At 36.8% G+C, this 216,140-nt stretch carries 224 protein-coding genes, 8 tRNA genes, 1 pseudogene, 2 riboswitches and 2 other annotated features (1 of these 237 only partly in view); of the genes and pseudogenes, 60 read left to right on the top strand and 173 right to left on the bottom strand.

Annotated elements, in window-relative coordinates; translation table 11 throughout:
* Positions 1-157: 157 nt before the first annotated feature.
* The 20 genes from VK91_RS16380 to acpS all read right to left on the bottom strand — a co-directional run bounded on the left by VK91_RS16380 (position 158) and on the right by acpS (position 11,008).
* Positions 158-231: transfer RNA gene (locus tag VK91_RS16380), tRNA-Gly, on the bottom strand.
* A 17-nt stretch (positions 232-248) separates the two neighbouring features.
* Positions 249-325 (bottom strand) — tRNA-Arg (locus VK91_RS16375).
* A 22-nt stretch (positions 326-347) separates the two neighbouring features.
* Positions 348-433 (bottom strand) — tRNA-Leu (locus tag VK91_RS16370).
* 66 nt (positions 434-499) lie between these two features.
* A tRNA-Lys gene (locus tag VK91_RS16365) sits at positions 500-572 on the bottom strand.
* A gap of 15 nt (positions 573-587) precedes the next feature.
* Positions 588-662, bottom strand: a tRNA-Gln gene (locus VK91_RS16360).
* A gap of 5 nt (positions 663-667) precedes the next feature.
* Positions 668-743: transfer RNA gene (locus tag VK91_RS16355), tRNA-Asp, on the bottom strand.
* Positions 744-773: 30 nt separating this feature from the next.
* Positions 774-845 (bottom strand) — tRNA-Glu (locus VK91_RS16350).
* 1 nt (position 846) lies between these two features.
* Positions 847-923: transfer RNA gene (locus tag VK91_RS16345), tRNA-Asn, on the bottom strand.
* Positions 924-1,014: 91 nt separating this feature from the next.
* A complete protein-coding gene (locus VK91_RS16340; RefSeq protein ID WP_048394293.1) occupies positions 1,015-1,476 on the bottom strand; it encodes a SprT family protein in 462 nt (153 codons plus the stop codon).
* A gap of 67 nt (positions 1,477-1,543) precedes the next feature.
* Complete coding sequence (locus tag VK91_RS16335; RefSeq protein WP_048394292.1) at positions 1,544-3,715, bottom strand: Tex family protein; 2,172 nt, start codon at positions 3,713-3,715, stop codon at positions 1,544-1,546.
* Positions 3,716-3,850: 135 nt separating this feature from the next.
* Entirely contained in the window at positions 3,851-4,636 is a 786-nt protein-coding gene (sigB, locus tag VK91_RS16330; protein ID WP_048394290.1) for an RNA polymerase sigma factor SigB, read from the bottom strand.
* The gene (gene rsbW, locus VK91_RS16325) at positions 4,614-5,084 is read right to left on the bottom strand and encodes an anti-sigma B factor RsbW (RefSeq protein ID WP_016993413.1); all 471 of its coding nucleotides are present in this window, start codon (positions 5,082-5,084) and stop codon (positions 4,614-4,616) included. The genes sigB and rsbW overlap by 23 nt, the downstream gene beginning before the upstream one ends.
* A complete protein-coding gene (locus VK91_RS16320; protein WP_016993414.1) occupies positions 5,084-5,416 on the bottom strand; it encodes an STAS domain-containing protein in 333 nt (110 codons plus the stop codon). The genes rsbW and VK91_RS16320 overlap by 1 nt, the downstream gene beginning before the upstream one ends.
* Positions 5,417-5,479: 63 nt before the next feature.
* Positions 5,480-6,430, bottom strand: a complete 951-nt coding sequence (locus VK91_RS16315) for a PP2C family protein-serine/threonine phosphatase (protein WP_048394289.1) — start codon at positions 6,428-6,430, stop codon at positions 5,480-5,482.
* 58 nt (positions 6,431-6,488) lie between these two features.
* On the bottom strand, positions 6,489-6,890 hold the full coding sequence (locus tag VK91_RS16310; RefSeq protein ID WP_048394287.1) for an anti-sigma regulatory factor: 402 nt from the start codon (positions 6,888-6,890) through the stop codon (positions 6,489-6,491).
* Between the two features lie 361 nt (positions 6,891-7,251).
* The gene (locus VK91_RS16305; protein WP_004232054.1) at positions 7,252-7,602 is read right to left on the bottom strand and encodes a type II toxin-antitoxin system PemK/MazF family toxin; all 351 of its coding nucleotides are present in this window, start codon (positions 7,600-7,602) and stop codon (positions 7,252-7,254) included.
* A gap of 4 nt (positions 7,603-7,606) precedes the next feature.
* Complete coding sequence (locus VK91_RS16300) at positions 7,607-7,870, bottom strand: hypothetical protein (RefSeq protein WP_004232053.1); 264 nt, start codon at positions 7,868-7,870, stop codon at positions 7,607-7,609.
* A 301-nt stretch (positions 7,871-8,171) separates the two neighbouring features.
* Positions 8,172-9,293: an alanine racemase gene (gene alr / locus VK91_RS16295; RefSeq protein ID WP_048394285.1), complete on the bottom strand. Its 1,122-nt coding sequence runs from the start codon at positions 9,291-9,293 to the stop codon at positions 8,172-8,174.
* 178 nt (positions 9,294-9,471) lie between these two features.
* Entirely contained in the window at positions 9,472-10,530 is a 1,059-nt protein-coding gene (locus tag VK91_RS16290; RefSeq protein ID WP_048394283.1) for an outer membrane lipoprotein carrier protein LolA, read from the bottom strand.
* A 124-nt stretch (positions 10,531-10,654) separates the two neighbouring features.
* A complete protein-coding gene (gene acpS, locus VK91_RS16285) occupies positions 10,655-11,008 on the bottom strand; it encodes a holo-ACP synthase (RefSeq protein ID WP_048394281.1) in 354 nt (117 codons plus the stop codon).
* A 65-nt stretch (positions 11,009-11,073) separates the two neighbouring features.
* Between acpS and VK91_RS16280 the strand changes: the two genes are divergently transcribed.
* Positions 11,074-11,697, top strand: a complete 624-nt coding sequence (locus VK91_RS16280) for a rhomboid family intramembrane serine protease (RefSeq protein WP_048394279.1) — start codon at positions 11,074-11,076, stop codon at positions 11,695-11,697.
* Positions 11,698-11,757: 60 nt separating this feature from the next.
* On the opposite strand, the gene VK91_RS16275 is transcribed toward VK91_RS16280, so the two are convergent.
* The 8 genes from VK91_RS16275 to VK91_RS16240 form a co-directional block, all read right to left on the bottom strand.
* Positions 11,758-12,333 carry a GNAT family N-acetyltransferase gene (locus tag VK91_RS16275; RefSeq protein WP_048394277.1) on the bottom strand — a complete coding sequence of 192 codons (576 nt, stop codon included), beginning with the start codon at positions 12,331-12,333 and terminating at the stop codon, positions 11,758-11,760.
* A gap of 111 nt (positions 12,334-12,444) precedes the next feature.
* Positions 12,445-13,911 carry a PH domain-containing protein gene (locus VK91_RS16270; protein ID WP_048394275.1) on the bottom strand — a complete coding sequence of 489 codons (1,467 nt, stop codon included), beginning with the start codon at positions 13,909-13,911 and terminating at the stop codon, positions 12,445-12,447.
* Positions 13,904-14,383, bottom strand: coding sequence for a PH domain-containing protein (locus VK91_RS16265; RefSeq protein WP_004232029.1), 480 nt, complete (start codon positions 14,381-14,383; stop codon positions 13,904-13,906). The genes VK91_RS16270 and VK91_RS16265 overlap by 8 nt, the downstream gene beginning before the upstream one ends.
* A gap of 135 nt (positions 14,384-14,518) precedes the next feature.
* Positions 14,519-16,042, bottom strand: a complete 1,524-nt coding sequence (locus VK91_RS16260; protein WP_048394273.1) for a DEAD/DEAH box helicase — start codon at positions 16,040-16,042, stop codon at positions 14,519-14,521.
* A gap of 352 nt (positions 16,043-16,394) precedes the next feature.
* Positions 16,395-17,087, bottom strand: a complete 693-nt coding sequence (locus tag VK91_RS16255) for a carboxylesterase (protein WP_048394271.1) — start codon at positions 17,085-17,087, stop codon at positions 16,395-16,397.
* Between the two features lie 75 nt (positions 17,088-17,162).
* On the bottom strand, positions 17,163-18,530 hold the full coding sequence (gene murF / locus VK91_RS16250; protein ID WP_048394269.1) for a UDP-N-acetylmuramoyl-tripeptide--D-alanyl-D-alanine ligase: 1,368 nt from the start codon (positions 18,528-18,530) through the stop codon (positions 17,163-17,165).
* 11 nt (positions 18,531-18,541) lie between these two features.
* Positions 18,542-19,621 (bottom strand): D-alanine--D-alanine ligase, encoded by a 1,080-nt coding sequence (locus tag VK91_RS16245; RefSeq protein ID WP_048394267.1) that lies wholly within the window; start codon positions 19,619-19,621, stop codon positions 18,542-18,544.
* Between the two features lie 223 nt (positions 19,622-19,844).
* Positions 19,845-20,597, bottom strand: a complete 753-nt coding sequence (locus tag VK91_RS16240; RefSeq protein ID WP_048394266.1) for a hypothetical protein — start codon at positions 20,595-20,597, stop codon at positions 19,845-19,847.
* Positions 20,598-20,950: 353 nt separating this feature from the next.
* Here VK91_RS16240 and VK91_RS16235 point away from each other — a divergent pair, with 353 nt between their 5' ends.
* Positions 20,951-22,138 (top strand): FtsW/RodA/SpoVE family cell cycle protein, encoded by a 1,188-nt coding sequence (locus tag VK91_RS16235; protein ID WP_036079404.1) that lies wholly within the window; start codon positions 20,951-20,953, stop codon positions 22,136-22,138.
* A gap of 57 nt (positions 22,139-22,195) precedes the next feature.
* On the opposite strand, the gene VK91_RS22945 is transcribed toward VK91_RS16235, so the two are convergent.
* Entirely contained in the window at positions 22,196-22,333 is a 138-nt protein-coding gene (locus tag VK91_RS22945) for an Lmo0850 family protein (RefSeq protein ID WP_004232019.1), read from the bottom strand.
* A 368-nt stretch (positions 22,334-22,701) separates the two neighbouring features.
* Here VK91_RS22945 and VK91_RS16230 point away from each other — a divergent pair, with 368 nt between their 5' ends.
* The gene (locus tag VK91_RS16230; RefSeq protein ID WP_048394263.1) at positions 22,702-23,862 is read left to right on the top strand and encodes an MFS transporter; all 1,161 of its coding nucleotides are present in this window, start codon (positions 22,702-22,704) and stop codon (positions 23,860-23,862) included.
* Positions 23,863-24,028: 166 nt separating this feature from the next.
* Entirely contained in the window at positions 24,029-25,486 is a 1,458-nt protein-coding gene (cls, locus tag VK91_RS16225; protein ID WP_048394260.1) for a cardiolipin synthase, read from the top strand.
* 49 nt (positions 25,487-25,535) lie between these two features.
* On the opposite strand, the gene VK91_RS16220 is transcribed toward cls, so the two are convergent.
* The 4 genes from VK91_RS16220 to VK91_RS16205 form a co-directional block, all read right to left on the bottom strand.
* Complete coding sequence (locus VK91_RS16220) at positions 25,536-26,315, bottom strand: D-alanyl-D-alanine carboxypeptidase family protein (RefSeq protein WP_048394259.1); 780 nt, start codon at positions 26,313-26,315, stop codon at positions 25,536-25,538.
* 149 nt (positions 26,316-26,464) lie between these two features.
* Positions 26,465-26,713, bottom strand: a complete 249-nt coding sequence (locus tag VK91_RS16215; RefSeq protein ID WP_048394257.1) for a hypothetical protein — start codon at positions 26,711-26,713, stop codon at positions 26,465-26,467.
* Between the two features lie 55 nt (positions 26,714-26,768).
* Entirely contained in the window at positions 26,769-27,530 is a 762-nt protein-coding gene (gene yidC, locus VK91_RS16210) for a membrane protein insertase YidC (protein WP_004232011.1), read from the bottom strand.
* A gap of 176 nt (positions 27,531-27,706) precedes the next feature.
* Complete coding sequence (locus VK91_RS16205) at positions 27,707-28,501, bottom strand: helix-turn-helix transcriptional regulator (RefSeq protein ID WP_048394255.1); 795 nt, start codon at positions 28,499-28,501, stop codon at positions 27,707-27,709.
* Between the two features lie 505 nt (positions 28,502-29,006).
* On the opposite strand from VK91_RS16205, the gene VK91_RS16200 reads away from it, so the two are divergent.
* The 3 genes from VK91_RS16200 (at position 29,007) to VK91_RS16190 (ending at position 32,829) form a co-directional block, all read left to right on the top strand.
* Entirely contained in the window at positions 29,007-29,657 is a 651-nt protein-coding gene (locus VK91_RS16200) for a LytTR family DNA-binding domain-containing protein (RefSeq protein WP_004232004.1), read from the top strand.
* Positions 29,658-30,009: 352 nt separating this feature from the next.
* Positions 30,010-31,530: a succinate CoA transferase gene (locus VK91_RS16195; RefSeq protein WP_004232003.1), complete on the top strand. Its 1,521-nt coding sequence runs from the start codon at positions 30,010-30,012 to the stop codon at positions 31,528-31,530.
* Between the two features lie 156 nt (positions 31,531-31,686).
* Entirely contained in the window at positions 31,687-32,829 is a 1,143-nt protein-coding gene (locus tag VK91_RS16190; protein WP_048394254.1) for an MFS transporter, read from the top strand.
* A gap of 17 nt (positions 32,830-32,846) precedes the next feature.
* Here the strand turns inward: VK91_RS16190 and VK91_RS16185 are convergent, their stop codons facing one another.
* The 12 genes from VK91_RS16185 to VK91_RS16130 form a co-directional block, all read right to left on the bottom strand.
* The gene (locus tag VK91_RS16185) at positions 32,847-33,155 is read right to left on the bottom strand and encodes a hypothetical protein (RefSeq protein ID WP_004232000.1); all 309 of its coding nucleotides are present in this window, start codon (positions 33,153-33,155) and stop codon (positions 32,847-32,849) included.
* Between the two features lie 499 nt (positions 33,156-33,654).
* A complete protein-coding gene (locus VK91_RS16180; RefSeq protein ID WP_009370656.1) occupies positions 33,655-33,936 on the bottom strand; it encodes a GNAT family N-acetyltransferase in 282 nt (93 codons plus the stop codon).
* Between the two features lie 228 nt (positions 33,937-34,164).
* The gene (locus VK91_RS16175; protein WP_048394252.1) at positions 34,165-35,079 is read right to left on the bottom strand and encodes a DUF1002 domain-containing protein; all 915 of its coding nucleotides are present in this window, start codon (positions 35,077-35,079) and stop codon (positions 34,165-34,167) included.
* 158 nt (positions 35,080-35,237) lie between these two features.
* Positions 35,238-36,095 (bottom strand): S1 RNA-binding domain-containing protein, encoded by an 858-nt coding sequence (locus tag VK91_RS16170; RefSeq protein ID WP_048394250.1) that lies wholly within the window; start codon positions 36,093-36,095, stop codon positions 35,238-35,240.
* Between the two features lie 29 nt (positions 36,096-36,124).
* Entirely contained in the window at positions 36,125-36,544 is a 420-nt protein-coding gene (gene mntR / locus VK91_RS16165; RefSeq protein ID WP_004231993.1) for a transcriptional regulator MntR, read from the bottom strand.
* 122 nt (positions 36,545-36,666) lie between these two features.
* Positions 36,667-36,963 (bottom strand): late competence development ComFB family protein, encoded by a 297-nt coding sequence (locus tag VK91_RS16160; RefSeq protein WP_369700627.1) that lies wholly within the window; start codon positions 36,961-36,963, stop codon positions 36,667-36,669.
* 170 nt (positions 36,964-37,133) lie between these two features.
* Complete coding sequence (locus VK91_RS16155; RefSeq protein WP_048394245.1) at positions 37,134-39,257, bottom strand: heavy metal translocating P-type ATPase; 2,124 nt, start codon at positions 39,255-39,257, stop codon at positions 37,134-37,136.
* The gene (locus VK91_RS16150) at positions 39,238-39,609 is read right to left on the bottom strand and encodes a metalloregulator ArsR/SmtB family transcription factor (protein WP_048394243.1); all 372 of its coding nucleotides are present in this window, start codon (positions 39,607-39,609) and stop codon (positions 39,238-39,240) included. The genes VK91_RS16155 and VK91_RS16150 overlap by 20 nt, the downstream gene beginning before the upstream one ends.
* Positions 39,610-39,750: 141 nt before the next feature.
* On the bottom strand, positions 39,751-42,120 hold the full coding sequence (locus tag VK91_RS16145) for a penicillin acylase family protein (protein WP_082148160.1): 2,370 nt from the start codon (positions 42,118-42,120) through the stop codon (positions 39,751-39,753).
* 457 nt (positions 42,121-42,577) lie between these two features.
* Positions 42,578-43,333, bottom strand: a complete 756-nt coding sequence (locus VK91_RS16140; RefSeq protein WP_048394240.1) for an exodeoxyribonuclease III — start codon at positions 43,331-43,333, stop codon at positions 42,578-42,580.
* A gap of 52 nt (positions 43,334-43,385) precedes the next feature.
* Positions 43,386-44,300, bottom strand: coding sequence for a UDP-N-acetylmuramate dehydrogenase (murB, locus tag VK91_RS16135; RefSeq protein WP_048394238.1), 915 nt, complete (start codon positions 44,298-44,300; stop codon positions 43,386-43,388).
* A gap of 219 nt (positions 44,301-44,519) precedes the next feature.
* The gene (locus VK91_RS16130) at positions 44,520-44,825 is read right to left on the bottom strand and encodes a helix-turn-helix domain-containing protein (RefSeq protein ID WP_004231981.1); all 306 of its coding nucleotides are present in this window, start codon (positions 44,823-44,825) and stop codon (positions 44,520-44,522) included.
* A gap of 359 nt (positions 44,826-45,184) precedes the next feature.
* On the opposite strand from VK91_RS16130, the gene VK91_RS16125 reads away from it, so the two are divergent.
* Together VK91_RS16125 and VK91_RS16120 are read left to right on the top strand one after the other, a co-directional pair.
* Positions 45,185-45,712 carry a YceI family protein gene (locus tag VK91_RS16125; RefSeq protein WP_048394236.1) on the top strand — a complete coding sequence of 176 codons (528 nt, stop codon included), beginning with the start codon at positions 45,185-45,187 and terminating at the stop codon, positions 45,710-45,712.
* 34 nt (positions 45,713-45,746) lie between these two features.
* Positions 45,747-46,112, top strand: a complete 366-nt coding sequence (locus VK91_RS16120) for a DUF2500 domain-containing protein (RefSeq protein ID WP_048394234.1) — start codon at positions 45,747-45,749, stop codon at positions 46,110-46,112.
* Between the two features lie 31 nt (positions 46,113-46,143).
* Here the strand turns inward: VK91_RS16120 and VK91_RS16115 are convergent, their stop codons facing one another.
* The 3 genes from VK91_RS16115 to VK91_RS16105 form a co-directional block, all read right to left on the bottom strand.
* Positions 46,144-48,504, bottom strand: coding sequence for a bifunctional 2',3'-cyclic-nucleotide 2'-phosphodiesterase/3'-nucleotidase (locus VK91_RS16115; RefSeq protein ID WP_048394232.1), 2,361 nt, complete (start codon positions 48,502-48,504; stop codon positions 46,144-46,146).
* A 303-nt stretch (positions 48,505-48,807) separates the two neighbouring features.
* Positions 48,808-49,434 carry an FMN-dependent NADH-azoreductase gene (locus tag VK91_RS16110; protein WP_048394231.1) on the bottom strand — a complete coding sequence of 209 codons (627 nt, stop codon included), beginning with the start codon at positions 49,432-49,434 and terminating at the stop codon, positions 48,808-48,810.
* A 178-nt stretch (positions 49,435-49,612) separates the two neighbouring features.
* Positions 49,613-50,320: a DsbA family protein gene (locus tag VK91_RS16105; RefSeq protein WP_048394230.1), complete on the bottom strand. Its 708-nt coding sequence runs from the start codon at positions 50,318-50,320 to the stop codon at positions 49,613-49,615.
* A gap of 125 nt (positions 50,321-50,445) precedes the next feature.
* On the opposite strand from VK91_RS16105, the gene VK91_RS16100 reads away from it, so the two are divergent.
* Positions 50,446-51,825, top strand: coding sequence for an FAD-dependent oxidoreductase (locus VK91_RS16100; protein ID WP_048394228.1), 1,380 nt, complete (start codon positions 50,446-50,448; stop codon positions 51,823-51,825).
* Positions 51,826-51,865: 40 nt separating this feature from the next.
* On the opposite strand, the gene VK91_RS16095 is transcribed toward VK91_RS16100, so the two are convergent.
* On the bottom strand, positions 51,866-52,792 hold the full coding sequence (locus VK91_RS16095) for a manganese-dependent inorganic pyrophosphatase (protein ID WP_048394225.1): 927 nt from the start codon (positions 52,790-52,792) through the stop codon (positions 51,866-51,868).
* A 425-nt stretch (positions 52,793-53,217) separates the two neighbouring features.
* Here VK91_RS16095 and VK91_RS16090 point away from each other — a divergent pair, with 425 nt between their 5' ends.
* A complete protein-coding gene (locus VK91_RS16090; RefSeq protein WP_231595689.1) occupies positions 53,218-54,048 on the top strand; it encodes a GNAT family N-acetyltransferase in 831 nt (276 codons plus the stop codon).
* A 109-nt stretch (positions 54,049-54,157) separates the two neighbouring features.
* Here VK91_RS16090 and VK91_RS16085 read toward each other — a convergent pair whose 3' ends face one another.
* Positions 54,158-55,024, bottom strand: a complete 867-nt coding sequence (locus tag VK91_RS16085; RefSeq protein ID WP_048394223.1) for a MurR/RpiR family transcriptional regulator — start codon at positions 55,022-55,024, stop codon at positions 54,158-54,160.
* Positions 55,025-55,339: 315 nt separating this feature from the next.
* On the bottom strand, positions 55,340-56,569 hold the full coding sequence (locus tag VK91_RS16080; protein WP_048394221.1) for an MFS transporter: 1,230 nt from the start codon (positions 56,567-56,569) through the stop codon (positions 55,340-55,342).
* Positions 56,570-56,773: 204 nt separating this feature from the next.
* Here VK91_RS16080 and thrC point away from each other — a divergent pair, with 204 nt between their 5' ends.
* The 3 genes from thrC (at position 56,774) to VK91_RS16065 (ending at position 59,523) form a co-directional block, all read left to right on the top strand.
* A complete protein-coding gene (thrC, locus tag VK91_RS16075; RefSeq protein WP_004231969.1) occupies positions 56,774-57,826 on the top strand; it encodes a threonine synthase in 1,053 nt (350 codons plus the stop codon).
* Positions 57,823-58,737 carry a homoserine kinase gene (thrB, locus tag VK91_RS16070; RefSeq protein WP_048394220.1) on the top strand — a complete coding sequence of 305 codons (915 nt, stop codon included), beginning with the start codon at positions 57,823-57,825 and terminating at the stop codon, positions 58,735-58,737. Before thrC ends, thrB begins: the two co-directional genes overlap by 4 nt.
* A 99-nt stretch (positions 58,738-58,836) precedes the next feature.
* The gene (locus VK91_RS16065) at positions 58,837-59,523 is read left to right on the top strand and encodes an MtnX-like HAD-IB family phosphatase (protein ID WP_048394218.1); all 687 of its coding nucleotides are present in this window, start codon (positions 58,837-58,839) and stop codon (positions 59,521-59,523) included.
* Between the two features lie 55 nt (positions 59,524-59,578).
* Here VK91_RS16065 and zupT read toward each other — a convergent pair whose 3' ends face one another.
* The 8 genes from zupT to VK91_RS16030 form a co-directional block, all read right to left on the bottom strand.
* Complete coding sequence (zupT, locus tag VK91_RS16060) at positions 59,579-60,388, bottom strand: zinc transporter ZupT (protein WP_016992734.1); 810 nt, start codon at positions 60,386-60,388, stop codon at positions 59,579-59,581.
* Between the two features lie 157 nt (positions 60,389-60,545).
* Complete coding sequence (locus VK91_RS16055; protein ID WP_048394216.1) at positions 60,546-61,154, bottom strand: phosphatase PAP2 family protein; 609 nt, start codon at positions 61,152-61,154, stop codon at positions 60,546-60,548.
* Positions 61,155-61,239: 85 nt separating this feature from the next.
* Positions 61,240-61,371 carry a hypothetical protein gene (locus VK91_RS23245; protein WP_255349868.1) on the bottom strand — a complete coding sequence of 44 codons (132 nt, stop codon included), beginning with the start codon at positions 61,369-61,371 and terminating at the stop codon, positions 61,240-61,242.
* A 39-nt stretch (positions 61,372-61,410) separates the two neighbouring features.
* Positions 61,411-62,310, bottom strand: a complete 900-nt coding sequence (locus VK91_RS16050) for a hypothetical protein (RefSeq protein WP_048394215.1) — start codon at positions 62,308-62,310, stop codon at positions 61,411-61,413.
* A gap of 422 nt (positions 62,311-62,732) precedes the next feature.
* Positions 62,733-63,344 (bottom strand): response regulator transcription factor, encoded by a 612-nt coding sequence (locus VK91_RS16045; protein WP_225341057.1) that lies wholly within the window; start codon positions 63,342-63,344, stop codon positions 62,733-62,735.
* Positions 63,328-65,616, bottom strand: coding sequence for an ATP-binding protein (locus VK91_RS16040; RefSeq protein ID WP_231595687.1), 2,289 nt, complete (start codon positions 65,614-65,616; stop codon positions 63,328-63,330). The genes VK91_RS16045 and VK91_RS16040 overlap by 17 nt, the downstream gene beginning before the upstream one ends.
* A gap of 5 nt (positions 65,617-65,621) precedes the next feature.
* Positions 65,622-65,780, bottom strand: a complete 159-nt coding sequence (gene comX, locus VK91_RS16035) for a competence pheromone ComX (protein WP_048394211.1) — start codon at positions 65,778-65,780, stop codon at positions 65,622-65,624.
* Positions 65,781-65,792: 12 nt separating this feature from the next.
* Entirely contained in the window at positions 65,793-66,695 is a 903-nt protein-coding gene (locus VK91_RS16030; protein ID WP_048394209.1) for a polyprenyl synthetase family protein, read from the bottom strand.
* A 340-nt stretch (positions 66,696-67,035) separates the two neighbouring features.
* Between VK91_RS16030 and VK91_RS16025 the strand changes: the two genes are divergently transcribed.
* Positions 67,036-67,581: a hypothetical protein gene (locus tag VK91_RS16025; RefSeq protein WP_048394207.1), complete on the top strand. Its 546-nt coding sequence runs from the start codon at positions 67,036-67,038 to the stop codon at positions 67,579-67,581.
* A gap of 652 nt (positions 67,582-68,233) precedes the next feature.
* Here the strand turns inward: VK91_RS16025 and VK91_RS16020 are convergent.
* The 12 genes from VK91_RS16020 to putP all read right to left on the bottom strand — a co-directional run bounded on the left by VK91_RS16020 (position 68,234) and on the right by putP (position 81,778).
* The gene (locus VK91_RS16020; protein ID WP_048394205.1) at positions 68,234-68,548 is read right to left on the bottom strand and encodes an antibiotic biosynthesis monooxygenase; all 315 of its coding nucleotides are present in this window, start codon (positions 68,546-68,548) and stop codon (positions 68,234-68,236) included.
* Position 68,549: 1 nt separating this feature from the next.
* Complete coding sequence (locus VK91_RS16015; RefSeq protein WP_048394203.1) at positions 68,550-69,575, bottom strand: siderophore ABC transporter substrate-binding protein; 1,026 nt, start codon at positions 69,573-69,575, stop codon at positions 68,550-68,552.
* A gap of 62 nt (positions 69,576-69,637) precedes the next feature.
* Entirely contained in the window at positions 69,638-70,399 is a 762-nt protein-coding gene (locus tag VK91_RS16010) for an ABC transporter ATP-binding protein (protein WP_048394201.1), read from the bottom strand.
* Positions 70,396-71,349, bottom strand: coding sequence for an iron chelate uptake ABC transporter family permease subunit (locus VK91_RS16005; protein ID WP_004231949.1), 954 nt, complete (start codon positions 71,347-71,349; stop codon positions 70,396-70,398). Before VK91_RS16005 ends, VK91_RS16010 begins: the two co-directional genes overlap by 4 nt.
* Complete coding sequence (locus VK91_RS16000) at positions 71,342-72,292, bottom strand: ABC transporter permease (RefSeq protein ID WP_048394199.1); 951 nt, start codon at positions 72,290-72,292, stop codon at positions 71,342-71,344. Before VK91_RS16000 ends, VK91_RS16005 begins: the two co-directional genes overlap by 8 nt.
* 284 nt (positions 72,293-72,576) lie before the next feature.
* Positions 72,577-73,629 (bottom strand): membrane protein, encoded by a 1,053-nt coding sequence (locus VK91_RS15995; RefSeq protein ID WP_048394197.1) that lies wholly within the window; start codon positions 73,627-73,629, stop codon positions 72,577-72,579.
* 51 nt (positions 73,630-73,680) lie between these two features.
* Complete coding sequence (menC, locus tag VK91_RS15990) at positions 73,681-74,787, bottom strand: o-succinylbenzoate synthase (protein ID WP_048394195.1); 1,107 nt, start codon at positions 74,785-74,787, stop codon at positions 73,681-73,683.
* Between the two features lie 21 nt (positions 74,788-74,808).
* Positions 74,809-75,633 carry a GNAT family N-acetyltransferase gene (locus tag VK91_RS15985; RefSeq protein ID WP_048394192.1) on the bottom strand — a complete coding sequence of 275 codons (825 nt, stop codon included), beginning with the start codon at positions 75,631-75,633 and terminating at the stop codon, positions 74,809-74,811.
* Entirely contained in the window at positions 75,633-76,778 is a 1,146-nt protein-coding gene (locus VK91_RS15980) for a M20 peptidase aminoacylase family protein (protein ID WP_048394190.1), read from the bottom strand. Before VK91_RS15980 ends, VK91_RS15985 begins: the two co-directional genes overlap by 1 nt.
* 204 nt (positions 76,779-76,982) lie before the next feature.
* Positions 76,983-78,470, bottom strand: a complete 1,488-nt coding sequence (locus tag VK91_RS15975; protein ID WP_048394189.1) for a peptide MFS transporter — start codon at positions 78,468-78,470, stop codon at positions 76,983-76,985.
* Between the two features lie 400 nt (positions 78,471-78,870).
* Positions 78,871-80,157, bottom strand: a complete 1,287-nt coding sequence (gene hflX / locus VK91_RS15970; RefSeq protein ID WP_048394188.1) for a GTPase HflX — start codon at positions 80,155-80,157, stop codon at positions 78,871-78,873.
* A gap of 133 nt (positions 80,158-80,290) precedes the next feature.
* On the bottom strand, positions 80,291-81,778 hold the full coding sequence (gene putP, locus VK91_RS15965) for a sodium/proline symporter PutP (protein ID WP_048394185.1): 1,488 nt from the start codon (positions 81,776-81,778) through the stop codon (positions 80,291-80,293).
* A gap of 198 nt (positions 81,779-81,976) precedes the next feature.
* Between putP and VK91_RS15960 the strand changes: the two genes are divergently transcribed.
* Positions 81,977-83,137, top strand: coding sequence for an SAM-dependent methyltransferase (locus VK91_RS15960; RefSeq protein WP_048394183.1), 1,161 nt, complete (start codon positions 81,977-81,979; stop codon positions 83,135-83,137).
* 62 nt (positions 83,138-83,199) lie between these two features.
* On the opposite strand, the gene VK91_RS15955 is transcribed toward VK91_RS15960, so the two are convergent.
* Together VK91_RS15955 and VK91_RS15950 are read right to left on the bottom strand one after the other, a co-directional pair.
* Positions 83,200-84,519, bottom strand: coding sequence for an ABC transporter permease (locus VK91_RS15955; protein ID WP_048394182.1), 1,320 nt, complete (start codon positions 84,517-84,519; stop codon positions 83,200-83,202).
* Position 84,520: 1 nt separating this feature from the next.
* Complete coding sequence (locus VK91_RS15950) at positions 84,521-85,207, bottom strand: ABC transporter ATP-binding protein (RefSeq protein ID WP_048394180.1); 687 nt, start codon at positions 85,205-85,207, stop codon at positions 84,521-84,523.
* A 425-nt stretch (positions 85,208-85,632) separates the two neighbouring features.
* Here VK91_RS15950 and VK91_RS15945 point away from each other — a divergent pair, with 425 nt between their 5' ends.
* The 3 genes from VK91_RS15945 (at position 85,633) to VK91_RS15935 (ending at position 89,508) form a co-directional block, all read left to right on the top strand.
* Complete coding sequence (locus VK91_RS15945) at positions 85,633-86,253, top strand: DUF47 domain-containing protein (RefSeq protein ID WP_004231927.1); 621 nt, start codon at positions 85,633-85,635, stop codon at positions 86,251-86,253.
* Positions 86,254-86,274: 21 nt separating this feature from the next.
* Positions 86,275-87,291, top strand: coding sequence for an inorganic phosphate transporter (locus VK91_RS15940; RefSeq protein ID WP_004231925.1), 1,017 nt, complete (start codon positions 86,275-86,277; stop codon positions 87,289-87,291).
* Between the two features lie 105 nt (positions 87,292-87,396).
* Positions 87,397-89,508, top strand: a complete 2,112-nt coding sequence (locus tag VK91_RS15935) for an MMPL family transporter (protein ID WP_048394179.1) — start codon at positions 87,397-87,399, stop codon at positions 89,506-89,508.
* A 46-nt stretch (positions 89,509-89,554) separates the two neighbouring features.
* Here VK91_RS15935 and VK91_RS15930 read toward each other — a convergent pair whose 3' ends face one another.
* The 20 genes from VK91_RS15930 to VK91_RS15835 all read right to left on the bottom strand — a co-directional run bounded on the left by VK91_RS15930 (position 89,555) and on the right by VK91_RS15835 (position 109,054).
* Positions 89,555-90,163, bottom strand: coding sequence for an alpha/beta hydrolase (locus VK91_RS15930; RefSeq protein WP_048394178.1), 609 nt, complete (start codon positions 90,161-90,163; stop codon positions 89,555-89,557).
* Between the two features lie 17 nt (positions 90,164-90,180).
* A complete protein-coding gene (locus tag VK91_RS15925) occupies positions 90,181-90,372 on the bottom strand; it encodes a hypothetical protein (protein ID WP_004231917.1) in 192 nt (63 codons plus the stop codon).
* Between the two features lie 22 nt (positions 90,373-90,394).
* Complete coding sequence (locus tag VK91_RS15920; protein ID WP_004231915.1) at positions 90,395-90,859, bottom strand: hypothetical protein; 465 nt, start codon at positions 90,857-90,859, stop codon at positions 90,395-90,397.
* Between the two features lie 134 nt (positions 90,860-90,993).
* Complete coding sequence (locus tag VK91_RS15915) at positions 90,994-91,617, bottom strand: NUDIX domain-containing protein (protein ID WP_036079462.1); 624 nt, start codon at positions 91,615-91,617, stop codon at positions 90,994-90,996.
* An 11-nt stretch (positions 91,618-91,628) separates the two neighbouring features.
* A complete protein-coding gene (locus VK91_RS15910) occupies positions 91,629-92,720 on the bottom strand; it encodes an AI-2E family transporter (protein ID WP_048394176.1) in 1,092 nt (363 codons plus the stop codon).
* A gap of 165 nt (positions 92,721-92,885) precedes the next feature.
* Entirely contained in the window at positions 92,886-94,583 is a 1,698-nt protein-coding gene (locus VK91_RS15905; RefSeq protein ID WP_048394174.1) for a M3 family oligoendopeptidase, read from the bottom strand.
* 140 nt (positions 94,584-94,723) lie between these two features.
* Positions 94,724-95,284 (bottom strand): YdcF family protein, encoded by a 561-nt coding sequence (locus tag VK91_RS15900; RefSeq protein WP_082148165.1) that lies wholly within the window; start codon positions 95,282-95,284, stop codon positions 94,724-94,726.
* Between the two features lie 92 nt (positions 95,285-95,376).
* Complete coding sequence (locus VK91_RS15895) at positions 95,377-97,119, bottom strand: methyl-accepting chemotaxis protein (RefSeq protein ID WP_048394170.1); 1,743 nt, start codon at positions 97,117-97,119, stop codon at positions 95,377-95,379.
* Between the two features lie 215 nt (positions 97,120-97,334).
* On the bottom strand, positions 97,335-99,083 hold the full coding sequence (locus VK91_RS15890) for a methyl-accepting chemotaxis protein (RefSeq protein WP_048394168.1): 1,749 nt from the start codon (positions 99,081-99,083) through the stop codon (positions 97,335-97,337).
* 82 nt (positions 99,084-99,165) lie between these two features.
* A complete protein-coding gene (locus VK91_RS15885) occupies positions 99,166-100,461 on the bottom strand; it encodes an arsenic transporter (protein WP_048394166.1) in 1,296 nt (431 codons plus the stop codon).
* A 64-nt stretch (positions 100,462-100,525) separates the two neighbouring features.
* On the bottom strand, positions 100,526-101,245 hold the full coding sequence (locus VK91_RS15880) for a YebC/PmpR family DNA-binding transcriptional regulator (RefSeq protein WP_004231899.1): 720 nt from the start codon (positions 101,243-101,245) through the stop codon (positions 100,526-100,528).
* Positions 101,246-101,446: 201 nt separating this feature from the next.
* Complete coding sequence (locus VK91_RS15875) at positions 101,447-101,908, bottom strand: low molecular weight protein-tyrosine-phosphatase (RefSeq protein WP_048394164.1); 462 nt, start codon at positions 101,906-101,908, stop codon at positions 101,447-101,449.
* A 60-nt stretch (positions 101,909-101,968) separates the two neighbouring features.
* Positions 101,969-102,571, bottom strand: a complete 603-nt coding sequence (locus VK91_RS15870) for a 1-acyl-sn-glycerol-3-phosphate acyltransferase (RefSeq protein WP_048394163.1) — start codon at positions 102,569-102,571, stop codon at positions 101,969-101,971.
* Between the two features lie 79 nt (positions 102,572-102,650).
* The gene (locus VK91_RS15865) at positions 102,651-103,484 is read right to left on the bottom strand and encodes a putative RNA methyltransferase (RefSeq protein WP_048394161.1); all 834 of its coding nucleotides are present in this window, start codon (positions 103,482-103,484) and stop codon (positions 102,651-102,653) included.
* Between the two features lie 2 nt (positions 103,485-103,486).
* Positions 103,487-104,854: an MATE family efflux transporter gene (locus tag VK91_RS15860; protein ID WP_048394160.1), complete on the bottom strand. Its 1,368-nt coding sequence runs from the start codon at positions 104,852-104,854 to the stop codon at positions 103,487-103,489.
* Between the two features lie 134 nt (positions 104,855-104,988).
* Positions 104,989-105,756 (bottom strand): tyrosine-protein phosphatase, encoded by a 768-nt coding sequence (locus VK91_RS15855; protein ID WP_048394158.1) that lies wholly within the window; start codon positions 105,754-105,756, stop codon positions 104,989-104,991.
* A 145-nt stretch (positions 105,757-105,901) separates the two neighbouring features.
* Entirely contained in the window at positions 105,902-106,852 is a 951-nt protein-coding gene (locus tag VK91_RS15850; RefSeq protein ID WP_048394156.1) for an ABC transporter substrate-binding protein, read from the bottom strand.
* Positions 106,836-107,393 carry a hypothetical protein gene (locus VK91_RS15845; RefSeq protein WP_048394154.1) on the bottom strand — a complete coding sequence of 186 codons (558 nt, stop codon included), beginning with the start codon at positions 107,391-107,393 and terminating at the stop codon, positions 106,836-106,838. Before VK91_RS15845 ends, VK91_RS15850 begins: the two co-directional genes overlap by 17 nt.
* 157 nt (positions 107,394-107,550) lie before the next feature.
* Positions 107,551-107,749, bottom strand: a riboswitch (cobalamin riboswitch).
* Between the two features lie 124 nt (positions 107,750-107,873).
* Positions 107,874-108,419 carry a glutathione peroxidase gene (locus VK91_RS15840; protein ID WP_048394152.1) on the bottom strand — a complete coding sequence of 182 codons (546 nt, stop codon included), beginning with the start codon at positions 108,417-108,419 and terminating at the stop codon, positions 107,874-107,876.
* A gap of 80 nt (positions 108,420-108,499) precedes the next feature.
* A complete protein-coding gene (locus VK91_RS15835) occupies positions 108,500-109,054 on the bottom strand; it encodes a hypothetical protein (RefSeq protein WP_004231881.1) in 555 nt (184 codons plus the stop codon).
* Between the two features lie 90 nt (positions 109,055-109,144).
* Between VK91_RS15835 and ytvI the strand changes: the two genes are divergently transcribed.
* Positions 109,145-110,203 (top strand): sporulation integral membrane protein YtvI, encoded by a 1,059-nt coding sequence (gene ytvI / locus VK91_RS15830; protein ID WP_048394150.1) that lies wholly within the window; start codon positions 109,145-109,147, stop codon positions 110,201-110,203.
* A gap of 162 nt (positions 110,204-110,365) precedes the next feature.
* Here the strand turns inward: ytvI and VK91_RS15825 are convergent, their stop codons facing one another.
* Positions 110,366-111,520, bottom strand: coding sequence for a C40 family peptidase (locus VK91_RS15825; protein WP_004231877.1), 1,155 nt, complete (start codon positions 111,518-111,520; stop codon positions 110,366-110,368).
* Between the two features lie 321 nt (positions 111,521-111,841).
* Entirely contained in the window at positions 111,842-113,830 is a 1,989-nt protein-coding gene (locus tag VK91_RS15820) for an AarF/ABC1/UbiB kinase family protein (protein ID WP_048394147.1), read from the bottom strand.
* 249 nt (positions 113,831-114,079) lie between these two features.
* On the opposite strand from VK91_RS15820, the gene VK91_RS15815 reads away from it, so the two are divergent.
* A complete protein-coding gene (locus VK91_RS15815) occupies positions 114,080-115,774 on the top strand; it encodes an FAD-dependent oxidoreductase (protein WP_048394146.1) in 1,695 nt (564 codons plus the stop codon).
* 38 nt (positions 115,775-115,812) lie between these two features.
* Here the strand turns inward: VK91_RS15815 and VK91_RS15810 are convergent, their stop codons facing one another.
* The 11 genes from VK91_RS15810 to hmpA all read right to left on the bottom strand — a co-directional run bounded on the left by VK91_RS15810 (position 115,813) and on the right by hmpA (position 123,518).
* Complete coding sequence (locus tag VK91_RS15810) at positions 115,813-116,763, bottom strand: c-type cytochrome (protein WP_004231872.1); 951 nt, start codon at positions 116,761-116,763, stop codon at positions 115,813-115,815.
* A gap of 234 nt (positions 116,764-116,997) precedes the next feature.
* Complete coding sequence (locus tag VK91_RS15805; RefSeq protein ID WP_048394144.1) at positions 116,998-117,702, bottom strand: DsbA family protein; 705 nt, start codon at positions 117,700-117,702, stop codon at positions 116,998-117,000.
* Positions 117,703-117,714: 12 nt separating this feature from the next.
* Positions 117,715-118,491: a sulfite exporter TauE/SafE family protein gene (locus tag VK91_RS15800; protein WP_048394142.1), complete on the bottom strand. Its 777-nt coding sequence runs from the start codon at positions 118,489-118,491 to the stop codon at positions 117,715-117,717.
* Positions 118,492-118,571: 80 nt separating this feature from the next.
* Entirely contained in the window at positions 118,572-118,802 is a 231-nt protein-coding gene (locus tag VK91_RS15795; RefSeq protein WP_112118009.1) for a sulfurtransferase TusA family protein, read from the bottom strand.
* A gap of 141 nt (positions 118,803-118,943) precedes the next feature.
* Complete coding sequence (locus tag VK91_RS15790; RefSeq protein ID WP_048394139.1) at positions 118,944-120,071, bottom strand: MBL fold metallo-hydrolase; 1,128 nt, start codon at positions 120,069-120,071, stop codon at positions 118,944-118,946.
* Between the two features lie 79 nt (positions 120,072-120,150).
* On the bottom strand, positions 120,151-120,546 hold the full coding sequence (locus VK91_RS15785) for a DsrE/DsrF/DrsH-like family protein (protein WP_048394137.1): 396 nt from the start codon (positions 120,544-120,546) through the stop codon (positions 120,151-120,153).
* Between the two features lie 17 nt (positions 120,547-120,563).
* Positions 120,564-121,112: a sulfurtransferase TusA family protein gene (locus VK91_RS15780; protein ID WP_048394135.1), complete on the bottom strand. Its 549-nt coding sequence runs from the start codon at positions 121,110-121,112 to the stop codon at positions 120,564-120,566.
* Positions 121,113-121,178: 66 nt separating this feature from the next.
* A complete protein-coding gene (locus VK91_RS15775) occupies positions 121,179-121,475 on the bottom strand; it encodes a rhodanese-like domain-containing protein (protein WP_048394133.1) in 297 nt (98 codons plus the stop codon).
* A 12-nt stretch (positions 121,476-121,487) separates the two neighbouring features.
* The gene (locus VK91_RS15770; RefSeq protein ID WP_048394132.1) at positions 121,488-121,829 is read right to left on the bottom strand and encodes a rhodanese-like domain-containing protein; all 342 of its coding nucleotides are present in this window, start codon (positions 121,827-121,829) and stop codon (positions 121,488-121,490) included.
* 41 nt (positions 121,830-121,870) lie between these two features.
* Entirely contained in the window at positions 121,871-122,131 is a 261-nt protein-coding gene (locus VK91_RS15765) for a metal-sensitive transcriptional regulator (protein ID WP_048394130.1), read from the bottom strand.
* A 220-nt stretch (positions 122,132-122,351) separates the two neighbouring features.
* Complete coding sequence (gene hmpA, locus VK91_RS15760; RefSeq protein WP_048394129.1) at positions 122,352-123,518, bottom strand: NO-inducible flavohemoprotein; 1,167 nt, start codon at positions 123,516-123,518, stop codon at positions 122,352-122,354.
* 190 nt (positions 123,519-123,708) lie between these two features.
* On the opposite strand from hmpA, the gene VK91_RS15755 reads away from it, so the two are divergent.
* Entirely contained in the window at positions 123,709-124,146 is a 438-nt protein-coding gene (locus VK91_RS15755) for an Rrf2 family transcriptional regulator (protein ID WP_048394127.1), read from the top strand.
* Positions 124,147-124,195: 49 nt separating this feature from the next.
* On the opposite strand, the gene VK91_RS15750 is transcribed toward VK91_RS15755, so the two are convergent.
* The 4 genes from VK91_RS15750 to VK91_RS15735 all read right to left on the bottom strand — a co-directional run bounded on the left by VK91_RS15750 (position 124,196) and on the right by VK91_RS15735 (position 127,754).
* The gene (locus VK91_RS15750; protein ID WP_048394125.1) at positions 124,196-125,176 is read right to left on the bottom strand and encodes a GNAT family N-acetyltransferase; all 981 of its coding nucleotides are present in this window, start codon (positions 125,174-125,176) and stop codon (positions 124,196-124,198) included.
* Between the two features lie 177 nt (positions 125,177-125,353).
* On the bottom strand, positions 125,354-126,472 hold the full coding sequence (locus VK91_RS15745) for a DUF4179 domain-containing protein (protein WP_048394123.1): 1,119 nt from the start codon (positions 126,470-126,472) through the stop codon (positions 125,354-125,356).
* Positions 126,444-127,034 (bottom strand): RNA polymerase sigma factor, encoded by a 591-nt coding sequence (locus VK91_RS15740; RefSeq protein ID WP_048394121.1) that lies wholly within the window; start codon positions 127,032-127,034, stop codon positions 126,444-126,446. The genes VK91_RS15745 and VK91_RS15740 overlap by 29 nt, the downstream gene beginning before the upstream one ends.
* A 225-nt stretch (positions 127,035-127,259) precedes the next feature.
* Complete coding sequence (locus tag VK91_RS15735; protein WP_048394119.1) at positions 127,260-127,754, bottom strand: DUF1648 domain-containing protein; 495 nt, start codon at positions 127,752-127,754, stop codon at positions 127,260-127,262.
* 311 nt (positions 127,755-128,065) lie between these two features.
* On the opposite strand from VK91_RS15735, the gene VK91_RS15730 reads away from it, so the two are divergent.
* Together VK91_RS15730 and VK91_RS15725 are read left to right on the top strand one after the other, a co-directional pair.
* Positions 128,066-129,760: a methyl-accepting chemotaxis protein gene (locus VK91_RS15730; RefSeq protein ID WP_048394117.1), complete on the top strand. Its 1,695-nt coding sequence runs from the start codon at positions 128,066-128,068 to the stop codon at positions 129,758-129,760.
* Positions 129,761-130,022: 262 nt separating this feature from the next.
* Positions 130,023-130,261, top strand: a binding site (T-box leader).
* Positions 130,262-130,352: 91 nt separating this feature from the next.
* Positions 130,353-131,924 carry a 2-isopropylmalate synthase gene (locus tag VK91_RS15725; protein WP_036079516.1) on the top strand — a complete coding sequence of 524 codons (1,572 nt, stop codon included), beginning with the start codon at positions 130,353-130,355 and terminating at the stop codon, positions 131,922-131,924.
* Positions 131,925-131,974: 50 nt separating this feature from the next.
* Here the strand turns inward: VK91_RS15725 and metG are convergent, their stop codons facing one another.
* The 4 genes from metG to rsgA form a co-directional block, all read right to left on the bottom strand.
* Complete coding sequence (gene metG / locus VK91_RS15720; protein WP_048394115.1) at positions 131,975-133,609, bottom strand: methionine--tRNA ligase; 1,635 nt, start codon at positions 133,607-133,609, stop codon at positions 131,975-131,977.
* A gap of 57 nt (positions 133,610-133,666) precedes the next feature.
* Positions 133,667-133,927: a binding site (T-box leader), on the bottom strand.
* Positions 133,928-134,013: 86 nt separating this feature from the next.
* The gene (locus VK91_RS15715; RefSeq protein WP_048394113.1) at positions 134,014-134,661 is read right to left on the bottom strand and encodes an HAD hydrolase-like protein; all 648 of its coding nucleotides are present in this window, start codon (positions 134,659-134,661) and stop codon (positions 134,014-134,016) included.
* Between the two features lie 15 nt (positions 134,662-134,676).
* The gene (gene fosM, locus VK91_RS15710; protein ID WP_048394111.1) at positions 134,677-135,102 is read right to left on the bottom strand and encodes a FosM family fosfomycin resistance protein; all 426 of its coding nucleotides are present in this window, start codon (positions 135,100-135,102) and stop codon (positions 134,677-134,679) included.
* A gap of 17 nt (positions 135,103-135,119) precedes the next feature.
* Positions 135,120-136,190, bottom strand: coding sequence for a ribosome small subunit-dependent GTPase A (gene rsgA, locus VK91_RS15705; RefSeq protein ID WP_048394110.1), 1,071 nt, complete (start codon positions 136,188-136,190; stop codon positions 135,120-135,122).
* A 392-nt stretch (positions 136,191-136,582) separates the two neighbouring features.
* Between rsgA and VK91_RS15700 the strand changes: the two genes are divergently transcribed.
* Positions 136,583-137,665, top strand: coding sequence for a type III polyketide synthase (locus VK91_RS15700; protein WP_048394109.1), 1,083 nt, complete (start codon positions 136,583-136,585; stop codon positions 137,663-137,665).
* A gap of 1 nt (position 137,666) precedes the next feature.
* The gene (locus tag VK91_RS15695; protein WP_036079526.1) at positions 137,667-138,209 is read left to right on the top strand and encodes an isoprenylcysteine carboxyl methyltransferase family protein; all 543 of its coding nucleotides are present in this window, start codon (positions 137,667-137,669) and stop codon (positions 138,207-138,209) included.
* Positions 138,210-138,229: 20 nt separating this feature from the next.
* Here VK91_RS15695 and VK91_RS15690 read toward each other — a convergent pair whose 3' ends face one another.
* Complete coding sequence (locus VK91_RS15690; protein ID WP_036079527.1) at positions 138,230-139,423, bottom strand: GTP-binding protein; 1,194 nt, start codon at positions 139,421-139,423, stop codon at positions 138,230-138,232.
* A 169-nt stretch (positions 139,424-139,592) separates the two neighbouring features.
* Here VK91_RS15690 and rpmG point away from each other — a divergent pair, with 169 nt between their 5' ends.
* Positions 139,593-139,742: a 50S ribosomal protein L33 gene (gene rpmG / locus VK91_RS15685; RefSeq protein ID WP_004231780.1), complete on the top strand. Its 150-nt coding sequence runs from the start codon at positions 139,593-139,595 to the stop codon at positions 139,740-139,742.
* 210 nt (positions 139,743-139,952) lie between these two features.
* On the opposite strand, the gene VK91_RS15680 is transcribed toward rpmG, so the two are convergent.
* The 4 genes from VK91_RS15680 to VK91_RS15665 form a co-directional block, all read right to left on the bottom strand.
* Entirely contained in the window at positions 139,953-140,687 is a 735-nt protein-coding gene (locus VK91_RS15680) for a hypothetical protein (protein ID WP_048394108.1), read from the bottom strand.
* A 12-nt stretch (positions 140,688-140,699) separates the two neighbouring features.
* Complete coding sequence (locus VK91_RS15675) at positions 140,700-140,981, bottom strand: hypothetical protein (RefSeq protein WP_048394106.1); 282 nt, start codon at positions 140,979-140,981, stop codon at positions 140,700-140,702.
* Positions 140,974-141,546, bottom strand: a complete 573-nt coding sequence (locus tag VK91_RS15670; protein ID WP_048394104.1) for a hypothetical protein — start codon at positions 141,544-141,546, stop codon at positions 140,974-140,976. The genes VK91_RS15675 and VK91_RS15670 overlap by 8 nt, the downstream gene beginning before the upstream one ends.
* An 84-nt stretch (positions 141,547-141,630) precedes the next feature.
* Complete coding sequence (locus VK91_RS15665) at positions 141,631-142,281, bottom strand: hypothetical protein (RefSeq protein WP_004231775.1); 651 nt, start codon at positions 142,279-142,281, stop codon at positions 141,631-141,633.
* 235 nt (positions 142,282-142,516) lie between these two features.
* Between VK91_RS15665 and VK91_RS15660 the strand changes: the two genes are divergently transcribed.
* Positions 142,517-143,704: a hypothetical protein gene (locus VK91_RS15660; RefSeq protein WP_048394102.1), complete on the top strand. Its 1,188-nt coding sequence runs from the start codon at positions 142,517-142,519 to the stop codon at positions 143,702-143,704.
* A gap of 163 nt (positions 143,705-143,867) precedes the next feature.
* Positions 143,868-144,485 carry an exosporium glycoprotein BclB-related protein gene (locus VK91_RS15655; protein ID WP_048394100.1) on the top strand — a complete coding sequence of 206 codons (618 nt, stop codon included), beginning with the start codon at positions 143,868-143,870 and terminating at the stop codon, positions 144,483-144,485.
* A gap of 79 nt (positions 144,486-144,564) precedes the next feature.
* On the opposite strand, the gene VK91_RS15650 is transcribed toward VK91_RS15655, so the two are convergent.
* From VK91_RS15650 to VK91_RS15590, 13 genes are all read right to left on the bottom strand, one after another.
* Positions 144,565-145,077 (bottom strand): YfiT family bacillithiol transferase, encoded by a 513-nt coding sequence (locus VK91_RS15650; RefSeq protein ID WP_048394098.1) that lies wholly within the window; start codon positions 145,075-145,077, stop codon positions 144,565-144,567.
* Positions 145,078-145,349: 272 nt separating this feature from the next.
* Positions 145,350-145,829, bottom strand: coding sequence for a hypothetical protein (locus VK91_RS15645; RefSeq protein ID WP_048394097.1), 480 nt, complete (start codon positions 145,827-145,829; stop codon positions 145,350-145,352).
* Positions 145,830-145,901: 72 nt separating this feature from the next.
* Positions 145,902-146,546: a hypothetical protein gene (locus VK91_RS15640; RefSeq protein WP_048394095.1), complete on the bottom strand. Its 645-nt coding sequence runs from the start codon at positions 146,544-146,546 to the stop codon at positions 145,902-145,904.
* The gene (locus VK91_RS15635) at positions 146,543-147,031 is read right to left on the bottom strand and encodes a GNAT family N-acetyltransferase (RefSeq protein WP_048394093.1); all 489 of its coding nucleotides are present in this window, start codon (positions 147,029-147,031) and stop codon (positions 146,543-146,545) included. Before VK91_RS15635 ends, VK91_RS15640 begins: the two co-directional genes overlap by 4 nt.
* 82 nt (positions 147,032-147,113) lie before the next feature.
* A complete protein-coding gene (locus tag VK91_RS15630) occupies positions 147,114-148,685 on the bottom strand; it encodes a BCCT family transporter (RefSeq protein ID WP_048394092.1) in 1,572 nt (523 codons plus the stop codon).
* 119 nt (positions 148,686-148,804) lie between these two features.
* Positions 148,805-149,575, bottom strand: a complete 771-nt coding sequence (locus VK91_RS15625) for an alpha/beta hydrolase (protein WP_048394090.1) — start codon at positions 149,573-149,575, stop codon at positions 148,805-148,807.
* A complete protein-coding gene (locus VK91_RS15620) occupies positions 149,575-150,354 on the bottom strand; it encodes an ABC transporter ATP-binding protein (protein ID WP_048394302.1) in 780 nt (259 codons plus the stop codon). Before VK91_RS15620 ends, VK91_RS15625 begins: the two co-directional genes overlap by 1 nt.
* Before the next feature lie 29 nt (positions 150,355-150,383).
* Positions 150,384-151,379, bottom strand: coding sequence for an iron ABC transporter permease (locus tag VK91_RS15615; protein WP_048394301.1), 996 nt, complete (start codon positions 151,377-151,379; stop codon positions 150,384-150,386).
* A 28-nt stretch (positions 151,380-151,407) separates the two neighbouring features.
* A complete protein-coding gene (locus tag VK91_RS15610; RefSeq protein WP_048394088.1) occupies positions 151,408-152,415 on the bottom strand; it encodes an iron ABC transporter permease in 1,008 nt (335 codons plus the stop codon).
* Positions 152,416-152,570: 155 nt separating this feature from the next.
* A complete protein-coding gene (locus tag VK91_RS15605) occupies positions 152,571-153,554 on the bottom strand; it encodes an ABC transporter substrate-binding protein (protein WP_048394087.1) in 984 nt (327 codons plus the stop codon).
* A gap of 204 nt (positions 153,555-153,758) precedes the next feature.
* Positions 153,759-154,589, bottom strand: a complete 831-nt coding sequence (locus VK91_RS15600; RefSeq protein WP_048394085.1) for an AraC family transcriptional regulator — start codon at positions 154,587-154,589, stop codon at positions 153,759-153,761.
* Between the two features lie 10 nt (positions 154,590-154,599).
* Complete coding sequence (locus tag VK91_RS15595) at positions 154,600-155,064, bottom strand: DinB family protein (protein ID WP_048394083.1); 465 nt, start codon at positions 155,062-155,064, stop codon at positions 154,600-154,602.
* 21 nt (positions 155,065-155,085) lie between these two features.
* On the bottom strand, positions 155,086-155,655 hold the full coding sequence (locus VK91_RS15590; RefSeq protein WP_048394081.1) for a nucleotidyltransferase family protein: 570 nt from the start codon (positions 155,653-155,655) through the stop codon (positions 155,086-155,088).
* 112 nt (positions 155,656-155,767) lie between these two features.
* Between VK91_RS15590 and VK91_RS15585 the strand changes: the two genes are divergently transcribed.
* The gene (locus VK91_RS15585) at positions 155,768-156,562 is read left to right on the top strand and encodes a sulfite exporter TauE/SafE family protein (RefSeq protein WP_048394079.1); all 795 of its coding nucleotides are present in this window, start codon (positions 155,768-155,770) and stop codon (positions 156,560-156,562) included.
* On the opposite strand, the gene VK91_RS15580 is transcribed toward VK91_RS15585, so the two are convergent.
* From VK91_RS15580 to VK91_RS15570, 3 genes are read right to left on the bottom strand one after another with little or no spacing between them, the layout of a single operon-like run.
* Positions 156,559-156,924: a DUF4440 domain-containing protein gene (locus VK91_RS15580; protein ID WP_048394078.1), complete on the bottom strand. Its 366-nt coding sequence runs from the start codon at positions 156,922-156,924 to the stop codon at positions 156,559-156,561. The genes VK91_RS15585 and VK91_RS15580 overlap by 4 nt on opposite strands.
* A gap of 54 nt (positions 156,925-156,978) precedes the next feature.
* Positions 156,979-157,872 (bottom strand): DMT family transporter, encoded by an 894-nt coding sequence (locus tag VK91_RS15575; RefSeq protein ID WP_048394077.1) that lies wholly within the window; start codon positions 157,870-157,872, stop codon positions 156,979-156,981.
* 4 nt (positions 157,873-157,876) lie between these two features.
* On the bottom strand, positions 157,877-158,827 hold the full coding sequence (locus VK91_RS15570; protein ID WP_048394075.1) for a proline dehydrogenase family protein: 951 nt from the start codon (positions 158,825-158,827) through the stop codon (positions 157,877-157,879).
* Positions 158,828-158,940: 113 nt separating this feature from the next.
* Here VK91_RS15570 and VK91_RS15565 point away from each other — a divergent pair, with 113 nt between their 5' ends.
* Entirely contained in the window at positions 158,941-160,332 is a 1,392-nt protein-coding gene (locus VK91_RS15565) for a PLP-dependent aminotransferase family protein (RefSeq protein WP_048394073.1), read from the top strand.
* A gap of 4 nt (positions 160,333-160,336) precedes the next feature.
* A complete protein-coding gene (locus VK91_RS15560; RefSeq protein ID WP_231595683.1) occupies positions 160,337-160,828 on the top strand; it encodes an SRPBCC family protein in 492 nt (163 codons plus the stop codon).
* Between the two features lie 44 nt (positions 160,829-160,872).
* Here the strand turns inward: VK91_RS15560 and VK91_RS15555 are convergent, their stop codons facing one another.
* The 3 genes from VK91_RS15555 to VK91_RS22545 form a co-directional block, all read right to left on the bottom strand.
* Positions 160,873-161,637 carry a hypothetical protein gene (locus tag VK91_RS15555; RefSeq protein ID WP_231595682.1) on the bottom strand — a complete coding sequence of 255 codons (765 nt, stop codon included), beginning with the start codon at positions 161,635-161,637 and terminating at the stop codon, positions 160,873-160,875.
* A gap of 70 nt (positions 161,638-161,707) precedes the next feature.
* Entirely contained in the window at positions 161,708-163,339 is a 1,632-nt protein-coding gene (gene abc-f / locus VK91_RS15550; RefSeq protein ID WP_048394070.1) for a ribosomal protection-like ABC-F family protein, read from the bottom strand.
* A 329-nt stretch (positions 163,340-163,668) separates the two neighbouring features.
* Positions 163,669-164,034: a hypothetical protein gene (locus VK91_RS22545; protein WP_082148158.1), complete on the bottom strand. Its 366-nt coding sequence runs from the start codon at positions 164,032-164,034 to the stop codon at positions 163,669-163,671.
* 132 nt (positions 164,035-164,166) lie between these two features.
* On the opposite strand from VK91_RS22545, the gene VK91_RS15540 reads away from it, so the two are divergent.
* The 3 genes from VK91_RS15540 (at position 164,167) to VK91_RS15530 (ending at position 166,425) form a co-directional block, all read left to right on the top strand.
* Positions 164,167-165,057, top strand: coding sequence for an endo alpha-1,4 polygalactosaminidase (locus tag VK91_RS15540; RefSeq protein ID WP_048394066.1), 891 nt, complete (start codon positions 164,167-164,169; stop codon positions 165,055-165,057).
* 80 nt (positions 165,058-165,137) lie between these two features.
* Complete coding sequence (locus tag VK91_RS15535) at positions 165,138-165,611, top strand: DUF2243 domain-containing protein (protein ID WP_181574671.1); 474 nt, start codon at positions 165,138-165,140, stop codon at positions 165,609-165,611.
* Between the two features lie 13 nt (positions 165,612-165,624).
* Positions 165,625-166,425 (top strand): cytochrome c oxidase assembly protein, encoded by an 801-nt coding sequence (locus tag VK91_RS15530; RefSeq protein WP_048394062.1) that lies wholly within the window; start codon positions 165,625-165,627, stop codon positions 166,423-166,425.
* Positions 166,426-166,439: 14 nt separating this feature from the next.
* On the opposite strand, the gene VK91_RS15525 is transcribed toward VK91_RS15530, so the two are convergent.
* Together VK91_RS15525 and VK91_RS15520 are read right to left on the bottom strand one after the other, a co-directional pair.
* Positions 166,440-166,949: a DNA-deoxyinosine glycosylase gene (locus tag VK91_RS15525; RefSeq protein ID WP_048394061.1), complete on the bottom strand. Its 510-nt coding sequence runs from the start codon at positions 166,947-166,949 to the stop codon at positions 166,440-166,442.
* An 18-nt stretch (positions 166,950-166,967) separates the two neighbouring features.
* The gene (locus VK91_RS15520; protein WP_048394058.1) at positions 166,968-167,762 is read right to left on the bottom strand and encodes a DUF2268 domain-containing protein; all 795 of its coding nucleotides are present in this window, start codon (positions 167,760-167,762) and stop codon (positions 166,968-166,970) included.
* 105 nt (positions 167,763-167,867) lie between these two features.
* Here VK91_RS15520 and VK91_RS15515 point away from each other — a divergent pair, with 105 nt between their 5' ends.
* Entirely contained in the window at positions 167,868-168,128 is a 261-nt protein-coding gene (locus tag VK91_RS15515; RefSeq protein WP_004231722.1) for a hypothetical protein, read from the top strand.
* 65 nt (positions 168,129-168,193) lie between these two features.
* On the opposite strand, the gene VK91_RS15510 is transcribed toward VK91_RS15515, so the two are convergent.
* Positions 168,194-168,928 (bottom strand): polysaccharide deacetylase family protein, encoded by a 735-nt coding sequence (locus VK91_RS15510; protein WP_053075725.1) that lies wholly within the window; start codon positions 168,926-168,928, stop codon positions 168,194-168,196.
* A gap of 271 nt (positions 168,929-169,199) precedes the next feature.
* On the opposite strand from VK91_RS15510, the gene VK91_RS23240 reads away from it, so the two are divergent.
* From VK91_RS23240 to VK91_RS15495, 4 genes are all read left to right on the top strand, one after another.
* Entirely contained in the window at positions 169,200-169,322 is a 123-nt protein-coding gene (locus tag VK91_RS23240; protein WP_004231718.1) for a hypothetical protein, read from the top strand.
* 183 nt (positions 169,323-169,505) lie between these two features.
* Complete coding sequence (locus VK91_RS15505) at positions 169,506-169,808, top strand: YunC family protein (RefSeq protein WP_004231716.1); 303 nt, start codon at positions 169,506-169,508, stop codon at positions 169,806-169,808.
* A 105-nt stretch (positions 169,809-169,913) separates the two neighbouring features.
* Positions 169,914-170,540 (top strand): DUF2238 domain-containing protein, encoded by a 627-nt coding sequence (locus tag VK91_RS15500; RefSeq protein ID WP_048394057.1) that lies wholly within the window; start codon positions 169,914-169,916, stop codon positions 170,538-170,540.
* Between the two features lie 47 nt (positions 170,541-170,587).
* Positions 170,588-171,232 carry an SIMPL domain-containing protein gene (locus tag VK91_RS15495; protein ID WP_048394056.1) on the top strand — a complete coding sequence of 215 codons (645 nt, stop codon included), beginning with the start codon at positions 170,588-170,590 and terminating at the stop codon, positions 171,230-171,232.
* A gap of 42 nt (positions 171,233-171,274) precedes the next feature.
* On the opposite strand, the gene VK91_RS15490 is transcribed toward VK91_RS15495, so the two are convergent.
* The 3 genes from VK91_RS15490 to VK91_RS15480 all read right to left on the bottom strand — a co-directional run bounded on the left by VK91_RS15490 (position 171,275) and on the right by VK91_RS15480 (position 173,543).
* Positions 171,275-171,922: a uridine kinase gene (locus VK91_RS15490; protein ID WP_048394054.1), complete on the bottom strand. Its 648-nt coding sequence runs from the start codon at positions 171,920-171,922 to the stop codon at positions 171,275-171,277.
* Positions 171,923-171,982: 60 nt separating this feature from the next.
* Positions 171,983-172,540: a histidine phosphatase family protein gene (locus VK91_RS15485; RefSeq protein WP_048394052.1), complete on the bottom strand. Its 558-nt coding sequence runs from the start codon at positions 172,538-172,540 to the stop codon at positions 171,983-171,985.
* A gap of 85 nt (positions 172,541-172,625) precedes the next feature.
* Positions 172,626-173,543 (bottom strand): DMT family transporter, encoded by a 918-nt coding sequence (locus tag VK91_RS15480; RefSeq protein WP_048394051.1) that lies wholly within the window; start codon positions 173,541-173,543, stop codon positions 172,626-172,628.
* 118 nt (positions 173,544-173,661) lie between these two features.
* Between VK91_RS15480 and VK91_RS15475 the strand changes: the two genes are divergently transcribed.
* Positions 173,662-174,999 carry a PLP-dependent aminotransferase family protein gene (locus VK91_RS15475; RefSeq protein WP_048394049.1) on the top strand — a complete coding sequence of 446 codons (1,338 nt, stop codon included), beginning with the start codon at positions 173,662-173,664 and terminating at the stop codon, positions 174,997-174,999.
* Between the two features lie 74 nt (positions 175,000-175,073).
* The gene (locus VK91_RS15470) at positions 175,074-175,316 is read left to right on the top strand and encodes a hypothetical protein (RefSeq protein ID WP_004231701.1); all 243 of its coding nucleotides are present in this window, start codon (positions 175,074-175,076) and stop codon (positions 175,314-175,316) included.
* Between the two features lie 48 nt (positions 175,317-175,364).
* Here VK91_RS15470 and VK91_RS22540 read toward each other — a convergent pair whose 3' ends face one another.
* The 8 genes from VK91_RS22540 to VK91_RS15435 all read right to left on the bottom strand — a co-directional run bounded on the left by VK91_RS22540 (position 175,365) and on the right by VK91_RS15435 (position 182,356).
* Entirely contained in the window at positions 175,365-175,523 is a 159-nt protein-coding gene (locus VK91_RS22540) for a DUF1540 domain-containing protein (protein WP_004231699.1), read from the bottom strand.
* A 96-nt stretch (positions 175,524-175,619) separates the two neighbouring features.
* Positions 175,620-176,504 (bottom strand): helix-turn-helix transcriptional regulator, encoded by an 885-nt coding sequence (locus VK91_RS15465; protein WP_048394047.1) that lies wholly within the window; start codon positions 176,502-176,504, stop codon positions 175,620-175,622.
* Between the two features lie 69 nt (positions 176,505-176,573).
* Positions 176,574-177,830 carry an erythromycin esterase family protein gene (locus tag VK91_RS15460; RefSeq protein ID WP_048394045.1) on the bottom strand — a complete coding sequence of 419 codons (1,257 nt, stop codon included), beginning with the start codon at positions 177,828-177,830 and terminating at the stop codon, positions 176,574-176,576.
* An 18-nt stretch (positions 177,831-177,848) separates the two neighbouring features.
* Positions 177,849-178,586: an ABC transporter permease gene (locus VK91_RS15455; RefSeq protein ID WP_048394044.1), complete on the bottom strand. Its 738-nt coding sequence runs from the start codon at positions 178,584-178,586 to the stop codon at positions 177,849-177,851.
* Positions 178,586-179,296, bottom strand: a complete 711-nt coding sequence (locus tag VK91_RS15450) for an ABC transporter permease (RefSeq protein WP_048394043.1) — start codon at positions 179,294-179,296, stop codon at positions 178,586-178,588. The genes VK91_RS15455 and VK91_RS15450 overlap by 1 nt, the downstream gene beginning before the upstream one ends.
* Positions 179,293-180,204, bottom strand: a complete 912-nt coding sequence (locus tag VK91_RS15445) for an ABC transporter ATP-binding protein (RefSeq protein ID WP_048394042.1) — start codon at positions 180,202-180,204, stop codon at positions 179,293-179,295. Before VK91_RS15445 ends, VK91_RS15450 begins: the two co-directional genes overlap by 4 nt.
* A 119-nt stretch (positions 180,205-180,323) precedes the next feature.
* Positions 180,324-181,691, bottom strand: coding sequence for a sensor histidine kinase KdpD (locus VK91_RS15440; protein ID WP_048394041.1), 1,368 nt, complete (start codon positions 181,689-181,691; stop codon positions 180,324-180,326).
* Positions 181,688-182,356, bottom strand: coding sequence for a response regulator transcription factor (locus tag VK91_RS15435; protein WP_048394040.1), 669 nt, complete (start codon positions 182,354-182,356; stop codon positions 181,688-181,690). The genes VK91_RS15440 and VK91_RS15435 overlap by 4 nt, the downstream gene beginning before the upstream one ends.
* 425 nt (positions 182,357-182,781) lie before the next feature.
* On the opposite strand from VK91_RS15435, the gene VK91_RS15430 reads away from it, so the two are divergent.
* On the top strand, positions 182,782-183,660 hold the full coding sequence (locus tag VK91_RS15430; RefSeq protein WP_048394039.1) for a LysR family transcriptional regulator: 879 nt from the start codon (positions 182,782-182,784) through the stop codon (positions 183,658-183,660).
* Between the two features lie 56 nt (positions 183,661-183,716).
* Here VK91_RS15430 and VK91_RS15425 read toward each other — a convergent pair whose 3' ends face one another.
* A complete protein-coding gene (locus tag VK91_RS15425; protein WP_048394038.1) occupies positions 183,717-184,157 on the bottom strand; it encodes a VOC family protein in 441 nt (146 codons plus the stop codon).
* 318 nt (positions 184,158-184,475) lie between these two features.
* Between VK91_RS15425 and VK91_RS15420 the strand changes: the two genes are divergently transcribed.
* Positions 184,476-185,321: an aldo/keto reductase gene (locus VK91_RS15420; RefSeq protein ID WP_016992626.1), complete on the top strand. Its 846-nt coding sequence runs from the start codon at positions 184,476-184,478 to the stop codon at positions 185,319-185,321.
* A gap of 55 nt (positions 185,322-185,376) precedes the next feature.
* Here the strand turns inward: VK91_RS15420 and VK91_RS15415 are convergent, their stop codons facing one another.
* Positions 185,377-185,760 carry a helix-turn-helix domain-containing protein gene (locus tag VK91_RS15415; protein ID WP_016992625.1) on the bottom strand — a complete coding sequence of 128 codons (384 nt, stop codon included), beginning with the start codon at positions 185,758-185,760 and terminating at the stop codon, positions 185,377-185,379.
* Positions 185,761-185,870: 110 nt separating this feature from the next.
* Here VK91_RS15415 and VK91_RS15410 point away from each other — a divergent pair, with 110 nt between their 5' ends.
* From VK91_RS15410 to VK91_RS15390, 5 genes are all read left to right on the top strand, one after another.
* On the top strand, positions 185,871-187,055 hold the full coding sequence (locus tag VK91_RS15410) for an MFS transporter (RefSeq protein WP_048394031.1): 1,185 nt from the start codon (positions 185,871-185,873) through the stop codon (positions 187,053-187,055).
* 158 nt (positions 187,056-187,213) lie between these two features.
* Positions 187,214-188,164, top strand: a complete 951-nt coding sequence (locus VK91_RS15405; protein ID WP_048394029.1) for an ABC transporter substrate-binding protein — start codon at positions 187,214-187,216, stop codon at positions 188,162-188,164.
* Between the two features lie 74 nt (positions 188,165-188,238).
* A complete protein-coding gene (locus VK91_RS15400; protein WP_048394028.1) occupies positions 188,239-189,810 on the top strand; it encodes a helix-turn-helix domain-containing protein in 1,572 nt (523 codons plus the stop codon).
* 120 nt (positions 189,811-189,930) lie between these two features.
* A complete protein-coding gene (locus tag VK91_RS15395) occupies positions 189,931-190,329 on the top strand; it encodes a hypothetical protein (RefSeq protein ID WP_016993417.1) in 399 nt (132 codons plus the stop codon).
* Between the two features lie 81 nt (positions 190,330-190,410).
* Positions 190,411-190,516, top strand: a riboswitch (SAM riboswitch).
* Between the two features lie 89 nt (positions 190,517-190,605).
* Positions 190,606-191,343, top strand: a complete 738-nt coding sequence (locus VK91_RS15390; RefSeq protein WP_048394025.1) for a cyclase family protein — start codon at positions 190,606-190,608, stop codon at positions 191,341-191,343.
* 30 nt (positions 191,344-191,373) lie between these two features.
* On the opposite strand, the gene VK91_RS15385 is transcribed toward VK91_RS15390, so the two are convergent.
* Complete coding sequence (locus VK91_RS15385; protein ID WP_036079620.1) at positions 191,374-191,970, bottom strand: DedA family protein; 597 nt, start codon at positions 191,968-191,970, stop codon at positions 191,374-191,376.
* Positions 191,971-192,031: 61 nt separating this feature from the next.
* Positions 192,032-192,805, bottom strand: coding sequence for a Cof-type HAD-IIB family hydrolase (locus VK91_RS15380; RefSeq protein ID WP_048394023.1), 774 nt, complete (start codon positions 192,803-192,805; stop codon positions 192,032-192,034).
* Between the two features lie 321 nt (positions 192,806-193,126).
* Here VK91_RS15380 and VK91_RS15375 point away from each other — a divergent pair, with 321 nt between their 5' ends.
* The 3 genes from VK91_RS15375 (at position 193,127) to VK91_RS15365 (ending at position 195,738) form a co-directional block, all read left to right on the top strand.
* Complete coding sequence (locus VK91_RS15375; RefSeq protein WP_016993422.1) at positions 193,127-193,810, top strand: DUF2225 domain-containing protein; 684 nt, start codon at positions 193,127-193,129, stop codon at positions 193,808-193,810.
* Positions 193,811-193,832: 22 nt separating this feature from the next.
* Positions 193,833-194,186 carry a hypothetical protein gene (locus tag VK91_RS15370; RefSeq protein ID WP_016993423.1) on the top strand — a complete coding sequence of 118 codons (354 nt, stop codon included), beginning with the start codon at positions 193,833-193,835 and terminating at the stop codon, positions 194,184-194,186.
* A gap of 139 nt (positions 194,187-194,325) precedes the next feature.
* A complete protein-coding gene (locus tag VK91_RS15365) occupies positions 194,326-195,738 on the top strand; it encodes an erythromycin esterase family protein (RefSeq protein WP_048394022.1) in 1,413 nt (470 codons plus the stop codon).
* Positions 195,739-195,787: 49 nt separating this feature from the next.
* On the opposite strand, the gene VK91_RS15360 is transcribed toward VK91_RS15365, so the two are convergent.
* From VK91_RS15360 to VK91_RS15350, 3 genes are all read right to left on the bottom strand, one after another.
* Positions 195,788-196,963: a DUF4272 domain-containing protein gene (locus VK91_RS15360; RefSeq protein ID WP_048394020.1), complete on the bottom strand. Its 1,176-nt coding sequence runs from the start codon at positions 196,961-196,963 to the stop codon at positions 195,788-195,790.
* 1 nt (position 196,964) lies between these two features.
* Positions 196,965-198,266: an SMI1/KNR4 family protein gene (locus tag VK91_RS15355; RefSeq protein WP_048394019.1), complete on the bottom strand. Its 1,302-nt coding sequence runs from the start codon at positions 198,264-198,266 to the stop codon at positions 196,965-196,967.
* A 184-nt stretch (positions 198,267-198,450) separates the two neighbouring features.
* Positions 198,451-199,281, bottom strand: coding sequence for a MerR family transcriptional regulator (locus VK91_RS15350; RefSeq protein WP_009370580.1), 831 nt, complete (start codon positions 199,279-199,281; stop codon positions 198,451-198,453).
* An 86-nt stretch (positions 199,282-199,367) separates the two neighbouring features.
* Here VK91_RS15350 and VK91_RS15345 point away from each other — a divergent pair, with 86 nt between their 5' ends.
* Positions 199,368-199,835 carry a GNAT family N-acetyltransferase gene (locus VK91_RS15345; protein WP_048394017.1) on the top strand — a complete coding sequence of 156 codons (468 nt, stop codon included), beginning with the start codon at positions 199,368-199,370 and terminating at the stop codon, positions 199,833-199,835.
* Positions 199,822-201,165: an MATE family efflux transporter gene (locus VK91_RS15340; RefSeq protein WP_048394015.1), complete on the top strand. Its 1,344-nt coding sequence runs from the start codon at positions 199,822-199,824 to the stop codon at positions 201,163-201,165. The genes VK91_RS15345 and VK91_RS15340 overlap by 14 nt, the downstream gene beginning before the upstream one ends.
* A gap of 42 nt (positions 201,166-201,207) precedes the next feature.
* Here VK91_RS15340 and VK91_RS15335 read toward each other — a convergent pair whose 3' ends face one another.
* From VK91_RS15335 to VK91_RS15325, 3 genes are all read right to left on the bottom strand, one after another.
* Positions 201,208-202,239, bottom strand: a complete 1,032-nt coding sequence (locus VK91_RS15335; protein WP_048394013.1) for a S66 peptidase family protein — start codon at positions 202,237-202,239, stop codon at positions 201,208-201,210.
* 225 nt (positions 202,240-202,464) lie between these two features.
* Positions 202,465-202,998 carry a GNAT family N-acetyltransferase gene (locus VK91_RS15330; RefSeq protein ID WP_048394011.1) on the bottom strand — a complete coding sequence of 178 codons (534 nt, stop codon included), beginning with the start codon at positions 202,996-202,998 and terminating at the stop codon, positions 202,465-202,467.
* A 65-nt stretch (positions 202,999-203,063) separates the two neighbouring features.
* On the bottom strand, positions 203,064-204,116 hold the full coding sequence (locus VK91_RS15325) for an AI-2E family transporter (RefSeq protein ID WP_048394009.1): 1,053 nt from the start codon (positions 204,114-204,116) through the stop codon (positions 203,064-203,066).
* 422 nt (positions 204,117-204,538) lie between these two features.
* Between VK91_RS15325 and VK91_RS15320 the strand changes: the two genes are divergently transcribed.
* Positions 204,539-204,928 carry a RidA family protein gene (locus VK91_RS15320; protein WP_048394006.1) on the top strand — a complete coding sequence of 130 codons (390 nt, stop codon included), beginning with the start codon at positions 204,539-204,541 and terminating at the stop codon, positions 204,926-204,928.
* 89 nt (positions 204,929-205,017) lie between these two features.
* Here VK91_RS15320 and VK91_RS15315 read toward each other — a convergent pair whose 3' ends face one another.
* On the bottom strand, positions 205,018-205,599 hold the full coding sequence (locus tag VK91_RS15315) for a TetR/AcrR family transcriptional regulator (RefSeq protein WP_048394004.1): 582 nt from the start codon (positions 205,597-205,599) through the stop codon (positions 205,018-205,020).
* A 248-nt stretch (positions 205,600-205,847) separates the two neighbouring features.
* Here VK91_RS15315 and VK91_RS15310 point away from each other — a divergent pair, with 248 nt between their 5' ends.
* The 3 genes from VK91_RS15310 to VK91_RS15300 are packed head-to-tail and all read left to right on the top strand — an operon-like array spanning position 205,848 to position 209,120.
* Positions 205,848-207,053, top strand: coding sequence for an MFS transporter (locus tag VK91_RS15310; protein ID WP_048394003.1), 1,206 nt, complete (start codon positions 205,848-205,850; stop codon positions 207,051-207,053).
* A gap of 23 nt (positions 207,054-207,076) precedes the next feature.
* On the top strand, positions 207,077-208,150 hold the full coding sequence (locus tag VK91_RS15305; RefSeq protein ID WP_048394002.1) for an LLM class flavin-dependent oxidoreductase: 1,074 nt from the start codon (positions 207,077-207,079) through the stop codon (positions 208,148-208,150).
* A gap of 28 nt (positions 208,151-208,178) precedes the next feature.
* Positions 208,179-209,120, top strand: a complete 942-nt coding sequence (locus tag VK91_RS15300) for an alpha/beta hydrolase (RefSeq protein WP_048394000.1) — start codon at positions 208,179-208,181, stop codon at positions 209,118-209,120.
* A 137-nt stretch (positions 209,121-209,257) separates the two neighbouring features.
* Here the strand turns inward: VK91_RS15300 and VK91_RS15295 are convergent, their stop codons facing one another.
* The 4 genes from VK91_RS15295 to VK91_RS15280 form a co-directional block, all read right to left on the bottom strand.
* Entirely contained in the window at positions 209,258-210,196 is a 939-nt protein-coding gene (locus VK91_RS15295; RefSeq protein ID WP_048394296.1) for a ring-cleaving dioxygenase, read from the bottom strand.
* A gap of 75 nt (positions 210,197-210,271) precedes the next feature.
* The gene (locus VK91_RS15290; protein ID WP_004231581.1) at positions 210,272-210,865 is read right to left on the bottom strand and encodes an NADPH-dependent FMN reductase; all 594 of its coding nucleotides are present in this window, start codon (positions 210,863-210,865) and stop codon (positions 210,272-210,274) included.
* A gap of 137 nt (positions 210,866-211,002) precedes the next feature.
* Positions 211,003-211,347, bottom strand: a complete 345-nt coding sequence (locus tag VK91_RS15285) for a hypothetical protein (protein ID WP_048393998.1) — start codon at positions 211,345-211,347, stop codon at positions 211,003-211,005.
* Between the two features lie 215 nt (positions 211,348-211,562).
* Positions 211,563-211,982, bottom strand: a complete 420-nt coding sequence (locus tag VK91_RS15280; protein ID WP_048393997.1) for an Lrp/AsnC family transcriptional regulator — start codon at positions 211,980-211,982, stop codon at positions 211,563-211,565.
* Between the two features lie 110 nt (positions 211,983-212,092).
* Between VK91_RS15280 and VK91_RS15275 the strand changes: the two genes are divergently transcribed.
* Positions 212,093-212,497, top strand: coding sequence for a carboxymuconolactone decarboxylase family protein (locus VK91_RS15275; protein WP_048393996.1), 405 nt, complete (start codon positions 212,093-212,095; stop codon positions 212,495-212,497).
* Between the two features lie 28 nt (positions 212,498-212,525).
* Here VK91_RS15275 and VK91_RS15270 read toward each other — a convergent pair whose 3' ends face one another.
* Positions 212,526-212,957: an Rrf2 family transcriptional regulator gene (locus VK91_RS15270; protein WP_048393995.1), complete on the bottom strand. Its 432-nt coding sequence runs from the start codon at positions 212,955-212,957 to the stop codon at positions 212,526-212,528.
* 103 nt (positions 212,958-213,060) lie between these two features.
* Positions 213,061-213,588, bottom strand: a complete 528-nt coding sequence (locus VK91_RS15265) for a cupin domain-containing protein (protein WP_048393994.1) — start codon at positions 213,586-213,588, stop codon at positions 213,061-213,063.
* Between the two features lie 207 nt (positions 213,589-213,795).
* Here VK91_RS15265 and VK91_RS15260 point away from each other — a divergent pair, with 207 nt between their 5' ends.
* Positions 213,796-214,038 (top strand): SMI1/KNR4 family protein, encoded by a 243-nt coding sequence (locus VK91_RS15260; RefSeq protein WP_231595680.1) that lies wholly within the window; start codon positions 213,796-213,798, stop codon positions 214,036-214,038.
* Positions 214,039-214,064: 26 nt separating this feature from the next.
* Here VK91_RS15260 and VK91_RS15255 read toward each other — a convergent pair whose 3' ends face one another.
* The 4 genes and pseudogenes from VK91_RS15255 to VK91_RS15245 form a co-directional block, all read right to left on the bottom strand.
* A complete protein-coding gene (locus VK91_RS15255) occupies positions 214,065-215,186 on the bottom strand; it encodes a serine hydrolase (RefSeq protein WP_048393992.1) in 1,122 nt (373 codons plus the stop codon).
* A 13-nt stretch (positions 215,187-215,199) separates the two neighbouring features.
* A pseudogene (locus VK91_RS23085) lies at positions 215,200-215,337 on the bottom strand (hypothetical protein); the annotation flags it as partial.
* A gap of 75 nt (positions 215,338-215,412) precedes the next feature.
* Positions 215,413-215,856 carry an SRPBCC family protein gene (locus VK91_RS15250; protein WP_048393990.1) on the bottom strand — a complete coding sequence of 148 codons (444 nt, stop codon included), beginning with the start codon at positions 215,854-215,856 and terminating at the stop codon, positions 215,413-215,415.
* A gap of 123 nt (positions 215,857-215,979) precedes the next feature.
* On the bottom strand, positions 215,980-216,140 hold the 3' portion of the coding sequence (locus VK91_RS15245; protein ID WP_048393989.1) for an Msr family ABC-F type ribosomal protection protein. Its footprint extends 1,288 nt past the window's final position; 161 of the gene's 1,449 nt are visible here — the last part of the coding sequence; the start codon falls outside the window, past its right edge — the gene reads right to left on this strand; the stop codon is at positions 215,980-215,982.

Here is a 216,140-nt window from a genome sequence, read left to right as displayed (position 1 = left end):
TTTGATGTCCAAAATTGTGTTTTGTTCACTAGCAAAACTAGCTACTTAAAACTTTATTGATTACGTTTTGCTTGTTCAGTTTTCAAGGTTCATGTCATCGCCCTTTTGGACAACTATTTAAATTTACCATACAACCAAGAGGTTGTCAACACTTTTTTGGAGCGGGTGATGAGAATCGAACTCACGACATCAGCTTGGAAGGCTGAGGTTTTACCATTAAACTACACCCGCATATATTTTCTTGAAAATGGCGCGCCCGGCAGGAGTCGAACCCACAACCTTCTGATCCGTAGTCAGACGCTCTATCCAATTGAGCTACGGGCGCATATGAAATTAATTAATTGACTTGGTGCGGCCGAGAGGACTTGAACCTCCACGGGGTTGCCCCCACTAGGCCCTCAACCTAGCGCGTCTGCCGTTCCGCCACGACCGCATTCAATTAGTAACTTTTTTATTATACTATGATAATTCAAAAAGTCAACTCTTTTTCTTAAAGAGATGAGCCATGAAGGACTCGAACCTTCGACCCTCTGATTAAAAGTCAGATGCTCTACCAACTGAGCTAATGGCTCGAATTAAGAAATGAATGGCTGGGGTACTAGGATTCGAACCTAGGCATGACGGAATCAAAATCCGTTGCCTTACCGCTTGGCTATACCCCAATAAGTGGCGGTCCCGACCGGGATCGAACCGGCGATCTCCTGCGTGACAGGCAGGCATGTTAACCGCTACACCACGGGACCAAAATATTATTTACATTAAATTATGAAAAATGACCCCTACGGGATTCGAACCCGTGTTACCGCCGTGAAAGGGCGGTGTCTTAACCACTTGACCAAGGGGCCATGGCTCCGAAGGCAGGACTCGAACCTGCGACAACCTGATTAACAGTCAGGTGCTACTACCAACTGAGCTACTTCGGAATAATTCATGTTATGTTGTCGTCGTTATCTTGTCGACTTTTACTATTATAGGGACAACTCAACAAAACGTCAACTATTTTTTAAACTTTTTTTACTCTACTAATTTTAATTTCCCCAAACACTTACTGCAACAATACCTTTCAACATTCATTTTTATTTTCCGTATATATAATTGGTGGCAATTGACACAAGTATATGTATAGCGTCGTCGTTGTTTTTTAACTGTAGCTTTCGGGACATGTAAAACTGCGCAAAATCGAGGGGCATCTACTTTCCTTAATAATTCTCTAAAATCTTTATCTCGATGCTGATACCCTTTACCTTCAATATGTAGGTGATAATGGCATAATTCGTGTAAAACAATACCTTGAATCTCTTTCAAACCGTATAACTCATAGGCTTTAGGATTAATCTCAATATTATGGGATTGTAAAAGATATCGTCCTCCCGTTGACCGTAATCTCGGATTAAAGTAGGCTTGATGCAGAAAAGGCCTCTGAAAGTTTTCTAAAGATAAGCGACGAACAAGCTCTTGTAATTCTTGATTGTCCACAGTAATCACCTCTAACAACAAGAATACCACACTGCGTAGTATAGACAGTGTGGCAAAAATTTAGTACTCAAACTAATGCTTGATTTTTAGGAGGAAGCATCGTTAAAGAGATACGTCCTTTCGTTACATCTATTTGTTCAACCCAGACAGTTACAATATCCCCAAGTGCCACAACTTCTAATGGATGCTTTATACGTTTATTTTGGAGTTTAGAAATATGCACAAGTCCATCTTGCTTCACGCCAATGTCAACAAATGCGCCGAAATCTACTACATTTCTTACCGTCCCCTGCAATTCCATACCTACTTTTAAATCTTCCATTTTTAATACATCAGTCTTAAGCAATGGTTGTGGGAATGCATCACGTGGGTCACGACTAGGTTTCATTAAGGTATCCACGATATCTTGAATTGTCACAACTCCTACTCCAAGCACATCACTTAATTTTTGGATTTTTAGTGCTGCAATAGCATCCTCTGCCTTCTGTGTCCCTAACTCTTTTTTATCTATTTGAGCCTCTGCTAATATTTGCTCAGCAAGGGCATAGCTCTCAGGATGAATACCTGTAGCATCAAACGGATTTTTTGCTTCTGGGACACGTAGGAAACCAATAGCTTGTTCATACGTTTTGGCGCCTAACCTTGGAATCTTCTTTAATTGCGCACGTGTAGTAAATTGACCATTTTCCTCTCGCGTCTTTACGATATTCTCTGCAACAGTTTTTGATAGACCAGAAACATATTGTAAGAGTGATGATGAAGCCGTATTTACATCTACACCAACTTGGTTAACAGCTGTTTCTACTATAAAAGATAGCGATTCATTTAATTTTTTTTGAGAAACATCATGCTGATACTGACCTACACCCACAGCTTTTGGTTCAATTTTCACTAACTCTGATAAAGGATCCTGTAAGCGACGTGCAATGGAGACAGCACTACGTTGTTCAACCTGTAAATCAGGAAATTCTGTACGTGCAATTTCAGACGCTGAATAAACAGATGCCCCCGCTTCATTGACAATCACATAGGCTATGTCAGTAGTAAGTTCATTTAATACATCCGCGATAAATTGTTCTGTCTCCCGAGATGCTGTACCATTACCAATGGCAATTATACTTATTGGATACTTTGCCAAAATTCCTTTTACAATAGCTTTGGATTTTGCCACATCTGGTTTCGGTGGATGTGGGTAAATAGCTGTAACCTCAAGCATTTTCCCAGTTTCATCTACAACCGCCAGCTTGCAACCTGTACGGTAAGCTGGATCAACCCCTAAAACATATTTACCTTTCATAGGTGGTTGTAGCAATAGGTTACGTAAATTTTCAGAAAAAATATGAATAGCCTGTGCCTCAGCTTTTTCTGTAAGCTCGTTTCGTAATTCCCTTTCAATTGAAGGCTGAATTAAACGCTTGTACGAATCCTCGATTGCTAGTTTAACTTCTGCAATAGCAGGAGACGAACCAGTTGCAGGTATCCATTCTTTCCACATAATCATTAATACTCGGTCCACCGGCACATGAATAGAAACCTTTAAGATTTCTTCTTTCTCTCCTCGGTTTATTGCTAAAATACGGTGTGGTACAATGCGACTAACAGGCTCTTCATATTCGTAATACATTTCAAAAACATTTTTCTCGTCGATTTCTGTATTTTTCACAGACGTCACAAGAATTCCATCTTTCCATGAATAAGCTCGGATTTTTTCACGAATAGAGGCATCGTCCGCAAAACGTTCTGCTAATATATCTCGAGCTCCTATCAGGGCTTCTTCCGTATTAGCAACTTGTTCGTTGTCCACAAAGTCAGTTGCTAATTGCTCTAATGCATCATCACTAAATGCTAACAGGAGATCTGCAAGAGGCTCTAAACCTTTCTCTTTTGCAATCGTCGCCTTTGTACGTCGTTTTTGCTTATAAGGTCTATATAAATCCTCAACACGTTGTAAGATTGTTGCAGAAAGAATAGCCTGCTCTAATTCTGGTGTAAGCTTTTCTTGCTCTTGGATTAATCGTATAACTTCTTCTTTTCGTTGTTCAAGTTGCTGTATGTAGTGATAACGATCTTCTACAGCTTTAATTTGCACCTCATCAAGTGATCCTGTAACCTCTTTTCGATAGCGCGCAATAAATGGTACCGTATTTCCCTCTTCTAATAAGTTAATAACAGCTTCTACTTGCCCTGGTTTGACTGCTACATCCTTTGCAATGAGCTGTAACATTTGCTTTTGCTCCACATCATCACTACCTTTTTCTTTTCATTTTACCATTACACTTTACTAAAAATGCAAAAAAATAGTCTACTCAGACGAATATGAGTAGACTATTTCCATTCATTTTAAAGGTATTTTTCATTAAACACCCATGAAAGATTAGAGCGAAACACTGCCACTTGCTAGAATAGCCTCTTGTAATTTCTTTATTGCTTTCCTTTGTATCCTCGATACATGCATTTGAGAAATCCCTAATCGTTCTCCAGCTTCTTTTTGACTAAGTTGCTCTAGATATGTAAGCTGAATAATTTGTTTTTCCCTCTCATTCAACACAACCAGCGCCTCTGAAACAATCATTCGTTTATTGGTCATTTCATAGCCATCGTCTTCCCTGCCCAAAATATCGAATAACGTGACTGTACTACCGTCTGAGTCTGACTCTATCGAATGGTCCATAGAAAGAGCTTGATAACTACGGCTCATTTCCATAGCTTCTAGTACCTCTTCCTCTGCTACTTCTAATCGTTCAGCAATATCTTTAATGGATGGAGAACGCTGTAATTCAATTGTCAGCGCCTCCACAGTTGATTTAATCCTCGGCCCAAGTTCCTTTATACGTCTAGGCACATGCACATCCCATGTTTTATCACGTAAAAAACGTTTGATTTCCCCAACAATTGTTGGCACGGCAAAAGCTTCAAAACTACGACCAACATTCGGATCAAAACGTCTTATTGCACCTAACAATCCCAGCATCCCTACTTGAACAATATCATCATAATATGATTTACCATTCGAATATTTACGAGCTATAGATTCAACTAGATATCGATAATGAATCACTAAATTGGTTTGTGCTTCATCATCCTCCGTTGACTGGTACAATTCAATCCACTTAAGTACATCTTCTTTAGATGAAGATTTATGTAGTGATTCTTTCGACATTTTTCTCCACCTGCTCCCTAGTGACATACTTTGTCATGAAGACAGTTACGCCACCATCGTTATTGATCATCACCTCATCCATCAAAGTTTCCATTAAATAAAGTCCCAAACCACCTTCTCTTAGCCCTGCAATACTTTCTTCAGGATGATACGGCCCAATCTTAGACTTAATCTCTTCAAAATTAAAACTATTGCCGTAATCCGCAATCATCATTTCCATTTTATTGTCATACAGCGCACACCCGATGACAATTTCACCCTCTTCTTCGTCTTTATAAGCATGGTGAACAACATTTGTCACAGCCTCACTTGCTGCAATTTTTAAATCTTCAATATCATCATAATTAAAGCCAATCCTACTCGCTAAGCCCGAGACAGTTAATCGAATGACACTGACAAATTGCGGTTTAGCAGGAACTCTAATTTCAATATAGTCAAATTCCTTCATTATCTTAATTCCACCTTTTTATCAGTTTCGATATCCATCAAATCACTAAGACCAGTAATTTCAAATAATCTTTGTAACCTATTCGATAAACCAACGAGCTTTACTTTACCATTTTCACGTAATGCTCTTTTATAAAAGGCAACAAAAATCCCAAGTCCTGTACTATCCATGTAATTTACCTTTGATAGATCAAGCTCAATTTCTAAACCCTCTGTAATCTTTACAGCTTCTAATTCGTCTCGTAATCCTGAAGCAGTAAACGTATCAATCTCACCCTCAACAAAGCCAAATAATTTATGATCAATTTCTTTAAAATGTATCGTTACGTCCATATAGCACACCTCCACCATATTTGTTAGACTATTTTCTCTACCCTGTTCAATTTAAACTTAAACCTATTTTTTTAAAATAACTACAGTAAAATCATCAAATAGTTTAAAATTTTGCACTCTCTCTATTTCCTTATAAAGGAGCTGACACAATTGCTGGGCAGATAAATGTCTATTTTCTTTTATTAAAGTTGTGATTACCTCTCGCGAATTTAATTCTTCTTTCACTCTAAATTCTGTCACACCGTCGGTCATCATAATAATCAAATCATTCTCTTCTAACACAATTTCATGAAACGTATAGTTTGTTTCAGACAATACACCCAATAGTAAACCTTTAGCCTCTAAGGTAAAGAACTGATCGTTCTTTGCACTATAATGTAAAGCTGGTTCATGGCCTGCCGAAGCATAAGAAAAAATGTTTTGCTCTACATCTAAGCAGCCATAAAACATCGAAACAAACATACTGTCATCCACACCTTTTTCTATTACCCTATTAATAACTTCTAAAACATATGAGGGATCTTTATATGCATATACTAATGTTTCAAGTCCATATTTCACCATCGACATACATAAAGCAGCAGGAACTCCTTTACCGACAACATCTGTCACAGCCACACTCAAATATTCTTCTCCATCATGAAAAAAATGTACATAATCGCCGTTCATTTTTCGAATAGGTACTGAAATCATACCTATATCAATATTTTGCATATTCGGCACATAAGTTTTCAACAATGTTTTTTGGATGTTTGTCGCTATTTTCATTTCCATTTCATATTCAGCTTGCTTTTGAAGTAAACTTTGATGCTCTCTATGTGCCATTCCATAATGCACCATTACTTCAATCAAAAAATCATAAGCAGGCTGTGATTCGTTCATTTGATTCGGAAATATTTGTTCTACAGCATTTTTATGAATGCTAATAACATCCTCGGGAGAAATATTTTTTTGAATTAACTGACGTGTGAAGTTCTGAGCGATATATAAATTTCTTTCTGTTTGGTTGACCATATAATCTGCTAATATTTTTTTATACTGAGCTTCTAATTGTTTCAGTTTTCTTCACGTCCTAACGCAACCATTTTTCCGCTCTTATCGTTGTTCCCTCTCCAACGACAGATTGAATATCTAAACTATCCATCAATCGTTTAACACCTGGCAAACCAGCACCTAGCCCCCCCGAGGTGGAATAACCATCCTCCATTACTTTACGAACATCTTTAATACCAGGCCCTTGATCTGTTGCAACAACAACTATTTTCTTTTCAGTATCTGCTTCAACCCTTTCAATTGCTATGATACCTATACTTGCATATAAATAAATATTTCGTGCTAATTCACTAATTGCAGTGGTGATGCGGGCTTGATCAACAGTGCCAAATCCAAGTGCTTTTGCTTCATTGCGCCCCAGTTGTCTAGCTGCAACAATATCCCACTCTGTAATAATTTCAACCGAAGACCTATATGTCACTGCTGTCCCTCCATTTCCTTTGGAGTTATACTCTTACACTTTTATTCAAACTGCTTGCCATCATTTAAAATGAATGAATTGCCTCTATAAATGGAATATTCTATGTAAATTTTCATATACCTTTTAAGAATTTTTTCAAAAATCTATTTTTATTAAAAATCTTGTGTATATCTTAAAGCTTTTTGTAACATTTATCAATTACACCTTGGCTTAATTATTTCAGGTACTTCATCTTTCGTAGCAAAATCGCTTGCTGAGCAAGATCTATCGTAATTCAAATTATGGTAAAGACATTTCAAGGATATAAGACAAAAAAGCATCGAGATATCATAATCTCGATGCTTCTATACACATATGTATATCAAAATTTAACTAGACCTAAACTAATCATCAACGCACCATCAACTTTTTCCATCACAGCATGATCCAGTTGCGTAATACGATCCGTCAATCTTGACTTATCAATTGTCCGCACTTGTTCTAGCAAAATAACCGAATCACGTTCAAAACCATACTTTTCAGCATTGATTTCAACGTGTGTCGGTAACTTTGCCTTTTGAATCTGTGCAGTGATAGCTGCGATGATGACAGTCGGACTAAATCGATTGCCAATATCATTTTGAATAATCAGCACCGGCCTAGTGCCTCCTTGTTCAGAACCTATTACCGGTGATAAGTCTGCAAAAAAAACGTCACCACGTTTTACATTCAAAGTGTCATCCCCCGCTAACGAGACGCTCCACCATATGTTGTGCTTCATACTCTGCATGCAAGCATTCGCTCGCAATCATTAAATTAATATGAGACATTTCAACATATCCTTTAATCATAGCTTCCCGTATTTGATTTGGTTGCTCCTGCATTAAATTTTTGCGCGCCAAAATACGCACAAAAGATTCACCTTCAATTACTTCCTTTGTTTGTAGAAATAGTCTGTCTTGAACAGCAATTGTAGCTTCTCTTAACTTTTTCTCGTACACAGCAAGCACCTCCAACGGAACCATACACTTTTCATTACTTCCCATTCTATCATTGAAAGATATTGTTGAAAAGACATGAAATGACAAAATATCTGACAATTTGAAGTACAAATTGTAAAAATATGTTGGTTGTCGAAGGTATATGCTGAATAATTATTATTGCAATGTGTTTTCAAATATGAGCCATTACTATGTTTTGGAAAAGAAATAAGTTCTCCAGTGCTAATTTATTTACCAATTTCAACTTGGAACATTGCTCATGACATTACATTGAGATTTGACTTATTCTAATGAAAGACAACTAAAGATATATTCTAGGAACTCTTGTTGTTATAATGCATGGTATTTCATAATTAATTGTTTCGAGCTTTGTTGCCCATTCATCGATCGATACTCCAGTATTTCCTTGTCGACCAATGAGTGTTACCTTCTCACCTATATCATATGCTTTTGGTAGGGCAACCATACATTGGTCCATACAAATTCGTCCAACAATCGGCATTCTTTGTCCATCAATTAAAACCTCTTGTCCACCTAACTTGCGAATCACGCCATCTGCATAGCCAATTGGAATTGTTCCTATCCACATATCTGTCGGAGCAACATATGTAGCTCCATAGCCAACTGGATCACCTGATTTTATTTGCTTTACATGAACAAGTTCACTTTCAAGCGAGAACGCTGGTAACAAGGAAAAAGGTAATATACTTTTCACATATGAAGAAGGTGATAATCCATACATCGAAATACCAAATCTAACAGCATCATATTGTAAATGCGGATCTTTTACTAATGAGGCGGCTGTATTAGATGCATGAACAAGTCGCGGCTTATTAGGTATTACAGCTAAACATTTCTCAAAAAATTGTACCTGTTGATCAAAATGTAGCGTATCCTCTTCATCAGCTGTCGCAAAGTGTGTAAATATTCCATCCAGCTCCATGTTATCTGTAGACTGTATTGTTTGATAGAGCTCTAATAATTCCTGCTCTGAGCGAATACCTATTCTACCCATTCCGCTATCTATTTTTATATGAAGTCGTAAAGGAAGCGCTTCATCCACTAAAAGAGAAGCAGCTTGCTGAATCCAATCATCGGCAAATGCCGTAAGTATAATACGTTGCTGCGCTGCATAAGGAGCAAACGAAACTGGAGATGCACCTAATATTAATATGTCTGGTTCTTCAAAATGTGCTCGAATATGTAATGCCTCATCGGGCGTTGCCACTGCAAGTACTGTGGCACCAGCTTCAAGAGCTGCCCGCGCAACGGCTACATCTCCATGACCATACGCATTTGCTTTTACTACAGCGATAATTTGAACATTAGGTCGTAAAAATTCTTTTAAGTTTTTTACATTTTGTTGAATTGCTTGTAAGTCTATTATTGCTTTTGTTGGACGAAAAAACTGCTGTGTCTTCATAAGAATACCCTCTTTATTTTTAATTAAAACATTATGTAGGACATACATATTGCAAAGTATGTCGATTTAGCTTGTACACACAAAGTTTTAGTTTTCGGATGAGCCTATACTTTATAGGTTCATTTTAATTATCAATAAGCTACAGCCTCCGTATTCCAGAAGGCTGTAGCCAGAAAAGTTACTTCATACTACTTATCGTCATAGATGTAGCAACTTCAATCATTTCTTCTCGCGTTAATTTACTTGATGCTACAAAGAATTCAACGCCATCTTTTTCCCAACTAATTGATGTATCTGTAATAGCACCAATTGTATAGCCTAAATCAACTGGATCACCAGGTGACGATACAGGTAACATTGAATTTTCCTTCATTACTGGTTGCTGCATAACAGTAAATGCCTTCTCACCATCGTATGTTAAGATTACTCGTTCCATTCCACTTTCCTGCACAACTTTTTCATTCGCTAATTGTGCCCAATTTACAACAGGATAATGTGTTTGGAATTCTTGATATTCAACTTCTGCTCCAACAGCTTCCTTATCCTCATTATCTTCTTGCCCTTCTTTTTCGGCAGGTGTAGCTTGTTCACCTTTCGTGTTATCTTTATCAGTGAATTGTTCAACTGCATACTCTTTTGCAGCATGTTGTACACCTAGCTTAATTTTCTTAAATGTGATTTTGATTTGCTCTTCTTTCACATCATTCATAATAACTACTGAGGTTGGCAATAAAGTTTTCTTATCTACTGTTATAACCTGATGTGGCATACTGTTCTTATAGCTATTTCTAGTAGCCGCTTCAAATATATATGCTTTTTCTTCTTCTTTCATGACAAGATTTTTATCTTCTGCTAAATCTTCTGCTAGCGCTCCAATTAGGTATGCCTGACTATTTTTCTTTGGCCAATCACTTTGGAATTTATACATTTTGTTTAATGTCGGTGTTACGACAAAAACACCATCAGCATTACGTACAATCATTTGAGAAACATCTTTCCCACTTTCAACTACTTCTACTCGATAGAAATCAGGTTTTGTGTGCCATACTGTTACATCATAATTTCTAGGTTCCCCACCCGATTTAATTTCCATCGATGCATTTAATTCATAACCATTCGTCTCTGCCCATTTACCATTCACTTTCTTCAACACTTTTTCCTGTGAGGCTGCACCACATGCCGACAGAAGTAATATCGTACAAAGTAAGACGAGCCATTTAACTATACGGTTGCCCACGCTTTCACCCTTTCTTCTTTCAAATCCACTACGACAATATATGAACCGTATTTGTCAGTTATGTCATTTGAAGAAAGGGCAATATATTTAAATTTACATGCAATCCTTTTAGACAAGTTAAGTACTATTCTAATAAGATTACTTGAGCAGCTGCGTATTGCTTAGAATGCGTAATACTAACAAAACCATTGACAAGTTCATCCTTAAAATATAAAACAGGATTGCCAGCTGCTCCTTTTAACACTTCCAAATCATGAAGCTTACATTGTTCCCCAAGCCCTGTTCCCAGAGCCTTCGAAAATGCTTCTTTTGCAGCAAATCGCCCAGCTAAAAATTCTATTTTGCGAGTTTCCGAATAACCATCAAATATTTTTTTTTCATTTATCGTTAAAATGCGGTCTTTAAATTTATCTGTTCGTTTCATAGCCTTTGCAATACGATCAATCTCTACAATATCGAGGCCAATTCCCTTAATCATGTGAACCTTCTCCTTTACCTATTTCCAACAAGGCATGTATAATAATTGTAAATTGAGGTGGAGCCATGTTTAGTAGAACGGAAAATTTTAAGCAATATACAAAGTATTACCCTGTTGTTTCAACTTTAATAGCAATAAATCTTACTCTTTATGTATTGTCTCTCATACCCAGCATAGGAACACTCTTGTGGAATTACGGAATCCAAGCAAATTTCCTGATTCAAAGTGGTGAATGGTGGCGTGTTTTCTCTGCCATGTTTTTACATGCAGGTTTTATGCATGTGTTTTTTAATATGTTTTCCTTATATCTCTTTGGACCAGAGCTAGAAAAAATCGCAGGGAAAGCACGTTTCATTACAATTTATTTAGTATCAGGTATTGTAGGCAACATGGCAACCTATATATTCTATGATAGTAGTTATGCGAGCCTTGGTGCAAGTGGGGCTATTTTTGGAATTTTTGGTGCATTTGGGGCATTAGTTTACTATACTCGACGTACAATGCCCATGCTTCGTAAGCTCATTTTACCAATCATCGTCATCAGTGTCATTATGACCTTTCTCCAACCAAATGTGAATGTCTTTGCTCATTTAGGCGGTCTAGTAACCGGATTTATCCTTGGACTTGTCTATTTACATCCAAAAAGAATTTTAAGCTGGCGCAAACAAAAGATGGCTGGTAGACCATAACATTAAAAAGAGGAGCTGCTCACCTATAGAGCAGCTCCTCTTTCCTTACAATGACCTCCATTATAAAACCACTGTAGCTTCATTTGACATCTTTATTTTTTTCCATTCAGTTGCTGTTAAACCATAAACAACCTGATCTACGTAGTGATCATATAGCCACTCAGCATCCCTTAAACGCCCTTCTTCATGAAAGCCCAATACCTTTGGGATTGTACGACTACGAATATTACCAACTGCAACACGCACTTCTATACGATTTAACTTTAAATAATTAAAGGCAAAATCAATCAATGCTTTCATGGAATTCGTAACGAGCCCCTTTCCTACAAATTCATTCCCTAGCCAGTAGCCAATACTTGTCCATTTATGTTGCCAGTTGATTTGGTGATAGCCGATAACACCGGCAAGCTTTCCACCATAGTAAATCCCTGCTTGTATGCCATTGTGATCAGCATATTGTTGCATAGCATTTTTTACGAATTGCTCAGTATCCTTTACTGTTTTGACATCATCTACAAAGGGCAACCATTCACGTAATGTATCCCTTGAACGGTCAGTTAAAGCGAATAACTCTTCTACATCACTTAAATCCAAAAGCTTTAAATAAGCGCTTTCATTAATGTCATATTTAAACAATGTCTCCACCCCTTTTGTTCTATTTATTTTATTATAAACAGCATCTCTATTTATTTATAGTTAAAAAAGCTAATCCTTCCATAAAATTGAAAGGATTAGCTTTTTAGTTCATTAATGTTCGTACCATGTTAAGATCGTCTCGGCATCTTGTTGCTCTAAGCTGGAAACACTCCCCGTTGTACCAGTTGCTCCTGACATGACGGTTGCTTTTACAGACATAACATTCTTTCTTTTTTGAAAGTATGATTGTGTACTTTCAATAGATTGAATTCGCTTCTTCTCCATGATTAACGTAATTCGACTAAACACACGATACTGCATAGCCAGTTGCTTGCCATCTATTTGATAGCCTGCTGTTTTATGTTGCCAAATACCAAGTAACATTGTTAATGGAATTAACAGCAACGACAATAGCCCGTATGGATAAAAGAAATAGATAGATGCACCGATAATCGGAACTAGCCAGAAAAAATCAATGCGATAAAAAAATGGTCTTGCCCTTTTTGGTGAGCGAGTAAATGTAGGCTGCCAATTCATTTCTGGGAAAAGCTGTTCTAATGTTTGCATACAATCCGGCTTCTTAATAAGTGGAAATAGCGTAATTTTTTTATCATTTCCATTTTCACCATTACCACCAGCACTTTCAACAACCACTGTAGCATAGCCTGTTAACTGACGTAGTGGATTTTCCACAATACGAATTGCCTGAATTCGATTCAACGGCAAAGTAATACGCTTTTTTTCTAACAGTCCCTTTGTGATAATCAACTTTTCTTCCTCAATGCGGACAGTGTAATCATAATAATTTATCAGTGTGATGACCACTGATACAATCCAAGCAACAATTAAAACAACCATCACCGTCAATGCCACTAAAAATGCGCCGATTTTCACGAAATCAGCTAACTCATGAAATACAGTTTCATAAGGAATAATGTCGGAAAATTGTGAAGCAACGGCTGCAAGACCTGATAACACAACACCAATTCCACCAGATGTTGTTGCTAATACTAGTAAATCTCGCATGGACATATGGTAAATCATCGGAGTTGGTATAGCTTCCTCTACAACCTGCATTTGATCCTGTTGTTGAACTGCTTCGTTTTTAGCATGACGCATTTCTAATTCAATAACATCTGCTGCTGCTTTGCGAATGGCTGTCAGCTCAACCTCAGGTTTTCCCCCTTTACTACCAGCAGTCTCCACCTGAACTTTCACTAAACCAAAAATACGATGAAAAACACCTTCATTGTAATTCAAACTTTGAATACGTTCAAAAGGGATATAACGTTTCTTTTTAACAAATAATCCATATGTCACACGCAACTCCCCATCTTCAAACCAGTAAACAAATGTCCGCCACTTTATGATTCCTCCCACGAGCGCAAGAAGTGCTGCTACTCCCCATACACCGAAAAGTAAAATGGTTTCAAAAAAATGATCACTACGAAAATTCAAAGAAAAATTAAAGCCGTTACTTATGATAATAATGGCAATTGGTAATATCATACTTTTCAATGCTTTTACACTCGTTATAATTGCAGACACTGGGTGTAAACGATTAATTTCCTTAGACATCATCTTCAGCCACCCTTGCTAAATCAGAAATACGCGCACGCAGTACGTCTGCTTCATCCATAACAAGTGCAGGAATCGTATGTACAGTTGCAGCTGTAGAAATAGAGATATTACCTAAGTCGTATTTTTTTAATATCGGCCCTTGTGTTGTATCAACATGTTGCACACGTACCATTGGAATTAATGTGCGTTTCACAACAAATAAACCATGTTGTACTTCGATTTCATGCTCTCGAACTTCATAGCGCCATCTTTCCCATCTTATTTTCGGGAAAATAAAAATAGATAATATCGCACTTAGTAAAACAATTGCACATGCTATGAAGTAAATAAATGAAGGCCATTCAAAATAATAAGTACCATAGCTTACAAGTCCTGCTACAACTAACAGCACCAATGTTTGTATGACTCCATATAAACGCCACACTGTTAGCCCTTTACGAGAAATTTGATGAATCGGTTGTGCTCTCATTGTCGTTCCCCCTCTTTCTTCATTAGGTGTATACGAATTCACTCACCTTTTTGTTTCAACTATAGCCGAAAAAAACCTTACAGCCATCATGACTGTAAGGTTTACTGTAAAAAATTAAGCGTATTTCGTCTAAAATTATCCTTCGTGACGTCTTGGAGAACGAGAACGACCTTGTCCACCTTCACGACGTCCGCCTTCACGGCGTCCACCCTCTCGACGGCTACTGCTACTGCGACGCTCTCCACTGCGAGCATTGTCACGACGTCCGCCGCCAAAGCCACGGTTACCACGGCCACGATCACCGCCACCACGGTTATTGCTAGAACGTTCACGACGCATTGGTAATGGACGTTCTTCTGTGATTGTTACTGGTGTATCGTCTGGCTCTCTCGTTAATGAACGCAGAGCAGCTGCAACAACATCAACAGCATCATGATTGTCTAATAATTCTGCTGCAAGTGTACGGTAATCACCTAAATTGTTATTAGCAATAAGACCTTCCAGTGTTTCAACAGCTAAGCGTTGTTGACCTTCTAATGCTTCGTCCGTTGTTGGTGGGCGAAGAGGTGTCATACGTTTTTTCGTAGTTTCTTCTACAATACGTAAGTAACCCATTTCACGTGGTGTTACAAATGTTACGGCAAGACCTGATTTACCCGCACGACCTGTACGTCCAATACGGTGAACATATGATTCAGGATCTTGAGGAATATCAAAGTTATAAACGTGTGTCACACCAGAAATATCAAGTCCACGAGCGGCTACATCTGTCGCAACAAGGATATCGATTTTATTTTCTTTAAACTGGCGTAATACTGAGATACGCTTCGCTTGGCTTAAATCACCATGAATACCTTCAGCTAAATAGCCACGAATAGATAGGGCCTGTGCAAGCTCATCTACACGACGTTTTGTACGACCAAAAATAATAGCTAGCTCTGGTTGGTGAACGTTTAATAAACGAGATAAAACATCGAATTTTTCACGTTCAGCAGACTTAACAAAATATTGATCAATATTATCAACAGTTAGTTCTTTAGCTTTAATTTTTACAATCTCTGGATCACGCATAAATGTTTCTGCAATTTTACGGATTGCTGGTGGCATCGTTGCTGAGAACAGTAATGTTTGGCGCTCAGAAGGTACGTTTTCTAAGATTGAATTAATATCATCGATAAAGCCCATGTTTAACATTTCGTCTGCTTCATCCAATACTAATGTTTGAACATCTTCTAATTTTAACGTACGACGATTAATATGATCAATAATACGACCTGGCGTACCAACAATGATTTGAGGTCTATTTTTCAGTGCACGAATTTGACGGCCTATTTCTTGACCACCGTATACTGATAATAATTTTACGCGTTTGTCATAGCCAATTTTATAAAGCTCTTCTGAAACTTGAATCGCTAACTCACGAGTTGGAGCAATGACTAATGCTTGAATATTAGGGTTTTTTGGATCGATTTTTTCAATTAGTGGAATCCCGAAAGCGGCAGTTTTACCAGTACCTGTTTGTGCTTGACCTAATACATCACGGCCTTCAATCGCAAAACGAATAGTACCTTCTTGGATTGGTGTTGCTTCTTCAAATCCCATACGCTTAACTGAGCGTAAAGTAGATTCGCTAATATTTAATTCTGAAAAATTTGTCAAACTTCTCAATCTCCTTTTTTTCCTTTTAAGTTGACAAATGGTTACATTTTCAGATGAAGTTGTCGGCAAATTCGAGCCTGTGTAGTGGAACGTTTCCGTTACTTAAAAATTTTCTCTACATGATAGTCCATATAGAGCTCTCTTATATGAAAAGGAAAGCCCGGTCTTTACCGAGCGGTTCGATTCTGTCGTAATTTTTCACTTTAGAATAAAACCGTTGTGTTCAAAAAAAAGTACTCTTCAACCAAATATGAAGAGTCTTCGCACAAAATGTATCCATTGCTTACACTAGTCTAACATGGCTTTAAATCCTATGCAACGATAACGCATGAGTCGTAATAATCTGACTACTTTATTTGTCTTTTAAAAACATTAAAACCTGTGGAAACCATTCAGAGCAATCTTCCTCAAAACATATATGGTGCTTGCCATTATCAGAAAAATACAAAACCTTGTCTGTAGAGGCTAATTCATCAAAAAGAAATTGAGCCGTGTGATAAGGCACTATCCCATCCAACTTCCCCTGCACAATATATACAGGAATTTGAATATGCCGATAATACGGCTCCACCATTCTAACCAACTTCATAAATTCTACTGTTGAGGCAAGTGGCACATTGTTAAACTTCTGATGGTATCGTAAATAGAGTTCGTTATTAGTCAAATTATGGTGATAGGCTTCAGTAGCTAACATTTTAAAATCTTTGACTAGCTGTTTAGGGCTCACATACTTTGCAGCAGCACTTAGTAATACAAGCTTTTTCACTTTATAGCGTTTAGCTAAATATAGCGCTATAATTCCTCCCATTGAAAAGCCAACAACGATTACCTCGTCAACTTTTTTTGCCAACGATCGGAAAGCTAATTCGGCATCCATTAACCAGTGTTTCGCCTTAAAACCACTCATATGTAATTCTTCACCATGTCCAGACAATGTTGGCTCTTCAATTATCCAATCTGTATGTGAACGTAAATAACTTGTGAATGGCTTCACCTCATATGGTCCACCTGAAAATCCATGAATACATAGCACACCTACTGACAAATTCTTCACCTCATTTAACAAAGATAAACCTACACAAATAAATCGGTGAGCGTTTCTCTCACCGATTCATTGCTACTATGACGTAAATGCCTTTAAGATTGTCTCTAATTTCATACCACGTGAACCTTTAAGTAAAACAATAGATGATTCATTCGCTTGTTTTAGCTTTTCAATAATAGCCGTATAATCATCTTCTGTATACAATAAACGTTCAGCCTCAAAGCGCTCTTTTAATATTTTGTAAAGATATAGCATCCGAGGGCCAAACAAACAGACATTATCAATTTCATCCTCATTAATATGCTCAACCAGACCCTCATGGAAACGTTGCTCATTTGGTCCAAGCTCTAGCATATCTCCTAACACAAGCCATTTTTCAGGTCGAATAGTTGATGTAGCCATAAATTGAATTGCAGCTTTTACAGAGGTTGGAGCTGCATTATAGGCATCATTGATAAATAGAGCGCCATTTGTTCCTAGTACCTGTTGCATCCTCATATCAGTTAATACGACATGCTCTAAGGATGTACGTATTTGTTCATTGCTTAAACCTAGCTTATGAGAAATTAACATGGCCACAAGTGTATTTTTTACTTGATGCTTGCCAAGCACTGAAATAAAGAAATCACCCTCGATCAGACCGTGTGTAGTGAAGTGGCTGCCATCAGCGTTAGCATGAATATTGTCAGCGTATAAAAGATTATTGGATTCTAACCCGAACGGCACTGACTGTAATTGCTGTTCTTTTGCCACTAATTCCTTGAGCAAAGGTTCATCACCATCATAGAATAATAGACCATCTTCTTGCATTCCTTGAATAATTTCAAACTTAGCTTTTGCAATACCTGCACGTGACCCCAAATCCTGCATATGGGCCTCACCAATGTTGGTAATAACCGTCATATGTGGACGAGCAAGCTTCGTTAAAAACTCAATTTCACCAAATCCACTCATGCCCATCTCAAGGACAGCCACATCTGTATCTTCATCAAGCTGTAAGATAGTAATAGGCAAGCCCAATTGATTATTAAAGTTCCCGATCGTTTTTTGTACTTTAAAGAATGGAGCTAGTGTTCCCGCTAAAATATCCTTTGTTGATGTCTTACCATTTGAACCTGTAATGCCTATAAATTTTGCTTTATGTTCATTACGATATGCTCTAGCCATTTCTTGCAAAGCTAATTCTGGATCATCCACAAACAACAACGGGTAACCTTCTGGTGGATTCGGCTCATCCTTTTGCCAAAGAGAAGCTCCGGCACCTTTCTCAAATGCCTGCATTACAAACTTATGCCCATTTGTATGCTCACCACGAAATGGAACAAATAGGTCTCCTTGTTGAATTGTTCTTGTATCAATAGAAATTCCTGACACAACAGTGTCACCCAAAGCCGCCATATCCTCATTTAACCATGCAGCTAATTGTTTTAAAGTTTTTTTCACGATAATCCCACTCAGTCTTTTTTATAGTGAAGCTGTTGTTTTTCTTCATAGCGTTCAATTGCTAGGGTAATTAAACGGTCAATCAGCTCTGGATAACTCACATCTGTATGCTGCCATAATAATGGATACATACTTACAGGCGTAAAACCTGGCATTGTGTTTACTTCATTAATGTAAACGTTATTTTCAGTTGTTACAAAAAAGTCCGCACGAACTAAGCCGCTACCATCTATAGCCTTAAATGCACGCTTTGCCAGTTCTTTTAAGCTTGCCACAGTTTCTACTGGAAGCTCAGCTGGAATAATAAGTGCTGTAGAACCGTCCTTATATTTAGAATCATAATCATAAAAATCAGTAACGGGTTTAATTTCTCCTGGCACTGATACTTCAGGATAGTCATTTCCTAACACCGCTAGTTCAACTTCACGAGCGACAATTCCCTGTTCAACAACGATTTTACGATCATATTGTAAAGCAACCTCAATTGCTTTTACCAATTGCTCGCGATCTGTTGCCTTGCTAATCCCAACACTTGACCCTAAGTTTGCAGGCTTCACAAACATTGGCCAATTCAGGTTATTTTCACAGCGTTCAATGATTGCGTGTTGCTCATTCTTCCACTCACTACGAATAAAATACGTATAGGGCACTTGAGGTAATCCAGCAATTTCAAATAATTGCTTCATTACCACTTTATCCATTCCAGCAGAGGATGCCAATACACCATTTCCTACATACGGTAAATTTAGAACCTCAAGTAAACCTTGCACTGTTCCATCCTCACCATTCGTACCATGTAACAATGGGAAAATGACATCAAACTTTACCTCATTGCCATTTTTATCAAGCAAAAAATCAGTGATATTATTTTCTAAAATTGTAGTATTATCACCAAATTGTAGTTCTTCTATTGCACTGACGGGTTTTTCTAAACGCTCTCCACGGCGCCATTCCCCGTCAGTTGTAATGAAAATCGGATATACTTCATACTCCTCGAAATTCAAAGCTCCTGTGACTGCACGTGCTGTCGATAACGACACTTCGTGCTCCGCTGACTTTCCGCCGTATAATAAACCGATTCTTTTTTTCATTTTTGTGCCCTCCACATACTTCTTGAGTACTATTAGTTTATCATGAAACGTCTTGACAAATGACATAAAAATCTCACCGTATTTTTAACGGTGAGATTTTGCGTGTATAGTTCTTCGATTATGCCCCAGCATCAATACTTCCTGCTATTAAATTGTACAGGAATAATGCAACATAAATATTGTCTACCAACATCTTAGTTCTTTGATTGCGTCACCATGAAGTTTAAATAATATAGATTAATTCATCATGCTCTGTTTTTAAAATCGTATTTAAGTCATCCCAAACTTCGTCAGGAAAAGAATATTCAGACAGATTGCGAACTTCTATTCCATACGCTACTTTTGGTTTCTCAATCCGATACAAAGATAGTAACGCTCCATCTTTCGCAAAGGATCGGTAAGAACGTAAAAAATCTGGTGATATAGCGGGAATACTCGCTTTTACTTTTCGACGCCAAAATCCAGTGCTGCGTTCCTTTTCACGAATTAAACTATTAAAAACATTGGCAACCAATAAATCCGAATCACTTAAATGACGAAAATAAATTTTAGTCATTTTCTCTAAGTCTGAAGAATAATAGACGAATCTATTTTGTAATTTATTAAAAAATGCTGACGTAATTGGTTCTTTCTTGTGACTTATGTACAGCAATTCTCCTTGTTCCATCGGTGTTAAATGATCTAGCCTCTTCTCGTCCATAAAATCTACCCAGCATAATTCTTTAGATTCAGCAGATTTTTTCACAAAACGAGGAACATCTTCTTCTAATACATATTCAAATTGTGTATGCATATTAAAAGAACCGTCTTCATAGGAATGTTTTAATAACAGTAAGTGATGTAGTGGTTCAAGTGCAGCCACAAATTGCGAGAATTTTAACCCGCTAAATATAACAAATTTATCGACATCATTCATATGAACATAAATATGATACATAAAATCATCAGCTGACTTTAATTTTTTAGCCACAACCATCACCCCATTCTTCACTACATTATAAGACTAAACATGATTTTTTTGAAACATTTTATGTTAATTGTCGTCACTACTATATACGCAGGCATAAAAGTAATTTTTGCGTTATAATTAGGAATGTTAAACATGCATTTGCATATAAAGTTTAGATTACTCAATGAGTTCAAGTATTTGCTTAAAATTCCATTGACAATATTCAAAGCAAATTGCAAGCTTATCAATAGATATGAGCTATTTTCACACCACTGCTGGTTATTAATTTGCTTTCTTCTTTGACCAAGTATAAACGAAATAGGGAGAATCGCATCACATTTACTCATATTGAGATACTATTTTAATTTTAGGTGGCTTTTATGGAAAATAAACGAAATTTCGCAAATCGTTTTGACTGGACACTTGCATTTATACTCTTCACTTTTCTAGTCATTAGTTTGTTAGCTATTGCATCTGCCCAAACTTCAGGACAATATGGCATTAACTACGTACCAAAACAAATGCAATGGTATGTGATTGGTGCAGTAATTATTGGTATAGTCATGTTTTTTGAGCCAGATCAATATAAAAAAATGTCATGGTATATGTATGGAGCAGGGATTGCCTTACTGGTACTGCTTATTTTTATGCCAGAAGGAGAAGGTCAAATCGGTGCACCCGTTAATGGTGCTAAAAGCTGGTATCATACGCCGATTGGAAATATTCAACCTTCTGAGTTTATGAAAACTTTTTACATTTTAGCACTAGCTCGATTAATTAGTAAGCACCATGAAATTTATTCATTACGATCAATTAAAACAGACTTTTTGCTACTAGGTAAAATCGCTATCACCTTAATCGTACCATTAGCTATTATTTTAAAGCAGCCTGACCTAGGCTCAGCACTTGTATTCTTTGCCATTACGGCAGCACTTATCATTGTAGCAGGTATTTCTTGGAAAATCATTCTACCAACATTTTTAGGTGGCATGGTAGCAGGCGGTACCCTACTGTGGATGGCACTCTATATGCAGGACTTTCTAGAAAAAACATTTGGTTTTAAGGCCTATCAATTTGCTCGTATTTATTCTTGGCTAGACCCCTATTCCTATTCATCCAGTGATGGCTATCATTTAATTACCTCTTTAAATGCCATTGGATCAGGTGAAATTTTTGGTAAGGGATTTAGAAATCGTGAAGTATATGTAGCTGAAAACCATACTGATTTCATTTTTACAGTTATCGGCGAGGAATGGGGCTTTATTGGCGCTAGTATTGTTATTTGTATTTTCTTCTTATTAATTTATCATTTAACAAAGACAACCCTATTACTGAAAGATCCCTTCTCGACCTATGTATGTGCTGGGATTATTGCTATGATTACCTTCCACGTTTTCGAAAATATTGGTATGACTATTCAATTATTACCTATCACAGGTATTCCACTTCCGTTCATTAGCTACGGAGGAAGTTCACTTATGGGGAATGCTTTAGCGATTGGGCTAGTCTTTAGTATGCGATTCCATTATCGAACGTATATGTTTACCACACATGATGAAGATGAATAACTATAGAAAAAGGGAAGTCTCGCGTATTGAGACCTCCCTTTTTCTATTGGAAACGAGTTAAGCTTGAACTTGCGGAGTTTGCGTTGGTGGTGTTAGCACTTTTAAAAGTTCTAGTCGAGACTTTGTTACAGTGGCTGTTACACCCAACTTAGATAAATTCGAAACAATCTTTTTCAAATCTACTTCTTTTGTCATACATTCCACCTCAATCTTTCCTCGATTTTATATAACGTTTTATTTACGAAAAAGTTTCATTTTTCTACGAGTATGATGTCTGACAAATTTATCATACCATTTAACTTACCTTTAAAATTTTTCAATTTTGTTACATTGTAAATTTTTCACATCATCAAACTTTTCCATCAAACATATTTAAATTACCCAAAATGGCTACATTTTATTCAAAAATCAGAACATAGATTTAAAATATCTAAAATACTTCATTTCTTTCTTTACTAAATTGTTCCACTTTATTCAAGCTTCCCCTCCCCTATTGTTGTAATCGCAAGAACAAGAGAGGTAGAATATACATATTGAAATATCGTATGAAAGCAGGGAACAGTATGAAAAAGGCTATTTTACTATTGATGTCTGTTCAATTCCTCGTTTATCTAGGGTTCGGCATTATTATTCCCGTCTTACCAGAGGTAATTGTGCAGCAAAATTGGCATGATCTCCACGTGGGTGGTTTATTGACCGTTTATTCACTTGCAAGTTTTTTCACAGCACCGTTATGGGGTATGCTATCAGATAAGGTAGGGCGAAAACAACTAATCCTTACTGGTCTAATTGGCTTTAGCCTTAGTTTTGTTATTTTTTCACTATTTATAGATAACCTAGCTATATTGTATGTTTCACGTATTATTGGTGGTTTATTTTCAGGTGCATTATATACAGCAGTAACAGGATTTATCGCCGATATATCTAGTGAAGAGGATCGCAATAAGTATATGGGCTTTATGGGCATGTCCATTGGTCTTGGGTTTATTTTTGGTCCAGCAATCGGGGGAATGCTAGGCCATTATAGCTTGCAGTTACCGTTTACTGCATCAGCATCATTAATTGCACTATTATTTATTTATGCAAGTTTCGTCCTAAAAGAACCTAAAAAACGAAAAGATTCAAATAAACGTGCTATAGTGCCAAAGGGTGCTGCAACAATGTTACAATTCCGTGTGCGCTATCTATTTATGTTTTCTTTTTTAGTAACTTTTATGCTAGCTGGCGTAGAGGCTACATTTCAGCTATTTCAAATCGAAAAAATTCACATTACACCATTACAAATTGGTTACTTGTTCATGTTTAGTGGATTTGTCGATGCTGCTATTCAAGGAGGGGTCGTTCGACGCATAAAAAATGGCAGTGAAACGACATGGTTAATCGGTGCACAAATTGTAACTGCTATCGGCATGCTTTTATTTACATTGACAGCTAATCTTTTTATCGCTGGGCTTGCCCTTTGTGTCTTTACAGCAGGTAATGCACTTGCAAGAACATGTGTTGTATCACTCTCCTCTAAAGAATCTGGAGGACAATATGGAACTGCCGCTGGACTGTCCTATTCAATGGATAACTTAGGACGTATTCTTGGTCCACTCTTTTTTACATGGTTATTTACCGTACAAGCAAGTCTTGGTTATTATATTTCGGCTGCAATAGCCATTCTTTCTATAAGCCTAATCTTTATATATAAGGCATCCCGTAAATCATTACGTCTTCCGTAAAATATAGTAGGTTGCATTTTATAAATTTCTAACTATTAGAGAATTACTAATTAAACCATGCGGATTATTCCTATATATCAAAGGGATAATCCTTTTCCATCTTCTTTCCGCATTTGAAGTAGGCTATACTAAGTATGTTATTAACAATACAAAGGCAGGTGTAGGAATGAGCATTTTTACAGATATAGAATATTTAGTTCCTTTAACTTTGTTTTTTAATATTTTATTAGCCATGACCATCATTTTCTTAGAACGTAAAGATGCTACCTCTACATGGGCATGGATCCTCGTGTTATTTTTCCTGCCATTAGCTGGATTTATTTTGTACTTATTACTTGGAAGACAATTACGAAGAAAGCACCTATTCCGTTGGGAAGGACGCAAGGATATTGGGATTGATAATCTGATTACCTATCAGATGGAAGCGATTCGTGATGAAACGTTTGAGTTTCGTATTGCTAATGCAGAAAATTATCAAGAGATGATTTATATGCACCTCAGAACAAACAATGCGGTCTTAACACAGGACAACCATCTGGATATTTTTGATGATGGTGCCGATAAGTTTGAGCAGCTCCTTAAAGACATTGAAGCAGCTAAAGATCACATTCACATCCAGTATTATATTTTTAGACTTGATGACTTAGGTACACGTATCGTCAATGCATTGATAAAAAAAGCAAAGCAAGGTGTTAAGGTGCGTCTTCTCTATGATGAAATGGGATCACGTAATGTTAAAAGACGCCATTTTAAAGAGTTGCTGCATGCTGGTGGTGAAGTAGAAGTTTTCTTCCCATCCATTTTGCCACTTCTTAACCCTCGTTTAAATTTTAGAAATCACCGAAAAATCGTTGTCATTGATGGTCGAATTGGCTATATTGGTGGTTTTAACGTCGGTGACGAGTATTTAGGTTTACAAAAAAAGTTTGGTTATTGGCGAGATACACACTTACGTATTGAGGGTAGTGCCGTACATCCTTTGCAAACACGCTTTTTACTCGACTGGAACCAAGCTAGTGCACAACAAAAAATGGGGTACTCTGATCGTTACTTCCCTGCTATCCCGAAAAAAGGTGATGTGGGTTTACAGATTGTTTCAAGTGGACCAGACTCAGACTGGGAGCAAATAAAAATCGGTTACTTAAAGCTTATTAATATGGCTCAAAAATATATTTATATTCAAACACCATATTTCATCCCAGATGTTAGTTTTTTAGACGCCATTAAAATTGCCACCTTGTCAGGCATCGATGTACGCATAATGATTCCTAATAAGCCTGATCACATGTTTGTATATTGGGCTACTTATTCTTATGTGGGTCAATTATTACGTGCTGGAGCCAAAGTCTACATCTATGAAAAGGGCTTTATCCATGCTAAAGCTATTATTATTGATGACGAGGCTTCCTCTGTCGGAACAGCGAATATTGATGTACGAAGTTTTAGTCTAAATTTTGAAGTCAATGCCTTCATATATGATGCAAATATATCGCACCAATTGGCAGAACTGTTTGAGAAGGATATTTTTGATTGTACGGAATTAACATGGGAAATGTATAAAAACCGTTCAACACTGATTAAATTTAAAGAATCTATTTCCCGTCTATTAACACCCATTTTATAAAAATAAAAAGGAAGAGAGCCTGTTCACAGAATGGCTTCTCTTCCTTTTATTATTTTACGCCTAAATATTCTTCCAACGTAATGTTTTTCTTTGTTATCTCTTTTGCAATCTCTTTGCCCACATAACGATAGTGCCATGACTCATACATATAACCTGTTATCTCTTCTTTGTTTTGAGGGAAACGCAAAATAAAGCCATACTCCTGTGCATGTGCAAATAGCCATTGCCCTGCTGGAGTTTCCCCAAACTCTTCTGTCAGCCACACATCTTCTTTTCCACGCTCTCCTATATCAAACGCTAAGCCTGTTTGATGTTCTGAGTAGCCAGGACGAGCACTATATCGATCTGCCGCTGCCTGTCCATCACGTTTAACATAGTTATCATAAAGGGTTGTTTGATATTCAAAAGATCGGTAGCCACTAAATGCAACTAAATCAAATCCTTGCTGCTTGGCAGCTGCTAACATTTGATTTAACGCTTCTCGTGCTTCTGGATTTTCTTCAGGTGCAAAGGTAGATGGAAGCGGATAAATTTTATTAGCTAACAGAATACCATTGATATAGGTTGGTTCCGTAGGTAATGTTTGATTTGGAAGATACCCATTTTCGTCTGGTTGTTGCTCTGGCTTTGCAGGAGTTTCAGTATTGTCTGGTTTCTCTGTTGCAGTAGAATCTTGTTCAGTTGTTTTGTTTGTTTCTGTTGTTTTTGGCTGCTCATCAGATGCACTATTTACTTGATTATTTTTATAGTTATAGACTACAAAAATTGCTACAATTAACGCGATAGATATGAAAGCACCAACGATAAGCGGAAGACGATTGTTTTTCACTCTTTATACCCCTTTTAAAATATCAGGTATCTAAAAGGATATTTAAAGCATTTCACCTTGAAAATACCTATTTTATTGTATTACTAGTTATAATCTTATTTTAGCACTGTTCACATTTTCAGGTGTAAATTTCCCACGTAAATATTCAATTAATCTGTAAGAACGATGACAAATACTACTATAGATGCAATTGCGAAAAAAACTGCCATATACTGCATCCATTTTGCTTCTTTTACATAACCTTGCTCTTTAAAGCTTTTTGCTCTAAACCCATTTGATAGGGCAAACATGATCGTCATTGCAAGTACGGCAAAATTAAATTTCCCCATAATAATAAATACAAGTGCTGCAATACTAAAAATTGCGACAAGAATAGATGATAGCCATTTTTTGTTCATCTTGCTGTCCTCCTAAAAAAATCGAGGCAGCAAAGGCGCCTCGACATCAATCAATTTATTTTTTTGCTTTCTCAGGATGTTCCGAATAATATTTACGCCCAATATATGTTTGAATAATCAACAATGCACCACTGACAGACCAATACAAAGGCAGTGCTGCCATAGAAGACATGGAGATAAAGACAATCATAATTGGTGAAATATAAATAAACATTTTCATCTGCGCTTTTTGTTGCTCAGGTACCGTCCATAAAGATACACGAGCCTGGATTAGGTAAACAATCCCTGCAACAATAGTCATTACGATATCAGGTGAACCTAAGCTAAACCATAAAAACTCATGGGATTTAACATCGGCAGAATACAAGATCGAGAAATACAGACCCATAATAATCGGCATTTGAATTAACATCGGTAAACAACCCATATTAAGTGGATTAATGCCATGCTTTTGATATAGAGCCATCATTTCTTGTTGATATTGCGTTTGCTCTTCTTTTGTCTTAGCTTCCTTCATTTTTTTCTGAACGGCTTCCATTTCAGGTTTAAAAGCATCCATCTTCGTTTTCATTAATTGCTGTTGACGATAGTTTTTTAGCATAATCGGCATTAATACTAAACGAATTAGAACAGTAATCGCAATGATTGCTAAACCATAGCTCCCTGAAAAGATATCATTCCCGAAAAACTCCAATAAAAATTCCATAGGTTTTACAAAGATACTATAGAAAAAACCTTCTTTGTTTTGCACAGCTTGACAGCCACTAAGAACAAAAACGGCAATACCAAGCATTGAAAATAGCTTCAAATTTTTCATTTTTCCACCTACTATTATTTATCAACTACTGTGAAGTATACCTTATAGGGTCTCTCTTTATCAAATAGCAAGTGCTACTTATTCCTTAAGCTGGTTCCTCAGATGATTCATCAAAAAAGATGCGAGCTTTAGCAACGCTAATATGTTCGCACCTTCTCATTTTCTATGCTCAAAATCTACACATTTTGTAATTCAGCTTCTGCCATTTCAAAACGATAAAATTCATGATGAAGCTCGTCTCTAAAATGTTTTGGCGTAACTCCAGTATATTTTTTGAAAATACGAGTAAAATAACTTTGATTACAGAAATGGAATTGATCTGAGATAGAAGTAATACTTTTGTTTGTATGTCGTAAGTAGTATTGTGATTCTTCTACACGTCTAACATTTAAATACTCAACCAATGTAATACCCACATGTTCTCTAAAAATACGTGATAAGTGACTAGTACTTATATGAAAGTTATTTGCTATACTTTCAACAGTTAAATCATTTTCAAGCTCGTCATTTATATACATTATCACTTTGTTAACAGTTTGATGTCGGAAAGTCGGTTGTTTGCGATCTGCAATAAAGTAAACAAAGAAATCAATTAAATCATCAGCAAATTGTAAAAACTCTGCGTCTTTCATTTGATTTTCTATCATATCGTTACACGCAATATTGAAAGCAAATGCTTTTTTCGAAGGTACTTGATTGTCCAGCAATTTACGAGCAACAATTGATGACAAAACAGAAAAATAACTTCGAACGATTTTAATGACCTGTTTGCCAAAACGAATTGAGAGAATATCAATTAACTCATGCAAAGATTTTTTCGCTTTTGCAGATTCTAAATGGTAAATTTCAAAAATTAATTTCGACTCAATATTAAAAAATTCTTCGACACCGATATATTGATTAATATTATCGATTTCTTGGAAGTATCTTTTGGATATCGTTTCTGACATAGAATGTTGATGTAGTTGCATAATCTTCCCCATCTTTCCTCAGAGTGCACGAATTGCATGACAATATTTGACATCAATCCCGACGAATTAAAAATAAGAAAATAGTATTTACTTATTCAATATAAGAACTGAGTCCTATTTCACAAATTTTATTAACAAATAAATCAAAAATAACCCTACTAAAACACCAGATATAAAAAAAATAGACTATACAGTGAATTTTACCATATTCTGCGATTTCCTTTCAACCACATTTTAATTGCTACTCTAGTTCTAATTTATCACATATGCATAGTAGAAACCTCGTAAACTTATTCCTAACAATTAAATTTTACCATATACATATCAAAATAAATTAGTCATTTTATAAATTTATTTACAAATTATACAAAACAACTTACATCATTCTAATGGATCATTCGACATTTTTCTATTTTATTCCTAAATCTTCTCTATATAATTTATATGAATATGTAGTAAAATAGATGATAATACTATTTTTAAAAGTTTAGACGAGGTGTTTAAAGTGGATCCAAAACAAATAGAAGAGATCATGGAAATTATTAAGGAATTCTTCCCTGAAAATACGTCCATCGCTATCTCTGATACAAATGAATATTTGTATTACCAACCAAGCAAGAAAGTTGATTTAAAAATTAAACCTGGTGACCCTATCAAAGAAGGTTCAGCCGCACACAAAGCATTAAGCTATGGTCAAAAAATCAGCTCTTATATCGAACCTGATGTCTTCGGTGTCGCTTATTATGGCATGAGTATTCCTTTAATGGAGGAAGGCGAAACAAAAGGAGCTATTACTGCTATCTTCCCGCAAAAACCATCAGCATTCTTAACTAACTACATTACAATCAAAATTGATGATTGCTGGTACCCAATCAAACATGATCAAGTTATTTATTTAGAAACACAACTCCGTAAAACATTTGTTAAAACAATGACACGTGAAGGTTATCACCGTTTAAACTTAAGTGATCTAGAGCTATTTTTAGCACCTGACTCATTTATTCGTTGTCACCGCTCTTATATCGTTAACATTGACTACATCGATGAAATTCAACCAGATTCACACTCAACGTTTTTATTAATTATGAAAGATGGTACACGTATTCCTGTTAGCCAACGCTATGCAAGCTATTTCCGTCGTTCTTTAGGTTTCTAATTTGTATGAACAGCGAGCAATTTTTATAATTGCTCGCTGTTCTTTTTTGCGCACAAATCCGCCTCATTTACCTCAACATTTAACTATTTTTGCACTATTTTTAATATAGAAAACAACTATATTTATACAGCTCTACAATAAAACGTTTTCTCTGTCGAAAAATCATCTTAATGCTCGATTTTCCTTTTTTTACTCAATTTAATGCTAATTCTAAAGTTTTTGTGACAATTTGGTGATAGTATTATTCAAATGGTTGGAGTCATACTACAACTGAATAAACAGAAAATTCTTAAATGTTTTTTCTAGTTTTGTAATCGGTTTCCATCAAAATTATTTAGGGGAGGATTTTTTTATGGATGCAAATGTTCAAAAACGGCTAGGTTTAAAAGAACTTGAGAGTAAAATTGTAACTGCTGAAGAAGCAGCAGCACTTATTTCTAATGGTGATGTAGTTGGGATGAGTGGTTTTACTCGTGCTGGGGATGCAAAAGTTGTTCCAATGGCATTAGTTGAGCGCGCAAAAAATGAAGAATTCAAAATTGATGTATATACAGGTGCATCATTAGGACCAGAAGTAGATAAGTACTTAGCAGAAGCTGGTGCCATTCGTAAACGTGGACCATTCCAGGGTGATGCGGGTATCCGTAATTTAATTAATTCTGGGGATATCTTATATGTAGATGCTCATCTTTCTCATAATGCTGAGCTAGTGCGCCAAGGAATTATCGGACCAATCAAGTATTTAATTCTTGAAGCGGTTGCTATTACTGAAGATGGTTTAATCATTCCAACAAACTCTGTAGGTAACTCACCTATCTTTGCAGAATATGCAGAAAATATTATTATCGAGTTAAATATCTCTCATCCAGAAGCTTTAATCGGTATCCATGATATTTATGTACCTGGAGAACAAGGTAAACGTGAAGCTATTCCAATGACAGATGCTATGCAACGCCTTGGTGATATTGGTATCAAAGTAGATCCAGCTAAAATTAAAGCAATTGTTATTTCTGAAGAGCCAGATGCTCCTTCATTAATCGTACCTCCAGATGAAGAAACACAAACGATGGCAAACATTTTATTAGACTTCTTCCGTGATGAAATTAAAGCGGGTCGTTTAACAAATCAATTAATGCCATTGCAATCTGGTGTAGGTTCTGTAGCAAACGCTGTACTTGATGGCTTTGCAGATTCAGAATTTGAAGATTTAATTGTTGCATCTGAAGTACTTCAAGATGCTGTATTTAACTTAATCGATGCTGGTAAAGTTAAATTCGCTGCTGCAACTTCAATCACACTTACTGAAGAATTACAGCAAAAAGTTTATGGTAATTTAGAAAAGTATGCTGATAAAATTTGCTTACGTCCACAAGAAATTTCTAACCACCCTGAGCTTATCCGTCGTTTGGGTCTAATCTCAATCAACACAGCTCTTGAGTTAGATATCTATGGTAACGTTAATTCGACGCATGTTTCTGGTACTCGTATGATGAACGGTATCGGTGGTTCAGGTGACTTCGCACGTAACGCACGCCTTGGTATTTTTGTTACAAAATCATACGCAAAAGGTGGAGCAATTTCTTCTATCGTGCCAATGGTATCTCACGTTGACCATACAGAGCATGACGTTGATGTTATCGTTACAGAACAAGGTATTGCTGACTTACGTGGTCTTGCACCAAAAGAACGTGTACCTTTAATTATTGAAAACTGTGCACACCCAGATTACAAAGAACAATTATGGGATTACTATAACCGTGCAGTTGAAGCAACTGGCAACCACCAAACTCCTCATCTGTTAGAGGAAGCACTTTCTTGGCATGTAAATCTTGCTAAAAACAAAACAATGAAAAAAGAAGTTGCAAAAGCTTAATTATTAAATTCTTTACGTCTAATAAGTTAATACTTATTAGACGTTTTTTTATACGTGAAAGCAAAAAACAAGTGAGAAGTATTATCGATTGGAAGATGCTATAATAGGACTATATTAATCTTATTGACTATAATGTTCTATTTCATCGGAGGAACCATGAAGAAATTTATCTATGCTATTATTTTCTTTTCGTTTTTCGACCTTTTTACCCAGCTTCCTGTTATGAGTACTTATGCTGAGTCTTTAGGTGCATCGGCATTCCTCACTGGTCTTGCAGTGGGTATGTATTCGCTTTCCAATACATTCGGTAATATCATTTCTGGCTTCTTAACGGATCGCAAAGGACCTTTCATCATACTCATAATAGGTCTTCTAACAACAGGTCTATCATTAACATTTTATAATTTAGTAGAAGAGCCCATTGCTCTATTAATTGTACGTTTTATCCATGGCCTTGTTGCAGGCTTCATTGTTCCTGCTGCCTTTACATTTCTAGCGAACGCTACAGAGCAGGAAAAAAGAGGTAAAGGCAGTGCTATTTCTGGCGCCTTTGTTGGTATTGCAGCCATTATAGGCCCTGCATTTAGTGGCATTTTAGCTAGCCGGACAAGTGTACCATTTGTTTTCAATATCACAGCAAGCTTTATGCTTCTGCTAGGTATCCTTGCGTTCTTTATATTGAAAGCAAATCAAGTAAAAAAAGAGAAGGCTAAACCAGGTAATTATATTCCGATCAGTGTCTTTTTTAATAATACAGGAACATTAAAAGCCTTTTTAGGAGCCTTTTTCTTAATGTTTTCTCAAGGGGTTATTGCGTATCTACTCCCTCTTAAAGTACATTCCTTAGGCTTCGACTCTCGTTTAAGCGGCACTTTAATGAGTACATTTGGTATTATTGCAGTTCTTGTTTTCCTATTACCTACTAATCGTATTTTTGATAAGGTTAATCCACTCAAAACATTGTCTTTTGGTATAGGTTTAATGGGAATAAGCCAGCTATTAATTAGCCAAGCAAATTCTAGCTCTTTACTCTATACAGCAATGGCTTGCTATGGGATCGGATTCGGTTTCCTATTCCCTTCGGTAAATTCGCTGCTAATTGACTCTACAACTGCTGAAGTACGAGGAAAAGCTTACGGCTATTTCTACGCGTTTTTCTCTCTAGGTGTAGTTATAGGCTCTTCTTTATTAGGTTGGCTATCACTTGGTACTGTCAGTGGCTTTGCATTTACTGGCTTTGTATTATTGCTCTTTGCAGGCGCAATTCTTATCCCACACAAAAGACCTTCTCATGCTTAGATGAGAAGGTTTTTTGTTTACTTTTCCTTTTCTTGAATTTCTTCATTATAGAAATGGACACCAGTATGTCCTCCACCTTCAGCTACCATTTCATTCGAGGCAATTTTAGTTGGTGAAGTACCAGCCTCTGTTGCTACCTCTGTTGCTACACGTTCTGCAATATTGTCATGCATATCAGGACCTGTAGTAAGATACGACTCTAATTTTGCTTTCATACTATTAAACATTGTTAGTGCTTTATCACGATTCTCTTTTTTACTGAAATAAGATGCTGCTAGTCCTGCTAATCCTGCAACGACAACACCTGTTCCTTTTCGTTTTGCCATAGTTTATAACCTCCTAAAAATATAGAAACTAGCTCTGTAGTATAGTTTTTCCCTATTCTTAAAAGAATAAACATTATTTTTTTATACCCTCTAGCATATATATTAATGTATGGATAAATACTTGCCCTTTTATCTAGTAAAAACTCCGTCAATCCATTGTAGTTCGTCTAGTTTTTAATGCAGACAATCTCACTCTATTTCCTATTAAAGCCCAGTTATCGTACCCTTATTTTTAGCATTCGTCAAAATTTTGTAACTATTTATGATTATAAAAGGCAAGTAAAGGGAATTAATGAATTAATACTAAAATAGGAGAGTGGTTAAAATGAAAGATTTCGATTTAGCATACGATTGGATAGATATGGCTTCATTAATTGGCGGGGCTGGCTTCTTAACAGTACTAATTTATAGTGTCATTCTATTATAAGGAGCTATTTACATGATTTGCTCTAGCAATTAAAAGGCAATCCGCTTAATTAAAAGCAGATTGCCTTATTTTTTATTGTTTTACATCATTGTATGCATCTGACTTTTCAAATGCTGCCACCACATAGGAACAAACGGCCTTCATTTTATAACCATTTTCGCGTGCATACGATGCTGCTTGATCGAGTAATTGTTTGGCCACACCTTGACCACGGAGCTTATCAGATACATATGTGTGATCCATTACCATTACTGAGCCATTTTGCTGCCAAGTAATTTCTGCTAGTTTTTCCCCTGCTTGCTCATTCAAAAATGCAAACTTATTTTCTGCTAATTGTTGTAATTGGAATTCCATTTCTCACCACTCCTTTTATTCATAGTACCATAGCTTTTTATATTTTCACAAAATTTGTGTACGCTTCTTTTATCTAATCAGCGAAGCTATGTCCAGATATTCGGTTAGCTTTCCTATGTCGAAAACATCACACTTCAAAATCTTTCACTTGTTGAATCAAAAAGAATCTGTACACCTTCTCTAGCAAAGTGAGAAGGTATAACAGATTCCTTTCTATCAACTATAAATTTAGTTAAACCATGAAGAAATAGTATCTTTTAAATTAGCAAAAAAGCTTTTTACGCTTTCCCAGAAACCTTTATCTTCCATAAGTGAGCCGAATTTTTCTTGGATTGTATTACTGATATCATTTAATTGATCAGACCATTTACTAAAATCAATGTCCAACTTGCTTATTTTATCCATTAAATCCACTAGCAATTGACGGTCCTTTTCACTTAAATTAATTTCAAGCTTACTTAATTGCTCTTCTACAATTTTCTCCACATCTTCACGTGTTGCTGGCTTTAGCTCTGCAATTTGCTTTTTAATTTCTGTCAGTAATTCCGCAACCTTTGCATCGTCTACCCCTGCAGATTCTGCAATGGATGTTGCTACTGATAATTCTTCGTTTGCTACATCTGTACGATCAATATCCAGTGTTTCCCCTGTAGTGACCTCATATGCCTTGTAAATACCTACTAATGCTGAATGCCCTGTAACGGCTTTCGGTGCAGCTACTTGTACGGATGCATCCTGAATTCCTGCTGTTAACATCGCATTTGCGTACATCTCTGAAGTTACCTGCGTTATATTTGATGGTGTGACAATTTGTATTACTAGACCCTCTCCTGCTTCTCTGCGTGTAATCTTTGCAGAAGAGTACATACGTGAGCTTGAATTACTATCTTTAATGTATTTTACTAGATCCTCACCAGACACAGTAATTTCTTCAATTTCAGGTTCTTCGCTTACTTTTAATGATTTTTTTACAGACTCTTTTTCAGCCTCAGATAAATTTGCTCCATACACGACGATCGGTACGCCTAGTTTTTCATCAATTGCTTTTGGAGGCGTATTGTCAGATGCAAATCCTGTTGCTGGTGCCATCACTCCAAATACTAACATTGTAGCAGTTAGTATTTTAATCCATGTTTTTTTCAAATCGTGTGACCCCTTTCGCTAAAACTTCATAATTAGCAAGTATAGTGTATGCCACTATACAATAATTAGTACGAAAAAAAGACGAGAAGGTTTCAAGGCTGTCTCTCGTCACTTTTCCTGTTGTAAATGTTTTGCTAGCTAGTCAAACAAACCATCCTTTAAATTTCTTCAGTCCAACCGTCCTGTTGTTTCACTTTACCAGCTTTCATTAACGTTCCTAAGGCACGTTTAAATGCCCCTTTACTCATATTAAACATTTCTTGAATCTCTTCAGGAGACGATTTATCACCAAATGGCATTTTACCGCCCACATCCTGTATATACTTTAATATTTGTTGCGCATCATTTGAAAGACGCTCATGTTTTCTTGGTAAAAGTGAGCCATTCATGGAACCATCGTCTTTTACATCGATAATACGTACAACTACATCTTGTCCTAATCGAGGCTCATTATTTCGCTCAGACTCATGCACAAAAATACGGTAAGGAACTTCTACACCTAGCAAAAATGTCCCGATCGGTAACAAACGATATGGGCGTGCTTGGATATTCTTATTGTGCATATCTTCAAATGCACCTTCATATAGCTCCGAAATTTTTTCCTCTGTGGCTAAACGACCAAATAAATCACCGTTACGATCTGTACGTAGTGTCATAAATAAATGATCGCCTGGTTCTGGCCATACCTCTTTTAATGCAGGTAAATCTTCTGCTCTTACTAATACTTCACGAGATGTACCAATATCCACAAAAGCACCTTCACGTTCCACTACTTTCAAGACACGTGCCCAGCCATATTCACCTTGTGTAAAAGCTGGAATAGCCGTTGTTGCAGCCAAATCTCCACGACGGTCTGCAAATAAAAATACTTCAAGGCGGTCACCTACTGTTAGTGGCTCTGTTACCTCTGAAGCATTTAAAGGTAGTTCTTCAACTCCATTTGTTAAAATCCATTTTGATGCTTGTTGCTCTAATACCGTTAATGTAACGACTTCACCTGATTTTAATGCGTTCATATTGTCTCCCTTTCCTTCACACCATCATTTTAAAGATTGTGCTGTGTCTTAGATGCCTCTAATTTTTTCACGATGTCTGGATTTTCTTCCATTACTTGCACAAGATCTGCAATACGATCGATTGAATTCCAACTTAAATGATGTTCAATTCCCTCTACATCATCATAAATACGTTCTTCATCCACACCAATCATTCGTAAAAACTGCTCGAGCAATTCATGACGCTGCACAAGACGCTTTCCGAGCTTATCCCCTTTAGGCGTCAATGTCAGTCCACGGTACTTTTCATAAACTAAATAACCATCTTTATCTAATTTTTGAACCATTTTTGTAACAGAAGAAGGAAGAACAGATAATGCTTCAGCAATGTCAGACACTCTCGCATATCCCTTGTTGGCAATTAATAAATATATTTGTTCGATATGGTCCTCCATACTAGGTGTTGGCATATCCTTTTCCCTCTCTTTCCTTTTCTTACTCTCTAGTTTACTACAAGCTTGGCTTAAAAGTTAACTGAAAATACATTGCCTAGAAAAACACTTCCTATACAACTTAAATAGAGCCTCTTCTATTAAGAAGTAGGCTCTATTTTGTGTCGAGGATACTTATTTACCACATGTAACGCATGAATAATCTCTTTATTAATACGCTCAATGTTTCCAGGAGTATTCATTTCTTTAAATGCCTCATCTCTAGCTTCCATAGATGTAACATACTTACTTGGCAATGCATTTAGTGTAAGTGCCACCGTGTCTAATTCACAGATTTCGCATTTACAAAATGTTTGATATTCTGGTCCTCGTAGTAAAAAGCTTACTAAACCACGCACAATTTCTTCTGTAACATTTACTAAAATAGGATCTGACATATTCAAACTTTCGCCTCATTTATATTTAATTGTTACATTACTCCTGAAACTATAATAGCCTTAAAAAAAGTCTTTTTCAAGAATCACAAGTAGCATCTATTCACATAAAATCCCTTGTGTCAAAGCAAGATTAATTTCCTACCTTTTCAGATTGTTCTACACCTTACTTACTACTTTTTTGCTCTAATTAGTCTTAATGAATTAAACACAACTAATAGTGTCGCACCCATATCGGCAAAAATTGCTATCCATAATGTTAACCAACCAGGTATGACAAGTAGCAATGCAATTAATTTTAAAACTAGGGCAAATATAATATTCTCTTTAATGATACGTAATGTTTTTCTGCTCAATCCAATAGTGTAAGGAAGCTTTGTTAAATCATCACCCATTAAGGCAATATCTGCTGTCTCAAGAGCTGCATCCGTTCCTGCTCCACCCATGGCAATTCCTACATTTGCAGTGGCCAATGCTGGTGCATCGTTTACACCATCTCCAACCATTGCTACAGCACCAAATTGTTTACGTAAATCCTTAATCGCCTTTAATTTTTCTTCTGGTAACAAGCCAGCGCGCGCATCTGTCATCTTTAATGAAGTAGCAATGGCTTGCGCAGTAGGCTCTGCATCGCCTGTTAACATCACCATATGCTTTACTTTTAAGGCATTTAATTTGTTCAATACATCCTTGCTTTCATGACGTAATTGATCAGCAATTGCAACCAGTCCAATAAGTTGATTATTCGAAACAGCTGCTACTACTGTTTTACCCTGTTCTTGCAGATTCTTAACCTGACTTTCTATGTTTTGATCTACAGAAGTTAATGAAGTAGCCCATTTCATGCTACCTACATAAATAATCTGATTATCAACGGTAGCATAGGCACCTTTTCCTGTTACTGATTGGAAATTTGTTGGTATTAGCTCAGATAATTTTTTATCGTGTAATCTATTTAAAATTGCTTTAGCTAAAGGGTGCTGTGACTGTTTTTCTACCGCTGCCACTAGTTGTAACACATAGTCCTCTGACCAGTTTTCAGTCGTTACGATATCTGTTACTGCTGGCTGCCCCTTCGTTAATGTTCCTGTTTTGTCAAAGGCAACAGCTTCAATATGTCCTAGCTGCTCTAAATGAACACCACCTTTGATCAGTACACCTTGCCTTGCTGCATTACCAATGGCTGTAACAATGGCGACGGGCGTAGAGACAACCAGTGCGCAAGGACATCCTACTACTAAAACAGCTAGCCCTTGGTAAATCCAATGCTGCCAATCACCTACTATTAAAGGTGGAATTACAGCTACTAAAAAAGCAATAACCATAATCGCTGGTGTATAATACTTTGCAAAGCGATCTACAAATTGCTGAGAAGGTGCCTTTTCTGCTTGTGCTTCTTCCACTAGATGAATTATTTTAGCTATAGTAGTATCTTCTACACGCTTTGTCACACGTACTTCAAGAGCACCCTCTTCATTTAAAGTCCCAGCAAATACTTCATCATTTACTGTTTTATTTACGGGAATCGACTCACCTGTAATAGCTGCCTGATTGACTGCAGACAACCCACTAATGACTATGCCATCCATCGCAATCTTTTGCCCAGGCTTTACAATCAAAATATCTCCTATTTCTATATCCTCAGTAGGTAACTCAACCTCATGGTAGTGTTCACCGTGGGCTCTTTTGATAATCGCTGTTGGTGGAGCAATATCCATTAATTGACGAATAGATTGACGTGCCTTATCCATTGAATACGCTTCAAGTGCCTCACTCACAGCAAATAAAAATACGACAACTGCCGCTTCTTCCCATTCACCGATAATAGCAGCTCCAATGATGGCGATTGTCATAAGCGTCTTCATATCAAATTCAAAGCGAACTAAATTACGGAAGCCTATTTTAAAAATACCCACTCCACCCACAAGGATAGCTATAATGAACATGGAAATCGGTAGCGGGCTCGATTCCCCATTCATACCCGCAAATAGATAACCTAGAATGACAAAAAGCAATGAAATTCCTGCTAAAACGTTTTCCTTTTTACGATAAAAAGGTGTAGTATTTTCAAGTGCTTTTGCTGCCGATTGTGTAACCTTAATGCCATCAAAGGCACCTGCTTCTTCAATTTGGTCTACACTAATAGCACCGATTACTGTAATTTTAGAAGCACCAAAATTCACTTGTGCATCCTGTACTTCTGGTATAGCCTTTACGTTTTTCTCAAACTTTGCAGCACAACTAGCGCAAGATAAATTTTGCAATCTGTATTCTTGTTTAATTGGTGTCGTTGCCATTCGCAATCCCCTCTTTCGCATGTTCGTAGGCAATTGTTACAATTTGATATACATGCTCATCCGCTAAAGAGTAATACATTTGCTTACCTTTGCGGTGTGATCTCGCTAAATTATTATCTTTCAAATATCGTAAATGATGGGATGCTGTAGCAACTGAAGAACCAATAATAGTTGCAACATCACAAACACATAGTTCATCTTCCACCGTTAAAGCATAGGCAATTTTAAGTCTAGTTTCATCAGCTAACGCTTTTAAAAATTTGGCTACACCTGATAAATCAGGCATTTGTTGTTTCACCTTTGTGACTGCCTCTTCATGTACATGCGTCACCTCACATATTTCTTTCGGCATTTTTCTCACCTCATTCAAATATTCGTTTGATTGTATTCAATGTAACATATTATTCCATCATATTCAAACGAATATTTGAATGTTAGGATGTATATCCTTAAATAAAAAAGTTAGCGCACTTTCTGTACGCTAACTCTTTTATTACTTCGCTATTAATTGTAATGTTTTCCCTTTTATCTCTTCCTGTTTAATAAATGTTTGATGGTAATCACCATTTGCCCAATCCAGCACCTGATCTTGATACCAATCAGATTTTACATGACCACTTTGACCAGGACCAACAATATGATAGGCTGAGCTTAAATCACCTACATCCACCACAAAACGCCAAGATGCACCGTGATCTACATTACCAGCTAAATCATTATCTGCTGCTTGTACGGTAACTTTTGATCCACCAATAGGAACCTTTTTAGCATTAAAATAGGCTGCAAGAATAGGCGATGCACTTCCTAGTGTATGGTCAAAAGTAAGCTGATGGTAATCACCCCATTGCCATTTCGAGGAATTTTTTCCGAATTGATCTTCTAATTGTGCAATTGTTAGCTCAAATGCCTTGTATATGGTTTCATCAATGCCACCCTGCTCCTCAATCCAAATGCTTTTCTCTCCTGAATAGGCTGTACGTAAGAGCTGGTCTGTAATATTAAACTTCCCATACATGATGCCATACATATCTTCAGGCATTTGATCTTTAAACAAAACTTCCTGTAGCTTAATCATTAATGTATGGAACACAAGTGGTGCACCTGATTCCTTTGCGTCTACCATATCCCACTTCTCTAGCATGGCAATAATCTCGGCATACTTCCCATCCTGATCTTTTTCTTTTAAAGATGTTAATAAATCAGGCAGAAATTCTCTTGCATAGAGGTTGTGCTGATCCATTTGCAAAGCCATCATATCTTCTACTGTAATCGCATCATTTGCCTCTAACACTTCTTTAATTCTTTCGAAACGATAAGGTTGCGCCCAGAAATCAGTTATGTGATAAGGGTAGTCCTCTCCTATTACTTGGTTATTTGCCGTTGCAATAAAACCTTCTTTTGGATTTACTAGAGTTGGTAATTCATCCCATGGGATAAAGCCCTCCCAGCCATAGTCACTCGAATCACCTGGAACTGGTAATTGGCCCTCACCTTGCTTACGAATAGGTATTTGACCATTAGCTTTATAGGCAATCGTACCGTCTTTTGATGCAAATACAAAATTTTGTGCTGGCGCTTTAAAGTCTTCTAATGCTTTTTCGAAATCACCCCAAGTTTTTGCCTTATTAAAACCAAGCACTGCTCTTAGTTCAGCTGTCGGTTGTAGTGCTGTCCACTGCATCGAAAATTGTGCGGTTGGCTCTGTATCTTTAAAAGCTAAATCTGTCATTATAGGGCCGTGACGTGTAACAACGACTTCAAAATCTACCGTTTCTCCATCTTTTACCTTAATTGATTCGTCGCGCACCTCTGCTTGTTCCCACTTTCCATCGTATCGAAATTGTGTTGGATTATCTGGATTTGGTATTTCAATATATAAATCCTGTACATCTGGACCCACATTGGTTACCCCCCAAGCAATTTCATCATTATGGCCTAAAATAATACCTGGAATCCCTGCAAAGATAACGCCACTAACGTTTTGCTGTGGTGATTGCAGATGCATTTGATACCAAATAGAAGGGGTGCTTAACCCTAAATGTGGGTCATCTGCTAAAATAGGCATTCCTGATTTCGTTTTATCACCTGAAACTACCCAGTTATTACTTCCGTTAAATTCGTTTGGTAGCATTTCCGCACTGAATTGCCCAGCTACTGCTACAGGATTTTGGATATTGGCCTCGATAATCGCCGAAGCATTTTCTGGATATTTAATAAATAATTCTTTTGCCTTTTCTTCATCAAAATTCTGTAGTGCCCAATGACGAAAAGCTAACGTATTCCAATTTCCACCCAGATCATAGGCCATATATTTTCCAATGGTTAAGGAATCAACAACTGTCCACTCCTCAGGTTCATAACCTAACAAAGCGAATTCATAGCTTAGTGTATTGCTTTCCTTTGCCTGTGCAATAAAAGCATTTACTCCTTCGGCATACCATTCAAGTACTTGTTTGCTTTCGTCATCATAGGCAGCTAATGATTTCTCTGCAGCATCTCGTAAGCTAAATGTACGGAAATGTTTGTCGGTATTAATCGTTGCTTCTCCAATAATTTCAGATAGTCGACCACTTGCCTGCCTTCGTGCTAAGTCCATTTGAAATAGTCTATCCTGTGCTTGGACATAACCTTGCGCACGATACAAATCCGCATCTGTTTTGGCAAAAATATGCGGAACCCCTTTTTCATCTCTCGTAACTGTCACATCCTGATCCAGAATAGTAACAGCTAATTCACCATCAATCACCGGCTTAGATTTATTCATAAACCATGTAAATCCAATAAAAGCCACAAGAGCCAAAGCAGCTATTATCCCAGCTATGACAATTAGCCACTTTTTCCAATTAAACTTTCTCTTCCCCACTGCATAACCCCCTTTTTGCACTATATTCCCGTACTACCTTCCCAAACCCGCTTTGTAACGCAAATTTTTTAGCGAAATTTCTTATTTTATGTATATAAAATTGTCTCTAAATACAAAATTTTATATTTATTCGCTATTAGAATAGTATAATCAATAAGAATTATGAAGGCTACTGAGTAATGTTAAAAATTCGTATGTTCATAGAGATATAATGATTCTATAGAGTATATTTTCTTTTATCTTCTCTCGTGGAGCGGACTTATATGGTGGAAGCGGATTCCCACATGATTGGAGCGTTCTTCCCTACTTTAGGGCGGGTTCCCATGTGATTGTAGCGTCTACTCCTCACTTTGAAGGTATCCCCCTGGCATTGCCAAATCTCACATTTTTAAAAGTCACCTTATTAAGTTACAAATACAAAAAATCGTATTTCCATTTAGAAAATACGATTTAAGTACTAGCATTGTAATTGCAATTCAATTGGACAATGATCACTGCCCATAATGTGTGGGTGAATTGTTGCGCTTTCAATTTGTTCCTTCAATTGATTGGATACAACAAAATAATCGATACGCCAACCAATATTACGTTCACGCACTTTATTCATATAGGACCACCATGTGTAGTGGTCAGTTTCCTCGGGATGCTTGTATCTAAAAGAATCTACAAAACCGCTTTCCAATAACGCTGAAAATTTTGCTCTCTCTTCATATGTAAAGCCCGAATTTCCAATATTAGATTTTGCATTTTTTAAATCAATTTCCGTGTGTGCAACATTTAGATCACCACAATAAACCACTGGCTTCTGACTATTTAGTTCTTGTAAATAGCTAGCTAAACGATCCTCCCATTGTAAACGTAATGGTAACCTCGCTAAATCACGCTGTGCATTTGGAGTATAAACATTTACTAAATAGAAATTCTTATATTCTAATGTTATAATTCTGCCTTCATCCTGAGAATCTTCGGCGCCCACCCCATACTTAACAGACAATGGCGTGTGTTTCGTGAAAATTGCTGTTCCAGAATACCCTTTTTTCTGCGCGTAATTCCAATACTGCTCATAACCTTCGATAGAGAGCTCAACTTGTCCAGCCTGACATTTTGTTTCTTGGATACAAAAGAAATCTGCATCTATTTGATGAAAGAACTCTAAAAAGCCTTTACCTAGACATGCTCGTATCCCATTAACATTCCATGATATAAATTTCATTTTATCCACACTCCTAAAAAAACGCCCTTCGGCTTATGCGAAGGGCATCCTATTATAGATCGTCACCAACAATTTTGACTTCCGTCTCTAATTCAACGCCAAATTTTTCTTTCACTACACGTTGAACCATTTGGATTGTCTTAATATAGTCTGAAGCAGTAGCATTTCCTTTGTTGACAATAAATCCTGCATGCTTGGTAGAGACTTCAGCATCACCAACACCTTTACCTTGTAGGCCACTATCTTGAATAAGTTTTCCAGCAAAATGACCAGGTGGGCGTTTAAATACACTTCCAGCAGATGGATATTCTAAAGGCTGTTTTGATTCACGTTGGAAGGTTAAATCAGCTATCTTCGCATCAATTTCCTCCTGTACGCCAACTGCTAATTGAAATTCAGAGGACAGCACATAATAACCCTTTTTGGCAATAATGCTTTGTCGGTATCCTAGCTCAAGGTCTTCTTTACCTAGTATTAAAATGTCCCCTTCTTTTGTTAACACCTTCGATGAAACAATAATATCTTTAATCTCACCGCCATAGGCACCTGCGTTCATAGCCATTGCTCCGCCAATTGATCCAGGAATACCACATGCAAATTCAAAACCTGTTAAGGATGCTTGCGCTGATAGCTTTGATACATCTTTGATCAGTGCACCACTTTGAGCATACACATGCTCACCAGTAATACGAATCTCATCTAAGCGTGAAAATGTTACAACGATTCCTCTATGACCGCCATCTCGAACAACCATATTAGATCCGTTACCTAACATTAATAAAGGAATATTATTTATATATGCATAGCGAATAACGGATGCCGCCTCTTCTTCTGTTTCAGGAAGAACAAAAACATCTGCTTTGCCACCTAATTTTGTCATTGTGTATTGCTGTAATGATTCATTTAACTTAATATTGGCAGGATTAATACTTTTTGCTAAATCCATCGCCCATTGTTCTTTTGTCATGAGAGCTAATTCCTTTCTAACGTCCTTCTTACTCTACACCAGTATGGATTTACAACCCCAATTTGACAAGTAAAATGAAGGGTATTTTTATCTCATATTAAAAGACAGGTAAGACCTGTGCAGAGATGATGAATATTATAAAGAAAATTGACAGTCATTCCAAGTGTCGTTTTTAGGACACTATTTCATTGTATTATCTAGTAAAATAATCCATTCACCCTAGAGCCAACTACTTGCCCATGTTTCGATATTGCGGATAGCACCTTCAAGTGCCTGACCTTTATCTGTTAATGAATACTCAACGCGTACCGGTACTTCTGAATATACTTTACGTTCAACAAGCCCCTCTTTTTCAAGCTCCTTTAAACGTTCTGATAATAAACGTCCACTGACAGGTAGTGCAGATTCGATTTCATTAAAGCGCTGTGGTCCATCTAGTAATTGATATAATATTAACCCTGTCCATCGTTTTCCGATTAAATCCATTGCTTTAGCTAAACGAGGACACAAAGTTGTCTCATTCATAATTTTTCACCTCTATGTAACTATTGTAACGATTAATGCACTAAATGTAAATTTGAAGTAACTTATTTACGTAAAATAATCTATTAACTTTTATATATTTAATTACAAATAGTAACTCACAATTTCAATGTTGGACATATCTAACAAGGGAACATAAAATGTCTTAGACTAAACGCTATCTTAATAAAATGCACATATTTCCAATAATATGCCTATTCGATTTTAAATATGTTCTGTTTCATGTTCACAGATTACACTTTTATAGAGGGAAATACTTCCACATTTATAAAAAACTCATTGAATATGCGATTTGTTTACTTTATCATTCGTTGTAGAATGCTGTTTTAGGAGGTTTTCAAATGAAAAAATATGCTATTGATTTCAGTCATTCAACGATCGGGTTTTCCGTAAGACATATGATGATTTCTCGTATTCATGGTACGTTTGAATCGTACAGCGGTGAAATAGTTACATCCAATATCGAACAAATGCAGGATGCAAACATTTCTATCACGATTACAGTGGCTAGTGTCTCCACCAAGAATCATGATCGTGATGTCCACCTTGTGTCTCCTGACTTTTTTGATGCAGACGTCTATCCAAAAATAGTATTTACCTCTACATATATTGATAAACTTGATGATAAAAATTTTGCTATTCATGGTGATTTAACCATCAAAAACATAACAAGACCTATCGTATTTACAACAGTATATACAGGAAAAGGTGTGAATCCATGGGCACAAGAAGTTTTTGGCTTCCAAGCTAAAGCCCAAATTGATCGTCGTGATTTTAATCTAGTCTACAATACCTTTTTAGAAACAGGTGGTGTATTGATTAGCGATGAAATAGACGTGATAGTAGATCTTGAATTAAATCCTCTTTAAGTATTGTTTCTACCTTAAAGAAAGGGAGGAATTTATGTTTTGGTTTGATAATGATTTTTTATTTGGCTCTGCTTTTATTACCATCATCTTCTTTATTGTTTTTGGGAGCATAGCCTTTATGATTGTAAACGGTATTATCACTTGGTCTAAAAACAACCGTTCACCAATATTAACGGTACCCGCTAAGGTTGTGACAAAGCGTACGAATATACGTGGGGGATCTAACAATTCTGGGGCATCTACGTCCTACTACGTTACGTTTGAAGAGCAAAGCGGAGAACGGCATGAACTAAAGATGAATGGCTACGATTATGGTCAGCTTGTAGAAGGTGATCTTGGCATTTTAACCTATCAAGGTACACGGTATCATTCATTCAACAGACATAAAAAAGGAGAGTAGCGATTATCGTTACTCTCCTTTTCCTATTCTTTTATTTAATTAAATATTTAGCAAATCCAGCTTCTGTATCTTCTAAATATTCAATACCACTACCTGCTGGTATGAACTTTTGTGCATCTTTTGCAGATAGGTAGATAACCTTTGTATTGGCTGGGAACGGTACAAATGACCAGTTATTATCCGCAGCTGGGTTAATTGTTTTATTCGCCATAATATAATCTACAACAGCTTGTCGATTTTCATAAGCATAGTTAGTTATGTTAGAGCCTTCTGCATTTTTAAATGTCGCCCCATATGATCCACCAACACGATAATTGTTTGTAATGATGATGAATTCTTGTTTTAAATCGATTGGTTTACCATTATATTGTACATTCTTAATACGATTTGCCTTTTCATCAGTAAGATTACCGCGGCGGTCATATTTTGCTGGCGATGTGACATCAATTTGATATGTTAAGCCATCTAACACATCAAAGTTATAAGAACGTGCTTCTGCATCGATAATATTTTGCTCTTCTGTTTTAGTCGGATCAATTGTTGCGAAAATACCAGCAGCCATCTCTAACCACTCGATTGCTTGTGCGCCTGTCACTTTAATCGTAGCAACAGTATTGTCATAATGATAAATGTCGGCCATATTTTTAATAGCAAGCGGTCCTACAGGAATATTTGTATAATCTAATGGATTATTACGTGATCCTGCTTTGAAAGGTGCTCCTGCTGAAAGAATTGGTGTCTTTTCATCAGCCGTACCCTTTAGCTCTTGTTCGATAAACCATTTTTGAGCTTGTGTTACGATTTGAATGGATGGATCATCTTGCACCATTGAAAAATAACTATGGATTGGTGCAGTTGTTTCTCCAACAGGCTGACGGATATACGTTAATGTGCCATCATGTGCCTCTTTAATAGCCTCTAAAACCGTTGTGGATGGTTGTAAACCTTCTTGCTTGATCGATTGCAATGAACCTTTACCATCTACCACTACCCACTCAGATCCTTGTTGTTCTAGTTTTAAATCAATTACACCAAGATGACTACCATAGCTACCTGCCATAACAGTAGGAACACCATGAATTGTACCCTTTTCTTGGTCAACATCTTTCAAATCCTTATAGTCACCAGGGAATGTTAAATGAGAGTGTCCTGTAATTAACGCATCAATACCATCAATTTCTGCTAATTGGTAACCAACATTTTCAGCACCCTTCACATAAGTATCTTCACCGATACCTGAATGTGACAGAACGACAATCACGTCTGCTCCAGCCTTTTGCATTTCTGGTACTACCTCTTTCACAGCTTCAACTGGCTCTTGCATTTCAACTTTACCTGCTAAATGAATGGCATCCCATTCAACAATTTTCGTTGGAACAATCCCTGTTACACCAACTTTAAGTGTATGTTTTTTGCCTGAACTATCTACCACTTCTTTATCAAGAATGACATAAGGTGTAAACATACGCTCTTTTGTTTTTGCATCATAGGTATTAGCATTTACGACTGGATACTTTGCATCGTTTAATACTTCATCTAAAAAGTCTAGACCATAGTTAAATTCATGATTCCCTAAAGTTCCACCATCGTATTTCAATGCATTAAGTGCAGCAATAGCTGGATGAACTTCACCTGGCTTTAAAACACTTTCTAATGCTTTATATGAGCCAAGTGGTGTGCCTTGAATTAAATCACCATTATCAAATAGTAATGTGTTTGGATTTTTAGCTCTTGCTTGCTCAATTAGTGTTGCTGTATTAGCTAACCCAAGCTCTGATGATGGAGCATCTAAATAGTAATTGTAATTAGCTAAATTGGTATGAATATCTGTTGTCCCTAAAATCTGAAGATCAACTGATACGCCAGTTGAAGGTGCTTTGTATTCTGCTACAAAGCGCTCCACAATACTCTCCATCTGTTCCTTTGTCACATAGTCACGAGGACGAATAGTATTATCCTCAAATGCTTGTAAAATGTTTGCTGCAACAGCATTCGCTAAATCTTGTTTATATGCCGTTGCAATTTGATCTGCATCCTTAAATTGCTCTAAAACTTTGAGGGAAGCGTTTTCACTAACAAGTCCACGAGCAGAGATAACAAATGCTTGCTGACGTGTTAATTTGTCATCTGGGCCAAATATCGTTGCTGTTTTCCCTTTAATAAGTTTTAATTGAACAGCTTTTTCTACATAAGGTGCTAAATCCTTAGAGACATCGTTAAAGGCAAGCGAAGAGCCGTCACCCATCTCTACATCTAAATTTTCTACTAATTCTTTTACATAATCTGCGCGTGTTACATCATTGGAAGCAGCATCAGCAGAAATTCCAAATGGTATAAACGCGAAAAGGACTAGTAACGTCGCCAAGAAATTAGTTATTAATTTCTTATTCATACAACAACCTCCTTAATAATCTAGTATTTTCCTACAAATTCTATTATATTAAAACCATTCTAATTTTTACTGAATATATAGTCCTAATTATATGTATTTTTAAAAGAATGGTTAATTACTTTCCCTCCAAATCACAGATTTCTACCATTCTTTATTTTTCTATTAAATAGGATGTTAGTAAATGTAAATTCAAAATAATTAGTTACTGTCAATATGTCCGACCTCCATACCACACCATACATCTGTTGACAAAATAAAAAAAGTCCTCCCAAAATTGAGAGGACTTTTAATAAAAAATAATTTTTATGCATTCACAGTTTGTAGTGATTGAGCAACCTTTTTCACTTCTTCTAGGCCATTTGCAATAATTTCTTGCGCTTTATCTGGTGAAGCATTGTGACCTTCAATAATCACTTCTTCAATAACTTCCATCCCGAATACGCCACCTACTACGTTTTTAATGTAGTTTACTGACATTTCCATTGGTTGAGCTTCAGGTGATGAATAGTAGCCACCACGAGCATTTAAAATAATCGCTTTTTTGTCAGTCATTAAGCTAATTAATTGACCATTTTCGCCATATTTGAATGTGAATCCTGCTTGGTATACATAGTCAATAAATGTTTGTAAAGGTGCTGGAATTGTTAAGTTCCATAGTGGGAATGCAAATACAACTAAATCAGCAGCAGTTAATGCATCCATTGCTTTTTGTTTTGCAGCTAATAGACGTGATTCAATGTCTGTTAACTCTCCACCATTTTGTACTTTACCAAAAGCATTGAAAAGATCTTGGCCAAAATAAGGCATATCTTCTGCAAATACGTCAAAAGTTGTTACGTTGGCACCTTGTACATTTTCCATGAAAGTATCATACATTTTTGTTGAAATACCGTCTGGACGGTTGTTAGCTTTTACTACTAAAACGTTCATTATATAAAATCTCCCTTAAATTTCAAAATCTAATATCTCGAATTCAAGATATGTGTTTATCTTAAAAAATTTCATCTAAAATGTCAATGCTACTTGCCTCAGACTTTTGACTGAAATATTCTATCTTTCATCCATTCTAACAAGAGGAGTTGAAAGCCTTACTCCTCTCTCTAGTAAGCTAAAATTGACAGTTATCGTCAGTACAAATACCCGCATCACCTGTGCCAGCCATCTTTAGCGATGGTTGTAAGCCCTCTTCTTCAGCAACTTTACGCAATGTATCCTCAAATACCTCCTGCGGTTGTGCACCTGAAATACCATATTTACGGTTTAAGACAAAGAACGGTACCCCTCGTACACCAAGCTGGAGACCTTCTTGAATATCCGCTTCTACCTCATTTTTATAAACATCATCAGCAAGAACCTTTGCAACTTCTTCACGCTCTAGGCCCACTTTCTCAGCTATCTCTAATAAAACATCATCTTGACCGATACGCTTTCCTTCAATAAAATGACTGTGTAAAAGTGACTCCACTAGAGCTGTAACATCTCCCTGTTGTTCAGCCCATTTTACAAGCCGATGTGCTTTTAGCGTATTCTCTTCCATCAAATTGCTAAAATCGTAGTTTAGCCCTACTTCTTTCGCACGCTCTGTTACACCCACTGTCATTTCCTTTGCCTTCTCTAAGGACATTCCATATTTCTTTGCCAATGATTCATAGACAGTACTATGCGAATCTATTGGAGTAGTTGGATCTAGTTGGTAGCTTTTATAGACAAGCTCCACCTGCCCCGAATAGCCAGTATCCTCAATCGCTTTCTCTAATTGTTTTTTACCAATATAACAAAATGGGCATACATAGTCAGACCAAATTTCAATTTTCATTTCATACTCACTCCTTTTGCTACATTGTAGCGATAGTTGAAATCACAAGGCAATTTTAATGCCTCACTGCATAAATTTTCAAGTTCTTCTACATACTGAATACAAAAACAATGTGAGGTTTCTATATGACACAATCTCTTTGGCTTGCTACAACTGAGTCTGTCTCTTTATCTTCTCTTACTTCCTCAACAACATGCGATGTATGTATAATCGGTGGTGGCTTAACTGGTTTATATACTGCCTATACTTTAGCAAAAGCAGGTGTGGATGTAGTTCTTCTCGAAGCAAATACCCATTTTGGTCACGGTACGACAGGGCATTCAACAGGAAAATTAACAGCCCAACATAGCATTGTCTATGCAAATCTTTTAGAAAAATTATCTTTGGAAGAGGCACAGCTTTATTATCAACTGAATCAACAAGCCATTGATAAAGCTAGACAAATACTCCCACCAGACAGGGTTCGTTCGGTGGATTCACTGTTATACTGTCAAACAAAAGAAGGCTATGCACAATTATTAAAAGAATGGAATGCCTATAAGGTTTTAAACATTAAGTCTAACCTTACCTCTGACACAGAGCTCCCATTCCCTATTACAAAAGCTTTATGTATGACACAACAAGCACAAATAAATCCTGTTGAAGTAAGTAATTTTCTTGCGAAAGAGGCGCAGAAGATGGGCGCAAAACTTTATGCAAATACCCGTGTTCAGCAATTAAACATACCACAGAATAACTTATATACCGAAAAAAATATGTCGGTTCAATATAATAAACTTATTTTATGTTCGCATTATCCCATTGAAGCATTTAAAGGACTTAAACTTTTTAAATTATCCAATAGTCGCTCCTATATGGTTGCAAGTAAAACCTCTGAGACTATGCAAGGTCAATATTTATCAGTTGATTTTCCTTCCCGTTCAATACGGACTGCCACGATCAATCAGGAAAATTATTTAGTCTTAGGAGGGGCGAATCATATCGCTGGCGAGACCGTTCATACTGAGCCATATTATGAGGCCATTTCCAGTGAAATGAAGGAGCATTTTGAACAACAGCCACTTTATCGATGGTCAGCCCAGGATATAGAAACACCTGATATTGTCCCTTATGTTGGGAGAATTACAAACTCCTTACCTAACGTATTAATTGCCACTGGCTATAGAAAATGGGGTATCTCCAATTCCTTTGTCGCAGGTGATATCTTATCGTCTCTTTTAACAGGCTCAAAGATTGAAGAAGGTGCTATCGCTCTTTATTCACCATCACGTACTAAATTCGGTGCCCAATTCATGCAAATGCTGAAAGTAGGAGGCTTTGTTGCCAAGGAATATATAGCTGGGTATATGAGGAATGCCACTGCTCCAACCTGTACTCATTTAGGCTGCAAAACAAAATGGAATGAAGCTGATGAAACATGGGATTGTCCTTGCCATGGTTCTCGTTTTAACGCTAAGGGTGAGGTGCTTGAAGGCCCTGCTGTACAGCCATTAAAACTTGATTAAAAAAAGAGGCTGTCTAAATAGACAACCTCTTTTTTATTTTTTATTTTAGAGCTTCTGTTAATACTGGTACAATTTGTTTCTTACGAGAAACAACACCTGGTAATACAACACGGTTATTGATAAGATCAGCACCGAATCCTTTTGCTGCTGCTTCTGCTACTTGCCCTATTGCAACAGCTGTTGAATCATTATTTAAAATGTCAGTCACAACGAAGAAGAATAGATCTAAGCCATTTTCTGCAACATTTTTATTGAGTAGGATTTCTAACTCCTCTTGACGATTAAGAACATCATTAACATCAACTGCATTAACTTGAGCTACAACAGATTTGTACTCACCAAATTGGAACTCTTTTGCATCTAATGATAATAAATCTTCTAATGATTTATCAGATAAATCAGCACCTGCTTTTAGCATTGCTAAGCCATACTCTGCAATTTCCACACCAGCAATTTTTGCTAGCTCTTCACCAGCTTTTACATCTTGCTCTGTGCAAGTCGGTGATTTGAATAATAATGTATCTGAAACAATTGCAGATAACATTAAACCAGCAATGTTCGCAGGTATGTCTAAACCGTTTTCGCTAAAAATTTTCTTAAGAATAGTAGCCGTACAGCCTACTGGTTCTGCACGATAATATAGTGGATCAGCTGTTTGGAAGTTGGCGATGCGGTGGTGATCAATTACCTCTGCAATTTGCACTTCCTCAATACCGTCAGCCGATTGTTGGAATTCATTGTGGTCTACTAGAATAACTTTGTCTGCTTCACCAACTACAGAAGAGATTAAACGAGGCGCTACAAAGCCAAATTTATCTAATGCAAATTGAGTTTCATTATTAACATCTCCAAGACGTACCGCCTCAGCTTCTTCACCAATTTGCTGTTTTAAATAGGCATATACAATTGCAGACGTGATTGTGTCTGTATCTGGGTTTTTATGTCCAAAAACTAATACTTTACTCATTGAATTAATTCCTCCTAAAATGGCACTTACATTTATATTTTATTTTATCATACCTTATAGCCTGACAAGTGATAAAGTGAAACTTTGGAACATTTTCGCCTCAGCGTATTTGCCATTGACCTTCACTCTCGAAATAACATACAGGCTTAATTGCGGTTAACCTGTATTATGCAAATATAATGATAGCGCTCTAAATACATACTTTTCAAATAAGATATCTATATTATAACTAGCTTAAGTTGCTATGTATACTTTTAATAGGTCTAATTACTTCTATAAAATTCTCTATTTTTACCAACCTATTTTTAACATTCAATAGTAAAAATGCCTCTTTTTTATAAAATAATTAGTTTATATAGATATTTAGTTGGGTTTTCATATTTAAGTCATCATAATTTTATGCTATCATCAGGTAGTCTATATTTTTGGATATTCAGGAAATGGGGATTACGATGACGAAGAAGATAGAAAAAAAGTACATTCCTTTAGCTAACTATTTTGATGTAGCTTTACAACAAGAAATTACTTTATCCTTTGGTGAATTAGAAAACATTATGGGACAAGCATTACCGAACGCTGCCTACTTAAATAAAAGCTGGTGGAAAAAAACTAAGCCCCCTCTCTCACATTATTTATCATGGACAAATGCAGGCTATTATGTCATTGATGTTAAACTAGGTTCTAGTGTATCTTTCTCACGTACGCAAATGAAGTCTACCGAAAACAACACTTCTAATAGTGAGGAGAATTCATCTGCATACATAATACGAGGAATTGAAGCATCTGATGCTAGATCATTCATTCATTTACAAGAGGAGATTTTTCAAGAAACTGACTTCATGTATAATGTTCAAAACGAGCTAGATCTCACTGTCCAACAACTTCGTAAAAATTTAACCTATTGGAAGCAATTAAAAAACCGTACTATACTACTTTGTGTACTAAACGGAATTTTTGCGGGTTATGCGGTTATTCATGGATATAAACAATCTAAAGCTAGACATGTTGCCTCTATTCGTTTAGCTGTGAAAGAAGAGTATCAACAAAAAGGTATTGGCTCCGCACTGATGAAAGCTGTTGAAAGTTGGTCTAAACAACATGATATTTCCCGTTTAGAGTTATCTGTTATGGAGCATAACAATGTAGCTTTACACCTCTTTACAAAGCTAGGATTTCATCAGGAGGGCATTCGAAAAAATGCCATTAAATTAAATGATACTTATATTAATGAATATAGCTTGAGTAAAATTCTATAATTCACTTTTCCTAGATGTCTAAATACTATTTGGACATCTTTTTATATAGAAAATTTCAAAAAAATACGCATAGATAGTGTGTTTCAACAACTATCTATACGTAGTTACATTAAAATACCTGCTTTTCTCTAATAGCATCTAAGAATAATACATTACTTTCTACTTGCTCATACAATTGCTGATATTTATCATAGTGGTCTTTATCCTGGCTTATCATTTCCTCTATCAACGCATGCAAAAATGAAATCAAGACTGGGGCAATGTCTAGAGAAGAATGATTCTTGGTACCGAGGGTAAATAATGCACTGGCATATTCTCGAATAGGCGAAAATGCAGAACCTGTAATGGCAATAATTTTCACTTTCTTTACCTTTGCAATTTCAACAATCGTTTTAATATCCACAATCTGTTTATCAAAAGATAGTACAATTAAAGTCGTATGTTCGCCCATACTGTTTATTTGATTCACTAAATCATCTGAGTCTAAACGAAGCTGCTTAATATTAGCACGAAGTGTTTTCAATGTATTAGATAGCCAATTTGCAACAGTTGCATTGTGACGAGTACCTAGAATATATATATTGTCTGCTTCATGCATCCATTTTGAGCATTTTTGGATCTGCTGATCGTTAATCAAATGAATTGTTTCTTGAATATTTTGGCTATCTCGTTGCATCACCTTACCAAAGCTAGAATTAGTCAGCTTCTTAGCAGTATATGTAGGCTGTAGATTTGCACCTACATCTTGAGACATAATAAAGCCTCTAACTTCCTCTTGTAGTTCTACATACCCTGACAAATCCATAGCATAACAAAATCGAATCACGGTTGATTCACTTACATTAGCCAATCTGCCAACCTCTGCTGCTCCATTAGCAATCACTGTTGTGGGATTATCCATTACAAATTGTGCTACTTTACGCTGGCCCTTTGACAGCCTTACAAACCTTTTCTTTATATCTTCATGAATACTCATTCCTAACAACCTTTCTTTCAATGACCTTATCACGAACGGGAGATTGTTTCCTACTGACTCAAAATTCGATTAAAAATACAGTATCACGATTACAATTTGAATACAATGACTTTTCTGAAAAATCTTCATCGCATTAACCTGCTAATAAAACAATTTGATTTACTCTTTAACCATTTTATATTGATTTGTCATTTTAACAAATAAATCAGTAAAATCGAATAAAAATTAATAAAAGCTCATTTTTATGTATTATTTAAGCGAAATCAGACAAAAATGTCCTAGATCAATTCTTTGATCCAGGACATTCATTTCATACTATTCTAATTCAAGCTGCTTCGTTTCCTTACCAAGGAAGATGACCCCTACAACACCGATAATAATCGCTCCACAGAAAATGGCAAAGATAAAACCTATATCATAGCCTGCCGTTAATAAAAACCCAACGAGCAACGGCCCAAAAATACCACCAATTCGTCCAACCGCTGCTGCCATACCTGCACCTGTTCCACGTATAACCGATGGATATTGTTCGGGTGTATAAGCATATAATGCTCCCCAAGCCCCCAAGTTAAAGAAAGATAAAAGCATCCCTGAAGTTAGCAATACGGCTAAAGTATCTGCATTTCCAAAAATATAAGCACTCGCTGCAGTACCAATTAGATAGGAAACAAGGACAAATTTACGCCCAAACTTTTCTATAAACCAAGCGGCTGTAAAGTAACCTGGTAATTGAGCTAAAGTCATGACCAAAACATATTTAAAGCTTGTAATCATGTCAAAGCCCTTCCCTACCATCACACTTGGCAACCATAAAAACATGCCATAATACGAAAATACAACCGTAAACCATAATAGCCACAGCATAAATGTAGAACGAGCATACTTTTTTGACCAAACCTCTTTCATATTTTGACCAATGCTCCGTTTTTTCGCTTCTTCCTTCACCGTAAATTGAGGTGAATCTGGCAAATGCCAACGAAGATAAATAGCATAAAACGCTGGAAGTGCTGTTAGTATAAGGGCTACTCGCCATCCCCATGTGGGAATAACAAAATACGAAATAAGTGCCGCTATTAACCAACCTGCTGCCCAAAAGCTTTCAAGTAATACAACCACACGACCTCTTTCTTTGGCAGCCACACTTTCAGATACAAGTGTTGAAGCTACAGGCAATTCTCCTCCTAGCCCCATCCCTACTAAAAACCGTAAAATTAAAAATGCAGTTAATGTTGTTGTAAAAGCGGATAAACCACTTGCAATAGAAAAAAGGACAAGTGTCCACATAAATATTTGCTTGCGACCTACTTTATCAGCAAACACACCAAAAAACAGAGCTCCTACAGCCATCCCGATAGAATTTATACTACCAATCCAACCAGATTGACTTGGTGATAGTCCCCACTCAGCGGCCAATGCTGCAATGACAAAGGATAATATACCAACGTCCATTGCATCGAAGAGCCACCCAACCCCCGCTACACCCAATAACTTATTTCTGGAAATGGATTGCTGAGGTTTCTTTGTTACTACTGTATTTATTGTCATTCTAACCACCTGTCTTTACACATGACTTTACATTACAAGATTACTATACAGTTGTTTCAAGAAAGTGACAAGTACTATTCAAATTACCGAATTGTTTCGACAATTAATGAAATGGTATTGAAATAATAGTGCTATTTGCGTTAAAATGTCTTTTATACAAAAACAACTGTTCTTTCTATAAGAACAAAAGGAGATCGTTACGTTATGTGGAAAGGCCTTATTGAAGAATATAAACAATTTTTACCCGTAACTGAAAATACACCTGCTTTAACTTTAAACGAAGGCAATACGCCTCTTATACATTTAGTGAACTTATCTAAGAAACTAGGCATTGAGCTTTACGGAAAAATTGAGGGTGCAAATCCAACTGGCTCATTTAAAGACCGAGGAATGGTATTTGCTGTTGCAAAAGCTATCGAGGATGGAAGTCAATGCGTTATTTGCGCTTCTACAGGAAACACTTCCGCTGCTGCGGCTGCCTATGCAACTCGTGCAGGCATCCAATCAATCGTTGTTATTCCAAAAGGTAAAGTTGCTCTTGGAAAGCTAGCACAGGCAACAATGTATGGGGCAAAGATCATTGAAATTGATGGAAACTTTGATGATGCACTCAATATCGTTCGTCAAGTAAGTGAAACGACACCAGTTGCACTTGTTAACTCTGTAAACCCATACCGTATCGAAGGTCAAAAAACGGCTTCGTTTGAAATCGTAGATGCCTTAGGTTCAGCACCTGATTATTTGTGTATTCCAGTTGGGAACGCAGGTAATATTACTGCATATTGGAAAGGGTTTAAAGAATATCACGCTGCAAAAAATTGTGGTCTACCAAAAATGTATGGCTTTGAAGCTGAAGGTGCTGCAGCAATCGTTAAAGGTGAGCCAATTGCTAATCCTGAGACTGTAGCAACTGCCATTCGTATTGGAAATCCTGCGAGCTGGACATTGGCAGAAGCTGCTCGAGATGAATCTGGTGGTATCATTGATTCTGTTACAGATGAAGAAATTGTAGCAGCCTACAAATTAATTGCAAGTACAGAAGGCATTTTTGTTGAGCCTGGCTCTGCTGCTTCTTTAGCAGGTGTTATGAAATCTGTTGCAAATGGAAAAATCCCTCAAGGCGCCAAAGTTGTAACAATCTTTACAGGGAATGGCCTAAAAGATCCTGATACAGCCATGAATGTATCCACTGTAGAGGTCGTATCCCTTAAAAACGATGAAGAAGAAATTCGTGCATATATTGAGGGTGTACTATGAGTAAAATGTGGCAAATCTCAGTTCCTGGAAGCACAGCCAACTTAGGTCCAGGCTTTGATTCAATAGGACTTGGCTTGTCTCTTTACTTACAGCTTTCTGTTACCTTGCAAGAACAATGGGAAATTATTCATCTTGATGATAATGGTCCTAAAGAGTTTGAGCTTGAAGAACACTTACTATACGTCATTGCTAAAAAAACTGCAGATCTATATGGTCAACAGCTACCCGCTTGTCGTGTGGAGATGGCTAGTGAACTTCCATTGGCACGTGGACTTGGCAGCAGTGCAGCAGTTATTGTTGCAGGTATTGAGCTTGCTAACCAAGTCTGTGAGCTGGAATTAACAATTCAAGATAAACTCAATCTATCTTCACAAATTGAAGGACATCCAGATAACGCAACTGCTTCAGTTTTAGGAGGATTAACGATTTCTTCGATGGATAACAATGGCATAGTCGATACATTCCACATCAATGATATCGATGCCTCCTTTGTGGTATATGTACCAGATGTTGAATTAAAAACAAGCGAATCCCGTTCTGTTTTACCAGAGCAATTTAACCGTTCCTATGCTGTTCATGCCTCAGCAAATGCAAATATGTTAGCCGCTTCTTTAATGACGCGAGATTTTGAACGTGCTGGGCGTTATATGGAGGAAGATTTATTTCATGAACCGTTTCGTGCAAAGCTAATTCCTGCTTATGAAGAAATTCGTATGGCTGCAAAATCGAACGGTGCATACGGTACTGCTCTAAGTGGCGCTGGACCAACAATGATTTCTATTATTCCTTCTGCTATTGCCTCTGACTTCGTTGAATTAATGAAAAAGCAATTCCCAGAGCATCAAATTATTTTAACAAATGCTGATGAACATGGTGTACAAGTCAATGAATGTGTGAAACGTCTACTTTAATAGTAGGCGTTTTTTCTTGAAAGCAAGATTGGATAAAACTAATATTATAGAAGTATAGAATTAAACTTTTTATACGCGCTTTCCTAAGGAGGAATTATTTTGAAACCCATTATATTCTGTGATTTCGATGGCACGATAACAGAAACAGATAACATCTTTTCACTTATGACTGAATTTGTACCAGAAGAATCTGAGAAAATTGCTCAAGCGATGATGGAACAAACCATTTCATTTAAAGATGGGCTATCAGCAATGTTTCACCTACTTTCTACTCATCAAAAAGATGAAGTCATTCAATACCTGATGGAGTCGGCAGTCATACGTGAGGGATTTGGTGATTTTGCCCGCTATGCTCAAAACAACGATATTCCATTTTATATTGTAAGTGGCGGAGTTGATTTTTTCATCGAGCCTTTAGTTGAAAAATTTGGTCCTTTTTCAGGCATTTACTGTAATAGAGCAGATTTCTCTGGTAAACAAATAGAATTGATCTACCCAAATAGCTGCGATGAGGAATGCGCTAAATACAACACACAAGGATGCGGCTGCTGTAAACCAAGCGTAATGCGGAAGGTTGCCAAGGAGGATCATTATAAAATTGTAATTGGTGATTCTCTATCAGATTTTGAGGCAGCTAAACTAGCAGATATTGTTTTAGCTAGAGATCATCTTATCCAACGCTGTGAAGAGCTTCATGTTCCATATAGACCTTTTACCACATTTCATGATTGTCTAAAAATAGTACAAGAGCTAGTGGAGTCAAAAGAAGCTGTTGTTACACGCTAATAGAAAAAAGAAAAAGGAGCCACTTTTACAAAGATGTCTCCCTTTTCCTACTTACTTATGCTAATAATACTAAGCTAATGGCCATGACTGCCATTCCCCCTACTAGACCATACATCGACAAATGTGTTTCATCATATCTTTGTGCAGCCGGTAGCAATTCATCTAGTGAAATAAAGACCATTATCCCTGCAACCCCAGCGAAAACGATCCCAAACATGACATCTGTTAAAAAGGGCATAAGAAGCAAAAAAGCTACTAATGCACCTACAGGCTCTGCCAATCCTGATAAAAAGGATAATTTAAAGGCTTTCCTTCGATTACCTGTTGCAAAGAAAATAGGAACAGATACAGCAATGCCTTCTGGAATATTATGAATAGCAACTGCAATGGCAATAGCAATTCCTACATTCGGATCATTAATAGCTGACATAAATGTAGCGATCCCCTCAGGAAAATTATGAATGCCAATCGCCAGGGCTGTAAAAACGCCCATCTTCATCAAATGTTCTTCATTAACCTGTGGTTTGATGGCATTAACATCCTCTACCAGCTTTACTTCATGAGGATTAGTTGCCTTCGGAATGAATTTATCAATTAAGGCAATAAACAACATCCCACCGAAAAATCCAAGGATTGTCATCCAATAGCCATTAGTTGTACCTAATGCATTGGTTAAAGCATCTTTAGCTTTCACAAATATTTCTACAAGGGATACATAAATCATCACCCCTGCTGAAAACCCCAATGCTAATGATAAAAATTTTGTATTTGTTCTTGATGTAAAAAATGCTATTAAACTACCTACACCTGTTGCAAGTCCAGCAAACAGAGTTAATCCTAATGCCAGTAAAACATTTCCGTCCATACCCTTCTTCCTTTGCTCTTTTTCTTATTGTACTCATCTTAACGTAGAAGTTTCCTATACGCAATTCTTTTTTATGAGGCAAATATCATTCTTTACAATGTCTCGGTAAAATGTAAAAAAGCAGTATCTATCATAGAAATAGATACTGCCTGTCTTTTTATTTATGATTAGATTGAAATAAACGTTTACGACGTTCGTACCAAATGACACAGATGATAAACCAAGTATAGCCGATGCTCCAACCAGCAAGTACATCTGTAGCAAAATGTCGAGCTCCTGCAATACGTGATAAACCAATAAGCACCATTAAAATTGTTGCCCCAAGCCACAGAAGGATTTTACGTCCTTTACTACTATTCTCCGCTAAAATATAAGCAAGTGTAAATAAATAAAGTATACCAGTCATCGAATGTCCAGATGGAAAACTAAAGGATGTCAGTTGATCCTCAATTTCAGGTCGTGGACGCTGCTCCCATTTTTTTAGCAATTGGTTCAGAACATTGCCTGCCGCAAAAGTTAGGACAACAAATAGCATACCTCGATAATTTTTTTCCTTCCAAGCTAAATACACCATTAAAACTACTGCAACAGCAACAACAAATTTAGGCTCACCTATATAATGAAAAATCTCAATAAATCGATTACCAAAAAAAAGCTCTGCCATCTTTGCATCAAATGTATTCATCAGCTGACTTTGATAGGTGGCTCTTAATACAATAAAGACAATTAACGTTAAGACTGCTAATGGATATGCCCATTTTTTCATTTTTTCACCTCAAAAAACATTCATGCTATGTCCTTCACATCATAACACAAATAAATCTTTTCTGAATGAAATATAGGCCATCATTTTAAGAAAGGTATACACCATTGACCTCTTGATAAATAGTGACTGATTCTTCTTCTGGTTTGTTAAAGTAATTGGAAACGGCCAATGCAACAATGAATAAAATGGCTACTATAGGTAGTATTCTTCTAAACATCCTAAACACTCCCTTATTCTTTTACTAGTCCAAATTTGACTACTTAATTAGCACTGGATCAAAAAGCCAATCTTTTGGACCAAAGTTTGCATCCTTTTCTCCTCTAACCTCACGTGAAATACCATATTTTATAATAGTTTCTCTAAATCTTTTACTAAACAAAGTCTTTCTATATAGATATCTTCCATCATGACTACACTCGGCTGAGTAGAAAACATCCCCTTTTAAGTTTTCCAAATCTTCATGATGATAAATATCAGGACCATTAATGACACCATTTAAACCACAACTGCACGGAGGTTGCTCAGTTGCAAAGTATAATTTAACCCTGTCCTTACTACACTCAGGGAGCATTTGTATAGGAATAATTTGATAAGCTGGCTGTTTGCCTTCTTCCGGACCTTGATGGATCACCTCTAAAAGCTCATAGCCTTCTAGTTTTTCTCTTTTCATTAATGATACTAGTTCCTCAGAAGCTACCCAATAACCATTTACATGCACTAAATGACGATCTTTCATCTGCGTAGTATCGATAACTATTGGTGATAACTGCTCTTTATCCATGAGCCCACAACACTTACAATGTGTACTCAAAGAAAATAGTGTCCCCTTATCTTCTAAGAACATTTCTGGTGAATTACCTGTTGAATTTAAAGTAAATAATGGTGCTCGTTCATACTCTAAATCTGAAAATTCAAAATAAAAACGTTCTCCAATTGAAACGATTCCAAATTCACGCTCTAATGACTCATATAAAGCTGTTACCTGCTCGTATGTTACATCTTCATTTAATGTAAAAATAGGATTAAATTTAGTTTTTAAGTTTCTTTTTCTCAATTCAGGCGCACCAATAGCAATACCATGACGATTATAAACGTTAATAACTTGATCTTGACTAGTTTCATCTATGGAAAACAAATTTTCAAGTTCTACTTTCACAATACACGCCTACCTTTATAAAGTTTTATGGTGAAGTATATTGACTAGCTAGTAACATTCTACAATCTACTAACGCTACTTTATTCATAGATAGTCAGGCTGCTTATTTAATAAAATGATTTATATATTACTCACTAAAGCAAATCTACTTAACCACTGTTAATTTAAGCGTACCAGTAGTTATACCGTTATTTCAACTTCGGGTTTACGCCAATTTTCTGGCGTGATTCAGACAAGTTTTTGGCGTGATTTGGCGGTTACAAAAAAACACCGCCACTTTTTTGGCGGTGTCTATCATATTTTATAGGTAATTTAGTATAGGGATATGGTTTTATTTTACTAAGGAAATATATAGGATATTTAATTCCCATAATGCCCCCTATTAATTGAAAAATATACCAACAGTATAACATAGAAATAGTTTAGAGTAAATTCATTCTCTCTGCAAGATTTACAGCTTCTGTTCGTGAATCTACATTTAACAAAGAAAAGAGTTGAGTTAAATATCTTTCCGTTGTACGTTGAGGAATATTTAATTCAATAGCGATAGCTTTATTTGTATGGCCCTCTGCAATGAGTCTTAGAATTTTCTTTTCCTTTTCATTTAAGTGAATATCTTTAGCACCTTGCAGTTTAAATTTATCATCCAGAAAATCTAAGAAATTTTTAGGTAAAACAATTTCACCGTTTGCAATTGCCCTTACTGTTCTTAATATTTGCTCTTTCGAAGCTGTTTTAGCTAAAATACCTTCTATTTTTCTTTCTAAAATGAGTGGATAATAATCCGTAATATCATCACCTGTGTAAAGAATAACTGAAGCATTTGACTGAATAGCCTTGATATTACGGGCTAGGTTAATTCCATTTTCTAATGGCATATTGATATCTATTAGATAGATATCGTACGGTTTATTCTTTATCCTTTGAATGACACAAGTTGCATCACTTTCCGTATCGATGATAATATCTTCATTCTCTTGAAATAAATTTTTAGTTCCCTCTAACACTATAGGGTGATCATCCACTATGAGCATCGTAATCAAGTGTTTCACTCCCTTCTTTCACCATGATTCTAATAAACATCCCTTCATTGATATTCGAGTCAATAGTAAATTGTCCGTTAAACGCTTTTACACGCTCCTGCATACCTTGAATGCCCATTGATTCGGCTACTATAATGTCCTCTACATTACAGCCTACACCATCATCTTTATAAATGATTTCGAAACCATCGTTCATTTCTTTTAAATGAATTTCAACTGATGCTGCATAAGAATGCTTCAACGCATTATTAAGTAACTCTTGGAATAAACGATAAATCATTAAATTCATACGCTCATCCTCTAAATAAAGGCGGTCAATGGTGTAAATAAGCACGAAGTTAGCTCTTTCTTGAACTTTCCGAATCAATTTTTCCAAAGCTGCATTTAAACCTAATGTATCTAATAACGGTGGTTTTAGGTTTTCACAATAAGTACGTAATTCATGTAAGGATGCAACCATTTGTTTATGAATTTTCGCAAGCTTTTCTTGAATATCCGTTGTATTTTTTGCATTTACTAGGACATCCACCTCGCGGGCTATATGAAGTTGCTCCTGTAAATTGGTGTCATGTAACTCTTGAGCTAACTGGTATTTTTCTTCTTCAAATCTTAGCCATAATAGCTTATTCAGCCATGGTAACTGACCATCATCAGCTTGCTTCATATGCTTTAGTTCCTCTAGCAGTTCTTCCACCATCTTGGTATTTTCAATAAAATTATTTACATATAATAAGAGCAGTTCAAGCCATAAAAGCTCCTCATCTTTTAAATGAATCGTATTATTATGCCCTAGCACTAAAGCTCTTTTAAAATGTGCATCCTGATGGAGGAATGCTATATAAACTTTGTCAATTTTGCGTATTTCACCTAATCTGATATCTTCCATTATGTCAGGATCTATCGTAATACTTTCACCAGCTATTGGTATGAATTCATTTTTGTCATAGTTATATGTTAAGACAAAAACATCCTCTAACTCCAGATGCATGGAAACCTCATAAGCAAACTTTTCTAAAAGTTCGTCAATTTTAATTGTTTTCCCAATTTTATCTACGGCTGTATATAGCTGATGAATATAGTCACCCTTTGTGGAAAATAATATTTTCCGCTTGCGATAATCGACCTTCTCTTTTACGTAAAAAAGTATGACTAATGAAGAAAATGTAAAGAAAGATACCCCTGACATAACCGTCATGGTTAAATAACGCCCTGCAATAAAATATAGTCCCACTGTAAACCATACAGTAAAGATTAAAGAGAATATAACATAATAACGTAATCTTGTAATATGGTACTCAATATCAAATAATCTCTCTGCTAATTGCGTAAAAATAAAGCTAAAGGGTATAAGCAATAAAAATAATGAGCTTATCTCAGATGAAAGTATATACGTATGAAAAAAAATTTTAGGGAGTGCATATAAAAAAAGAAATGGTAGAAACGGAATTAATATACTATTTAATAAAATCTTCAACTGAGGTGAGCTGTACTTAAAATAGCTTATTAATAAAATACTAAGGATGATCACTAGGAGAATAAAGAAAATAGCCAATATAACATTGGAAAGAATATCATTTGAAGCAGGATAAATAGTACCCATACATCCTAATACAAAAGCTATGAAAGGAAGTATATAAAAGAGCTTGATATTATTTGTAAACACCCAATTTGTTTTCACAAATGAATAATAATTTCTCAAAAAATGTAACAGTATAACTAAACATAACAGCATACTACTTCGATTTACGATAATGCCAATCGTATCCATTCTACCAGAGACACCACTACTTACATAGGCCAAAGAAACCGTTAACATAAAAAGAATTAGTAAGTCAGCTAATTTTGTATTCCTTTGTTTGAAATGTAAATAAAACGCTATAAATAATGTTAATAAATAATAACAAGCTGGAATGATTAATACATAGATAAATTGTTGAGGGATATCCAAATGCTTAATATGTATATTGATTAGATCTCCATCGGGCTTCAGTATTGTTATTTCATTAGCTGATAAAATTTTAGATTTATATCTCAGTTGATTTAATTCATTGATGGGTTCATGATCTACAGTTAAAATTGCATCACCAACAGAAATATTTTGACCCTCTGCCCAGTCTTTATAATAAAGTTGAGAAATGACCCATTTGTCATTCTCTTCTTCTACCCCAATCTGTATATAAGGCTCGCTATAATTCACATAATTTAAATAAAAACCAATAATTAAATAGAGAATTATAGCGGGCCAAAACAACTTACTTCGCAACTTTCTTAGTTCCAAATATCACTTTCTGTATTCATTTCACCGTTAAACGCTTCTAAAATTGCTGTTTGCTCTACAGATGAAATTCCAACTAATGAGGCTTTTTGATCTTTTAATAGTGCAACTAGGCTTGGATTTTGCTCTAAATATTGGATTACATTAATCATTCTTATCTCTCCTCATTTCAATAGTTTTTGTAGGTATTCTCTACCTACCTGATTTATAGCTACATTTTCCAGGTAATTCAATGCTTTAAATTTATAGACGTTTTTTATGGTAATGGCATAACGTATCGCCCCACCATTTGTCAACGCGTCTTCTGTTGCATTATTATCCAAATCTGTAACTATATCATTATTATAATAGCTAGAAACAGATTTTGAAACATCATTTTTCTGTGATAATAGATAAATAATAGGAAGAGAATACCTTTTATTTAGCAGATCATTTTTAGGACCCCACTCCTTTAAGCTTTGAATATCATTTTTAATTTGTTGGATGATCCCTATGTATTTCCCATATTCCTCTACTTCTTGAGATATTTCTCCTTTTGCAAGTACTTCGCCAACCAAGCAACCCATCGCTGTTAATGAGCCGGATTTCAAGGTAATCATTTTTACATAGGAATCTTCATCGCGACAACTATTTAATAAGTCTAATTGCTGTCCATTTATACTTTTTAATGCGTATTCATCAACTAGCTTTATAGCCGCTCTTTTATGTTCAAAAGAGGTTTCATCTATTGTTTTAGATGCCATGACCAGCATAGCTAAAGCAACATTTAATGATAATTCAGGTGTTTTGTTCCAACTATAGTCTGAATCTTTATCCTGCAGATCATCAATAATATCAAAAGACAGTATTAAAAGTTCAATTGCAGCAGCTACCTTGTAGATATCTGGATTTATACTACTTGAAAATGCTTCATAATGCCAAAAACACATTTTACCAAAGGAAAAACCTACTGTTGTTTTTTCTTCTTTAAAGCTTTTTAGCATTAATTTTAGCTCTGGTCCAAGTAATAGTTCATTTTCTATAAGGATGTCTAATGATTCATTGATGTGTACATCTAAATCCTTCAATAGTCCTCTCTCCTATCTGGTGTATTACTAGATATTATATAGATTAGTGGGAATTAATACTAGTCACAGCGTTTTATAATACATTAAATACCATTAATTCCTTTATAAAGAGAGAGACCGCCAAAAAATGGCGTTATTCATGCAAATCACGCCAGATTTTTGCTAATTATTACTAAAAAAATGGCGGTAGAGAACCAAGTACCGCCATTAAAGTGGCGTAAACTTACCATTGAAATGGCGCTCTAACAGATGTTACGCTTAGATTAGCAATAAAATATATTTATAAAGTCAGGATAGATTGATGAACATGAAATCTTTTTGTACTGGGAGTGACTTAAAATTGAATGAAAATGTTTTCATACTTACGGCTACTTTTTCATGTAATATCTCTGTCTCAGCTGAAGAAATTACAATTAAACAGCCTAGCAATGATCAACGACGAATTGAACAAATTATTATTCAATCTGAAGTAAAAGCATATCAAGATACACTGGCTGCATATAAAAATATTTCACCCTATTCAAAATATATTAGTGATATTCCTGGATTTGAGGATACATTTCAACAAAAAAGAGATTATTATATTGAGCAATATGGCATTATTAGAATATCAAACGAAAGTATTTCTACTATGTCATTAGTCAATCCTTTCACTTTTGGATTAAATATAGATTCCCCCATAGTATATGTAACGCCACATGACACAATTATTAATGCAAGAGGGCTAGCAATGGCGGCTAATGCATCTAATAATAACAATCATTCTGATAGTTTGGATGAGCTCTGTAATACCAGTATCTCAGGCTTGTCCATTAATGAGAACACCATATCCTTTAATATGGATTCGACATTTAGTAAATGGAGAAAACCATCTATAACACATTAACCTATACCCCTAGCTAAGCAGGTCACACTGATTGTGACCTGCTTTTTGAGTAATAAAACGACATCTCTACATAGTGTTGATAAACAAAGCAATCAATAGCATTTTTATAAAAGATGAAAATGAATTTCCGTTGCAGGCTACTTGCTTTCCTGTAGGCGAGCGCCGAATCGCTTCCTCCGCTACTGCTCCGTTTAAAGTTTTGCCTGTCTCGCTATTCCATGGTAGTCCAGTAGCCCACCACTATAAACCGCTTTTTAGCAAAGGTTTTCAAATAAAGTGAAGGTGTTCATTACTCTTTATGAAGAGGTGTTGTCACGCATCACTTCTCCACATTGAAAATAAGAGCTTATCCCCTCTAAGAATACAGATAATGGGCTATTTGATTGTTATGCTACTATGAAAAAAGTAAAGACACTTTGCAGAATGGTTGATTGGAGTGGAGCCAACGTCACTCCTAGGGGATTTAGCGTCACTGAGGAGACCCTGGAGCGAGCGCAAGTGAGTGAAGCGGCTCATCGGACGCCCCCTGGAAAGGACGCTGGCGGAACGGAAATCAACCCCTCACCTTGCTAAAAGGGCTTTTTCTGCTAGTGACATTCTTTTTTCAACAACAAGAAAAGGTGTCTCAATCCCTTGAGACACCTTTAGATGATTAACCTTTTACATAATAAACTTCTTGTCCGCTTTCAATGATATGATCAGGCTTCGGTTTACCTGCACTTGCCTTATGGCCTGCAATATGCTCAGGACTCTTCTCCCAATTTTTCCATGCTTCTTCTGATTCCCAACGAACCATCACTAGCACTTCTTCATCACCGCGGCGAACTTTCTTTACAAGTACCTGCTTATCAATGTAGCCAGGTTGTTGTTCAAGTAATGAGGGACCATTTGGCTTAGCACCAAAACGTTCCACAACCTTATCCGAATTCCCTTCTGTCACAACAATACGTTTAATTTGTACAAACATATTAGTTGAACGCCTTTAATACATCTTCAGCTTTTTGTGTTTCTGATTGTAAACCGCCACCTGAAAGGTACCAAATTTCTGGATCTAAGTAGAATACTTTACCGTTTTTCACAGCGTTTGTTGCACTTACAATTTCGTTTTCAATTGCAGCTTTTGTACCTGATTCACCGTTTTCATTTACAACAGCGTCACGGTCAATAACGAATAAGATATCTGGATTTTTCTCACGTACAAATTCAAAGCTTGCATTATCACCATGTGATTCGATTTTGAAGCCACTAGCTTCAGCTACAGCTTTTACACCATATACATCATGAATCACACCGAAACGTGAACCAGGACCGAATACTGATAATGAACCTTCACTACCTAAAACGATTAACGCTTTTTCTTCTGTTGCAGTAGCCTTAGCTTTTACTTCTTCTACTTTTGCTTCATATGCAGCAATTGCATCTGCCGCTTCTTTTTCTTTACCAAAGATTTTACCAGCTAATTCTGTATTAGCTTTGAATGACTCTAAGAAGTTAGTATTATCTACACCAATGTATACTGTAGGAGCAATTTTAGATAATTCAGCATAAGCTGCTGAAGCACGACCAGAGATGAAAATAATATCTGGGTTAATTTCAGATAATTTTTCATAATCAGGCTCGAATAATGTACCTGCGTTTACATAAGTACTATCTTTAAACTTGCTTAAATATGCTGGTAATGAGTCTTGTACCACTGCTGTAGGATTAACGCCTAAAGCATCTAATGTATCTAAGAAACCATTATCAAAAACGACAACTTTTTCTGGCATTTTATCAAGTGTTACTTCTTCAAATGTTGTACTACCGTCACGACCTTCAACTGTGCTACCTGGAATTGTTAGTGGATATACTGATGATTCTCCATTTTGTTCCTCAGCTGGTTTGTCAGTTGAAGTACCTTTATCATCTTCTTTTGCTTCATCTTTCGAACCGCAAGCAGCTAATACTAATAGCATCATTGCCATTAATACCGTAAGTAATTTCCATTTTTTCATTGTGAAATTTCTCCTTTAATTAAATGATTTGATAGTTAGATGTTCATCATCTGGAACTATTTTTACGAATTAAAATAAACACAAATTCGACAGCCATCCTGCTCTTGAACAGGAATATCCATATCATAAATTTCCTTCAATGCATGTGAGTTAATAATGTCATTTGTAGGACCATTTTTAACAACACGGCCATCTTTTAATGCAACAATATGGTCAGAGTAAACAGAAGCAAAATTAATATCGTGTAAAACGATAACCACTGTTTTGCCTAACTCATCAACCAACTTACGTAAAATCTTCATAATCTGGACAGAATGCTTCATATCTAAATTATTTAATGGTTCGTCCAGTAAGATATATTCAGTATCTTGGGCAATAACCATTGCGATAAATGCACGCTGACGTTGACCACCTGAAAGCTCATCTAAATAATTATGTTGCATATCTTCTAAATTCATATAGCGAATAGCTTCATCCACTTTTTCTTCGTCTTCAGGTTTTAAGTGTCCTTTTGAGTAAGGGAAACGGCCAAAAGATACAAGCTCACGAATCGTTAGACGAACATTCATAAAGTTTGATTGCTTTAAAATCGATACACGTTTAGCGAAATCATCTGATTTCCAGCTACGTACATCTGCCTTATCGAGTAGTACTTCACCAGTATCTGCATTCAGTAAACGACTCACCATTGAAAGTAGCGTGGACTTCCCTGCACCATTCGGTCCAATAAACGATGTGATTTTTCCTGAAACAATATCAACACTTACATCTTGAACGACAGGTTTTTTACCAAAAAACTTTGTAATTTCTTTGACTTGTATCATCCTGCTGACCTACTTTCTCTTAATAATAAGTAGATGAAGTAAACCCCACCCACAAAATTAATAATGACACTAAGTGTAGTAGTGAAACTAAATAAACGTTCAACCATCCACTGTCCACCGACTAAAGCTACAACACTCATTACACAGGAGCCAGTAATTAAGATGGAATGCTTGTATGTTCTGAAATACTGATATGATAGATTTGCAACGATTAAACCAAAGAACGTAATCGGACCAACAAGCGCTGTTGAAACAGCAATCAAAATTGAAGCTAAAATTAACATACGTTGTACCAGCTTATCGTAAGGTACACCTAAATTTATAGCTGTGTCTCGTCCTAAAGACATGACGTCTAATTGATTCATATGACGAGCACCGTAGATAAATGTTATTAAAATGATAACGCCTGCTAGCCAAACTAAATCTGAATTAACATTATTGAAACTTGCAAACATTTTACTTTGTAAGCCTAAAAACTCATTCGGATCTATTAATACTTGGAAGAACGTTGTAATACTTCCTAAGAACGTACCAACAATCATCCCAACAAGCAGTAAAAAATAAATCGGTCGCTTTCCTTCTTTAAACAATACTCGGTAAAAAATTAAAGCGAATAGAATCATCGCTCCAATTGCAAGCGTAAAATTATAGTAGATATTAATAACTAATATGGATGTAGAGCCAAAGAAGAAGTAGATGCATGTTTGAATTAACATATACAAAGCATCTAAACCCATGACACTTGGCGTTAAAATTCGATTATGTGTAATTGTTTGGAAAACTACTGTTGAATAGGCAATCGCTATACCCGTTAATGCCATTGCCACAACCTTTATGACACGGCGTGGAAAAGCATAGTGATAATTACCATTGAGTTCCCAAAATAAATATAGGACAACTGCTATAACAGCGAGACCTAGTAAAATGAACATTTTTGTACGATTACGCATATGCTCTCCCCCTAAACAACATGAATAGGAAGATGGCACTTCCAATTACACCAACAGTCATACTTATTGGTATTTCATAAGGGAAAATCAGTACTCGTCCTAAAATATCACAGAATAACAAGAATGACATACCAAGTAATGCTGTGTGCGGCAAGGTTTTTGCCAGATTATCACCTTTAAACAGAGAAATAATGTTCGGAATAATCAAACCAAGAAATGGAATGATACCGACTGTTAACACCACTGTCGTGGAGATAAGAGCTACCAACACCAAGCCTAAATTGACTACAAATTTATAGGATAGACCAAGATTTTTTGCAAAATCCTCTCCCATCCCAGCTACTGTAAAACGATTTGCGTAAATGTAAGCTAAAATGAGTATTGGTACACTTACGTATAACAGTTCGTAACGGCCTTTCATGATTAATGAGAAATCTCCTTGTAACCATGCAGAAATGTTTTGGATAATATTCGCCTTATATGCAAAGAATGTTGTAACAGAGGACAAAATATTCCCAAACATTAAGCCAATAAGCGGTATAAAAATCGCATCTTTAAACTTAATTCGGTTTAATATTTGCATAAATAGTAATGTGCCGGCTAAAGCAAATATGAAAGCGAAGGAAATTTTTTGGAAATACGTAACGTTCGTAAAGAACATCATGGAAATCAATACACCCAACCGTGTGGCATCTAATGTACCAGCTGTGGTTGGTGAAACGAATTTATTCCTACTTAAGCTTTGCATAATTAAACCAGCAATACTCATACCTGCACCCGCTAGCAAGATTGCAACAAGTCTAGGTACACGACTAATTAAAAATAGTCTAGCTTCTTCTGATTGGAAGTCTAATAGGTCGCTAGGCTTAATATCTACTACTCCGATAAAGAGCGACACAATAGACAGCAAAACAGTTGCTGTTAAAAGATATCTTATTTTCATAGTAATCCCCGGTAGATTTCATTTTTGTGTGTAACTCACTTATTAGTGAAAATGATTATCATTACTCACGATTTCCATTATAAGCATGATTTTATTCTCAGTCAACCAGCAAATGAGAATTATTCTCGTTTTATTAATGATTAACTAAAAAATATGCCAAATTAACGAAATATCAGCATTACCGTAAATTAATCAACAGAAATAATTCACTATTTCTACAATATTTTTATCCAAATAAAAAGGTAATTGAGAATAAAATCTATCCCTCAATTACCATTTCTATATTAGATAATTTTTTTATTGCCTCTTAACCATGCAGAAATAATGAATATGATTAATACTAACCCAACATAGCCCATCACTGCATATAGTTTAGCTACTAGCGTTGTAAACCCTACAAGACTTGCTAGAAAACCGAGACCGCCTATAAATATAACTGCAATCCTAAAGCTTGCTCTACTAGGCTCAAAAAACCTTACCATAAAGGAATATAGCATCCCTACTGCCGTATTATAAATCATTCCCAAAAGAGAAATAGTCATTAATACTCCAACAATCGGATGAATTTCATTCGCTAACGCTAGCATCGGAATGTCTAACCCAACAATGATATTCATCTTGGCTAAAAGGGAGAAATTCACAAGTAAGATTAAAGCACCTAACAAAATCCCACCAATTATACCACCCATGCCAGCTACCTTATGATTGCGTATGGATCCACACATAACAGTCAGTAAAGAGAAGCTTACCCCTACATTGAACGACATGTACAATAAAGCCGTTACCCACCAACTTTTCTCACTTATTTGAGCCTGTTGAGCAATAACAGCTTGCTCTGCAAAGGTAAAATCCATCGTTGCAATAGCATAGATAGCGATGATGGAGACAACGGTTAGTAGATAGGGGGTTGCTAGTGCAATGATATTAATAATGCTTTTCACATCCATCATGACAGTGGCTACTGTCAGCAAGATCATACAAATACTCCCTAGCCAAATAGGCAGTCCAAACATTTGCTGAAATGTTGCACCAGCGCCAGCAAACATGATGACAGCTACACCAAATAAAAAGAGTGATAGCACTAAATCCAAGACAAAGCCCATAGTATTCCCTGAAATTTGATAAATCAAATCCTTATGGGACGATGTGCGAAGCTTAGAGCTCACTTGAGCAACACACATTCCAACAATTGAGAAACCAACCATAGCTAACAATGCTCCATATATTCCTTTAAAGCCATAGCTTGTAAAATAAAGGACAATTTCCTGCCCTGATGCAAATCCTGCTCCAACGATAATCCCCACATAGGCACCACCGATTTGCAAGCTTTTTTTCAATCAGTTCTCTCCTCGTTTTCCTATATACTAAATGATCGACTAAGTACTGCCTTATTGATAGACTTCTTTGCTAATTGTTAATTTATCAATCACAGCCATATTAGGCTTAAAACCAATACCTACCGACTGGGGTACCTCAATATAGCCATCTTTGACTTTTACTTCAGGATCAATGATATCCTCGTACCAATAATGACTAGAACCTGCTGTATCGCCAGGTAAAATAAATTGGCTAAGAGACGTTAAGGCAACATTATGTGCTCGTCCAATTCCAGCCTCTAACATACCACCACACCAAACTGGAATATGGTTTGCTTTACATAGGTCATGTATTCGTATTGCTTCCGTTAAACCACCTACTCGTCCAGACTTGATGTTTATGACACCACAGCTTCCAAGTTCAATTGCTCGTCTGGCATCCTCATATGATGTGATGCTTTCATCTAAGCAAATAGGCGTTTTTAACTTTTTCTGCAATGCTGCATGATCGACAATATCATCAGTAGCTAATGGTTGTTCGATCATTAATAAATTAAAATCATCAAGCTGCTGTAGTATTTCTATATCCTCTAATGTATAAGCAGAGTTTGCATCAACCATCAAGGGTAAATTTGGAAATTCCGCACGAATTGCCTGTACTATCTCTACATCCTCTCCAGGCTTTATCTTAATCTTCACCCTTTTGTAGCCTTTTTCAATATGACCTTTTATTAATGCTATTAACTGAGAGATAGAGGGTTGGATACCCACACTGACTCCTACTTCAATACGTTGTTTTTGACCACCTAACGCCTGTGCAAGTGATTGCTTTGTTTGCTGAGCATAGATATCCCATACAGCACCCTCAATTGAAGCTTTCGCCATGCAGTTTCGCCGAATAGGTGCAAATAATGAGGTTACCTCATCTGGATGCCCAATCTTTTTATGTAACAAGATGGGTATCAAAAAATCTTGTAGCATATGCCATGTTGTCTTTAATGTTTCTTCCGTATACCATGGTGCTACAAAAGCAACAGTTTCTCCCCACCCCGTTGTCCCTGATTCATCTTTTGCTTCTATCAGTAACATTTCCTTTTCATCAACTGTGCCAAAACTCGTAGTAAATGGTGCTTTCATAGGCATTTTTAAATGCCTTAATGTAATCTTTTCTAATCTCACATTGTTCACTCCTTATCATTATTATAAAGCTAATAAGGAGCGTCTGACTAACAGATAGCTATGAACATATTCTGGATGTTTCTTCATGCGTACGATGGCATAATCTTGGTTAAATAATGTTGTTAAGATTGTGCGAATTTTATAACGCCAGTCCTCTGCAAGTTTTGGACTTTCCACTTTCATTTTCTGTAGAGATTGAGGGATCGGTAAAAGATAGGCATCTTTATAAAAAGATTGATTTAACTGAAATGTATTTTCTACATCTAGAACTGGTAATCCGTCTACTGTTAATGTCCAAGGTACAATTTCCTGTGCTACTTCTTCTAACTCATCAAGGCTATCTGCCATTTGATCACGCTCGATCCACCATTCAACGACAAGTCTATCTGAAGGTAATCCTTCATTAAAGTCATCTCGAAGTGGACCATAATAATCATTTTCATATTGATAACTAGTGGCGTTCAGTTTTAGAAATGCTAGATTCGCTAAACGCGCCTCTAATGGGTCAATTAACCAGCGGACAAGTTGAAAACCATGCTCTTTTGCATATTCTTGTTGGGCATGCTTCAATAATTCACCCACACCTTGTTCACGATATGCTTTTTCTACACCAATCATGTGCGAATGTAAGTACATTTCTCTATTCCGATAGCCAACGAAGCAATAGTTAAAGCCAATTAGCTTTTCATCTAAATACGCTCCTAATACGATTCCCCCATTTTGTACAGCAGCTAGTAATTGATGGGAGGGGATTGCTTGACTGCCCCATATTTCAGCATTTAATTTTTGGATCTCTGCAATTTCTTTCGGTGTCGTTACTTTGTGAATTCGCACTTGCTCTAACATTACGCTGACGCCTCCTTTTTATGCCCTGACTCCAAAGCTAATAAAACTGCTCTTGTAAGTATCTCCACTCCCGTGACAAGTCTTGCTTGTTTAAATTTCATTTTCGGATGATGCAAGCCTGGTGTTAATCCACAACCCAAGCCCAGCATGGTTGTTTTTAAATGCGGCCGTTGTACAGCATAATGGTGAAAATCCTCTCCTCCAGGTGTATGAACAGGCTTTCTTAAATTTGATAATCCAGCAGCCTGTATAATTGCCTGCTCCATTAAATATTGAGCACTTGTATCAACTTCAGCAGCTACGATATTGGCCACCGTACGTAATTCAATTTGTACTTTATGCAACAATTTAGAGGAATCGATCACACGCTTTACGCCTTGTGCTAAATCGTCCATCACCTTGTTTTGCTGTGCACGAATATCAATCGTAAATGAGGCATTACCTGGGATAATATTGCCCGAATCTCCCCCAGCATGGAATTTCGTCATCTTTACAGATACAGGAACCATAGGATCTGTATGAATGGTTCGCAAATCTTCGATGATTGTTGCACCTACTTCAATGGCATTAATACCTAGGTGCGGTCTTGCAGCATGAGCATCCTCTCCGATAATTTCGCCTTCAAGTAAACGAGAGGCACCATGATATAAGGCTGCACAATAAGTGCCGTCCTCTAGCTCATGAACAGGTCTTACATGGACACCAAATAAATAATCTAAGTCATCAATAACACCTTCTTCTAATACAGATAACGCTCCAGTTCCTTTTTCTTCAGCAGGTTGGAAAATAACGCGGATTGTACCATTAATAGATTGCTGTAGTTCTTTTAAAAGTAATAGTGTACCAATGGCCATCGTCATATGACCGTCATGTCCACATGAATGATTCGCACGGAAATGACCATCTACTTCTTGCCATAAGGCATCTATGTCTGTTCTTAGTCCTACTTTGGGGTTACCTTTGCCTACATCAACATATAATCCTGTGGAATTTTTAAATCGTTTAGGGGAAAAGCCTTCCTGCGTTAATAGCTCCACTATATAATTGGTGGTTTCTACTTCATGCCAGCTGATTTCTGGATTTGCATGTAAATACGTAAAAATCTCCATTAATCTTGGCCTCAAATAATCTAACTCTTCCTTCATAGATTCCAACCCCTTAAATTTTCATATTATTAAAATTATTATAACGAAAATGATAATTTTCTACATAGAAACTTATACCCACATTCAACAAAATAACTACTTACGATAATATATTTCGCTCTCAGCCTCTTAGATAGACTTTTATTTAGATACAAAAAAAGATGCAAGTACAGTTTTTTTAATAACTGTACTTGCATCTTTCATTTAATTAATACCCTTCATCGCTTTTGAAATAATTGGTGAAAGCACCAATATAATAATCCCGACTACAATAGATAAGGTACCTAAGAAACCAAAGTATGTGAATTCGCTTACAACTTCATAGACCTTAACTAATTGCGCATTAATTGCTTGTGCTGCTGCACTTGTTAAAAACCATAAAGACATCGTTTGCGCTGCGAATGCCTGTGGTGCCAATTTCGTTGTGGCAGATAGACCAACTGGTGATAATAATAACTCACCAACAACCACTAAGAAGAATGACAATACTAACCATAAAGGACTCACTAATGTATCTCCACCAGACAGGTGTGCTGGAATCATCATCACTAAGAACGATAGACCCGCAAAGAACAATGCATATGAGAACTTACGTGGTGTTGTTGGCTGCTTGTCTCCCCATTTAAGCCATAGCATCGCAAATAATGGTGCCATTGTAATAACAAATAATGGGTTCAATGACTGGAACCAAGAAGATTGAAGCTGAATACCACCAAAACTTAGCTGTGTACGCTCATCTGCATAAGTCGCTAAAATAGTTGCTCCTTGTTCTTGAATAGCCCAGAACATTACAGCTGATAAAAATAAAGGAATATAAGCAAGTAGACGAGACTTTTCATCCTTTGTTGTTTTTTTACTGCGATACATATAAATAAAGAATGCAGTTGGAATTAATACACCTAGAGCTGTGATGATTAAACTAAATACATTCATTGTTAAAGTACCAGTTTTAATACCGATAGCACCCAAGATGATAATAAGTAAAGCTGCAACTCCGAATTGCGTAAAGACTTTTTTACGTTCTTCAGGCTTTAATGGGTTGTTTACTTGTAAGCCCGCTAAGCCTAAATATTTTTTCTCTGTTAATTTATAAACAATTAAACCAATAAACATACCTAGACCCGCTAAACCAAAGCCAAGGTGGAAGCTATATTTTTGTCCAATTGTTCCGACAATAAAAGGTGCAATAAATGCTCCCATATTAATACCCATATAGAAAATAGAAAAACCTGCATCACGACGGCTATCTGTTTCAGCATAAATGTCCCCAACAATACTTGAAACGTTCGGTTTTAATAAACCAGTACCCATAACGATAAATGCCATGGAAGCAAATAACATGCTCACACCACCAGGCAATGCTAGCAGTAAATGACCAATCATAATTAACACGCCACCATAAAAAATGGTTTTTCGTGTTCCTAAAACTCGGTCGGCAATCCATCCACCTATAATTCCAGACATATAAACAAGTGAGCCGTAGATGGCCATAATAGAGTTTGCTGTTCCGCGGTCTAGACCTAAGCCCCCGTCATGTAATTCGTAATACATAAAGAAGATAAGAATTGCTCGCATACCATAGTACGAGAAACGTTCCCAAAATTCTGTGAAAAACAAAGTAAAGAGCCCTTTAGGGTGTCCAACAAAACCATTTTGAGGGACAGATTTTACAACTTCATCTTTACTAGACATACAATACCCTCTCCCAATAAAAAATTATTCTACAAAAACACAACTACCCTAATATAAGGATAAAAAAACTTTGTTTCATCATACTAAAGCGTTTTATACACTTTAGCAAGAGTTTTAAAAAATGTTGAAAATTTGTCATTTTTCTATAAATTCTGATTGATTATTAGATAAATTATTAAATCCTTTGATATATCTAAGTTTTCTCACACTTTATACCTAAAAGATGTTTAAATTTACAATGAATTATTCTAAAATATTTAAAATTCAGATTCCTTACTTTACTTGAAAATTAATACAATTTCTTGACTACATGTTTTACCTTTGTTCTAGATTCTACTATTCCCTCTAATCATAAAAAGCATGCCAAAAATCTTTTGGCATGCTTTGGGAAGTATATTTTTTAATTAATAACATAGTGCTGATACTTTGCGTAATCTGCTGCTTTTACTTCAAGAGACAATAATGTCCCACCCTCTTCATAGGCTGTATTAAAAACAGAGGCATTCTCATTTAAATAAGAAACAACGTTCCCATGATCATAAGGTATTAACATTTCACACGTTACGTAATGCGAGAAGATGTGTTGACGAATTAGCTGTACTAATTCTTCTAAACCAACCCCCTGCTTTGCTGAAATCCAAATATTATCTCCACTTACCACAGGATATGGAACATCTGCTATATCTGCTTTATTGTATACATAGATTGTAGGAATGTCCTCAACACCAACTGCTTTAAGTGTTTCGTTCGTCACATCCATCATAAATCCGTGCTCTGTATTCGAAACATCCACCACATGCAGTAAAAGATCCGCATCTCGGGCCTCTTCCAAAGTGGAGCGAAATGCCTTCACTAAATGGTGAGGTAATTTACTAACAAAGCCTACAGTGTCTGTCAGTAAAAAGGTCTTTTTATCAGGTAGTTCAATCTGACGAACAGAAGTTTCAAGGGTAGCAAAAAGCATATCCTTCTCAAAGACTTGCTTGTGCTCTTCTTGTCCTATTTGTGTAAGCAGTTGATTCATAATCGTTGATTTCCCAGCATTTGTATAGCCTACAATCGATACAACCGGAAGAGCATTTTTACGACGCTGTTTACGCTGCGTTTCTCTCTGCTCCTTAACGTGCTCTAGATCCTTTTTAATTTTAGCAATTTGATCTTCAATTTTTCGTCGATCCAATTCCAGCTTTGTCTCACCAGCACCACGGTTTTTAAAGCCTCCCCCAGTACCTCCACCCTGACGGCTTAAAGAGGCATGCAAACCCACTAAACGAGGTAGCATATATTGAAGCTGTGCTAATTCCACCTGCATTTGGGCTTCACGTGTTTTTGCGCGCCTTCCAAAAATATCTAAAATAAGCATTGTTCGATCAATGACCTTCGTTGCTAAATCACGTTCCAAATTACGGATTTGCGAAGGAGACAGTTCATCATTAAAAATAACGAGGTTTGCTTGTGCTTCTTCATAAAAACTTTTGATTTCTTCTATTTTACCTGTACCCACATAATGGGAAGGTGTCACACGTTCCAAATTTTGCGTGACAGTCCCAACCACTTCTACATGCAAGGCCTCAGCTAAATTTTGTAACTCTTCCATAGAATAGTCAAAGTGCTCATCATTTCGTAAATTCACGCCAACTAGTATGGCCTTTTCAATTAATACATCAACTTCCTTAATTCTATCCATTAGAAACCTCCCACCAAAGCTTGGTGTCGCTACGACAAATTTTCTTCATCTTACCATAATATACCCTTTTTCGTATTTGAAGATCATCGTTAACTTTCCTAAAAAATGCGCCTCATGTAAAGGCGCATCTCAACTATTTTCTTTCTTCTTTTAGCAGGGCTTCTGAGCGTGTGAACTCTTCTTCAATTTCTTTATTTGGTTTATATGTCAGTATACTGACAACAACCGCAACAATTAAACAAACAATGAAGCCAGGAACAATTTCGTACAACGTACTTGATAAAGCATCTACTTTACCCCAAATAAACGCAGTTGCAGCCCCTGTTACCATTCCGCTAAGTGCTCCGTAGTTCGTTAACTTTCTCCAATATAAAGAAAGTAAAATAACAGGTCCGAAGGCTGCACCGAATCCTGCCCAAGCAAAGCCAACTAAGCTTAAGATAGAACTATCTGGATTCCACGCTAGGATTGCTGCAATAATTGCAACAACTAATACAGCCATACGCCCAACAAAAACGTAATGCTTATCGTCTGCTGTTTTATTAAATAATGCTTTATAAATATCCTCTACAAGTGCTGAAGAAGTTACGATTAATTGAGAAGAAATTGTACTCATAACAGCTGCTAAAATAGCCGCCAGCATAATACCTGCTATAAATGGATGGAATAAAATCTGACCAAGTACAATAAATACTGTTTCAGCGTCTTTTAGCTCACCAGCATTTTGCTGATAATAGGCTACACCAACCAAGGCAGTTCCAATAGCTCCAAATAAGCTTAACATCATCCAGCCAATACCAATGCGTCGTGCTTGCTTCGTTTCTTTAACGGAACTAATCGCCATAAAGCGGACGATAATATGAGGCTGTCCAAAATAGCCTAATCCCCAAGCAACTGAAGAAATGATCCCTGCTGCTGTCGCAGTGGCTGGTAATAAATTTAGAAGATCTGGATCAACAGATTTAATAGATGAAATGGTTTCACCTATACCACCTGTTACAAATAAACCAAATAGCGGTACCATAATAAGTGCTAAAAACATAATAAGACCTTGTAAGAAGTCTGTATAACTTACCGCTAAAAATCCGCCAAAAAGAGTGTATGCTACAACTACAGCTGACACAATTAATAAGCCTGTATGGTATTCATAACCAAATGAACTATCGAAAAACTTGCCCCCTGCTACCATTCCTGACGATACATAAAATGTAAAGAATATGAGGATGATGATACCTGAAGCAATTCTAATAAGCTTCGTATGATCACGTAATCGATTATCCAAATAACTTGGAATAGTAATGGAATCATTTGTAACCTGTGTATATACCCGTAAACGTGGTGCCACAAGTAGCCAGTTTAGGTAAGCTCCTATTGTTAATCCAATTGCAATCCAAGCCTCCACAAGACCTGATAAAAATATCGCACCTGGTAAGCCCATTAGGAGCCAGCCAGACATATCCGCAGCACCCGCACTTAGCGCAGTAACCGCTGGACCTAAGGAACGACCGCCAAGCATATAATCTGTTAAATTAGATGTTTTAACAAATGCATACCAGCCAATTGCTAGCATGGCGATCATATAAATAACAATCGCTAATAATTGATACATGTTATCCGACATATTTTCTCCTCCTTATTAATCCTTAGTATCACCAATTTAAAAAGAATTACTGTATTTAAGATACCACGAATATACAATTCCACCTATAAATACTCGGAATTTTTATTAAATTTATTCCGAATACCAAAGATGCCATTGTCTTTTATAAAATGTGTTAAACTAGTGCCATCTATAACACAATAAAGTAGGCGAAAATGTATGACATTTGAAGAAATGAAAGCTCTGCTCACTGAGCAAATTTTGCAACAAAAGCTTGTGACAGCTACAATCAGTCAACCACGTATGAAATCAAATGAAATAAAACGTATAAAATTAAAACCATTAATGTTAAAAAATCAGTACCATATACAAATTGAATACCAATATGAACGGATTTTAAAACATGAAAATATTCTATTGGCTCATTTACCTTCCAAGCTTGACGCGTTTTTTGAGGAGTATCGTCAAGCTCATATTGATTTCGTAGATGAAACGGTACAAGTACAATTATCAAAAAAGAACAAAGTCCTTTGGAAATCAGATAAAACAGCTTCACCTAAACAAGTCCATCTAAGCCATAATCGTAAAAAAAATTATTTACTATCTGATGATCAACCCTATCCATTTTTAATTCGACTGGGGGTACAAACAGAAGAAGGAAAGGTTAAGAAACAAAAGTATGATAAATTTAAACAGATTAACCGCTTCATTGAATTTATAGATGATGCCTTAACCTATTTACCTCAGGATCGACAGGTGAGGATTTTAGATTTTGGTTCAGGAAAATCCTACTTAACCTTTGCTTTGTATCATTATTTAAAAATTGAAAAAGGCTTAGACATTCGTGTTACTGGTTTAGATTTAAAAAAAGAGGTTATTGAAGAGTGCTCAAGAATAGCACAGGATCTAGGCTATGATCAGCTAGAATTTCTTGTAGGAGATATCAATGATTATAATGATGAAAGTGCTGTGGATATGGTGGTGACACTCCATGCATGTGATGTAGCGACAGATATGGCCTTGGCTCGTGCTGTGAAATGGGGAGCAAGTGTCATTCTAAGTGTGCCTTGCTGTCAGCATGAGTTAAATCGTCAACTAAATACACCTGCTCTCGATATTATGTTGCAACATGGACTTGTTCGAGAGCGATTTGCGGCACTTGCTACAGATGCTATTCGAGCTGAAATTTTATCGCTTGTTGGCTATGAGGCACAGCTTTTAGAGTTTATCGATATGGAGAATACACCTAAAAACATATTAATTCGAGCCTATCAAACAGGTAAAAAACCAAATGAAGAGCAACGTGCCAGCTATGATGCCTTCTTAAAATTATTGAATGCAACACCATTTTTAGCGAATGAGTTAAAAGAGTATTTATAACATACAGATGTACTTCAATCCAAATAAAAGGCGATCCAATGTTGATTGGACCGCCTTTTTTATTATAACTCTTGTCGTAAAGCTTGAATAACGTCGATTTTTGTTGCTTTACGTGCTGGGCGATAACCTGAAATCATCGCTACACCAACACTAATGGCTGCTGCAATAATGACTAGTTGCCATGGAATAAGAGAAAATGTTATATCATTTGTTGCAAAAGCTTCCTCCCCTGTTGCCGCCTTAAGAATTAATGGTAATGCTGCATTAGCCGCAAAGCTAATAGCATACGAGATGACAACCGCAATTAGCGTACCAAAAATACCGATAAATGTGCTTTCCATTAAAAATAACCGTTGTATAAGCTTCGGACTTGCCCCAATTGCCTTTAATACACCAATTTCACGTGTTCGCTCTGTCACAGCCATTGTCATTGTATTAAAAATACCAATGGAAGCAATCAATACAGCAATTGTACCAACAAAGATTAAGCCAATTTTTAATACAAGGAAAAATACATTCATTTGATCTAGTTGCTCTGTTACTGAATATACGCTATAGCCCTTATCTTTTAACTTCTCTAAAATTGGCTTTACGTTTTCTAATGTATCCGCATAAATATTAAATTCAGAGTAAAACAGCTCATCCTCTGCCATGTTATTATCTGTAGATAAATTTTCAACCCATATTGCCTTTTGCTCTTTGTCCATATGAATAGCGTTATCAACCATCCAATCATAAGAAGGTTTCTCCATTACGCCAACAATTGTATAGCTCATTTTTTGCGTTTCATCATTTGTACCCGTGTGAGGAACTAAGGACAGGTCTATGTTCTTTCCAATCAATGATTCTTTATAGCCCTCTTCACTACCATCATAATACGTACCCTCTGCTTCAGCCTTTTTACTTTTTTCCGCAATGACATCACGTTCTTTTTCATTCAATAATGTTTGAGCAAAATGATACCCTACAACAATTTCATTAGATTTCGTTGGATAACGCCCTTTTGCAAGCTTTCCATTTACCTGTTCAAAGTCCTGCATATCTGACAATATTAAATTAGAAGTAGTATCACGATCTTCAAAAAATGATTGTGCGGTAGCATTGACACTAATTGTTTCAAGCACCGTTTCTACATGTTCCATTTTTTTAATTTCTTGTACTTGTTCTTCAGTTAATTGCTTATCGCCATATACTTGAATTTTTGTAACTGTTTCGTTTGAAAGAATTTCATTACGTAAAGATTCCTGTAAACCAAAACCAACGGATGCTAGCACGATTAAAAAGGCACAGCCCATCGTTGCAGCTAGTATCGTCATAAACACACGCAGCTTATTTTTCTTGATATGCTGTGTTACAAAATCTAATTGATCCTTAAATAACATGTTAAGCTTCCTCCTTTACAAGTTCTCCATCGTACATGCGGAAGCGTCTATGTGCGATAGTAGCTACTTCTTCATCGTGCGTGATAATGACAAAAGTTAGCCCTAATTCACGATTTAAACTTTGAATAAGCAATAAGATATCCTGCTCGGTTTCTGAATCGAGACTCCCTGTTGGCTCATCAGCAAGTAATATAGGAGGATTCGTAATAAGGGCTCGTGCAATGCTGACACGCTGTTGCTGTCCACCTGACAATTCATTGGGATAATGGTCTGCTACTTCTGTCAAACCAACCTTGTCCATTAATTTCTTCACTTTTTCTTTGCGCATAGCCTTACGCAAACCCTGTAGCTTTAAAGGTAATTCGATATTTTCAAAAGCAGTTAAACCAGGCATCAATTGAAAGTTTTGAAAAATAAAACCGAATTGACGTAAACGGAAGGCAGCACTTTCTGTTTCAGTTAGATGGGCTGTTTCCTTTCCATTTACTTTAATAGAGCCCTGTTCAGCCTTCATAAAACCAGCTAGAACTTGTAATAAGGTCGATTTTCCTGAGCCACTTTTACCTACAATGGCAACAATTTCTCCTTTATGGACCTCGAAGTTCACACCTTTCAATACCGGCACTTGCTTTTCCTTCCCTCGTTTTCCAATTAAAAATGTATGTTGTAAATTTTCAACCTGAATCATTAGTTAATAAACGCTCCTTTCCTATACATTTTCCATTGTAGTAAACAATTCTTAATAAAGAGGGAGGATAAAAATGAAGATATTCTTAAGAATAAGAAGGTACTCTTCTGGTTATCAAATGAATTTACAATACCTTTACAATTCGAATGCGCTATTTTTATTACCTTCTATTATCTTTCGTGTCTTAATCTGTACTAATAAGTCACCATTACAGAGGAATAGCCATTTATAACAAGGTTTTATCTGTACTCATAAAAATAAATACAGCTGGATTACCTTATATTTTGTGAACGAATTGTATATTACAGCAATGTAAATTTTCATGTCGATTAGTAAATTTTTATGTAGATAAATTAAAGATTTTGTTATGATAGTAAAGTTTAGAGGTCGATTAATTTATTTATATCCAGGAGGATTCGATTCACATGCTTAACTCAAAAAAACAAGACCCTTTCTTTATTGCATTGCATAAAATTGCTGAAAATATGAGAGAGGCTGTACATTACGCAAATGATTTTCGTATTAACAGTGTAGCTGACCTAAAAGAGATTAGCATTACAATGAAAAATTATGAAACTGCTGGTGATAAGCTTATTCATGAACTGATTGTCATGTTAAACAAATCATTCATGACACCTATTGAACGTGAGGATATTTTAGAGCTCGCCATTCGTATGGATGATGTTTTAGATGGAACAGAACACTGTATTGCACACTTTGAAATGTTTTCGCTCACTGAGATTGATGAATCTATGCGCATTTTCTTAGGGTTTATTTCAAAAAGTGCTGATGAAATAGTCAAAGCGACAGAAGAGTTAAAGAAAAAGAATCTAATTGGCATGCGTCCACACGCAATTCTTATTAAAGACTATGAACGTGAATGTGATGAGGTACAACGTACTTCTATTAAGAAGTTATTTTTAAATGAAAAAGATCCAATCCGCCTCATTAAATTTAAGGATATTTATGAACAACTTGAAGATATCGCTGATCATTGTCAAAACGTAGCAAATACTATGGAAACAATTATCATGCGTAACGCATAATTAGGAGATGGGCACTTTACAATGAACACAATCATTATATTAACCGTACTGGTCGTCATCTTTGCCCTAACATTTGACTTTATCAATGGCTTCCATGATACAGCAAATGCTATTGCAACTTCGGTTTCTACTAGAGCATTGCCGCCACGCACGGCAATCATTATGGCGGCAACTATGAACTTTATTGGTGCTATCACCTTTGTAGGGGTTGCAAAAGCTCTAACAAAAGATATTGTAGATCCTTTTGCATTAAATGCTTTTGAAGGAGACACAACTGGCTCAGTCGTTATTTTAGCTGCATTAATTTCAGCTATAATTTGGAATTTATTGACATGGTATTTCGGTATTCCGTCAAGTTCTTCACACACATTGATTGGGTCTATTGCCGGTGCTGCAATCGCATCTGCTGGTTTTAATGTGTTAAACTATGGCGGCTTTACTAAAATCATCATGGCTTTAGTGTTTTCACCTTTACTTGCTATTTGTGCAGGCTTTATTATGATGACTCTTTTTAAACTATGGTTTAAAAATTTAAATTTATATAGGACGAATAAAGGTTTCCGTACAATGCAAATTTTTACTGCTGCCATCCAATCGTTCACCCATGGTACAAATGATGCGCAAAAAGCGATGGGGATTATGACGATGGCGTTAATCGCTGGTGGTTTGCACACTGGAGATGAAATACCTTTCTGGGTGCGTGCTGCTGCAGCTACAGCAATGGGGCTAGGTACGTCAATTGGTGGTTATAAAATCATTAAAACGGTTGGCGGTAAGATTATGAAAATCCGCCCTGTTAATGGTGTTGCGGCAGATTTAGCATCTGCTACTGTTATTTTTGGCGCTACGCTAATCCACTTACCAGTTTCAACAACACATGTCATTTCTTCCTCCATTATGGGTGTCGGTTCAGCACAGCGTGTGCGTGGTGTAAACTGGGGTATGGCTCGAAAGATTGTTACTACTTGGGTGATTACAATGCCAATTTCTGCCGTTATGGCGTCTGTTATTTATTTCATATTATCATTATTCTTTTAATAGTAAGACTCCTGTCCAAAAAGTGGATGGGAGTCTTTACTTTGTCACACGACAAAATGTGACACATCCTTTACACTAATTGAAAAGGGGGATGTATAAACAACTATGAAAACTTTTTCAGCTTTTATTACAGCACATGCGAAAGCAATCGTAGTCATATGGCTTATTATTTTTCTAGCAATGGCGTACTTTGCTTTACAGCTTCCAGGCAAACTTCAAGGTGATGGTTTCTTTGTCGAAGCAGATCATACCTATGTTACCAACGAGCTAGCAGAAAAATTTGATTTACCATCTAATACGATTTTGGTTGTCTTTGATCCAGCTGAAGATCAGAAAATTGAAGACACTTTAAAAAAATTAGATAGCATAAAAGAGATTCATTCTATTCAATCACCTTTAGAAGACTCCTCTTTACGGAAAGATGGTATTGCCTATGCTATGGTTCACATAAAGAACGATGTAGAAAACCTTCCTGACATTGTTGAGGAATTCCGTTCATTAATTGAAAAAGACGGAATTAGTATCACTGGAGGGCCTGTTATTTCTGCTGACATAAATACTGCTAGTCAAAAGGATTTGGCATCAGCTGAGGCCATTGGATTGCCAATTGCCATCGTGGTACTCTTATTAGCGTTCGGTACAGTTGTTGCTTCTATTTTGCCAATCGTCATTGGTGTTGTGACAGTGGTTACCGCCTTTGGTATGATGACACTGCTCAGTGCTAATGTAAATCTATCTATTTTCGTCTTAAATATTGTTCCAATGCTTGGGCTGGCTTTAAGTATTGATTTTGCGTTGCTGTTTATTAATCGTTACAGAGAAGAACGCACACATACTTCTATTGCTCAAGCCATTCAAACTGCTATTCAGACAGCAGGTCGTTCTATCATTTTCTCCGCAGTCTGTGTCATGATTGGCTTAGGGGCGATGATTGTCATTGATGTAGAAATTTTTCATAATATCGCCCTAGGAGGCACTATAGTCGTCCTGTTAGCCGTTCTTTCTGGCTTAACATTACTTCCTGCCACTATGATGCTATTAGGAGATAGACTTAATAAATGGCGCTTAATACGCGTTAAACCAGGTGGGGCTAATCGTTGGCGTGGCTTTGCAGGTTTTGTCATGAAGCATCCAGTAGCTATAGTGATTTCAGCATTATTATTACTAGGCATCGGCATGATCCCTTTAAAGGATATCCAATTAACCATTCCACAGGTGGACTCCTTACCTACGAAATATGATGCTCGTGCAGCATACGATAAATTAGATGAAACGTTTGGACTAGGTGAATCTTCTACATTATATTTGTTGGCTGAACGAAAAGATGGCTGGGAGGATACTGAGGGTAGAGAGCTAATTTATACTATTCAAGAAAAGCTATTAAAGGACCCATTAGTGACTAATGTTTCAACTATTTATACAGCTGCTAACATTCAAACACCAGAGGAGCTTTCTGCTTCTTTAGCTATTCCCCAGGTTGCTGAACAATTAAAACCTGTTATTAATTCATTTTCAAAGGATACACAGCTATTTGTTCCAATTACAATTGATGCAGCAGGTTCTTCCTCTACAGCTCAAAAATTTGCCCGAACATGGATGGACAAAGACCTGGGCGTGGATTTTGCACTTGGTGGACCAGCTAAATTCAACCAAGAAATCTTTGATGAAATTGCTAATAAAATTGTTTTAGCTATAGCAATTATTATCGTTTCTACATTCTTTATTTTAATGTTGGCATTCCGTTCTATTTTAATTCCGTTAAAGGCAATAATCATGAACATTATTGGGCTTTCATCTGCATTCGGGATACTCGTTTATATTTTCCAATATGGTCATTTTGGTATTGAAGCAAGCTCCATCGTGCTAATCATTCCAGTTATTGTTTTTTGTCTTGTATTTGGCTTAAGTATGGACTACGAAGTCTTTTTAATTTCTCGTATCCAAGAGGAATATTTAAAGGGCTCCGATAATACGCGTGCAACAATTGATGGCTTAACATCCACTAGCCGAATAATTACATCTGCAGCGCTTATCATGATTGTTATTACAGGTGCATTTGCCTTCACAGATGTAATGCCTGTGAAGCAAATTGGTGTGGGTATCGCTATTGCTGTTGCCATTGATGCAACAATTATTCGTCTTATGCTTGTGCCTAGTCTCATGAAGCTGTTTGGTGATTGGAACTGGTGGCTTCCTTTCTCAAAGAAAAGTAAATAACATAAAGAAAATCCGCCTCCCTTATAAAAGGAGGTGGATTTTTCAATTAAGCGTAGATGCTTTTATACCATTCTTTTGCAGCTTGTACTTCAGGCATTGTTAGTTGATGACCAAAATTAAACCATTTCGTCGTTACTTTGGCACCTGCAGAACTTAAAAGGGTTTCTAAATCCTCAGATTCTTGTGCTGTACACATCGGATCATTCGTACCAGCACCGATAAACACAGGTGTTGGAGAAAGTTGCGGTAATTCAATACCACGTCTTGGTACCATTGGGTGATGCAAAATAGCTCCGGCTAACGCATCATCGTAGTGGAATAATAAGCTTGCTGCAATATTAGCACCATTCGAATACCCTATTGCTACAATTCGTTGGCGATCAAAGCCATATTGCTGTGCTGACGTCTGTAAAAATTCATGAAGCTCCTTTGTACGAAAGATTAAATCCTCAATATCAAAGACACCTTCGGCTAATCGGCGGAAAAATCGTGGCATTCCATGCTCAAGTACATTTCCGCGAACACTTAAAATATTGGCTGTTTCATCTATTTCTTTTGCCAGCCCAATAAGACTTTCCTCATTACCACCTGTACCATGTAGCAATAATAATGTCGGCTTCGTTTCGTCTGTACCTTTATAATAAATATGTTGCACTGACAGTCACCTCTCAATTATCTTGAATTCGAGATAATTGTAGCCTGTGGCAAAATTAAATTCAAGCTCTTTGACTTATTAATTTCACGATTTTCACGATTTGGCTGTTCTTCGTGATTTTTATAAAAATTAGTAATGGTATAAACTGAAAATAAACATGCCGCAATCACAACAACAATTACAATTCCCACTAATTTTTTTCCGTTCATCTATCATGATCCCCCGTATTTCTTATTTCTTTGTACGAAAGCCTTCTTCTAGTAAATATTCCTTTGCTGCCTCATACGTACCAAATGCCTCTTCCAGATTGTCTCCATGATACACGTTCCACGAACGTTGCTCAAAAGCTAGCTGTAACTGACTACCATCGCGACTATGCCAAATCTCTACAATTGGCTCCTGCTCTTCTACTTCTTCAGATAAATATTGGATTGCGTCTTCAATAATTTCACGAAGTTGTTGTTCATCGTAATCGCGGATATTTACTAATCCTTTATCATTAGCCTCATTCTCATAGCGTAATAAATCTCCTACAAAGACAAAGCCATTGCCGTTTGGATGTAATTTCTCAACTACAATCGTCTTTTCGTAAAGACTGTCCATGTAATGATAATTTAGGCGCTTTAAAGAAATTTCTTTTTTTGTTAGCTCAGAAAACGATTCAATAATCGCTTGTTTTTGTTCAAATGTTAGCATATAAAAAATGCTCCTTTTCTTTACAATCTATCTAACAGTATAACTCATTTTTTCCTATTATATCGTGTCGTTTCTAAATCATTTTTGCGCAAGAAAATAGGACAAGCTAATATTATAGCTTATCCTATTTAAACTTATGAGGTTTGATTAAATATTTTTTCACGTGTGAATTTTATCACCTGTGCAACATACAATTCCCGATAAGGAACAAATTGTGCAGTACCTACTGGTCTGACAATTCTCACACGTTGACCATCAGGGAAATATTCATACCCTTCAATATTAAGTGTCGTCGTTTCTCCCAAGAAGAAAGCCTCCGCCTCATTTAGCCTCGCTCTAACTACACCCGATACTTCTTCATACTGCAAAGCAAAGGAATCCCAATCATGCTTGAAAGGATATATGTAGACATGGCAAAATTCATTGTCGATCATATTTTCAGAAACGATACTACAAGATGTCATGCCCATTTTGACAACTTCATGGACATCAATATTAAGTCCCAATTCTTCTTTTACTTCTCGAATGCCTGACTCTACTGTCTCAATCGCTAAAAGATGTCCTGCTGCTGTAATATCGAGTAACCCTGGATAATCCTTTTTCTGTGAACTACGTACTTGAAAATAAATATAGTCTTCATTTACAAGCCAGCAATGAAAAGTCTCATGCCAAAGCCCCTTTTCATGCACTTCCGCTCTCGTAGCTGTCCCAATTTGCTCATGCTGTTCATTAAATACCTTTACAATTTCTTGTTCCATTGTTTCGACTCCTATACTGACTTCGTCGCTTTTTTCTTAATTGCATTACGTTGATCATAAATATTGGATACGATAACCTTTAAGACTGCATAAAATGGTACAGCGATAATAATACCAATAAAACCTGCTATATTACCTGCCGCTAAAATAATTGTAATAACGGTAAGGGGGTGGATATCAAGTGATTTCCCCATGACATTAGGTGTAATAAAGTTGCTGTCTATTTGCTGAGCAACCAGCGTCACAACCGAAACCCACACCACTAAAATTGGATCTTGAATAACTGCCACAATCAGGGCTGGCGCAAAGGCAATCCAAGGCCCGATAAATGGAATCATATTCATAAAGAATGCAAAAATCACTAGTAATAACGAATAGTCTAATCCGATAATTAAATAGCCTACATACATTATTAGTGCTAATAAAAAACTAATTTGCAGTTGGCCCTGAATGTAGGTACGTAATACATCATCAATTTCACTTAACGTTTTCTTTACCCATTGCTGACGTTCACCACTGAAATATTTATAGATGGATGGAGCAAACTTCTCATGATCCTTCAGCATAAAAATAAAGAAGAACGGAATTAAAATGGCTAATAACGACACAGATACAATGGATTGTAAAAAGGACACAAAACCTTTACTCGCCACTACTGCAATATCTTGAACCGAATTCGCCATTTTTTCGATAACATCATTTAATTGCTCAGGGAAGTTATCCTTATTTTGCGTTACATAGTCTGTTAGTTGCTGGATGCTCGTACTAATACTCGTACTAATCATAGGGGCATTTTTCACTAATTTATTGACCTGCTCGGCAATCGGGTTACCAATAATCCAGCCAAAAATACCTACCATTGCTATTAGTCCGAACACAATCGTCAATATACTTCCCCATCGAGGAAATCTACGTTTTTCTAAAAATCTCTGAATTGGTTCCGTCACATAATAGAGAACACCACCAAGTAGTAAAGGCACAAAAATGGCTTTTAATATGATGACAAGCGGTGAAAAAATCCAATGAATTTCTATAAAATATTTAATGATTAATAGTGTAAGTAGTATCCCTACCCCTACTTGAAACCAAACTTTCCTTGTCACTTTCTTTCACTTCCTTTAATAGCAGTTACTGAAAATACTACTGATATATTAACCATTTCGCAAGTATCCTAGTATTTTTTTACAGAACTCCTCTGACAAACTAAAAAATTCGCTCACTTCCCCAATAATAGTTATCGTGGAAGTGAAACGAATTTAAGTCATCAATTATAGAGAAGAATCATCTATGGAATTTAAGAATGTCTCAATTTCTCCAATAACCGATTCAACACAGCCATCCTCAAATGGCGAGATTAAACCTGCCTCTTTTACAAGCTTTGTAAAGGACATAGAGCCACCTAAACCACAAAGATGAATATAGTCTTTCCAAGCCGCTTCAAATTCTTCACGTGAACGTTTCCAGAATTGGAAGGCACAAATTTGTGCTAACGTGTAATCAATGTAGTAGAACGGACTTGCATAGATGTGAGCCTGACGTTGCCAAATGCCCCCAGCCTCTAGGTAACTGTTATGATCATAGTCACGGTGTGGTAAATACGTTTCCTCAATTTTTTTCCATGCAGCTTTACGTTCAGCAGGAGTCATTGTTGGATTTTCATAAATAACATGCTGGAACTCATCTACTGCCACACCATATGGTAAGAATAAAAGACCACTACTTAAATGTGTAAATTTATATTTCTCTGTATCACCTTCAAAGAACAGCTCCATCCAAGGCCAAGTAAAGAATTCCATACTCATCGAGTGAATTTCACAAGATTCGTAGGTAGGCCATAAATACTCAGGAATGCCAATGTTACGACTTGAATAAACTTGGAAAGCATGTCCAGCTTCATGTGTTAATACATCGATGTCACCTGAAGTACCGTTAAAATTTGAGAAAATGAATGGGGAATGATAGTTTTCAATAAACGTACAATAACCGCCACTTTCTTTCCCTTTCTTCGCTACAAGATCCATTAAGTCATGGTCAATCATGAAATTAAAGAACTCTCCTGTTTCAGGTGAAAGTTCCTCATACATTTTTTTACCGTTTGCTACAATCCACTCAGGATTCCCTTTTGGTGTAGCATTACCTGATAAGAAGTTAAGTGCTTCATCATAAAATTTGAAATCTTCAATGCCAATTCGCTTTGCCTGACGCTCGTAAAGCTTCGTTGCAACAGGCACAATTAAATCACGTACCTGATCACGGAATTTTTTAACCATATCAGCATTGTAATCAATCCGATTCATACGAATATAGCCTAGTTCAACATAGTTGTTATAGCCAAGTTTAATCGCAATTTCATGGCGTACCTTGACAAGTTCATCATATAAACGATCGAATTCATCTTCATGCTGTGCAAAGAAGCCAAAGCGAGCATCCGTTGCTGCCTTACGTGTTTCTCGATCCGTTGACTCTGCAAACGGACCAAGCTGAGCGAGTGTTAATGTTTCCCCATTAAAGTCAATTTGTGCAGATGCAACAAGCTTATTGTACTCAGAAACAAGTCTGTTTTCTTTTTGCATCAAATCAATAACTTCTGGTGAGAAGCCTTTAATTTGATAAGTTGCTAGATCAAATAATTGTTGACCCCATTTTTCTTCTAATTGCTCACGAAATGGTGAATCAATTAAAGCTTTATAGTATTCTGTCGTTACTTCTTCTAACTCAGGACCTACTTCATCGAAATAATCACGTTCTGCTTGATAAAATTCATCGTTCGTATCGATTGAAGCACGAATATATACTAAATTAGCCATTGTCGCAAAGTCATTACTAATTGCATTGTGCTTTTCAATGATATTACTTTGCTCGTCCATCGATTGTGCTTGTTTAAATTGCTCAATGAGTGCTAACTGCTGCTCTTTCATTGATGCCACATTTGGACGGCTGTATTGATATTCTTTAAACGTTGTCATTAAAGTCCCCTCTTTCTGTCCTATACCCCGTAATATTTCTATTATATGCCAAATAGAATCTATTAAGAAACAATTATCTCTTTTCTGTTCCATGATTTTTTGAGAAAGAAGCAGTTCCTAAATATAATGGCGTTGTTGTTTTAATAGCCCACAATATATGTTTTTAATAACGCCGCTCTTTCTCTTATTCTTAATTTTGCTTCTACTGATTTTGGTGTTCTTGCTGATAGAACATCTACTTCAAAATCTAACGATTCAGCAAGATATTTTGCACGTTTCAAATGAAAGTCATTTGAAACGATGGTAATTTTCTTAGTTTCTTGTGGTAATAATTCTTTAGAGAATACTAAATTTTCATAAGTAGATGTAGATTGATCTTCTAGGATAATTCTCGCGGCATCGATGCCATGCTGTTCCAAATAGTCTTGCATTACAGATGCCTCTGTACGATCTTCATCAGGTCCTTGTCCACCTGACACAATGACCTTAACATGTGGGTATTTTGTTAAGTATGGAACAGCCACCTCTAATCTACTTTTTAATGAAAGCGATGGTACACCACCTGGCCTTACTTTTGCTCCCAATATAATCATATAATCAGCTGAACCATTGGCATTCGGTTCCATACCCTGATCAATTTCTTTTCCCAGCCAAATATAAAGAACGATTCCAATACCGATTAAAATAACACCAATTGTCATCAGCCACCTTCTCACAAATCATTCCTCCTTTACCTTTTATTAACGATGATAAAAAGAAAAGGATGCTTGTTAAGCAAGCACCCTGAAAGATATTATCTCAATATAAATCGTTTAATAGACTCCTGTAAGGCAGATATTTCATCAGTTAAATCATTGGAAGATTCGCTAACGAGTTGTATTGCGCGTTGTTGCTCATCTACAGATGCTGTTACCTCTTCAGACGCAGCAGCATTCTTTTCACTAATCATCGCAATGCTTTCAATCGATTGCATAATCGTATTCTTAGAGCTATTTAAATATTCTACGCTATCTGTTGTATCGCCTATAATGGCTATGATTTTTTCAACAGCTAATTTAATTTCTTTAAAGGATGATTCTGTTACCATGACAGAATCATTTTGTCGACTTACAATGATATGGGTTTTCTGCATTTCACCATTGACTAAGTTTGTTTCACTTTCAATGCCTTTTAGCGTCGTGCGTACTAGCTCAGTTGCTACAGAGGTTTGATCAGCGAGTTTACGTACCTCTTCCGCGACAACTGCGAATCCTTTACCATGTTCACCCGCTCTTGCTGCTTCAATAGAAGCGTTAAGTGCAAGTAAATTCGTTTGATCTGAAATCTCCGTAATCGTCCCCACGATGCCTTCAATTTCACGTACCTTGACAATTAGACTACCAAATACAGACTGAATATTCTGAACGAGATTTGAAGACTCCCGTGACTTATCCTTTAAGCTTTCTAAATTGACTAGGCCTTCTTCATTTGATTTTTTCATATGCTGTGAGGCATCTAACATTAATTCATTTTTATCATGCAATCCTTCTATTTGCTGCGCAAACTCGATAGCCGTTCGGTTTGTATCCTCTGCATCAGATGCTTGCTTGACTGCACCCTTGGATACTTCATTGATTGCTTTGACGATTTCATCACCATAGGCATTTGTCTCTTCAGCTACTGCGGTTAAATTTGCTGAAGTTGATTGTATTTCTACAATCGCTTCCTCCACATCTGAAATAAGTGTTTTAAGTTGATGTACCATTTCATTAAAGCCATCATTTAACTGTCCTATTTCATCCGAGCGCTGTAAATGCTCAATTTCAACCGTTAAATTCCCTTTTGCTACTTCACGTACACGTTTAGATAATTTTTGAACTGGTAATGCCAGGTGTCTTGATACAAGAATGACAACGATTGTCCCAATAATTATGGCACCTACTAATGTCAAACCAATTACTAGCAATAAAGAATTCGCCTCTGCATTAAAATCCTGCATATATGTACCTGATGCAATAATCCATCCCCAATGTGGATCTTTCTCAGAATAAATAATTTTATCCGCTAAGACATCCTGACCTGGTAGTTCAAATTCATATTGTGTAAAACCACCACCATCAAGTGCCTTTTCAGTTACTTCTCGAATAAAGTAATTGCCACTGCTATCTTGGTCATTCCAAAGATTATCTCCTTCTCGTGTTGGATGTGTTGTTAATGTTCCCTTATCATCCAACACATAGATATAACCATATTCCCCTAAATCACCCGGATAATTAATAGGCCGTTTTCCTTCGCTATCTTTCGGACCAAGAAATGCTTCTCTTACTCGTTCCTGTGCAACCTCTAAGGGTATGTCACCCTTTTCAACACTCTCGTTTGCGAGCTCGATTAATTGCAAAGCAGATTCAACACTATTGTAAAGTACCTGTTCTCCTATATCCTCCATCCCATTCTTAGCCTTACCATAACTAACTATACCAATTATTAAACTTGGAATAATTAGTAGTGCCAATGAAATAATAATCAATTTCCCCTGTATTGAACGTAAAAACTTCATACTTTAGCCCCCCTATTTTCTTCGTTCAACAATATATTACTTTATATTATGTTATGGTTTGAAAGTTTTCACAATGGGTAAAGCACAAATTATTTTCTTATTTCCCTTAATATGGTTTGTTTTATGCTAATCTCCAGTTAAATTTTAAATGCCAAAAATAAAAAGAACTATTTCTCCACAAGACATAAGCTTATAGAGAAATAGTTCTAAACTAATCATAATTTAAATGTATTAATCGTTTCTATAACCTCTTTCGATGTTTGATCTAATATTGTTACAACTTCATTTAATTTAGAAACCATCGTTACTTGTAAATCTGAGGCAGTTGCTACCTCCTTTGTTCCTAGGACACTATGCTTCGCAATAGCATTCATCTGTTCGGTAGTAGCTAATACTTCCTCAGAGCCTGCTGACATTTCTTCAATGACAGCAGAGTCATCTTGAATTTTATTATTCACCTCAAGGACAGATTGCAATATTTTCTCTAGACTTTCACCTATGTGTTGCACTGCTTTATTGCCTGCCTGTACATCTATGGTACTACTAGCCATCTCTTGTAACGCTCGATCAGTAATTTTCTTAAAGCTTTCTAAATGCATGTGTATTTCGTCAGCAGATGCTTTAGACATCTCTGCAAGTTTACGAACTTCATCTGCCACGACCGCAAATCCTTTACCAGCTTCTCCTGCTCTAGCTGCTTCTATTGCCGCGTTTAAAGCTAGTAGGTTGGTTTGATCCGCAATACTCGTAATGATGGTCACCATCTCTTCAATTGATCGGAACTTATCACCCATTTCCTCGACATGATTAGCCGTACGTAAAACAGAAGATTCTACGTTTTGAATTTGAGATACAACTTCTTGAGAATGACTAACACTTGTTTCCACAAGTCCCGTCATTGCTGATGATGACTCCGCAATTTCTGAAGTTGTATCAGCCAGTCGTTGAATACCAATCGACATCTCATTCATAGTTAATACAACCTCTTGATTATTTTGCTGCTGTTGCTCACTACCAGCAGCAATTTCAATAATTCGATCTGCAATTTGAGCGTTTGATTCTTCCACATGCTGAGAAGTCTCATCAATTTTTTGAACAACATTTTGTAAAGCAAATGTGCGTTGTTGAATCGTATGGAAAGTTTCTTTTAATTTTTGTAGTGATTCTCTGAAGGATTGTGCAAATATTGTAATTTCATTTGCTCCTTTTAGCTGGATTTTCTCCACTGCTATCGTTGCCTTAGCAATATCACCTTGAGCAAAACTTTGTGCTGCATCACCTAAATGTGCAAGGGGTTTTAACGCTCCATTAATATAACGATATAGGATGAACATAACAATACCTGTTAAAGCTAATATGACAATAATTAATGCAGGTAAAATAGCCGTTAATACGGCATTCGCAACATTGCTTACCTCTGTTGCTTCTATATCGACCCCAACAAAGGCAACAGTATTCCCTGCCTCATCCTTTAATGGAACAGTACCAGATAAATAATCTCCAAAATCACTATGTAAAATAGCGGAATAATAACTTCCTGTATTCTTTACCTTTTCAATATCCTTGTAGTATGTGGTGGAGGACTCATCTCCTATAGCTCCAGCATTTTCTTGATCATCTGCTGGCATACCGTCCACTAAAAAACGTACCTTTTTATCTTCCTGTGGTACTGCGAAAGTATAGGCATAGAGAACACCATTTATTTCACGTAATTCGTTGAGCTCTTCTCGAAGTCGCCAATATAACTCAGATTCTTTTGGTTCCTTTGAGAGTTGTTCATATTCAGCAGCATTTAGATGTTTTGCAATATTCTCAGCAACTGCAACTGCCTGTGTTCCCATGGTTTTATTAACAGATGATTTTGCTGTGTAGATAGTTGTTATAACGAAAAAAGATAACAAAGCCACTAACATTACCAATGACATTAACACTATTTTATTGCTTAATTTGCCTGTCGCTCGCATACTTTCCTCCTTTAATATACTGATATACTAATATCTTAATAGTTCCTATTGTACTATTTTTTCAACTATTTCGACAATAAATCTATGATATTAAGCATATCCAAATAATTAATGCAATTAAAGTGGCGAACAGTGTCGGAATGGTAAGAATAACACCGATTTTAAAATATTGTCCCCAGCTAATTTTAATGCCTTTCTGGGCTAATATATGAAGCCATAGCAATGTTGCCAGTGAACCAATCGGTGTCATTTTTGGACCTAAATTCGTACCAATTATATTTGCATAAATCAGTCCCTCTTTCATCATGCCCGATGCGCTTGTTTCTGAAATCGCCAAAGCATCTATCATAACAGTAGGTAAATTGTTCATGACAGCAGACAAAATGGCAGCGACAAATCCCATTGTCATCGTTGCTACTACGAAGCCCTGTTGTATAGCTAGTTCAAATAAATTTGCTAACATTCCTGTCATCCCTACATTTTTTAACCCATAGACAACCACATACATGCCAATTGAGAAGAACACAATATTCCATGGCGCTCCTTTTACAACTCTTTTTGTATCTACCACAGAGCTACGCTGTTGCTGCCATAAGAATATTGCAGCGACCCCACATAAAATAAAAGATACAGGGATGTGTAAAACCTCACCAGCTAAGAAGCCCACTAATAGAATCCCAATTACATACCAAGCGATCGAAAATAATTTGGGATCTCGGATTGCCTGACTTGGTTGCTCAACGGCCTCAAGAGAATAATGTTGTGGTATGGAACGGCGAAAAACAATGTAAAGTACTACTATACTTGCCACTAACGAAAAGAAATTCGGTACAAGCATATGAACTGCATAATCTATAAAGCCTATATCGAAAAAGTCAGCGGATACGATATTCGTTAAATTGCTAATAACGAACGGTAACGAGGTTGTATCTGCTATAAATCCACTTGCAATAATAAATGGAAAGATCATTTTTTCACTCAAGTTTAGTTTTCTCACCATCGCTAAAACGATTGGCGTTAGTATTAAAGCACCCCCATCGTTTGCAAACAAAGCGGATACAACAGCTCCAAGGCAACTAATATAAACAAATAAGCGAATTCCACTTCCCTTTGCAAGTCGTGCCATATGTAGAGCAGCCCATTCGAAAAAGCCAATTTCATCTAAGATGAGTGAAATTAAAATAATACCAATAAATGATAGCGTTGCATTCCAAACAATCCCCGTTACCTCTAACACATCATGCCAGGTTACTACACCTATTAATAGCGCAATAGCTGCTCCTATACAGGCTGACCAGCCAATTGATAGTTTTCGTGGTTGCACTATGACAAAAAATAATGTGACTAAAAATAAAATAATGGCTAAAGCAGTCTGCATCGTTTTCCTCCCTAATTAAAAACCAGTAGCTTAAATGCTACTGGTTTACTCATTTCGTTAATATTTATTCGCCTAAATCTGCATTGTGGAAAACATTTTGTACATCTTCTAAATCTTCTAATGCATCAATTAGTTTTTCAAACTTCGCTACATCGTCGCCAGTTAAAGTCACTTCTGTTTGAGGCAACATAGAAAGCTCTGCTACTGTAAATTCTTCTACGCCCGCAGCCTTTAATGCTTCTTGTGTCGCAAAGAATTGGTCTGGCTCTGCATAAATAATTACCGCTTCTTCCTCTTCTAGAATATCGCGAGCATCAATATCAGCTTCCATTAAAATCTCTAGTACTTCATCAGCAGTTTTACCTTCTAAGCCAATAACTGCTGTTGAATCGAACATATAAGCTACAGATCCACTGACACCCATATTGCCGTTATTTTTACCAAATGCTGCACGTACATCTGATGCTGTACGATTTACATTGTTTGTTAAAGCATCCACGATAATCATTGTGCCGGCTGGTCCAAAGCCTTCATAACGTAATTCATCAAAGCTTTCATCACCGCCACCTTTTGCTTTATCAATGGCTTTTTCTATAATATGTTTTGGAACACTGTATGTTTTTGCGCGTTCAAGCACTACTTTAAGTGCACGGTTTGACTCTGGATCTGGTTCGCCTGATTTAGCTGCCACATAAATTTCTCGCCCAAATTTTGCATTAATACGGCTTGTGCTTTGATCTTTAGACGCTTTCTTTTCTTTAATATTGTTCCACTTACGACCCATTGTTTCCACTCTCTTTCAAAAGATAAATTTATAAAAATAATAGATACACAGTTGTATATCTGTAAATGGTAATTAAATACTTATCGTATCTTTACTCTGCAAATAATAACACAATGATGCTTACAAAGCTAGATATACCAATGTTTAAGGTAGCATTTTTCTAAAAAAATGGCTGTTAAAATTTACGATTTTAGCGCCATCTTATAACAGCTCTTGTTTAATTTTTGCTAGCAATGCCTGACAGCCTTCTTGCACCAATTCATAGGTTTCCTGAAAATCACCTGTATAATAAGGATCCGGGACATCCTTACGATGCGCTGTTAAATCTAAAAATCGAAAAATCTTTGGTGAGTTTGGATGGCCTAGTATTGTACGGATATTACGAATATTGCTTTCATCCATTCCAATAATATAAGCAAACTTTTCAAAATCAGACTTTTGTAATTGTCGACCTTGCATATCTATTGTAGAAATACCATATTCCCTAAGCTTATCCTGTGTACCTCTATGTGGAGGTTCGCCAATATGCCATGAGCTGGTAGCAGCGGAATCCACTTCAATTTTATCTTCTAAATGTTCTTTTTTCACCATGTCGCGCATGACCGCCTCAGCCATGGGTGAGCGACAGATATTACCTAAACATACGAAAAGTACTCGAATCATTTTATTTTCCTCCTACAACAAAGCACTCAAAATCAATTTGATTCTGAGTGCCGTTTGCTTTTATTTTACGGGAATACGTTTCTGTAGTTCTTCTGTTAGAGCAACTAATTCATGCTCAAGGTGTTGAGTAAACTGCTCACGACCTTCTTTACCCTTGCCTGTTACATAAAAAGGCTCACCATAAATTAAATAGCCTTTGCCTCGCTTCATTACATCACCCACATTACGTGCACCAACATAAGCAGCTGGAACAATTTGCGCCTTTGCCAACTGTGCAATGGTAATAGCCCCTTGTTTTAAATCTGTTCCTTCTGCACTACGTGTCCCGGAGGGGAAAATCCCTACAATTTTACCTTCCTTCAATAACTGCGAAGGAATTTTAATCACGCTCGGTCCAGGATTATCACGGTCTACCGGAAAAGCATTTAAATGCTTAACAAGCCAGCCAAGCCCTTTCATTTCAAATAATTGCTTCTTCGCCATAAAGTGAATTTCACGAGGGTACATGGCTACACCAAGGTTTAAAATATCCACATAGCCAGTATGTGTACAAGCTATAATAAACCCACCCTCTTTCGGCAAGTTTTCTTCTCCGTATACACGAGCCTTTGAACCCATTAATTTTAATATTACTTTGACAACATTTGCTGCTAGTTTATACACTGTTACATTCCTACCTTATTCAATAGTTATTCCCATTGTAATCGAAAATACCAGTATACTGCAATTGCAGGTGACCAACTTAAACCTTCCCTACTAATAGATCCACATCAATCGTGATTTCATTTAGTTCAACGGCTGTTTGTTCTGCTTTATGCCAACCCATTGGTGTCATCTCTAATAGAGCGGGTACTAGCTCTTCTGAAAGCGGTAAAGTATAAGTTACACGTTCTACGTTTACCTCACAAAAACTTTCTTGAAAACGAGCTACAATTTGTTCATTAGAATAAGTTTCCTTGTTTGAATCTGCATATAATTGAGCACGCAGTTCCCGCAAATAACCACTTTGCGGTACAACCTTCACAAGACAGCCATTCGGTGTAAGAAGTCGTTTAAACTCCTCATAATTTGCTGGTGATAGTATATTTAAAATGGCATCGAAACTCGCTTGAGCAAATGGACTTTTAGCTAAATCCCCTACACACCAAATTTGTTGAGGATAATGACGTGCTGCAGCCAAAATGCCCTCCTTCGCTATGTCAATTCCAACGCCAATACCATGATCTCTATCATTCATAATGCGAGCTAAATGTGAGCCCTCTCCACAACCAGTATCGAGCACCGTTTTTGCAGAGCTTATAAGCTCACCGATTCGGGCTTCTACAGCATCATAAATCCCACTATCAATAACAGCCTTGCGGGATTCAAAAAGGCTCTTACTATATTTAGAAGCGGCGTTATGTGTCAGCATATTGACATAGCCTTGTTTCGCAATATCAAAGGAATGGTTAGAAGTACAAACCAATCTCCCCTGCTCATATACATGCATTGATTGCTGACAGATTGGACAAGCAAAAAGGGTGATATGTTGATCCATTAATGCCGCCCCGATAGCACGTTTCGATAATGCGCCCATTTCTATGCCTCCTTTTTGTCGTTCGGTGATACAAGAGCATAACGCTCCCATTTACGACTTTTCCATCTAAAGTATACGATAATTGCCCGCACCCATTCATCTGCTGAAATGGCTAGCCAAATTCCGACCAAGCCCCAATCCAATACAAAGACAAATAAATAGCCAAGCGGCAGGCTCATGCAAACCATTGATAGAAAACCAATTTTCACAGGGAATCTAGCATCCCCAGAAGCGCGTAAAGAGTTAATGACAACGATATTCATTGTGCGACCAGTCTCTAGCAAAATACTTAATGCTAACACGGATGCCCCAATCTTAATGACTTCTGGATTATCAGTAAATACCTGCATAAGTGGCTTACGGAATAGCGTAACGACTGCGACCATAATAATCGTAAAAGCAAATGCTGCACGAACACTTTTCCATAGCTGATGATACGCCTCATCTTTTTCTCCTGCACCTACATGACGACCAATAATAATGGCTGTTCCTGTACCAATGGCAATTGCAAATAAATACGTAAACATCGAAATATTCATAGCATATTGTCGTGCTGCTAGTGTTTCTGCTCCTAAGTAAGTCGCATAATATAAAAAGATGATTTGGCAAAATTGATAAAGTACCTGTTCAAACGCAGATGGTAAACCAATGTTTAATATTTTTCTCACATATTCCTTTGAATACTCAAAATAATATTGTAACTTTACGCGCACTTCCATTACCTGATACAGCAACCAGAAAAATACTAGGACGGCTAATCCGCGACTAATGACAGAGGAAATAGCCGCTCCTTTCACACCAAGCTCTGGTAAACCTAAATTCCCAAAAATAAGACCGTAGTTTAGCACAACATGTAAGACGTTCATGCCAAGCGAAACGTACATAGTTTGTTTTGTCCAACCATGTACACGAATAATTGCAGCGAGTGCATTAATAATAGCCTGTAGGAAAATAAAACTCCCAATGATGGCTAAGTAACTTTGTGCATAGTGGAGTACTTCTCCCTGCAAGTTCATCATTGTCATTAAATGTCTCGCAAAGAAGAAAAATAAAATACTCATTAAAAGCCCAACGACCAAATTCATCGTGACCGCTAACGCCGAGATCTTGGCAGCTTCAAAAAAGCGTTTGGAGCCTAAATACTGAGAAACAACAATAGATGCACCATTGCCCACTACCTCCAGAATCAAGATGGCAATATGGATATATTGATTGGCTGCACCTACTCCTGATACAGCATTATCTGATAAAGCACTGAGCATAAAAGTATCGGCTAGTCCCATCAACATAAATAGAAAAACTTCTAAGAAGATTGGCCATGTTAAATGGAATAGACTTAACTTATTTGTCTCTTTAATTGTGTCTGCCAATACTTTCACTTCTCCTATTTTTTCTTAAAAATCTATTGTATCTTATCACAAATATTCAGACTGTAAAGAGATTTATAGGAAGACAGCGCTTCCACATAAAAAATCCCTTTCACATCGTGTGAAAGGGCTCATTTTTAAATTAAGCAATAAGATTGTAATTGCTCTCGTTTTTCAATTGTTAGGCCAAATTCCTGCTCTAAAAACCCAGTCTTAGAACCATAGCGACGATCCATCGCATCCAATGCTGCTTGTAAATAGTCTTCACGGGCGGACATTAATGCATAAAATTGCTGTAGTTCTTGCTCATTATACTGATGCTGAATAGCCTGAGCCATTCGTTCTACCATTGGACGTAAATGTATATTAGTATCTAAATAATCCTCCATGATAGTCTCCACTGGTACATCTAAAGCTAGTAAAATAAGTGCTCCTCCAATACCCGTTCGGTCCTTACCAACTGCGCAATGATGTACAAGACCTAGATTATTAGGATTTTGAATCGTTTGCATTAACTCTTTAAATGAAAGATTGTTAAAAGGCATTTGTGCATAAAAATCCCGAAACATCTCAGGGCTTACCACTTTATAGAAATCTCTACCACCAGCATTGGTTGGCATTTCAAAAGCATGATTACCCTTCGCTGGGATTTGTATATATTGAGCATGCGAGAACACTGGGTTAGGATTATGATACGCCTCATTGTTATCGCGATAATCAAAAATGGTCTTAATCCCTAACGTTTCAAATAGCTCTTTATCCGACAGTGTCATTTTTCCAAGGGCAGCTGAGCGGTAAAATAAACCGTTCTTTACCCTACGCCCATCTTTTGTTTTATATCCACCCATGTCTCGGAAATTATAGACTGCTTCAAATGGAATTACCTTTGTCTCTAATTGCTCCAATCACTACACCTCCTAAGATTATCAAGCATACTTACTTTTATTTTAAAGAACAAACTACATTAATTCCAATTTTCACGCTAGGTAATAATTTAAACCACATAAAAAATGCTAGCTGAATAGCTGACAGCTAGCATGGAAACATTTCTTATTTAAATAACTCTGGGTACACAGCCTTCGCTACTAATTCTACAGCTTCACCAATACGCGGACCAGGTCGATTAGAGATATCTGTATCAATGGACAATACCGCTTTGTTTTGAATAGCTTTCACAGTATTCCAACCATCTCGTCCAAGAATTTCTCCTATTGGATCTTCTGTATAGTTTACTGTTGTTAAAATAACATCTGGATTTTTCGCAATAACATCTTCCTCATTCACTTTTGCCCAGCTATTCAAGTCAGAAAAAACATTATTAACATTAGCTGCATCTAATATTTCTTGCTGGAAAGTGCTAGAGCCTGCTGTATATATGTCTGGCTTAGGGCTAACCTCTAAATAAACATTTTTCGGCGTTTTTACATCCTTCACCTTCGTTTGTACTTCAGCAATTTTCGCTTTAATCTCTTCGTTTAATTTATTTCCTTTATCAGGAACATCCATCACAGCAGCAATTTGTTCGATATCTCCATAAACATCGTCGAAAGTAGTCGCAGATTGAATAACAAACACTTTAATTCCTGCGTCCTCAAGCGGCTTTAGGGCATCCTTATCACCGATTGTATAAGCAATGACAACATCTGGCTTTAACGCTAAAATTCTTTCACTGTTAAAGTTCATAGTATCCGAGACACGTTCAATTTTTTGTGCTTCCTCTGGGTAAGTATCGTACTCAGTTGCTCCTACAATTTTATTGCCAACACCTAAAGCAAACAAAATTTCAGTATTACTTGGTTGTAAAGATACAACTGTTTTTGGTACTTCATTAAACTCTATTTCCACTCCACGGTCATCTGTCACTTTATAGCTTGTTTTCTCTGCTTGTTGTGTATCTTGCGAAGCATCTTTATTTTTTGTATCTTCAGCAGTGCCACAGCCTGCTAATACCAGTGCAAGTAAGAGCACTGATAGCCATTGGAAATTAAATACTTTTTTCATTGTTATTCTCCTTTTTCTTTTTCATTGGGTAGGATTTACTAATAAACCGTATTTCCGCTATTCCAGCTTGCTGATTCATAAAAACAGCCATGACAAAACATACATTAGCTAATAAACCAAGGTAATCGAAAAGAATAGCAGGAACCTCTCGTTCTTCTGATACTTTGTGTAAAGTACGATATGATTTTTTTGCCTCACTGCGACAAAGATGTAAGGCTGAAGCTGCCTCTGTTCCTTGAGGTAAAACAAAACTTTGAATCTCTTCCTTCACATGGCGAACGTAAAAATCATAACGTTCACTTAACCAAGATAAATCCTCTTCAGTTACTGCTAATTTCCCACGAACTGAGCCATTCACATGATAAGCCATAGGTAACATAAGCAATAAATCCTCAGCAACAACTTGAACATCCTCTTTTTTTACCGCAGCTAATGCAACTCCTAGATGTGTTGTCAGGCTATCTGTTCGAATTTCAAAATCGACCGTTGAAGCTTTCTCACGCATAAATGGATAACAAGAATAACGGGCATCTTTTTTCACTTGCTTCCCCCCTATTTTCTATAATGAAAAATTCTTATTTGAAAGGCATAAAAAAGTCGCTCCTTTTTGCAAAGGAACGACAAAAATAACATAATGAGCCATCAAACTAGACAAAGCCTATGTATTTGCCGTATATCCTCCTAGCTTCCGAGAAGTTTTTATACGTTCAAATAAAGGTCGGTCTCCTGGCTTGTACAGTTCGTCACATGAAACGAATGTGTTATAAAGGACCTTCCCATCTTCTTTGAGACAGTGGTAAATCTTTATAATGGCTGCACTTACAGTTGCGGAAACAGCTCCGGTTTTTCACCGGATTCCCGATTATGCTAATTAGCACCTTTATTCTGCAAGAATATTTCATTTGTAAAGCAGTTTATCATATATGCTTCAGAAAAAATAGCTGTGCTCAGTTTTAAAATATAGCATTATTTCTACTTGAAGAGAAAACCCTAACTAATTTTTACATTATTAAGAAATTTACTATAATAGTGTTTCAATTGCTTTTTCAATATCGAGCTGTGAATCTGTTGGTTCAAAGCGTGCGACGGACTTACCATTAGCATCTACTAGAAATTTTGTAAAGTTCCAGCGAATATTACGACCATCTAAAAAGCTTGGGGCAAGTTGAACAATTGCTTCTGCCAACATTTTCTCCTGCATACTTGCCTTCCCAAACTCTCGGTAATCCACTTCATGCTTTAAATAATTAAAGAGTGGATGGGTAGCCTCTCCATTTACCTGTACAAGCTCAAAAATCGGGAATGTGACCCCATAGTTTACCTTGCATAGATGCTTAGTTTCCTCCCCATCTTCAGGATTTTGATGGCCAAATTGATCACAAGGGAATCCAAGAACTACAAAATTCTCTTTTCCATATTTATCATACATTTTCTGTAAGTCTTCAAATTGATATGTAAATCGGCATTGGTTTGCCGTGTTAACAATTAACATTGTTTTTCCACGATATGTTTCCATCGATAAAATTTCGCCATTAGGCTTCCGAACTAGATAATTATAAATGCTCATGCATAATCCCCTTTTTTCATTCATTATAGTTGACTATTCTATCGTTCATCAAAGAATTTGCACAAAAAAACACCACCTCGCTACTTTGAACGGATGGCTGACTTATACTTCTTTTTATATTTAGCATCTTGTTCTTCATTAATTAAACGATGGGCAATATCTAATAATTTCGAGTCATTTGTTTGATCATATAACTTTTTAAATGACATAATAATATCCTGACGAATAAGAGATGGCTGTTTTTCATCTATACATGTTTGAAATCTTTTAGCTAGATACGATACAACCAAATCTCTTTGTACTGGACCCGCCTGTCCAATTTTCCAAATTGCTTGTAATGCATGCCTTGCCGTAGCAGATTGTTCATCGTAAGTCACAGCCCAAATCTTTAAAAAATCCTCCAAGACCCTTTCTTCTGGATCACTTTTTGCAGCTAAAGCGCATAAAATTTGTGCAGCACGTGCACGAGAATAACCATTATTGTATGTAAGTGCTTTTATTAGCTGTTCCCAAACTGCATATGTCCAATCTACGGGTTCCTGCATAATTTTCATTAATTCCTCGTAAGATTCATATTGAATATCGCGATCATGCTCTGTTAGATTACTAAAAAGTTGCAAAATCTCTTTTTCCATAATTCATCCCTACCTTTATTGTTTCAGAACGTAATAAAATTTGATTTATGGTACACTTAACTTAATTTTTTTCGCAAAGAAGGTGAGTTTATGAATAAATTTAATGCTAGGAAATTGATTTTTCGGTTGATTGTGATAATATCACTACTTTTAGCTGCCTATTTTGTTATCCCAGTGTCCATGCCTTTAATACTTGCTGGGATTAGTGCATTTTTCTTAGAACCAATTGTCATGTTCTTTAAACGGAAATGGAAAATGTCACGGAAAATAGCAGTTGCTTTTATTTACATAGTGAGTGTTATTGTTATATCTATTATTTGTTATCTTTCTATTACACAAATAATGACACAAATAATTTTACTATCTAAGCAAGCTCCCTATTATATTTCCAAGCTATCAGATATGTGGCTTCATATGCAAGAAAATATTTCTAAATACACAGAAGACTTTCCACCTGAAGTAAGTGCTTCGCTTCAAAAAACCACTATGGATTTCATAAAGAAAGTCGAAGAATCCTTTTTAAGCTTCTTTAATTATAGCAAAGTTTCTGCCTTCTTTTCAGAGATACCCAGCCTATTTATCAGTCTTCTCGTTTATATGATTGCGCTATTCCTATTTATGCTTGATTTGCCTAAGTTAAAGCAAATCACTTATAAATATTTAAAGCCCAATACAGCAAAGAAGATAAAAATTATTTTAAATCGCTTAAAAGATGCAACATTTGGCTATATGAAGGCTCACTTATTTGTAAGCTTTATTATTGGAGGCGTCACACTCATTGGACTGCTATTAATCCAACCGAAATATGCAGTAACAATGACGATTATTATCTGGTTAATAGATATTGTACCATTCCTAGGCTCTATCATTATTCTAGCGCCATGGGGACTTTACCACCTGTTGATGGGAAACACCTCTATAGCTGTAAAATTATTCATCTTAGCTGCTATTTTACTTATTATTCGTCGAGTAGTCGAGCCTAAATTAATGGGAGACCATATCGGTTTATCCACTTTACCAACATTAATTTCCATGTTCATAGGTCTACAGTTATTTGGTATTATCGGTTTACTTGTCGGCCCATTCGTTATTATTTTCTTTATTGCCTTGAAAGAGACAGGTGTCATCAAAGTAAATTTTAAAATTTAATATCAATTTAGTATGCAGGAAAGTCTCTTTTCAAGAATAGAAGTAGTCGTCTTGTTTCTTTTGAAAGAATAGCATTCCAAAAACAAAAAAGGTCATCTTTGTATATTTTTCTCTACAAAGATGACCTTTTTCTTATCTCAACCGTCTATATATTAGTGAGGCCTATTGAATACGTCCAAAGCCTACTAAGTATTGATTCCACCAATCAAGTGATTCAATTACGACACCATTGTTTTGAGCGTCGATCATTGTGTTATTACCTAAATAAATACCTACGTGTGCTACACCTGAACCATAGCTGAAGAACACTAAGTCCCCAACGCGTGCTTCACCTGCTGAAATGCGTTGTGTTGCTAAATATTGTTGTGATGCTGTACGAGGTAAAGAAACACCCGCTTGCTTATATGACCATTGTACAAGACCTGAACAGTCAAAACCTGTTGATGGGTTGCTACCACCCCAAACATAAGGACGTCCTAGGAATTGTTTAGCTGTTGAAATGGCATCTCCTGAAGAAACAGTGCCAGCTCCTGACCCAACAATAATTTTTTGTGGTTCGCCTCCACCATTATTTTGAGTTGCTTGTATAACTGGTGTAGCTGCTTGAAGTGCACGTAAACGAGCTGCCTCTTCTTCAGCTGCTTTACGCTCTGCTTCTAAACGTTCTTCTTCTTGTTTCGTTGCAATTTCAGCTTTTAATGCAAGTGATTTCGCTTCGTTCTCAGCTTTCTTCACTTCCATCTCGCTTTCTTTTTGCTGAAGCTCTTGGAATTGTTTTTGAAGTTCCTTTTGTTTTTCATCTAATGTAGCTTTTTGTTGCTCTAAGCTTGCTTTATCTGCTTCCTGTTGATCCACTAATTCTTGGTCAGCATCCATTAATGTTTTTACCGCTACGACACGATCCATTAAATCTGCAAAGCTTTTTGCCTCAAGCACTACATTTAAATAAACACCTACAGTGTTGTCTTGCGCTTGGTATGCAGCCATACGCTCACTTAAAATTTTTGAACGTTGCTCGATACGTTTTTGTGTTTCAACAATACTAGCATCCACTTCTTTAATATCTGCTTGTACTTGTTTAAATACCTTTACTTTTGCGTCGATCTCTTGTTGTAGTTTCGTTAGTTCTTCTTGTAATTTTTTAATTTGTGCATCTATTTCAGCCTTTTTCTCTATCATTTGTTGAGAAGTTTCTTCGGCATGTACTTCTGTTGGTTGAATTGTATTAAATAATAAGCCGCCAGCTAGTGCTAATGCTAGCACCATCGACTTACGCCATTTGTTACGCTTAGCCACGTTACCTTCATTTCCCTTCATCTATCAATTTCGCTCTCGATATTCTATGTAATCACTTGAACGATTTCTATTTTAATTAAATGTTCTTATATTTATTTTAGCCTTTTAAAGTTTAGCATTTTCTACATAACTTTTATACTATTTCATGTCTATTTAATACATTAGTAAAACTCGAAATATTTCTGTAACATTCGCACTTAAACTACATTATTCTACATAATACATTTTTCTTCTACACAGAGAAATTATTAGCTAATTCGACATTAGACCTAACAGATCTTTTGTAATGTTTTTGTAATATTTGAGGATGCCAAAGAAAAAGGTAGGGAAAAAATTCCCTACCTATTGCTTCATCGACCTTAATGCTTGTATAGATAATCTCACTAACAAAATAGCACATAAAAATAAACCTAAATATGCCGCTGTGTTCAAATAGACCGCATAAGAATCGTGGATAAATTGTGAAATAGCTAAAAGAGCGACAGATATAATACCAAAAGTTATACCCACCAGCAGCAAAACAAATTGAGAAAACAAATGTGTAATAAAACGTGAATTATGTTCATCCGAAAAGACATCATGATGTAAAATGATTTTTCCGCTCTCAACTCGCTGAATGAGCTGATCGACTCTTCTAGGCATTTTACGCAAAGTCGGTATTAGCATAGATAATTCTTCTTGCAGCCGCTCCTTAGTTGCCACCGGTTCTTTAAAAGGCTTAAGGAAAGAGGCACGCATATATGTAGCAGAAAAATCCTTTGCCTCAGTAAAGATATCAAAACGTGGATCTATTACCCGTAATGTGCCATCTAACGTCACTAAGGAACGGAGAGCTAATCCCACTGCTGGATAAAATGCAAGTCCAAAATCTCTTACCACTGTAAATAGCGCGTGAATTAATTCTTCAGTAGGTATACGGTCAACATAGGAAATTTTCAGTAATATTTGGTCGATTGCCTGCTCCATTCTCGCACGTTCTGCATGATCAGCATTTTCCACTAATAATGTTAAACCATCATATAAAACGCTTGAATCATTTAGTTGAATGCCCATCAAAAATAACTTTAAGCCTTCTTGCTGTGTTGCACCTAAACGTCCTACTGCGCCAAAGTCAAGCAAGACTGGTGTTCCATCTGTTTCATCGATATGGATATTTCCTGGATGTGGGTCTGCATGAAAAATACCAGAGAATAGCATCTGCTCAAAAAATGAGTAGAGTACGGTTCTTGCAAATTGCCTACGATCAATCGACAAACGATTAAATTCAGATGCCCCCTCTGCCACACTTTGTCCACGAATATACTCCATCACAATAACATTTTCATTACTGTAAGGCGTAAATATTTTAGGAATTCGAACCTTGTAATCGCTTTTCGCCAGTGCATTCTTCACCTGTAGCGTATTACGTACTTCAATATCCAAATGAATTTCCTCACGTAGCCCCTCTGCAAATCCCCCAGCCAACTCTCGAAAGCCTAATGATTCAGCCCAGGTTGATTTTGTGGATAGCCAATTAGCAAATTCCTCTAAAATTTCAAGGTCATCGCGCATAATTCCCTTTACTTCTGGACGCAATAGCTTGACTACCACCTCTTCATAATTTTTAAGCCTTGCTTTATGCACTTGGCCAATAGAGGCTGCTGCAATGGGTTCCATTTGAAATTGGCTAAATATTTCGTCCATTGATTGCGGAAGAGATCTCTCTAAAATTTGTTTCACTTGCTCCTCTGATAAAGGCCTTACTCGGTGTTGAAGCCTTTCTAATTCATCAATAAAAATAGGTGAAAAAAGCTCTTTTCGTGTGGAAAGTACCTGGCCAAATTTGATGAAAATCCCACCACATTGTTCTAACGTTGCGCGCAAAGCAATTGCAAGTTCTTTTTCATTTTCTCGTTGCCTCGCATATTTAATCGTTTGTACGACACCGTTTGTAACAGCAATTTTTAATACCTGACGCAAGCGTTTCTGCTGTCGCCAATAGCTACGCAATCGCAATAGTAAAGATTTTTGGCCGTGACGGCGATCTCCATTCGTAATGCCACTAGGGTCAAAAAGCTCAAATACCAAATAAAGCAACATCGAAATTAGTAGCATACTACCGATCCAAATCAGTGTGCTTACCTCAGTTACTGTTTGCATCATCGTTTCTGATAAAAAATCTGTATGGCGTAGATAAGAATACCAGTACACAAAAGAGGTTAATGTCACACTAATAACGACTGACAGCACTCTTCGCACAAAATTAATATTCGAGCCAATTAATCGTCCACTCACAATATAAATCAAACCCGATACTATGAGGATTTGGGTTAAAAATTTCAAAAAGATCAACAGTGTCACCCCCTGTGCCATTTCCATTTCCTACTACCGTTAGTATAGCAAATTTGTGCATCAACTTTCTTGAACGAGGAACACCACAGAAAATTTATTAATTTGGCACCTTGATAAAATACCCTTTAGGGTATATTATTTATTTGTAGTATTCAAACTACATAATTCTCCTAATTTTAGAGAAAAAACCTTTATTTAAGAGACTCTAAATACCCCATTATGTATTTATTATGAAAAGGAGTGTTTACATTGAGTAAAAAATTTTTAATAGTCGGTGGCGTTGCAGGTGGTGCATCCACAGCAGCTCGTCTTCGTCGTCTAGATGAAAAAGCAGAAATTATTATATTTGAAAAGGGGCCGAATGTTTCATTCTCTAATTGTTCTCTCCCCTTCCATTTAAGCGGGATTGTTGAAAATAGCGACAAATTAATTTTAATGACGCCTCAAGGCTTCCAAACAAAATACAATATAGAGGCTCGTGTTCAGCAAGAAGTTGTACGTATTAACAGAGAGAAAAAAACCATCACCATTAAGGATTTAAAAACGAATAGAGATTATGAGGAAAGTTACGATACGTTAATTTTATCCCCAGGAGCAAGTCCTATCGTCCCTGACTTAGAGGGCATTCATTCTAAGCACGTCTTTACCATTAGAAACGTGGCTGATATTGACCGTTTAAATTGGTATCTACAAACAGATAATGTACAGGATATTGCCGTGGTTGGCGGAGGCTTCATTGGTGTAGAGGTAGCAGAAAATTTGAAGCTAGCAGGCTATAATGTATCTCTAGTTGAATTTGGCCAACAAATTATGGCCCCTTTTGATTATGATATGGCTCAAATCTTACACAAGGAAATGACTGATAAAGGGGTTCAAGTTATTGTCAATGACGGTCTTGCAAAGGTTACACCAAATAATGTGACGTTGAACTCAGGCAAACAATTGAAAGCCCAAGCAGTAGTATTAGCAATTGGCGTTCGACCTGAAATCCGCTTAGCCAAAGAGGCCGGGCTAACAATTGGTGAACTCGGAGGTATTCAAGTTGATGCAAATTACGTGACGTCTGATCCTTCCATATATGCTGTGGGAGATGCGATTGAAGTATTCCATCAGCTTACCCATAAACAGACGCGCCTTGCTTTAGCCGGTCCCGCTCAACGACAAGCACGTGCAGCAGCTAATCATATGTATAACATCCCTCATCACAACAAAGGAGTCATTGGATCTTCAAGCGTACAAATTTTCGATCTCGTATGCGCGACAACAGGTTTGAACGAAAAAACAGCCCTAGCAAATGGCTTTCAAGCAAAAAGTGTTTATTTGATAGCTCCAGACAAAGTAGGACTAATGCCAAATAGTAATCCACTTCACTTTAAGCTCGTTTATGAAACACCGACGGGTAAAATACTAGGGGCTCAAGCAATAGGTAAAGGTAATGCAGATAAGAGGATTGATGTTATAGCTACCCTCATCACAATGGGCGGTACATTAGAAGATTTAAAGGAGCTAGAGTTATCCTATTCTCCAATGTTTAGCACTGCCCGTGATATTGTTAATTTGGCAGCTCTTGTAGCTCAAAATCTATTACACGGACACTTTAAGCAGGTAAAAGTTGATGAAGTAAGGGAACTCATTGAAAATCAAGCCTTTTTCTTAGACGTTCGTGAAAAAAATGAATTTGAATCCGGTCACCTTATCAATGCACACAATATTCCTCTAAGTGAACTTCGGGAAAGAATGGATGAAATTCCGAAGGATCAAGCAGTGTATGTGCATTGCCGATCTGGTCAACGTAGCTATAATGCTGTTATGGCCCTTCAAAATAGCGGTTTTTCTAACGTCTTTAATGTAAGTGGGTCATTCCTAGGGATTTGCTTATACGAATATTTTACAGATATCACAACGAACAGAGATAAAATAGTAACTGCTTATAATTTTAAATAAGTTAAAGGGATGCCAATTATCAGCATCCCTTTTCTTCGTTAATTTGTAGACAAAACTTTTTCCCAGTCAATCGTACCATTTTTAACTTGTTCACGTTTTTCCTTAGTCATGATGTCATTTGGACGCCCGCCTTTTGGCCAATCTTTTTCATGGTTCGCCCACTCTGGACGATCTTGCGATAAAATAAAGGCAGCTAAATCTGCAGCTTCTTGATCTGTTAATGTTCCCGCTGCACCTATCGGCATATTATTTTGAATATAGCCAGCCATTTTTGACATACGTGCCATACCTGCGCCATCATTAAATGAATTATCTCCCCATAAAGCTGGGCCAGTATTAGCACCAGTTCCTGCGCCATCAGCTGCATGACAGGCTATACAGGACTGCGCATAAAGCTCCTCACCATCTGCAACATTTGGAATCGGCACATTCTTCATATCACTTGTGCCCGCCCATTCACGTTTTGCTCCAATTGGAACACCTTCAGAAATATAAGCGAAATACGCCACCATAGCCTCTAGTTCATCACTATTCATTTCGAATTTTTTACCATTCATACTCCGAACCATACAGCCATTAATCCGTTCTTCTATTGTAACTACACCACCTGAGCGTCCAATATACTGTGGATAATTTGCCATTACACCTACTAATGATGAGGCTTGCTCGTCATAGCCAGCACCGGCATGACAGCTTGTGCAAGATAATTGGTTGCCCACATATTCATCTGCCGCAACATGTGTGTTATTAACAAGTTCATAGCCCGTTAATATTGCTTCTTTCATTGGACCATCTGGTACTTCTTCAATACTTGGCGGAGCATAGACCACTGACTGAGCAGCTGCTGTTGTTGGTATTTGTGTTTGCACTGTCGCTTCTTTCTCACTCACATTCGAATCAACTGTAATTTTGTCACTGACAAACGTCCCAACAAAAATGGCGCCTGCTAACAGTACTGTTCCTGCTACTCCTGCTACTATAGGTTTCATCTATAATACCCCCCTTTGTATTCTCACTTATATTTTAGCAACATAACAATTTATTGGATGTGATTTTTCTCACACTACCATAAAATAGAACCATTCAGATGATAAAAAAGGATAAATTATACATTTTATTTTGTTGTATAACACAGAAAACAAGACTTAATACCTCTTGCAGTATTCATTTGTTCGAAAAAAAAGCGTCAAGTACACTTACGCACTCGACACCTTTAAAGTCTTTTATAGTTTACACTGTCCATCAGCACATGCCGATTCTCCATTACCATTTATCATTATCGTTGGCTGAATCCCAGCTATTTCCGCAGCTTGATGCAAAGTTCGCACAAACACTTCATTCGGCTCAGCCCCTTTAATACCATAACGATTTTCAAATACAAAGAACGGTACACTTTGTACGCCAAGTTGCTGTGCTTCATAGCGATCCTTGTCTAGCTCTTCACTAAAATCAGTTGAAGCTAATATTCCCGCTGCAACTTCTCTATCCAAATCTAATTGCGCAATAACTTTTAATAAAAACTCATCTTTGTTCAAATCTTCACCATCTTTAAAATAACCAGCCATTAGTGCTTCCGTATAAGCTGTCGCTTTACCAAATTGCTGCGTCCATTTAGCTAAACGATGAGCCTTTTCTGTATGCGCTGTTTTCATCTTAGCAAAATCATAATGCAAACCAACTTCCGTTGCTCTCGTAGCTATACCCTCGACCATATCTTTCACTTCATCTAGCGTGACATCATACTTTTTAGCCAGCGCCTCATAAAAAGAGGGGGCATTCACTTCCGGGATATCTGGGCCTATTTGAAATGCTTTATATTCTATTTCCACTAATCCTGTATAGCCTGCAATGTCAATCGCCCGTTCCAGTTCTCGTTTGCCAATATAACAAAATGGACATGTAAAATCAGAGAAAACTTCAATTTTCATTACCATACCCCCTTATAATATATCCATCCAAATTTTAATAGCTGTTGCTAATATAAGAACCGCTAAAATAATTTGTAGGAATTTAGTATTTAACTTGCCCCCTATTCTCGCACCCAGAGGAGCAGCTATTAGACTAGCTACAATCAAGATGAGCGCTGGATAATATTCCACTTGCCCAGTCATTAATTTACCAATAGTTCCTCCTACTGAGGAGATAAACGTAATAGCAAGGCTTGACGCAATGGTCATACGAGTAGGGATTCCTAAGACCACAAGCATGATTGGTACTAATAAAAATCCACCAGCTGCTCCTACAATTCCGGAACCGATACCAACAACGAAAGCTAATAGGACCGCCAATGGTTTATTAAATGTAACAGCCTGCATCGGTTTATCATCAACTTGCTTTTTCGGTATGAACATCATCACAGATGCAATCAATGCAAGGATTCCATAGACCATGTTAATACCAGACTCAGATAAAAATTTTGAACCGAAGCTACCCACAAAGCTTCCCGCTAATATGGCAATCCCCATATAGATAATAAGTGATTTATTTAAATACCCGCCTTTACGATAGACCCAAACACCTGAAAGAGCAGCAAAAAGTACCTGAATCGCACTTATCCCTGACACCTCATGTGCAGAAAAGGCCGCAAATCCTAGTAATGGCGGTATATATAGTAGCATCGGGAAATTAATGATGGCACCGCCAATACCTAACATCCCTGATACAAATGAACCGAGAAAACCAATAAGTAAAATGGTTAAGATCCATGCAATATCCATTTAGTTTTCCTTCTTTCTGGCTGTATTCAACAAAAGGAAAGAAGGGTTGTTCTACTGTAATAGACAACCCTCAATCAGCCCTATGCTTTCTGAATGAAAAATGTAATAACGCCAGCCTCTTCAGATTGATCTAAAATGATATGACCTCCTGCTTTTGCCCAAGCAGGAATATCCGCTAAAGCTCCTTTATCTGTCACCTGAACTTCTAAAACTTCCCCAGACTTTAGGGTATCTATTGCTTTTTTTGTCTTCACAATAGGCATTGGACAAGAAAGGCCTTTTGCATCTAGTTGTAAACTTGATTTCATCATATTCTCCTTCAACTCGGCAAAGGTTGTAAGCGATTTTGCCGGTTCTTCTTGTTTTATATCTTCATGAAGGATGAGCGCCTTCAATTCAAGAAATTTACATATAATAAGCATACATGCATACTCATTGCACTTTAGCATGTTTTATCGTACTGCACAGCGATTTGGTCCAATTTCCATTTCTGTTTGCTCATCTAACGCAGGTGTGATTTTCCCCATATTCACCTGACGAATTTCCTGATAAGCATTTGGTTGTGGAGGTAATTCATCTGTTACCACACGTCTAAATTCTTCTTCATCTTGAATATTTAATCCATGGTTTTGTACAAATAAATCCCCTAGTCGTCTAGCAACTGTCCCATCTTCATTCAGCTCATCAATAATCATAAAATGTGCTGGTAAGACAATAAGTTCATCAGACAATTCTCGATAACGCTTGTAAAGCGTGTCTCGTAAATCTCCAACCCAGTCATCAGCAAGGCCAGCTAAATCAGGACGTCCGATTGAATCGATAAATAAAATATCTCCTGTTAATAAATATTTGCTGTCAACAACAAATGAAGTAGAGCCTATCGTATGACCAGGAGAATAGATAGCTCCTACATCTATTTTTGATGCACCGATTTGAACAGTCGTTCCATCAACTAACGGTGTATAGTGGAACACAACTTCCTCAGCGTCCTTAGGTGGCAAATAATAGGTTGCGCCTGTCATCTCTGCAATATGGCGCCCACCTGAAATGTGATCAGCATGTAAGTGTGTATCAAAAACATGTTTAATTTGGACATTTTTATGTTCTGCAAAATTTATAAACACATCTGTAAAACGTACAGCATCAATAATAGCTGCTTCACCTTCAGAAAGGACCATATAAGACAGACAGCCCTTTCCTAAGCGAACAAACTGATAAAGCTCACCACCGCCTGTTAAATCACCTACTTTAATTGGCTCTAAATATTCACTCCAGGATTTCATACCTCCAGCTAAATAGGCAACCTCAATACCTGCCTCAGCTAACATTTCAGCAACCATTAAAGACGATCCTTCTTTAGCACAAACGACTAATACATCTTTATCAGTTGGGATATTCGGTAAAATATTATCAATACCATCTAACAGTTCAAAATACGGTATATTTAAGTACTCAAAACGATGTCCATCGATTTTCCAATCTTCGAATGCATCCGCATTACGAACATCTAAAATAAACAACTCTTCATTGTGAATAACCTTTTTAGCTACTTGTGACGCGCTCCATTTTTGAATTGACATCTCTTTTACCCCCATCGGTATTGTTTTTATGTTTTTTATAGCGGAGAGGGGTGCCCTCTCCGCTTTTATAGGTAGGTCACTAGAATGTAAGTGACGGTGCTGCGTCTTTCGCGAATTCTAGGAACGTTACGGCTCCTCCCACCTCAATACCCTCAATGAAATCTTCAGTAGTTAAACCCATAACATCCATCGTCATCTGACAAGCAATAAATTTCACACCTAATTCTTGTGCCATTTCCACTAGTTGAGGAATAGCTGGCACATTTGCTTTTGTAAACCCTTCAGCATAGTGTTCTGCTCCAGCTGGCATTGGTAATGCATGCATACCTTGCTTATGAATTAAATTCAAACCTTCAAATGTAAAGAAGATAGCTACCTCTTTCTCAGAAGCTGCCGCAGCTGTTGCGATATTAAATACCTTATACGCATCAAATAAACCACCGTTACTTGCAATGATTGCTACTTTGTTCGACATAATAAAATTCCTCCAATTTAAATGTTTTTTGTTAAATCGCCTGACCAGGATGTCATACCTGGTAAGACGTTAAATACTTTCGTAAAACCATGTGAAGCCAGCTTTTGCGCAGCCATGTCACTGCGTTTTCCAGTACGACAAATAACATATATCTCCTGCTCTTTATCAAGCTCAGAAAGTCGTGTCTCCAGTTCGCCCATTGGTATCGATTTTGCTCCCGCAATATGCCCAAAAGCGAATTCCGCTTCCTCACGTACATCTAGAATTAATCCTTTACGACTTGTGATTTGCTCTAAATCAATTGTTTGATCAAACGTCATTTCTTCTATTTGGTCGTTTGTACATTTACGAATATAGTGTTTCAGTACACCATCATCTTCTAAAGTACCAATATACTGATGACCTACAGTTTCAGCCCATGCCGCAATATCAGCTTTAGATCCTTTGTCAGTCGCAGCTACTTCTAAAATTTGACCATCTACTAAATCAGCCATCGCTTTTTTTGTTTTCACAATCGGCATCGGGCAAGAAAGACCCTTGGCATCTAGCTGAAAATCCGCCTTCATACTTTTCATAACCTCCACATACCTATAAGGGTATTATTTTAATCAAAAAAATATAGATTTAACCTATTACTGTACTTTTCCCTCCCAAGCTAACATACCACCAATCATGTTAGTTACATTAAAGCCATTACTTTCTAATAGTTGAGTAGCCCGAGCACTTCGTCCACCTGATCGACAAACCATAATATACGACTCCCTCTTATTTAATTCAGGTAGTCGAAACTCTAATAAACCTAGCGGGATATGAATAATGCCCGGGATGTGGCCAGCCTCTACTTCATCTACCTCTCGCACATCAATAAGATTCAGCTTCCCTCCTTGCTCCATAGTTTGTTGAACTTCTTTTGCTGTAATTTCTTTCACTTTTTTCTCCTCCTAGTATGCACTCATTCCACCCCGAACATTAGAAACACGCTCAAAACCTTGCTTTTTAAGTTGCTTACAAGCCTGACTACTTCGCATACCACTCTGACAAATAACTATGATCTCTTTATCCTTCGGAAGGTTTTTAAAGCTCGACCCAAGCGGAACATTTTTAAATTGCGAGATATGCCGACCTTTATACTCAGCAGGCGTGCGTACATCGATAAATATCTTATCCTTATCATTCAGCATATCTTTTAATTGGGCTGTAGAAATTGATTGAATGCCCTTCGCTGGCTTCATTCGCCAAACGAAAAAGGCTGCCACAAGCGCGATAATAATCCATATTTCCATATGACCAGTCCTCCTTTTTATACGATTATGGGTATATCAAGTTATCGACTTTTCACGACCAAGTCCATCGCCTCTTGGATAGCAGCATTCATTTTTTCAGCATTGCCTTCAGCAGTCGATACACAATCTAATAAATTTTCACTTACAATGACACCAATCGTCCGGTCAACAGCAGAACGCACGGCAGATAGCTGTGTAATCACATCTTTACAACTTTGACCTTCTTCCATCATGCGTAAAATACCCCGCATTTGACCTTCCATACGTTTCACACGATTTGCAGTGTTTGAGCCATACGCCATTCTGTTATGCCCCCTTTCAAACGATAGATTGAACTTCCTTACGAGATTTATATTATACCCCTATAGGTATGTTGTCAACATAAAGCTTCTATCTTTTTTAAAATGCTGCAATTGCGAGTTACAAGTTCTCCCTATCGCTTTAACCTCATCTATCTGCTTCCTTATTATTTCAACAAAAAACCCTGCTACGAGTTATTTCTCATAGCAGGGAGTTTATTTTTTATTTAGCTAATTGCATGGCTGGCCCAAAGAATTCATAGTGAATTTTTTCATCTTTCACGCCAATTTCCTGTAAATTTTTAATAACCGCTTCCATAAAGCCTACAGGGCCACATATATATACATCTGCATTATCAGCTACTTTTTCAGCCAGCAATTCTTTTGTAATAAGCTTGTCTTCATCAGAGTATAAAGCTGTATAGGATGCATTCGGTAAGACGTTTACTTTCTTTTGAATGTCATCACTGAACGCTACAACCTTCTCATTACGAGCACATTGGATAAAGTTCACTTCATTCACTGCATTATGATTTAGAGATTGCAGCATACTGTTTAAAGGTGTTACACCGATACCGCCACTTACAAATGTAATTGGTGCAGCCGTTTCTTCTAACACAAATAATCCGGCTGGAGCACTTACATCTACCAAATCTCCAACTTGTAATTGATCATGAATATAATTTGACACTTTACCATTTGGCGTATGATCACTTTCACGTTTCACCGAAATACGATAGCCATCTTCTGCACTCGCTTGTGAAAGTGTATATTGACGGTTCATTAAATACTCTTCTCCTGGCACTTTCACTCGAATAGAGATGTATTGACCTGGTTCATAAGTTGGTAGTGGTGATCCATCTTCATTTACAAAATAAATAGAAGTTACTAAGTCACTTTCTACAACTTTTTTTGCCACTTTTAATGGTTTAAATAGACGCCAACCACCATTGTTCTCAGTTTTTTGGTATAACTCTTCTTCTACTTGAATGAAAATATCTGCGATAACGCCATAAGCCTCGGCCCATGCACCAATAATGTCATCAGTTGCTGCATCACCAAGTACTTCTTTAATCGCTTTTAATAAGTTTTCACCCACAATTGGGTAATGTTCAGGTAAAATTCCTAAACTACGGTGTTTATGTGCAATAAGCATTACTGCTGGTAAAATTGCTTCTAAGTTTTCAATATGAACTGCTGCAGCGTAAACAGTATTTGCTAATGCTGTTTGCTGACGGCCTTGTTCTTGGTTCGTGTGATTAAAAATATTTAGTAATTCTGGATGAGCTTGAAACATATTTTTGTAAAACGTCTTTGTGATTTCAACACCATGAACTTCTAATACAGGTACTGTTGCTTTAATAATTTGAATTGTTTCTTGTTTTAACATATCGCTTACCATCCTTTCGTGATTACAATATAACGCTTTCATTCTCTTAAAGCAATATATAAAATACATCTTTAACAAAATAGACATAATTAATGTATTTTAAATACATCTTTAAAAATAGGTTGTAGATATTATACTTCAATGTAAAAATGCTATAATTATTTTGAATTATAGAAAGTAGGGTGTTTAGATGCGCTTAACTTTATACACAGACTACTCTTTGCGCACACTTATTTATTTAGGCGCAAAGGAAGATGGTCAATTATCGACTATTCAAGAGATCTCAGATGCTTATAATATATCGAAAAACCATTTAATGAAGGTGACACACCAACTCGGGTTATTAGGTTACATTGAAACAATCCGTGGACGTGGCGGTGGAATTCGCCTTGCTATCGATCCAAAAACCATTACCATCGGTGAAATTGTTCGTCATACAGAAGAGGATTTTCATCTTGTAGAATGTTTCGATAAAGAAAATAACCTATGTAAAATAGCTCCAGAATGTCAATTAAAGGGTGTACTGTATGAAGCTTTGCAAGCCTATTTGAAAGTATTAGATCAATACACCTTGGACGATTTCCTTCATTCTAAGGAAAAATTAATGGCTCTACTGCTCGGTAAATAAAAATACCCGCTCAACATTTGTTGAACGGGTATTTTTTTTAGAAGTTTGCTTATAATTGCTTTGAAAAGAAAATCATATCCAATGCACGAATACCATTTTCATAAATTGGTTCTGGGTAATGACTGAAGAAGTCCTTTTCAATAGCCTCCATGCGAAAGCCTGCTTTTTGATAAAAAGCGATATTATCAATACTTGAGTTCGCCGTTCCAACTAATACCGTTTGATAACCATCCTTTTGACATTCTTCAGTGAGCTGTCGCAATATCTCTTTGCCTATTCCCTTCCCTTGATACTTTGGTACAATAGCAATATTCTTCAATTCAATTGTAGTATTAGTTTGAGGAATGACTAATGCCACTCCCACCAACAGTTCCCCACAATTAATTTTATATAATGTACCCTTATCTAAATATTTCCGAACTGCCACTTCACTCTCATCAGCTAATAAAAGCTGAGGTAAAAAGGCTTCTCGGTTTCCTTCTACCTTTTCTAGGGATGTTCGATAACGGACATAATCTTCTCGTTCAAAAACATTTAACACACATGGTTGCTTTTCCTTCACTTCTAACCACGAATGCTCCTCAGGATAATCTTTTTCCACCCCTAATCGAACAAAAGGTAGCTTTTCTTGTGCTTTTTGTGAACGGATATTAACCTTTCGGGCTCCTGCAAAAACACGTGATAATCCCAGCTCAAAAAACGCAATATCTAAAATAGCCGTTTTTGCTTCAAGATTATAGCCCTTCCCCCAAAATTGATAGCCAAGCCAAGAGCCGATATGACAGCTCTTTTTATGACGATCGATAAACATTAATGATGTCACACCAATGACTTGCCCCTCCTCATCTAAAATCACACGAGGGACGGTCTTACCTTCTTCTTCATCTATACGTTCACGCTTAATAAAATGAATTGTGTCTTCTACCTTGCCAGCAGGTAAGCCTAGGGCATCTCGAACCTGTGGCATAGAAGACAACGCATGCATAGCCTCAGCATACTTCACATCATGCCTTACTAACGTTACTGCCATCTTCTATTCCCCTTTATTTCTTAGGATTGAAAACTTATTCTTTATATATACTCCATATACTATAGATTATTCAAAAGCCTTGTTTTGCTAGTATAACTGAATATCCATCTACTTTATATAAATATAGAAAAATAAAAATTGAGAAAGTGAGCTTTTACTACACTTTCTCAATTATTTTTATGGTTGAACTGGTATAGTGATCTCTAGTTCAGGTATATATTGAATTTTCGGATAACCGTTTTTATCCAATTGAAACATACCTTTTTCGTTTTCCTTGAAAAGATGGATATAGGGTTTTAAGGTTATTGTTTTTGGAACAGATTCAAAAGGAGTGTACCGAAGATCATCAAGATGAATGTTTCCATTGGTAGCGTTCCAACCGTTTCCTCCAATTACTTCAATTTCACGACCATGCTCATCAATAATAACTATCCCCATTGTTAGTAGTGTTAAATTATCAGTGAACGTTGAATTATCAGTTAAAACCATCCGTGTTGTGATACTTGTTGTAACTGGTGTTAGCTTGACCTTTTCAAGAGTCAAATGAATATTGTCATATTGTCGACTTATATTTGGTGCTAAAGCTACATAGTCTTTCACTTTATTTTTCACAGGAATATCAATTTCAATGGGGTTTTCTATACCTTTGACAAAAGCTTGAATGGTTAAATCAAATTGCTCTGGGAAAGGCTTCCCTCCCTGATTTCTCAGATCTGAAAATTCAATAATGACAGAAGCATTATCTTTACCAGGGTACATAAAACGACTAATAGAATTGGACTCACTCGGAGCAAAAGAATTAATAGGCTCATCATTTATAAACAAATTATAATTACTGATACAATCCATTAAAGCTTCTTTCTGATCTTCTTTATAGGGGCGTTCAATAGCAATTGAAACACGTGTACCGTCATAAGCTACTTCCGATACACTTAATGTAAACCCCTCCTGTGTCACACTTACCTTTGGTTTTGTAGAAAGTCCTTTTTCATCAGCCATCTGCAACCCCAAATCACCAGCGAGACGGAAAATTGAGGATAGTACAGGCACTTGTTTAAGCGTTGCAGCCATTGTTGGTGAAATAAATGATGTAATAAATAGTAAGCTAACTAGCATGGCTGTTGCAAAAGCAACTTTATAATGCCATTTCTTCTGGTGCTTTACTACTTGTGGCTGCTCGTTACGTTCATATTTACTAATTACACGATCAACCAAATCAATTTCTACAGGTGTTTCTCGAATTAGCAGCTCTATTCGTGCCATTTCTTTATCCTTCTGCTTTGAATGAATGCTCATAAAATCCACCTCCTAACTTATTTTCCTTTATTAATTTTTTGCGTAATCGTTCATATTTTTTTCTTATTGTAGCTGGTTTCATATCCATAATTTCAGAAATCTCTTCAAAGCTATATTCTTCAATAGAACGAAGCAGTAAAATCCTTTTTTCATCTACATGTAAGTTTTCCAGTAGCCTATGCACCATCTCATCATATTCAGGTATCGGTGCTTGCGTCTGCTTCACCTGTTCTCGCTTCACACTTAGCCAAAATTTATAGCCCCTATTTTTTGCTTTTATGACATCAATACAATGGTGGTGAGCGATTTTATAAAGCCACGCCGATAAGGAAACCGTATAAGAAAATTTATGAATATTCTCTAGTCCTTTAATAAAAATATCTTGCGAAGCATCCTCCGCCTCCTCTTTGGTTCCTAGCATATAGTAACAATAAATATAAATTTGCTTTTGAAAACAACGAATGATTTCTGCATAGTCATGCGTGTCCCCTGATTGAACTTGCTCCACGATTGATTGAATATCTATATCAGCTCGCTCTTTTGATGGTTCTCGTGTAGTCAATGTTGTCCCCCCTCTCCAATCTATATAACTGAAATTATTAGAAGTTTGTGACACTAGATAAAAAATCTTAAAAATATTATTGAATGTCATCGAGTTACTTGGAGAAATCTTTTATATCTTCCCTTCTTCGCCTATATAACTGAAATCAACAGCCATTTGTGACACACTATAAAAATTTTTCACAAAAATAAAACGCTTAAGGGTAACCTAAGCGTTTGAGTCTCACTATTTTATTTTGTAGCTTGTTATAAACCCTTTAATAATTGGGATAAATACTCCTATCAATACAATGGGTAGGAACCACCATCCTAATGAATTTACCTCACCAAGACCAATACGAACCATCTGAATCGATATAAAAGCAAATAAAATGAGACAGATATTTTTTACTTGATTTAGTATTTTTCTGCTATTCAAATAAAATGCTTTTACATTACTTTCATCCAAACGTGACGGATAATTATGCATATGAGGTGCTTTTTCTAGCAGCCACATAACAATCCATAAAAATAAACCGATGAACGGAAGAATGAATAATTCTATTTTTGATCCCCAACGATCCACCTCACCTAATCCATTAAAATGACCAGGTATTTCATCAGGCAACTTACCCCATGCCAATATAATATAAAAGATGGATAAAATAAATATACTACCACCAATATAGTCCCATATCTTTTCTGATCTTGTTTTAGGTAACTTTAAAATTGGCCTATACATTTTCTCCACCCCTGTTCTTTTCCTTTACTACATCTACGTTATGACTACTATTAAAGTTTCAAAATTTATGAAAATTGACTTAATATTCAACATGCACCATTAATTATCCCTATTATTAGTAGCATTATAGCGATAAAATCTACTTTTTTTATTACTTCATATATAATTTATACCCATTTTCAAACTACTAATTACTGTAGAAATACTCATAATACTTTGTAAAATTCATATAATCTGATATAAATGATATATATACATATTTCATTATTTTGTAACATTTCTACTAATTACTGAGAAAGGATATTTCAACTATGCGATTTACTATCTACAAGAAATTATTACTCGGTTTTTTTATAGTTATTTTGGTACTCGTTACAACAATCGGCTTAAATATAAAACAGCTTGATTCTGTAAATAAGACCTATCGTACATTATTGGAGGAACAAACTACTAAATCTATAAGTATTCAGGAATTACGGGTGATTGCAAAACAGGAAATTGTCAGCATGCGAGGCTACTTACTACTTGGAGACAAACAAAACTTTCAAAGTAATCAAGCCTCACGCGAGGAATTCAAACAAAAATCTGAAGAATTAATGGCTACTTTAGATTCAGAAAAATCAATTAAGATGCTTGAAGCTATTAATAAAAGTGAGCAAAATGTGCAAGAATTTGCAGATCGTATGTTTGAGTTAAAAGCTGCTGGAGAAACAGAGAAGTACGAAAAATTGGATAGTACTCAAGGACGCTTAATTATTAAACAATTCGATGAACGTGTTGAAAACCTTTCTAATTATCAAAATGAATATGTAGAAGGTAAAATGGCTGCTACATCCAATCAAATTCAAGACATCAAGCTCCAAATGATGCTTCTTGGAGTCTTTGCTGTTGTCATAAGTCTGATAATTGCTATGGTTGTTGGTAGTCTAATGTCTCGTCCAATTAACGGTATGGCTAAAGCTGCGAAAAAAATAGCTGAGGGTGACTTAACAGCTGAACAAATTCGTATAAAGAATCGTGATGAAGTAGGTGATCTAGCGCTTGCGTTTAATCAAATGGCTACAAATTTAAAGGATTTAATTACGAAAGTGCGCCAAAACACTGTACAAGTAAGTGGCTCTGCTGCTGAGTTAACAGCTAGTGCAGAGCAAACTATACAGGCTACAGAACAAATCACTTCTTCTATTCAAGAGGTTGCTAGTGGCTCAGAGGCTCAAGGGAAAAACGCAACTGAAAGCTCAGAAGCAATGAAAAACATGACAAAAGGTATACAACAATTAGCTTCTACTACTGCGGCTGTTTCTGAACTGGCAATCGAAACAAATTCAGAGGCTAAGAAAGGGAATGATTCTTTACATCGTGTTATCTCTCAGATGACAACAATCAACACGGCTGTTTTAGAGTCAGCAAGTGTTGTTAAAAATCTAGACGGGCATTCCATTGAAATTGGCAATATCATTGGCATTATTACTGATATTGCAGAACAAACAAACTTATTAGCACTTAATGCTGCAATTGAAGCGGCTCGTGCAGGCGATCATGGACGCGGCTTTGCAGTCGTAGCAGATGAAGTGAAAAAGCTAGCAGAGCAATCAAAAAAATCCGCTGAGCAAATCGCTACCTTGATTTCTGAAATACAGCAGGATACAAACCGTGCTGTAACGGTGATGGATACGGGAACTCAAGAGGTTCAAATTGGTATGCAAGTAGTGAAGGTAGCAGAAGAAGGTTTCTCTAAGATTGTTGAGCTGATTGAGCAAGTATCCATGCAAATCCAAGAAGCAACGACAGTGTCAGAGGAGATGTCCTCTAGTGCAGAGCAAATCTATGCTTCCTTTGATGAAATTGCAACTATTGCACAGATGTCCTCATCTAATTTACAAAATGTTGCTTCTGCTTCCGAGGAACAATTAGCTACTATCGAAGAAGTAGCTGCTTCAGCAGCAACACTTTCAAATATGGCAGAAGAACTTCACACGCAAGTCTCTCGTTTTAAGGTAGAATAAAAAACTGCTCGTTTTCTTTAGGTTTAAAGAAAACGAGCAGTTTCTTCATACGAAGAAAAATATCATGATCATTCTACCTATCGTATGCTAACCCTACTCACCATTTTCTCCCAGTAAATACATTCTTCACTACTTTATTTTACACTTCACCAAATATCAAATTTTTAATAAAATAGACATTACTTAAGACAGAATTAAATAAATTTTTAGAATATTATTGACAGGCAGTTAATATCCAAGTAATATTGCTTTCAACAACACATTGCAGGCCAAGATTGGAAATAGTAAAAGTGTTTGTGTACTTGTAGAGAGCCGATGGTTGGTGTAAATCGGTAGGCACACATTTTGAACTCGTCCATGAGCTACTCCCTGAACTTTTTAGTAAGGGATGTCGGTTTCCCCCGTTAACAGGATAGACAGTGATAGCTGTCGATAAGGGGATTTTTTCTATAAAGAGAAGGTCAATTAGAGTGGTACCGCGAGCATAAACTCGTCTCTATTTTTAAATAGAGACGGGTTTTTTATTTTTTTAATGACTTATTGGCCTAAGTGTAGATTTTAGATACTAATCACTAAAAAGGAGTGTTTGAAAATGGGAAGAAAAATTTGGGTGTTTGATACAACTTTACGTGATGGCGAACAGGTGCCTGGAGCAAAGCTAAATCTTTATGAAAAAGTAGAGATCGCTCAGCAGCTGAAAAAATTAGGTGTCGATATTATTGAGGCTGGATTCCCCGCTTCCTCTCAAGGTGATTTTGATGCCGTCAAAGCTGTAGCTGAAAAGGTTGGCAATACAAACGACATTATGATTACAGCATTAGCACGTGCTGTAAAGGCTGACATTGATGCTGTCTATAATGCTGTGAAGTATGCTCAAAACCCGATGATTCACATGGTACTAGGAACCTCTGATATTCATGTGGAGAAAAAATTCAGCAAGTCAAAAGATCAAATTTTACAAATAGGCGTGGATGCTGTGAAATACGCTAAAACATTATTGCCGCAAGTTCAATATTCCACAGAGGATGCCTCTCGTTCTGACTTTGAATATCTTTGGAAAACAATTGAAGCTGTTATGAGAGCTGGCGCAACGATGATTAACGTTCCTGATACGGTTGGCTTTGCAGAGCCAGAGGAATTTGGAGAAATGATTTTTAAATTAAATGACCGTATGAAAAACTTAGATGATAGCGTTCTTTTAAGCGTTCATTGTCACAATGATCTTGGCATGGCAACGGCTAATACGCTAGCTGCAATTAAAAATGGTGCAGATAAGGTAGAGTGTACAATCAATGGTATCGGTGAACGCGCAGGTAATGCTGCATTAGAAGAAGTTGTCATGGCACTTAAAACTCGTAGCTCCGTCTACAATGCAGAAACCCGTATTAATACAAAAGAAATTATGAATACTTCACGTCTTGTTTCTAGCTTTATGGGCTTAGATGTACAGGTCAATAAAGCCATTACAGGAGATAATGCATTTGCCCATTCTTCTGGTATTCACCAAGATGGTTTGTTAAAATCGCGTGATGCTTATGAAATCGTCCATCCTGAGGATGTAGGTCTTGATGATATGGAGCTAGTACTAACAGCTCGCTCTGGTCGCCATGCAGTGAAAAATGCTCTTGAAAAATTAGGATTTACTAATCTTTCAACAGAGGAATTTGAAGGTATTTTCGAAGGATTCTTAAAGCTAGCCGATGCGAAGAAAGAAGTATATGATCACGATTTATATGTTATTGTTGAAAGCTATTATGAAAAACATGATGCCAATAATAAAAATGCTACACATTATAGTGAGCAATTCTTTGATTTTGATGATCTACAAGTCGTCAGCAATACAAGCTTCCCTTCAGCAAGTGTTAAGGTTCGAAAAGGCGGCGAAGTATTTAAAGCTAGTGCAGTAGGCTCTGGTCCAATTGATGCCCTCTATTCAGCCATTGCAGAAATTACAAATATGGATGTAAAACTAGTGGAATATAATATCAATAGTGTTTCACGAGGCAAAGAGGCTTTAGGTAAAGTAAAAATTACGATTGAGCATGAAGGCGAAAAGTATATTGCAAAAGCAGCAGATACAGATATTCTTAAGGCAAGTGCATTAGCCTATATTAATGCGATCAATAGCATTGTAGTGACAAAATTAACACCTGTTATGAATTAAATGAAAATAGCAAAGCAGTATGGCACTTGTGCCATACTGCTTTTTCAATCCTAGTGACTATCCCTAACTAGTTTTTGATATTCCTCATCGATTCGTTCGATATCAAGACGTTCAAATAATGGTGTCACCTCTCGAATGACTTTAGGGAGATCTACTTGCTCATGCCACATCATTTCATTTATACCTAACATATTTCTTACTTTCTTTGCTGAAAACGGTAAGAAAGGATGCAGCAGCTGTCCTAAATTCGCAATGATATAGACGCAAGTTGCTAATGTACGATTACCTGCCTCTACGTTTTCTTTTACCTGTAGCCATGGCTGTTGTTCATCAAAATAACGATTAGCACCGCGAATATACTCAAAAATCGATTCTAACGCCTGTTTGAAATGACCACCTTCGATAAGAACACCCGCTTCATTAAACAATTGTACGGTTTGTTTTCGAATGTCGCTATCCACCTCCGCTTGTGGCACCTGACAAGCAAATGATTTCTCAATAAACTTCAATGTACGGTTTACAAAATTGCCATAGGCTCCGAGTAGTTCGCCATTATGGCTATAAATAAATTCCCGCCATGAAAAATCAGTATCCCGATTTTCTGGCGCATTCATCGTTAAGAAGTAACGAATAGAGTCCGCATCATAACGGCTTAAAATATAAGGAACCCATACAGCCCAATTCTGACTAGTAGATAATTTGCGTTTTTCTAATGTTAAATACTCATTAGATACTATATGGGTAGGTAATGCCTTGGATCCAATTCCCATTAAAATGGCTGGCCAAATAACTGTATGGAATGGAATATTATCCTTCCCATGTACATAGTATGAAATGGTCTCTTCATTCCATAAATCTTCAATAGCTATTTGATGTTCTTTTGCCCATTCTAAGCTTGCTGTTAAGTACCCTGCTACAGCTTCAATCCATACATATATTTTTTTCCCTTCAAAACCTGGCACTGGAACATCTATGCCATTCGGTAAATCTCTTGTTACTGCTCGGTCGGGAACTCCCTCTGCCAAGTATCGCTCCGTTAACCCTAAAGCATTGTCACGCCAACGTTTCTCGACTTTTGCTTGTGCTAAATAAGACTCCAACCTTCCTTGAAATTGACTAAAGGTAAAATAAAAGTGCTCAGTTTCCCGAATAACAGGTTCGTTCCCACAAATTTTGCAGCGCTTATCAATTAAGTCCAATGGGTCTAAAATTTCTGAGCAGTTATCACATTGATCTCCCCTTGCTTTCGCTCCACAATTTGGACAAAGACCTTCGACAAATCGATCTGGTAGAAATTGATTATCCGTCTCACAGTAAGCCTGTTCAATTTTCTTTTTGTATAAGAAATTATTAGCCAGTAGCTGTAAGAAAAGGGCCTTAACGGATTCATGGTGGTGCTCCGCATCCGTTCTTGTGTACAAATCATAGGTAAATCCTAAATCATGAAAGCATCTTGTAAACTCATCATGATAGTGATTAGCTATAGCCTCTGTCGTTGTATTCTCTTGTGCGGCCCGTATAGAAATGGGTGTACCATTACAATCACTGCCTGATACATATAAAACCTGCTCGCCTTTTTGTCGGTAATATCTAGCCAAAATATCACCTGGTAATAATGCGGCAACATGCCCTAAATGCAAAGAGCCATTTGCATACGGCCAAGCGCCTCCAATAACAATCGTCATTCTAAATTGCTCCCCTCACAGAAAAAATGGTAAAAAAAAATCGCCCTAATCAAATCTGATTAGGACGAGTATACCCGTGTTACCACCTATATTTACAAATAGCTCACACTATTTGCCTCTATCAGTACGTCTTCACTCAAAAAAGAGATACTGCTGCTGTTGTAACGAGTGCCCATCTCGTCGTAATCTACTGGCTAAAAAGCTTTCGGTACGAAGCTCAAAGGTCATTTTCAAAAGGGTTCATTTACCTCATTTCCACCAACAGAGGCTCTCTATAAAATGCTAATCCAATTTACTTTTCCTTCTCAATGCTTTTTCTATAGGATTGGCATTATTTTACGCCTTCTTGTGAGGAAATGCAATGATTGTTGTAAAAGCGTCTTTTTTTGATTCATTTTCTCGAGTTAATCTAATGTAACCTTTAGCAAATCAGTTAAATCATCAATTACTATATGTGCTTTTTCTAACTCCTTATCTTGTGCAAAGTCAAAGCGAACACCTATTGATAGTAATTGATTGTCCTGTGCAGCTTGGATATCCGAAGAACGATCTCCTACCACTGCTCCATAATCAATTTTATTTTCATCTACAACTCTTTTGACCAGATCCGATTTATGCCCACTTGCAATTGCTTGAATGCTATAGATTCCCTTTATAAAACGCTCCAACTGATAGGTTTCGACGATTGCTTGTAAATAGTCAACCTGTCCATTACTCGCTATGTATAACGGATAATTCTCTGACAATGTTGCAAGGGTTTGTTCAGCGTTTGGATACAAAGCACCTTTATATCCACGTATTTGCTCAATCAGCTTTACATGGAATAATACATTGCTCTCTTCTCGTATCTCTAAAGCATGCATAGGACATAATGTTTCCCACACAACAGGTAAAGGAACCCCCATTATTTCTCTATATTTTTCTATAGGTGTTTCTCCCTGCCACAAGCCGTTTGTCCGCAGCACATCAAATGTTGCATCGAGCGCAGGCTCTAAAATAAGATTGGTTTGAAATAATGTTCCGTCCATATCAAAAATAAACGCTTTATTCATAAAATCGCTCCTTAATTAGTTATCCAAAAACACCATATGCTGCTTTTCTTGCTTATAATAATCCAAACGATCCTGCAAAGTTCCTGTATGAAATTCAAATTTATGACCATCAGGATCTGTAAAGTAAATTGATTTTTTATCCTTTTCATCTCTTTGCCGACCTGCTAAAATATTGACCTTTAGCTGCACCAATCTGTCATACACCTTATCAAAGTCATCCTCAGCGATTGTGAAAGCAATGTGTGTATAGGAATGATGGATGTCATTACGGGGTATATCCTTTTCTACATTCAGAGCTAGCCACAGCCCATTTACATCAAAATAGGCTGTGCTGTTCCCCTTTACTAGCAACTTGGCATCGAATACTTTTTCATAAAATGTGATGGATTCCTCTAAATTAGAAACTGAAAACAATAAATGATTGATGTTTTGAATTGTCATGGCTGTGCTCCTATTGATTATTTCTTCCCCTTTTTCATTCCCTTGGCTATTTGCTTCCACTTGCGTTGCTCCTCAAGTTTTGCTTGCGTATTTGTTTTGCGCTCCATATAAGCCAATTCTCTTTGCAGCTTAAAATAGCTTTGTAGACGATATTGGTCCAAGTCCCCATCTACAATAGCTTGCTGCACAGCACAATAAGGCTCTTTTTGATGTGTACAATCACGATAACGACAAGCTGTCGCTAGTTCCTCAATATCTTGAAAGCTAGAAGCTAAACTATCCCCTTGATCCCACAGTTGAAGCTCACGCATCCCTGGCGTATCAATTAGACAGCCACCAGCAGGCAATACTACTAGCTCTCGATGGGTTGTTGTATGTCGTCCCTTGGCATCATCCTCACGTATACCCGCTACTTTCATCAGTATCTCACCACATAAAGCATTTGTTAATGTGGACTTCCCTGCTCCTGAAGACCCCAATAGTGCCCCCGTGACCCCCTCTGTGAATAGCTTCTGAATTTCCTTTAGACCTTCGCCCGATAGAGCACTCGTTACGAAGATATCCACACCAAAGGCTACAGACTCCACTTCTTGTACTAAGCTCGAAACATCCTCGCATAAATCAGCTTTTGTCAGGACAATAATGGGCTTTGCACCTGAATCCCAAGCAGCCACTAAATATCTCTCCAAACGTCGAATATTAAAATCTGCGTTCAAGCTCATAACAAGTAACACAATATCGACATTTGATGCGACAATCTGTTCTTGAATTTCCGTTCCTGCAACTTTACGTGAAAATACAGATTTTCGTTGGAATAGCTGATGAATAATTGCTCGTTCCTCACCAGGCATTTTCTCCACTAGCACCCAATCACCAACTGCTGGATAGTCCTCCCGAGCTAAAGAGGTATACGCATAATGACCAGCAATTGTCGCAAGCCATTCTCCCTCTTCAGCTAACACCCGATAAGAATGCTTATGCTCTAAAGTAACCCTTGCAGGCACACAATTTTTTAATTTAGCCTGTTTTTTCATTTCTATCATTTGCTCTTCAAAATATGTTGTAAAACCTAATGTTGTTAAATTCAATTTATTTTCCTCCTAAACGTATGATGCCTCAGCGAAAATAGTTGTCATCCGCAAGAGGCCCTATCGCAATTCACCTTTTGGAACTACAATAAAAAACCTTGTAGCTGCAATTCGGCAGTTACAAGGTTTCACAGGCACGTTTAAAAGATACACAAATACCCCGAGTTATGGCACGGCGTCACTTTGTATATTTTAGGCGTGTGAAATTGAACAAACCGAATTGCAGTTCGCTAATTACAGATCTATTCATCATGTCACATCACCTACTTTCCATTTAGTTGTTATCAATATAGCTAAATTTTCAGAAATTGTCAATTACAATATTATAAGCATTTATTCCAATCATCCACGCATACAATGAACAAAACCATTAAATGCGAGGAGATGTTGGATTGCCTAAAATCATTTCAATTAGCACATATCAACCACCTTACACATTACAGCAAGATAACGCAGAGGAACTAACGAAAGAGCTTTTTTATGCAAAAATTCCAAAACTAGAGCGCTACTTAAAGGTTTTTGAAAATGGTGGCATCGACACACGCCATTTTTGTGTGCCAGCTGAATGGCATCGTACGAATCACTCCTTTGAAGAACGTAATAATTTATATATTGAGTTAGCTACACACTACAGTGTAAGTGTCATTCAAGCATGTTTAGCTAATACAGATTTTTTATCCTCACCTATTCCTACTGAGGACATCGATGCCATCATTTTTGTTAGCAGTACAGGAATTTCAACACCTAGCATTGACGCACGTGTTATGAACAAGCTTCCCTTTTCAGATCGACTTAAACGCATTCCTCTATGGGGTCTTGGTTGTGCAGGAGGAGCCGCTGGTATAAGCAGAGCCTATGATTTTTGTAAAGCCCATCCACATGCAAAGGTACTTGTCGTTTGTGTCGAGTTATGTAGCCTCACTTTTCAGCCAAATGATTTTTCTAAAAGTAATTTAATTGGTGCTTCTCTTTTTGCCGATGGTGCAGCATGCATACTTGTTGGTGGGGATGAAGCAGCTATCACAACAAAAAGGCCAACCCCTAATATTCTAGCTACAGGTTCTAAATGGATGCCAGATTCGGAAAATGTAATGGGTTGGGATGTGAAGAACATCGGGCTTCATGTCGTTTTCCAAAAAAGTATTCCTTCTATTATTACCAATTGGCTCGGACCTTTCATTGAGCAATTTTTAATGGAACAAGGACTGTACAGCGAACAATTGACTCATTTTATTGCGCATCCTGGAGGAAAAAAGGTATTAAAAGCTTACGAAGATACACTTTATCTATCTCCCCAAAAAACCGACATTTCTCGGGAAATATTGAGACGACATGGTAATATGTCATCACCGACAGTGCTATACGTATTAGAGCAGTTTATGTTAAATGAAGGACAAGTGGAGGATACAGGCTTGCTCGTAGCTCTTGGCCCTGGTTTTTGTGCAGAAGCTGTATTATTAAACTGGAGGGAGTAACATGATCTTCTATTTTATTTTTATCCTTGTCGTTCTACAAAGATTGACAGAAGTTGTCATTGCCAAGCGCAATGAGAAATGGATGCTTTCACAAGGAGCCTATGAAGTAGGTGCTTCACACTACCCCTATATGGTAGCCATGCATATTAGCTTTTTTCTGTTTTTAATAGTGGAAATCGTCACAAACAACAATGGTATCTCGCCCTTATTTCCGTTATTCTTTATATTATTTTTAGCAGTGCAGGCTTTGCGGATCTGGTGTATTCGCTCTTTAGGCACTTTTTGGAATACAAAAATCCTCATTTTACCTGACGCACAAGTTGTTCGTAAAGGGCCATATGAATATATGCGCCACCCCAATTATGCGGTAGTTTGTTTAGAAATCCTTTTGCTACCACTCATGTTTCAGGCTTACTTTACAGCATTTTGTTTTACATTACTCAATATTACAATGCTTTCTGTCCGAATACCTATAGAAGAAAAAGCATTACGAGATGCTACTAATTATAATCGTGTATTTCAAAAGAAGATTTCGGAGTCTTAGCCGAAATCTTCTTTTCTTCTTTATTGCCATTCCCAGTTAAAGGGATCTTGTAGACGTTCCCAAGGGTTCTGAAACTCTTCATTTGTTAACAGACAGTTGTCCAACTGTTTAGTGATGTCTTCTCGATCTAGATCAATGCCAATAATAACAAGTTGTGTCATTCGATCTCCGAACTCTTCATCCCAATCTTCCAATACTTCAGGGCTTTGCTGGAATACATCCTGCTGCTGGGCTTGAGAAAGTGCCGCTACCCAATAAGAGACTGGTTCAATTTTTGCAGATGACCCCGCTTGCGATAATAATAGCGCAACTTCCTGATGTCTTGCACTCCAAATAATACCCTTCGCTCGTACTATTGAATCTGGCATGTGATCACACCACTCAACAAAGCGCATCGGATGAAACGGTCTTTTGCGTTTATAGGTAAAAGAAGAGATCCCGTACTCCTCAGTCTCTGGTGTATGGTTTTCATGACCAAGCTCCAACTCCTTTAACCAACCAGCCGATTCAGAGACACGTTCAAAGTCAAAGCGCCCCGTATTTAAAATTTCAACTGGATCAATAACACCATTTGTTGTACGTATAAGTTTTGCCTCAGGCTGTAATGCACGTAAAATACGTTCTAATCGCTCAAGCTCCTCTGCGGATACTAAATCGCACTTATTTAAAATAAGGACATCACAAAATTCAATTTGATCAATAAGAAGGTCTGCAACATCACGCTCATCTAATTCACCAACAGCTTCCTTCCGCTCCAATAAGCTTTCCCCAGACTGAAAATCATGCCAAAAACGATGGGCATCTACGACAGTAACCATTGTATCTAATCGACAAAACTTCGTTAAATCAATGCCAAGCTCCTCGTCTAAATAACTAAATGTTTGTGCAACTGGAATCGGCTCACTAATCCCTGTCGATTCAATCAAAATGTAATCAATATTGCCTAGCTTCGAAAGACGTTCCACCTCCTGCAATAGATCCTCTCGTAATGTACAGCAAATACAACCATTCGATAGCTCCACAAATTTCTCTTCTGTACGTGATATACCGCTACCATTTGCGATAAGCTCCGCATCAATATTAATTTCACTCATATCATTCACAATAACAGCGACACGTAAATCCTTTTTGTTTTGCAATACATGATTCATCATTGTTGTCTTACCAGAACCTAAATATCCACTCAATACTGTAACAGGAATTTTCTTTGTCATTCTTACAACTCCTCAAATCGTAATCATTACTATTTACAATTTGTAATTAAATCATATTACTTTGGAAAATGCAAAGCTTTTTATTACTAGTGAAATTAAACTTGACAATATCCAGTGAGAAATATATTGTTTAAATCGTAATAATTACTATTTAAAAGGAGGTCCTTCAATGCGTGTACAAGTAACACTAGCCTGTACTGAAACAGGTGATAAAAACTATATTACTACTAAAAATAAACGCAATAATCCCGAAAGATTGGAGCTTAAAAAGTACTCCCCTCGTCTGAAGCGTGTAACCCTGCATAGAGAAACAAAATAATATTGGAATGGGGGTCATGATGAGTTCCTCATGAGGGGTCTGACCTGTTTTAGAGCGGTGTCTTCTACTTTGTGAGCGGGGTTAACCTGCTTTGGAGCGCCTTCCTCTTCTTTGTGAGCGGTTGAACCTTCTTAAAAGCTTTTTATGCAAATCAAAAAAATGACTGTTTCAAAGGCATACTTTTGAAACAGTCATGATGAAATTTTATAGCTAAAGCTGCTCACTATTGATTTCTAACGCTAGTTCATTCAATTTCTCATCTAATTCATCGAGCATGCGTAATCTAAAATCTATTTGTTCATCAATATTAACTCCTTGTTTCATTGATGTGCTACCATCCTTAGATTGTTTCTTTAATGCAACTATTTCATTGGATAATCTCTCAATATCTAGATTTTTCGTCTCTAACTCACTTAGTAAATGTCGATGAAGGCTGTCCGATTCTACTTTCTCTCTATGGTATTTTTCTAGTGTCTCTAAAATATTCTCCATTTGTTTACTTGCTATGGTTGTATAGTCACTTAACTTTTTATCTATGCCTTCCACAATAGACCTTTCATTTGAATCGATCGAAGCCTCCTTCGATGCTTGAAATTTGTCCATCAATGACTTTTTTTCAGCCCGCAATTCTGCCAATTCCTTTAATAATGCCTCAATGGATGCAATTTGCTTTTTTCTTTGCGCTTCTCTCTTCTGAATTTCTTCATCGTAAGCTTGCAATTCTTTATCAAAGTCTCTTTTCAACTTTAGGAGTTCCATCGAAAGTTCTTTTTTATGCCTTGTTAATTGAACATTTTCTCGTTCAAGTCGAAGAACCAAAGCATAATAATCACTATCTCTAAGTCTTTTTACTTCATTTTTGTACTTGGCTAACTCGGCCCTTAAAAAAATAATCATTTGTTGGAGCTGTATTGGATCATTGTTTTTCACAATATCATTGTCCATCATCACACCCCCCTAGCCTGAATATCTTTTTAGTAAATCGACCACCTCTTCAAGCTGCTCTCTACTTTCCTCTAGTAAATCATCCAGCTGCTTCATCCATTTTTCTTCTAACTTTGAATTCTCTATTTGTTCAACATGACTCTTTTCGTCTGAAACAAGATAGGCTATTAATAGCTGTAATGTACTTTTTTCAAGAAAGGCAAAGCTATTATCTTGTTCATTACGACGACTTAGCTGTTCCTTTACTAATTGTTGAATTACACTACCAAACTCTTGTTTTTCGTTGTCACCCATTGTCTTCCTCCTGTGTTTGGCCCATTCCATTTAGATTAATTGGATTTAAAACAACAACACCTTCTGTGAGCTGATCGCAATATGTAAAACCCATAATCGTGCCTGAATATGATAAATTATGGGACCATTTTATTTGAAAATTGGTAAATGAAATGGTTTCATTCGGTTCGATTGTTGATTTACCAACTGGTCTCAGCCAATACTCCTCTTTGCTTGATTTGTCATTAAAACGCTCCCACTGACTCTGCCCCTGTGTTTTAAAATTCGGAGTGAAATTTTCATGAACATATCTCCCTGAAAAGTAAAACGGTGACTCCTTGGGTATTGTTATACACAAAGATGGGTTCGTGACGGCTGCACTACCAATATTACGAATATGATAGGAGCCTAAACATAAACTCTCTTGCTCAGGATCATAAGAAATATTAAGTGCAGTTGTAAAATAACTAATGAGGTTAATCCTATTCGGAATTGCTAATTCCTCAACCAATCTTTTAATATCATGAACATAGGCATTTGTTTGTTCTTTTAGTGCCTGTATCTTGTCTTCAATACGATCTGCCACTTTAAACCTCCTTGTTATTTCCATTAAAAAAAGAGAGGATTACCCTCTCTTCATAGTATGACTTTCTTCTTTTTGTTATCACAATTAACCAACAGTTGGGAAAATAACTGGGCATTGTTGTGGACGAACCGCAGTTGGACATGAGAATGGTAAGTCTGCTCTTGGTTCGCAGAAAGTTGCTAAAAATTCCACAGTAACTGGGAATGTAGATTGAATACTTTGACAAACAGCAACAGTAATTGTCAACGCAGAGAACGTGATTGTACCTGCTGCAGCACCTGTTCCAACACTAAGTGTTCCAGTTGTACAAACGAAGCAATCTAAATCTGTGTATAAAATTTCAACGTCTGTTCCCTTAGGTGCACATAATGTCACTTGCTCACAGCGAGAAACTGGAATATTATTGCTTGTGAAAACAGTACCATTAGGTAAAGTAACGACAATTGTTAGAATGAAGTTCTTTTGAACATTTAGATGTTGCAGACAAACAGTTGATCCATCAATAGAGAATTGGCGATTCTCACGGTTCAGAATCACAATTGGATTTGTAGTTGCTGGAATTACTCGACAAGTAACAATAGCACCTGTTAAGTCAGTAGTTGCTGTAACACCTGGGAATGTAATTGGTCCAGTAGGTGAAATATCAAACGACATTTCTTTTACAATCCAGTCGTATACCTTATCAACATTTATACAGATTAGTTCCTGCGCCTGGGATGGCATATGCTCTTGCATCCTTTTGACACCTCCATAAAATTTTTATCTTTCGTTTGTAGCATATGTTTTTCAGCTATAAGTGCATGGGCTAACAAATAGTTACATTGGATATTTATTAAAATCAATCAAGATTTGTTTTCATACACTTCCCTCATTAACGATACGAATCAAAATGTTGAAAGAACCGTTATATTTGTAACAGAAAGTCAATATTTTTAATAAACTAATAATGGACTGAAAGGGGTGAACTACAATGGAAGAGTCAAAATTGTATACCACTCAAGAAATTGAAAATTTAAAGGGAAAAATTGAATCTTATAGAGAATCGTTAACCTCGTTAAAAATGGGGAAGTCAATTGAAGATTTCCTTTATATGAAGCAGGAGTTTGATGGACTAAAAACACAGATGGCCCATTTAGAAGGGATTACAGAGACATTGGATACTAAACAAAATTCATATATAAAAGGATACGACGATCAAATTAGGGTTCTTTCAACACAGCTTGAGTCTTTGAATCAAACCATTGAAGGAATGAACCAAGAGATTTTATCAATTTTAAATAAACTGTTGCCAGTTAAAGGAAATGATACAAAAACCATAATGCCCTCCATTGACATGCCTGCTCAAACCTATTCTAATCTTTTACCTAGACAACCTAGAATGACACAGACAGCAGATCAAACTACAATTACATCAGCACAACCTTCTTATAGACTACTACAAAGTGTGGCAGGTAAAGCCAAAAACCACCAACCAAATGTAAATATCGGGGGTCCCTCTCCTCAGAATGGTCTACCGGAAACTAAACCTGAAGAACGGCATTTTAATCAGCAATATTTCCAATCAATCAATACGCACCCCAGCCAAATATACAATGGTTTATACAGAAACACGACAGTTGAATCCACCTTCCATTTTAAAAATGCCATGGATGCAAAGGAAGTTCCAGTAAGTGTATATGATCCATCTGCCGTACAGCCTGCTTCAAGAGAAGAAAACATCGAGAATGATACTTTACAATCTTCTATAGTTAATGAATCAGATAGCACTAAAACTGAAACATTAAATAATCCTATCGAGGCTGTGAAAATTGAGAATGAACATAACAATCTTGAGAATCCCATTGTAACGAATGAATCGATAGAACAAGTTATCTTGGAGCAACTTAGCGAACCTGTTAGTCAAGACATTGAAGCAATAGCTAGTGAGCCTCTCAACCAAATCATTGCAGAAACAGTAGCAGAACCTGCAGCTATAGATCATTCTCCTTCATTAGAAACAGAAGAATATGTTGAAGTGTATCATGCTGATGCAACCTATGAGGTTCATCCGTCCTTTGAAGAAGAAATCATGCAACTTGAATCTGTAAACAAGCCGATTGAGGAAGAACATAAAAAGGGAAAAAACTCATTTTTCGATTTCTTTAAAAGATGGAGTTAACATTATCTTAAACATCCACTATGTCAAAACATACATAGTGGATGTCTTTATGTGTCAAATAAAAGCAGTCATAAAGAAATCATTGAATTTATAGGTGAAATAGATAATTGCCCTTAACCCCTAATCTGAAATGAATAGAATAATGAAGAAAGGGGGTGTAAAAATGTGTTTGAATAACTCAATGTGTGGCTGTTCAGGTAACGGTCATGGTAACGGGGAGTGTACTGCACTAGGACCTTTTGTTGCAATTGACGCTGCATGTATTACTCCACCAGTAGCTACTGGTTCTATTATCCCATTCTCATCAGGAATAACTCCTGTTGCATTAGTAGCTGCTGCTACTGGTTTAATTGCAACTGTAAGTCTTGTAGGTTTTGGTACAGCAGTTCCAGGGATTACTCTTGCTGGCGTTAATATTGATTTAACAACTTCTGCTGCTACAGAAGCATTTACGGTTCCACGTCCAGGTACTATTACATCTATTTCTGCTACAATCTCAGCAACTGCTGCTTTAACTCTAACTGGAACAGCAACTGTCAGAGCACAGATTTACCGCGCAGTTCAAGGAAGCAATGTATTCAGCCCTACTGCAGCATTTGTTGATTTATTACCACCTTTACCACTAATAGCATTAGCAGTAGGTACGATTGCAAGTGGTAATGCAAACGTTTCAGTACCTGTAAGTACTGGTGATCGTTTACTAATGGTATTCTCTATGACTACTACAGGAGTTGCTGCTACACTTGCTGGTAACGCAAGTGCTGGTATTACTATCGTATAAAATAAACTTAAATAAAAAATGAAAACAAGTGATTTCCTCATTAGCAGAAATCACTTGTTTTTTCATAAAACATCCATATTTATTTAACCAAAGCATTCTGAATATGTGCCAAATGATGCTTACCATGCCATGCATAAAGGCCAATTGCATGCTCAAGAGTCGTCAGGCCTGAATCAGGATGATTAAAGGCTCTTTGTAATTGTTCATCCGATAAGCTTGACAGTAAATAAACCCAACGTTCATGTAAGCTTTCAATTAAATTAAAAGAAATTGCTACTGGCATTTCAGAATCTGGTAGCTGTGCCCATTCTGCCTCATTGTATGGCTTAATGGTTGGTACATCCTCTGTTAACGCTAGCTTAAAACGAATATAGCTATTCATATGACTATCAGCAATATGATGGACTAGCTGTGTCACTGTCCAGCCATTTTCACGATAAGATTTTACTAAGTCTTGCTCGCTTGCACCACTTAATGCCTCTGCAAGTTGTTTTGGTAACAAACGAATTTCATTAATCCACTCTAGTACTTGCTGTGAATTCATTTCTTTGGGAAATTGGAATTGTCCAATAGGATAACGTAAATCTTTCATATTGCTGACCTCCATTTTACTTTTTATCTTACCAATTTAATATTTTTCTTGCTACAACCTTGCACTGTAATTATCTATGTTCAATAGCTTTTCGTATTTACATATACTTTCTGAATGGCGTCTTCAGCATCTTGTGCATTTCAGAAATAATGAAAGCAATACACAATGCAAGCTTACATGCGCACACCATACACCTCCTTTCCCAATACATATACAAACATCAAAAACCCTTATTTTATAAGTATAAATAATTACAAAATAAGGGTTTACTATTATTCCTGGATATCGTATATCAACGTATCAAAGTATTTTTCATTTGTATACAGTAGAATAGCCCATTCACCAGGCTTAGGAAATTTCACATGAGAAGGTGTATGAGCATCTGCTCCATTAACAGGTCCTCCCAGTCCTATGCTCCAACCATTCGCTAAAATCGGTTGTATGACTTTAGAGTCTCTATGGTATCCAATAACCGTTAATTCTGTATCTCGTACTTCATCTATTCCCCATAGATGCCACATCCATTTTTGTGTGCTTAGACTAGGCATATTCGCACCAATGACACCCGACTTATCAGCATTACCAATAATGCCTCTTTCACCAAATTCCTGTGCCTTTTGATTCCAATCAACTGATGCAATATCACTTTCTTGCACAAAATCAGGTAGATCCTCTGGCATTGTAACATTTGCTTTGTCTGTACAACCCACTAAAAATAATAGCAATATACATACAAATACAACTCGTTTCATAACATCCCCCTTTCTTATGAAACGTTTGTTTTAACCAGATTGTTACAGATAATTCTGTAAATTATGAAACTATCATTTTATCTTACTCTTTACAATATCAACTAATGACTTTAATGGATGGAGAATTGTAATTGCCGTGTGATCTTCAAATCGTTGCGCTGCATCCACCATCGATAGCTGGGCAACTGATATGGATTTTTCTTCAGCTGACAAAGTATGTAAAGCCCTTAAAATAGCATCATCATATGCTTCCTTTTTCCCCTGCATAATGAGATTAAATGTATGCTCAATAATTTTTCCCTCTACATCTACTGATACTCCTTGATGCTTAGCATATTGGTGAAGTCTTGCCATCGTTCCTTCGACAGTTGCAGGATTTGTAAAAAGAATAAATTGAGGCTGTTGCTTACATATACTTTCAAAATAGGGCTCATCTATCTTTATGATAGGGGTCGAGGGATCGAGCAAAGTTTCATCCTCTAATAAAGCAATATAATTTGTACACGTTATTAAAATGGCATCCACATCACAACTAATTATCCATTCAATTTGCTCCTTAACTTTACGTGCTAAACCATCACTACCTTTAGACACGTGCTGTATCACGCCAGGGTCTACAAAATGGAGTATCTCTATGTCTTCAGCGCTTTGAAAAGCCTGCTCAATGTATTGTATATTGGAATAATGAGCATGCAAGCAGGCGACCTTTTTTCTCAATTAAACTCCTCCTCATTGGAAAGTCTCTTTTCCATGGTTGCTATTACTAGAGAGTTACCATTACGATTCTTCACCATTTCCTCTTTCGTTACAACATAACCTAAAGAACGATATAACTCAATATTACGTGGAACACTCATACGTACTTTGCACTGACTAATTGTAATCCCCTTCGATAGTGTATATTGTTCAAGCCAAGAAATTAGTGTTTTAGCTAAACCTTGTCCCTGTCTTTCTGGGATAACTGAAAGTCTAAAAAAATAAATTCCCTTTGTACTGAGGGTAAACCTTACCATGGCAACTGGCTGTTTTTCGATATAGCCAATAAACGCTTGTTCACTTTGCTGCATTGCCTGCTCAATAGAATCCACCGTTTCACTTAGTGCACTGGATGGTGGAGTAGCTTTTTCATATTCTTGAAACGCCTGTAGCATCACCTGATGTATAACTGGGGCATCCTTGCTCTGTGCTAAAACAATTTCCATCCTAAACCACCTCTTATCGTTTTTTATTCATAATAGTGCATATTAAAACAAAAAGAAACCGTATTATTTCGAATACGGCCTACTACTTAGTATGTTTGTCTTTCACTTTTGCTTCCTTTTCAATATGCTTTCTCGCTATTTTCAAACGTTGGATATCCTTTTTCTTAAGAGGAATAATCTCTTCCTTCATCATCTTAATATAAGAAATCATTAATAAAAGTAACACCACTGTAAAGGGTAATGCAGCAATTAACGAGGCCGTTTGTAATGCTTCAAGACCTCCTGTATACAATAAAACACCTGAAATAGCTGCCATCAAAACACCCCATACAAACTTTGATAAAATGGTGGGATTTAAAGATCCTTTTGTCGTCATACTTGCCATAATAAAGGTGGCGGAATCAGCAGAGGTAATTAAAAATATTATGATTAAAAGTATTCCAATTGTGGATGCAATCATTGAAAGTGGTAAGTGTTCAAAAAGCTGGAAAAGAGCAACCGTTACATCATTATGAACAGATTGAGCGATTTGTGCATCTTGATGTAAATCAAACCACATCGCAGTTCCTCCAAAGGTCGCGATCCAAAAGCAGGCAATGAGGGGCGGAATAATTAATACACCTATAATAAATTCTCGTATAGTCCTGCCTTTGGATACACGAGCTATAAAGGAGCCTACAAATGGTGACCAAGCAATCGCCCATGCCCAGTAAAAGATTGTCCAATCCTTCACCCAAGTTCCACCAACATATGGCTGCATCCTTAAACTATATTGAATAAAATTTGAAATATAATCACCAATAGCTAATGTAAAGGTTTCAAGTATAAAGATTGTTGGGCCTGTAATAAAAACAAATAAGAGTAAGACGATTGCTAAAGTCATATTGACATTACTCAGAATCTTCATCCCTTTTTGTAGACCTGTTGTGGCTGATAACATATAGCCAATAAACATGATAAGAATAATGGCCACTTGCAAGATAAATGTATCTGGCAAACCAAAGACAAATGTCAAACCTCCATTTGTTTGTAATACGCCTAGCCCTATAGACGTTGCTACCCCCATGACGGTAGCAATTACTGCGAGAATATCGATCGTTCCTTTAACGACTCGATTTGTTCCAGTGACAGGCTCTAAAGCAGTGGAGATGAGCATATTTCTTTTTTTATTGAATTGTACAAAGGCCATAACAAGGCCCAATATGGCATAAACAGACCACTGGCTTAATCCCCAATGAAAGAATGAATATCCCATCGCCAGTCGGGCTGCATCCGTTGATAGCGGTTTTGTGTCACTGAAGGGTGGTGAAAAATAATGACTCATTGGCTCAGCTACTCCCCAGAAGACCAAACCGACACCAAGTCCAGCTGAAAAGAGCATGGAAATCCAAGTTAGAAAACTAAACTCAGGGCGACCATCTTCCGATCCAAGGCGAATGGTACCATATTTGCTAATTGCCAAGCCAAATAAAAAAATAACGATAATAAAGACTGACATTAAATAAAACCAGCCAAAATAATCCGTTGTCATATGAAATACGCTGTTTGCTACGTTCTTAAATTTTTCTGGTATCGTTGCTCCGATAATGACCAAAAGAAAAATTGCTCCACTTGAAATAAGAAATACTGGGTTTCTTAAAATTTTATTTTGCATACAGCGCCTCCATTTATCCCAGACAGATGACCAAATTTCCTTTATTATGCGTATCATTCGTTAATTTTATTAATAAATAAAAAAGAAACCGCATTATCAAAAGACAATGCGGTCTACTATTAATGTGATTTATGCATAAAACGTATGGCTCTACTCATAACAGTTGGTACGATCGAAGCATGATTTTCGTTTAAAGCCTCATAAAATTCAACATTCATTATTTTTTCTAATACTGTCGCCATTTGGCGCGCATCATCCACCATAAAGGTTTCAAGTTCACCAGCGCTCAAAAACAAAGTTTCGTTCATGTCTTGATGCTCGTTCAGAAATACTGAAGCACACTGCACTAATTCATGCTCATTCCACCAAATGGATGGGCTAATAGCTAGATAGCGCTGGAAGCTGGATTGGTGGTGAAATAGTTGCCACAGTGCAAAGTAACCTCCTAGGGAATGACCAAATAAAGCTTGCTGTGCTTGATTTACTGGATATTGTGCCTCAATCGTCGGCTTTAGCTCTTCTTCTATAAAGAGACTAAAATCCACTGCTCCTCCAAGCTTCTCATGACCTTTTCCTTTAAATCTTGCTGGATAAATATAAGACTCCGCAGGTGCTGTAAAATCATAAAATCTTCTTTCACGCATATCGTCGCCATGACCAATTCCAATAACAATAGCTGGAAGGATACCTGTTTTTGGTGCATTACGACTTTGTAGACGCACCGCTTCCTTTACAAGGTTAAAATAGGATGAGCCATCAAGTACATACAAAACTGGAAAGCCATCTTGTGGCGCTTCCTCCTCTGGCACATAGATATTAATCGTGTACAAATAATTTGTCAATTTTGAAGTCATATGTTGTGTAATGTAGTCTACTTTAGTTGTATTCATTAGATATCCTCCTTCAAAATTTCATAGCCATAACATACAGGTGTATTGGTTACAGGATCTTCCATAATGCGTGCATCAATATTAAATACTTTACGCATTACCTCAGCACTTAAAATTTCCTGTGGCGTGCCAGTTTGCATAATAATACCCTTACGCATTGCAATAAGATGATCTGAATATCTGGCCGCGTGGTTAATATCATGTAGAACCATCACTACTGTACAGCTGTGGTGCTCATTTAAACTTTTAACAATGTCCAATACCTCTAGCTGATGCGCCATATCTAAATAAGTAGTAGGTTCATCCAATAGCAAGATATTTGTTTCTTGTGCTAAGGCCATAGCTAGCCAAACACGCTGACGCTGACCTCCTGAAAGCTGGGCAAGCTCCCTATTTCGATATTCCATCGTATTAGTAACTGTTAAAGCCCATTCAATCATTTCCTCATCCTTATTCGTTAAACGATTGACATTGTTGCGATGTGGATAGCGACCATACGCAATTAACTCCTCCACTTTCAATTGACCAGGAGCTATAGGTGTTTGAGATAATATTGCTAGTTTCTTGGCAATATCTTTGGTCGATAAATTTTGCATATTTTGCTCCTGCAAATATACCGTACCTTGTTGTTTTTTTAAAATACGTCCTATCGTTTTAAGGAGTGTAGATTTACCACAACCATTTGGACCGATGATTGTAGTCACTTTGCCCTCTTCTATCGTTAAATTTAACCCTTCAAAGACACGTACCTGCTCATAACCTGAAGCCAAATTTTCCATTCTAAATGCAGTTTGCACGCCATTTCCTCCTATGCCTTAGATTTCACCAGTAAATACAAGAAATATGGAATCCCAATAATTGAAACAACAATACCTACAGCCAGTTCCGATGGTGCAAAAACGGTTTTACCAATAAAATCAGCGAGGATTAACAGACCTGCACCAATTAAAGCACTCACTGGCATAACGTAACGGTGCTGAATACCAACAAGCTGCTTGGCAATGTGGGGGGCCATTAAACCTATGAAGCCAATACTCCCTGATACAGACACACAAGCACTGACAAGACCTACACTGGCTAGTAACAGCTTCATTTTCTCCTTTTCAACAGCTATTCCTAAACTTGTGATGCTATCCTCTTCAAGCTGAAAATAATCGAGTAAATATGATTTTCTATGCACATATATTCCTAAAATCAAAAGCCAAGGTAGCATCGTAAGCGCAAAGATCCAATTCGCATTATAAATTGAACCTGCCATCCAAATAGCCGCTGATTCAAAATCTTGTGCACTCATTTTTAAGGATAGGAACAAGGACAAAGCTCCAAATCCACTATTGATAGCTATACCAGTTAAGATTAATCGCTGCATATCCAGATGACCATTTTTTAAAGCAAATGAAAAAATCAGGATAGCTGCAATTGTTCCACCGATAAAACCGAATAGTGGCATCATTAAAATTGACATCCAGCTGTTCATATCTGCACTCACTAGCTTTACTTGAAAGAAGTACATGAATAGTACGACTGCTGCACCAGCTCCAGCATTAATCCCTAATATTCCTGGATCTGCTAGTCCATTGCGTGTAATCCCCTGTAATACAACTCCTGCCATACCTAAGCCAATACCGACAAGTCCAGCAATGACAATCCGAGGTAAACGGAATTCAAATATAACAAGATCAAACTTTGAATTTGACTCGATCCGCAGCAATGTTTTGATAACATCCATTACAGACATATCAAAAACACCATTTGTAATATGTAAATAGCTCGCAACTAAAATCATTAAAATAAGCATCAGCATGGTTAAAAAGAATACACTTGAGGTTTTTTTACGCACGTTTTTCACCTCCGTGCTTACGAACTAAATATAAGAAGAATGGTACACCGACCAATGCGGTTAAGACACCAATTGGCGTTTCAAATGGATAATTGACAACGCGGCTCAGGACATCACAAAGCACTAAGAAAAAGGCTCCAATGACAGCTGCACAAGGAATAATATAGCGATAATCAACACCAACAAGGAAGCGTGTAATATGTGGTATGACTAACCCTACAAAGGCGATTTTCCCTACAAGTGCAACCGCTGTCCCTGTCAAACATACGACAGCTAGCATGCTAATAATACGTACTACTTTTGTTTTCTGTCCTAGCCCCATGGCAATATCTTCACCTAATGAAGTAATGGTAATCGCTTTTGCCGATAATAAAGCCAAGATCAACCCAGTTAAACCAAATGGAATAGAAAGAATCAGCATATCCATATTTACCATATGTACCTTTGTGTTATACCAAGCACTTACTGTTTGTGATACTTGGAAATACATCGCAATAGCAGTAGCAATACTACTTAAAAATGTGCCAATGACCGTTCCAATTATGGCTAGCCTTACTGGAGATAAGCCATTGCGGATTAACGAGCCAAAACCAAAGACAATACCAGCTCCCAATGCAGAACCAAGCATCGATAATAAAATCATTTGATAGTTTGGTAGCCCTGGAAAAAAAACAATGGCTAATGTAATGACAAATGCAGAGCCATCATTGACACCCATTAATGAAGGCGAGGCTAAATAGTTTCGTGTAATCCCTTGCATGACTGCACCGGCAACTGCTAAAAATGCTCCAACTAGTAATACCGCGGCAACTCTTGGAATACGGCCTGTTCTTATAATTTGATGATCGACATCCGATGGATCAAATGCTGTCATCGACTGCCATACTGTAATGGCACTAATATCTTTTGTCCCATACATAACAGAAATAAGTGCCACAAGGGCAATAAGGAAAGGAGATATCGCTAATATTGAAAACGACACTATGTTTGTTTTTTTCAACTTTCACACCTTTTTCTTTATCCATTTTGCGGTACACAATATCAATCACTTAAGTGTATACCCTTAACAACTGCCTGCAATGAAAAATGCCACATCTTACAAAAGGCTGGTAATAGCCCGGTGATACCACCAAATCTACTACCAGCCTGTTTATACTATTTAAATAATTTTTCAGCTGCAGCATCTAAGAATTTCACCTTAGACCAAGCAGTACCACCTTGTGCTAATGGCTCAATTGTGTTGACAAAAACTTGATTATTTTGTGTTGCCTTTAAGCTAGTGAAAATTGGATTCTTTTGTAGCTCCTCTAAAGCTTTTGGCGTATCCTTATTCTCTGAATCCTCGAATTGCAGGAAAATCACATCTGGATTTACTTGTGCTAATGTTTCAAGTGATAGTTCCGCTTGCGCCTTAGCTGTTGTAACAACTTCTGGTACAGGTGCTCCTAAATCTTCATATAGAACAGGGTTTAAATAAACGCCTGCTGGATAGATGTACATCACTCCACCACGAACACGGATGATTAATACTTGCTTATCTGCTAATTGCTCCTTGGATTTTACTTGGGCATCAGCAACTTTGGCTTCATAGTCAGAGATGATTTTCTTTGCATCCTCTTCCTTCCCAGCTAATTGTGCAAGCAATGTTAAATTTTCTTTCCAATTTGTTGAAATATGTGAGTATGGAATCATTGTTTGAATTTTGTTGAGCTTTTCAGCCGTTTCTTCAGGGAATTTCGAAGTACCCACAATTACATCAGGATCCAGATTAAGAATGGCTTCTGCATTTGGCTCCATTTTATTTCCTACAAGTGTAGCTCCTTCAAAATCTGTTGCTAGATAGGCAGGAACTTTTCCACCTACTTCTAGAACACCTACCGGCTTAATACCAAGCATTGCCGCATCTTCCATTGATTCAAGACTGGCAGCGACAATGTTCTTTACTTCGGCTGGTAGCTCATATTGCTCGCCTAAGTACGTGATGGTCTGCGTTGATTTAGCTTGCTCTGTCTGTGATTCTGTTGCACTTGTTTCTGCTGTATTAGCTGTTGATGTTGATTCCTCTGCTTTGTCTGTTCCACATGCGGCCAGTGATAATGCTAATAGTGCTGGTGCACACATTTTAAAATATTTATTCATAGATATTCTCCCCTAACGAGCTCATATTGATAATGATAATCGTTTTCATATATAAGTCAATATATAATTGATACTCATTATCATTTACGGATACTATCCTAACAAAGTGAAAAAAGATTGTGAATGGACGATTTCGAAAATGACATGGATTTTTGCCGATTTAAGCAATAAAAAAACTGCTTCTTTTTTATAAGAAACAGTCAATTATACATATCTGGCTTCCTCTATTTTTAACTTCCGATAGGCTGAGGGAGATAAACCCGTACACTTTTTAAATACTCTGCTAAAATAAAAACAATCTACATATCCAACACATTCTGCAATTTCAGCTACAGGTATTCCACCATATTCTAGTAAGTCTTTCGCACGTCGTATACGGTATTCTGTTATATATGTACTTGGATTCATACCTGTATGCTGCTCAAATAAATAAGCAAAACGACGACGCTCAATGCCCAATTCCATCGAGATATTTGATACTGAGATTTGCTGTGCATAATTTTCGTGTATATACTGTAATGCCTGTTCCATTAATTCGCTGGCACTATCTAAAACCTGCATTTTTGCCGCTACAAGGATATCTTCCAACAAATTCATAAATAATGTCTTAGACTTGAATACAGCCATATTACCAGGAAAGGAATAGCTTTCTACTAATTGCTGAACATGGCTAATAATTTGTGTGTTAAAGCCTGTATTGATTAGAAAATGTTGCTCGGCTAGCGGATATAGATTTATTTCTTCTGTAGGTAGGCTGTAATGAACAACTGCATACTCCCAACCTTTATGGCCAGTCGCTCTCACTTCTATCGGCATCTGGGGGCCAGCATGGGCAATCATTCCTGGCTCCATCATATAGGGGGTTCCATTAAAGCTAAAGATCGCACTCCCTGCAAGTGGCACTACTAAACCACACTTTTCTGGAGCTGTTGTTCTACCAGCATCTACTTCACCTGGCTCCATTTTTTTAGTAAAAACATCTGTAAATTTTACAGAAGCATGTGCAAAGTAATCAATTAAATACTTGATATCCATATGCTAACTCCTATACATGTATAACATTCTGAATCTGTGAAAAATGATGTAAATCATGATTGATTAATCCAACAAAATAGTCGATTATAGTCATTTCTGACGGCCCAATTTTAAATGACTGTTGCCATTGCTCGTCTGTCCATTGCTGAATGTCCTGCAATAATTGACGCCTTGTGGAAATAAAATCATTCAATGTTTCCTCCATTGTTTGTTCACGGCTTTTCTTAGCTGCCATCGAATTCAAATGTGCTACATCTGGCCCTTTCGGCAGACGCTCATCTGTAAAGAGAAAAGGAATTCGGTACTTTTGCACAAACTTGTCCCATGGAGGAAGATGCCCAATTACCTCTGCAACCGACCATTTCCCAGGTTCAATGGGCATACGCCATTGTGCCTCAGATAACCCTCGTAAATTATCTATCCAATCTAAAGATTTTATATAGTGTTTAATGACATAGGTTTTATCTTGTTGCAATTGTTCCCCCTCTTTCTTTTTTTATTGAAGATGAATTTTCAATTCTGGCCAACATAAATGCCATTGTTTTTGCTGAATTCTTTGACGATAAATCGCATAGGCATACTTATTTTCTAGGTAAAACGATGTTGGCTCTACTATGCCTGCTCCTAAAAGATGAATACCGTACGGTGCTGCAATCTCTAGTACCCCATCTGATAATTTTACTCCAATTGCCGTTGGGATTTCTGGGAAATGAGAGATTCCATCAACAGCAGACTGATATGGTTTACTACCATTTAGGACATGCATTCGTGCTTGATTTTTCACGGACCAAGGCTCGTTTGGAGATAACTTTCTCAGTTCTTGCTCATACTGCTTCTCTACTTCTTCTGCTAAATTTTCTTTATCAAAATATATCACATCAATATCAGCAATTGGTGTTCTTTCCTCCTTATTGTGAAGGTAATCCCATACCTTTGAGCGAATAATTCCTGCGCATATCCACCAATCTGGTAGTTGCAAGTTTTCTACTGTGGATAAAATGCTCATCATCCAGTCATCAGATGCAATTAAGTTCTTCAGCTCTTCCTCCGATTGAAGCAACCTCATTCTGTCAGCCTCCATTAATATAAATTAAATTTATAAATCACTAAAAATTATATATTAGATTTATACATTAACACCATTTACCCTAAAGCTAATAAAAGAAAGGGAGAAGCTTATGAATAAAATGATCATGCTGTTATTATTTGTACTACTTAGCTTAGTTGGACTTTTCTATACAAACGTTTCTTTAACACTCATATGTATCGGAATGGTAGCTGCTTTTATTGGTACACTTGCGGGAGGTGGTGGACTAATTACACTTCCTGCCATGATGCTTGTCGGTATCCCTATTCAAACAAGTATTGCCACAAACAAATTTTCGACAGGCATTTCGTCTTTATCCAGTATTTTTTATCTACTCTATCAGAAGGAGCTACATCTCACATCTATCATCAAATATATAGCTCTTGCTATTGTTGGGGGGATTTGCGGCTCACTTTTAGCGGTTTCGCTGTCTGAGCAAACTATGAACTATATGGCCTGTGTACTACTTCTTTTGGCTTTAGTCGTAACTTTAAAAAATAAGGCGTGGACGGAAGTTCCTGATTCGCTAGAACATCAAGCACCTCATTTTTGGCAACCATTTTTCATCGCTATGTATGATGGTGGTTTCGGCCCTGGCTCTTCGACATTTAGCATCTTACACTATCTACGTACTCATCATACTTACATAAAGGCTGTACAGCTCACTCGAGTACTCCTCTTCGGGAGCTGTACAGGAGCATTTATTGTGTTTTATCACACTAGCTTTATTCAATGGCACTATGCATTTGCTATGGCAATTGGCTCCATTATAGGCTCCCAATTAGGTCTTATAGTGCTCCCATACATTCCATTAAAAATAGCCAAAACACTACTAACATTGATTATTATATTGTTGCTTGTTCAAGTTACATTGAAAATAATTTAATGACCACTACTCAAATGCTCATGAATTACCTTCCATTGATCCTTAACTAATGTAAAAATATTAGTTGCTCTACCGCTACCTGATACAAACTTTTCGTTATGATAGCCTTCATAGTGATATGTATAAAGACAGGTAGCCGTCGTTTCATCAACGGTTAACCATTTTACATCAGTAGCTGAATAAACCTCTTCTTTAATGACATTCCATGCATGCTTGAAATAAGCCTCAATCTCCTCTGTTGTTGTGCATGTTTTATCAGAGAACCAATAAATTGCTTGTGGATGCAAAATAGCCTTTACTTGATTAAAATCATGGGTATTTGTTGCTTGGATATAATGTTCCAATGCTTGTTGATGTGTCATCTTCACCTCTCCTTTTTTCACAATATTATCCGATAATTAACTTTTTATAAATCACTAGTTCTGTATCCCTTTCTGCTTTGACAGTAAATAGATGGCAGCTATAATTAAGAAAAAACCACAGACCTGAAGATTAGTTATTTTTTCATCCAATAGAATAGAAGATAAAATCATACTACTAATTGGCAATAAGCTAGTAAGTACGCCTGCCCAAGATGCTGAAATTACTGCAAGACCCTGTTGCATCAAAAGAAACGCTATGACGGTTACAACAATGCCGAGATACAATACTAATCCCCACTCTGCAACTGATATTTCTTTAAATTCAAAATATCTGCTTTCAGCTACAGCAAATGGGAAAAATAATATGACGCCAAATAAGCTAACCATAGTTGAGACTGTAAGAGCACTCATACGATAAGAAATTAACTTACCAATGATGAGAAATAAAGATTCACAAAATACTGCACCTAAAATGAATAGATTGCCTAATAATGAAGTTGAATAATGGTTAGTAGTAGAATGGTTAGCAATGTTCATAAGGATAGCTCCCACTACGGCAAGAAGTATGCTAATACCCATATTCCTCGTTAATTTCTCCTTCAAAATAAAATAGGATAGGAATGCCGTGCAGACTGGCAGAGTACCAGTAATAATACCAGCTTCCATAGCAGTCGTTTTTGAAAGACCATGGAGCATTAATAGATTAAATAAAAACACCCCTAATAACGCTTGTAAAAAAATCGCTACTAACTCTTTTCTGTTTAATGTTGAAAATCCCTCTATCTTTATCCACAAAGGAATCAAAATAATTGCAGCCACAAGAAATCTTAGTTCATTAGCTAAGAAAATTGGAAAACTTTGAACAACCAATTTGCCCGCAACAACTGAACTACCAACGATACTCATCGCCACAATAACTTTCCCACTACTCCAGTTCCACCTACTCATTTTTCTATACTACTCGTTCCATGGATTCATTAATAATATCGGTTACTGCTAAATATAGGTTTTCAGGGTGTTCAGCAATTCGGTGGCAAAGATATAAGTACCACTCAATTCCATACGTTAAATATACTCTACAACGATAATCTTTCCTTCTTAATTCATTGAGTAATGTAGGGCGTACACCATAAAGCATCTCAACTTCAACATTTGGGTTCTCAAGATATTGACGTCGCTCTATCTCTTGAATAAGCATTTCATCATGTGTAGCGATTGATAACGGATGATTCGCATTTACTAACTGATCAACATAATCAAGATAATGCTTATTCAGTTCTTCTGATCTGATCATGGCTATATCGACAGACTCTTGAAAAGCCCCTTTAACAAGTCTTATTTTCCCTGGATATTGCATAAGTTCTTGTAAATCTATCTTTGTACGATAAAGATGCACTTGCAATGTAATCCCAACATTTGTATACTCCGTTGCTATTTTTTTGTAAAGAGTAATAATATCACTAGTCTTTGAGGACTCTTCCATACTTATCATCAAAGTTATTCCATACCGCTGAGCTTTTTGTGTAAGCTCTTCAAGATGCTTAAAAGCTATCTCAGCATTAATAGAAAGACCTATATGAGATAAATCGAAAGATACTGTTTGCTTCAAAGATAAAAACCCCATTTCCCCAATTACTTGTAAAAGCTCATCCTTTGCTCTTTGACAATCCCTTAAATTGGTTGTATTTTCCCCAATATATTCAATGGAGATATTATAATTGTCATTAAGATAATTACGTGCAGCAGCGATGGCATCCTCTCTTTTTTCTCCTGTTACATACCTTTTTGCTGCTTTCCATAATAATGGGTAGAGCTCTGTTGATTGCTGCACCGCATATTTCAAGCGCTCGTCTCGTGCCGCGGCTTTTAAGGCCTGAATCACTAATTCTTCTGTTTTCTTCATATTTATTCCCCCTCTTCGGTATTGGTAAGTATTTTATCATGATAAAATTGGTAACTGTAGAACCACTTTAAAGTGATTTTAAAGGTACCACTTTCAAATCGGAGGTATGTAAAATGTTATGGATACCTATAGATCGAGCATTAGATATTCCTTTAAATCGTCAAATCTATCAGCAAATACGGGAAAAAATTTTAAGTGGACAACTTCAGGCAGGTGAAAAATTAGTATCAACACGAGAGCTTTCAGTAGAATTAAAAGTATCAAGAAATGTCATATTAGAAGCTTATGATCAGTTACTTGCCGAAGGATTTTTATTTGCACGAAGAGGAGCTGGTACATTTGTTGCAGAAGGCACATTGTTACCACAACAGACCAAACCTCTTATTACAAATAAAGCAGGAGATCCAATAGTAGGGAAAGAGGTTGTAAACTTACGCTCGGGTATTCCAGCACTCGACTTGTTTCCTCGTAAAACTTGGGCGAGGATAAGTCACCAGCTATGGCACGATAGTGAGTCCTCCATATTAGGATACGGGGTTCCAGAGGGGCGCATAGAATTAAGGCATACTCTTGCCCACTACTTATTAAGGACAAGGGGCGTTGAATGTCATCCAGAGCAAATTATTATTACATCTGGTGCGACACAGGCAATGATGCTTGTGTCGAGATTATTGCTGTCATCTAATGATATTGCTATTATGGAAGATCCTATAACGAATGATATTCAAACTATCTTTAAAGCTTCTGGTGCTACCATTTATCCGGTACCAGTAGATGAATTCGGGATGAAAACAAGCCTATTACCAGATAATATAGATCCTAAACTTGTCTTTCTAACTCCCTCTCATCAATTTCCTTTAGGGAGTACCTTACCTATTCAGCGTAGAATTCAATTAATTGAGTATGCTAGAAAGAATCATTGCTTTTTAATAGAAGATGATTATGATAGTGAGTTTCGCTACGAAGGGCCACCTGTTAGCTCTTTACAGGGCCTAGATCCAGAGCTAGTTCTCTACATCGGTTCTTTTAGTAAAATTCTCTCTCCCGCATTAAGAATAGGATACATTATCCTTCCAACACAGCTTACTGAAAAATGCCGTCAATTAAAATGGTTTACGGACTTACATACACCTTCCTTAGACCAGCTTATCCTTTCTCGCTTTATACAGGAGGGCTATATGGAAAGACATATCACAAAAATGAAGAAGTTCTATAAAAGCCAACGTGATTTTCTGATTCAATGTTTACAATCCACTTTTTCACATAACATAAAAATATTTGGCTATTCTACAGGTATGCACTTAGTTGCAGAATTTGAGAAGATTGATTTTACACGAAACTTATTAGTGAAAATAGAACAATTTGGTGTAAAGGTTTACCCAGTAGAGGATCATACAATTCAAAAGGGAAAATATAATAACAGATTGATTATTGGCTATGGTCATTTACAAAAGCATGAAATTGAACTAGGCATCACTAGACTTTTTCAAGCAATTTATCATTAGGAGGATGTCTGTGCTAGCTACTATTGAAAAACAATCAAATTACCATATTGCTACATTCAAACGGCCATTACTATATTCAATAGATGCCGTTTGGGCCGCTATGACTAACAATGAAAACCTACAAAAATGGATGAGTAATTTAGAAATCATTGAGCTACGTAAGAACGGGAAAATACATTTTAATATGAATGATGGAACAGGTAATTTTGAGGAAATAACCATCACAGATTATGTTGAGAAAGAAGTATTAGAATTTGGTTGGGGAACAGATACGGTGAGATTTGAATTATTTTCTACTGAAAAGGGTTCTTTATTGGTATTAGTGGAGACACTTCAAAATCTGACAGAGCATACACCGAAGGATTTAGCAGGATGGCATATTTGTCTTGATATGTTAAAAGATCTACTAAATGGCGTTGACCATCAATATTTCCCAATGGATGAATGGCAGCAAAGATTCAGCGAATACCAAAAAATGCTGAATAGTATAAAGTAAAATAATACAAAAAATCCTAGAGCATCATTACTCTAGGATTTCTATTATTGATAAAAGGCTGTAGCAATTGCTAGTGCTTTTAAAGGATCTTTGATTGAATCCAGTGTGTAAACAAGCTTTTCATCCTGCCACACAATTAAATTACCTGATTGATAGACATCTAGCTGAGCCATGCCATATTGCCTTGGAATAGGCAGCATGTGGTTTTCTAAATACGCTACTGCCTGCTTAGCAAGTTTGACACCTGCATCAGGATTATCAGTTCGTGTATGAGTGGCAATTGCCCATCGCCCTTCGTTCCAACCAGTCCATAATGAACCAGCGCCTGCATCTTGATAACCTTTTATATTGTAACCAAGATCAACCTCTTGCCCGCCATTTTGATTAAAATTATCAAATGCTATCTGTGTGCTTGCACCTTCCACACTTTTATATTTCTTGACCAGCAATCTTCCAATAACAGTCGCTGATTTCTTTAATCGAATATCGTTAATTGGCATATTCTCTTTGCTCTCATAAAAAATAACTTCAACCTGGTCGCCCTGTGTTCTTGCTGTAGCTGATAAAAATGTACCCTCTGCAATAGGTAACGTTGTTGGCATTTTTATTGGAACATTGAAATGTATCTGCTCCTTTATTTGTTGAAGAGCTTCAGTTGCTTGAACCGTATCAATTTGATCATTATTAGACAGTGCTACAGATGTACTTGTTTCAATCTCATGTTCTTGTGCATTCTTATTTCGTTCAGCACAAGCACTTAAGCTACAAATGCTTAACAATAAAAAGAGAAATACTACCTTTTTCAACATGTTAACCCCCATTTAAGAAATGCCTTCTCTCCATATTTTCCCCTGAAAAAGGTTAACTTAAACGCTTCAGCTATCGAAGTTCATTGATGCGCTTCGTCAGCTCATTAAACTTCTGATCGAGCATGGTGTAGTCCTTATCTTTTACTGTTAGAAAGCTCAGTTTGCCTAAAATCTCTTGTCTTTCCGTTTCAAGCTTTAAACGGAGAGCCGCTGTATCATCCACTTTATTCGGTGTGACTTCTGTCCACTTTTTCTTGATGTGCTGACCGTGAAGCTCCCAAACACTGTTCGTGACTTTTTCTAGAAAGAATCGATCATGTGAAACGACAAGCAATGTTCCATTATATTGAGTAAGAGTATGCTCTAACTGCTCACGAGAAGGTAGATCAAGATGGTTTGTCGGCTCATCTAAAATAAGAACATTTTTATCCTCTAAAATATAAGCCATCAGCTTACACTTTACGCGTTCTCCCATACTCATTTTGCCTATGGGAGATGTCCAATGTGTCAGTGTAAACCCTAAATTCTTCATCAAGTTGCGCACTTTAGCACGCTCTTCAAATGTCTCTTGATAAAAATATTGCTCTGGTGTCTGATCAAGTGGTAAATCAAATACTTCCTGTGTCAGATAACCAATGTTTGCAGCTGGTGATACCCATACTTCACCCTCAGCTTCTAGCTTGCCTAAAAGAACTTTTAAAAAGCTTGTTTTCCCACTTCCATTCTTTCCTGTGATAGCTATCTTATCTCCAAATTGAGCCGTAATATTCACATCGTTAAATAGTATGCGTTCACCAAATTTTAAAGATAAATGCTTGATTTCCAGTAAGCGTTTGCCGACTCGTTGATTCGTGCCTAAAGAAAAACGAATCTCTGCTTCTGGCTCCACTGCTTCCACTCTTGTCTTCGCAAGTTCAGCCTCTAATCGCTTTTTCTTAGATTTCACCTGAGAATCTAAACGCTTTGCTTTCACACGATGGTACTCCTTAAAACCTTCCAGTTTTGTTGACTGGGCGTGGCCCTTTTGTGACCAAGACGTCAGTTCCGACATTTGAGCCTCAATTCGTTCAATGTTTTTTTGCTGCTTCTCGTAGGCACGTTGCTGTGTTAATCGTCGGTGTTCCCTATCAGCCATGTAGCTTGTATAATTGCCATCATGTTCAATCAGGCTTTTTTCCTCAATAGACCAGATTTTTGTGGCAACCTTATCTAAAAAATAGCGATCATGTGATACCACGATGATTGTCCCCTTATAGTTTTGTACTTGTCTGATGAGGAATGCGGTACTTTGTTCATCTAAATGATTCGTTGGTTCATCAAGTAATAAAATTTGAGCATTCTGGGAAAAACCTTCTGCAAGACGCATTTTCAGCTTTTCACCCCCACTTAACGCTGCAAATGACACATTAGGTACCTGCCACTTAGCCAGCAGATCAGCTTCTCTTGCGGATACTTCTAGTTTGTCAAAATGAGCTAGCTCCTGTTCAACAAATGTAATTTTTAAAGCCTGTGCTCCCTGAATTACTCCCATAGTTGGTGATAATGTACCTTGAATCAATTGTAATAATGTCGATTTCCCAGCACCATTCCTCCCTATAATGCCGATGACTTCGCCTTTTTTTACTGTGCCTGTCACATGCTCAAATAACAACATATCCTTTATTTCATAACGTACATCCTGTAATTTTAAAAGTTCCTTCATACTATCCATCCTCTCAGTTGGAGGGACAAAAAAATCCCTCCAATTCATTTGGAAGGATTAGTCGCTACAATATCATACACAAATAAGCTCCAAACTATTGTGAAAACAAGCTTTGGAGTAGCTAATTATCGGCAGTGGTTTGCGAATATAAAGCAATTATTATGAAAAATGGGCAGACTAATCCTATTTTTGTTGTTCGTGAAATATAAAATTTCCTATACAAAAATTAAGATTAGTTATTCATTAGCCACCCATCTTCCCTTCATTCATCGTTATCGTCATTGTAACATCATTTTTTTAAAAATAAAACTCCATACCTTGAGCTAAGTCTATCTAAAACATTCATAGGAACGAATTTGGCTTCTAGAAATGGTACGGAAATACCAGCCATATCTTCGACTCCATCTAAAGCCAGCAATGATTTCCCTTCCTACAGCTGTTGGGAAAAACCAAAAACTTCTACCACTATTCATCCAAATATACGTATTTCTAAATAAACAGGAGCGTATACCACTAGAACCTTCTCGCCAAGCAGGAATTGGTGGTGAAAAACCTGGTGGTGTGCTTATGGGCATTTGTCCTGCGGGAGGGGGGCCGAAATGAGTTGGCCCAAATGACGTTGTTTCAAAATCATTATAACCTCCCCAACCACCAGGTCTTCTAAAATTATCTTCTCTAAATGGATTATTATACACACAAACCCTCCTTTTACATTATTCAATATATGTAAAAGGGCGATTCACCGTTGAGCCATTGCCCATTTACCAAAGGTTACCTAGTTCCTATTATTATATAATGGAAGGAAAATCATTCAAAAAGGAGTACTTATGAAAAAATTATTGATACTCTTATTAGCCCTGCTTATCTCAGGTAGTATGTGGATGCTGCTTGCTAAAAATTCAGTCTCTTCTTCCACAAGTATCCAAGCAAAGCTTGCTGATGTGAAAGATTACACATACTACTTAGATAAAGGCAACGATGCCATTGGCAAGAGCATGACGAAGTTAGATTTAGTGATTGTAGAACCTCTTGAAATGCAGCAAAAGTATATCGTCAATGCTCAAAAAAGCGGTACTTTAGTGTACGGCTATATTAATGTGATGGAAGCAGACAAATGGAATACAGCACTCTATCAACAATTGAAGGAAGAAGATTTTTATCGAGACAAACAGGGTGAAAGAATGTATTTTGCCAAATGGGATTCTTTTTTAATGGATTTGACTTCTACGCACTATCAAGACATTTTGCTAGCAGAAATAGAGCAGCAAATTGTTCAGAAAGGCTTAGACGGTGTGTTTTTAGATACGGTTGGTAATATCAATTCCTATTTACCTGAAGATGAACAAAAGTGGCAAAATGAAGCCATGTTATCTTTTATCCAACAAATCAAAAAACGACATCCAAATATATCTGTTGCTCAAAATTGGGGATTTCAAACACTCGCCGATTATACAGCACCATTTATTGATTTTATTATGTGGGAGGATTTTTCGTATCCTGTGGTAGGAAAAGATGAATGGTCACTCGATATGATGCAACAGCTTGTCCACATACGCAATAAATTTGGTACACAAGTGATGACAATTGGTTTTGAAGAAGAAGCAAAAAGCCGTGCTTTAGCTGAGAAGCATCACTTCAAATTCTTTTACAGTCCTGCTGGCTCTTACTATAATAGCTGGCAATCATCCTTACTTCCCTCTGACAAACGACTGTTTTGAGGGATATTTGTTTAAGAGCTCATCTCAGGGGTAGACTAAAAGAAAATCAGCTTGAGGTGATAGGATTGGATACGACCAATATGTATGAAGAACAAAAACATAAGCATGAAAATCGCTTTCAATATAAGCAGCGTAACATGTGGACTGGGATTTTATTTGGGCTTGGGGTTGTTGCATTTATAGATGAGGTGATTTTTCACCAATTATTACACTGGCATCATTTCTATGATAAGTCTACAGCAGCTATTGGACTAGTTTCAGATGGTTTATTTCATGCATTCAGCTTTTTTGCTACGATTGGATCTGCTTTTTTATTGGCTGATCTACATAGAAAACATGGGTTTTGGCTAAAAAGATGGCTAGGCGGTATTTTTCTTGGAGCAGGCTCATTTCAGCTTTACGATGGAATTATACAACATAAATTCATGAAACTTCACCAAATTCGTTACAATGTTGAAATACTTCCCTATGATATCGTTTGGAACATTTTGGCGGCGCTATTAATAATTATCGGTATTGTCTTACTGCTCCAAACAAATCAAAAAGATCGATAGGAGGTGGCGCATCTTGCATTCTCACGATGTTCATGCTCAAAACTTTCCTATGATGGTTCAGCTTTTACTGGCCTTGCCATTTGTTCTAGCTCTTATAGGCTATATTCTCGCTGTTATTATTTCGAATCAACATAAAAAACGATGGCCTCATTTCCGTACTATCTGTTGGATTGTTGGAAATGTCTGTGCTCTGATTACATTAATCGGCCCATTGGCTGCTCTTAGTCATATTCATTTTGACGCACATATGATAGGACATTTATTGCTTGGCATGCTGGCACCATTACTTATGGCTTTAGCAGCACCCATGACTCTGCTGTTAAGAACCTTACCAGTAAACAAGGCACGTATTCTCTCTCGGCTACTAAAAAATCCGTATGTTCGTTTTATTCGTCATCCAATTATTGCATCTATTCTAAATGTAGGAGGCCTATGGTTACTCTATACAACCTCACTTTTCAATTTGATGCATGAACATATACTACTGTATGTATTCATTCATCTCCATATTTTTCTAGCGGGTTATTTGTTTACTATTGCCTTTATTTATATTGATCCTACTCCACATTCATACTCTTATGTTTTTCGATCCCTTACATTAGTAGTAGCATTGGCTGCTCATGCCATATTGGCAAAATTTATTTTTGCAAATCCGCCTCATCATGTACCATCCACTGAGGCAGAACTAGGTGCTAAGATCATGTACTACGGTGGAGATGCTATTGAAATCCTTCTTGTGTATATTCTCTTTTATCAATGGTTTAAAAGCACAAGGAATAGTATTCACCCCAAAGCAGCTACTTCATCACGCTAATCTCGCCCTGTTGATTAGGCTAAATAGGATTGGATAATCCGCCAGTCCTCTAGCTTTTCAGTGAACGTTTTAATATTTTTCCCTGGTATTGGACTTGTTGATGGCATTTTTTTATAGGCTCGTCCTTCTAGAAGCCCTAAGCCAATATGCTTTTTAAAAACCTCAAATGCTTTCGCTCCATTAAAAAGCACTAATTGAATATTAGGGTATTGTTCAAAAAGGGTTTGAAAATCATTGGGCTTTTCATTGCGTATCGCTGCATCTAAACTTCCTTCACGTTCACAAGTTGCAATCGTGTCCCAAAGACCGATTGCATTGTTTTTTAATAAGTCTATTCTCTCTGTATAATCATTTGGAATCGCTATCTGTAATAACTCACCCATAATAGGCCAAAAGTGATTGCGTGGATTGCCATAGTACTGCTGTTTCTCTAACGATTGTTTTCCTGGCATGGATCCAACAATGAGCACCCTTGTTGATGAGTCTACAATTGGTAATAATATATTTTTTAATTCATTGGACACAACAATCACTCCTTTTCTCTATTGTAGCGGAAAATTCGAACCAGTAAGTAAATCTTGGCTTGAAATGAACAAGGGATGTTGGCATGAATGGTTCATTTTATACGACTGCACAATTTTGTAGCCTATACAGTAGCCTATCCAAGGTGGAAGGGCCCCCCCGTATAGAAATGGATGATGTTGTTTGATTCCTTGGAGTTGTAAATTCGGTAAAAAATGATGCTCCCATAAAGCTAAAAGTTCTTTTTCTGAGTAGGATTGTAACCAAGGAGCAATCCACCTTTCTCCGTATAAATCTTTCACCGCATCTTCTGCTAAGCCTTCTAAAATGAGAGAATCCAATAAAGTCATATCATCTAAAGTTTTTTTTAATATGTGTATACGACAAACATGGTTATATTCATGAGCAAATAATGCTTGAAGCTCCTGCTTTTCTAAATCACCCACAAATAAAAAAAGCGAATGAGGATAAGCGACACCATTTTTATTGGTTATCGTTTGCTGCTGAGTAATTGGGAAAATATAAATTGGTATTGATGGGCCATTCCATTTCCTCTGTAAGTATAGGAACTCCTGCTGTACACTGGCCCATAATTTTTGCCTCTTTAATTTTTCAACATCGACTTCCTCATGAGGTAAAAAAAGACCCTGTTGCTGTAATGTATAGTGAATTTCTTCTGGAAGCCCATCTCGAAATAGTTTGACTAATCGACCGCAAAGAATCGAGCATTGTAAGCTTGTTCGCTCATCCTTTCTAGTTGATTTTCTAGCACTTACAAATTCATCTAACCACTTATCCGTTGACACAACTGCCATATTATCACCTCTTCACAGCATATGTCTTGAATAGACAATCGGCTAGTGATAAATGCATCAAATCGCATATATTAGCTTGTAATGACAATGAAAGGAGGGATATGTGTGAATCCAGCTGATGCTTATAGTCTTTGCTGTAAATATCATGGTAAACGTGTTCGAATCTCGGATTCATCTGGTAAAGTACATGTTGGAGAAATCACAAGGGTAGATAGAAGACAGGTATGGATTCTACCTGATAGAAGATATAGTGGTTATGGTTTAGGGTTTTGGGGATTTGGAGGGTATGGAGGAGAAGGTTTTGGCTATGGAATTGCTCTAGGAACAATTTTAGGTATTGCGCTAGCTCCAATTATTTTCTTCTAATTCAAACCTTTTATTTAAATGAAAAAGAAGCCATTTCAAACATTCTTGAGATGGCTAATTTTTCATTATTGAACTTGTTCTTGTTGCTGTTTGCTTTCAATCAGCTCGGATATTGTAACAAATGTGTAGCCTTGCTTTTTTAATGCAGGTAGTATTTCTTCTAGTGCTTGAATTGTTTGTGTACGGTTCCCGCCACCATCATGAAATAAAATAACATCTCCAGGCCTTGTTCCCTTCATTACCTTTTGCACAATTTTCCTTACACCAGGCTCTTTCCAATCTTGCGTATCCTGATGCCAGGACCACATTACTACCTTATAGCCGTCCTTAACAGCAGCATTAATCATAGCATCCGTGTAATTTCCACCAACGGGACGGAATAAAACTGGGGAAAAACCAGTAATACTATAAATCGTGTCATTTGTCTTTTGAAGCTCCTCTTGCAATTTTTTGATGGAAACTTTAAATGGATGTGTATACGTATGATTTGCTAATTCATGGCCTTCTGTATAAGAACGTAAAACAAGCTCTGGATATTTTTCTGCATTTTTTCCAATAATAAAAAAGGTGGCTTTTGCATCATATTTTGCTAATAAATCTAGCACAGCTGCTGTGTATTTAGGATGTGGACCATCATCAAAGGTGAGTGCAACAATTTTATCCTCTGTTTTGATATCCCAAACAACTTCACCTGTCTCCTCATAATAAGGACGACCTCTATCTGCGTAGCCTTCCTGCACTAAAAATCCCGAGATGATTAAAAAGAAAACCATAAAAATGAATACGTAATTACGTGTCATAGCATCACCTCCCAAGTCCGAAATCACAGAACTCCGTCAACTTACTATTTACGAATTACCCGGAAATATACTTGTGAAGGATTGTCTGTTTTCTCCTTTTAATTATTTCAAAAAAATTTTAAACGTTCTTTATAATTTTGAACAATATGTGAAAATCTTTGAATAGTACTTTATTTTTTTATTTATTGATGTAAAATTAAATCAAATCTGATATATAACAGTTATTATAAATATATAAATGTTATGCAACACAATAAAGGGGATGACATATATGTGGATTATTACAGTATTTGAAGAAAACACTTATCGCATGTTTGAGTACAGTTCTAAACGTGAGGCAACAAATGCATTACATAAATTTAAAGAAACTGCTTTGCTTTCTTATACAAGATAAGAAAGGATAAATGGAATCTATTCATTTGAGTAGATTCCTTTTTGTTATAAAGTACCTCCGATGCTTCCCCCCTCATTCCTTTCATCCTTATACATCTAGCAACATATTTAGTTTTTTTTCATGAAAATGTCGAACACCTTGCTAGCCTTCACCATATGTATATAGAGAAAAGGAGTGATTTCAATGGTGACAATTGAACCTATTATGATTAAAGGGCATTTCTTCACTGCAGTAGTTGTTCAATTACCTAAAACAACATTACTAACTATTTCTAATGATACAGGCTACATTATGTGTGGTGCTTTAGATGTCGGCCTATTAAATAGTCGCTTAGTTGATCGGAAAATTATTGCTGGTCGTGCAGTAGGCGTGAAAACAATTGACGAGCTATTAACAGCTCCATTAGAATCTGTAACATATGAAGCAGAACAGCTTGGTATTACAGAAGGAATGACTGGTGTAGAGGCACTTTTAAAAATGATCTAATTGGCTAAAAAAGCGTCAACTAGACGCTTTTCTTTTTTGTTTGCTAACTATTTGAATAAGCAATTTCCCCATTTCCCATACTGTTGGACAAAGGGAGTTGTTAGTATGAATAGTAGGCAACATGTTAAAATACACGCCACCTTACTTATTATTGTTTTAATTGTTTTCATCTGGTCTGTTATAAAGCCGTCCTCCTATTTAGATTGGCTAGCTGAAGTCAGTCCTGGAATTGTGGCAATAACAGTCGTTGTTTGCATTTATCATAAATTTCGCTTTACCACATTTTCTTATTTTATTATCGCTCTCTTGTCGATCCTGACATTTATAGGTGGGCATTATACCTATTCGGAAGTCCCTCTTTTTAATTGGATAAAAGATGAATTTCATTTACAACGTAATCACTATGATAGGTTTGGCCATTTTTTAAAAGGTTTATTAGCCATCGTAATAAGGGAAATACTAATCAGGAAAACACCACTTACAAAAGGAGCTTGGCTTACAGGTATTACGATCAGTATTCTGCTCGCAATTGCTGCTTTTTATGAAATCATTGAATGGTTAAGTACAAGAATCTCGAAGGGAAGTAAAGGAGCAAAGGATTTTTTAGGCAAGCAGGGAGATAAATGGGATGCACAATGGGACATGTTTTTAGCCTTGCTGGGAGCTATTTTAGCTTTACTTCTATTCACAAAGCTCCATGACAAATTTTTAAAAAGAATAAACAAATCCTAAATATTTTTGCATAGCATGATTATATAACCTATGAAAGGTGGTATTAGATGTACTATGCACAGGTCAATCAACAAACACATCATCCATCACGTACTATGATTGTAATCGGCTATGGACAGGTAATGGCTACACCAAGCTCTGTACAATTACAAATTGAAGTCCAAACACAGGGCAACCATGTACAAGGTCCTCAACAGGAAAATGCGGCAATCATGAATGAAGTTATGCAATCACTTATCGCACTTGGTATTCCAAGAGAACAAATTCAAACGGCTAGTTATACAATCACACCACTATATAATTTCGAAGATGGCAAACAAATTTTTAATGGCTATGAAGTAGTCAACGCCATTTCCGTCAACGTTTCGGATACCAATGATTTGGGCTTAATCATTGATACGGCTGTAGAAAATGGGGCAAATCGAATAACCAATATTCAGTTCAAAATGGACCATACCGATGCTTACTATCAGCAAGCATTAAGTTTAGCGCTACAGAATGCTCAATTGAAGGCGAAAACAATAGCAGAAACTATGCACCTGCCTTTGCAGCCACTCCCTGTAGAGATTGTGGAAGAGCAGGCTAACACACCTATCCTTTATCGCTCTATGGCTGTATCCTCGGGAATCACGCCTATAGAACAGGGACAAATTGCTATTGATGCTACTGTTCGTGTAAAATTTCAATACTAAAGTTAGGAGCCTTCCGCTAGTCAAAGTGCAGAAGGCCCTCATTTATTTTACAAGTGTATTTTTTTCAATAAGGATTTCATCATCCTGAGTTTTAATAACCATATCAAAATGTTGGCAATGTGGATGCATAAATAATTCATATTGAATACGTCGCTCATCATGTGATTGTTTTAAATAATTTATATCTGTCCCTCTTTCAAGCACATCACGATCTGATCTTCTCTTAAGCTCTGTAGCCCCATCCGTATAAAAATAAATCTTTAAATCGAATAACTGCGGATCTATAAATGCTACACACATTCCTTCTACTATCGTGATCTGTTTTTTCGAAGATATTAATGTACTTTTCATATAATGTGTATCGATTGTCATTAAATCGAGTCCTACTCTTATCATCTGAACATCTCGCTCCAATGATGGCAGATGATGAGCAGCGGGATGACAAGCCGTCATTTTAAAACGATGATGCTCATTTTGATATGTATAATCAAGTATAGTTTGTTTGCGAATATCAGAATTCACAATATACGGATCAGTATTTAAATAATTCACTTCATCTTTATCTAAAGCATGTATAAGTTTTTTGGCAAATGTCGTTTTTCCAGCAGCTCCATGACCAGAAATGCCGATTATGATTTTTTTATCAGCTTGTTTAACCCATCTTAAAATTTCTTTTAATATCGTCTCCATCTTACTCTCCTTCACTATAAAAGGTATGGCAAGAAACAATTCCTACCATACCACTTAATATTAGCCTTCATTATACGGGGAATCCCATATTCGCTCTATCATTACTCCATTATGCTTAGGGCTTAGTAGAAAAACATCTGGGTTGCTTAAATTTTTCCAACAGTGAAAATCAACATCCTTATCATAATACTTCAGTAGCAAAGAGATGATATTGCCATGACTCACAATTAATGTATTATCAACATCCTGAGCAAATGCATCTTTTACAAGGTCTACAATTCGATGCATCGCTTCATTACTGGATTCTCCACCATCATATTTTAAATCCATATCAACAAATGTCGCCTGTAATTTTTCGTACCAATCTGGAAAATCTCTAGTACTTAAAAGGCGCTCCGAAAGACGTTCATCAATTTCAATCGTTATACTTTCTCTGCTACTTAATGGTTCAATGGATTGGATTGCTCGTAAGAAAGGGCTAGATACAATTCGATCAATTTTTAGATTCTTGAAAAATTCAGCTAAACTATTTGCTTGCTCTATTCCCTTCTGTGTTAAGGGTGCATCTAGTGATTGTCCTTGTGCTAGACAATGTCTAATGACATAAATTTTCCCCATAAAAACCTCCTAATTTAGAAAGTCATTTATAAACGATTATTATACCCCGTTTTCTAAATAGCTCCGATTTAAATGTTCCTATTCATTATCTCACTTGTTCTACATTTTTCCGCCCAAAATAATTCGTCCCTATCACACCAATAATAATCATGATGCCACCAATAAGATGATATAGATGGAAATCTTCCTGTAAAAATAAGACCCCTGCCAAAATAGTAATAAGTGTTGCAAAATTGCTAAAGACACTCATTTTAGATGCTTCCAATTTAGATAAAGCATAATTAGATAAATAGGATGTACCAAGTGAAGATAGTATACCTAAATATAAAATAGCGAAGACAAAATGAGCATGTGTTAATGGCTTAAAAAATTCATTGAGTGTTCCATTCATCATATGACTTCCAAGAGCCATTCCATTAAAAATAACAAATCCACACAATGTCATGACATATGTTAATGCTAGTAAAGAATATTTCTTGGTAAGCCCTCTAGCAAAAATATTATAAAGTGATGTCGCAATCGCTGATAGTAAAATAAATCCACTTCCTATGACATTTCCTGTAGTAGTATTTGCTCCATTCATCATTAACAGATAGATGACACCAAGTACGGACAAACTTACAGATACAAGTTGACCCCGAGTAGCTTTTTCCTTTAACAATAAACCTGCCAATGCTAATGTAAAAATAGGAATTGTCGCTTGAATAATTCCCGCCTCTGATGAGGAAATTTTAGCAAGTCCAAGCACTTGAAACGTAAAAAAAGCAATTGGATACAAGATGGCTAACGGTAATATTTTTAGTATGTCCTGCATGTTCATTATTAGCTTATTTTTTGTCATTACCATGATTATAACAATACCGATGAATGCAAAAGTAAAACGATGTGCAAGTATATCAATAGGACTTGCTACAGTCAACGTAACTTTCACAAACATAAATGAGAGCCCAATGACAAATGCATAAATTATTGCTGCTATATAGGCATTTCTATTTTCTGACATAGGATCGTACTCCTTCTTTAAACATTCCGGCCGGTATAGTTATCGTATTAAATAGAGAACTTATTGACGATATAAAAAAAACACATCTGTACCGATACAGATGTGCTGGAGGTTATGTATGCTTAAATACGAATGGATTTATTCTCAGCTCCTGACTCAGATCCAAACAGGCTCACTTCAAGCAGGGGCAAAACTCCCCTCGATTCGCCAGTTATCACAGCAATTTTCCTGTAGTAAGAGTACGATTTTAGCATCTTTAAAAAAACTGGAGGATCAGCATCTTATCTATTCAATGCTTAAAAGTGGCTACTATGTTGTTGATCATCAACTGCCCATCCAACCAAAAATGAAAAATTACATAGATTTTGCTACATCTTCGCCCAATTGGCATGCATTCCCTTATCAAGATTTTCAGCATTGTATTAATAAGGCCATCGACATATACCAAGCAGATTTATTTAGATATGGGACACCAAAAGGCCTACCGTCATTAATAGCGGAAGCAAAAAAACTATTAACAAGCTATCAGCTGTTTACAAAGGAAGAAAATATTTTCATTACTTCAGGTGTCCAACAATCTCTATCCTTGCTAAGTATAATGCCCTTTCCAAATGGTCGCTCAACGATCTTAGTGGAACAACCTAGCTATCATTTGTATATGGATTATTTAAAAACCTATGAACTTCCGGCAATGGGCATCAAAAGAACAACGGATGGCATTGATTTAGATGAATTAGAAAACATTTTTAGTAAACACGACATAAAGTTTTTTTATACGATGCCACGTCTGCACAACCCTCTAGGAACTTCCTATAGTAAAAAAGAAAAGGATTCAATACGAAAACTTGCCTATAAATATAATGTGTATATAGTTGAAGATGATTATTTAGCGGATTTTGAGCAAAATACAAAAATAGATCCCCTATTTACGGAGGATACACAGGATCGGGTTATTTATTTAAAAAGCTTTTCTAAAATTATGTTTCCTGGCTTACGTATCGGACTTGCCGTATTACCAAATGTTTTGATTAATACCTTTCAACAGTATAAAAATACCACTGATATTGATAGCTCCATGATCTCCCAAGCTGCATTAGAGCTCTACTTGAAAAGTGGTATGTTTGAACGTTATCAGAAGAAAGTCAGTGAAGCTTATGCAAGCCGAGCAAATCAACTTCAACAATCTATAGCAACTCATCTGGCAGACTATCAATCCTCAAAGGAAATCTGTATGCATAGCCATATCATTCTACCGAGACAGGTGAATACTTCTAAGATTATTGATCATTTGGCACAACAAAATATTTTGTTAGATCCTATTAAACGCAATTATTTAGATGCATTTTATCGGGAACGTATTATCAAACTAAATGTATCGAATATAGACGAATCCAAGATTGATGTTGGCATAAGGGAAATTGCGCTAGCCCTTCATAACACGAGCAATTATTTCTAAAGAACATTATTCATGAAACCTTATTGTAGCTCATATAATTAGACATCATAAATTGGTTCAATAAGGAGGATTCAATGCAATCTGAGAAATTGCGACTAAGGAAGATTCAACGTCTTGCATATGAAATTATGGATGAGATGCACAAAGAAAAGCATCGCACAGAAATGCACAAATTAATTCCGATTATTGATAACTTGTCGCGGGCAATTGGGGATTTAACAGATTCTGTTGGTAAATACTCACTGGATTATGTAGAAGAAAAAGTAAAAAATGCCCATGCTCTTTTATTTAACAAAGAAAAGGTAGATATTTATTAATAAAGACAGGGAAAAAGGGTAACCATATACATGGCTACCCTTTTGGCATTAATGCGTTTCAGGTTCGAATGTTTTACAGTCTGTTTCCTCGCTGTTGGAAGCATGTTGTCCCTTTTGGCTGACAACATAAATTTTTTCAGCTGTGCATTTGTTACCAGAATCCCAAAATGTGCAGTTATTGACTTCACAAAGAATTTCTTGTGCCATCGTCTCACACCTCCTCCTTGTTATCTTTAACAAATTAGAGGTAATCAATACGTTATTCAAAAAAGTCATCTTGCACTTTTGTCAGTGCTGTCTGATTCACTCCATACTGAAGTCTAGATTAGTAGGATGATTTGATAAATGTTCCTGCGTAAGCATATTTGTTGAGGGTACCTTGTTGTCAACTTCTTCAAAACGGAAGCCATCTGCCCAGACTTTACCCGAACCAATTAGTAACACACCAAAATAAATGGAATTACCTTCTTCAGGTACGTCTAAGACAATAGAATAATGATTCCATTCAGTAGAACCTGTCACAGGGCGTTGATCCATATTATCAAATTGAATCGTATCACCTGTACCATTGTCAATACGCATCCATGCACCACACTTTGTAGCATCTGCCGTCTTTAAGTAGCATGACATTTTCAAGCGTTTCCCTTTATAGTCAGCTGCCTGAAAACCCTGCATCATTGTAGCAAATTGACCATGATTTGCTGAGGCAGTTGTGGAATACAATACTCCTGAACGCTTCCCTGAATGAAATACCTTGTCATCTGTATGAAATTTATACAATTCGGGATTAGCACCACTCAACACCCAACCTTTAACCTGTTCAACTGTTTCCATGTAATGTTCCTCCTCCATCATATTTAATGATTGCATTACTTTTCGATACTTTCCTGGTGGTAAAGCATAAACTTCTTTAAAGGCTCTTGTAAAAGCCTCTTGTGATTGAAACTGAAGTGTTACAGCAATCGTTAATATCGATACATTAGAGTACATCAAATAACTCGCTGCCATAGCTAGCCGACGTATACGAATATATTCACCAATCGTAATTCCCGTTTCTTGCTTAAAAATTCGGCTTAGATGGTACTTCGAATAGCCAGCAGTATTAGGAAGACATTCAAAAGAAATTTCTTCCATCAATTGCTCCTCGATATAGGCAATAGTTCTTTGTGTCGCTTGACTATACTCCATGTTACTCACCTCATCTTTATCATAATGGAGAAGGAAACAGATTTTTTGATGGAGGTTGCTAAATTTAGCTTAATCAATTATTTTTGTTGGTGTTGCTTCTTGCACAACGATGAGACCATCATAAGCTTCCTCAGGTGTCATTTTAATGGTGTACAGCATTTGTGTCAGCTTATACCACGGACGAAAATCATCGCCGATATTGCCCATTCTTTGCTTTTTGGAAAGAATATTCGCCAGCTCCTTCGATTGTTTGGCAGCTTCAAAATCCACATAAAAGATGTTATTATCAATGTCACTAAAGGCATCCACTAAAGCATTGTGATGCTCAATCGTATATTCCTTTCGTGCTCCAGACCCATTTTGTGCCTGGAATGTATTTTTCACAAAGTCTGTGCCAATCGCAAAATATTGATCTTTATATATCTCACTTAAATAATGCCCCATCGATTGATAGCCTGCCATCGTAGCAGAAGTTTTCTCAATATGACCATTATGAGCAGACATTAATACTTTATCATGACCTTGTGTTGCTTCATATTCAACAATCCATTGTAAATTTTCAGCTAAATATTCGTCCCTTAAATTCATATAATTACCATCATTTAAAAATAATTGCGTACGCTGCTTCATAATTTGCGCATATTGAACAGCAAATGCGAATTCATCCTTTGAAGATTTTTGCTCATACATCGCTTTGTTTGATTGTAAATCGTTGATTATTGTATCAATGGTTTTATCAAGCTCAAGTAGCTGACTATCCGATAAATCTCTCATCGTTTTGTTGGAAACATGCTCTAGCTTAGTCGTGAATTTTCGTGCATTGTCAGCATGTACCTTGGCGTAAAAATCAAGTAACCCCTTTTTGCTGTAATCATAGCGTTGCATATCATTTCCATAAAAGTAAATTTTATCTTGAACATCAACTGTCTGATTATAGTCATGCATCCACTGCACAAACTCTACCATTTGTTCTGTTTTGTAGATGCCATAGTCTAACGCTTTTATAGCTTCCTCCGCCGTTCCGACACCGTTTTCGATAAATTGATTTATCTGCTGGGCCCCACCAAAATCTCCTTCTAAAACGAAAACATGGACATTTTCATTTTTTATCATCGCTTCAAATACATCTTTTTTTAATGTTTGAAATTCGATATTGCCATGTGTTGCTTCCCCAAAACCAATAATTTTTACATCATCAGGAATGTTGATATCTTTAATTTCATTCGTATATTGTGCGGCATCTTTTACTGCCTCTCTCTGTCCACATCCTACTAAAGCTACTAATAGCATCGATGCAGTTAAAAAACGTAAGCTACGTTTCAGCATTCTCATTCTCCTTTTAGCTTAAATAGATTTTCGCTGGAAATAGTAATATCCTCCGAGGAAAAATACGATGAATCCGCCACCTACTACGGTTAACAATTGCTCCCACGGTACAAAGAATACATCGTCTGTATTGCCCCCTATATACATCATCGAAAAGGGTTGTGCCCAAGGATAATACGGACCAATTCTTTCAGAATTCACTGCTAAAATTGATGGTAAAGTAAATATGACATTAACAGCAAATGGAGCAGCAAAGCTTTTAAACATAATGGACATCCACAATTGCAAGGCTACTAATGGCAATGTCGCTACCCAGCCTCCTACTATGCTTTTCCAAACAATCTCCATAGGAAAAGAATCTGTATAGCCTTTTACCATCCCAACAGCAAAGACCGAGCCTAAATACAATATCTGCATTGCTAAAACAAGCAGCATAATCAATATGTATTTAGCTACAAATACTTTCCCTCTTGTTACTGGTAATGCTAAAAGTTGCTTCCATCCACCAGACTGATGTTCATACCTACAAATAAGACTGGTAAAAACACCAGAAATAAGAGGTAAAAATAATAGAGCATATGTTAAATTCATCGAAAATAACGATATATACCACTCATTGATTTCAATCCCCTGCATGTTGTCCTCTAAATTAGCGGATAGTCCTATAAAAAGTCCAATCATGGGTCCTGCTAAAATAATTGGTACCATTTTTGATTTACGTAACTTAAACCACTCAGCTTGAAGTAAAGCAATCATTATTTCACGTCCCTTCTTGCAAAATCAACCATGCCGATAATATAGAGTAAGATACCAATTCCTACGCCTAATAAGACATTGATCATCGGCTCATTCCATTGGTTCATCAATGATGGCCATTTCCATATCATCCAATCTGGAAGAACATAGGAAGAATAGGTAAAAATCACCCCAAAAATGCCTACAGTTATAGGAATCCCTTGATTATGACTTACACTCGCTATCCACAATTGAAGTGCCAAGATAGGTAATGCTGCAAAAGCAGGGAAATAACTATATTTGGCTAGCTCCATGTAAGGTACCGTGTCACCTAATTCTAAAAACAACCCGTAGCTCAGCGTAAAAAACATTAATAACGTTGAGGCGAAGAATAGTAAGATAGCTAACAACGTAAATTTAGACAAATACACGGTTAATTTCGAAATAGGTAATGCAATGAGCTGCTTCCAAGCATTGGTCTCATTTTCAATGCTTGCTATGAATGACGTAAGAATGGCAATACCCAAGACTATGGCAAGCGGTGTAAATGAATGCACATTTAATAAGAAATAGCCCCAATCATCCTCACTTTGCTGTAAGAGATAATCCTTTCTTACTCCATAATTGACCATTTGCAGAGCAACCACCCCTAAAGGGCCAATAAGCGTTAGAAGCCATAATCCTTTACGTTTGATTTTTAAGAAGTCAGCAGTTAATAGCTTTCCCATCATATCCCCTGTTCTCCCATCGTCATTTGGAGGAATATATCCTCCAATGAACGTTTCTCTTCCTCGACTCGGAATACCGATATACCCTCCTGAACAAGAACTTGGACAATATGAGCAACCTTTTCATCCGAGCACTCTTCTAAGAAAATCACACCACCCTGATAATCTGCCTTAATACCATTTGCTAATAAGAAGCGCCATCCTTTTTCACCATTGTTTACTTTAAAGGTAACCTTTGGTTGGGCAAATCGACGCATAGCCTCAATAGAATCTTGGAAAATTAATTTCCCTTTCGAAACAATCCCAACTTGTGTTGCCATTTGATCAATCTCTGATAATAAATGGCTGGAGATTATAATGGTCATGCCATATTCCTCTGGTAATCTTTTAATTAAATTACGAATCTCTATAATGCCTGAAGGATCTAGGCCATTCGTTGGTTCATCTAAAATAAGTAATTCAGGACTATGTAGTAAAGAAGCAGCAATACCAAGACGTTGCTTCATTCCTAAAGAGAAACCTTTGACCTTTTTATGGGCAGCTTCCTTCAAACGGACAATTTCCAAAACTTCATCGATTCGAGTTTTCGGTACACCTAGTATTTTTCTTAGTGCCTCTAGATTCTCATATGCTGTTAAATGTGGATAATAAGAAGGGTTTTCCACCAACGAACCAATCTTAGCTAAAATTTGGATACGTTCCTTCGTAATATTCTTTTCAAAGACTTTAATTGTTCCAGAAGATGGCTTCATTAAACCTAGAAGCATTCGAATTGTAGTCGTTTTACCTGCCCCATTCGGACCTAAAAATCCATATATTTCACCTTTGCGTATTTGCAAGTTCAAATTTGATACAGCTTGCTCTTTTCCAAAGCTTTTTGATAAGTTTTGTGTTTGTACGATATATTCCAATGTCCTCACCTCTTTAACTATCTTAAAAAGGGAAGTTTAAAAAAAGGTATGGGCTAAGTTTAAATTTTGTTTAAAAAATCATTTCTATCATAAAAAAAAATCTGCGAAGCATTTATTTCTCAAGCTTCGCAGATTTTTTTTATGATAATTTTAGTACCAGAGTGATCGGAATGGATATCCCATTCAAGATGCATGCCCTTTATCATGACATCAACAATTGACAAGCCGATTCCGGCTCCCTTTGCATTCGACTCATTTTTCATCCCTTGACCATGATCCTCAACAATAAATGCTGTATAACACGCCGTCGATTCGGTTTTCACACTTATATATTTACCACTATTCGCGTGGCGCAGTACGTTTTGGAAAATATTATCAAATACTCTCCCTAACCATAATGGATCAACACGCCATTCAACAGGTTCAAATGACTGTAGCTCAATATCGATTGTAAAACCTTCTCGCTCGAAAACTGGATACCATGTCGTTAGATGTTCCCTTACAAATCGGATAACATTGATGTCTTTCGGTTCAAATTTATATTTACTTGCCATAAGCAGTGTGTAGGACATCAAATTTTCAATTAAAGCATCAATATTCACTATGGATGTGTCCATAGCCTTTAATGCCTGCTTCCCTTCCTCAGATAACGCTTCTTTGCTAATTGTATAGGATTGAGCTCTTACCTTTGTTAAAGGTGTCCGTAAATCATGTGATAAATTAGCAATCAGTTCACGTCTTAGCTGTTCTTCCTTCTGTTGACGTTGTTTACTGTCTCGCAGTTCACAAACCATTCTGTTAAAACTATGCTCCAATTGCCCAATCTCATCTCGTTTTTTCACCTGAATTTCAATAGGTAGACCATCTACATCACGTATTTCCATCGCCTCTTGCAGATGTAAGAGTCTTTTTCGAATTCCCTTGAAAAATAAAAGCGAAACTATAATAAAAAATAAAATAACTGCAATAACACCAAAAAATAAAAAGTTACCATAGTTATCATAGACCTTTATAAGTGGAGGATTAAATGCTACCCTTGGAATCTCTAATACAATAAAGCCATTTGATATATCATCACCTAAGAAGGCAATAACAGTAAATGGATCATCTCCATAACGTTCTTTTATAAATTGAGTTGTATAGGCTGGTGTCCACTTTGCTGGTAACAGATCCTTCACATTCCATGTAGTCAGTAAGTTCCCCTCTTCACTTACCCAAAACATAGAAGCCGTAGGAAATTGCTCTTGCCACTTTTGAAATAACTGCGTAATCGCATCATCTGTTGCATTGGTCATATTTTTAGCCTGTGCATGCCATTGCTCTTCAATATCACTTTCTACAAGTACTCCACTTGAAAAATCTCCTGTCCCTGTCTTTGTAATGCCTAATACGAAAATAGCAACACCCAGATAGGAGATTTGCACAATAGATATGGCTAATATAATAATGAGCATATATTTCGCTAATAATGATCGAAAAAATTTCATTGTTTCACCCTATAGCCAATGCCTCGGATTGTTTCAATAATCATAGGCTTTGCAGGATTGATTTCTATTTTTTCTCTTAAGTAACGAATATGCACCATGAGTGTTTTATCACCTTCTATATAGCTCTCACCCCAAACACCCTCATAGAGTTGTTCCTTCGTTAAAATTTGATTTAAATGACGAATAAAATATTGTAATAAATAAAATTGTTTTCCTGTCAAAAGAATTTCTTCTTCATCAATCGTATTGATTATTTGCATATCTTTCGTATCAATTTTAAGGTGCTGCAATGTCAGTACATCATCACTTTTTTGATATCTTCTTAATAATACTTCCAGTCTTGCTACGAGCTCATCAGGGTGAAATGGCTTTGTTAGGTAATCATCAGCAAAATGCAGCCCTTCAATTTTATCTTCAATAGCTGTTCGTGCTGATAACATTAGAATTGGCAGGTCTTTATTTTCCCGTTTAATTCTTTTACCTATGGAGAAACCGTCCAATCCAGGTAGCATCACATCCAATATAGCAATATCTTTTGAGTTAATATGTTGCTCAAGCCCTTCCCCTGATTCCAGCCATGTCACGTCATAACCTCGTTCAGTTAATTCCTTGCTTACCCATTGTCCGATTTCTTTTTCATCTTCTATGTACAATATACGAATCAATGTTCATCCTCCTTGATACATTTAACTAAAATTAGAAATTTATAATTTCCATACATGGTTATTATAGGGGAACTGTTATTTATTTTCTTAGGAAATTCAAAAACGTTGATTTATTGAAAAAAGCAACTAATAAAAGTTGCTCTTTGATAGTATACGTTGCTACTTTATCAACTGCTTCAAATTCATTTAGAAAGGTGTAGGGAATCGGTATTACAAGGCAAGCCCCAAAGCATGCAAGAATCATATACTCCTAAGTTGAATTATTTTTTCATCGACGTTGCTCGCTTCACATTTAGGTGCTCGAAAAAAGAAACTTTACTTCTTTTTTCTTTGATAAATATGCTAACATGGCCCTAACTATATTAAAAATATTAGAGAAATATAATTTACTTAGGTTTTACCTATAATAGAGGGGGTGTTTATGTTTGGATATAAGACAACTACGCTATTTTATAGCGATTGTGGAGGAAAAAAAGATTTCTGCTGCGGCTGAAAGGTTACATATTTCTCAACCACCATTAAGTCAGCATTTAAAAACGATGGAGGAAGAACTCGGTTCAAAGTTGGTAGAAAGGAGCGGCAAGTATTTTGAAGTAACTGAAGCGGGAAAGACATTATATAAATATGCGTTGCAGGTTGCACAATTAATGGAAGAGGCAGAAGCAGAGGTTAAGGATATTGGATTAGGCCTTCATGGTCGATTGACATTGGGCATTAATACATTTTCAGTAATTGAGCTACCTCAATTACTACAACAATTTCAACAATATTATCCAAAGGTGACTTATAAAATTCAACAAAACGAATCTTCTTATCTATGTAAATTAGTAAGGGACCGTATTGTAGAACTTGCCATCATTCGCTTACCTTTAGAATTAGATGATTTCTCTGTTCTTCATATGTACACTGAACCATTTTACTTTATACAATCCAAAAAATTCGACTTCTTAGAACACAATGTATCTTTAGCTGACATACAAAATTGGCCAATCCTTTTACCAAGCACTGAAGGCTTAGGCGTACATTATTCGATATTAGAAGCATTTTCTCGCTTCCAGTTGCAGTCCCACATTGTTGGAGAATGCTCAGATACGGCACTGTTAATGAACTTGATCGCTGCTGGCTTTAGCTCCTCTATCGTACCTGAAACTATTTTAAAACAATATGGAGATTTACCACTTCATGCATACAAAATTCCATCAGCAGAATTATCCACCTCAGTAGGACTCGTATGGCTGAAGAATCATTATTTATCTAAAGCCGCTCAAAACTTTGTGGATTTAATGAGGAAATATTATTGTTAACGATTAATAAAAAAGAGAACAAATTAGAAACGTTAGTTTGCTCTCTTTTTGAACAGTTATTGAATAATCAGCATATCATTCTCATCAAACTGCCACATGTCGCCATAGGCAACTTCCCAATAGTAGCCATTTGGATCTTGAAAATATCCACTATAGCCACCCCAAAATACAGTTACGGGCTCCTTAATAATTTCTGCACCCGCCTTTTTTGCTAATGCAAAGACTCGATCTACTTCTTCTTTTGATTTACCATTATAGGCAAGCGTGATTCCACCAAAGCCTTGGCTAATTTCTGGTGGATTGGATTCATTAATATCTTTGACTAAACGTTCAATTGGAAATAACGATATTTTTGTTCCTCCATTATTAAAGAACATGACATCGGGATTCGTCTCCTCTCCGTATACCACCACTTCAAAACCCAGTCCCTCTCGATAAAAATTTAGAGATTCCACCATATCTTTAACACCTAATGTAATTAAATTTAAACGATTCATCTTCAAAATCCCCTTTTTAAAGTATTACTACTTTAATTCTCTACCGAACGTATATTTCCTTTTATTACCGCAAGATAAATATTTGTTTAATTGTCTCCAAAGCCTTTTGTAGACTACTCGATATTTTTACTAGTAGTTAAGACCAATCAGGTGTAATCGTTCATCATCAATAAATATTTTTACTCCTCTAATCATTGCCAGCTCACAAAAGTTACCTCTACGTTTCTATGACACAAAAAAGTACGTACTTTTTTTGAGAGTTTATTAGCAGCATAATGAGTAAGCAATCCAATAATCACAAAACATGGAGGACTAAAAATGATTACTCATTTACAAGATACAATCACTTTAAATAATGGCCTACAAATGCCTGGTATGGGTTTAGGGGTTTTTCAAGTAGAAAATGACGCTACTGCAGAAATGGTTAAAAATGCTATCGAGGTTGGTTATCGAAGCATCGATACTGCTGCTATTTATGGCAATGAAGCAGGTGTAGGAGAAGGTATTAAACAAGCTCTAGCATCTACTGGCTTACGTCGTGAAGATTTATTTATCACATCTAAAGTATGGAACGATGGTTTAAGCTATGATGAAACAATTGCTGCATATGAAGAGAGCCTAAAAAAATTAGGATTAGATTATTTAGACCTTTATCTAATTCATTGGCCTGGTAAAGATAAATATGCTGAATCGTGGAAAGCACTTGAAGACTTATATGAACAAGGCAAGATCAAAGCAATCGGTGTATGTAACTTTACTGTGGCACACTTGGATAACTTATTATCATTTGCTCATATTAAACCTGTTGTGAACCAAGTGGAATTCCACCCACGCTTACAACAAGTGGAGCTTCGTTCATTCTGTGACAAGCACCAAATTCAACTTGAAGCATGGGCACCTTTAATGCAAGGTGGACTTCTTGAAGATGAAACAATTTCAAAAATCGCAACAAAATACGGAAAATCAAATGCTCAGGTTATTTTACGCTGGGATGTACAAAATGGAGTGATTACAATTCCAAAATCAGTACGTAGAGAGCGTATGATGCAAAACGCTGATATCTTTGACTTTACTTTAACAGACGAAGAAATGGCATTAATCAATGAGATGAATCGTGAACAACGTGTTGGACCAAATCCAGATGAATTTGACTTTGCTCTATAAGCATTAAAAAGAGGAAAGAGACTGTCTTGTATATGACAGTCTCTTTCTCCCCTCATTATGATGTTTGCTGCATGGCAATATCATCATCACGTTGTTTTAACAGTACATCTTCACCTTTATCCTGTAATAATTCAACATGTTTTTCACCCCACGTACAAAGCATGTTCAGAATTGGTTCCATTCCTTGTCCATAGGCTGTTAATGAATATTCAACTTTTGGTGGTACTTGATTGAAGACCTTTCGATTGATTAACCCAGCCTGCTCCAGTTCCCTTAATTGGTTTGTGAGCATTTTTTGTGAAATACCTGGGATCAATCGTCGAAATTCGTTTGTTCGAATTTTACCATGGTGGTTTAAATGACAAAGAATAACTGGTTTCCATTTACCACCAATAACTTCTAGTGTAGCTTCAACACCAATATTATAAACTTTTTGCATCGTAAACCTCCTGTAATATCCAAAAGTAACTAAAAGTACTCTACATATCTTTTTGGTATGTATGAATATTACTACACATAATAAAAAAAATCAAAGGAGATAGTAGTAAAATGTCAAAATCAAAAAAGCCAAATGCTAAACTTACCTTACTAGCACTTGCTATCAGTGCATTTGGTATAGGGTCCACTGAATTTATCAGTGTGGGACTTTTACCATTAATTACAGATGACTTTGGTATTTCTCTTAGCACAGCTGGCTTAACCGTTTCTATATATGCACTAGGGGTAACTGTTGGGGCTCCCTTACTAACAGCTTTAACATCCCGCCTTAGTCGAAAAACCGTATTATTGCTTGTCATGTCCATTTTTATAGTGGGTAACCTAGCAGTCGCTTTAGCTCCTAATTTCGCATTACTATTAATCGGACGTATTATTTCAGCATTAGCACATGGTGTGTTTATGTCCATCGCTTCTGTTATAGCAGCAGATGTAGTGGAACCAAATAAACGAGCAAGTGCTATCGCCTTTATGTTTACTGGCTTAACATTAGCTACTGTAACAGGTGTCCCACTCGGTACATTTATTGGACAAGTAACAGATTGGCGTATGTCATTCGTTTTTATTGTTGTCATTGGAATTGTCGGTTTAATTAGTAATGCATTTTTAGTACCTAGCCAATTATCGAAAGGCAATCCCATCTCTATCCGTGATATTGGCAAAGTATTAGGCAATATTCGAATGATCTTAATACTATTCATTACCGCAATTGGATACGGCGGTGCTTTTGTTGTCTACACATATGTTTCACCTATTTTAGAGCAATATATGGGGTATTCTCCACATACAGTCGTCATTATTCTAGTTGTCTATGGTATTTGTGTAGCTATCGGTAATACTCTTGGAGGTCATTTTGCTAATCATAATCCACTACGTTCCATCTTTATTATTTTTGTTGGACTTGCATTGGCATTGCTTGGCATTGGCTTTACTCTTGAATCACCTATTATGGGATTAATAATGGTGCTGACAATGGGATTGTTCATGTTTATGAATGTCCCAGGATTGCAGCTATATGCTGTTCTACTATCTGAAAAATATATACCATCAGCAATTTCAATGGCCTCAGCATTGAATATTTCTGCTTTCAATATTGGCATATTTTTAGGATCATATATCGGAGGCTTTATTATTCGCCACCAATCGTTGGCGCATACGCCTATATACGGATTCCTGATGGTTATGCTAGCAGCAATTGTTACACTTTTATGGTTACTTTTCGATAACAAAAAACAATAACTCTCTGAATTTCATTTTGTATAAAAAAGTAGTAGAGAATGTGTATTGTTTGTTGATATGTAGTATCCTATAATTTACTTGAACCAAACGAGAATGATTATCATTCTAATTTAAGGGAATACCCTTACTGTTTTAGTAAATCTATAGGAGTGAATAAAATGCGTAGAGGTCGATATTTTTCATTTGTAGTTTTCTTTGCACTTATATTCGTATTAAGTGCCTGTGGCTCAAATGAAGTAAAAGAGGATACAGCTACAGAAGAACAATCATCTAAAGATACAAGAATTGTAGAAGACGAGTTTGGAAAAGTAGAAATTCCTACAAATCCACAGCGTGTAGCTGCTATCTATTTGGAAGACTATTTAACTGCTTTGGATGTAAAACCCGTTGTGCAATGGTATCACCCATCTTGGGGAAAACAGGACTATTTAGGATTAGATGTTCCTGAGTTCGACATTACTGGTAGCATGGAAACATTATTACAAGCCAAGCCTGATTTAATCATTGTAGATGGTGCCGCAGACAAGGCAAAGTATGATGAATACTCAAAGGTAGCGCCTACTTACCGCTTGAAAGAAGATATTCTACAAGATCCACGTAAAATTGTAGAAACAATAGCTGATGTTTTAAATATTCCTGATAAAGCAAAAGAAATGGTTGATCGATATGAGCAACGTGTTTCCGATTTAAAAGCAAAACTAGATGAATCAATCGGAGACGAAACAGTTGCTGTTGTACGACTAAATGTAGCAGATAATACATTAGCGTTATTTGGCATTAAAAATCGCTACTCTGGCTATATTTACACAGAGGCAGGCTTAACACCACATCCATTAGCCCGTGATATGACAGAGTTTCACGAGGTTTTATCAGAAGAGGCTATCACGGAATTAGATGCGGATCATATCATCCTTTTCCCTTCAAACGGAACATGGGAGTCTAAAGAAAACCAAGAAGCCATTAAATGGTTAGATAGTACACTATGGAAAACACTCCCTGCTGTAAAAAATGGGCATGTTTATATTGCTGATCGCACATATTGGCAATCTGGCGCAATCACAGCCAACTTGCTAAAGTATGATGATTTAGAGAAATGGTTCGTCAAATAATTTTCCAAAGAAAGCTCTTAATGAGGGCTTTCTTTGTGTTGTTCTGCCAATTCAAAAAAAGGGGGGAATTATCAATGGGTAACTTAACACATGTTTATACGTTACAAAATATCTCTTATTCAATTCAATCATCAAAAAAGTTATTGATTAGTAGTGATTTCTATACACTTTTTATCTTAATGAATGGTAGCGGAAAGCTAGCCATAGATCATGACACCATTCATTTTAGTGAAGAAAAGTGCATATTGATTCCGCCAAATAACACGGTTAGTATCCATATTCAAAGTAAGCACCTTTGTTTTTATCAATTACAATTCAACATTGTCAATCTCAGCAATAGTCAAAATTCATATAGTCATTTTACAAGTATCAGCGAACGACATCTTCTCCCCTTTTCACAATGTCATAGACTGCTAGAAGTAATCTATCAGAACCGGTTAGCGGAGGATGATCACACGATTTTTGAACAGCATGTACACTTTCAAGAGCTGATGTTATTACTCTTACATCAAACCATACCCAAGCAGATGCAAAAAAATGATCGACAATCTGTTGAGCAGTCCATTAACCATTTACATAAACATTTTGAAAAAGAGTGGACGGTTGAGCAGCTAGCACAGCTAGCTGACGTACCAAGATGGAATTATACGCGCATTTTTAAAGATATTACGGGACAAATTCCTCTTCACTATTTAACTAAACTTCGTATTGAAAAAGCTAAGCAATTATTAATGACAACAAATGATCGAGTATTTGAAATTAGCCAGTCTGTCGGATTTAATAATGAGTATTATTTCAATCGTCGTTTTAAAGAACATATTGGCATCTCTCCAGGACAATATCGAAGAAATCAAAGCAGCCATATACGTGTATTTGCACCATTCTTAGAAGATTTCTTTGTTGCGCTTGGGATTACGCCAATTGCTCAATTCAGTCATTCAAAATGGGGGAAACAAGACTATTTAGGTCTACAGAAAGTGCCAGATATCGATGTACAAAATAGAGAAATGGATCGACTCTTTTACTATAAGCCAACTTTAATTATGTTAGATTCTGGTGTAGAGCGTTGGGAATCCTTTCAGCACTTAGATGAAGTAGCCCCCGTCTGCCATCTTTCACACCCTGGAGAGAATTGGCAATCTACTTTATTTAAAATTGCAGATCTAACAGGAAAAACCTCCTTGATGCAAGACGTAATCCTACAATATGAAGATAAAGTACAACAAGCAAAAGGAATTCTTAGCAAATCTGTTTATGGGCAAAGTGTAGCATTTCTCCGTATTTCAGCCATTGGCATTACTCTATACGCGGGTCCTGAATGTGGCTATACGGGCCCCATTTTATATCGTGACTTAGGTTTAATGCCACATTCACTAGTATGGAGTATTCCGCACAATCAACGTAAAGCACAACTGACATTTGCTCAATTGTTGCAATTAGATGCTGATCATTTATTTATTACCTTTGATAAACAACATTCCATTTATGAAAATGAGGAACGTGCTATTTTAAAAACTCCTACTTGGAAAAACCTAGCTGCCGTTAAAAGCAACTGTGTCTATGAAGTAGACTTTTTAACATGGATGAATTATGGCATTTTATCACATAGTAAAAAAATTGATGATGTCTTGAATGTACTTGGCTAAAAGGAAGCTTACTTTAGCTTCCTTTTTCAATGATTAGGACAAACATTGCACTGCTAATAACACCGAAAGCCGTTTTGCTACATAAGATAGGATATCAGTTATAGGATAGGAGGAATGACCTTGTATTACAATCCTTATCCGTATTTTGTGCATCCCTATCATTATCCAACATCGCCTATCGCTAATCATTTTGCCATTAGACCCTTTTCGCAACATCTAGCAATGCCGACCAATAATCCTTTTCCACCTGTCGATACACACAAATTAAAAGCTTCAGCATCACGGATAAAGGCGATGATGCAGCAAGCCCAATTACTTACGGATAAAATAGATAGCTCCCAACAATTCGCACATGATTTAATGAATGCTGCTCAACTTTCAAATAAAACAGAGGTTGAAAAATTAATCACATCAACAGGCATTACGATGAAATTTGAAACAAACTATACACCAGACAGTTTTAGAATACGTCTTATTGATAATGATTGTTGTGGAGTCACCTTAAATTTGAATTGGTGAAAATTCCTAGTGAACTTGTAAACTATAAAAAACTATGCTAAAGTGTTTGTATTGTTATTTCTGAAAATTCTTATATTACTTTTCTTATCAAGAGAGACGGAGGGATTGGCCCGATGAAGTCTCAGCAACCAGCTAACAGTATGGTGCTAATTCCAATTGGCAAAATGATCAGCCTTGAAGATGAGAAGAAGAACTACCGTTGTTGCAGCAGGAGTCCTCTTCTATTAGGGGACTCCTTTTTATTTACAACTATTTTTACAGAAAGCAGGGAAATCAATGTCTAATGAACTTTTACAAGCATTGCAATTATTAAAATCGAAACAGTGGGTTGACTTAACACATACATTCGGCCCTAATTCACCACATTTTTTTATGTTTGAGGACGCTAAATTTGAAACGTTATTTTCTCATAAGGACGGTTTCTTCGCTCAACAATTCACGTTCCCTGGTCAATATGGCACACATATCGACCCACCCATTCATTTTGTGCGAGATACTCGCTACTTAGAAGAATTAGAACTAAAAGAGCTTGTTCTTCCCCTTGTTGTTATTGATAAATCACAAGAGGCTGCGAGCAACCATGATTTTTCATTAAGTGTTGAAGATATTCTTGATTTTGAGGACAAGCATGGAGAAATTGAAGCAGGAACATTTGTAGCATTACGCACAGATTGGAGTAAGCGCTGGCCAGATAAAGAGGCTTTCAGTAATAAGGATGCAGATGGACATAACCATATCCCTGGCTGGGGTTTAGAAGCTTTACAGTTTTTACTAAAAGAACGCAAGGTAAGCGCAATTGGTCATGAAACTTTCGATACGGACTCTGCTGCTGATTTTCGTAAAAATGGCAAGCTAGATGGCGAATATTTTGTGCTTGACCAAGACACCTATCAAATTGAGCTAATGACGAATTTGGACAAGCTACCTGCGAAAGGCGCTATCATCTTCAATATCGTACCTAAGCCAGAAAAAGCATCTGGCTTCCCTGTGCGCTCATTTGCTATTTTGCCATAACATAAAAGTCGGTATAGCGTATACCGACTTTTATGTTTGTCCATTTCTTTTTTTGAATAAAAAGTAAGCAATGAGCATCCCTACAATAAATAAAAGGATAAGATAGATACTATAATGAGTCAGATAGTATCCAACAAATCGCCATTTCTCTCCAAGCATCTTTCCTAATGATATAAATGTGAACGTCCAGATAAATGCCCCTGTATAGGCAAAAAGCGCAAACTTTCTATAAGGATAATTATTAATAGCCGCAATATATGCTGTCAAATGGCGTACCCCGGGGATAAAATAGCCAATTAATAATAGGGTAGGTCCTATTTTTGTAAACATCTTTTTCGTAAAGTCAATTTTTTGCTCTGTAATATGAATTTTAGGGCCATATTTCTGCAATAACGGTAAGCCAAAACGATAACCAATATAATAGCTTAAGGTAATGCCTCCAACCGCACCAATCATTGCACTGACTAAAGCAGGAATATGTTCAAGACTTTCTCGGTAAACACTATAGCCTACATAAGTTAGAAACACCTCATCAGGAAGTGGCACCCCTACAATACCTCCAATTAGAATCACGATAATTCCAAAGTATCCGTAATGTTCAATTAGAGACTGCACGTGATGTGCCATAAATCATCCCACCTAAAATTTATTAAAATCTACCTGCTATATATAGTGTAGCCTCAGCGCTCTAAATGACTTGAAGCTGACGTAAAGCAAAATTGATACCGCCATCTGTAGATGTCTTTGTAACAAAATTCGCAACACTTTTTAGAGCTTTACTACCATTTCCCATGGCAATTCCTACTCCTACATATTCCAACATGTCAACATCATTATCCCCATCCCCAAAGGCAATCGCATTCTTAGGGTCAATATTGAAATGATCAAGCACCGCTTTAATAGCTATAGACTTCGAAACATCCTGCTGTAATACATTCACAATATAAGGATGCCAACGCTGTAAAAATATATTCGAAAACTGGCTAGTATATCTTTTTTCAGCCAGCTCATCCGCATATAGACACATGAGAAAAACCTCTTCATCTACAATTTTTTCATTTATAAGTGGAAAATCCCGTAAAGATAAAGTTTCTTGCATCGCTCTTAAAGCTACTGGACTTTGTATGCTATTCATGGATAGCTGCTCTGTAAAAAATGTTAGGCTATGCTGCTGTTCCTGTGCAAATGCCTGTACATTGCGGACAATTTCTTTGGCAATCGGAGTTTTATGTATGACAAGATCCTTATGTTTCACATAGGCCCCATTTGCAGTAATAAAGGTTTCAATCCCCAGCGCTTTTAACTCATAGCACATAGATAAGGGTCTTCCAGTAGCCGCTACAAGATGGATTCCTTTTTCTTGCAATAGCTGAATAGCTTGTTTTGTACTTTCTTCCACACAGCCATCCTCGTAATTAATCAATGTGCCGTCTACATCAAAAAACACGATATTATACTTCATTTTGAGCACCTCCTTTATAGTCATTTAGAACCATTTATAATTTTTCTCCCATGAAACATGTGAAAGTATTTTGACAAACTTTAAGCAAACTATATAACTTCCTTTTGCACCACCGATAAAAACTATTACAAGCGTATTTATAATAATATTTAACTAAAAATTCCTTGAATATTTTTATTTAATAATTCTAAAGGAGTATACCAAAGAACACAAAATTGTTAAAATAAAAGATAATATCTTAAATACATTGAACGATAAAATCTTACGTATAAATAGAACAAAAGAAATAAAATTTTAGTGCACGCAAAGGAGTTGATTCTTATGGCATTTAACATTTACTACTATGAAAGTAGTGTGGATTGTAAATTTTGCAAAAAGCAGTTTACAACTTATAAAGTTCGCCCTAATCGATATAAAATTATCGAAGAACAGACGGATTTCATGCCTGTTTACGATGGCCTAAACCCTTTGCTATATGAAGTTGCCGTATGTCCACATTGTGGTTATGCCTACCATAAATCTATGACACGGACATATGGACCTTTCATGCTACTCATTGATGAACTATACATTAAAGAGCTCCAGAAACCTATGGATATCTGTCAGGAACGTACAATTGATGATGCCATTATCAGTTTTAAGCTCGCCTATTTAGTATCCCGTGCATCAATGGAAGAATCTCTTTTAATGGCGAATTTCGCTTTAAAAATTGCTTGGCTCTATCGATTAAAAAAGGACGAAGAATCCGAAAAGCGTTATCTTTTTGCAGCTAGAGACTTTTATAGTAAATCCTTTGCCTCTAATCAAGAAGGTGGAGAGAGAATTCAGTTTTTACATGCTGAATTAAGCCTTCGACTTGGTGATATTCCTGAAGCAAAAAAAGGATTTTCACGCTTAATCGCTGATCGAAATGTTTCGCCAAAATATCGCAAGCTTGCACGCAATCGTTGGGAAAATTATAAATATGACGAACAACCCATAACAATTAATGAAATCATTAATTAATGGGACGAGGAGATGATTAATTATGTTGCTATTTCAAAAGAAAATTGATGTGAGAGAAGAGGATATATTTTCAGAGCTACATCATTTTTTATTAAGAAAAAATAATCGCTACCTAACAAACGAAGAAGTTGTCGCTCTAACAGGCGTATCATCTGAGCTGCTTTACAAATGGGTAAAAGCAGGAAAATTAAAGAACTCCATTTTTCCTAATTTAGGGGCTCCATGCGAACGATGTGGACAGATTACGCAAGCTAAAATTTGCGTGAGCTGCTCTTCCTCCATTGTTGGGACATTAAAACAAGAAGAAAAGGATCGTGCATGGTTTAACCAAATTCAACGTAACCATGTAAGAGCAAGTACGTATCACTATAAATAGCATTCCAACATCTCCATCAATTGGAGGTGTTTTTCTTTTTTACATACTAAATTTAAACTAATTTTAAACAAATTCTTCCTAAACTTTAAACTTGCCTTTCTATAATTAGTATCAATATAAAGTGAAGGGCTGATAATTAATGAGGAAAGCTAGGAAACATAAGGTTTTATTAAGTTTTGCACTGGCAAGTTTAATGACAGTAAGTGGAGTAGTAAATGTCTCTGCTGCTGTCCCTGTAAATGAGCAGATTATTAAAAACGATTCTGCTGTCAAACAAGCTAGGACTTCTAATGAAACATTACTTGATTGGAAAAAATGGGCGAATGACCATGCATACAGCCTGTCATCCATCCAGCCTGAAACGTTTGACGGACAAAAAATTCCCGCTAACAAATTTGACGATTTAGAGATGCTAAAACCTTTATTACATGATAAACGTATTGTCTTTTTAGGGGAAAGCTCTCATGGAGTGGCGCAATTCAATCTAGCGAAAACACGTTTAATACAATTTTTACATCAAGATATGGGCTATAATGTCCTTGCCTTTGAAAGTGGTATGGGTAATGTGATGAATGCTCAAGGACAAATTGATAAACAAGCAGCTCTACAAACAATGAAGGATGCCATTTTCGGCGTTTGGTGGACAAAAGAAACTTTGCCTCTGTTTGACTATGCAAAATCGACTCAAGCAACAGAGCAACCTCTTGTACTTACTGGCTTCGATATTCAACAACAAGGAGCATTTACGAACGGAGATTGGCTGCAAAACCCTAAGTTGGCTCAGCAATTCAATGAAGCTGAGAAGCAACTTGCTGAATGGAGCTCGGGAAAAGATTTGAAGGGCTATCAAAAAGTAAAAGCTACTATAATTGATGTATATAAACAGGTAAAATCACAAATACAATTCAAAGAAAAAGAGCTACAGGCAGCTTATCCAAAAGAGCCTCATATTGTAAAACTAATGGATCGCACTCTAGCAGATCGTATTCGACTAGCAGACGAATATATAGAGTTAACAATTCAGTCCAATATCGACATTGAACAAAATAATATAGAATCATTTTTGCAAACTATGGAATGGCGAGATCAAGCGATGATGGAGAACTTACTTTGGTTAGCTGAAGAGGTGTACCCTACAGAAAAGTTTATTGTATGGGCTCATAACGATCATATTCGTAAAGCACAATCGGATGTAATGGGATCTCCTTACCCAGTTAAATTAATGGGGGAACGTTTACCTGATATCTATAAGAAATATAGCTATGTATTAGGTCTATACATGACTAGTGGAGAGACAGCTAATAATATGGGAGAACCTATGCCTGTTTTACCTCCTGTCAAAGGATCTATTGAAGATATTCTGTCTTCAACAAATAAACCTTACACATTCATCGATTTACGCAATCGACAAAATGAACGAGGCAACTCATGGATGTTTGAACCACGCTTATCCTATAGTTGGGGAATGATACAGGAAAGTCTTGTTCCGCGCGACCAATACGATGGTATACTTTTAATAGATCAGGTGAATAAACCAACTTATATCAAATAATCTCTCTTATTAAACAATAGCAAACTAGATTACCTAGTTTGCTATTATTTTAAGTATCCATCGATATAGTATCCCATTCTTCGTCTTGATATCCAATCATCCAAAATAAGCCTCTCCGTCTTTCCATCACAACACTTTCATTTAATGCTAAAGGAGCTTCTTGTCCATTGATGCGGCTATCTACACAAGCCCAATGTAATCTGTAAATTTTATCCGCCTCATCCACTATATCTTCCTTACTGCGCAGTACCGTTTGACCATAAAATTGCTCAAATGTCTCGCAACGAGAAACTACTTGAATTGCATATTCACAATCACATACATCGTCAGGGAAATTTAGCTCTTCCACAAGTCCCAATGCCCAAATAATTGTCCAATAGGCTTCATATTGCCATGATATATTGACCGCTTCTTGAGCACCAGGATGCTGAGCCTCAAGAAAGAATTTTTCATGCTCCGTTAAAAATTCATGCACCTCATATGTGTGTAGCATATTGGTAAAGAACTCTCTAGACTCCTCAATATCACCCTTCTGTGCTACATCACAAGCGAATTGAATAACAATCAACAGGGCAACCGCTCTTCTTGCAATATCCTCTTGGCTTTTAAATTGAAGATTTTCTACTGGTGGTAGCTGAGGAAGCGATGCCGCATAAGGTATGTCCTTCTCTTTTAAAAAGGCTATCGTTCTAATTTTTCGTGCCTCTCCCTGTGCTGATGTGACCTCTTGTGCATGTATCTTTCTTGTACAAGCATGTGGTTGAAAATCAGATGGACCTGATTCTCCATTAGGATAAACAATAACCATACCGTTCTGATCCAGCAAAGTACCATCTGATAGGAAACCAATCCCCCCTATGCTTGCTAGTAATTTTATAAATTGCTGCATATGGTCTTCTGTCATCTCTTTGTTCATTTCGATTGCAACGACAGTATTGAGCACTGATATTTGAATCATTATGCGTTCTTTTAGCTGTTCATCTTTAAATGGAATTTTATCGTAAAAGCCCATCATCCCAGGTATATTTTTTACAAAATAATCAGGGTGCGTATCTTCAGTTAAAATATTTATGGAGCATCTATATTTATTAAATAAACCTCTTGATTTTAATAAATATTCGTTTTCAACTTTTTCAATAATGAAGCTTTTTGCCAATACATCGGATAGTTTATCCTGAATATCATCTGTATCATTTTTGGAAGCGAATATCGTAAAATGGTTCAATCTACTCTCTCCTTAGTCGCATATAGCATTTTAATAACCAATTTTCCAAACAACTAAGCGCTTGGCTAAACAGCTGTTTATTTTTCCGTAGCACCTCATGTTCAACCCAATACGCCAGCAAAGGACGCCATTTTTCTTCGTCTATCATAGTTGTTGGTGTAATTCCCCGCTGCATCATCTGACAAACAGCTCGGATGGATGTTAGCCTCTCTACTTCGTTGCCATTTAACCACTCGTATAATGTCTCTGCACTTGGTTGTGAGTCAGCTAAAAGTGTATCCCACCCATCAATAGGAAACGTGACATAGGATCTCATCCAGTCTATAATATTTGGATGGTGAAATTGGCGTAGACGATATAGGGCAGTATAGGCATCAATTCTATCTTTTTCGATATCCATTAAGATAAAAGATTGTCCTTCATTAACTGGCAAACAATGTACTGTTACATAATCACGCAGCCAGTCAGGTACGTCATTCTGTCCTTGCCAAAGTTCTCTCGCCCAATTTCCCGCCTCACTCGGACATATCTTGACTAAAATTTCACTCCACGCCTTTTGTTCTGATTGAGATTGAGCTCGCTCTAACTTATGTCGAAGAGCCTGATACACCTGTACGCCATCAAAATGCAAAAATGCCTCCTGCACGCTTGTTTTTTTGACACCATGCATGGAAACATAATGAAGTAAAGATGCTAAGCTGGATTGAGCCTGCTGTAAATTAGAGCTTAAATATTGTTCTAGCCAAGTTAGCCATAATTGTGAGCGATACAATTCAATATCCAATCCATTTTCACTACAAAATTGACGATGCTGTCCGCAATCTACGCCAATACAGCCTAAAGCCGTCATATTATCAACGTACGAATGAAAGCTGGCAGCAAGCAAATCAAGCTCATCTTCTTCATGGCTCCAATACCAAACCGTTTCGTCGTCAAGCTTAAGGAGAAGGGCATCTCCATTACCGGCCGTAAAAAATTGTAAATATTGCTGTTCATACGATTCATCATTCTCTCCAAAGTAAGGAAAGTCTAGAGCTTTTAAGCTCCAGCCAAATTCACCAGAAGGCGTATCTAACAATTCAGTGGGAAGTATCGCCTCATCTGGTAATGACCAATAAATACTTACTTGCTTTGAGCAATTTTGCAACAGTTGACGAAACCCATTAGGGATTTGTACACCAAGTCTTTCCTCAACCTGCTGTAACTCTTGCTCGGTAGCGACTGGCCGCATTTCAATCGGATGTACACAAGCTCCCTGCTGCTTCAATCGCTCTACTAAATGATTCCAACGCTCAATCCACATTGTCTCTAACCTCCATATAAGGCTCATGTGATGTCATACTTCTTATTTATCGTCAGGAAATCATTTACTGATTAGGCTAACTTTAAACAGAATGACAAAATGCTATTATTTTACTGCCATCTAAACCTTCGTATATGATAAATGTCTCAGCTATATTCATTCTTTTCTATTACGTCTTAATGAATTATTTTACTTTCTTTACTTCCATCATAATTTTGGTTACATACTCTTCTTCTCGATTTTTCATTACGGCATCATAAATGTATTCCTCGTATACATACTGACCTAGCTCATAACCCTTTTCATGCATGACATTAAATAGCCGTGTGTATGTCTCACCAAGTTTTGAGGAGGGGCCTACATGATAACCAATCACAAATTCACCCTCTATCGCCTTAAAATAAGGATGCCCTTCTCTTGGATGAGGCTGCTCAATATACAAATAACTATAGTTATCGTAATTCCCAGCTAACACTTGCTCTCTTCTTGTTATCCCTCCAATGGGATACCCCGTATCTAATTGAGAGCGATCCAATTCCTCAATAAAGTCAGATACAGCCTTCACAAACTGCTCTTCTGTAGAATTCTCAATATTTTTACTCAAATATAATGTATCTTCAGGAAAATACTCAATCGTGATATCCTTAAAATTTAGATGCAGTGCTTCCTCTGTCATTTTGATTTTGACATCAATAATATTCTCAATCATTTCTAGTTCTCTACGCTTCTTCGCAACATGCTCTTTTTGTTGGTGCATCAATTCTAAAAAATTTTCAGGTGATTTCTCTGCCATATAATGCTGAATATCCTTTAAGGACATCCCCACTGCCTTTAATAATTCAATAACACCGAAAAAATCATATTGAGCAAGTGAATAATACCTATAATCCTTACTATCTTTCATGATGGGAGATAATAAACCAATTTGATCATAATAAATAAGTGTCTGTTTATTCACCTTACATAATTTAGCAAATTCACCAGTTGTAAAATACTTTACATTTTTATTAAGCATTTTTTGAGTTTCCTCCCTTGACTATATAGTTACTATATACTTTAGATTGTACCTATTCAAAATAAAAATAGAAAGGTTTTGACATTATGTTCACGGAGATTCGTGACATTACAGCTTTTAACAAGAAAGAAATTTTAGCATTACGCATCGCTGACAATCAGCAACATTTTATTGAATCTACAGAACAATGCTTAGCAGAGGCGGAAATGGATCGACGCTTTACGCCTTTAGGTCTGTATAAAGATAACACCGCTATAGGCTTCGCTATGTACGGCTTATTCCCTCATGATGATTACAGTCAACGAGTATGGCTTGATCGCTATCTAATTGCAGAACAATACCAAGGACAAGGTTTGGGAAAACATTTTTTACAGCAACTTATTCAATATTTAACAGTAAAGTTCAACTGTCTTCAGATATATTTAAGTGTTTATGACAATAACGCTGTAGCTATCCAGCTGTATAAACAATTTGGTTTTATATTTAATGGTGAGCTAGATGATAAAGGGGAAAAAGTGATGGTTTTGGAGGTGCATGGTTATGACAACCATTAATCCAATTGAAACAAAGCCACTGAAACCATTATTTTTATCATACTTATTCCCTGCAATGATCGGGATGCTTTTAATGTCCGTCAATATATTGGTAGATGGCATTTTCGTTAGTCATGGCGTGGGACCTACAGCTTTAGCTGGAGTTAATATAGCTGTTCCTATTTTCTCTATTTTGCTTTCTATTTCTCTATGGATTGGCATGGGAGGAGCTACTCTTTTCTCGATTTCTCTAGGAGAGGGCAATAAGCAACGTGCCCATCAACTATTTACATTGGCGTTTTCTACAATGCTAGTGGTTGTGATAACGATTATTGGATTTCTCGCGTTAAATCTAAAGGACATTTCTTATATATTCGGAGCGAGCGATGATACGTATCCGTATGTGCAGGAGTATTTACATGTAATTTTGCTCTTTGGGATATTTTACACAATTGAAAATTTATTAAGTATTTTTATTCGGAATGACGGCAACCCAAAATTGGCTATGCTGGGCTTAATTACAACATCGGCTTTGAATATACTCTTAAATTATGTTTTCATCTTCGTACTAGATTATGGCGTGACTGGCTGTGCCTTAGCGACAGCAATAGCTACAATTATAGGTACGTCTGTGCTATGTCTTCATTTTTTCCGTCCTCAATCTGAATTAAAATTTGTCACTTCATTTTTAAATCTATCAGATTTGAAAAAAATTTTTGCTATAGGTTTACCTAGCTTTATTGTTGAAGCTTCCGTTGCAGTTATCGTTATTTTGTATAACGTTACATTTTTACATTATTTAGGTGCGAATGGCGTTACTGCCTATGCAATGGTCAATTATATCCATACTGTCTTGCTGACTATTTTCCTTGGAGTCGGTATGGCTCTACAACCATTAGTAAGCTATCACCACGGGGCAAGATTACTTGAAAGATTAACTGCTTTATTGAAAATCGGTTTAGCTACCGCATTTATTTTAGGATTAACAACAGCTCTTATAGCTCTTCTTTTCCCTTCTCAATTAATGGCGTTATTTGGAGATAGCTCATTTGAAATTCGCAGTATGGCAGCACAGGGCTTTGTACATTTTGCCATTGGCTATGTATTTTTAGGGATCAACATGGTGTTCGCAGAATTCTTTCAATCCATTGAAAAAATTCGTATTGCTACAACAATTATGTTACTACGTAGTATTATCTTATTTATCCCTACTCTCATCATACTACCCAAGATACTTGGCTCGCAGGCTATTTGGTGGACCTTCCCAGTAGCAGAAGGAATTACAGCATTGCTTATTTACTTGTTCATTAGGAAAAATCCAAGAACCCTTTCATCTCCTGACCATGCTTAAATGAAAGGGGACCTCATCAAGGTCCCCTTTTAATATGTTTGCCTAACAAAATTGCATTTTTAGCGTACCTCTTCCTTCTTCTACTATTACTTCCCCAACTGCTCCATTCACTAGAATTAATTGAGGGGGGACATGTCCAATATCTACTTCATAGAAAACTGGTATTCCCATCTCGTCAAAAATATCCCTTAATGCATCCACCAATGTAAAGTCCCCTAGATTTTCATATAGTCCTGCTCGCCCGATTAGAACACCATTACATTTATTGAACCAACCATTATACTTTAATTGCCACAAAGCTCGGTAGATTTTTGCTGCATCCATACCAACACTTTCTAAATACCATATTGTTCCTTCCTCAGAGCAATATTCGTTAATAAATGATTGAACGTAATCGAAGGGCGTACCTATAAGAATTTGCAATGTATTTAAACAGCCACCTATCAACCTACCTGTCATACGATTACTACGCTCTTGGTTTAGAACTTTCCATTCGGTTTCACTGTCAAAATAAAATCCTGTAGCAGGATTTTTATAAACTTGCTCCCAGCTCGATTGAAAATAGTGAGAAGAGCTTTGAGTTATTGAATGACCAGTCTTACATGTAATTACGTCTATCCATTTAGAAGAAAGTTCATCCCATTGAGGTGCAGATAATTCAGTAAAATTCACCCCATGTGCGGATGCGTACCCCGTCATGGTTGTGTATACAAAAGATAAAGTACTAATATCTGAATACCCTAATATCCATTTGGGTCCCGCTTTTTTTAATTCGTCCCAATCGATTAAAGGTAATAACTCCATTAGAAAACTGCCTCCCCACGGTGGCATGACGACATCTATTCGCTCATCTAATAAATAGTCCATAAGTTCAGAGACTCGCTTTTCTTTTGTTGTACTTCTACCTTTAAGTTGCGTCCAGGTAGTATTTCCAATAATAACTTTCATTCCTCTTTGTATTAATTGTTTTTCAGCTTCTGTTATTAATAGATGAAGATGCTGTTCGACTCCACTAGAGGGTGCTGTCACGCCAATCGTAAGAGGCGTTTTTAAAGTAGGATATTGTATTTTCATTTACCATCTCTCCTTTATGCCTGCAAAAAATAATTGTTTTACAACAACAAGACGATTTTGGGTCTCTTAATTAGTTTTGCTATATCAGATTTAGAATGCATTTTAACTAAAAATACAGCTATGAAAGTTTCAACACTATTTCTGTCCTTCACACACAGAAATTTTTACCAATTATACTTGTGTTCAGAAAAAAAACCAACACAAAAATCTGTGCTGGTTAAATTTCTACTTTTGAATTTTCATATACTCATCACGCAACAGACTCATAATGATTTCATCAGAAAATGTATTATTCATAAACAAGGCCTGCCTCAAAACACCTTCTTTTTTAAAGCCGACCTTTTCATAGGATTTAATTGCTCTACTATTGTGTGAATATACCTGTAATTCTAAGCGATTCAGATTTAGCTCCTCAAATGTAAATCTTTGAGCAAGCCTAACTGCTTCTGAACCCATACCTCTGCCACAATTCTCTATATTATGTAAAGCTATACGGAACACTGCCTTTTTATTATCTAAATCAACCTCCATAATCGCCAAATCGCCAATTACCTGATCATTATCAACTAAACAAATAGCAAAATCATAGCGAGAAGAATCTGCTTTAAAGCGTTTGATCGCCTCTTTGATTTGTTCCTTTGTTAAAATATTCCGTGTTCCTGTCATATACATGATTTCTTCATTTTGAAAGCATCTTATAATACTATCACTATCATCTTCACGTATTTCTCTTAAATAGACCTGTTGACCTTTTATCAATATAAACACCTCTTGTGCATTAAATAAGGAATCATCATATATGTAGATGATTCCTTTGTTTGGAACTATTCCATTTGTTTTTCAGTGTGTACCTTTACCGATTTCTTCGCAGGGTCTTCCGAGGAGGTTACACCTAGAATATCAAGCAGGAACATAAATAGTGGAATACCTATGATTAGTCCCCATACACCAAGGAAATGCTCAGAAAAGAGAATGACCATAAACGTATAGAAAATCGGTAAATCTGTTTTGGCAGACATAAGCTTTGGATTTAAGAAGTAAGCTTCAATGGCATGTAAAACCATGACAATAACTAAAATATAGACGATGTACATCAAGCCACCAATGCTATATGCGATAATACTTAATGGTATTAATGAGATGATAACTCCCGCGACTGGAACTAAGCCTAAAATAAAGAGCATAATCCCAAGTGCAATCAAATGTGGGAAGCCCATAATAGAAAGGGCAATGACGGATAACACACAGTTAACAGCAGCAATAATAAATTGTGCTTCAATTACTTTACCAAATGAGCGGATGAATATTCTTGAGAAATAATGAAGCTCATCGTAAAGCGGCCCAATTTTACTATCCTTAAACTTAGCTGTAAACTCAATAATACGATTCTTTTCTAACAAGATGAATAAACTCAAAATTAGAGAAATCAATATTTGCATAATGATTTTACCAATATTCGTAATATTTTTAAGAGTTAAATCCACACCTTGCTCTAAATATTTCCCGAGCTCTATTTTCTCAAAAGTCGGTGCTAAGTATCTCGCAATCTCATTGTCATCTGGATCGAGATTAAAACTTGCAATGAGGTCGAAAAGCTGTGTGATCTGCTGAGTCACGATTGGTAAATATTTGTAAATAACAGCTACAATACCCGCAACAAGTAAAAGGTATAATGTTACCGTCACAGCTTTTTCATTCATCGGCGTATATTTTCTTATGCTTTTCGTTGTCTTCGTAGTAAGCTGGTTCATCAAATAAGTAATAATAAACGTAAGTAAAATTAGATTGATCATACTACGCATTAAATATAATGCAAGAGCAATCCCGACTAGAATAATAAAACGCTTAAATCCATTACTCCGAAAGAAATTATTCATTTATTCACTCCTTCTACAAAACGGCCTCGCTGCCTCTGCTACCTAGGGCTACACTATAAAATTGATTTATAACAATACGCATCATTCTTATGTAAAAATTTCCCTCTCATTTAATGAGTATAGCCATCTACCTTCAAAATAAGACGAAATGTATGTTTCTTTTAGAAGTGTCTGTATAAAACCTAAGGCGGGGTTGAAGTGAATTGTATGTCTTGTCAAATTAAAAAGTCGATACTCTTATCCTTTGTGAAAGCTTTACCAGCGTATTAGCCATAATTCTATAAATCTATTATAACCCTTTAAACCAGCATATCCAATTTGTATGTTCTTTTATAATGGTATTTGTATAGAACTTTTATCAACTATTACTTTATGCTATTTTGATTAGAGATATAAATTAAACAGAGACAAGGACTGATTCTATGAAAATTGCGAGAAACCCTCAGAACATTCATCCACCCGTTGCTCCTTATGTTCATCAAATTGAGGTGACGGGACCTCAGAGATGGTTAACATTATCAGGACAAATTGGCATGATAGCTGATGGATCTATACCTGAAGATGCAATAGCTCAATTGAAGATAGCACTTGAAAATATTAAAAGAAATCTAGATAGTGCCGATATGGAGGTTCAAGATATTACAAAGCTCGTCTTTTATTTAGTGGGGGATATGGATGCTATTCAACGTAAGGAAATTATCAGTGACTTCTTGGAGGAACATCTTCCATGCACAACATTAATGTATGTCGTTGCACTCGCTACGCCAGCTTTAAAGGTTGAGATTGACGCATGGGCTTGTAAGGAATTATAAATTCATCCTATGTTTTATAAACTAAATTTGTGCATTTTTTTCTTATTTTTTCAATACCCCTTTAGCAACGCTAAAGGGGTATTGCCTTATTATTTAAGTAATGTCAGCGTCGTTGCAATGGCATTATCAACAAACGAGCGTTGTGGCTGCGATTTCAGCATAACTGTTAACCCTATTAACGCAACAATTAATGCTTGCGCTAAAGACTTTGAATCCGTGTTCGCCTCTAGTTCTCCTGATTGAATTCCCCGTTCAATTGTCTCCTGAAAAATTACTGATAGATAGAGTTGATGCTCTCTTGTCAAAATCTCGAACTTCTCATCATGTGGAGCTAATTCAACCATTGTATTGATACAAAAACAGCCATTACTAAGATCTTTTGTATATTCAGCAGTAATCACATCTTCAAAAAATATAGAAAACGCCTGTTTTACAGAGGCATAACTTTGAAGTTTAGTCCGTATTTCGGATGCGCGAGTTGTCGTATATCTACGAAGTGCCGCTTCAAATAGTTCCTTTTTATCCCCAAACGTTGAATAAATACTAGGACGCTGAATCCCCATTCTAGTAGTAAGATCACTTAAAGAAGTTGCTTCATACCCCTTCTCCCAAAATAATTGCATTGCTGCCTCTAACACTTTTGCCTCATCAAATTCCCGAGTTCTTGCCATTATAGATACACCCCCATTAGGAAAAAATAGTAAGTTAATCATTAAATTTTACGATACTAAACAGTATGTAATTATTTTATATCTGGCTTTTTTTATTGTCAATTTCATTTCATCAATCGAAATAAAAAGAAAATATATACCAAATAAATATTGACAAATCCAATGTGGTTAAGATATATTTACCAATAATTATTTTGTACCGAACGGTATGTTATAATTACAATTCAATTAGAAAGGGAGGTTACAATGTGAACAATGCAAATGATGATGCAATTCATATAAATCAATCATCTTCTATATCCCAAGCTGTAACATTATTATTCGCTACAGCCTGCGGAATGTCTGTCGCCAATATTTATTTTGCTCAGCCGCTGCTAGATGAATTATCGAATGATTTTGCTATTGATCAATCAATTATTGGTTTGATTATTACTGTCACACAAATTTTCTATGGGCTAGGCTTACTTCTTCTAGTTCCACTTGGAGATTTACTAAACCAACGACGCTTGATTATTGGACAAATGCTATTGTCCTCTGTTGCTTTGCTTCTAGTCGGTACTGCCTCCTATGTTGTAGTGCTATTTGCGGGTATGGCCTTAGTTGGTCTACTTGCAGTCGTGACTCAAACCCTTGTTGCGTTCGCTGCAACTATGGCTTCCTCTACAGAACGTGGTCGTGTCGTAGGCATTGTTACAAGTGGCATTGTCATTGGCATACTACTTGCTCGTACCTTTGCTGGGTTAGTAACAGATCTTGAAGGGTGGCGTTCTGTCTATCTAGCCTCCGCCGCGTTCATGCTTCTAATGAGTGGTATGTTTTTAAAAGTTTTACCAAGGGGCGAACGTGAAGTAAAATCAATCACCTATTCTCAGCTAATTCAATCCGTGTTTACGCTGTTTATTCAAGAGCGAACATTACGTATCCGCTCTATTCTAGCCCTGCTAATTTTCGCTGATTTTAGTATTTTGTGGACGCCCCTTGTTCTGCCACTTAGTTCACCACCATTTTCTCTATCACACACTGTAATTGGCGCTTTTGGTCTTGTAGGTGTGGCAGGGGCATTAGCTGCTGCACAAGCGGGTAAACTTGCTGACCAAGGCTATGGACAAAGAACGACAGCTATTGCTTTAACGCTTTTACTTATCTCCTGGATATTTATTAATTATTTAGATAAGTCATTCTTGGCATTAATTGTTGGCATTGTGTTACTTGACTTGGCAGTACAGGCAGTACATGTCACAAACCAGACGATGATTCTCCCATTACGTATAGAAGCACGAAGTCGACTGACCGCAGGCTATATGGTGTTCTATTCTATTGGTAGTGCTAGCGGTTCAATCGCATCGACTCAGATGTATGCACATTTTGGTTGGGGAGGGGTTTGCTTACTCGGAGCCTCTATTAGTACAATTGCTCTTCTTTTTTGGGCAATAACTAAACGATTTACTAAATAAAATTAGACTTGGAGAGATAACAAATGGAAATAGGAATTACTTCTTTCGTAGAAACAAAACCAGATGTTCACAGTGGTGAAATAATTAGTCATGCACAGCGTTTACGTGAAGTAGTAGAAGAAATCATTCTTGCAGATCAAGTAGGATTGGATGTCTTTGGCATTGGTGAGCATCATCGTGAAGACTATGCCGCCTCTTCTCCAGCAATGGTGCTATCTGCTGCTGCTTCTCAAACGAAAAACATTCGACTCACAAGTGCTGTAACTGTCCTTTCTTCGGCAGATCCTGTGCGTGTTTTTCAGGATTTTGCCACATTGGATGGACTATCAAATGGACGTGCAGAGATCATGGCAGGTCGTGGTTCTTTTATCGAATCCTTCCCCTTATTTGGCTACGATTTACATGATTATGATGAATTATTTGAGGAACATTTAGACTTACTACTTAGCATTCGTCAGTCTGAGAAAGTAGTTTGGGAAGGTAGACATCGTCCAGCAATCAATCATTTAGGTGTGTATCCTAGACCTGTTCAAAAATCTCTCCCAATCTGGGTGGCTAGTGGAGGAAATCAACAATCTGCTATGCGTGCGGGCCTTTTAGGATTACCCCTTATGCTAGCAATAATTGGTGGCAGCCCAATGCAATTTGCACCGATTGTACAGCTATATAAAAAGGCAGCACTTCATGCAGGTCATGATTTATCAAAACTTCAGGTAGGTTCTCATTCAATAGGTTTCGTTGGACCGAATACGGAATGGGCAGCAGACACATTTTTCCCATCAACAATGACTGGTATGAATAAATTAGGCAAGGAAAGAGGCTGGCCTTATTATGACCGTTCTAGTTATGATGCTGCAAGAAGCTTTGAAGGAGCATTATATGTTGGTGATCCAGATACAGTTGCTGAAAAAATTATTCATCTTCGTAAGCATGTAGGAATTACACGGTTTATGCTATACGTTCCTTTAAGTACCATGCCGCATGATCAAGTCATGCAAGCTATAGAACTACTTGGAACAGAAGTTGCTCCCCGTGTACGTGATGAAGTCGCTAAATGGGAAGCTGAAATGGCTCTAGAAGGAAAGCCATTTCTTTAAGATTCATTATTCAACAGGAGGAGTATATATGACCATCATTAACCGAATTTTACCAGAATTAAGGCAGGCTTACTCAGAATTTCCTGGCTTTCGATTGGAGGAAGATTTAACTTGGAGTCGAGGTCTCTTGTCCAATCCACCTTCAAAAAAATCAGAAGATGTACTTACGACCAACTGTATGATTCCTAGAGGTGACGGGGACGAAATGCTAGTTAAAATCTATGAACCAGCTAAACGGGAACAGGATAAACTTCCAGCTATGCTTTGGATTCACGGAGGTGGCTTTGTCATGGGGCACCCTGATATGGATGATGTTTTATGTGAACGCTTTGTTGAGACAGCTAACTGCGTTGTCGTATCCATTGATTACCGACTAGCGCCTGAACATCCCTACCCAGCGGCTATTGAAGATTGTTATGCTGGATTAGTTTGGATGACTAATGAGCACCAATCACTTGGTATCGATGTCAAACGGGTGGCAATTGCTGGAGCAAGCGGTGGAGGAGGATTAACAGCAGCACTTGCATTAATGGCTCGTGATAAAGGAGGACCATCAATTATATTCCAGATGCCACTGTATCCAATGCTTGATAACCGAAATGTAACACCTTCCAGCTATGAGATTATTGATGATCATGCAACATGGAGTAGAACAAATAATTTGACTGCTTGGCATTTGTACTTAGGAGAGGAAAAGGACATCAATGCCCGTTCTCCGTATGCGGTCCCTGCAAGAGCTGAAAATTTAACAGGATTACCGCCAGCCTATATATGTATTGGCCAACTTGATTTATTTCGTGATGAAACCATTGATTATGTAACACGTCTTGCGCAGGCAGGAGTGGACGTTGAATTCCACCTCTACCCTGGCAGTTACCATTGCTTTGAGGTCTTTGTGCCTGAAGTAAAAGTAAGTCAACAGGCTATTCAGAACTATTTAGATGCCATGGCACGTGCACTCAATTTTTGATTAGCACTTCGCCTTCTAATAATAAAAAATGCGAAAATGTTGGCTATCAACATTTTCGCATTAATTGAAAATCTATTGTGGACGTTCTATCTCATAAATCCCGCCAACTTTAGCTTAGCTTGATCCTGCAAACCCGCTTAATCAAGCTCACGCACTTTAATCGGGATTAATGTTCTTTCTAGTTGTTCACGATGTTGCTCGTATTGAGGTGGCAACATTAATTGGCTACCCATTGTCTCTGGTGTCTCGTCATGAGCAAATCCAGGAGGATCTGTAGCGATTTCAAATAAGATTTCGCCAGGTTCACGGAAATAAATCGCATTAAAATAATTACGATCTTTTACTTCTGTTACATGTTGTCCATGATTCATCACATACTCTTGCCATTCTAAATGATCTGTATTATCTTGGGCTCTCCACGCAATATGATGCACAGTTCCTACACCCATTTGGCCACGTTGACCTGCAACTGTTTTTAAATCCACTGTATTGCCGATCTCTGCACTAGAAGTAAAACGCGTATAGTCACCTTCCGTCGCTAACTTTTCAAGACCCATTACTTCTGTTAAAACTTTGGCAGTTTCTTCAGGGTGACTTGAGAATAGTGTAGCTCCACCAAATCCTTTGATAGCAACCTCAGGTGTTACTTCACCAAATGACCATTCGTTGTGCCCGCCTTTCGCACGTGCCACGAGTTCAATATGCAAACCATGTGGATCATCGAATTGAATGACTTGCTCACCAAAACGTTCAGCTTTTTGGAAAGGAATCGAGTATTTCGCTAAGCGATTAACCCAAAATGGTAGTGCTCCTTCTGGTACAACATACGTTGTAACGCCAACCTGACCATCACCAATACGTCCTTGATAAGCATTAGCCCAAGGGAAGAAGGTAATGATTGTTCCTGGTTTCCCACCTTTGTCACCGAAATATAAATGATATGTGCCCGGATCATCAAAGTTTACTGTTTGTTTTACTAAACGTAAGCCTAATACTCCCGCATAAAAATCAATATTCTCTTGCGGATGTCCTACGATCGCTGTGATATGGTGTATACCTGCTGTATGTTTTTTCATGTTAACAAGCCCTTTCATGACTATATTTCTCACCTATACTATGCCCTATTTATACCTACCTCAATCTGTAAAAGCTTAGCGAATTGTATACAACGCTTTAGACCATGGGATCAATTGATCTAACATTTGGTTTACTGAATCTATTTGTACTTCTTTTGGTTTAAATTCTGTGCCATTTTCAAAATCTGTGAATAATGATAGTGCTGGATGAACACGCACATCTGCGATTAAAAGCTCACCCATAATCCCACGTAAATGTTCTGCTGCACGAGCACCGCCAACAGAACCATAAGATACGATTCCAGCTGCTTTGTTATTCCATTCAACACGTAAGTAGTCTAGTGCATTTTTTAATGCCCCTGTAATAGAGTGATTGTATTCTTGTACGATGAATACAAAACCATCTTGTTTAGCAATAATTTCTGACCAACCTTGTGCTCCTGAAGCATCCTGTCCTGGCTCACCTAATAATGGCAATTTATAATCAGCAATATCAATCACTGTATAATTGGCATCTCCACGTTGATCTGCAATTTCCTTTACCCACTGTGCTACTTGAGGGCTTACACGCCCCTCACGAGTTGATCCAATAATAATACCGATATTTAATTCTGCCATTGTTTGTTCCTCCTCTTTTTTTGTACGAAATAATTTATTAAAAAACCCCATAATTGTACCTCCTGGCGAAGCTAAAGGTTCGAATTCATTTATCTTGAATTTATTTATCTTGAATTCGAGATAATAATAACACGATATTTTTATAAACGTCAACAACTTTGTTTTGAAAATTAAAAAGGCAGAGATAATTAATTCTCTGCCTTCCCTAAAAGCTTATAAACTTGTGTTTTTAGATAACGATATTGACTATCATTAGTATCTTGAAAAGCCTCTACCCTATTTGAATCAATATCTTGGTAGTCGATTAGGTATGGAAATTGTTCCTCGGAGAAATCCTTTCTTTCTCCATTAATAATATTATAAAAGTGCCAGCCTTCCTCAAGAAATGTCTTCCTAATTTCTCCGCCAAGAATATCCTGCACAACTAATGAAGTGACGCCACATTGTCCTTTTGCAGGGTTGTCCACACTCCATTTAGAACTTGATTGAATGGACCATGATTTTCTTAAGGCATTTAATACGTCTTTTTCCATGCAAAAACTCCTTTCAAACACTTTAAAATGGAACTTCATCCATTCTTATTGGTGTCGACTTCCCTACTACCCAATCATCTTTAATAGCACCATAGACAATACTATCTGTCACAGTACCAACTTATTTTCCCAAGCATTTCTTTTGCACTAATAAATGAACTAAATCATCAATTTCTTCTTCAAATAATTTGATTTCCATACATATCTCCCTTCATCTATACGTCCTCACATATATCTGAAAAAATAAAGTTAGTTTTCGTATGTGCATATGGTTGTAATGCATCAATAAACTGCTCTACATCAGGAAAAGATTGAAAATGCCCCTTTAATAAAAAACATGACTCACCTGAAATGCGATAGCAGAAGTCTATATTTGTATAAACCTTCAGATGTTCTTTAAAGTCTGCATAGCGGTTATTTTTGATTGTCGCTTCAACAATAGCGTCAATTGGATAACCCAATGCTTTTTTATTAATATCCAATGTATACCTCTTAATAACGTTCTGTTCCTCTAATTGCCGTATTCTTTCGCGAACTGCTGGTGCAGATAAGTGAACCCTTCTCCCTAGTTCGCTCATAGAAATTCGACTATCTTCTTTTAATTCTTTAAGTATTATTTCGTTAATGAAATCCATTTTGTAAATACCCCTTCTTTTTGAAGGAAAACAATCATATTTCCCTTCGAATTGATATGTTAACTTCGTTATGAACATTTTACACTAATTAATAGAAGGAGGAATGATTGATGACACTTATTCAATTATATGACAAGGGCTTAACACCCTTTCAACAATTATTAGGCTACAACAAGGGAATTCAGCTGCACTGGCAGCAGTTGGGGGAGGTACTCGAAAAAGACGGGCATCTATCCGCTTCATTAAAAGAAGAGGTTCGAAAAACTTTAGCTCAAAAAAATGGCTGTCAGTATTGTCAGGCAAAAGGCAAGCCTGATCCCCAGAACTATGATGAGAAAACGGCAGTATGCACAGGTTTTGCGGAAGCATTCTTAGCTGCTAAGGGGCACACCGCCCCCAACGTCACGGCTGTATTAAAGGACTATTTAACAGAAGCCGAGATTAGCGAGCTACTAGCATTTATTTGCTTCACGACAGCACAGCAATATTTTGGCGCACTCATGCAATTAAAATAATAAGGAGCTAGGGGCGAAACCCTAGTTCCTATTCCAGCTGCCATCCTTTTAATTCCATTTTATTAGCTATATCTATAATAAATTTCTTACTAAGCTCTTCTTTCATATTATTTTCAGCATCCACCATCACTTGTTCAATGAGACAGCCTTGATGATGGAAGGAATGATCGTGTTCAGAGGAACAACTAAATAATGAGGTTTGTCCTTCAATTGCATATATCACATCTAAAAACGATATTTCATGGGGGCGCTTAGAAATTCGATAACCACCGTTGACACCTGGGTTCGACTCAATTAAACCTGCCTTCACAAGCTTAGTTAATATTTTGGAAAGATAGGTTGGAGATAATTTTTGCATTTCTGCTAAAGACTCTACACTCATTGATTTCCCTTTAGGATTGAGTGTTAAAAACACCATTGTATGTAAAGCATAATTTGTTGCTTTTGAATACTTCATCATTCATCACCCTTCATTCAGGACCTTTATTATCTGCAATTAAAACACATTCTATCATAATTCAAGAAAAAAGCATGTTTTGTATGAAAACACGCTTTTATGATCCCTAGTCATGCTGTCCATAACCCGCTTCTCCAGCAAGAGCATCAGCCTTTGTTACTTGTACAGTCCCAAATGGATGATTTGGTGGCGCATAAATCGTGTAAAGCTTTAGTGGTTTATCCCCTGTATTCGTAACATTATGCCATGTTCCTGCTGGTACCATAATAGCCGTATCTTCTGCGACATGTCTCTGATAGTTTAAATAATCTCTAGTTGGCCCCATTTGAGTTAATCCATGCCCCTCCTCAATACAAATGAATTGGTCTACATGTGGGTGTACTTCTAAACCAATATCTTCTCCGACATTAAGACTCATCACCGTTACTTGTAAGTTTGACCCTGTCCACAATGCTGTACGATAATTTTTATTGCGCTTTGTAGCCTCTTCAATGTCGATAACAAATGGTGTTGGTCCAAAATCATTCTGGACATTACTTCTTGGCGCTCGTTCTGCCTGATTTGGATAGGCCCAATAAACAGGTTGATAACCGTAATGATACGATTGATAATTACCGTAATAAGGGTGGTACATTTATCTCAATCCTCTCATGCATGATAACGCTATAGTATGCAGTTGAATGAAAGAAGGTACTCACATGTAGTGTGACTTAATTGAGTAATCTTTATATATAGAATGGAGATAGGTATCCTGTTTGCTACATTAGCAGAAAAGCTTGCAGGCACTACTGCAATTAAATAGTTTTCTGGACACGTTGTTAAACATGAATGGATTGTAGAAGTGGAAGCAGAGTTAGGATTTGAATTACCACCATCCTATTGCTGGTGGTTAAAAAATTATGGCAATGGGCAACTGAATGGTGGATCTATTCTCTCAATCGGTCCACCAGCATACAGAGCCATTAATGATCATGGTATTCTCTCTATCCATCCTCTTAACTACTTAATGAATGACATGATCTATGAATATGCCTCTTCTTTCTCAGAATTTCTTGAAAAACTGATTGATGAGCGTAGTCAATAGTATGAGTTGCCTTATCTATGGGCAACTCACAACTCGGAAAATTCCCCTTTCAAGCGCTTACGAAATTTATCATCTGTAAGAAATTTCAATTGAAAACTATTCATACTATTTGAGAGCTTAATCTGCTCCATTGTATTTAAGTTGTTAGCAAAAAAGGCTATCTCTGTTTGATTTCCATCTTTATCTTCCGCATAGGCTGCTAGTGTTAACACAAATGCCGTCGACCCTCCCTTTTGACCAGCATGTTTTAACCATGCTTGATTTCTAGGATTCTGCATCAATTGCTCCAACACGGGATCTAAATATTTATGTACTTCTGCGCTAAAGAAATTTTTACCATTCAATTTTTCTAAAATAGAGATGTAATCACTTGTTGTGGCCCTTATTAAACGATCAGACCATATCTTTTGAAAATCCATATTGAGCATTTTTTGAGCTTTTGTTTTCTCCTCAATTGTTAAAGGATGTTCTATCCAATTCGAATGAATAGCCAATGCACGCTCACGATATTCAACCATATCCATTTTTCGTAAAGCAGTTAATGTTGCTTTTTTCGTTAAATTTTTTTCCTCCATCAAGTGAATGGGAATATAAAGTGCACTTACAATTGGATACAAAGGTTCATGATCCTCTACATTTAACTGTGTAAGCACATCATTAATTATTTGAAAGTCTAATACATGCATTAAATATTCCGTATTTGCATTGGAGCTATAGGCAATCATGCCATTTGCTACTTCACTTAAAGGTACACTATCTGCACCCTGAAGGTTTAACTGCGCCAACCATGCTTTATGTGCGCCGCCATCTGTTTTAGGAATGTAAAATGCCTCTAACTCCTTTAGATTTACTTGCTCTTTAGGATTAATACGGCCATCCGCTGCTTGTTGCGCATAGGCGATGGCTACGATTATTTTAACTGTACTTGCTAACGGTAGCTGTTCCTTGGTGTTTAGCTCCACCCAATGTTGTTGATTATATTGAATGGCTACAGAAATATTTTTATCGTCTTTATGTTCCTTGATAAATTGCACGATATATTCAGGATCGTTCTTCTTGATTTCTTTTTGAAACTTCCAAAAAATAATGCTACATACAAAACCTATACAAACCAAAACACCGCCAATCATCCAATACAACTTTTTCATATTCATCCCTCCATCACTCAGCTGCTTCTAACAACCATTGCTGTAATACTGTAGACGACTGGTTATTTAATCGTAATGCTATTTCTGTTTTTATTTCTGGAGGCATCACTTCAACAAGTATGCATACAGAATCCCTTGCTTGATTCACCTCGAATAACCCTTCTTAGCACAAACTAATTCAGCTCCAATTGCTCGATGATATCGATCGTTGACATACCTCTCCTCCTTAATGAATTAGAGAAGCTCGTAAATTGCTAACCCCATTTTCTAAATATCCTTTGAGGCATGTTAATGTATAGACCCAACCCTCTTTTTGGCCCATCATTTTTGTCACAATTTCTGGGTCATGTGCATTTAACCCAGATTCTACAACAGTAATAATTGTTTCACTTTGTGATTCTTCAAAAGAGATGGCAACCATTGTCACTTCGCCATGCTCTTCTCCCCAAACAAACACAATTTTTTTATTCATCTCCATTTCAAGCACAGTGATCACACCCTCTGCACCATACTCCTCATATTTAAGCGTGATTCTTTTACCTTCTGCCCATCTTTCGGAACTGCTAGAAAACCAATAATGACCGATTTCAGTAGGGGAAATAATGGCTTCAAATACTTTATGGGCTGGTTGATTGATTTTTAGTTTCGTCGTCACATCCGTATTTATCATCATTCATCATCCTTTTTCATATTGTCTATCTACACCTTCGCCGAAATTTTCCATTAACCTTCCTTTCTAATAAAAATTCACTAAAAAAGGTGCAATTCTCCTAATGGAATCGCACCTTTTCACTTAAAGTATTTTTTTATTATGAACAGTAAACTGAATATCTGCTACATTGTCGATAAAATTTTTATCATGTGTGACAAAGATTATTGTTCCCTCATAAGCAGCTATAAATTGTTCAAGGGCTTCGAGTGCTTGAATATCTAAGAAATTAGTTGGTTCATCTA

The sequence above is a fragment of the Lysinibacillus sp. LK3 genome, from assembly GCF_001043675.1.
Taxonomy (GTDB): Bacteria; Bacillota; Bacilli; order Bacillales_A; family Planococcaceae; genus Lysinibacillus; species Lysinibacillus capsici.
Note: the sequence above shows the minus strand (reverse complement) of the source record. Positions and strands in the feature narration are given on the sequence as shown.

Excerpts from the sequence above, each read along its gene's own strand:
- VK91_RS15470 (WP_004231701.1), top strand. The coding sequence starts at position 175,074 with ATGCAATCTGAGAAATTGCGACTAAGGAAGATTCAACGTCTTGCATAT.
- VK91_RS15695 (WP_036079526.1), top strand. The coding sequence starts at position 137,667 with ATGATCTTCTATTTTATTTTTATCCTTGTCGTTCTACAAAGATTGACA.
- VK91_RS15440 (WP_048394041.1), bottom strand. The coding sequence starts at position 181,691 with ATGAAATTTTTTCGATCATTATTAGCGAAATATATGCTCATTATTATA.
- VK91_RS15420 (WP_016992626.1), top strand. The coding sequence starts at position 184,476 with ATGATTACTCATTTACAAGATACAATCACTTTAAATAATGGCCTACAA.
- VK91_RS15355 (WP_048394019.1), bottom strand. The coding sequence starts at position 198,266 with ATGTGGATTGAGCGTTGGAATCATTTAGTAGAGCGATTGAAGCAGCAG.
- VK91_RS15305 (WP_048394002.1), top strand. The coding sequence starts at position 207,077 with ATGGAAATAGGAATTACTTCTTTCGTAGAAACAAAACCAGATGTTCAC.
- VK91_RS15840 (WP_048394152.1), bottom strand. The coding sequence starts at position 108,419 with ATGAGCATTTATAATTATCTAGTTCGGAAGCCTAATGGCGAAATTTTA.
- VK91_RS15250 (WP_048393990.1), bottom strand. The coding sequence starts at position 215,856 with ATGATAAATACGGATGTGACGACGAAACTAAAAATCAATCAACCAGCC.
- VK91_RS16105 (WP_048394230.1), bottom strand. The coding sequence starts at position 50,320 with ATGAAAATTGAAATTTGGTCTGACTATGTATGCCCATTTTGTTATATT.
- VK91_RS15580 (WP_048394078.1), bottom strand. The coding sequence starts at position 156,924 with ATGACACATCAACAAGCATTGGAACATTATATCCAAGCAACAAATACC.
- VK91_RS15900 (WP_082148165.1), bottom strand. The coding sequence starts at position 95,284 with ATGACAATTGGTGTTATTTTAATCGGTATTGGAATCGTTCTTTATATT.
- VK91_RS16190 (WP_048394254.1), top strand. The coding sequence starts at position 31,687 with ATGAAGAAATTTATCTATGCTATTATTTTCTTTTCGTTTTTCGACCTT.
- VK91_RS15560 (WP_231595683.1), top strand. The coding sequence starts at position 160,337 with ATGTCTGTGCTAGCTACTATTGAAAAACAATCAAATTACCATATTGCT.
- VK91_RS15555 (WP_231595682.1), bottom strand. The coding sequence starts at position 161,637 with ATGTTGAAAAAGGTAGTATTTCTCTTTTTATTGTTAAGCATTTGTAGC.
- VK91_RS15295 (WP_048394296.1), bottom strand. The coding sequence starts at position 210,196 with ATGAAAAAACATACAGCAGGTATACACCATATCACAGCGATCGTAGGA.
- VK91_RS15585 (WP_048394079.1), top strand. The coding sequence starts at position 155,768 with ATGAATAAAATGATCATGCTGTTATTATTTGTACTACTTAGCTTAGTT.
- alr (WP_048394285.1), bottom strand. The coding sequence starts at position 9,293 with ATGAAGACACAGCAGTTTTTTCGTCCAACAAAAGCAATAATAGACTTA.
- VK91_RS15325 (WP_048394009.1), bottom strand. The coding sequence starts at position 204,116 with ATGAATAATTTCTTTCGGAGTAATGGATTTAAGCGTTTTATTATTCTA.
- VK91_RS15770 (WP_048394132.1), bottom strand. The coding sequence starts at position 121,829 with ATGGAAATATGGATTATTATCGCGCTTGTGGCAGCCTTTTTCGTTTGG.
- VK91_RS15605 (WP_048394087.1), bottom strand. The coding sequence starts at position 153,554 with ATGAATAAATATTTTAAAATGTGTGCACCAGCACTATTAGCATTATCA.
- VK91_RS16095 (WP_048394225.1), bottom strand. The coding sequence starts at position 52,792 with ATGAGTAAAGTATTAGTTTTTGGACATAAAAACCCAGATACAGACACA.
- VK91_RS15455 (WP_048394044.1), bottom strand. The coding sequence starts at position 178,586 with ATGATTGCTTTACTTCAAGCTGAGTGGTTTAAGTTACGTAAATCAAAA.
- VK91_RS23245 (WP_255349868.1), bottom strand. The coding sequence starts at position 61,371 with ATGTTTAGAAGAATACTACCTATAGTAGCCATTTTATTCATTGTTGCA.
- VK91_RS16110 (WP_048394231.1), bottom strand. The coding sequence starts at position 49,434 with ATGAACGTTTTAGTAGTAAAAGCTAACAACCGTCCAGACGGTATTTCA.
- VK91_RS15885 (WP_048394166.1), bottom strand. The coding sequence starts at position 100,461 with ATGCAGACTGCTTTAGCCATTATTTTATTTTTAGTCACATTATTTTTT.
- VK91_RS15925 (WP_004231917.1), bottom strand. The coding sequence starts at position 90,372 with ATGAACGGAAAAAAATTAGTGGGAATTGTAATTGTTGTTGTGATTGCG.
- VK91_RS15570 (WP_048394075.1), bottom strand. The coding sequence starts at position 158,827 with ATGAAGAAAACAGAAGAATTAGTGATTCAGGCCTTAAAAGCCGCGGCA.
- VK91_RS16185 (WP_004232000.1), bottom strand. The coding sequence starts at position 33,155 with ATGGCAAAACGAAAAGGAACAGGTGTTGTCGTTGCAGGATTAGCAGGA.
- VK91_RS16125 (WP_048394236.1), top strand. The coding sequence starts at position 45,185 with ATGAAAAAATATGCTATTGATTTCAGTCATTCAACGATCGGGTTTTCC.
- VK91_RS16150 (WP_048394243.1), bottom strand. The coding sequence starts at position 39,609 with ATGCCGAAAGAAATATGTGAGGTGACGCATGTACATGAAGAGGCAGTC.
- VK91_RS15575 (WP_048394077.1), bottom strand. The coding sequence starts at position 157,872 with ATGAGTAGGTGGAACTGGAGTAGTGGGAAAGTTATTGTGGCGATGAGT.
- yidC (WP_004232011.1), bottom strand. The coding sequence starts at position 27,530 with ATGAAAAATTTGAAGCTATTTTCAATGCTTGGTATTGCCGTTTTTGTT.
- VK91_RS22945 (WP_004232019.1), bottom strand. The coding sequence starts at position 22,333 with ATGACAAAAGAAGTAGATTTGAAAAAGATTGTTTCGAATTTATCTAAG.
- VK91_RS15255 (WP_048393992.1), bottom strand. The coding sequence starts at position 215,186 with ATGAAAAAGTTGTATTGGATGATTGGCGGTGTTTTGGTTTGTATAGGT.
- hmpA (WP_048394129.1), bottom strand. The coding sequence starts at position 123,518 with ATGTTAAAACAAGAAACAATTCAAATTATTAAAGCAACAGTACCTGTA.
- VK91_RS16085 (WP_048394223.1), bottom strand. The coding sequence starts at position 55,024 with ATGAGTATTCATGAAGATATAAAGAAAAGGTTTGTAAGGCTGTCAAAG.
- metG (WP_048394115.1), bottom strand. The coding sequence starts at position 133,609 with ATGACGATTGTTATTGGAGGCGCTTGGCCGTATGCAAATGGCTCTTTG.
- VK91_RS15955 (WP_048394182.1), bottom strand. The coding sequence starts at position 84,519 with ATGTTATTTAAGGATCAATTAGATTTTGTAACACAGCATATCAAGAAA.
- VK91_RS15485 (WP_048394052.1), bottom strand. The coding sequence starts at position 172,540 with ATGGGGAAAATTTATGTCATTAGACATTGTCTAGCACAAGGACAATCA.
- VK91_RS15635 (WP_048394093.1), bottom strand. The coding sequence starts at position 147,031 with ATGGAAATTGTTTTAGCACAGAGCAAGGATGCCCCAGTTATACATCAG.
- VK91_RS15565 (WP_048394073.1), top strand. The coding sequence starts at position 158,941 with ATGTTATGGATACCTATAGATCGAGCATTAGATATTCCTTTAAATCGT.
- fosM (WP_048394111.1), bottom strand. The coding sequence starts at position 135,102 with ATGACAATTCAAAACATCAATCATTTATTGTTTTCAGTTTCTAATTTA.
- ytvI (WP_048394150.1), top strand. The coding sequence starts at position 109,145 with ATGAATAAATTTAATGCTAGGAAATTGATTTTTCGGTTGATTGTGATA.
- VK91_RS16240 (WP_048394266.1), bottom strand. The coding sequence starts at position 20,597 with ATGGTTGTGGCTAAAAAATTAAAGTCAGCTGATGATTTTATGTATCAT.
- VK91_RS15375 (WP_016993422.1), top strand. The coding sequence starts at position 193,127 with ATGGCATTTAACATTTACTACTATGAAAGTAGTGTGGATTGTAAATTT.
- putP (WP_048394185.1), bottom strand. The coding sequence starts at position 81,778 with ATGTCGGATAACATGTATCAATTATTAGCGATTGTTATTTATATGATC.
- VK91_RS15410 (WP_048394031.1), top strand. The coding sequence starts at position 185,871 with ATGTCAAAATCAAAAAAGCCAAATGCTAAACTTACCTTACTAGCACTT.
- VK91_RS16130 (WP_004231981.1), bottom strand. The coding sequence starts at position 44,825 with ATGAATGAGACAACTTTGTGTCCTCGTTTAGCTAAAGCAATGGATTTA.
- VK91_RS15265 (WP_048393994.1), bottom strand. The coding sequence starts at position 213,588 with ATGTACCACCCTTATTACGGTAATTATCAATCGTATCATTACGGTTAT.
- VK91_RS16140 (WP_048394240.1), bottom strand. The coding sequence starts at position 43,333 with ATGAAATTTATATCATGGAATGTTAATGGGATACGAGCATGTCTAGGT.
- VK91_RS15475 (WP_048394049.1), top strand. The coding sequence starts at position 173,662 with ATGCTTAAATACGAATGGATTTATTCTCAGCTCCTGACTCAGATCCAA.
- acpS (WP_048394281.1), bottom strand. The coding sequence starts at position 11,008 with ATGATTAAGGGAATTGGCCTCGATATTGTAGAGATTGATCGTATTGCA.
- abc-f (WP_048394070.1), bottom strand. The coding sequence starts at position 163,339 with ATGAAGGAACTTTTAAAATTACAGGATGTACGTTATGAAATAAAGGAT.
- VK91_RS15505 (WP_004231716.1), top strand. The coding sequence starts at position 169,506 with ATGGTGACAATTGAACCTATTATGATTAAAGGGCATTTCTTCACTGCA.
- VK91_RS15615 (WP_048394301.1), bottom strand. The coding sequence starts at position 151,379 with ATGCTGATGCTTATTTTAATGATTTTAGTTGCGAGCTATTTACATATT.
- VK91_RS15690 (WP_036079527.1), bottom strand. The coding sequence starts at position 139,423 with ATGACAAAGAAAATTCCTGTTACAGTATTGAGTGGATATTTAGGTTCT.
- VK91_RS15645 (WP_048394097.1), bottom strand. The coding sequence starts at position 145,829 with ATGAAACGAGTTGTATTTGTATGTATATTGCTATTATTTTTAGTGGGT.
- VK91_RS16005 (WP_004231949.1), bottom strand. The coding sequence starts at position 71,349 with ATGCGTAATCGTACAAAAATGTTCATTTTACTAGGTCTCGCTGTTATA.
- VK91_RS15345 (WP_048394017.1), top strand. The coding sequence starts at position 199,368 with ATGTTCACGGAGATTCGTGACATTACAGCTTTTAACAAGAAAGAAATT.
- VK91_RS15960 (WP_048394183.1), top strand. The coding sequence starts at position 81,977 with ATGACATTTGAAGAAATGAAAGCTCTGCTCACTGAGCAAATTTTGCAA.
- VK91_RS16055 (WP_048394216.1), bottom strand. The coding sequence starts at position 61,154 with ATGAAAAAATGGGCATATCCATTAGCAGTCTTAACGTTAATTGTCTTT.
- VK91_RS15350 (WP_009370580.1), bottom strand. The coding sequence starts at position 199,281 with ATGCTTAATAAAAATGTAAAGTATTTTACAACTGGTGAATTTGCTAAA.
- thrC (WP_004231969.1), top strand. The coding sequence starts at position 56,774 with ATGTGGAAAGGCCTTATTGAAGAATATAAACAATTTTTACCCGTAACT.
- VK91_RS15800 (WP_048394142.1), bottom strand. The coding sequence starts at position 118,491 with ATGGATATTGCATGGATCTTAACCATTTTACTTATTGGTTTTCTCGGT.
- VK91_RS16155 (WP_048394245.1), bottom strand. The coding sequence starts at position 39,257 with ATGGCAACGACACCAATTAAACAAGAATACAGATTGCAAAATTTATCT.
- VK91_RS16205 (WP_048394255.1), bottom strand. The coding sequence starts at position 28,501 with ATGCAACTACATCAACATTCTATGTCAGAAACGATATCCAAAAGATAC.
- VK91_RS15675 (WP_048394106.1), bottom strand. The coding sequence starts at position 140,981 with ATGGGTGACAACGAAAAACAAGAGTTTGGTAGTGTAATTCAACAATTA.
- VK91_RS15750 (WP_048394125.1), bottom strand. The coding sequence starts at position 125,176 with ATGGCAGTAACGTTAGTAAGGCATGATGTGAAGTATGCTGAGGCTATG.
- VK91_RS16280 (WP_048394279.1), top strand. The coding sequence starts at position 11,074 with ATGTTTAGTAGAACGGAAAATTTTAAGCAATATACAAAGTATTACCCT.
- VK91_RS15655 (WP_048394100.1), top strand. The coding sequence starts at position 143,868 with ATGTGTTTGAATAACTCAATGTGTGGCTGTTCAGGTAACGGTCATGGT.
- VK91_RS16045 (WP_225341057.1), bottom strand. The coding sequence starts at position 63,344 with ATGCTCATAGTGGATGATCACCCTATAGTGTTAGAGGGAACTAAAAAT.
- VK91_RS16080 (WP_048394221.1), bottom strand. The coding sequence starts at position 56,569 with ATGACAATAAATACAGTAGTAACAAAGAAACCTCAGCAATCCATTTCC.
- VK91_RS15985 (WP_048394192.1), bottom strand. The coding sequence starts at position 75,633 with ATGTTAGAGCAAGTGCGAATTCACAAAGTAACGACACCGAAAGAAATT.
- VK91_RS15280 (WP_048393997.1), bottom strand. The coding sequence starts at position 211,982 with ATGGATTTCATTAACGAAATAATACTTAAAGAATTAAAAGAAGATAGT.
- VK91_RS15780 (WP_048394135.1), bottom strand. The coding sequence starts at position 121,112 with ATGAAGGCGGATTTTCAGCTAGATGCCAAGGGTCTTTCTTGCCCGATG.
- VK91_RS15875 (WP_048394164.1), bottom strand. The coding sequence starts at position 101,908 with ATGATTCGAGTACTTTTCGTATGTTTAGGTAATATCTGTCGCTCACCC.
- VK91_RS15950 (WP_048394180.1), bottom strand. The coding sequence starts at position 85,207 with ATGATTCAGGTTGAAAATTTACAACATACATTTTTAATTGGAAAACGA.
- VK91_RS16195 (WP_004232003.1), top strand. The coding sequence starts at position 30,010 with ATGGATGCAAATGTTCAAAAACGGCTAGGTTTAAAAGAACTTGAGAGT.
- mntR (WP_004231993.1), bottom strand. The coding sequence starts at position 36,544 with ATGCCAACACCTAGTATGGAGGACCATATCGAACAAATATATTTATTA.
- VK91_RS16235 (WP_036079404.1), top strand. The coding sequence starts at position 20,951 with ATGGAAAATAAACGAAATTTCGCAAATCGTTTTGACTGGACACTTGCA.
- VK91_RS15825 (WP_004231877.1), bottom strand. The coding sequence starts at position 111,520 with ATGAAGGGAAATGAAGGTAACGTGGCTAAGCGTAACAAATGGCGTAAG.
- VK91_RS15300 (WP_048394000.1), top strand. The coding sequence starts at position 208,179 with ATGACCATCATTAACCGAATTTTACCAGAATTAAGGCAGGCTTACTCA.
- VK91_RS15385 (WP_036079620.1), bottom strand. The coding sequence starts at position 191,970 with ATGGCACATCACGTGCAGTCTCTAATTGAACATTACGGATACTTTGGA.
- VK91_RS16170 (WP_048394250.1), bottom strand. The coding sequence starts at position 36,095 with ATGAACGCATTAAAATCAGGTGAAGTCGTTACATTAACGGTATTAGAG.
- VK91_RS15865 (WP_048394161.1), bottom strand. The coding sequence starts at position 103,484 with ATGGGCGCATTATCGAAACGTGCTATCGGGGCGGCATTAATGGATCAA.
- VK91_RS16015 (WP_048394203.1), bottom strand. The coding sequence starts at position 69,575 with ATGAAAAAATGGAAATTACTTACGGTATTAATGGCAATGATGCTATTA.
- VK91_RS15805 (WP_048394144.1), bottom strand. The coding sequence starts at position 117,702 with ATGAAAATTGAAGTTTTCTCTGATTTTACATGTCCATTTTGTTATATT.
- VK91_RS15795 (WP_112118009.1), bottom strand. The coding sequence starts at position 118,802 with ATGATGAAATCAAGTTTACAACTAGATGCAAAAGGCCTTTCTTGTCCA.
- VK91_RS23240 (WP_004231718.1), top strand. The coding sequence starts at position 169,200 with ATGTGGATTATTACAGTATTTGAAGAAAACACTTATCGCATGTTTGAG.
- VK91_RS15285 (WP_048393998.1), bottom strand. The coding sequence starts at position 211,347 with ATGGAAAAAGACGTATTAAATGCCTTAAGAAAATCATGGTCCATTCAA.
- rsbW (WP_016993413.1), bottom strand. The coding sequence starts at position 5,084 with ATGAAGGAATTTGACTATATTGAAATTAGAGTTCCTGCTAAACCGCAA.
- VK91_RS15400 (WP_048394028.1), top strand. The coding sequence starts at position 188,239 with ATGGGTAACTTAACACATGTTTATACGTTACAAAATATCTCTTATTCA.
- VK91_RS16315 (WP_048394289.1), bottom strand. The coding sequence starts at position 6,430 with ATGGTCAACCAAACAGAAAGAAATTTATATATCGCTCAGAACTTCACA.
- VK91_RS15425 (WP_048394038.1), bottom strand. The coding sequence starts at position 184,157 with ATGAATCGTTTAAATTTAATTACATTAGGTGTTAAAGATATGGTGGAA.
- VK91_RS15850 (WP_048394156.1), bottom strand. The coding sequence starts at position 106,852 with ATGAAAAAAGTATTTAATTTCCAATGGCTATCAGTGCTCTTACTTGCA.
- VK91_RS15890 (WP_048394168.1), bottom strand. The coding sequence starts at position 99,083 with ATGCGAGCGACAGGCAAATTAAGCAATAAAATAGTGTTAATGTCATTG.
- VK91_RS15495 (WP_048394056.1), top strand. The coding sequence starts at position 170,588 with ATGTACTATGCACAGGTCAATCAACAAACACATCATCCATCACGTACT.
- VK91_RS15480 (WP_048394051.1), bottom strand. The coding sequence starts at position 173,543 with ATGTCAGAAAATAGAAATGCCTATATAGCAGCAATAATTTATGCATTT.
- rpmG (WP_004231780.1), top strand. The coding sequence starts at position 139,593 with ATGCGTGTACAAGTAACACTAGCCTGTACTGAAACAGGTGATAAAAAC.
- VK91_RS15405 (WP_048394029.1), top strand. The coding sequence starts at position 187,214 with ATGCGTAGAGGTCGATATTTTTCATTTGTAGTTTTCTTTGCACTTATA.
- VK91_RS16230 (WP_048394263.1), top strand. The coding sequence starts at position 22,702 with ATGAAAAAGGCTATTTTACTATTGATGTCTGTTCAATTCCTCGTTTAT.
- VK91_RS15340 (WP_048394015.1), top strand. The coding sequence starts at position 199,822 with ATGACAACCATTAATCCAATTGAAACAAAGCCACTGAAACCATTATTT.
- VK91_RS15625 (WP_048394090.1), bottom strand. The coding sequence starts at position 149,575 with ATGAATACAACTAAAGTAGACTACATTACACAACATATGACTTCAAAA.
- VK91_RS16010 (WP_048394201.1), bottom strand. The coding sequence starts at position 70,399 with ATGATACAAGTCAAAGAAATTACAAAGTTTTTTGGTAAAAAACCTGTC.
- VK91_RS15920 (WP_004231915.1), bottom strand. The coding sequence starts at position 90,859 with ATGCTAACATTTGAACAAAAACAAGCGATTATTGAATCGTTTTCTGAG.
- VK91_RS15600 (WP_048394085.1), bottom strand. The coding sequence starts at position 154,589 with ATGGATATCAAGTATTTAATTGATTACTTTGCACATGCTTCTGTAAAA.
- VK91_RS16120 (WP_048394234.1), top strand. The coding sequence starts at position 45,747 with ATGTTTTGGTTTGATAATGATTTTTTATTTGGCTCTGCTTTTATTACC.
- VK91_RS15895 (WP_048394170.1), bottom strand. The coding sequence starts at position 97,119 with ATGAAGTTTTTACGTTCAATACAGGGGAAATTGATTATTATTTCATTG.
- VK91_RS15270 (WP_048393995.1), bottom strand. The coding sequence starts at position 212,957 with ATGATGAAGTATTCAAAAGCAACAAATTATGCTTTACATACAATGGTG.
- VK91_RS15905 (WP_048394174.1), bottom strand. The coding sequence starts at position 94,583 with ATGACAACGTTTAAAGAATATCAATACAGCCGTCCAAATGTGGCATCA.
- VK91_RS15665 (WP_004231775.1), bottom strand. The coding sequence starts at position 142,281 with ATGCAAGAGCATATGCCATCCCAGGCGCAGGAACTAATCTGTATAAAT.
- cls (WP_048394260.1), top strand. The coding sequence starts at position 24,029 with ATGAGCATTTTTACAGATATAGAATATTTAGTTCCTTTAACTTTGTTT.
- VK91_RS16100 (WP_048394228.1), top strand. The coding sequence starts at position 50,446 with ATGACACAATCTCTTTGGCTTGCTACAACTGAGTCTGTCTCTTTATCT.
- VK91_RS15460 (WP_048394045.1), bottom strand. The coding sequence starts at position 177,830 with ATGCTGAAACGTAGCTTACGTTTTTTAACTGCATCGATGCTATTAGTA.
- VK91_RS15490 (WP_048394054.1), bottom strand. The coding sequence starts at position 171,922 with ATGGAGACGATATTAAAAGAAATTTTAAGATGGGTTAAACAAGCTGAT.
- thrB (WP_048394220.1), top strand. The coding sequence starts at position 57,823 with ATGAGTAAAATGTGGCAAATCTCAGTTCCTGGAAGCACAGCCAACTTA.
- VK91_RS15415 (WP_016992625.1), bottom strand. The coding sequence starts at position 185,760 with ATGCAAAAAGTTTATAATATTGGTGTTGAAGCTACACTAGAAGTTATT.
- zupT (WP_016992734.1), bottom strand. The coding sequence starts at position 60,388 with ATGGACGGAAATGTTTTACTGGCATTAGGATTAACTCTGTTTGCTGGA.
- VK91_RS15540 (WP_048394066.1), top strand. The coding sequence starts at position 164,167 with ATGAAAAAATTATTGATACTCTTATTAGCCCTGCTTATCTCAGGTAGT.
- VK91_RS15680 (WP_048394108.1), bottom strand. The coding sequence starts at position 140,687 with ATGGACAATGATATTGTGAAAAACAATGATCCAATACAGCTCCAACAA.
- VK91_RS15980 (WP_048394190.1), bottom strand. The coding sequence starts at position 76,778 with ATGAAGGAAGAGTTAGATTATTTGAGGCCAAGATTAATGGAGATTTTT.
- VK91_RS15810 (WP_004231872.1), bottom strand. The coding sequence starts at position 116,763 with ATGAAACCTATAGTAGCAGGAGTAGCAGGAACAGTACTGTTAGCAGGC.
- sigB (WP_048394290.1), bottom strand. The coding sequence starts at position 4,636 with ATGTCGAAAGAATCACTACATAAATCTTCATCTAAAGAAGATGTACTT.
- VK91_RS15370 (WP_016993423.1), top strand. The coding sequence starts at position 193,833 with ATGTTGCTATTTCAAAAGAAAATTGATGTGAGAGAAGAGGATATATTT.
- VK91_RS15730 (WP_048394117.1), top strand. The coding sequence starts at position 128,066 with ATGCGATTTACTATCTACAAGAAATTATTACTCGGTTTTTTTATAGTT.
- VK91_RS15630 (WP_048394092.1), bottom strand. The coding sequence starts at position 148,685 with ATGCAAAATAAAATTTTAAGAAACCCAGTATTTCTTATTTCAAGTGGA.
- VK91_RS15365 (WP_048394022.1), top strand. The coding sequence starts at position 194,326 with ATGAGGAAAGCTAGGAAACATAAGGTTTTATTAAGTTTTGCACTGGCA.
- VK91_RS15290 (WP_004231581.1), bottom strand. The coding sequence starts at position 210,865 with ATGGGGTTTTTTAATAAATTATTTCGTACAAAAAAAGAGGAGGAACAA.
- VK91_RS15500 (WP_048394057.1), top strand. The coding sequence starts at position 169,914 with ATGAATAGTAGGCAACATGTTAAAATACACGCCACCTTACTTATTATT.
- VK91_RS16245 (WP_048394267.1), bottom strand. The coding sequence starts at position 19,621 with ATGAAAAAAAGAATCGGTTTATTATACGGCGGAAAGTCAGCGGAGCAC.
- VK91_RS15940 (WP_004231925.1), top strand. The coding sequence starts at position 86,275 with ATGAACACAATCATTATATTAACCGTACTGGTCGTCATCTTTGCCCTA.
- VK91_RS16320 (WP_016993414.1), bottom strand. The coding sequence starts at position 5,416 with ATGGACGTAACGATACATTTTAAAGAAATTGATCATAAATTATTTGGC.
- VK91_RS15335 (WP_048394013.1), bottom strand. The coding sequence starts at position 202,239 with ATGAAAATACAATATCCTACTTTAAAAACGCCTCTTACGATTGGCGTG.
- VK91_RS15590 (WP_048394081.1), bottom strand. The coding sequence starts at position 155,655 with ATGAGGTTGCTTCAATCGGAGGAAGAGCTGAAGAACTTAATTGCATCT.
- VK91_RS15945 (WP_004231927.1), top strand. The coding sequence starts at position 85,633 with ATGCTTAACTCAAAAAAACAAGACCCTTTCTTTATTGCATTGCATAAA.
- VK91_RS16180 (WP_009370656.1), bottom strand. The coding sequence starts at position 33,936 with ATGGAATTCCAATTACAACAATTAGCAGAAAATAAGTTTGCATTTTTG.
- VK91_RS15715 (WP_048394113.1), bottom strand. The coding sequence starts at position 134,661 with ATGAATAAAGCGTTTATTTTTGATATGGACGGAACATTATTTCAAACC.
- VK91_RS16000 (WP_048394199.1), bottom strand. The coding sequence starts at position 72,292 with ATGAAAATAAGATATCTTTTAACAGCAACTGTTTTGCTGTCTATTGTG.
- VK91_RS16215 (WP_048394257.1), bottom strand. The coding sequence starts at position 26,713 with ATGAACAAAAAATGGCTATCATCTATTCTTGTCGCAATTTTTAGTATT.
- VK91_RS15390 (WP_048394025.1), top strand. The coding sequence starts at position 190,606 with ATGTCTAATGAACTTTTACAAGCATTGCAATTATTAAAATCGAAACAG.
- VK91_RS15660 (WP_048394102.1), top strand. The coding sequence starts at position 142,517 with ATGGAAGAGTCAAAATTGTATACCACTCAAGAAATTGAAAATTTAAAG.
- VK91_RS15520 (WP_048394058.1), bottom strand. The coding sequence starts at position 167,762 with ATGGCAGTTGTGTCAACGGATAAGTGGTTAGATGAATTTGTAAGTGCT.
- VK91_RS15315 (WP_048394004.1), bottom strand. The coding sequence starts at position 205,599 with ATGGCAAGAACTCGGGAATTTGATGAGGCAAAAGTGTTAGAGGCAGCA.
- VK91_RS15755 (WP_048394127.1), top strand. The coding sequence starts at position 123,709 with ATGCGCTTAACTTTATACACAGACTACTCTTTGCGCACACTTATTTAT.
- VK91_RS15765 (WP_048394130.1), bottom strand. The coding sequence starts at position 122,131 with ATGGCGTATGGCTCAAACACTGCAAATCGTGTGAAACGTATGGAAGGT.
- comX (WP_048394211.1), bottom strand. The coding sequence starts at position 65,780 with ATGATTAATGTAATCCAATATTTAGAGCAAAATCCAAGCCTAGTTGCA.
- VK91_RS15650 (WP_048394098.1), bottom strand. The coding sequence starts at position 145,077 with ATGAAAGATTTACGTTATCCTATTGGACAATTCCAATTTCCCAAAGAA.
- VK91_RS15790 (WP_048394139.1), bottom strand. The coding sequence starts at position 120,071 with ATGTCAATTCAAAAATGGAGCGCGTCACAAGTAGCTAAAAAGGTTATT.
- VK91_RS15535 (WP_181574671.1), top strand. The coding sequence starts at position 165,138 with ATGTATGAAGAACAAAAACATAAGCATGAAAATCGCTTTCAATATAAG.
- VK91_RS16270 (WP_048394275.1), bottom strand. The coding sequence starts at position 13,911 with ATGTCTAAGGAAATTAATCGTTTACACCCAGTGTCTGCAATTATAACG.
- VK91_RS15915 (WP_036079462.1), bottom strand. The coding sequence starts at position 91,617 with ATGGAACAAGAAATTGTAAAGGTATTTAATGAACAGCATGAGCAAATT.
- hflX (WP_048394188.1), bottom strand. The coding sequence starts at position 80,157 with ATGGATAGAATTAAGGAAGTTGATGTATTAATTGAAAAGGCCATACTA.
- VK91_RS15835 (WP_004231881.1), bottom strand. The coding sequence starts at position 109,054 with ATGGAAAAAGAGATTTTGCAACTTTTTAGTAATCTAACAGAGCATGAT.
- VK91_RS15785 (WP_048394137.1), bottom strand. The coding sequence starts at position 120,546 with ATGTCGAACAAAGTAGCAATCATTGCAAGTAACGGTGGTTTATTTGAT.
- VK91_RS16115 (WP_048394232.1), bottom strand. The coding sequence starts at position 48,504 with ATGAATAAGAAATTAATAACTAATTTCTTGGCGACGTTACTAGTCCTT.
- murB (WP_048394238.1), bottom strand. The coding sequence starts at position 44,300 with ATGACAAAAGAACAATGGGCGATGGATTTAGCAAAAAGTATTAATCCT.
- VK91_RS15275 (WP_048393996.1), top strand. The coding sequence starts at position 212,093 with ATGACACTTATTCAATTATATGACAAGGGCTTAACACCCTTTCAACAA.
- VK91_RS15510 (WP_053075725.1), bottom strand. The coding sequence starts at position 168,928 with ATGACACGTAATTACGTATTCATTTTTATGGTTTTCTTTTTAATCATC.
- VK91_RS15620 (WP_048394302.1), bottom strand. The coding sequence starts at position 150,354 with ATGGAAAATTTGGCTTCAGGTTATGAGCAGGTACGTGTCTTTGAAGGG.
- VK91_RS15935 (WP_048394179.1), top strand. The coding sequence starts at position 87,397 with ATGAAAACTTTTTCAGCTTTTATTACAGCACATGCGAAAGCAATCGTA.
- VK91_RS16020 (WP_048394205.1), bottom strand. The coding sequence starts at position 68,548 with ATGTTTGTACAAATTAAACGTATTGTTGTGACAGAAGGGAATTCGGAT.
- VK91_RS15735 (WP_048394119.1), bottom strand. The coding sequence starts at position 127,754 with ATGTATAGGCCAATTTTAAAGTTACCTAAAACAAGATCAGAAAAGATA.
- VK91_RS15880 (WP_004231899.1), bottom strand. The coding sequence starts at position 101,245 with ATGGGTCGTAAGTGGAACAATATTAAAGAAAAGAAAGCGTCTAAAGAT.
- VK91_RS15320 (WP_048394006.1), top strand. The coding sequence starts at position 204,539 with ATGAAAATTGCGAGAAACCCTCAGAACATTCATCCACCCGTTGCTCCT.
- VK91_RS15745 (WP_048394123.1), bottom strand. The coding sequence starts at position 126,472 with ATGAGCATTCATTCAAAGCAGAAGGATAAAGAAATGGCACGAATAGAG.
- VK91_RS15450 (WP_048394043.1), bottom strand. The coding sequence starts at position 179,296 with ATGATGGGAAAGCTATTAACTGCTGACTTCTTAAAAATCAAACGTAAA.
- VK91_RS16265 (WP_004232029.1), bottom strand. The coding sequence starts at position 14,383 with ATGAGAGCACAACCGATTCATCAAATTTCTCGTAAAGGGCTAACAGTG.
- VK91_RS15725 (WP_036079516.1), top strand. The coding sequence starts at position 130,353 with ATGGGAAGAAAAATTTGGGTGTTTGATACAACTTTACGTGATGGCGAA.
- VK91_RS15380 (WP_048394023.1), bottom strand. The coding sequence starts at position 192,805 with ATGAAGTATAATATCGTGTTTTTTGATGTAGACGGCACATTGATTAAT.
- VK91_RS22540 (WP_004231699.1), bottom strand. The coding sequence starts at position 175,523 with ATGGCACAAGAAATTCTTTGTGAAGTCAATAACTGCACATTTTGGGAT.
- VK91_RS15465 (WP_048394047.1), bottom strand. The coding sequence starts at position 176,504 with ATGGAGTATAGTCAAGCGACACAAAGAACTATTGCCTATATCGAGGAG.
- VK91_RS16160 (WP_369700627.1), bottom strand. The coding sequence starts at position 36,963 with ATGTCAGATCCTATTTTAGTAAATGTTACAGAAGAAATTGTGCGTGGT.
- VK91_RS15975 (WP_048394189.1), bottom strand. The coding sequence starts at position 78,470 with ATGTCTAGTAAAGATGAAGTTGTAAAATCTGTCCCTCAAAATGGTTTT.